Source organism: Marinobacter lipolyticus (genome assembly GCF_018424605.1).
GTDB classification, from domain to species: domain Bacteria; phylum Pseudomonadota; class Gammaproteobacteria; order Pseudomonadales; family Oleiphilaceae; genus Marinobacter; species Marinobacter lipolyticus_B.
This window is the reverse complement of the sequence record NZ_QTKT01000001.1, coordinates 230686-461371: the sequence shown is the minus strand read 5'-3', so window position 1 is coordinate 461371 and position 230686 is coordinate 230686. Positions and strand designations below refer to the sequence as shown.

Genomic DNA, 230686 nt, shown 5'->3' with positions numbered 1-230686 from the left:
TGCGGGCGGGGCGCTCGCAGAGATTCTTCTGCTGGATCAGTTTACCCGGAATATTTTTCGCGGCAGTGCGCTGGCCTTCGAGCATGACCGGCTCGCCCGCAGCCTCGCGCGTCAGGCCATGGAAAAAGGCCAGGACATGCAGCTGCCCCCTGTGCAGAGGGCGTTCCTTTATATGCCGCTGGAACATTCGGAGCGCCTTGCGGACCAGGAGCTGTCGCTGGAATGTTTCGAGCAGCTGGCTGCGGCCACAAGCGGGCTGCTGGGGGACTTCATGCAGAGTTTCAGGCAGGCGGCCAGGGATCATCACGACATTATTCGCCGATTCGGGCGTTTTCCCCACCGCAACGGGCCCCTCAAGCGCTCATCGACCCCTGAAGAAGCAGACTACCTCAAAAAGGGACGTCGCTTCGGTCAGTAACAACCCCCAGCCAATTCGAGATTGCCTGCAGTGAAGCTGAAAACTGCCGAACCGGTCAAAGATTGGGTTTCCTGTTTCGGTCATCATTTACAAAAATTAACAATAAGTCCGGGTGAACCGGAAGAGCCTCCCTCGAAGCAGCTGTGGGGGCAGGGCGACGAAACAGGAAACGGGCCATGGGTCAGGCGCAAAGCATCAGGTTATGGCAAGACAGTGAGCTCCCGGAAGAGCGCTCTTTCCGGGAATCCATTCGATACTCCGGCCGCAAGGCAGCGAGAGCGAAAAGCGAACACCGTCGGTTGCAGATTCTCGAAGCCACCTTGCGCATTGCCGCGCGGGATGGGCTGAAGGGCATAAAGCATCGTGCGGTTGCCCGCGAAGCCGGGGTTCCTCTGGCGGCAACAACCTACTATTTCCGTGACATCGAAGAGCTGATCAGCGACTCCTTCATGCTGTTCGCGGAAAAAGCCCGGGAAGAACTCGGCCGCTTCTATGACACGGTGAATCTGGTTCTCGATAACGTGCCGTCGGACGCTCTTGTCCATGGTGGGGCCGGGCGGGCAGCGCTGGCCGCAAGGCTCAGCGCCATTGCGACGGCATACCTGCAGGAGCAGTTCACACAGCGGTGCGAGCAGACGCTGACTGAGCAGGTGTTCCTGATGGAATCGCTCAGAGACGAGCGCCTTGCGGCGCTGGCCCGTAACTATCGCCGTGTATGGGTGGCAGGCCTGGAGCAGATCCTGCAGCGGCTGGATTCTCCGGCGCCGGCGCGGGACGCATCGCTGCTTGTCAGCGTGACGCTTGGGCTGGGGTATGACCACCTGCTGAATAAACGGTATGCGGAGCCGGAAGTTCTTGAACAAGCCGTTCACCGGATGGTGTGTCTGGTGCTGGCTATCTGATGTACCTGTGTGTACCGGATTGTATGAATAATGTACACCATGACCGTCGTCCCGATATTCCCTGTTAAAATGGCCGACACTTGAGCTCAGGTTCGGGCCCTTGCCCGCTGACCTTTTTGTTGAGCCGAATTGACAGGGTTTGCCGAATAATGAAACGTCCACCATCCAGCCGCCGTGTGCTTGCCGGGCTTGCGCTGGCCACTGCCTTCTGTTTGCCAACGCACGGTGTTGCCGGCGGTTTCGATCACACACTGCTGACCAGGCTTTCCGTCGTTGCACCGACGTTAAATGTCGACGTGCTGCAACGGGCGTTGAGGGCATCCGCCTGTGCCGTCAACCAGGGTGTGGTAATGCCCGAGCGTCTGGCCGTTATTGATTTCTCGCGCCCCTCCAGCGAGGAGCGGTTGTGGATCTTTGATCTGCAAAGGGGTGAGCTGGTGCTGCGGGATCTGGTTGCCCATGGCAAGAACTCGGGAATGCTCGAATCTACCGCGTTTTCCAATATCGAAGGCAGCCATCAGTCCAGCATCGGGTTGTTCCGGGCGAGCGAATCCTACCGGGGCCGCCATGGCTACTCCCTGCGATTGGATGGTCTGGAGCCGGGAATCAATGACCTCGCCCGTCAACGGGCCATCGTCATCCACGGCGCCGACTATGTGAATGACGCCTGGGTCAAAGATTATGGCCGCATCGGCCGGAGTCACGGGTGTCCCGCGGTGGATCAGCAGGTCATCCGGCAAGTGGTGGACAATCTCAAAGGCGGCCAGCTGGTGTTCAAATATTTCCCAGACCAGCAATGGCTGCAATCCTCCGGCTATCTGAACTGCGATAGCGGCAGGATGGCAAGCGCTGCGGAGCAGGGTGCCGATCGGAGTTGATAAAAAAGTGGTTGACGACCGCGATCGAATCCGTAGAATACGCCTCCGTTGTCGGCATCAAGCCAGCAGCGCAAAGCGGGAATAGCTCAGTTGGTAGAGCACAACCTTGCCAAGGTTGGGGTCGCGAGTTCGAATCTCGTTTCCCGCTCCAGATTCCGGAAACCCGGCCCTTAAAACGGCCGGGTTTCTTCGTTCTGGCCCCCACCAAATCCACGTATAGCCGGTGAACTCGGGTATACTCTACGCCCGTGCTTTTCATTGCCGCTGCCCGTGGGAGTCATTGTGCGAGTCCATTCCCTGTTTCTTTACCCCGTCAAATCCCTCGCCGGGATACCCGTTTCCTCGTTCGTCATGGACGATTTTGGCCCGCAAGGTGATCGTCGCTGGATGATCGTTGATAGCGAACGGCAGTTTGTCACCCAACGGAATTTTCCTGAGCTGGCGAGGGTCAGCACTGCGATTGAGCAGGACTGTGTTACGGTAAGCGTTCCCGGAGAGGGGGCGTTCCGGCTGCAAGCGACGGATACGGGCGTGCGCGTGCGGGTATGGCAGGATTGGGTCGACGCATTCGTCGGTGCCGAAGATGCATCGGCGGCTCTGAGCCGTTTTTGCGGCACGGCACTTCAGTTCGTCTTTATGCCGGACGCTACCTTTCGCAGGGTCGATGCCGGACGGGTTTCAGAGGTTCGCCGTGTCAGTTTTGCCGATGGATTTCCATTCCTGGTCACCAATCTGGCTTCCCTTGAAGAGCTGAACAGTCGCTTGCCGGCGCCCGTCGAAATGCGCCGTTTTCGTCCTAACATTGTGGTGGAGGGCGCCGAACCCTGGCAGGAAGATGACTGGCGTCAAATTGATATTGGCCAGCAGTCGTTCAGTCTTGTCAAACCCTGTTCCCGGTGTGTAATGACCACGGTCGATCCTGATACCGGAGTGAAGGATGCAGCTCTCCAGCCCCTGCGAACGCTGGGGCAATACCGACGCACTGATGACGGCGTCATCTTCGGCATGAATGCCATTCACCAGTCACCCGGCAGGATCAGCGTGGGTGACCCGGTCAATAACAGAATCACGGAGTAACATCAGGTGCCATTGTTAACGCTCGACGCCATTTCGCTGGCTTTTGGTATGCAGCCCTTGCTGGATCAGGCCTCGCTGAATATTGAAGCGGGGGAACGGGTGTGTCTGCTGGGCCGCAATGGGGAGGGTAAATCCACACTGCTGAAGGTGGTCAGCGGCGAGGTCACGCCCGATGGCGGCGTTGTCCGGCTGGAGGAGGGCGCGGTGCTGGCGGTGCTGCCGCAGAATCTGCCGGCCAGTGACGCCCGCACCGCCTATGAGGTGGTTGCCAGTGCCTTCCCCGAAACCGGTGACCTGCTCGCTCGCTTTCATACGCTTTCTCAACAGGCGGATGAGGCAAGCCTGGAAGAGCTGATGAAGGTTCAGGAGCGACTGGAAGCCCTTGATGGCTGGCGTCTGGATCAGAAGGTGGGTGCGATCCTTGCCCAGTACCGCGTTGATCCGGAGCAGCAGCTGAACACGCTGTCTGGCGGATGGCAGCGTCGGGTCCTGCTGGCGAAAGCACTGGTGGCGGAGCCGGACATCCTTTTGCTCGACGAGCCCACCAACCACCTCGATGTGCCTGCCATTGCCTGGCTGGAAGAGGCCCTTGGCCAGTTTCGCGGCGCGATGCTGTTTGTCAGCCATGATCGGGCCTTCATTCGCAGGATGGCCACCCGGGTTGTCGAGCTCGCTCGGGGCAAGTTGGTCAGCTTCTCGGCAACCTATGACAAATATCTGGAATTGAAAGAAAAGGCGCTGGAGGAAGAGGAGCGCCAGAACGCGCTTTTTGACAAGCGCCTCAAACAGGAGGAGGCCTGGATCCGTCAGGGGATCAAGGCGCGGCGCACCCGTAACATGGGGCGGGTCAGGGCGCTGAAAGCCATGCGTGAGGAACACCGTCAGCGCCGGGTTCGTGGCGGTACCGCAAGCTTTGCGGTGGAGGACGCTGCGCGCTCCGGCAAGCTCGTGGTGGAGGCCCGGGAAGCCGGTTTCCGCTACCCCGATGGCTCGTCAGTGATCAGTGATATGAATCTCACGGTGCTTCGGGGTGACAAGATCGGACTGGTGGGGGAGAACGGCACCGGGAAAACCACCCTGGTCAGGCTGTTGCTCGGGGATCTCAAGCCGACGGAAGGCAGTATCCGGCTTGGCACCAACCTGGAGGTGGCCTATTTTGATCAGCTCCGCGGCGAGCTGGATCTTGAGCGAAACGCCCTGGACAACCTCTCGGAAGGGCGGGAGTTCATCGACATCAACGGTCAGAGCAAACACGTGCTGGGGTATCTGCAGGAATTCCTGTTCAGCCCGCAACGGGCCCGTTCACCGGTCAGTGTTTTCTCCGGAGGCGAGCGCGCGCGACTACTGCTGGCGAAACTGTTCAGCAAGCCTGCCAATATTCTGGTGCTTGATGAACCAACCAACGATCTGGATGTGGAAACGCTTGAGCTTCTGGAAGCGCAACTGGTGGAGTTCAAAGGCACGGTCATCGTGATCAGTCACGATCGGGAGTTCCTGGACAACGTGGTCACCGACACCATCTTCCTGGATGGCAGTGGCAGGGTGCAGGAATTTGTTGGCGGATACTCCGACTGGCGGCGCCAGGGTGGCTCGTTTCCCACCGAGCAGAAAGGAGGTCGTCAGGAGAAGGCGGCGAAGCCCCAGCAAGCATCGGAGCCGGCAAAGAAAAATGCCGGAGCTGTGGCAGACTCCACAAAAACGAAACCAGTTAAACTCAGTTACAAGCTAAAGCTTGAGCTTGAAGAATTACCGGGCAAAATTGAGACTCTGGAGAACGAGGTGGAGTCGCTGCAGGCGGCCATCGCGGATCCGGAATTTTATTCAGGCCCACCGAACGAAGTCTCGGCTACTCTGGAAGCGTTGACGGAGAAGGAATCCCGTCTGGAGCAGGTTATCGAGCGGTGGATGGAGCTGGAAGAACAGGCCAATCAATGAACGTTAACTATAATTTCAAGTTTCAGGATGGGCGTCAGGTTGAATTCAGGGTCACAGACCAGCCCGCCCGTGTGGAATCGCCGTTGCCTTCCTGGACCCGACTGGAGCACTGTCAGTGCTCCAACTGTCCGCTCAAGCCGGCAGACACCCCGCATTGCCCCGCGGCCGTCGAGATTCTTCCGGTGGTCAATGAGTTCCAGGACCAGGACGCCTATCAGAAAGTGGAGGTGTCGGTGACCGACGAGCGCCGCACCTACTCCAAGAGTACGGCACTGGAAGAGGCCCTGCGATCCCTGCTGGGGCTGAAAATGGCCACCAGTGGCTGCCCCGTTCTGGGTGAGCTGAAACCGATGGCGGTGCACCATCTGCCATTTGCCAGTACCGATGAATTCATCATGCGAAGCGTGTCCCATTACCTGCTTCAGCAGTATTTCGCCAAGCGCAATCACCGCGAGCCGGATTGGGACCTCAAGGGGTTGGTGGAGCGGAATCAGCGCTTGCAGCTGGTCAACCAGGCGCTGTGGCAACGGATTCACTCCGTCTGCAAAGGGGACAGCAACCTGAAGGCACTGCTGAATTTCTTTTCCATGGCTTCCAGTGTCAGTTTTTCGCTGGAAAGCCAGCTGCGCAAGCTGGAAAGCAAAATGGAAGGCAGCGCCGAGTAGCGCAGCGCAAGGGCCCGGTTTCGATCGCCGGAACCGGGCGCGGTCGCGTCAATGGATGCGAACCGCCAGAACGTCGCACTCGGTCCCGTGCAGCACGCCATTTGCCGTGGACCCGAGCAATAGCTGAAAGCCTTTGCGCCCGTGGCTGCCGACAATCACCAGATCAACCTGGTGTTCTTTGGCAAGCCGGTGGATTTCCGACTCAGGCCGCCCGACACTGACCACCTGGTGTTCTTTGCTCACACCATACTGATCCCCATACGCCGTCAGTTGCTCGTGTGCGGCTTTGTCGAGCTGGTCCTGCAGCTCTGTCAGATCCATCGGAATATCCCCGCCATAGGCATAGCCCACCGGTTCCACCACATGAACCAGCAGCAGCTGGGCACCGTGGGCCTTGCTGATCTCCATCGCCTTGTTCAAAACCTGTGGCGCTTCCTCGGTGAGGTCTATCGCAACCAGCACTTTCTGATACGTTCCCATCCCATTGCTCCTTCGCGAACAGAGTGTTGTCTTAAAGCATAACAATGAACTCAGGATAGTCGAGTGGACTGGGTGCGGAAGTGACTGATATCAAAATACAGACGATCAGTGCGGGGTTAGGGGAGGAGCGAGAGGCCGCAAGGTTGCGGCCCCGGAGCAATCAGGCGTTTTCCTGAAGCAGTTCGATGGTGGTCGAGAGCCCCTGGAGAATACCTTTGGAATAACGATCAATGACGAACGATACGTTGTTGTCGTTGTAGTTGATGTAAGAGCCGCGGATGAACTGCCACTTGGAAGCAACATCGTCCAGGGCGGACTTCAACTGCCCTTCACTGGCACCCTTGTTGATTTCGCCCAACAGCGTGTCAAATTCAAGCGCCTGCTGATCAAGCGGCTTCTCTGAGGAGGAACCCTGGAATGTCTGCGCCACGGTGGAGTGGGTGCGGGCCGAATACTTGGCCATCATCTGAGCCAGGGTAATGGCAGCGGAGCGTGCGGCTTCTACCCGCGGGTTAACCGAGATTTGGCTGCTCTCAAGGGCAACCTGATAAAGCTCGGTGGCCATTTCACTGATCGTCGCCGCCTGATTTGCCATATCTGAAACCAGTCGAAGATCGGGGTAACCGGTATTGCGTACGTCGTTGATGTTGTCGCGCATCAGGTTCTTGAAGATGTCAAACTGCTGGTTCAGCCCTTCCACTTCGTCTTCACTGAGCACGCCAGCGGTGCTGGCGGCCAGATCGTTCATGGCGGTGTTAGCCATATTGATGCCACCAACAATCTCGTTGAGTGTATCGGTGTCACCGTTTGCACTGAAGCGGTAATAGGCATCCAGGGCCAGGTAATTGCTGACGCGGAAGCTGTGCAGATTTGCAAGAAATCCGTCTCCGGTTTCTGCCCGGGCCGTGAGGGAGGTAAGGGCAAGCAGAATCAGGGCTGCCACCAGTGAGCGTACCCGCAGGCGAGCGTCATTCATCGGATAGGTCTCCGTACATGGGTGTTATTATTGTGGACTAAAGTCTCAGACCGAAGGTAAAGTAACTCAGCCGGCCAATCAAGCGGTTTTCCTGCCGGCGTCTCAGGCAAATGTAAAGAACTGACAAATTTGCGTGACGAAGTTCCGGATTCTTGCTCAACCCCGGATGTACTGCACTGATAAAACAACAAATCCGCTTTACCAGCTTCCTGGCGCCTTCCTGCATAGTGAAGACTTTTGCGCCGTTTCTACCAGAAACAAATTGACAAATGAGCTGTTTTTTTTCATCGTGTGTGCCCACGATTCAAACGACTGTATGAATTTTGAATCGATTTATCGGGCAGTGACCGAAATCTCGCTGCATCCGCAGGCGTCCGTCAGCCTCTTATAGCCGGCGGGACGTTTGCAGGCAGTTCCAAACACAGACTGGAGATCAGTTGATGATTTACGAAGGTAAAGCCATCACGGTTAAAGAGATCGAAGGCGGGATCGCTCAGTTGGACTTTGACTTGCAGGGCGAGTCTGTCAACAAGTTCAACCGTCTCACCATCGAAGAACTGGGCGCCGCAGCTGACGCACTCAAATCCCAGAAGAATCTGAAGGGCCTGGTGGTAACCAGCTCCAAGGACAGTTTTATTGTTGGTGCCGACATCACGGAGTTCACCGAGCTGTTTGCCGGTTCCGAGGAAGACCTTGTTGCCAACAACCTGAAGGCCAACGACGTTTTCAACGCCATTGAAGACCTGCCGTTCCCGACCGTAACTGCCATTAATGGTATCGCTCTGGGTGGTGGTTTCGAGATGTGTCTGGCAACCGACTACCGTGTGATGGCTCCCAAGGCCAAGGTAGGTCTGCCGGAAGTGAAGCTGGGTATCTTCCCGGGCTTCGGCGGCACTGTTCGTCTGTCCCGTTTGGTAGGCGTGGACAACGCCATTGAATGGATCAGCGGCGGCACCGAGAACCGCGCTGATGCGGCGTTGAAAGTAGGTGCTGTTGACGCTGTTGTTGAAGCTGACAAGCTGGTGGCAGCTGCCGTTGCAATCATTGAACAGTGCAACGAAGGCAAGCTGGATAATCAGGCGCGGCGCGAAGAAAAGAAAGGCAAGATCAAGCTCAACGCCATGGAAAGCATGATGGCGTTCGAGATTTCCAAGGCGTTCGTTGCCGGCAAGGCTGGCAAGAACTATCCGGCGCCGGTGGAAGCCATCAAGACCATGCAGAAGCATGCCGGCATGACCCGCGACAAGGCGATCGAAGTCGAAGCCAAAGGCTTTGCCAAGATGGCCAAGACCAACGTTGCCGCGTGTCTGGTTGGTCTGTTCCTGAACGATCAGGCGCTCAAGAAGAAAGCCAGCGCCTGGGAGAAAGAAGCCAACGATGTGAAACTGGCGGCTGTTCTGGGTGCCGGTATCATGGGTGGTGGCGTGGCTTATCAGTCTGCACTGAAAGGCACTCCGATCATCATGAAGGACATCGCCCAGGAAGGTATTGCCCTGGGTCTGAAGGAAGCCAAGAAGCTTCTGTCCAAACGCGTTGACAAAGGCAAGATGGACGCCGGCAAGATGGCCGACGTTCTCAACAGCATCACCCCGACCCTGAACTACGGCGATTTCAAGAACGTAGACCTGGTGGTTGAAGCGGTTGTTGAAAATCCGAAGGTGAAGGACGCGGTACTGCGTGAGACCGAGGATGCGGTTCGCGAAGATGCGATCCTGACCTCCAACACCTCCACCATTTCCATCGACCTTCTGGCCAAGAACCTGAAGCGTCCGGAAAACTTCTGCGGCATGCACTTCTTTAACCCGGTGCACATGATGCCGCTGGTTGAGGTTATCCGCGGCAAGAAGACCAGTGATCGTGCGATCGCCACCACCGTAGCCTATGCCAAGGCCATGGGTAAGACCCCGATCGTGGTAAACGATTGCCCGGGCTTCCTGGTGAACCGCGTTCTGTTCCCGTACTTTGGCGGTTTCATTGGCCTGGTACGTGACGGTGCTGACTTCCAGCACGTCGATAAGGTTATGGAAAAGTTCGGCTGGCCGATGGGGCCTGCCTATCTGCTGGACGTTGTGGGCATGGATACCGGTAAGCATGCCGGTGAAGTGATGGCCGACGGCTTCCCGGACCGCATGAAGCACGAAGGTACCACTGCCATTGACGTAATGTTCGATAACAACCGTTACGGACAGAAGAACGACAAGGGCTTTTACAAGTACGAACTGGACCGCAAGGGCAAGCAGAAGAAGGTGGTCGATGAAGAGACCTACAAGCTGCTTGAGCCGGTTGTTCAGGGTAAGAACGATTTCAGTGACGAAGACATCATCGCCCGCATGATGATTCCTCTGTGCCTGGAAACCGTTCGCTGCCTGGAAGATGGCATTGTCGAAGATCCGGCAGATGCTGATATGGGCCTGATCTTCGGTATCGGCTTCCCGCCGTTCCGCGGTGGTGCCCTGCGCTATATCGACGACCTGGGTGTAGACAAGTTCGTCGAACTGGCAGACAAGTTTGCAGACCTTGGTCCTCTGTATCACCCGACCGAGAAGCTGCGTGAAATGGCCAAGACTGGCGAAAAGTTCTTTGGCTAACCCTGAACGAGATTTCCGAACGGAGAAAGATCTATGAGCCTTAATCCGAGAGACGTTGTCGTCGTCGATTGCGTGCGGACTCCGATGGGTCGTGCCAAAAATGGTTGCTTCCGCAACGTGCGTGCCGAGACTCTGTCTGCCGCCCTGATCGAAGCACTGTTTGAGCGCAACCCGAAGCTCGACCCGAAAGAAGTTGAAGACGTGATCTGGGGCTGTGTAAACCAGACCAAAGAGCAGGGCTTCAACGTGGCGCGTCAGATTTCACTGCTGACCCGCATCCCCCACGAGTCTGCAGCGCAGACCGTGAACCGTCTGTGTGGCTCTGCGATGACCGCTATCCACACGGCTGCTCAGGCGATCCAGACCGGTAACGGTGATGTGTTCGTTATCGGCGGTGTTGAGCACATGGGCCACGTGCCGATGACTGCAGGTTTCGACCACAACCCGGCCGCGTCCAAGTACACCGCCAAGGCTTCCAACATGATGGGCCTGACCGCGGAAATGCTGGCGAAGATGCACGGCATCACCCGTGAGCAGCAGGACGAATTTGGCGCCCGTTCTCACCGTCTGGCCCACGAAGCGACCGTTGAAGGCCGCTTCAAGAACGAAATCGTGCCCATCGAAGGTCATGATGAGAATGGCTTCAAGGTGCTGATCGAGACCGACGAAACCATTCGTCCTGAAACCACCGCTGAGTCCCTGGGCCAGCTGAAGCCGGCGTTTGATCCGAAGAACGGTACCGTCACTGCCGGTACCTCCTCGCAGCTGACCGACGGTGCCGCTGCCATGGTGCTGATGTCCGCCGAGCGTGCTGAAGCACTGGGCCTGAAGCCGATTGCCAAGATTCGTAGCATGGCCGTTGCCGGCTGCGATCCCGCGATCATGGGCTACGGTCCGGTTCCGGCCACCAAGAAGGCGCTCAAGCGTGCAGGCCTGAAAGTCGAAGATATCGACTTCTGGGAACTGAACGAAGCCTTTGCTGGCCAGTCGCTGCCGGTTCTGAAAGACCTCAAGCTGCTGGGCGTGATGGAAGAAAAAGTGAACCTGAACGGCGGTGCGATTGCCCTGGGTCATCCGCTGGGCTGCTCTGGTGCGCGTATCTCCACAACCCTGCTGAACGTCATGCAGGCCAAAGGCGGTAAGCTTGGTGTATCCACCATGTGTATCGGCCTGGGTCAGGGCATTGCGACAGTCTGGGAGCGTCTCTGATTCGCTAGGCCGAATCGGTAGCGCAGTCCTGAAGGCCCGGCAATTGCCGGGCCTTCCTGTTTATGCTTCATTTAAAAAAAGCGGGAATGAATCCAAAGAATGGGTTGTCTTGCTTTTGTTGACCCTGTAAAACAATGCACCTATACAATGCTGCGGCTATCCTGTGTTTTCTAGCCGACTGATTTTACAGCGAGTTTACGGTTTGCTGATTTATTAACCGATTATCGCCAAGGATACAGATCTCCGATATGGGTAAAAGCCTCGTTATTGTCGAGTCGCCTGCTAAAGCGAAGACCATCAACAAGTACCTGGGCTCCGACTTCATCGTGAAGTCGAGCGTCGGGCACATTCGTGATCTTCCGGTCAGCGGCAGTGGCTCTCAGTCAGACCCCAAAGAGCGCGCGAAACAGGCGGCGATAACACGCAAGATGAGTCCGGAAGAAAAGGCGGCTCACAAAAAGCGTAAGGCACGGGAACAACTGGTTGCCCGCATGGGCGTTGACCCCGACCAGGACTGGAGTGCCCGTTACGAAATCCTGCCCGGCAAGGAAAAGGTCGTCAGCGAACTCAAGCGATTGGCCAAGTCCGCCGACCATATCTACCTCGCAACGGATTTGGACCGTGAAGGGGAGGCGATTGCCTGGCACCTCCAGCAAACCATTGGCGGTGAGGCCGACAAGTACCGCCGTGTAGTGTTTAACGAGATTACCAAGCGCGCGATCCAGGCGGCATTCGAGGATCCGGGCTCGCTCGACAACAACCGGGTTAATGCACAGCAGGCCCGGCGTTTCCTGGATCGGGTGGTCGGGTACATGGTGTCGCCGCTGCTGTGGGCGAAGATTGCCCGCGGACTGTCCGCAGGCCGGGTGCAGTCGGTTGCCGTGCGGCTGATCGTCGAGCGTGAGCGGGAAATCCGCAAGTTCATTCCGGAAGAGTTCTGGCAGTTGCACGCCGACCTGGGCGCGAAACAGGCCAAGGAGCCGGTGCGGTTCGAGGTGACTCGCTACCTGGACAAACCGTACCGCCCGGTGAATGAGCAGCAGAGCAGCGAGCACGTGGCGCGCCTGAAAGAAGGTTCGTTCCGTGTTGCCAAACGTGAAGACAAGCCAACCCGGTCCCGGCCCTCGGCGCCGTTCATTACGTCCACGCTGCAGCAGGCGGCCAGCAACCGCATGGGCTTCAGTGTAAAGAAAACCATGATGCTTGCGCAGCGCCTCTACGAGGCAGGCTACATCACCTACATGCGGACGGATTCCACTAACCTGAGCCAGGATGCCGTCAGCAGCTGCCGGGAGTTCGTCAAGAAGCAGTTCGGCGACAGGTACCTGCCGGAGAAACCCCGGGTATACGGCAGCAAGGAAGGCGCCCAGGAAGCCCACGAAGCGATCCGGCCGACCGAGGTAAGTCGCAGGCCGACCGAGATCAGCGGCCTGGAGAAAGACGCCGAAAAGCTCTATGACCTGATCTGGCGCCAGTTTATCGCCTGTCAGATGGCGGACGCTGAATTCCTGAGCACCTCTATTGTGGTTGCCAACGGCGACTACGAGTTGCGCACCCGTGGTCGTATCATCAAGTTTGAGGGTTTCCTCAAGGTCGCGCCGCAGTCCGCGAAAAAAGATGAAGACGTGGCGCTGCCCGATATCAAGGTAGACGAGCCGCTGGATCTGGCAAAGCTGGATCCGACACAGCATTTCACCAAGCCGGCGCCCCGATACACGGAAGCCAGCCTGGTCAAGGAGCTGGAAAAGCAGGGGATTGGTCGCCCATCCACATACGCCTCCATTATCTCCACCATCCAGGATCGGGGCTATGTCCGGCTGCAGAATCGCCGATTCTACGCCGAGAAAATGGGCGAAATCGTAACTGAGCGCCTGTCAGAGTCGTTCCCGAACCTGATGGATTTCGATTTCACCGCGAAGATGGAAGGCGAGCTCGACGACATCGCCGAAGGTGAGGTGCAGTGGAAGAAGGTCCTCAACGATTTCTACGGTCGTTTCCGCAAGCAGTTGGAAACAGCCGAAAGCAGTGACGAAGGGGGGATGCGCGCCAACACCCCAACAGAGACGGATATTCCGTGCCCCACCTGCAGTCGCCCGATGCAAATTCGTGTTGCCAGTACCGGGGTTTTCCTTGGCTGCTCCGGTTACTCGCTGCCGCCCAAAGAGCGTTGCAAGACCACCATCAATCTGGTGTCAGGGGATGAAGTCGTCAGTGCTGACGACGATGTCGAAGGTGAGGGCGAAACCCGCCTGCTGCGCAAAAAACGCCGTTGCCCCAAGTGTGGCACCGCGATGGACAGCTATCTGGTGGATGAGGGGCGCAAGCTGCATGTATGCGGTAACAACCCTGACTGTTCCGGTTTTGAAGTGGAAACCGGTACCTTCCGCATCAAGGGTTACGAAGGCCCGACCCTGGAATGCGACAAGTGCGGTTCCGAAATGCAGCTGAAAACCGGTCGTTTCGGCAAGTACTTCGGCTGTACCAATACCGAGTGCAAGAACACCCGCAAGTTGCTCAAGAGCGGCGAGCCGGCTCCCCCCAAGATGGATCCGGTCCCGATGCCGGAACTGCCGTGCCAGAAGGTAGAGGATACCTACGTGCTGCGTGACGGTGCGTCCGGACTGTTCCTGGCGGCCAGCAAATTCCCGAAGAACCGGGAAACCCGGCCGCCGCTGGTGATGGAGATCAAGCCTCACCGTAAGGAGATTGATCCCAAGTATGATTACTTGATGGACGCGCCCGAGCGGGATCCGGAAGGGAACCCAACGGTGATTCGCTTCAGCCGTAAGAGCAAGGAGCAGTACGTCATGTCCGAAAAAGAGGGCAAGGCGACGGGCTGGTCAGCGTGGTATGTCAACGGTAAGTGGCAGCCGAAGGAAAAGTAGCGGATTGATGCCTTGCCCCTCTGCCGTCGGCGAGAGGGGGCATCCGACGCTACCGGAATTTTCGCAGGCGCTGGATCAGGGATGAGGTGTCCCAGCGGTTGCCGCCGATGGACTGAACGTCGGCATAGAACTGATCTACCAGTGCGGTGACCGGCAGGGACGCGTTCACCTTGCGTGCTTCCTCAAGACAGATCCCCAGATCCTTGCGCATCCAGTCGACCGCGAATCCGTAGTCGAACTTGCCGTCGATCATCGTCCCCGAACGGTTTTCCATCTGCCACGACTGGGCCGCGCCTTTGGAAATTACGTCGACTACTTTGCGCACATCCAGTTCCGCCTGTTCGGCAAAATGCAGGGCCTCCGACAGCCCCTGCACCAGGCCGGCAATGGCAATCTGGTTGACCATTTTGGTCTTCTGGCCGCTACCGGCCGGCCCCATCAGGTTCAGTGCCCGGGCGTAGTGCTCCAGAACCGGGCGGGCGCGTTCGAAAACCTTGGGGTCGCCGCCGCACATGATGGTGAGCTGGCCATTTTCAGCACCCTGCTGTCCCCCTGACACCGGAGCATCAATAAAGCCCTGCTGGCGCCCGGCGGCAAGGGCCGCAAGTTGCTCGGCAATGCCGGCGGAAGCGGTGGTGTGATCCACCAGGATGGCGCCTTCTGGCGCGTTTGCAATGATGCCCTCATCGCCCTGATAGACGGCTTCCAGATCTTTGTCGGCGCCAACACAGGTCAGCACGATGTCCGCGTTGTTTACCGCATCGGCGATGGAGGAGCAGGCCGTACCGGAATATTCAGCGGCCCAGGTCTCGGCTTTGGCGCGGCTGCGGTTCCATACGTTGACGTCCAGGCCCGCACGGGCAAGGTGTCCGGCCATCGGGTAACCCATTACGCCGAGTCCGATAAAAGCCGCTCTGATAGTCATGCATCATCTCCCGCTGTTGTTATGGTGGTTTTAACTTATCACAGGGGCTGACGGTCAGGCACAAAAAAGGCCGCTGATTCAGCGGCCTTTTTGCGTCCATTTCCGAAATGCCGATTACTTCTTGGGGTAATCGCGAGTATCGGAGCCGGTGTACAGCTGGCGCGGACGGCCAATGCGGTAATCGCCTGAGACCATCTCGTTCCAGTGAGAGAACCAGCCGATGGTACGGGACATGGCGAAGATCACCGTGAACATTGACGTCGGAATGCCAATGGCCTTGAGGATGAGACCGGAGTAGAAGTCGACGTTCGGGTACAGCTTGCGCTTGACGAAATATTCGTCTTCCAGTGCAATCTTTTCCAGACGCTGGGCAATCTTCAGCAGCGGGTCGTTCTCCAGTCCCAGTTCAGACAGGACTTCGTGCGCTGTCTGTGCCATCACCTTGGCACGGGGATCGAAGTTTTTGTATACCCGGTGGCCGAAGCCCATCAGGCGGAATGGGTCGTCCTTGTCCTTGGCCTTGGCAATGAACTTCTCGATGTTTTTCTCGTCACCGATTTCCGCGAGCATGTCCAGAACTGCTTCGTTGGCGCCGCCGTGTGCCGGGCCCCACAGAGCGGCAATGCCGGATGCGATGCAGGCGTAGGGGTTGGCGCCGGTGGAGCCGGCCAGACGCACGGTGGAGGTCGAGGCGTTCTGCTCGTGATCCGCATGCAGAATGAAGATCTTGTCCATGGCTTTGGCCAGGATCGGGTTCGGCTTGTATTCCTCGCAAGGCACGCCGAACATCATCTGCAGGAAGTTCTCGGAATAGGAGAGGTCGTTACGCGGGTACATGAACGGCTGACCGAGACTGTACTTGTAACACCAGGCTGCGATGGTCGGCATTTTCGCGATCAGGCGATGCGCGGTGATCTCCCGCTGTTCCTGACTGGTGACGTCCATCTGGTCGTGATAGAACGCGGAGAGGGCGCCGACCACGCCGCACATGATCGCCATCGGGTGTGCGTCACGACGGAAACCCTGGAAGAAGTTCCGCATCTGGTCGTGCAGCATCGTGTGGTTTTTGATGGTGTCGTGGAATTTGCGGTTTTCCTCGGCGGTAGGCAGCTCGCCGTGAAGCAGCAGGTAACACACTTCCAGGTAGTCGGAGTGCTCTGCCAGTTGTTCTATCGGGTAGCCGCGGTGCAGGAGAACACCGTTTGCGCCATCGATGTAGGTGATCTTCGATTCGCAGGCCGCCGTTGATACGAAGCCCGGGTCATAGGTAAAAACGCCTTCCTGGACGAGGCCTCGTACGTCGATAACGTCAGGGCCGACGGTGCCTGAGTAAACCGGTAGCTCAATGGACTTGTCACCCACCGAGAGCGTGGCTTTCCTGTCGGTCATGGTGCTCTCCTATTTATCAGCTTTAAAGCTTTATCTACGTTTATAGATGCGCTTGGAAGGCGCGTATTATCGCAAAACTGGCGGCAAAATATAGGGCGTTGGCTTTTTTTGTCAATGCATGAGGGCGGAAAAGCCGATATTTGACAAATCCTGTAAATGAGGGAAATCCCGAATGCGACCGTTACCGGGTTCAAATTGAATTTGTCAATCATCCATATAGCGACTGTGGGGCCGCTGTTTACGGGCATTCGGCGAAGTTGCGCGTTTGTAATTAAGGGGGGTACTCCTTATAATCCGTAGCCCGGAATCGGGGATATACCTTGCCTTTATGCCAACGTCGGCAGGTGGTGCGGGGTGTCTTCTCCCTCCTGAGCCAATCGTGTGCGGGTTTCGCCGGCACGCTGATCCATTACATACCAACCATCCGCATCGGTCTTTCCGGCCGCCTGTGGAACCAAAAGAGAGTGTGAGAGCGCTGTGAATAGCAAACGACCAGTTAATCTCGATCTCGGCAAGTTTCATTTTCCGCTGCCAGCCATTACGTCCATATTGCACCGTATCAGCGGCATCATCATTTTTGTTGGTGTTGCGTTTCTGCTTTACGGACTCCAGCTTTCCCTGTCCGGGGAAGAAGGCTTCAGTCGAGTCAATGAACTGCTGAACAGCTTCCTGGCGAAGCTGATCATCTGGGGCATTTTGTCTGCTCTGCTGTACCACCTGGTTGCAGGTATCAAGCATTTGTTGATGGATATGGGCATCGGCGAAGAGCTTGAAAGCGGCCGTCTCGCCTCGAAAATCACCATTGTGGTTTCCGTTATTCTGATTGTTCTGGCTGGAGTCTGGGTATGGGCAGCGTAAATAGCGTAACGAATCTTGGCCGTAGCGGTGTCTTCGACTGGCTGATCCAGCGTGTTACCGCTTACGTACTCGCTCTGTACACACTGTTCCTGCTGGGTTTCATGGTGTTCAGTGACATTAATTATGAATCCTGGTCAGCGCTGTTCGGCCAGACCTGGTTCCGCATCTTCACGCTGCTGGCGCTGCTGTCTCTTGGCGCTCACGCCTGGGTAGGACTCTGGACCGTAACGACCGACTATATCAAGGCCATGGCGCCGCGCTTCCTGGTGCAGGCGATTTGTGGTCTGACCATGTTTGTGTATGTGGTCTGGGGCATTCAGATTCTTTGGGGGCTTTAATAGATGGCTAATATCAAGACCATGTCTTACGACGCGATTGTTATCGGTGGTGGCGGTGCCGGTATGCGGGCCGCCCTGCAGCTGACCGAGTCCGGCGTCAACACGGCGTGTATCACCAAGGTTTTTCCAACCCGTTCTCATACGGTATCGGCTCAGGGTGGTATCACCTGTGCCATCGCAAGTGCCGATCCCAACGATGACTGGCGCTGGCACATGTATGACACCGTCAAGGGTTCCGATTACATCGGTGACCAGGACGCCATCGAGTACATGTGTTCCGTAGGCCCCCAGGCGGTCTTTGAGCTGGAGCACATGGGGCTGCCGTTCTCCCGTACCGAGCAGGGCCGCATCTACCAGCGTCCGTTCGGTGGTCAGTCCAAGGGGCCGGATAACCCGACCCAGGCGGCACGGACCTGCGCCGCTGCTGACCGTACCGGTCACGCGCTGCTGCACACTCTCTACCAGGCTAACCTGAAAGGCGGTACCACGTTCCTGAACGAGTGGTACGCGGTGGATCTGGTCAAGAACAGTAAAGATGAAGTGGTCGGTGTTGTTGCCATCGAAATCGAAACCGGTGAAGTGGCCTACATCAAGTCCAAGGCGACCGTACTGGCGACCGGTGGTGCCGGCCGTATCTACGCCTCGACCACCAACGCCCTGATCAATACCGGTGACGGTATCGGCATGGCCCTGCGCGCCGGCTTCCCGGTGCAGGATATGGAAATGTGGCAGTTCCATCCCACCGGTATCCATGGTGCCGGTACACTGGTGACCGAAGGTTGTCGGGGTGAGGGCGGCTATCTGATCAACTCCGAGGGCGAGCGGTTCATGGAGCGTTATGCTCCGAACGCCAAAGACCTCGCGGGTCGCGACGTTGTCGCGCGCTCTATGGTTATCGAAATTCTGGAAGGACGCGGCTGTGGGCCCGAGAAAGATCACGTGCTGCTGAAGCTGGATCACCTCGGTGAAGAAACCCTCAACCTGCGTCTGCCGGGCATCTGTGAGCTGTCACGGACGTTTGCCCACGTGGATCCGGTGAAAGAGCCGATCCCCGTTGTGCCGACCTGTCACTACATGATGGGTGGCATTCCGACCAACGTCGGTGGTCAGGCCCTGACCCAGGACGAGAGCGGCAAAGACAAGCCGATTCCGGGGCTGTTTGCCTGTGGCGAGGCGGCCTGTGTGTCTGTTCACGGCGCCAACCGTCTGGGTGGCAACTCACTGCTGGATCTGGTGGTGTTCGGCCGTGCAGCTGGCCTGCACATTGAAGAGCAGCTGCGTGGCGGTTTTGAAGTCGATGGCGCCAGCGAAGACGACATCAAGCGTGCCATGGCCCGCCTTGATCGCCTGAACAATGCCTCCGAAGGTGAGAGCGTCGCGGACGTCCGCAAGGATCTGCAGAATTGCATGCAGCTGTATTTCGGTGTATTCCGTGATGGCAACAGCATGGAAGAAGGCCTGAAAAAGCTGGAAGCCATTGGCGAGCGTGTTCGCAAAACCAAGCTGGCAGACACCAGCAGCGCCTTCAACACCGCCCGTATCGAGGCGCTGGAGCTGGACAACCTCTATGAGGTGGCTCTGGCAACCGCTATTTCGGCGTTCGAGCGCAAGGAAAGCCGCGGTGCCCATGCCCGTAACGACTTCACCGAGCGTGACGACGAGAACTGGCTGAAGCACTCCGTTTACTTCCCGCTTGAGAAGCGTGTTGGAAAGCGCGATGTGAATTTCGCGCCGAAGACTGTGGAAACCTTCCAGCCGAAGGCCCGGACTTACTAAGGGGGACGCACAAGATGTTGGTAAGCCTTTATCGTTATAACCCGGAAACTGACAACGCGCCCTATATGCAGGACGTGGAGCTGGAGCTTCCGGAAGGCAAGGACCTGATGGTTCTTGACGTTCTTAACCTGCTCAAGGAAAAGGACCCGTCGGTTGCCTATCGTCGTTCCTGCCGCGAGGGTGTTTGCGGCTCTGATGGCATGAACATGAACGGCAAAAACGGTCTGGCGTGTATCACGCCGATGTCCCAGGTGGTCAAGAATAACAAGCTGGTCCTGCGTCCTTTGCCGGGCCTGCCGGTTGTTCGCGATCTGGTGGTCGACATGAGCCTGTTCTACAAGCAGTATGAAAAGGTCATGCCGTACCTGGTGAATGACAAGCCGGCGCCCGCCATTGAGCGCCTGCAATCTCCGGAAGACCGGGAAAAGCTGGATGGCCTGTACGAGTGTATTCTCTGTGCCTGCTGCTCCACCTCATGCCCCTCCTTCTGGTGGAATCCGGACAAGTTCATCGGCCCGGCAGGGCTGCTTCAGGCCTACCGTTTCCTGGCGGACAGCCGGGATACGGCTCAGGCGGAGCGTCTGGCCAATCTGGATGATCCGTTCAGCGTGTTTCGCTGCCGCGGCATCATGAACTGTGTCAGCGTCTGTCCGAAGGGCCTGAACCCCACAAGGGCTATCGGCCACATTCGGAATCTTCTGCTGCAACGGGCGACATAAAAGCAGAATATCCAACAGACGCTATACTGTCCTGATCAGGTTAGTACCCGGAAGGCCCTGCAACGTCGCAGGGCCTTCAACCAAAGGCTTATAGTCAAAAGTCTTACCAGGGTGCACACTACGCAAGCCGTGACGGGAGCTTACCCAGCTTTGTGACGGCATTGCTGAGTACAAAAACCACCGGGGAACGGAAAACATCCATGCTGGGTGTGGTGGCCAAAGTCGATCCCGTAAAAACCCGTATTGACTGAGATTTACCCCTGGCCGACCATGTCGAGCTCCCCCGCACCAGCCCAAGGTGAGCTATTCAAAATGCACGAAAGCATCATGGAGCAGTTATGGCAGACTTCCCACCTGCAGGGTGGCAATCTCGCCTATGTTGAACAGCTTTTTGAAACCTACCTGACAGACCCCAATGCCGTTCCCGAAGAATGGCGCAGCTATTTCGATCAACTCCCCAGCGTTGACGGCTATCAGGGTCGCGACATTGTTCACTCTTCCATTCGTGAGCAGTTCGAGCATATTTCCCGTAACCAGCGTTTCCTGGCCAGCAATGGCGTTCCTGCCAGTGCAACCTCCGACGCTGATAAGAAGCAGATCCGTGTTCTTCAGCTGATCAACGCCTTCCGGTTCCGTGGCCATCAGGAATCGAAGCTTGATCCGCTGGGCGTATGGCAGCGCCCGAAGGTGGAAGATCTCGACCCTTCGTTCCATGAGCTGTCAGAAGTTGATCGTGACCTGGAGTTCCAGACCGGTTCCCTGAGCTTCGGTTCTGAAACCATGAAGCTCGGCGATATCATCGAAGGCCTTCGCCAGACCTATTGCGAAAGCATCGGTGCCGAGTACATGCACGTGGTCGACACCCGTATCAAACGCTGGTTCCAGCAGCGCATGGAGCCTGTCCGGTCGCGCCCCGCGTACGAAGCAAAAACCCGTAAGCACATTCTTGAGCGGCTGACGGCGGCGGAAGGCCTGGAAAAATATCTGGGCTCCCGCTATCCGGGCGTCAAGCGCTTCGGTCTGGAAGGCGGCGAAAGCCTGATTCCCTGTCTCGACGAGCTGATTCAGCGTGCCGGTTCCTACGGTGCCAAGGAGATCGTTCTGGGTATGGCTCACCGCGGTCGCCTGAACGTTCTGGTCAACACGCTGGGCAAGAACCCGAAAGAGCTGTTTGACGAGTTTGAAGGCAAGAAGCTGGCTGACTCCGGTTCCGGTGACGTTAAGTACCACCAGGGCTTCTCCTCCAACGTGATGACACCGGGTGGTGAGGTTCACCTTGCGATGGCGTTCAACCCGTCGCACCTCGAGATTGTTTCACCGGTGGTCGAAGGTTCGGTCCGCGCCCGCCAGACCCGCCGTAATGACAATGACGGCACGCAGGTAGTTCCGATCATCCTGCACGGCGACGCCGCGTTTGCCGGTCAGGGCGTGGTGATGGAAACCTTCCAGATGTCCCAGACCCGGGGCTACGGCATTGGCGGTACGATTCACATCGTCATCAATAACCAGGTGGGCTTCACCACCAGCAAGCAGGAAGACGCCCGCTCCACGGAATACTGCACCGACGTCGCCAAGATGGTGCAGGCGCCGATTCTGCACGTGAACGCCGACGATCCGGAAGCGGTTCTGTTTGTCACCCAGATGGCGATGGACTACCGCAACGAATTCAAGCGCGACGTGGTGATCGATCTGGTCTGCTACCGTCGTCGTGGTCACAACGAGGCGGACGAGCCGGCAGCCACGCAGCCGGTGATGTACGAGAAGATCCGCAAACTGAAAACCACCCGGGCACTGTACGCGGATCAGCTGACCGCCGACGGTGTGATTTCCGAAGACGAAGCCAAGCAGATGGACCTGGATTACCGCGATGCGCTCGATAAGGGTGATCACGTGGTCAAGTCCCTGGTCAAAGAGCCGAACAAGGAGCTCTATGTCGACTGGACTCCATACCTGGGGCACGAGTGGACCGCCAAGTGCAAATCCAGCGTCGCGCTGAAGACCATTCAGAAACTGGGCAAGAAGCTGACCCAGGTTCCGGAAGGCTTCAGTATCCAGCGCCAGGTTTCCAAGATTGTCTCCGACCGGGAGAAGATGACAGCCGGTGCATTGCCCATCAACTGGGGCTATGGCGAGATCATGGCCTATGCCACGCTGCTCGACGAGGGGCACCCGATCCGCATCACCGGTCAGGACGTGGGTCGCGGCACCTTCTCGCACCGACATGCGGTGTTGCATAACCAGAAGGACGGCTCCACGCACATCGCGCTTGAGCACCTGTACGACGATCAGCCGAAATTCGAGATCTACGACTCGCTGCTTTCAGAAGAAGCGGTGATGGCGTTCGAATACGGCTACTCAACCACCGCTCCCAAGGGTCTTGTGGTGTGGGAGGCCCAGTTCGGTGATTTCGCCAACGGCGCCCAGGTGGTCATCGACCAGTTCCTCACCAGTGGCGAGCACAAGTGGGGGCGCCTGTGTGGGCTGACGCTGTTGCTCCCGCACGGCTACGAAGGTCAGGGCCCGGAGCACAGCTCGGCACGCCTTGAGCGCTTCCTGCAGCTGTCTGCAGAGCACAACATTCAGGTGTGCGTGCCGACGACGCCGTCGCAGGTGTTCCACATGCTCCGTCGCCAGGTCAAGCGTCCGCTGCGCAAGCCGCTGGTGGCGATCACGCCCAAGAGTCTGTTGCGCCACAAGGAAGCAACGTCGGATCTGGAAGACCTGACGTCAGGCACCTTCCAGACCGTGCTGCAGGAAAAAGAGCCGACAGATCCGAAGAAAATCACCCGCCTGATTCTGTGCAGCGGTAAGGTTTACTTCGATTTGCTTGAGAAGAAAAAGGCGGATGAGCGTGACGATGTGGCCATTGTGCGCATCGAGCAGCTGTATCCGTTCCCGGGCGACGATCTGGACGAGCTGCTTGCGCAATACCCCAAGCTCAAGCATGTGGTCTGGTGTCAGGAAGAGCCCATGAACCAGGGTGCCTGGTACTGCAGCCAGCACCATATGCGTAATGCTTTGCATCGCAAGAACAGCAAATTGTACCTTCAGTATGCCGGCCGTGACGCCTCCGCTGCGCCAGCGTGTGGCCACATGTCCGTGCATATTGAAGAGCAGAAGAAACTGGTTAACGACGCGTTCGAAATCTGACGAGCTACCGAACTAAGGATCCGAGATGTCAACTGAGATTAAAGCCCCCGTATTCCCAGAGTCGGTCGCAGAGGGCACCGTCGCGACCTGGCACAAGCAGCCGGGTGAAGCCTGTTCCCGTGATGAGCTGATTGTCGATATTGAGACCGACAAGGTGGTTCTGGAAGTGGTTGCGCCGGCGGACGGCGTCATTGAAGAAGTGTTGAAAGGCGAAGGCGATACCGTTGAAAGCGGTGAGGTCATTGGCAAGTTCAAGGAAGGCGCCGCTGGTGAGTCCAAGCCTGCCGAAAGCAAGCAGGAGAGCCAGAAAGAAGAACCGGCCAAGGAAGAGGCTGGCAGCAATGCCCCCTCCGGAGATGCCATCCTGAGCCCGGCTGCCCGTAAGCTTGCCGAAGAGAATAACGTTGATCCGAATGCCGTGAAGGGTACCGGGAAGGACGGAAGGGTTACAAAAGAAGACGTTCAGAATCATGTTGATAGCGCAAAGTCTTCAGGATCTGCTTCAGCTTCGAAGCCGGCCGCTGACATGCCGTCTGTCGACGTCGCTTCCGGTGAGCGTCCGGAAAAGCGGGTACCGATGACCCGTCTGCGCGCCAGCATCGCCAAGCGCCTGGTCAACGCCCAGCAGACCGCCGCCATGCTGACCACCTTCAACGAGGTGAACATGGCGCCGATCATGGAACTGCGCAAGCAGTACCAGGACAGCTTTGTGAAGCGCCACGGCATCAAGCTGGGCTTTATGTCGTTCTTCACCAAGGCGGCCACTGAGGCGCTCAAGCGTTTCCCGGCCGTAAACGCCTCCATTGATGGCAACGACATGGTGTATCACGGTTACCAGGATGTGGGTGTGGCCGTGTCCACCGATCGCGGCCTGGTGGTTCCTGTGGTGCGGGACGTGGACGCACTGGGTCTGGCCGACATCGAAAAGAAGATTGTCGAATACGGCACCAAAGCGAAAGACGGCAAGCTTGCTATCGAGGACATGACCGGCGGTACCTTCACCATCACCAACGGCGGTATTTTCGGCTCCCTGATCTCCACGCCGATTCTGAATCCGCCACAGACTGCGATCCTGGGCATGCACAAGATTCAGGAGCGTCCGATGGCGGTGAATGGCAAGGTGGAAATTCTGCCGATGATGTACCTGGCGCTTTCCTATGATCACCGCATGGTTGATGGCAAGGAAGCAGTACAGTTCCTGGTAGCGATCAAGGAAATGCTTGAAGATCCGGCGCGTATTCTGCTGGACGTCTGAGCTGACTTTTAACGAATCAGAAAACGGGATCAACTATGTCTGATAAGTACGACGTCATTGTCATTGGTGCAGGCCCCGGCGGCTATGTGGCGGCCATCAAGGCTGCCCAGCTCGGTCTGAAAACCGCCTGTGTGGAATCCTGGAGTTCCGAGGACAACAAGCAGGTGCTCGGTGGCACCTGTCTGAACGTGGGCTGCATTCCCTCCAAGGCGTTGCTGGAAATCTCCCACAAGTTCGAGGAAGCCAGCCACGATTATGAAATGCAGGGCATCATCGCCAAGGATGTCAAGATCGACCTTGCCAAGATGATGGAACGCAAGAGCGGTATTGTGAAGCAGCTGACCGGCGGCATCGCGGGCCTGTTCAAGGCCAATGGCGTGACCTCTATTCACGGTCACGGCAAGCTGCTGGCGAACCGCAAAGTGGAAGTGACCGACAAAGACGGCAAGAGCCAGACCTACGAAGCGGAAAACGTCATTATCGCGACCGGTTCCAAACCGATCGAGATTCCGCCTGCGCCGTTCGATGGCGATTACATTGTCGACTCCGAGGGTGCTCTGGAGTTTACCGAAGTACCCAAGCGCCTGGGTGTGATTGGTGCCGGCGTCATCGGTCTCGAGCTTGGCAGCGTTTGGGCCCGCCTCGGGTCGGAAGTGACCGTGCTTGAAGCCCAGGATACATTCCTGCCTGCAGTTGATCAGCAGGTGGCGAAGGACGCCCTCAAGCAATTCCAGAAGCAGGGGCTGAATATTGTCATGGGCGCCCGCATGACCGGGGCTGAAATCAAGCGGAAGCTGGTTAACGTCAGTTACGAAGACAGCAAAGGAAAACAGGAAGCGAAGTTCGACAAGCTGATCGTCGCGGTCGGTCGTCGGCCTTACACCGACAATTTGCTGTCCGAGGATTCCGGCGTGCAGATGGACGAGCGTGGGTTCATATTCGTGGACGACAACTGCAAGACCGAGGCCCCAGGTGTTTGGGCGGTAGGCGACGTGGTGCGCGGCCCGATGCTGGCTCACAAGGCGTCGGAAGAGGGCGTTATGGTTGCCGAGCGTATCGCCGGCCATAAGCCGCAGGTCAACTACGACTGCATCCCCAACGTTATCTACACGGCTCCGGAAGTGGCCTGGGTTGGCAAGACTGAAGAGCAGCTCAAGGCGGAAGGTGAAGAGTACAACGTGGGTACCTTCCCGTTTGCGGCGAACGGCCGTGCCATGGCCGCCAACTCCGCATCCGGTCTGGTCAAGATCATTGCCGACGCGAAAACCGATCGCATCCTGGGTTTCCATGTGGTGGGTCCCCAGGCCTCTGAAATCGTGGCCCAGGGCGTCATTGCCATGGAGTTCGGTTCCAGCGCAGAAGATCTGGCCCTGACCTGTTTCGCACACCCGACTCTGTCTGAATCGGTTCACGAAGCAGCTCTGGCCGTGGCAGGCGGCGCGATTCACATCGCCAACCGTCGCAAAAAGAAGTAACGCAATACCGGAATCGGGGCGCCAGTTTGGGCGCCCCGCTGCCATCATAACGGCAGCTTTCCGGACGCGTAACCGGCGGGTTAAGGTGATCCCTGGCCTGCCAGAACGAATTCGCATCACGCGCACCAAAGGCGGTGCGTCAGCGGGTTCATTTCCGTACGTGGTTATCCTCCATCAAAAGACGGGACATTAACTATGAATTTGCACGAATATCAGGGCAAGCAGCTGTTCGCTGAATATGGCCTGCCAGTATCCAAGGGCATTGCCTGCGATACTCCGAAAGAAGCAGTGGACGCAGCCGGCGAAATTGGCGGCGACGCATGGGTGGTCAAGGCTCAGGTTCACGCTGGTGGCCGTGGTAAGGCTGGCGGTGTGAAGCTGGTCAAGAGCAAGGATGAAATCCGTGAGTTCGCCGAGAAGTGGCTGGGCAAGAACCTGGTAACGTACCAGACGGACGAGCACGGCCAGCCGGTGAGCAAGATTCTGGTTGAATCCCTGACTGACATCGATCAGGAGCTGTATCTGGGTGCGGTTGTCGACCGTGGTACCCGCCGAATCGTTTTCATGGCGTCCACCGAAGGTGGTGTTGAAATCGAGCAGGTTGCCGAAGAAACTCCGGAAAAGATCCTGAAAGCTGAAATTGATCCGCTGGTAGGTGCACAGCCATACCAGGGCCGCGAACTGGCCTTCAAGCTGGGTCTGGAAGGCAAGCAGATCGGGCAGTTCACCAAGATTTTCATGGGCCTCGCCAAGCTGTTTGAGGACCGTGACCTGGCGCTGCTGGAAATCAACCCGCTGGTCATCACACCGGCCGGTGATCTTCACTGCCTCGACGCCAAGATCGGCGTAGACGGCAATGCGCTTTACCGTCAGAAGAAGATCCACGAGATGCACGATCCCTCCCAGGAAGATTCCCGGGAAGCGGAAGCGGCCAAGTGGGAACTGAATTACGTTGCGCTGGAAGGCAACATTGGCTGCATGGTCAATGGCGCCGGCCTGGCCATGGGCACCATGGACATCATCAAGTTGTCCGGCGGTCAGCCCGCGAACTTCCTGGACGTTGGCGGCGGTGCCACCAAAGAGCGCGTTTCTGAGGCGTTCAAGATCATCCTGTCTGACGACAACGTTAAGGCCGTTCTGGTCAACATCTTCGGTGGTATCGTTCGCTGCGACATGATTGCAGAGGGCATCATCGGCGCGGTGAAGGAAGTCGGTGTGAAGGTGCCGGTTGTGGTTCGCCTTGAAGGCAACAACGCTGAAAAGGGTACCCAGGTACTCGCCGACAGCGGCCTGAACATCATTGCCGCCACCAGTCTGTCTAATGCGGCAGAGCAAGTCGTTAAAGCCGCAGGGGGTAAATAATGAGCATCCTGATCAATAAAGACACCAAGGTTATCTGCCAGGGCTTTACCGGCGCACAGGGTACTTTCCACTCTGAACAGGCGATCGAGTACGGCACCAAGATGGTCGGTGGCGTAAGCCCCGGCAAGGGTGGTACCGAGCATCTGGGTCTGCCGGTCTTCAACACCGTGCGTGAAGCGGTGGAGAAAACCGGTGCGGAAGCGACGGTTATCTACGTGCCGGCACCGTTCTGTAAAGACGCCATCATCGAAGCTGCAGACGCTGGTATCCAGCTGATCGTGTGCATCACCGAAGGCATCCCGACCATCGATATGCTGTATGCGAAGGAATACGTGGATCGCAAAGGCGTTCGCATGATCGGCCCCAACTGTCCGGGCGTGATCACGCCGGGTGAGTGCAAGATCGGCATCATGCCGGGCCACATTCACAAGCCGGGCAAAGTGGGCATCGTTTCCCGTTCAGGTACGCTGACCTACGAAGCGGTCAAACAGACCACCGATTTCGGGTACGGTCAGTCCACCTGTATTGGTATCGGCGGCGACCCGATTCCGGGCTCCAACTTCATCGACATCCTCAAGCTGCTGCAGGACGACCCGCAGACCGAGGCGATCGTGATGATCGGTGAAATCGGCGGTACCGCCGAAGAAGAAGCGGCTGCGTTCATCAAAGAGAACGTCACCAAACCGGTGGTGTCCTACATCGCAGGTGTTACTGCGCCTCCGGGCAAGCGTATGGGCCACGCCGGCGCCATCATTTCCGGTGGTAAGGGTACTGCAGACGAGAAGTTTGCGGCCCTGAACGACGCCGGTGTCAAAACCGTGCGTAGCCTGGCCGAAATCGGCAAGGCGCTGAAGGAAGTGACCGGCTGGTAAAACGCCCACGCCGGTTCTGAAAGCCCCCGGGTCCGCCGCAAGGCGCCGGGGGCTTTTTCGTTGCGGCTTGCGCCGGTTATGCCGGTTTTTCAATGGTTTCTTAACGCCGGCGCGACATAAGACTATAATGCCCGGTCAGCCTGCACTAAGATGGGCTGACCTGATATCACCAGAAGGAGTTCATGCTTTGAGTTCTGTAGATTCCCAGCAACGGGTTTTGTCCGGAATGCGTCCTACCGGCAAGCTTCACCTTGGCCACTACCACGGTGTGCTGAAAAACTGGGTTAAACTCCAGCATGAGTATGAGTGCTTCTTCTTCGTTGCCGACTGGCACGCCTTGACCACCGATTATGAAGATACCTCGGGCATTGAGAACAGTGTCTGGGATATGGTTATCGACTGGCTGGCAGCCGGTGTGAATCCCGGATCTTCGACCATGTTTATCCAGTCGCGGGTGCCTGAGCACGCCGAGCTTCACCTGTTGCTGTCGATGATTACGCCGCTGGGCTGGCTTGAGCGGGTGCCGACGTATAAAGACCAGCAGGAAAAGCTGCGGGAAAAAGACCTGGCCACCTACGGCTTCCTCGGTTATCCGCTGCTGCAGAGCGCGGATATTCTGATGTACCGGGCCGGTCGGGTGCCGGTTGGCGCCGATCAGGTTTCCCATGTGGAAATAACCCGTGAAGTGGCCCGGCGCTTTAATCATATTTATGGCCGCGAACCCGGTTTTGAAGAGCAGGCGGAAGGCGCCATCGTGAAGATGGGCAAGAAAAACGCCAAGCTGTATCGCACCCTCAAGAAGCGGTACCAGGAAGAGGGCGATCTGGAAGCGCTGGAAACGGCGCGCGCCCTGTTGAAAGAGCAGCAGAACATTTCCCTGGGTGACCGTGAGCGCCTGTATGGCTACATTGAGGGCGGCGGCAAGGTGATCCTGCCAGAGCCCCAGCCATTGCTGACGCCGGAATCCAAGATGCCAGGGCTCGATGGCCAGAAAATGTCCAAGTCCTACAACAACTACATCGGGTTGCGGGAAGACCAGGATTCCGTGGCGCAAAAGGTCCGCACCATGCAGACCGATCCCCAGCGCGTACGCCGCACCGATGCCGGTGATCCGGAAAAATGCCCGGTCTGGGGCATGCACAAGATCTACTCCGATGCCGACACCCGGGCATGGGTGGATACCGGCTGTCGCAGTGCCGGCATCGGTTGCCTGGACTGCAAGAAGCCACTGATTGACGCCATTATTGAAGAGCAGCGGCCGCTGCACGAGCGTGCCCGCGAGTACGAGGGCAACCCTGACCTGGTCCATTCCATTATTGAGGAAGGCTGTGAGCAGGCCCGGGACGCCGCGCGGGATACCCTCGAGGAAGTGCGCGCAGCCATGGGGCTGAGCTACCGCTAACGCACCGGCGGACAACGTTCGCTGTGGGGCGCTGGAGACATGATGACCGAAGACACCGTGAGCACATCGCAGGCTGAAACGGCGGAAGACGCGCCCACATCGGCGGGTTCCCAGGTGCCGCTGGCTCTGGTGTCCGGCAAACCCGTGGTCGACCTGCCGCGGGATCTTTACATTCCTCCTGATGCGCTGGCAGTCTTCCTGGAGGCGTTCGAGGGACCGCTGGATCTGCTGCTGTATTTGATCCGGCGTCAGAACATGAACATCCTGGACATTGACGTCAGTGAGATCACGCGTCAGTACATGGACTATATTGGCGCCGTGGAAGCGATGCGCTTCGAGCTGGCCGCTGAATATCTGGTCATGGCCGCGACCCTGGCGGAGATCAAGTCGCGAATGTTGCTGCCGCGCCAGGAAAGCGAGGACGATGAGGAAGTCGACCCGCGAGCCGAGCTGATACGGCGGTTGCAGCAGTACGAACGATTCAAGCAGGCGGCGGAAGATCTGGATTCGCTGCCGCGCCTGGAGCGGGAAAACTTTGTGGGTTCCGCTGCCTTGCCGAAGTTGCCGTCGAGCCAGCCGCACCCGGATGTGGAGCTGTCGGAGCTGTTATTGGCGTTGCAGGGGGTGCTCAAGCGCGCAGACCTGTTTACCAGCCACCACGTGGAACGGGAAAGACTCTCAACCCGTGAGCGAATGTCGTCCATACTGGCGACCCTGCAGGGTGACCGGTTCGTCAACTTCGAAAGCCTGTTTACCCCGGAAGAAGGGCGCCTGGGCGTGGTCGTCAGCTTCCTGGCGACGTTGGAACTGGTCAAGGAGCAGCTGATTGAGGTGGTTCAGGGCGAAGTGCTTGGGCCGATCCACGTAAGGGCCAGAGCGTCCAGCTAGTCAGCGCCATGGTTGGATAAAAGAGTGCTATGAACGACGAAAACCTGCGAAAAATACAGGCGATTACCGAAGCGGCGTTGTTGGCCGCCGGTAAACCCATGTCGCTGGAGCAGCTCAGGGAGCTGTTCGATGAGGGCGAACGCCCGGCCCGTCAGGTCATGGAGCACGTGCTGGCGCTGCTTGAGGCGGCGTGCGAAGGTCGCGGCTTTGAGCTGAAGAAAGTCGCCAGCGGTTACCGGCTCCAGGTGCGCGAGGAATACGCACCCTGGGTTGCCCGCCTGTTCGAGGAAAAGCCCCAGCGGTATTCCCGGGCGTTACTGGAAACCCTGGCTCTGATCGCTTATCGCCAGCCTATCACCCGCGGTGAAATTGAAGACATTCGCGGGGTGACGGTGAGCAGCAATATCATCCGCACGTTGCTGGAGCGCGAATGGGTGAGGGTAGTCGGTCACCGAGACGTGCCCGGCCGTCCGGCCATGTACGCCACCACGCGCCAGTTCCTTGATTACTTCAATCTCTCGGATCTTGATCAACTGCCGCCTCTGTCCGAAGTGCGGGATCTGGAGGAAATAGGCCGGGAAATTGAAAAGAATATGCAGGCAGAGATCGAGTTCGACGCTTCTGCCGGCGATGAAGGTGAAGGCGCCGGAGAGCCGGCGTCGGACACCGATTCAAACCAGACACTTCACTGATGCCAGGGGTATCAGCCCACTTGAAAGGATAAGTAAATGGCGTCAGAACGCCCCGGGAAACCAGGAGCCAGAAGCTCCGGTCCCAAGAAAGCATCCGTTGTGACGGGTGAGCCGGAAAGAATCCAGAAGCTGCTCTCCAGGGCCGGTGTCGGTTCCCGGCGAGAGGTGGAAAGCTGGATAGAGGCAGGACGCGTCACCGTCAATAATCAGTTGCCGGAGCCTGGTCAGAAAGTCACGGTCAACGACCGGATCGAACTGGACGGAAAGCGCCTGGATCTGACATCCGGGTCCGAGGTGGTTCGGCGGGTACTGATCTACAACAAGCCGGAGGGTGAAGTTACCACCCGCCGCGATCCGGAAGGGCGTCCCACGGTGTTTGACCGGCTCCCCCGGCTAAAGGATCACCGCTGGATCTCCATCGGACGGCTCGACATCAACACCACCGGGCTGGTGCTGTTCACCACCGACGGTGAACTGGCAAACAAGCTGATGCACCCGTCCAGCGAAATCGACCGGGAATACGCCGTGCGGGTGTTCGGCGAAGTCGATGACGAGATGCTCAAGCGCCTGATGGACGGTGTGTTGCTGGAAGACGGCATGGCCAAGTTCTCGGATATCTCCCCGGCCGGAGGCAGCGGCATCAATCGCTGGTTCCATGTCACGCTGCTTGAGGGCAGGAACCGTGAAGTAAGGCGTCTGTGGGAATCACAGGGAGTGCGGGTAAGCCGGCTCAAGCGCGTGCGCTACGGGCCCATTTTTCTGCCGAGTCGTCTGACGGTCGGGAAGTGGGAAGAGCTTGATCAGAAGGCAGTGGACCTGCTCAGTCGATCGGTGGGGCTGGAGTCGGTGGCGATTCCGGCCAAAACACCGGATGAGCAGGCGGCCATCGATCGGAAGCGGAACAAACAGCCGGGACGCCCCGCACGGAAAAGCGGCGGGCGGAAATGGGATGTGGCCACCTCCAGGCCGGCTAGTAAGCCTGCTGGCGCCGGCAAGAAAACCGTGACGAAATCCGGCCGAAGCCCGAAACGCTGAGGTATTCAGCCAATGCTGGCGAAGACCCGGGTGCAGTTGCGTCCGTGGTCTTTTGCCCGGTAAAGGGCCTCGTCTGCACGGGCAACCCACTGATCGGCAGTCTCGTCCACCAGTCGCATGGCCACGCCACAGCTGGCAGTAACGGACACGTCCGTGTCGCCGCAGTTCACGACGATGTCTTCGATGTTGCACCGAATTCGGTCAGCAACATCCCGCGCTTCCTGCTCGCCGGTGTGGGGCAGCAAAACCGCAAACTCTTCACCCCCGAAGCGGTATACCGAATCCGAATTTCTCACTGCTTTTTCCAGTTCCCGCGCCGCCAGTTTCAGCAGGTGGTCGCCCACCACATGGCCGTGGCTGTCATTGACCGACTTGAAATGGTCCAGATCGCAGAGGATCAGCGAGTACTGGTCACCGTGCCGGTCAGACAGCAGGCAGGCGCGCTGCAGGGCCTGATCCATGGCGCGCTTGTTGGGAACGCCGGTCAGGGAATCCGTCAGTGCAGCCTGCTCGATGGCGATGAATTTGCAGGCGTTGCGAATCGGGCAGATGGCCGCACTCAGAAGCATCTCAATGCCTTCCAGTTCCGACTCGGCGAATCGCTGCCGACGTTTCAGTGACAGCGTGCCAAAAAACTCGCCCTCAAGATTGAGCCGGTAGTCGCAGCTGTGGGGACCGCCCATGCCGGACGCATAGACAAACTCGGTGCCACCGATGTGGTGGCGGTAGTGGAGCGCATCAAAGGGTACGACCGCGGCAATTTCTTCCGCCAGAATGCCCAGCTGCAGTTCCAGCGACAGCGTGGTCGACAGCCGTCGGGTCAACCGGGTCAGAATGTCTGGGGATTCGTTCCATTCCCGATGGGCCTGTTTCAGAGCTGCCAGCTTCTGGGGTTGGGGGCCATGCTTTGCTATGGAAGGAATCTGTTTCACCGGGACATCGCTCTACGTCAAAATTTTTCTGGTTAAAGCACGAATCATGCCCTTATAAATAAAGCTATTTTAAACAGTGGTATAGCGTCACTTTTTGACGGCATTATTGGTCGAGTCTCAAGAATGACACAGAACTGTCAGAAATCCGGCATTGATTTGCCGCTTTTCAGGGTGGTCAAAATGTCGGACAAGGGCATTGGGTCTGCCAATCCCTGTGGTAAACTTTTGCGCTTATTATCGTGCCTTCCGTACAGCGAGTGAGCGTCCAGGTTTATGAGGTTTCAGGCCCCCGAAAGTTTATCCGAGCAAATTGCCCAGCATCTGGGGCAGCGCATTATGACCGGCGAACTCAGGCCCGGTGAGCGGATTCAGGAACTGAAGGTGGCTGGTGAACTGAATGTCAGCCGTGGCTCGGTGCGCGAGGCCTTGCTGATTCTCCAGCGCCGTCACCTGATCGAGATTTTCCCGCGTCGGGGGGCGGTGGTGTCCCGGTTAACCCCGGAACTGGTGAATAGCCTGTACGATATTTACATTGATTTGCTGTGCATGCTCGGTCGCAAGGTGATGGAGCGTTGGTCGGGGCCCGAGCTGTCCGGTGTGATCAGTCAGGCGAGGGAACTTCAGGCTGTGACGGAGGCATTGAATTCTGGCGGCAAAGACGCGGCGGAACGGGTCATCGAAGCCGGATTTGGTGTGATGCGGTACGCCTACACGCTGGTGGATAATCCGTTCCTGGAAGAGACACTGGAAAACTTCCGTCCCGCCATCAGCCGGACTTATTACGTGGCCCTGGAGAATTTCCGTGGAGAAATGTCCGAAACCGGGCGCTTCTTCAGCGATGTGGCAGACGCCGCGGTCAGTGGCGATGCCAGCAGGGTCGAAACCGCGATCCGCCGTTTCGGCGAGCACCAGCGGAACCAGGTGTTGATAATACTCAGGGAGGAGGTTACCGCCTGATATGCGCCTGAAATCCATCAAGCTGGCCGGTTTCAAATCCTTTGTGGACCCGACCACGGTCCCGTTTCCAACCAACATGACCTCGGTCGTGGGGCCAAACGGTTGCGGCAAATCGAACATCATCGACGCCGTGCGCTGGGTGATGGGGGAAAGCTCGGCCAAGTACCTCCGTGGCGAATCCATGACCGACGTTATTTTCAACGGTTCCAGTGCCCGCAAACCCGTTGGTCAGGCGTCCATCGAACTGGTCTTCGATAACAGCGACGGGTCGGCGCCGGGCGAGTTTGTCCGCTTCAATGAAATCTCGGTGCGCCGCCGGGTTTCCCGCGAAGGGCAGTCCGAGTACTTTCTGAACGGCTCCAAATGCCGGCGTCGGGATATCACCGATCTGTTTCTTGGTACCGGGCTGGGCCCCCGCAGCTACGCCATCATCGAGCAGGGCATGATCTCGCGGTTGATTGAAGCCAAGCCGGAAGAGCTGCGGGTGTACATTGAAGAGGCCGCAGGCATCTCCAAGTACAAGGAGCGGCGCCGGGAAACCGAGAACCGCATCCGTCGCACCCAGGAGAACCTGGAACGACTCACCGATCTGCGGGACGAACTGGGGCGCCAGCTCCAGCACCTGGAACGTCAGGCGGCGGCCGCGGAAAAGTACAAGGCCTACAAGCACGAAGAGCGCCAGAAGAAAGCGGAGCTGACGGTTCTGCGCTGGAAGTCGCTGGATAACGATCTGCAGACCTGGCGAACACGAATTCGTGATACCGAGCTGGAACTCGAGAAATACCTCACCGACCGGGTCAATCTGGAAACCTCTCTGGAAGCGCTACGGGATAGCCATCAGGAACGCACCGAGCACTTTAACCGCGCCCAGGCGCGGTTCTACGAAGCGGGCGCGGACATTGCCAGGATTGAGCAGAGCCTGGAGCACCAGCGTGAGCGCAGCCGCCAGACAGCCACGGAACTGGATCAGGCAATGGCGAACCAGCGGGAGCTTTCACGGGAACTGGAACAGGATCAGGAAAAACTGTCCGGTCTGCAGGAAGAGCTCGACATGATCGAGCCGGAGCAGGAGGCACTGGCGGTTCGCGCCGAGGAATCCGGAGAGAAACTGCAGCGGGCGGAAGATGCCATGAGTGAATGGCAGCAGCAATGGGAAGGCTTCAGCGCACGCTCTGCCGACGCGCGGCGCGAGGCGGAACTGGCCCAGTCGCGAATCGGCTCCCTTGAAGATGCCATTAACCAGCTGAAAACCCGTCAACAACGCCTGAACGATGAACAGGAACTGCTGGAAGGCCAGTTGGACCGGGCTGAACTGGAGGAATTGCTGGAACAGCAGGAAACGCTGGAGCTGCAACGGGAAGAAGCGGCGGAACGTATCGCTGCGCTGCAGGACGAGTTGTACGAGGCTCGTCAGCACAGCAGAGACGCGGAGCAGAAAGTTTCGGACTATCGCCAGCAGGTGCAGAGTCTCCGCGCGGCGCTGGATTCCCAGCAGGCGTTGCTGGACGAACAGATGGGCGCCCAGGACGACGCGTTGCAGTCCTGGCTCCATGAATTCGGTCTGGCGTCCGCGCCGCGGATTGCCCAGCAGCTCACCATTGAGAATGGCTGGGAATTCGCGGTTGAGCAGGTCATCCATCGCTTCGGCCAGGGCGTCAGTGTGCCGCACATGGACGACCTGCATCAGGCGTTGTCAGGCGCGCCCAAAGGATTGGCCCTGGTGAACTCGGCGGACTCCCGGTCAGGTCCGGAATCGGGTCTCGCGGCCCGAGTGTCCGGTGCTTCCGGCATCCGTGGCTTGCTCACCGGGATCGATACCGCCGATTCGCTGGAGGCGGCTCTGGCGCGGCAGGCGAGCCTGGCGGGCGGTGAGAGCGTCATCACCCGTGACGGTGTTTGGGTATCCCGGGACTGGGTGCTGATGCCGGATTCCGATGCGGCACAGATCGGGGTAATCGAGCGCCAGAAAAAGGTCAGCCAGTTGGCCGATGACCTGGCTGGGGCGGAGACCTTGTTGCGGGAGGCAACGGAACAACTGGATGAGCTCCAGCAACGTAGCGAAAAGGCGGAAGCCAACCGGGATGAGGCTCAGGGTCGTCTCAGTGACGCGGAGCGGGAACTTGGCGGTCTGTCCTCGCGAATCAGCGGGCTCAAGGCGCGGGCGGAGCAGATCGATGACCGGCTGCAGCGCATTCGTGATGATGCCGAAGACGTGGTGCTGAACCTGGAAGAGCAGCTTGAACAACTGCAGGAAGCCCGGGAAGAGTGGCAACAGGCCCTGGCCTCGTCGGAAGACAGTGACGAAGAAAAGGAGCAGCTACTTGAGCGCCGGGATACCCTGCGGGAAAACCTTGACCACCTTCGCCAGGAGGCCCGTCATGACCGCGATCATGCCCATCAGCTGCAATTACAACTGCAGTCGCTGAACAGCCAGCGGGATGGCCTGAAACAGACCCTCGAGCGCATGCAGATGCAGAAAGAGCGTCTGGACGAGCGCCTTGAGATCCTGCGGGAATCCCGCGAACAGGCCGAAGAACCGATTGAGGATCTTCAGATGCAACTGGAAGGCCTGCTGGATCGTCGTCTGGCCGAGGAGGAAAAGCTCGGTGTGGCCCGGGATGCGCTGGAAGAGATTGATCGGGAAGTGCGGGAGAAAGAGCAGGGCCGTAGCCGTACCGAGCACGAGGTACAGGACATCCGCGCGCGTCTTGAGAAGCTGAAGATGGAGTCTCAGGCGCTGGAAATTCGCTCCGGCAATCACATTGAGCAACTCAAAGAGCTGGATGTGAAGCTGCAGGAGGTGCTGGAGCAGCTGCCGGAAGAGGCGACCGAACAGGCGTGGGCTGAAGAGCTGGAGAAAATCGGCAACCGGATCCAGCGTCTCGGCGCCATCAACCTGGCCGCCATTGAGGAATTTCAGGTCCAGAGCGAGCGCAAAACCTACCTGGACAGCCAGCATGAAGACCTGATGGAAGCTCTGGAAACCCTCGACAATGCCATTCGGCGTATTGACCGGGAAACCCGCCAGCGCTTCAAGGAAACCTTTGATCAGGTCAATGGCGGGCTGCAGGCGTTGTTTCCGAAGGTCTTCGGGGGCGGCAATGCCTATCTGGAACTGACCGGCGAAGACCTGCTGGAAACCGGCGTGGCGATCATGGCGCGGCCGCCAGGCAAGAAAAACAGCACCATTCACCTGTTGTCCGGCGGCGAGAAAGCGCTGACGGCCATTGCCCTGGTATTCTCGATTTTCCAGCTGAACCCCGCGCCTTTCTGTATGCTCGATGAGGTCGATGCACCGCTGGACGATGCCAACGTTGGCCGATACGCCAACATGGTGAAGGAAATGTCGAAGCAGGTGCAGTTCATCTACATTACCCACAACAAGATAGCGATGGAGATGGCGGATCAGTTGATGGGGGTCACCATGCACGAGCCAGGATGTTCGCGGCTGGTGTCGGTGGATGTGGAGCAGGCGGCGGCACTGGCAGAGGCGTGAGGCGCCATCTGGTTACAACGTCGCCAAATATGACGAAAAAGCCATCTCATAAGCCTGTCCGTTGTATTCATTACAGGCTTTTCTTAGAGTAGCAACGATATCCGATCCGCAAACAGGACAGCAGCACTATGTCACTAAGGGAATGGTTGATTGCCATAGGTACCCTGGTCATTATCGGCATCGTCATTGATGGCCTTCGCCGCATGCGACGGGCTCGCAAGGAATCCATGGCGATTTCTTCCGGTATGGGCGCCGATGAGCTTCACGAATCGCCGTTGGACGAAGAACATAACCCGGAGTTGCCGAACGGTGGCGCGCGGACCATTTCCAGGGACACACTCGAAGAGCGTGGCTATCTGAAGCGGGAGCGTTCCAACCGGTTCGGCAATCCGGTTCAGAAACCAACCCGGCCGATTATCAGCGGCGAGGAGCGCACACCGGAGTCCGAACCGTCAGCTCCCGCGGATGAGCCTTTCTGGTCCGAGGAGGTCGCGCCGGCCGAAGAGGAAGCGGAAGCAGAAAATACAGGCTGGGGCGCGGTTGACGACGACTACGAAGTGGATGATGGCATTGTCAGTGAACCACGAGTGGTCGCCCAGGACGAGCCACAGCCGCAGTCCGCAGAACCGGGCACTGTTGAAAGCCCGCTAACCCCGCCGCCGATGACCCGCGAGGTTGAGGAAGACACGGCACGACGGGAACAGACCCCGAAACGTACGGATCAGCCTTTGGCGGGGGCCAACCGGCCCGAGGCACGGGAAGTCATTGTGATCAACGTGCTGTCCCGCCGGGGTGAGGAATTCCAGGGCTCGGCACTGAAAAAACTGTTCGAGGCCTGTGGCCTTGAGTTTGGTGACATGGATATCTACCACCGCCACGAACAGTCGGACACCACCAGCCCGGTGCAGTTCAGTGTCGCCAGTGCGGTAGAGCCCGGGACTTTCCGTCCCCGGGACATGCCAGCGATGGCCACACCCGGCATCAGTTTCTTCATGAGCCTGCCCGGGCCGTCCAATGCCCTGCAGGCCTTTGATTTCATGCTGGAAACAGCGCAGTGCGTGGTCAGCAACATGGGCGGGGAGCTGAAGGACGAGAGGCGCAGCGTGATGACGCCGCAGACCATCGAGCACTGTCGTCAGCGTATTCGCGAATTCGAGCGTAAACAGCGGTCTCAACGCCATTAAGGCGTGCGGCTGTGAGTTGACCGTAAAATGCCCGGCTCAGACCGGGCATTTTTTGTAGGATCCGAGGGCTTACAGGTATGAGTACAACAGACCGGGAAACGGCGAACCGGGTAGAGCAGTTGCGGCAGGCCATCAACGAGCACAATTATCGTTACTACGTGCTTGACGACCCGCAAGTACCGGACGCGGAATACGATCGGTTGTTCAGGGAGCTGCAGGCACTGGAGGCCAGCCATCCGGAACTGGTCACCGACGATTCACCGACCCGCCGTGTGGGGGCAAACGCCGAAACCAGTTTCGAAGAAGTGATTCACCGTATCCCGATGTTGTCCCTCGACAACGCCTTCAGCGATGAAGAACTGCAGGATTTTGACCGGCGCATTCGTGATCGTCTGAAAGCCGATGATCCGATCGAGTACGTGTGCGAGCCCAAGCTCGATGGACTTGCCGTGAGCCTCCATTACGAACAGGGAATTCTGACTCGTGCCGCAACCCGCGGCGACGGTTATGCCGGTGAGGACATCACAGCAAACATTCGCACGATACCTTCCGTGCCGCTGAAGCTGCGGGGTTCCGGGTTTCCGGATCTGGTCGAAGTGCGCGGTGAGGTCTACATGCCCAAAGCCGGCTTCGAGAGACTGAACCAGACGCTGGCCAACAAAGGCGAGAAAACCTTTGTGAACCCCCGCAATGCGGCGGCGGGCAGTCTGCGGCAGAAGAAGCCTTCAGTCACGGCACGCCGTCCGCTGGAAATGTGTGCTTACAGCGTGGCCGTTACCGAAGAATCTGTGCTGCCTGAAACCCACTGGGACAGCCTGCAACAAGTCAGTGACTGGGGCTTCCGCATCAACCCCGAGATGCGCAAGGCGACGGGGGTGGACGAGTGCCTGGCCGCCTACCGGGAACTGATGGACAAGCGGGCCGAGCTGCCGTACGAAATCGATGGCATTGTGTTCAAGGTTAACCGTCTTGAACTCCAGAATGCCCTTGGTTTTGTGTCGCGTGCGCCGCGCTGGGCCATTGCCCACAAGTTTCCGGCACAGGAAGAACTGACGGTGATCGAGGATGTCGAGTTCCAGGTGGGGCGCACCGGCGCTGTAACGCCGGTGGCACGGCTCAAGCCGGTGTTTGTGGGCGGCGTCACGGTGAGCAATGCCACCCTGCACAACATGGACGAAATCCACCGACTGGGCGTTCGAATCGGCGACACGGTGTTTATCCGCCGTGCCGGGGACGTGATTCCCCAGGTGGTCAAGGTGGTCCTGGAGAAGCGCCCGGACTCGGCCCGTGAAGTGGAACTGCCCGCCACCTGCCCGGTGTGCGACTCCGATGTTATCCAGATAGAAGGCGAAGCCGTAGCCCGCTGTTCTGGCGGGTTGTTCTGCCCGGCACAGCGCAAAGAGGCGATTCGCCACTACGCCTCCCGTAAGGCGCTGGATATCGAAGGGCTGGGCGACAAATGGATCGAACTCCTGGTGGACAAGGGCATGGTGAAAACCGTGGCCGATCTGTACGGGCTCAGCAAAGAAGATCTCACCGGCCTGCAACGCATGGGGGACAAGTCCGCCAGTAACCTGCTGGCCGCCATCGACAAATCCCGCCAACCGGTGCTGTGGCGGTTTATCTATGCCCTCGGCATCCGCGAGGTTGGTGAAGCCACCGCCAAGGCCCTGGCCAGTCATTTTGGCACCCTGGAGGCCATTGCCGAGGCCGACGAGGAAGCGCTGCAACAGGTCCCCGATGTCGGCCCGATTGTGGCAGGGCATATCTGCAGCTTCTTCGACCAGCCCCACAACCAGGAAACCATTGATGCCCTGCGGACCGCCGGCGTGCAGTGGCAGACCGAGACCATTACTGCAGAACCGAAGCCGCTTCTGGGGGAGACCTGGGTACTGACCGGGGCCTTGTCCGGGATGACCCGCGATGAGGCAAAAGAGCGTCTCGAGCAGCTCGGCGCGAAAGTCGCCGGCAGTGTCTCGAAGAAGACCGCATGCGTGGTAGCCGGAGAGGCGGCAGGCTCGAAACTGACCAAGGCAGAATCCCTTGGCGTCAAGGTGCTCACCGAAGAGGCCTTTGTCGCTTTCCTCGAATCCCATTCCGCCTAGCTTGGTGGGCCGGGCTGCCCGCCAGGGCGCCCGGCCTGCGAATCTGAGAACTCGCGCAGATCCCCTCAGCAATAAATTGATTACCATGGCAATGCTCTGTAACGGTGTGTAAAGCGGCGCCAAGGCGTTGCCTGATCACCAATAATAACAACGCCTTGAAACGGATTTTTCCATGCGCGCCGATTTGCTAACACGCATTGCCTTCGCCACAGGCCGCCATGGCCTGCTGCTTGCAGTGGCCCTGATCGCTTCCGGATGCAAGACCGACACCGGCCCCGATGATCCGACCGTGCTGGGCGTGCCCCCTGCAGAAGCCTATCTCGGCGTTGAGTACTACTACAATTTCGGCGCTTACGGCGGCGAGCGTATCCTTGATTTCTCCCTGACCAACGCCCCCTCCTGGCTTGCCCTGGAAGACACCAGCAACAAGGCTCGCCCCGGCATCATCATGCGCGGTGTGCCGGGACTCACTGGCGGCAACCGGGGAGACGCGGATCTCGGCAAGCAGGAAGACATCAACCTGCTGACCACCGACGGCGAGCGTGCCGGCGTGCAGCCCTTCGATATCGAGGTCAAACGTAACCCGCTGTCGCTGGAGGCTGAAACCTTCAAAGAAGGCGAGGCGTCAGAAAAGCCGGACGCCGCCGACAACCGGTGTGAAGCACCGGTGATCGAGAACAAAGGGGCGCACAGTTACGAGATCAACCTGTTTGATGAGACCGGCGAGGTCGTAGGTACCGAGGCAAAAACCACTGAAACCAATGCGGTTCTGGTTAAAGTGCTGTTGGAGCAGCCGTCGGTGACCCGCGTCGCCGTTGCCTTTGAGCTGACCTCAGAGTTTGATCCCACCGTCTGTGATGCGGATTTCGATGCGCCGCATCAGCGATGTGAGGAAGGCGATGCCAATCGTGATGATGCAATTATCGGGCGCGACATCGTTGCCCTGGGCAGCCAGAGCGGTAACGACAGCCGGCTGCCGGTGCCGGATTATCTGCAGTATCAGAGAGACGACGATGGCGTGTATTCGAAGGGCGTCATTACACTGGAGCCCGGGATCACCGAATGCTACATCCGCCTGGAAGTCATCGATGAAACCGTGCCTGAGCCCTCGGAATCCCTGCGTCTGACGTTGACGGAAGTGCGCAGCGGCTTGGCCGCGCTCGGGCCTTCCGACACCGAAGCCCGTAGTACGCTGGTCATCGACGACGATGAGCCGGTGGTCCGCCTGGAAACCCCGGCTGGGCGCCAGCGCGACGCGGTGAGCGTGGGGGGCGCGCGCGAGTTCGTGGCGGTGCTTTCCGGAGATCGCAGCGGAACCGTCTTTGCCCGGCTGGGTGAGAACGAGGATTCCGCCGCCAAAGAGGGCGATTACACTATCCAGACCTCAAATGGTGGCGATGAATGGATAGACAATTCGACACTGGAGTTTCCGCCGGGGACCAGCCGTGTGCCATTCCGTGTCGCCATTCCGGAGGATTATACGAACGCCGGCGCCAATGACAGGGCACTCCTGCTGGAACTGGACCAGCAGTACCAGGCAGGGCGCGAAAACTATGCGGGGTCTGCGAGTGACGTTGAGCTGCGGGTCAGCATCAACGAGTTGCTCGCACCCCTGGAGTTGAACGCGGCGGATGCGTTTGTTCCGACCGACATCGACATTGGCCGGGAAGGTCAGTTGTTTGTGGCAGGCTATGACAGCGCCAACAATGATCAGGTTCTGGTACGGATCTTTGATCAGAAGGGCGCGCTGGTTCAGGAGGTTCCGATATCCGATCCGGCTGTGGCGCTGAATCAGCCCGACCCGGTTATCGATTATACCCTGCGCCAGGTAACCGACGGCACAACCAGAGTGGATCGTTTCGAGTTCACGGTTGCTTACAGGGCGGTCGACGATATTCCGGACCAGACCTCGAACGGTGGTCAGGATGTGGTTGTCGGGCTGTACTGGTTTGACAGCGCCCAGCCCGCCGGCAGTGAATACACGGAAGTGTGGACCCTGCGTTCGGGGACAGCAGGTAATGACGTTCCCCGCTGGGTGGGTATCAACGATGATAACGGTGCCGTGATCGTCGCCGGGGAGACCACTGGTACCTGGCCCGGGGCCAGCCGTGGAGGCAACGTCGACAGCTTCCTGCAGCGTATCGACACCACCATCGACGGTGAGAACCGACTGCCGAAGCTCGCCTGGACCCGGCAGGTGGGTTCCAGTGCCGATGACATCGTCGCTTCAGGCAGTGTAGAAACGGCCAGCCCCTACCTGTTTGGCCATACTTCCGGCGCGATTGGCAGCAACACTGGCTTGGGCGGCTCGGACGGATTTTTCTACAGTGCGGCCAGCGCCGATAGCGCCATAAGCGTGTATCAGGCTGGCACCGACGGTGACGAGGAAGTAATCGATGGCCTGTACACCGTGTCCAACATCTGGCTGCTGGGCAACAGCGATCGGCTTTACTCCGTCAATATCGTGGAAGACGGCGACAATACCCTGGAGGTGGAGGAAAACCTGAGTGGCAGTAATGGCTTCTTGCTGGGCCTGTCCTCCGGAGGGAACGTAAACAAAGCTTACAATCTGATTGCGTCGGATAGTGGGGGTAAAGAGAACTTCGCTGCGCTCCTCGAGTTTGCCGATAACCTGATTGCCGCCGGTTCCACCACTGGAGAGTTCGTGGCGAAAGCCGGGAGCGGCACACGGCAGGCGGTACTGGCCCGTCTCGATCCGAACGCCTCCGAAACCATTGACGATGAAGAAAAGCAGATCATCAGTGAACTCTGGCGCGTACAGGTGCCGATTGATAATGCAGAAATTCTGGCAACGGCGAACTACCGGGATGATGAGATTGTCGCGCTGGTCAGGCAAGCCGTCGGCGGTGGCGATGAATGGAGCATCATCCTGTTCTCCGCAGAAGGTGTTCAGCTGAACTAGACCGTACCCTGCTGGCGGCCGGCACTGGCGTAGAGCTTCAGGTAATCGGTGCTGGTCACGATACCAGACGGCAGGCCTTTGTTATCCACCACCAGCGCGGCATTCAACTGATGAGCCAGCATCAGGCGCGCAAGCTGGTGGGCGTCGGTTTCGGGGGAGGCGGTCAGAAACGCTGGCAACTCCACGTGTAGCAAGCTGTGGCTCATGGCGTCCGCGTTGTGTTCGTGCAGCCAGCTCAGTAACCAGCGCAGGTCGATCAGACCGGCGACATTGTCCTGGGCGGTGATCACCAGGTGATGTACTCCGTGCTCGTCCATGGTCGACAGCGCTTCGGCGATGGTGGCGGTCGCCGGTAACGAATACAACGCCGGCGTGCACAGGGTGGATACCGGCAGATAACTGCGCTGATCCCGGGGCTCTGCGGATGCGCCGTACTCCTCCAGGGCGCGATGATGACCGGCGGCGTAACTGGCCTGCTGAAACTCGCCATCGGTCACGTCACTATGGCCGGTATTGACCGCGTGTGATTCGACCAATTCAGTGACATTACCCACCCGTCGGCCCCGGAATACCTCCGGTAATCGGGTTCCGACCGGTCGGCCGGGTTCACTGACAAAAATGGCCATAGACTGACTCCAGATCGTAATGCCCGTTTACCACTGATCGGCCGTTAGGCCGTTTTCTTGAGTTTCCTAACTTACCTTTTCTTGCGCCATGGGCCGGAAACAGCGTTCCGGACGCACGCGTTTGATCAGCGAGCGGGGCAGGCAGGCCGGCTCGCCGGTCAGTGTATCTGCGAGGTACTCCGCCAGTAACGGAGCGTAGGTCAGGCCCTTGCTGCCCAGCCCGGTCAACAGGAACAGGTCTCTGAGGTCCGCGCCGGGAACCGCCGCCAGCGCACCGGCTGCGGGCTGGTAATCGTGGGTTGTGCAGCGGAACCCCACGCGCCCGGACAGGTGTTGGTCCGGCCCAGGAGCCTGGTCCAGCCAGATGGCCGGGAGCATGTCATGGAGCTCGTCGATGTTCTCACGGTGGCTCGCCTCGTTCATCTCGGGAGAGGCGTTGTGCAGGTCAAAGGTTGCGCCGGTCACCGCGACGCCGTCACAGGTCGGGTTGATGTATCGAGGCCCGCAAATCACCGCCCGCGGAGCCTTCACAACGTGGTCCGGCAGGTGCGTAACCTGGCCACGAATCGGCTTGAAGCGAAAGTGTCCGTGCTGGCTATCGACGGGAATCAGTGCCGGGCTGTGATGGCCGCCGCAGATGACCGCCTGCGCCGCGGATACCGTCTGACGCTGGGTTGCAATAAACCACTGATTCCCATTGCGGGCCAGGCTCTCGACGGGGTTTGAAAACAGGGTGGTTATGCCGGGGTGCCGGATCAGATCCCGGCACAGTGCGGCGGGCTGCAACCAGCCGCTGTTGTGAAACCAGAGGCCACTGTGTTCGGTTTCTATACCGGTAAGATCGGTCGCCGCCCCGGCATCCACCGGTTCCACGATGTCTGCCGGGTATTGGTTTCGTTCAAGAAAACGTTGCTGGCGCTGGCGTTCCTGCTCGTTGTGCGCCATCTGGAACAGCCCGGTGCGGTGCCAGCAACTGCCGCTTGGCGATTCAGATAATGATTCAGATAACGGTTCAGGTAACGATGCATAGTAGCGCTGGCTGAACAGCAATCCAGACAGGGCAAGCTGGGTCTGGGCGTTGAACTCCACCCCGAGTTTGACGTACAGGGCACCCTGCAGATTGCCGGAGGCGCCGGCACCAGGTTGCTCTGCGGCGTCGATCAGAGTGACCGGCACGCCGCGCTCTGCGAGGTTCCGCGCCAACAGGCAGCCGGCAATGCCGGCACCGATAATGGCAATACCCTTGGGTTGTGGTACGTCGTTGCGTGGAGCCGGCCCCGGATCCGGGGGCAGGCTGCCCACGAGCATGTCCCGTTTGCGGCCGAAACCGCCGGCTTTATGCATCTGGAACCCACAGTTCTCGAGAGCCCGCCGCACCCGGCCTACGGACGTGAAAGTGGCCAGGGTGGCCTCACGCTTGCTGTGGCGGCGGATTTGTTGCATTGCCTCATCCGGCCACATGCTCGGGTTCAGGGCCGGGGCGAAGCCGTCCAGAAACCAGGCGTCGGCGTTGAACTCCAGTTCCTGCCAGGCGTCCAGTACATCGCCGAAGAACAGCGTCAGTCTCACGCGGCCATTGTCGAGGCGCATCCGGTGAGCGCCACGAACCAGTGGTGGGTACTGCGCTACCAGTTCTTCAGCCAGGTCGGCGAGCTCGGGCCAAAGCGCCAGCGCTCTGTGCAGGTCTTCGCGCCGTAACGGGTAGCGTTCCACTGAAACAAAATGCAGGCGGGCGCACGGCGGCGGGTTGGCCCTCCGCCATTCCTGCCACGCGGCCAGAAAGTTCAGCCCGGTCCCGAAGCCGGTTTCTCCGATAACGAACGCGGCGCCATCCGCCACCCGTGCGAATCGCCGGGCCAGTTCATTGGGCCTGATGAAGACATGCCGGGTTTCTTCCAGGCCGTTGTCGCGGTTGAAATAGACATCGCCGAAGGTGCGCGACTCGGGTATTCCGTCGTGCCAGCGGATATCCGCCGATTCTATGGCGGGGGGAGCGAGCTGTGTCATCAGTCGTCGGTCTGGGCACCGCCCCGTAACACGGTGACCCGCTCGATGATGATCGGGTCTTCCGGTACATCCGCCATGCCTGCAGAGTAGCCGGTTTGCTTGCCGGCGATGGCATCGACCACGCCCATACCTTCGGTCACTTTGCCAAAGACCGCATAGCCCCATTTCTGCGGGTTGTCCGTGGTATTGAGGTAGCCGTTATCCACCACGTTGATGAAGAACTGGGAGGTTGCGGAATGCGGCTGGCCGGTTCTCGCCATGGCAATGGTACCCCGCAGATTCTTGAGCGTGGCGCTGCCTTCGTTGCGGATAGGCGCGTTGGTGTCCTTTCGCGCGAGGTCGCGGGTGAAGCCGCCGCCCTGGATCATGAAGCCTGGAATAACCCGGTGGAATATGGTGCCGTTGTAGAAGCCGCTTTCGGCGTATTCGATGAAGTTTTCCACGGTTGCCGGCGCCACGTCGGGTCTGAGCATCAGTTCGATAACGCCTTCAGTGGTTTCCAGCCGCACATGGGGCAGTTCCTGTTTCGCCGATTCGGCGTCCTGGGCGAGAGCGCCATGGCTAAGGCCGAAGGTGGCCAGCAGCAGGATGAAGACTTGAATCACAGAAACCGACGGTTTTACGGTATTTGTCATTTTAATCGGGGTCACCATGTTAGCTCCGTCCATTATCCCTGCGATAATGCAGTGATGAGTTGGGGTTAGTCCGGATGTTAGCAGAATTTGCGGCTGCGTCGGAGATTCGTCAGGCGCAATGGCAGGTCTTCGTCTAACCTCTTATCAGCTTGTCACACAATAATACGTCACCGAGCCGGGCTGTACGGTCATCGATAACACGGATTGGAGGGTAATGGTGAAGATCCGTCAGGGGTTTGAAGAGAAATCACGGCTTGGTTTGTTGCTGATCAATCGTGGCTATTTGTCCGAAGGTCAGCTTGCGGATGGTCTGCGTCTCCAGCGCGAAAGTGGTCAGCGCCTGGGTGAAGTGCTGGTGCAGGCCGGCTGGATCAGCGAACGGGAGCTGGAGCGGGTGCTCAGGCACCAGTCCCGATACCGGAACGCTGCCGCCTTTTTCACCATGGTGACGCTGCCGTTTCAGCCGTTGGTCAGCTTCGCCGCCAGCAGCACGGCCCAGGCAATTCCTGCGCAGAATGCCGGCGAGCCCTATCAGCCCCAAGGGCTGACGCCCATGAACGACGATGAACTGGCTTCCGTTGCGGGGCAGGGCGATCAAAGCCTGATTCAGCGTATCGAATCCGTCACCATGATGGCCGGCGCGGGCGATGGCGAGCAGGGTGATCCGGTGGCAGGGCAGCCCGATGTGATCGAGGGCCTGAAGCTGGCCTCCAACATCTTTGTGCCGGTGCTTAATTTCCTGGATTCCGATCTGACCATCAGCGGCGTTCATTACCGTGATGATGCGCCGCGGTATCAGGTGCGCTCCGATGGTGGGCTGGTACTGGCGTTTCCAGAGCGTATCGAGCAGATTCGTATGGACAATATCCGGGTGAGTGGAGGGCAGACGCCGCCGATCGGTAACGTGACCATCACCGACATCCGCTTTCATCCGGATTCCAATATGACGATTTACACCCGCTGAGGTGTCTTGGCGCTCGCGGAGAGCGCCAGTTCCGCTATTTGAACTCAGGCGCTGGCCAGAATGGTTCGGCTGGATGCCCCGGTTTGCTCGCCATGGGCGCCATACAGTTTTTGCTGGCTGCTGGCACCCCGGAAAATGTCGGTCAGGCGGGCCAGCCGTTTCTGCAGGTGACTGATCACACGCCCGTTATTGCGATTCAATTCCTGGCAGAAGGTCAGGCGCTCGTTGGCTTCGGACCACCGCTCCGCCAGTTCTGTCAGCCCGGCGCCGCGTATAAAGCGTGACGGTGCCCCAGAGTCCGGCCGGTAGCCGATGGCCACCAGATGATGGATCTTCTGCTTGGCGCGGGCGCGGACCTGCTCCAGTATCGTATTTTTCTCTGCGGTGATGGCTTCCAGCGCGTGCATGTCAGAGGAAGCGAGGCAGGACTTCTCCTGTTCCAGTAAATCCGCCAGAGTCTGAAGCTGGCGGATATCCTGGGAAAGAAGGTTATTCAACTCATCAATTGCGGCCATGATCTACTCACCCGAAAATGCTTTCATCCATTTCAAGCATTTTCTGGGCCAGCTTTTCAGCGTCAATCTTGTAGGAGCCGTCCGCCAGTGCCGCGCGGATCTGCTCGATGCGGTCATCGTCCATTTCCGGATAATCACCCAGCTTCTGTTCGAGCTGTTTCAGGTCTTTCGCCTGACTGCTGAGATTGACGTTCTCGCCGCGCGCGCCCTGTGCCTGGGATTTTGCCTGCTCCGGGGCTGAAGGCTGCGTGTTCTGGGTTGAACCGGACTTGTCGGCCGTGGTTCTCTGGGTGTTGACCTGGCCGGGGCCAATTCCATTTAAGTCAACTGACATATCGGTACCTGCTTAACTGGTGAGCTGTACAAAGACAGCATTCGCGAATTTTACAACTGCTTATCGGCTGTCCGGCTGCAAGCTTTAGACTTTTTTGCGACTGAAAGATTACATTTCCGTCAGAATGCCAGGTCGCGCCGGCAAACCCTTGCCGCAAGAGGCAAGCCGCCGCCGGGGCCCGTTACATCGGAATTTCAACCTGGCCGGGCGCGGTAACCCGGGCTTTCACCGTGCGCGCTGACGACAGGTTCTCAACCAGCACCTGATCGCCGACACTGGCATCGGCCAGGGCTTTGCCCCGGGAATTCACGGCAAAATTGCCGCGTCGTGCCGTAATAATAACATGGTCCCCGCGGACAACCGCAGCCGGGGCGGAAAGCAGGTCCGGCGACATCAGCGTACCGGCATTCACGCCGCGCCGCATTTCCATGCCGATCAGCTGATCCGGGTCGGTGATCACACCCCGCCGTGTGGCATTGACGGTCACGGATTCAGCCTTTACCAGATCTGCGGTCAGCCGCTCACCCCGGGCAAGGGGACGTGCTGCCACCATGCCTTCGCCGACAATGGTGACGGTGGCGTTGAGGAACATTCGCCAGGGACGCTTGCCGCTGCAGGACACCTGAAGCGTGGGCTGCGTGGTTTTCCAGGGATCGCCACTAAAGCTGACCGCCAGCGGCTTGTCGCACGTGGCGAGCGCCAGCCGGCTGTCGAGTCGGCCGGGCTTGTAGGAAACGTCAAACCCGCTCTCGGCCTGCTCATTCGCAAATTCGCCCAGGAAAGCGCCTGCGGCCTGTTTGATCTGGGCGGCTGTGGTGTCCGCTGCCAGAGCGGCAGGGGATGCAAGCAACGCAGGGAGTGCTAGCAACATAAATGCGATAAAGATCGTGATGCGCATACGCGGCAGTTTGTCCTATGCTGTCGGTATAAGGGCACAAACCCGGAGGTGCTCAAGTATTCCGGGATTCGGCCGTTACTCTCGCCTAGCGAGTCAAAAAACCGGCAGATGCAAATAAAAACGCCGGAACTGACCAGAATTGAGCAAAATACATGCCGGTATGAGTCTGGCAGAGAGGGGAGAGGCGGAATGGCAGGTGTACTCGACAGTGTGAATCAGCGGACACAGCTGGTGGGGCAGAACCGCCTGGAGCTGCTGCTCTTCCGGTTTCGCGGTCGCCAGATGTATGGCATCAACGTTTTCAAGGTCAAGGAAGTGCTGCAGTGCCCGAAACTGTCGTCCATTCCCAACAGTCGCAGCATGGTGCGCGGGGTGGCCCACATCCGCGGCGAAACCATCCCCATCATTGATCTGGCGATGTCGATCGGTTTGCCCGCGATTACGCCGGACGCACTGGCGACCAGCTTTGTGATTATCACCGAGTACAATCGCCGAACCCAGGGGTTTCTGGTGGCGGGTGTCGACCGAATCGTGAACATGAACTGGGAAGACATGTTGCCGCCGCCCAAGGGCGCTGGCAATGACGTGTACCTCACTGCCGTCACGCATATTGATGATAAACTCGTTGAAATCATCGATGTAGAAAAGATTCTTGCAGAAGTTTCTCCGCTCAGCGATGATGTCAGCACCGATATCCAGACCCGAAGCCGGGAACGGGCTTCCGGACATCTGCCAGTGCTGGTGGTAGACGACTCGTCCGTCGCCAGGCGCCAGATCCAGCGCTGCCTGACGGCCATCGGGATGGAGGTCATCACCCGGGACGACGGCAAGCAGGCACTGGACTATCTGAAAGAGATAACCGCCGACGGTTCGAAAGCGAGGGATCACCTGTCATTGATCATCTCCGACGTAGAGATGCCCGAGATGGACGGTTACACGCTGGTGACCCGCTGCAAGAATGACCCGGCGCTTCGGGACACCTTCATCATGTTGCACACGTCCCTCAGCGGCGTCTTCAACACAGCCATGGTGCAGAAGGTGGGGGCCGACGAATTCATGGCCAAGTTCAGTGCCGACGAGCTGGCCGAGAAAGTGATGGAAATCATCGACAGGGGATGAACTGCGCCCCTGCAGACTTTTGCAACCTCTGATGCCGAGACGTAATGAAAGCGGACATAACGCCACAGGAATATGAGACCTTCAAGACGTTCCTGCAGGACGCGTGCGGCATTCTGCTTGGTGATAACAAACAGTATCTGGTGAAAAGCCGGCTTCGCCGGATACTGGAGGAGAATCAGCTCAACACCCTGGGTGAGCTGATGGATCGCCTCAAGCGGCCTGGTCGCAGCAATCTGCGCGAAACCGTGATCGACGCGATGACCACCAACGAGACTCTCTGGTTTCGTGACAATCACCCGTTCCGTATCCTGCAGGAAAAACTGTTGCCCGAGTTCGCGGACCGTCAGTCTCTGCAGCCGCTGAGAATCTGGTCCGCCGCCAGTTCCACCGGGCAGGAACCCTATTCGGTGGCCATGATTCTCGAGGAGTTCCGCCGGCAGCGGCCCGGCAAGTTGCGGGACGTCAAGATCACCGCCACCGACATCTCAAAAAGCGTTCTGGAAGTGGCCCGCAAGGGTGAGTATGAAATGATCGCCATCGGGCGAGGTCTGTCGCCGGAGCGGCAGAAGCAGTTCTTCACGCCATCGCCCAGCGGCGGCTGGCAGATACGGCCGCAGATCAAGAGCATGGTGGAGTTCAAGGAACTGAACCTGCTGGAACGGTACATGCTGGGCAAGTTCGACATCGTGATGTGCCGTAATGTGCTGATCTATTTTTCGGCGGAGCTGAAGAAAGACATCCTCACGCGCATTCACGCCACGCTGAATCCTGGCGGTTACCTGATACTGGGCGCGTCGGAATCCCTCAATGGTTTGCCGCATCTCTACGAAATGGTGCAGTGCCATCCTGGCATCATCTACCGCAAGAAATAACCCAAGTCTTTACGGGAGCGACTGATGTTAATCGATTTTGACGGCATGGACCCGAAGGACGCCTACCACATCCTGACCCAGACGGTGATTCCGCGTCCTGTCGCCTGGGTGCTGACGGAGAACCCGGACGGGGATTTCAATCTGGCGCCGTTTTCGTTTTTCACGCCGATCACCAGCAACCCACCGCTGTTGATGATATCGGTCGGCAAGAAGCCCACCGATGGGGTGTCCAAAGATACCCGGGTCAATATTGAAGCGCGCAAACATTTTGTTGTGCATATCGCGCCCAGTGAGTTGGCCGCCGCCGTGACCGAATCCTCCCGCACCCTGGCCCAGGGTGAATCGGAACTGAAGAATCTGGACCTGCAGTTGGAGGATTTCGAAGGTTCAGGCCTGCCGCGGCTCAGGGACTGTCACGTGGCATTCGCCTGTGAGCTTTATGAGATCCAGGAAATCGGGGCCGCGCCACAATCGCTGATCTTCGGTAAGGTGAATCGGGTGTGGGTGTCTGATCAGGCGGCCGGTTACGATGACAAGAACCGGCTCAGTATCAATGGCGCAGCGATTGACCCTCTCGGCCGTCTTGGCGGCAGTGAGTACGTCACCTTTGGTGAGGTTCTGAAGGTTCCGCGGCCGTCCTGACGCCGGCGGTTCTACGCCGCCGACGATTCCACGGGCAGGTGGCCCGTTTTTACCCAGATAATGGTTTCCTCTTCCACGTAAGGATGGTGCTGGCTCAGGTGAGGGCTGCGAATCCAGGTTCCCGCCGGATAGCGGCCATGCTCATCGCAGAATTCGCCGGACAGTACGAAGATCTCTTCACCGCCGAAATGACGGTGGGCCTGAAACACCTCCTTCGGCGGCCACTTCACCAGAGCAACGTGTTCGTGTTCGAAGTTGTGCAACGGCATGACCTGGAGGCCGCCCTGGCCGGGGAGCCAGGGCGTGTTGCGGGTATCAATCCGCACGGTTGCCTGATCTCGCTGATCGAACTGATGCAACTTGACCAGCAGCGTGCAGCCCTCCTTGCTGAAGGGGGCGTGGCCGCTGCCCGGCGGGTTACGGAGGTAAGTGCCGGCAGGGTAGTTACCGGTTTCGTCCGAGAAGACGCCCTCAAGCACCAGAATCTCTTCGCCCAGCGGATGCTCGTGCCGGCTGAATGACGCCCCGAGCTCGTAGCGAACCACGCTGGTGGCATGGCCGCGTTCGGCCTCCTCCCTTGCCAGTGGTTTCCTGAGCACGCCTCCGGCGGGGCTGGGCACCCAGTCCTGTTCCGTCGTTCGTATGACAATCTTGCGGGAGAAATCCATGTTGAGCATTGCTGACCTCAAACGTACAGGGTGTTTTATTTGATCAGGCCCTGAATGTTGCGGAACTGCGGGTGCCTGGAATCGCGCATCCACTCGAACGCCACCATTTCCAGGGTCACCAGCCGTGCTCCGCTCTCGCTCAGGCGATCCAGGGCGATATCCCGATCGAATTCGTTGCGTGACCCGGTAGCATCAGCGACCACCCAGACCTTGTAACCGGCGTCCACCAGGCTCAGCGCTGTCTGAAGCATGCAGACATGGGTCTCGCAACCGCCAATGACGATATGCTGGCGGCCTTCCGGCAGCGCGTCAATCAGGCCGTCGGGGCAGGCGTCGAAATGGGACTTGGCAATGGTCTGGTCACAGAGCTCGCGGATTTCCGCCACATTGGCGCCCAGTTTTTCCGGGAGTTGCTCGGTAGCCAGTACCGGCACTTCGAGCAGCCCGGCGACAGTGGCCAGGGTCAGGCACTGGTGGATCACCTCACTGCCATGGGCGATGGCCGGCATGAGCTTTTCCTGCAGGTCGACCAGAAGAAGGATGGATTGTTCGGCTTTCATCAACATGGTTAGGTGTCCGTCCGGGTTGTCCGATCCCCTCGGATCGGCATTTATTTTAAGAGTTTTTGGTTGTGGCAGTTGCCAAACGCCTGAAAATTCTTTAGAGTTTGCGCCCTCAAATGAGTGACGACGTCGCTGATTTGGAACAGTTTATTGGAGAGGTGGCCGAGTGGCTGAAGGCGCACGCCTGGAAAGTGTGTATACGTTAATAGCGTATCGAGGGTTCGAATCCCTCCCTCTCCGCCAATACTGAACCCCGGCAACGCCGGGGTTTTTTTATCGGGTCTGAAAATCGTTGAACCCGCAGTCGGACCCATCGGCCTCGGTCACGTGCACGGCTGATACCCTGGCCGCCGGCGGCCCCTCGGCGCACCAGTCTCTGAGTGCCTGCAATTGTTCGACCAGGCCCTCGGCGACCACTTCCACACGGCCGTCCGGCAAATTGCGGGCGTAACCGCCCAGGCCGAGCTGTCTTGCCACCGACTGCGTCGAGGCCCGGTAGTACACCCCCTGAACCTTTCCCGACACCAGCATGGTCCACTGTTTCTGAGTCATAACCTCACCCGTTCAGCGCCCGCTTCATCAGCGTAGATTATACCCCGGGAGTTGTATACCATGAGGTGAATCTCGCCGGCTCAGCGTTATCGAGGATTCTGTCAGTTCCAGGGAGAATGTGGCCCCAGCGAATCCCTTTCTTTCCCTACGGGAGAAATACAGTCTTTGAAAACGGTTGGCGAAAACCGGCATTCCCCCGGGGTGACTAGGACCCCGGAGTCATCATCCCTCCGAATCCAGCCCTGCGGCTGCGTTCTCATACTCGATAGTTCGCTTTCCCGTATCGCGCAAGCCAGTGCCAATGTGGTGGAAATTTTAGGCCAGCCAGTCGATGAGGTACTTGGCAGCAGCCCCGCAACGATTCTGGGCAGCCGCGTAACCGGTCGCATCCGCAAGGAGTTGACGGTCCGCGAACGGTTGAACGGCCCCACGTCGATCAAACGCAGTATTTGCGGTAAGCAGGTGCGCCTACAGGTGAACGCCTTCCGTTCCGGGGCATGGGTGATGATCGAGGTTGAGCCGGTGATTGCCCTCGGCAACCGGCGGCTGATGGGTACCGCCAACCAGTGGCTGACGCAGCTGGCAGGCGCCGAAAACCCCGATGACCTGATGGATATCCTGGTGCGCGGCGTTCGCGACATCAGCCGATTCGACCGCGTGGTGGTCTGTCATTTCGACGCTGACGGCCATGGGGTGTTCCTGGCCGAAAGCGTGGCCAGCGGCCTCTCTCCGATGCTTGGCCAACGCATCGCGGCCAGCGACTATCCGCCCCAGCGCCGGGCGGGATTTCTCACCCGGCAGGTTCGCAGCATTCCGGACGTTCACGCCCCGGCCATTCCGGTGATTTCAGCGCCCTGGTTGGGGATCGAGGACGCGGCAAGCATTAAAGTGTCCGGTACCGTGCTGCGGGCGCCGTCGCGCATGCAGATTGGTTATCTGGAATACTTCAGTGCTGCGGCGCTACTCACCGTGGCCATTGTCGGTCCGTCCGGGCTCTGGGGCGTGGTGACCTGCACCGCGGAGCGCGCCGTGATTCTATCTCCGACCGTGCGCGATGCGGTCCGTAGCCTGGTGATCATGGCGACCCAGCGACTTTTTCTGTTGAAGGCCCGACTGGAGTCCCAGTACCTGCTACGGGTGCAGGAATCCCGGGATTATCTGGTCGAGGATCTCAATGCCCGTGTGTCGCCGGCGACGCTGCTGGAGAAGTACGGCGGCGAATGGCTGACGCTGTTCCGGGCAAGTGGTCTGGCGTTTCATTCTGGTGCGCAAACCGAGACATTCGGGGCAGTGCCATCTTCCGATGCACTGGCAAAACTGATCGAGCGACTGACCGCCACCCGGCAGCGCGGCGCCTGGTGCACATTCCGGTTGGCTGAAGAAAAGGTGGCCGAGGGCCTGAGTCTGGGCGAGGCCTGCGGTTTGCTGGCCGTTGCCTTGCCGAGTGAAGACGCCGCCGGCTGGTTAATGCTGTTCCGCCGGGAACACAGCCACACGGTGTACTGGGCAGGTCGCCCGGAAACCGATATTGTGGTCAGCGCGCCGGGCGAGGGCGAGGAATTCCGCAAAGCTTTCGATGCCTGGCAGGAGCAGGTTCGTGGCAGCAGTGAACCCTGGAAACGGGTGGAGCGGTTGGCGGCGGTGGAAATTGCCGAAGACATGGCCCTGCTCGCGTCGGTCAGTGAGATCACTCGCCTGAACGACATGCTGAGAGCCGAGCAGGATGCCCTGGCAGCTGCCAACGCGCGTCTCCACAAGATGGCCATCGAAGATTCACTGACCGGGGCATGGAACCGGTACCGGACCGAGCAGGAAATGGACAAGCAGCTGGCGAAGGCCAGCCGGCACAACTGTTCGTTCTGCGTTCTGCTGCTGGATGTGGACCATTTCAAGAAGGTCAACGACAACTATGGCCATGAGGCCGGCGACGAGGCCCTGAAGGTGGTCTCGGATACCGTGAGAGCGGTATTGCGCACGGAGGACCACTTCGGTCGCTGGGGTGGGGAAGAGTTCATCGTGATCGCCACCGGCGCCGGGCGAGACGATGGCTACGCGCTGGCAGAGCGGGTACGTAAAGCGATTGCGGCCGCGCCGATCAACTCGGTGCCTGAACCGGTAACGGCCAGTATTGGCGTTGCCTGCTGGCAAAAAGGCGACTCGCGGAAAACCATGGTGGCCCGGGCAGACGACGCCATGTATCGCGCCAAGAGCGCCGGCCGCGACCGGGTGGTTGCCGATGGTGAGCTGGAACCAGTGCTTGTGACCGATGCCGGATAAACGAAATGTAATTGAATCGATTTGGTGACGACGTGCCTCGCTGGGCTATAGTTACAGCGATTCCAGATCATAACAAACGACCGTTCAGAGCCTGAAAACCAAGGAAGCACATGGAAACCGTTAATCCTACTCCGGAGCAGCTCCAGAAAGTCCTGGCCGATACCCCCAAAGACCATCCGGTGGTCATGCTGAACCTGCTACGGTTCCGAGAACGGGCGCAATACAAGGATGAACACGCCGACCGTTCCGGCCGCGAAGCCTATTCCCTTTACATGAAAGAGGCCGCCGCCTGTGTCCGCGCCGTCGGCGCCGAGGTGATCTGGTCCGGCCGCAGTGTGGGATCGCTGATTGCGCCACCCGACGAGTCCTGGGATCAGGTGCTGCTGGTGCGCTATCCGTCTATCGATGCCTTTATGGCGATGATCGAAAGCCAGGAATACAAGGGCGTGGTCCGGCATCGCACCGCAGCGATCGAAGATTCGCGTCTGGTGGCCAATCTTGAAGGCCAGGCGTAGCCGTTCGCAATAAAACTGTCATACCATTGCCATAAACTCCACTGCAAAGTCTGCATGTGGAGTTGTCATGCTCAGTACCGTTCGAAGTCGTATCCTGTTTTTTGCTTCCCTGTCGTTACTGGCTGTATTCGGTCTGGGGTCGCTTTCCTGGTCAATCATTACCGAAGCCGAACGGGCCTCTGAGCAGCTAATCCGCAACAACCTCACCGAATCCTGGCTGCTGGAAGACCTTGAGAGTGATCATCGGCGCCTGCAGGATCTGGCTTACAAGGTGAAGGCCCAGCTTCTGCTGTGGGATGAAATCACCACCGAATTCGACGCTGTGAGCGAATCCATCCAGGCGCACTGGCGGGCCGTGTCCGAGAATGCCCTGCTGGCACAGTGGGCGGCCGACCAAAGCGATCAGTTCCAGGCGGTGCAGGATCTGCTGGCGGACCTCGCGCCTGCCATTGACGAGAAAAGCTATTACCGCGTTGGCCAGGTGGTGGATTTCAAGCTTTTCCCCGCGCTTGAGCCCATGCTGGCGGCCATTGAAGAGCGTCGCCGCACCAGCCGGGAACGAATCGACACCGGTTCCCGCAACCTTCTGGATTTTCTCGCGACTCAGCAGATCTATCTGATTGCCGGGTCCATCGTCTTCCTGCTCGCGGTTCTGCTGATGACCTGGTGGCTGCGGGCAACGGTCATCCTGCGTTTGCAGGGCATTGAGCGGGACCTCCATGAGATGGAGCGCACCTCCGACCTCACCAGGGCTCCCCGGCTGTCAGGGTCCGATGAAGTGGCCGGTGTGTGCGCGGCCCTCGGTGGTCTGGTTGGCCGGTTCGAAGGTTTCGTGGGTGACGTCCGCCGCGCCTCGATGAGTCTTGACCAGCGTTCCGAGGCGCTGGATCAGCAGGCCGCTGACGTTCAGACCGCATCGGATCGCACCCGCTCGCAGATTGCCGATGTAAGCCATTCCATGGTGGTGATCGCCGACCAGGTGTCGGCCATTGAAGCCGCCTCTGGCAATTCAGCCGATACCGTCGCCAGCGCGGCCGCTGCCAACGGCGAAGTGCAGGCGGGCCTTCGAGACAGCGAGGCCGGTGCGGAGCACGCCGTCGAGGTTATTGGTCGAGTGTCTACCGCTATTACCTCGCTGGGCGCATCCACAGGAAAGATTGAGCAGGTTATCGGCGTGATTGCCGACATTGCCGAACAGACCAACCTGCTGGCCCTGAACGCGGCGATTGAGGCCGCGCGGGCGGGTGACTATGGCCGCGGCTTTGCGGTGGTTGCGGATGAAGTGCGCACCCTGTCGCGACGCACCGCCGAATCCACCACTGAAATCCACCAGTGGGTGAGTGATCTGGTCGGTGGCGTCACCGCCGTAGAAGGTTTGCTGGGTGAAATGAGCGAAGCCGGAGAAGGCAATCGCCGCAATCTTGTTGTTTTGAAAGAGCACCTGGTGGAGCTCGGTGATCGTTTTGGTGGCCTGCAGCGGCATACCATTGAAATCAACGATGCCGTGCGGGCCCAGCGCGACGAAATCGATCGGGTGGGGCGGCGCACCGTGGCCCTGGAGGGCAGCGCGGATGTGCTGATCCAGAGCGTCGGTAACAGTCGCGACATCAGCGAAGCGCTGCGGCAGGAATCGCTGTCAATGCGGCAACTGATCGCCCGCTTCCGGACCGCCGAATCCTGAGGGCGCTTCTCCCTGGAGGCGCCAGGGATTATCATGGGGTTTTGACAGGAGACACCATGACTGATGACATCAGCCAGCCCGGGCAGGCAGATCCGCGGGAAGAGAAGTTCGTGGTGGATACCGCGTTGCTTGCGGAAGACCAGATTGAGGGCCTTGTCGACGAGTATTGCACCCGCTACCACGGGCTCAACGACACCGAAAACCCGCTGGCAGAGAGAGCCCGGGTGAGGGCGGCGGTCACAAGAGGTGAGCTGGTGGTGTGGTTCGACCCGGTGGAAAACACCGCCGGGCTGGGGCATCCTGCTTGAACAGCCGTTCAGTTTCGGTGAATGCGGGAAAATACCTACCCCGGGAACTTCTTAAACGGTACAATCGCCCTGTTTCTACCAGAAGCGGTGTGCGAGGTGAGTTTTGATCAGGGTATTGGTTGTAGATGACCATGAGCTGGTGCGTTCGGGCATAACCCGGATGCTGGCGGATAACCCCGATATTGACGTCATCGGCCAGGCCTCCTCCGGTGAGGACGCCATTGAGTTTGTCCGCAAACAGTCACCGGACATTGTGCTGATGGACATTCGAATGCCCGGTATCGGCGGTCTGGAAGCCACTCGTCGGATCCTCAGGATCGACGATTCCATTCGCGTGATCGTGGTGACCGCGTGTGCCGATGACCCATACCCCACCCGTGTCATGCAGAGCGGTGCTTCCGCTTATATCACCAAAGGTGCGGACATCAAGGAAATGGTGCGCGCCATCCGCATGGCTCATTCCGGTCAGCGTTACATCAGCCCCGAGATCGCCCAGAAAATGGCGCTGAAGCAGCTCGGCGGTGATCACAACGGCGAAGATGGGGATCTCTCCCTGTTTGACCGGCTGTCCGAGCGTGAAATGCAGATTGCCATGATGGTGGTGGATTGCCAGAAAGTGCAGGACATTTCCGACAAGCTCTGTCTCAGCCCCAAAACCGTCAACAGTTACCGTTACCGGATTTTCGAGAAACTGGAAATATCCAGTGACGTTGAGCTCGCTCTGATGGCGGTCCGGCTCGGGTTGCTCGATGCCCACAAGGTCTGAATTCGACTCCCGCAGTTTCCTCAAGCAACTGACTGAACGGCCCGGTGTATATCGTATGTACGATGAGGGCGGTTCGGTGCTGTATGTGGGTAAAGCCCGCAACCTCAGGAAGCGCGTCGGAAGCTACTTCCGCAAGACCGGGCTGGCGCCCAAGACGGAAGCGCTGGTGGCGAAAATCGCGTCCATCGAAGTGACCATCACCGGCAGCGAAACCGAAGCGCTGTTGCTTGAGCAGAACCTCATCAAGTCACTGAGGCCGCCGTACAACATCCTGCTGCGGGATGATAAATCCTACCCCTACATCTTTCTGTCTTCCCATTCTGACTACCCCTCACTGACCTTTCGGCGCGGGCGCACGAAAAAAGGTGGCGGCACCTGGTTCGGCCCCTTTCCCAGTTCCGGGGCGGTCAAGGAAAGCCTTAATATTCTGCAAAAGGTTTTCCGTATAAGATCTTGTAGTGAAAGTTATTTTAGAAACCGGACCCGGCCCTGCCTGCAGTACCAGATCAATCGATGCACGGCACCTTGTGTCGGCTATGTGACGCCTGAGGAGTACCAGGAGGACATCCGCCACGCCGCCATGTTCCTGGAGGGGAAGAACCCGGCGATTATCCACGACCTGATGGCGGCGATGGAAACCGCCTCAAAGAACCTCGAGTTCGAGAAGGCGGCAGGTTACCGGGATCAGATCAATCATCTGCGCCACGTGCAGGAGCAGCAATCTGTCGACGGTGAAGGCGGCGATGCGGATGTGGTGGCGATCGCCCAGGATGCCGGTGTGGTGTGTATTGTGGTGATTATCGTTCGCGGCGGACGGGTGCTGGGCACCAAGGACTATTTTCCCCGCTACTCCATCGAACAATCAGAGGCGGAACTGCTGAGCGCATTCCTTGGCCAATACTATTTTGGCGGCAGTACCCGTCGGGAGATTCCCCGGGACGTTCTGGTGCCTGTGGAGGTGGAAGGGCAGGAACTGCTGGCCCAGGCCCTGACCGAGTCGGCGGGACGGGATACCCGCATCCGTCGTAACGTGCGGGGTGAACGCCGGCAATGGCTTGAGCTGGCGATGACCAACGCCCGCCAGACCCTGCTCAGCCACCTGGCGAGCAAGGAAACGGTCTACCGCCGTCTGCTAGCCTTGCGGGACATGCTGGAGCTGGCGGAAACCCCGGCGCGTATGGAATGCTTCGATATCAGCCATAGCCATGGCGAAAACACGGTCGCATCCTGCGTGGTTTTCGATGAGAATGGTCCGCTGAAAAGCGATTACCGGCTCTACAATATTGAAGGTGTCACCGCCGGAGACGACTACGCCGCGATGCGCCAGGTACTGACCCGCCGCTATAAACGCATGGTGTCAGGCGAGGGCAAGCGTCCCGATCTGGTGTTCATAGATGGCGGTAAGGGGCAGTTGAACATTGCCCGGGAAGTCTTTGATGAGCTGGGAATTTCTGATATCCCGCTGATTGGCGTAGCGAAGGGGGTGACCCGGCGTGCCGGTATGGAGCAACTGATTGACGCGATGACCGGCGACGTCTTCCGGGTTCCGGCGGATTCACCGGCATTGCACCTGATCCAGCACATTCGCGACGAGTCCCACCGCTTTGCCATCACCGGCCATCGCGCACGGCGGGACAAAAAGCGGCGGCAATCGACGCTGGAAGGCATCGAGGGCGTGGGGCCAAAACGTCGCCGGGATCTGATCCGCTATTTCGGTGGTATCCAGGAACTTCGCAAGGCCAGTGTCGGGGAAATGACCAAGGTGCAGGGCATCAGCAAGGCCCTGGCGGAAAACATATACGCAGCACTGCACGATGAGTAAGGACAGCATGAATCTACCGAACATACTGACGCTATCCCGCATAGTGATGATCCCCGTTTTCGTGGTGATCTTTTACCTGCCGGTGCAGTGGAGCTATCTGGTCAGTGCCGCTATCTTTGCGTTGGCAGGCGCCACGGATTGGCTGGACGGCTACCTGGCGCGAAAACTGAACCAGAGCACGCCGTTCGGGGCTTTCCTTGACCCGGTGGCGGACAAGTTGATGGTGGCGGTGGCGCTCACGGTGCTGATTGAAGAGCACGCCAGCCTGATCCTGACCATTCCGGCCACCGTGATCATTGGCCGGGAAATTGTCATTTCCGCCTTGCGGGAGTGGATGGCGGAGATCGGTAGCCGGGCCAGCGTGGCGGTGTCTTATATTGGCAAGATCAAAACCACCGCCCAGATGGTGTCCATCATCATCCTGCTGGCGGTGCCGCCGGGGGTGTTCTGGGCGTGGGTCGGCACCGGGCTGTTGTATCTGGCCGCCGTACTCACGTTCTGGTCGATGCTTCTCTATCTGAAGGCGGCCTGGCCGGACCTGTTCCCGAAACCGGCGCCGGATCAGTCGAGGCAGCTCGACAGCCAGGCCCGCAATTCCTGACCCAGCTGCTCGCCCCCGCGACCAAACGCGTCGACAACGGCGTCGACTTCGCGGGCTGAGGCGGGCCGGGTGATCGCGAAATTACCGGTGCACAGGGTCTCGCGGGTGCGATTGTCCATTAGCTGGCCATAGAGGGTAATGACAACCCGCGGCTGTTCCCCGAAGGTTTCGCTGTGAAAGCCGTAAAGATCGGTGGATAACGTCAGATCACTGGCGGTGGGGCTGCTTTCGTTGGTCACGCCGTTGAAACGCCCCTCGTCGCGCAGGCTTGCGATCATCACCTCCCGCACCACCACCGGCGCTGTGTCTCGCCAGCGTACTCCGCCGTAGACCTGAAACTCACTCGGCGAGGGCTTGGTGAGAATGCGGGAACTGTCGAACGGTTCCGTGGCCTGCGGGGTGTCGACCCGGAGGGTTTTGCCAAATCCTGGCGTTCGGGCGGGTGGCTGTTGGGGCACCGCTATGTCCATGACCCGTGGTGGTTCTCCGTTCGGAAAAACGGTGCACCCGGCGAGCGAGGCCAGAAGCGTCAGAATGGCCAGAGGGCTGGTGTGGATGGGCTTCATTGTGGCGCCTCCTGTATGGTTTCTCGGCCCCACAAGGTGCCTGAGGGGTTATCCTCAAGCCGCCGGGTAAAATGATTGAGGTTTCTCAGTGTACTGCGCAGCTCCCGCAGTGCCGGCGACAACTCGCCCAGCCCCTGTAGGCCCTCGTTCAGCGCGCCTTCGTTGTTTGCCGTCAGCATCTCAATCCGTGTGGCGGTGGCCTGGATGGAGGCAATGGCGGTGTTCAACGCCACAAAGGTTTCCCGCCCTTCGTTCTGCAGAAAGCGATCCGCGTTATCGGCGAAGCTGTTCACCCGGGCCGCAGCCTGTGCCGCCCGCACACTGGCTTCGTGCATTCTGGTCAGAAGCGCTTCCACTTCGCCGCGGTGATCCATCAGCGCGTCCGAGGCAACCCGTGTGTTTTCCAGGATGACGGTGAGATTCTCGCTGTTCTGTTCGGAAAAAAGCGCGTTGGCGTTGGTGAGCAGCCGATCGGCCTTGCTCATCAGCGCCTCGCCGTTATCCAGAATCGAGGTGAATACCGAGGGCTCCGCCATGATCAGCGGCGGGTCTTCCCGGCTGCCCTCGAGCACCGGGCTGTCCAGCGTGCCCCCTTCGAATCGCACGTTCATGCTGCCGGTGATGTTTGCCAGTACCAGGCCCACGCGGGTGTTCTCACGGATCTTCACGTTGTCATAGACGCGGATCAGCGCCCGTACATGGCTGGGATCCTCGGGGTCCAGGTAAAGCTCTACCACGTTGCCCACTTCAACGCCGCTGTATTGCACCGGGTTGCCCTGGGAGAGCCCGCTGACGGCGTGATCAAAACCGATCTCGTACCAGGCCCAGTCGTGATCGTTCGCTGGCTTGCCCAGCCACAGCGCAAACCCGAGGGCAGCGGCGACGGTAACCAGGGTAAACAGGCCGATCACCAGATGGTGGGCTTTGGGCTCCATAACTACTGCTCCTGACTGCGGGCTGTGGTGGCGCGTGCTGCGGCGCGCCCCCTGGGGCCGTGAAAGTAATCCTGAATCCAGGCGTCGTCGGTGGTCTCGACCGCTTCCAGCCTATCAGCGACCAGAACCTTTTTCTGTGACAGCACCGCTACCCGGTCACAGGTCGCGTAAAGCGTATCCAGGTCATGGGTTACCATGAACACGGTCAGGCCGAGGGCGTCACGAAGGGTTTTCAGCAGACGGTCAAACGCGGCGGCGCCGATGGGATCGAGCCCGGCGGTGGGTTCGTCCAGAAACAGAATCTCCGGATCCAGTGCCAGTGCCCGGGCAAGGGCAGCGCGCTTGACCATTCCCCCGGACAGTTCCGCCGGATATTTCAGCGCCGCTTCCGGCGGTAAGCCGGCCAGGGCGAGTTTCATCTGGGCCAGATGCTCAGCCAGCGGCCGTTTCAGCCCCGCGTGTTCGATGAGGGGCACCGCCACGTTTTCCTGAAGGTTGAGGGAGGTGAACAGGGCGCCGCCCTGAAACAGCACACCGAACCGCTGCTCCAGGCGCGAGCGCTCGAAGGGCGGAAGCGCACGGAGGCCTTTACCGAACACACGGATCTCACCGTCTGTCGGTTCATGCAGCCCGACAATACTGCGCAGCAACACCGACTTGCCGGTACCGGAGCCGCCGACGACGCCAAGAATCTCGCCGCGGCGGATATCCAGGTCCAGCTCATCGTGGACCAGGTGGGTGCCAAAACGGTTGGTCAAAGCGCGTACTTCAACGAGTGTTTCATCGGATCTCACGGTTACCATCCCATCTCCATAAAGAGTAGCGCAGCAATGGAATCCAGCAGGATGACCATGAATATAGACTGAACCACGCTTGAGGTGGTGTGCTCACCCACGGACTGGGCGCTGCCGCTGACCTTGAAGCCCTCGAGGCAGCCGATAACGGCGATCAGAAACGCAAATATCGGTGCTTTGCCGAGCCCGACCAGTAAGTGTTTCAGGGCAATGTCCCGTTCCAGGATGGCGATAAACTGGCTGGGGCTGATGTCCAGTGCCAGCGCACAGACGGCCGCGCCGCCGACCATACCGGAAATCATGCCCACAAAGGTGAGAATGGGCAGGCTCACCATCATCGCCAGCACCCGGGGTAAAACCAGCAGGTCGATGGGGTTGAGGCCGAGGGTGCGAATGGCGTCAAGTTCCTCGTTGACCTTCATGGCGCCGATGTGGGCGGTAAACGAGCTGGCGGTGCGGCCCGCCAAAAGAATGGCGGCGAGCAGAACGCCGAATTCCCGCAGGAACGAGAACGCCACGAGATTCACGGTGTAGATGGTGGCGCCGAAGTCCTCAAGCACCGTGGCGCCGAGAAAGGCTACAACGGCACCAACGAGAAAAGTCAGTAATGCCACGATGGGCAGGGCATTCAGCCCAGTGTCCTGCACCGCCGCAACAAACGATGTCACGCGCCAGCGTGAAGGGCGGGGCAGGTTATACGCCAGCGCCGCGAGGGTCTGGCCAATAAAGCCGAGCAGCAGCCTCAGAAGTTCAAACAGTTGCTCTGTGCGTTGGCCAGCCGCCATCAGAATCGCAACAATCGGATTGGTGGTGGAACGTTGTGGCTCGGACCGATTCGCCAGGGTTGCCGCAACCGCATGAAGCAAGGCGCGCTTTTCCTCCGCCAGATCCGGCGCCTGGTCCGCGAGCTGCGCCAGCGCGTCGGGGCCGAGAAGCTCGGCGATCAGTGCGGCCCCCGCGGTGTCTACACGGCCAAGCTCTGACAGATCGCCTGCCTTCCGCTGGCCCTGGCGATCCGCAAGAAAACGGTCGGTATCCGCCTTCAGGCGGGCATAGTGCCCGAGCACCCAATCGCCGCGGATGCTGAGGTGTTCGCCATGATCAATCACGTCGCCGCGAACGTCCGGGGCGGCAAGTGAGCCATGGGGGCCAGGGTGGGGTGGCTGCGTCATATTCCTCCTTGATGTTGTTTAAATATTACGCATAAAACGCAGATAAAACAAAAAGTTGAAAAAAGAGGTTGACGCAATCGGCCGAATCCGTAGAATACGCCCTCGTTGACCAAGCGGGAATAGCTCAGTTGGTAGAGCACAACCTTGCCAAGGTTGGGGTCGCGAGTTCGAATCTCGTTTCCCGCTCCAATTTCCAGTTCCACTGGATAAAGCGTCAACACAGTCTCTCACAGCCCACCTGAGAGCATAAAAGTTCCGCAGATTCCTTCGGACTTTTCCCGGCGCGGTGGCAGAGTGGTTATGCAGCGGACTGCAACTCCGTGTACGCCGGTTCGATTCCGACCCGCGCCTCCAATTTTTCCCAATACTCGAATACCTTTCAGACTCAAGCCAAGGTTTGCGTTCTCTTCGTTTTGTTATCCATTCTCGGGCGTAATCTCGCCCTGATTTGCTTCCATGATCAGTAACAAAGGGCTTAGTCCATCGAGCCCGGTTGGCGTGGATGGTACCCAAAAGTTTGTTGGCCGCATCTTTTCCGCCTGGTAGCCTGGTTTAAATAGACTTCAGGTTAAATACCCGCCTAGGAACCATTGAATGGGGGATACGCTGGCCTATTACAACAAGAACGCCGATGCGTTTGTGGAATTAACGTTCCAAGTCAGCATAGAAGAGCTTTACCTGGAGCTCCTTCCGCAAGTTCCCGAGGATGGAAATATTCGGGATGCGGGTTCTGGTTTGACGGAATAGGGCATCATAGAAGCCATTTTGCCCTTTTTGTTCTTCGAGAGCTGGCAATCGAGCATCGCGGATCCAAGTGTTTACGATCTAACCTTTTCGGCGTCAATTAGTAAAACCTGCGCTCGAATTAGTTAAAGACCTTGGAAACCGTAACTTTCTCTTGCAGTATTGAGGTAGTAAAAAGTACGAAGCAGGCTAATCTTTTGCTGGCGGCCAGAGCTTGAAAGGGGTCTGATAGCGTAGGGAGAGCCGCTCGAGAAAACGTAGTGAGTCATGGATAGGTTGTAGGTAGTGATATGGATCGAGAAGTAGAGCAGGCCTTGCCCATACGAGAAGTCGATGCAACCCCGTATGCCGCTTCACTTATTGAGGGGCACAGGGACTTCGGTTACAGCCTTGAGACAGCGTTGGCAGATGTTATTGACAATTCAATTTCTGCTGGCTCGACTTCTGTCCAGCTAATTGCAAACACTACCGCTGAAGAACCATCGATTATCATCGCGGATGATGGTTCAGGCATGACTGAGGCTGAGCTTGTCGAAGCTATGCGCCTTGGGTCAAAGAACCCTTCAGATAAAAGATCTTCGGAAGACCTTGGGCGCTTTGGTCTTGGCCTGAAAAGCGCCAGCTTCTCCCAGTGTCGATCGCTCACAGTAATATCCGTTAAGGATTCTAAGACTTCCTGTGCTCGCTGGGATCTGGATCGGGTATCTAAACGCAATGACTGGTCTCTCGAGTTGCTGGATGATCATTCGGCTGTCCCCGGGCTTGAGTTGTTGTCTGCTGATGGGACAGTTGTTGTGTGGGAGAAGCTAGATCGTCTGGTTGGGGGGTATGGAGACGACCGTGCAAAGCGCGTTGGATACCTGAATGAGGCACTCGGTTTGGCAGAACGCCATTTGAGATTGGTGTTTCATCGATTTCTCGAAGGAAAAAAACCAAAGATACGCATTTCACTGAATGGCAGAGAGCTTAAGCCAATAGATCCAATGGCTTCTACACATCCTTCCACTCAAAAATTACCGGAGGAAGTCCTGGTTTTGAGTAAGGGTAAGGTGCGAATTCGTTGCTACACCTTGCCTCACCATAAAAAGATGACTCGTGAAGAATGGGATGAAACGGGAAGTCCCGAGGGGCATTTGAAATCCCAAGGTCTTTATATTTATCGGGAGAATCGACTCATCATATCCGGAGGTTGGCTCGGGCTAGCCCGACAGACTGAGTTGACCAAGTTGTGCCGGATTGCTGTTGATATCCCCAATACCATGGATTCTGATTGGAAAATTGATGTCAAAAAGGCATCGGCCCAGTTACCCCCCCAAGTACGCGAGCGTCTGAAAAAAGTAGTTGAACATTTTGTTGGTACTTCAAAGCGCACATATCGAAGGCGAGGCCAACAGCTGGTAGACGAGACCAAGCAGCCTATTTGGAACCGACTTCAGAAAGATGGGCAAGTTTTCTTCCGCCCAAACATCGACCATCCGGTTTTTGAAGCATATGCAGCTGAGCTACCAGACCATCTGAGGGAAGGGTTCTATCGTTGTATGAGAATTGTTGGATCGGGGTTGCCGATTGAGACTTTGCACGCCGAGTTGGTCGGCAATGCTGAGTCGGTGATTGCAGACCAAGCTGACGAATCCGATCTTCGACAATTGGTGACATCCATGGTGGAGGCATTGACCAGCTCAGGTATCCCGCCTGACGCTATGCCCGGTGTGATGCAGAGCCATCCAGTTTTACGTGACAACTGGTATGTGGTTAAAAAGTTGATCGAAGATTACCTAGGTCAACCGGATCTTCCTGATACAAGGGTTTAGCATGACGGTCAGTAGCTATGATCAACTAGTTAACGTTGTCGAATCTGCTTTATTCAATCAACCGCGAAAAACGGAAGAGGAACTACGAGATCTGATTGGAGCTCTCGCTAAGGCTGTTGCTCCCGGCTTAAACCCCGACACGTTGGAGCAAGTCGCTCGAGAGATAGAAACGAAGCAGGGTATTAAAGCAGGTTTGGGAGCCGTTGTTGATGGAGACGAATTTGAGCCCTGGTTAGACGATGCTAAGGTTAAAATCGAACCGTTTTATTGGCAGAGATATCAGAAGCTTCTGTTGCAAATTGGTCTACCCAGAGATGTCGTTACGTCTACGGACAAAGTTACCGATAAGATCCTGGGGCGGTTAGGGGATCCCGAAAAGCAGGTTCCTTGGGATCGTAGAGGCATGGTAGTTGGACATGTACAAAGCGGAAAAACGGCAAACTACACAGGGTTGATTTGTAAGGCCGCAGATGCGGGATATCGACTGATTATTGTGATTGCGGGAATTCACAACAACCTTAGAAATCAAACCCAGGCTAGAATAGATGAGGGTTTCATTGGCCGCGACACAGGGCGTAGTCAAGAGCGGGGCCATGGAGGCGCTAGGCATAGAATTGGGGTAGGGCACTTTGATTTCAGTAGAACGCCGGTAAGCCTAACAAATACAATAAAAGACTTTAACAAAGAGACTGCATCGACTAATACCAGTGAGATCGGCTCCTACCAAGTTCCCGTAGTATTGGTTATCAAGAAAAACCACCGAACACTGGAAAACCTTTTAGATTGGCTGAGAGATAATAGCGCGAGGGGTGATCGAGAAATGATTGATCAGCCCATGCTGCTTATTGATGATGAAGCTGATAATGCATCTATAAATACGGCATACAGTAAAAAGCTAATAACAAAAATAAATGGTCAAATTCGAGATCTTTTGAGCATGTTTCATCGGAGTTGTTACGTGGGATATACTGCGACTCCGTTTGCTAATATATTTATCGATCCTGATGAAGATGACAAGATGTTTAATGAGGACCTTTTCCCTAGAGACTTTATTATTGGTTTGGATGCTCCTACAAATTATTTTGGCCCTTCGAAAATATTTATCGATGGTTTGCCTGATGATGATGAGCCAAAATGGCTGAGATATATAAGCGATAATGAAGACATCTTGCCAATTAAACATCAGATCGATCATGTTCTAGACAGTCTTCCAAGGTCTCTTTTGACGGCTTTGAGAACCTTTTTGCTGTCCCGGACAATAAGGAATTTGAGAGGGAACGAGTCATCACATTGCTCAATGCTAGTAAATGCAAGCCGCTATACTGCTGTACAAAGCAAGCTAAGAAACCGAATACACGAAGCTTTAGATCGCATCAAAGATTCGGTGAGGATTAATGCTTCTCTTGGTACTTCCGGCTTGTCCGACCCTGAGCTTTCGGAGCTCAAAAAGGTTTGGCAAAGGGAGTACCCAGAAACAGAGTTTGAATGGGCAGACGTGCAAGCAGCTCTGTTCGAAGCAATCGCGGCAGCGAAGGTCGTTGAAGTCAATAGTAGAGCCAATGATCTTGATTACTCGCACAGCGGTGAAAGAGGCCAAACAGTCATCGCGGTAGGTGGGTTTTCATTATCCCGCGGCCTAACACTGGAGGGGCTTACTGTAACCTGGTTCCTTCGAAACACCATGATGTATGACACGTTAATGCAGATGGGTCGATGGTTCGGATACAGAGACGGTTATGAAGATTTATGCAGGATATGGATGCCGGAGGAAGCAATAGACTGGTATGCATTTATTGCTGAAGCGGCAGATGAGCTGCACGATGAGCTTAAAATTATGGAACAGGCTAAGGCAACGCCGAGAATGTTTGGCCTAGCGGTCAGGAGCCATCCCGCGTCTCTATTGGTTACTGCAAGAAATAAAATGGGCGCAAGCGCCAAGGTAATAACACGAGTTGGTTTATCAAATCAGTTTATTGAGACGGCTAAAGTTAGTGTTCATCAAAAAGACATAGATGCAAACAAGAGAAACGCCAAGATTTTTGTTGAAAGTTTGTTGAAACTTGGAAAAGATTATGAGCGAAACAATTGGGGGTATTTGTTCAGGGATGTTCCTGTTAATGAAATTGACCAATTTTTAGCTGGCTGGCGAAATGCAGACCAAAGTGTAACGACAGATACCCCTCCAGTTCGTGAGTACATTAATGCGCGATCACAAGGTGAGCTAGCTTTCTGGGACGTATTGGTGACGAGCAAACAAAGTGGCGAAGAAGACAATTGTTTAGGTTTGCCAATAATACCGGCAGAGCGGACAGTGAGCTTTGGAGAGCCAAAGCTGCACTACATGGCATTTAGCGGTAAAGGCATGCGCCTTGCGTCAAGAGGGATAGAGAAGGCTGGTCTTAGCGACTCTGAGATCAGTGAGGCGGAATCTAACTACTTGAATAAAAATGAAGCTAAGGCTGGGAAAGGGAAGGTGAACTTTGCCGACAAGATCTACCGAGAGGTCAGGAAAAGGGGGCTTTTCATACTCCATCTTGTTAGCCCAAAAATACCGGAACAGCAAAAAATCGCACGTCAGCAGGATCTTATGCCAAGCGAAGCTGTAATCGGATGGGGAATAAGTCTGCCTAGATCTTCTCGAGCAGAGGAGACCGTAGAATATGTAGTAAATGCCGTGAGATATAAAGAACTCTTTGGCGATGAGGATGAGGATGAGGACCAGGAGGCTGATGATGACAGCGACAACTGATCCTTGGAACAAGCTGACCAATGATGAAGCTCGACGTGTAAATATGGCTGGCCGCTTCGACTTTTTTTGGGTTGTCCTTGAAAAGCGAATACCGGGATTGATGCTAAAACTTCCACAGTTGCCACTATCACCTCCAAAGCTACCAAAACTAAAAAATCTGACCCTATCTTTTAGAAACGCTGGTTCTTCGCCGGCGTTTGTAATTGCTTTGAATGAGCGTAGTCAGATCGAAATTTTCGAGACGCTATGTAGGGATGTGGTTGCTGCTGGTGAGGCTGCAACTAACGTGGATGACGCTTTGGTTCGATCGGTTCAGCGAACCCAGCGTTGGCACTATTTGTTGAGGGGGGGGAGTAAAAGAGGCCTTTCCGTTGAAGAGCAGCGCGGGTTGGTGGGAGAACTAGCCTTTCTTAGGGAGCTGGCGGTCGGACTAGGTGCCGACTCTGCAATAGAGGCGTGGAAAGGCCCATCAAAATCATCGAAGGATTTTGAATTTATTGGATGTTGCACAGAAGTTAAGGCCCGTAGGGTTGCGGCAAAACCATATATTTCGATCTCATCCGAAGAGCAACTAGCCGATGTAGAAGGCTGCAGACTGTTTCTTAAAGTATTTAATATTTCGTCTGCAATTTCGCCAGACGGGCTCACTTTGCATGATCATGTCAAACTTACTGCTACACATTTTGAAGATTCGATAAGTGTGTTCGACCAATGGGAAGAAGCGATCTTCACAACTGGATATGATCCCGAAAATGATTATTCGGAGAGACGTTGGCATCTCGGAGAGTCCCAAACCTTTGAGGTTGTCGAGGGGTTCCCGCGGGTTGCTGTGCCACTTCCCGTTGGTGTCGGGAAGGTAAGGTATTCATTATCTCTTGAGGCTTGCTCGAGTTTCGAAACGAACGTCGACTTAATCAAAGTAATCAAGGATGGTCCGCGTAATGACTGAACTACTTGAATTTCACCATCAACTCATTGCTGACATTCAAGGTGATGCGGATGCTATGGGATTAGTAACGGCAGAAGCCTTTTTTGAGAAAGTGGCTGATTTGCTATCTGAAGCTGGTGAAGTCGATGAGGCTGATCGAGCATATTATGAGGGTAAATATTCAGTTCATCAGATGCAGGTAGATGGTTACGGTGGAGATCCTAGTGATAATTCTGGTGTCTTAACCTTAATCATTTGTGATTTTGGTATGAGTGATGAGATTCGGGTATTGAACAGACCGCATGTGGAGCGATTGCAGAATCGACTTTTCCGGTTTCTTGGATCCAGTATGAAGCCAGACTTCAAAAATCAGCTGGAAGAGACAAGTCCTGGTTTTGGGTTGGCTGACCTTATTTCGACTCGTTGGAACATGATTGAGAAGGTCAAGCTGGTAGTTGCGACGAATGGCAACTTCAGTGCTAGGTCTGATGCTGAGCCTCTTGATCCAATTGATGGCAAGCCAATCACGTTAAGTGTTTGGGACCTTAAGCGACTTAAACAATTTATGGATCAGGGTCAGGCGCGGGCTGATCTTCAGATCGATTTTGAGCAGGATTTTGGGGGAGGAATACCTCTCTTGAAAGCGTCTGCAGGAGATGGAGCTCTTGAGAGCTACTTAGCTGTAATTCCAGGAAAGCAGCTTGCCGGGATTTATGAGAAATGGGGCCCTAGGCTCTTAGAAGCAAACGTCCGGAGTTTTCTGCAGGCGAGGGGAAAGGTAAATCAAGGTATCAGAAATACGATTCGCGATGAACCGCACATGTTTTTTTCATATAACAACGGATTGAGTGCAACAGCTGATGGTATTGAAATAAAACAGGTAGAATCTGGTTTGGAGCTAGTGTGTGCAGATAATCTACAAATCGTGAATGGCGGTCAGACCACCGCATCTTTACATGCAGCAAAGAAGTTATTTGAAGAACAGTTAGATCAAATTCATGTACAGATGAAGTTAACTATTGTACCCCGTAGTCAATCAGAGGAGGTTGTACCTCGAATTTCAGAGTACGCAAATAGCCAGAATAAAGTTAATGCTGCAGATTTCTTTGCGAACCACCCATTCCATATTCGTATAGAGGACTACTCCAGACGGTTACTGGCACCTGCGGGAGAGGATGGCTATCGCGAGACGAAGTGGTTTTACGAACGTGCCCGTGGTCAGTTCGCAGATGAGAGAGGAAGACGGACGCCTGCCGAGAGGAAAAAATTTGATGCTGAATACCCTCGAGGGCAATTCTTCACCAAAACGGATCTAGCGAAATATGAAAACACCTTTGAATGCCTTCCTCATATTGTAAGTCGAGGAGCGCAGAAGAACTTCGCAGAGTTTGCGAAAAATATTGGAAAGCAATGGGGCAAGGATGGCTCTGTGTTCGATCAACTCTGGTACAAGCGACTCGTCGCAAAGAACATTGTTTTTAGAACGATGGAGCGATTGGTTTCCGGTGCTGAATGGTATGAAGGCGGGTATAGGGCGAATATCGTGACATATGGTATTGCAAAAGTCGTTTACGATGCCGCGCAAAAAGGGAAAGTTATTGATCTTGACCTGGTGTGGAAGAATCAAACTGTCGCTCCTGAACTCAAATCGATGCTTTCGGCAGCTGGAGAGGTTGCCCAACTTGTTATTAATAGCCCACCGGCGGGAGTTCGAAATGCCAGTGAATGGGCTAAGAAAGAAATATGCTGGAAATGGCTCTCTGAAAAAGATGTTGTTTATCCGGGAAAAACTGATCGGGTGACCATTACCTTTGAATCTGCCAAAAGCACGGCAAGAGAAGCAAAATCTGAGGCTGAATTGGATCATAGTGTGAACGCGGAGATTGAAGTTCACACGCTGGGTAGTCAGTTTTGGAAAGGTGCACGAGATTGGGCACGTGAGCGAGCGCTATTGAGCCCTAAAGAATTAGGGGTTTTGGAAACCTGCTCCGCAATTCCTAGAAAGATGCCGTCTGAGCGTCAGTGTGCGGTGGCGCTTGCTGCGCTAAAAAAATTAAAAGACGAAGGTTTCTCGGGTTAAAAGGCGGCTAGGAGCGAGCTCTGAGCTCCGAATTGAAAGGGGTTTCAATTCGGAGCTCAGGTATTCTTCATTTTTTCTGATTCAGCAGAGAGAAAACAACTTTGGCAATATGATTCGCGAGCAGTGGGGGTACCGCGTTGCCAACCTGAACATATTGCTCAGTCCTGTTGCCTTCAAAGAAATAGTTGTCAGGAAAAGTCTGAATTCTGGCCGCCTCTCTTACAGTTAAACTTCTGCACTGACTCGGATCATAATGAATGAAGTAATGACCATCCTTTGAGATGTGGCTGGTTACCGTGCTGGCGACTCGGTTTTCTGCCTGTACCTTGAAGCGGTCGGTAAAGTTTCCAGTAGTCCAGTTCTTGTGTTTGGGTGCCAAGTTCTTAGGGTAATCACGAGAACGTGGTGAGGTGCCATCTTTGGCTGCAGCATAGCAACTTGCGTACAGATATCGATGCAGATCTTCCGCCATGTGATTTCTGGCTTCGTGGTTTACGAATCCGGGTAAGCATTTATCTTCATACCACTGCTTCAGCTCATCAGGCAGGTGGGTTTTGGGTATTCGCTTGGCCGGGACCCATCGTCCGCCTTGATTCAGTTCTTCAGTAGCAGACTCATATGCGTTTTTAGCGTTATCTTGAGCTTTTGTCGAGAAGGCAAGCTCCGAATAAACTTTGAGAAACCCTCTCTCAAAGTTGTTTTTCCACGCTTGGAAATCATTAGGCGTAGTTCTGGATAGTCCACTTCTGAGTCGAGGCAAATTGTTGATGACTTGCCCTGTAGTAACTGGATTATCATGTTTCCAGTCTGACAGAAGTTCACCAGCCAACTCTCTAGGCAGCAAATCTTTGCGAACACCGAGGAGGATAACTCTATGACGTGCTTGCGGAATCCCAAATTCTTCAGCTCGAATCACGAAATCCTTGTTCTGATAGCTGCCGTAAAGGTTTTGAAACTCAAGAGGATGCGCAAGTGGCAATAGCTCATACTCAACTTGGTCTCGGCTGCTGTCAAGAGCCTTGGCAGGGCAAACAAGATCATCTCGGATTTTCTGAAAAATCGATTCACCGTTAACCTTTGCTGTCAAAATGCCTTTGACGTTCTCCATAACGAAAACATCTGGCTGAACGAGGTCGAGAACCTTCAGATACTCTTTGTAGAGGAAATGGCGATGGTCCTCCTCGGCAATATAACCTTTGATGCCTTTGTTTCTGGCTCGACCAACTAGCGAATAAGCTTGGCATGGCGGCCCGCCGATAACTATTTTTTTTCCCGTATGTCCCGCAATCTGCTGTTCAATTGCCGAAAAGATTTCGTCATGGTCTTCACTGCCTAGTGCTTTGGGGCCACCAAGTGTCTCTCGCTTTGCTGCCGCCCATTCCTTTGGATACTTATCGGAGAAAAATTGCTCTGCGCTGATTTTGGAATTGCTCCGAAGGTATTCATAGTATTCGGGAGGAACCTTGCGTCCTAGGAACTGGCGATAGAAAGCTCGCAAAGTAAGGGTCTTGTGCGCACTAGATTCTTTTTCAACTGATGCTGCTATCTTGAAAGGATATTGCCCTTCGGGAATTTTGAATGCGGAGAATCCTTCACCAAGCCCTCCGGGGCCAGCGAAAAGATCGATTATTTTGATAGTGTCGGTCATCAACAGTTCGCCAAAGTCAGGTAGGCGAGTAGGATACCAGGTAGCCGCCCAAATTCCAGGAGGTATTTCTCAAGTGGTCGATGTAGTAGACCCGGAAACCCGCTCCAAAATGATGTCTGGGATCCGGGGCAAGAACACGAAACCGGAGATTTTGATCCGCAGGGCTTTGCATGCTGGCGGCTTCAGGTTTCGTTTACACCGTAATGATCTGCCGGGCTCTCCCGACATTGTTCTACCAAAATTTCGGGCAGCGATCTTGGTCAACGGATGTTTCTGGCATGGCCATCAATGTCGATTGTTCAAATGGCCAAAAACAAGGCCTGAGTTCTGGAGGAACAAAATTGAGGGCAACATTCGCCGGGATCAGCAAAAATTGTATGAGCTGAAGAGGCTGGGGTGGCGTGTATGCCTACTTTGGGAGTGCGAAATCAAAGGTGCAAACGAAGAGCACTTGAATAGAGTAATGGAAAGTATATCGAAATGGTTGAAAGGTGAGGAAAGTTCTCTCTTCATTCCTGATGACAGAACTCAAGCGATCAGTGATTAGCTAAAGAATGTCTGATGAAACACGAAGTGAAGGGGCTCGAATGACAGTCGCCCCATACAACCGCAATGCCCAAACCTTCTTCGCTCAATACCAATCGCTGAGCTTTGAACAGGTCCACAGCGACTGGTTGCCTCAGTTGGACCAAAAGGTAGGCTTGGCTCTGGATGTCGGCGCAGGGAGCGGTCGCGATTCCAGTGCCCTCGCAGAGCAGGGCTGGGATGTTGTCGCGGTAGAGCCCGCAGCTGGCTTGCGAGAATTGGGGCAGGGCGCTACTCGCAATCAGAGCATTCACTGGGTAGACGATCAATTACCCGATCTGGGTAAGATCCGGAAGCTGAGCTATCGCTTCGACCTGATTCTTGTTTCCGCTGTCTGGATGCATATCCCACCCGCTGATCGCGAACGTGCATTTCGAATCCTGACTGAACTTCTGGCACCCGGTGGAATGCTGGTGATTACACTGAGGCATGGGCCCGGTGATGGCGAACGACTTTTTTACGACGTCAGTAGGGAAGAGCTGGAGGTTTTTGCCAAACGCCGGGCACTGATCCCGCTCCCGGTGCCGATCGGGCGTAAGAAGGATTAGCTCCAGAGGGACGAAGTTTCCTGGGAGACTCTGGCTTTTCGGTTGGCGGACGATGGCACAGGCGCATTGCCGACAGTCCGCCACATCATCGTTAATGATAATAAGTTTTCGACTTACAAATTGGGTTTGCTGAGAGCCCTTGTTCGGATTGCCGACGGTGCGCCCGGCTTGGCACTGAATCGCACCGATGACTGGGTGGAGATTCCGCTGGGTGCAGTCGGGCTTTTCTGGATTATGCTTTATCATCCTCTGGTTCTTCGGCATCAGCTGAGGCAAGCGCCAGGTAGTCGTGGCTATAGCTTCGCAACGGAGGATTTTTTCAAGCTGCAGAGTTTCACGCCTCTGGATTTCAGAGTGGGTATGTCGCTGTCGGCGGATGTTGCTCCGGTGGTTCTTCGCGCGATCAAGGCGGCTTGCCGTAACATTCTCGATAATCCCGCGCACTATACGACTTGGCCCGGCTCTAACCGTCCAATTTTTGAGGGCGGTTCGGCCAGGATGACCATCAAGAAGGCTCCCGTGCGTTTGGACAAAGCAACGCTTTCCCGGTTCGGTACCTTCCGTGTTCCTTCATTTCTCTGGGATGCATTTAGTCGCTATGCGTGCTGGATTGAGCCTGCGATTGTTAATGAATGGATTGATTTGATGGGTAGCTGGGATCTGCGCTATTCCATGGATGAATATCATCGTGGTTTACAGTGGGTGGAAGGTCGGCGCGATACGTCAGCTGTCCGTCAAATGATTAACCAGCAGCTCGAGACTGGTAGGGTCGAGTGCGTATGGACAGCCCAGATTCTCAAAGCGAAGCGGTTTGACGTCGACCACTGTTTTCCTTGGTCACGATGGAACAACAACGATCTCTGGAATCTGATGCCAGCGACTCATACGGCGAATGCGTCCAAGTCCGAAAAGCTGCCCGGGGATTTGCTGCTCAAAGAGGCGCACCCTCGAGTAGTGAACTGGTGGGAGCAAGCCATTGTGGGTACGTCTCGTGAGGAGCAGTTCTTCTCAGAGGCTGAGGCCTCGCTACCATTGCTGGGGCAGGAACGAACCTTGGAAGGCGTTTTTGAGGGGATGCTTCAGCAGCGATTGAGGCTGAAAACCAATCTTCAGCTGGCAGAGTGGTTGGGCGCGCTATAAAGCGCCTCACCGCATACGTTGAACAAAAGGAAACTGATGGTGTTTCAAAGTAAACGAAAGCATGAACTGCAGGCCGCTTTGGAGAAGCTGGAGGCCGCCGAGAACCGGGTGTCTGAACTGGAAGCCGATTGGCAAGCCATTCAGCGGTCGGTGGCGCTTGCGGTAATGAGCGGTGATGGACTGTTTGAGTCGGTCAGTGATGTCTTTCTGGATATGTTTGGCTACCAGGAGCAACAGCTGATTGGTGAGCACCACCGGGTGCTCTGCAAGCCCGAGGATGCGCTTGGTGAGGCGTACATCAGGTTCTGGCGTGAATTGGTTACAGGCCAGGTGCAACAGGGCCGATTCCTGAATCTTGGTGCAGACGGGCAGCCGATCTGGCTGGCAGCTCGCTATTTACCGGTTCTGTCCGATAAGGGCATCGTAAAGCGCATTATCATGATGGCCAACAGTACTACTGAAGCCTTGCCAGCTTAGCTCCTGAAAAGCCGCCAGTCCTGCATGATCAGCTTGAATTCACCGGCTTGCCGCCCGGAAACGAACAGGCTAACGGACGCCAGGTTCCGGGTGTCCAGAGGACCCGCATCCGTTACTGTCTTGCCGCGCCAGGTCGGGGTGAAATCGCTGAACGGAAGCCGAATGCGGCTCCAGTCTTCAGTACCCGGTGTGAACGCATGCTGGTACACAATGCTGCGGCGGTCGGCGCTGTTGCGAAGCCCGACCTTGTAGGTTTTGCCGTCGCCCCGAGCAAGAAGCTCGATACCGGTGTAGTAAGCTGCATCGAAAGGTTCGGGCAGGTCCGCTTTCACTGAGGCAAATCCGCCGCCGTTATCCAGTCGCACGGTGCCGTGAAAGAGGCCGACACCTTCCGCGGAATTGACTAGCTTACCGTCGGATTTGCCGCCCATTACCTGGTCACCGAGGGAGTCCCATTCCAATCGCTCGCCCTTGGTATCGAAGGTAACCAGGGTATGGCGGCAGCGGCTGTCACTGTGCGCGTTTTTCATTGGCTTTCCTTTAGCCGCTTTTCAGAGATTCTGGGTAACAGTCTGAATGAAAAGTCCCCGATACAGTAGGCGTCTGATAGCGTTACACTAATCTAAAAATCTACGCCCATAAACTGTATTCAGAGTGACTGTGGTGAGCTGTTGAACGACTATCTCGACAAAATCCTCCGTGGCCAGCCCATTAACTATGAAGCTTTCCTGAAGAAACTTCCGGATTCGTTTCGGCGTCTGCATAGGGAATTGTTTGCGGCGGAAAAGGTAAAAACCAACCGTTGGCTTGTCACGATCCTAGATGAAAGCGCTTTCGCTGAGCTGCAGGATGTGGCGCAAGCGCCGGTAAGCCGGGTAGACGCTGCAAAAAAGGGTAACTCTCATCGCCATGGTACCGAGGTAAGTTTTCTTCTGGTCTACCATCACGGTCTGACCTTCCGCCGGCCGGATGTGGCTGTCATTGGAAACGACTTCGTCGATATCGGATTTCACCGCGCGCGCTCCGTACTGGTGGTGGAGAATGAACGCAATTTCTACCAATATCCACAGATGCTGCACTTTGCCGGTGGGGCGCTGGGCAGGCGTTTGCAACTGGCAGACTGTGACGTGGTGTTAGGCGGTGGTAACCGGGTGACTCGTGGCGCCATTCTTGACTGGTTGCAGGGCTACGAAGAAGTATTCTGCGCATTCGATTATGATGCCGGTGGTCTGCAAATGTTCTCGACGGTCGCAGCCTCTCTAGGTGACAAAGCCACGTTTGTTCAGCCAACCGACTGGCGACCATGGCTGGCCCGGTTCCGGAATATACCGGACACCACCGAGCGATTCACAAGGGCGATATCGTTGGCGGAGGGGCTTGGTTTTGTGCCCCTGGCAGAGGCGTTTCGAGCTACCGGCAAATTCATGGAACAGGAGATAATTCTGGATGAGTGACTCCCAGGGGAGCCCGGGCAATTTCAATTTTGGTATTCGCCGTCTGGTGTTGGTGGATTCCGCCGGCTTCTGTTACGTGGAAATTCCGGTGGACAATCACGGCCTGATCCTGGGCCCGGGCAATCTGGGCAAGTCCAGTCTGCTGAATTCGCTGCGACTGTTCCTGCTGCCGGAAAACAACTTCAAGAACAGCCGCAAGAAATTCGCTTTCCGTAATGCCAGTGCCGGCAGCTTCTACTCCAACGAGGAAAGCTACCAGCATTACTTCCCCAGTCAGTTCAGCTTCCTGATCATGGAAGCGGAAAACCCGGCCGGCGTGCATTGCCAGATTTTGTACCGGGACAGCGCCAGCCAGCTCAGTTATGGCCGCGCTTTCGTGCCGGTTGGTTACGACCAGCTCCGGCCCCTGTTCTGGAATGGGGATGATGAGGACGGAATCGGCCAGGCGGTGCCGGAGCTGTCGTTCAGCCGTTTGTCCGAGATGCTGAAAAAACGCTCGAAGGAAACAAGGTTGGTGAATGACCCGGCCAAACTCAAACAGATGCTGTACAGCAGCGAGCTGATGAACGCCGACGCCGTACGCTATTCGGTGCTACCGCTGGGTGAGTCCGACGAGCGCCGGGTGCAGTCTCTGCGCACGCTGATCCTGCTGCTGTTTGAAATGAAGGCGGACGATCAGGCCATGTCCAACGCGGTGGCCAGCATTATCGAGGCGGACAAGAAATTTGCCGACGATGCCTTCGATTTCAACATCGATGAGTTTCTCAACCGGCACGATCAACTGAAGCAACAGCAAATCCAGCTGAACCAGATTGAAAAAGAGCGTTCACGGTTCGAGAAGCTGCAAAGGGACTATCAGGCCTACCAGACCCTGCTTCGCAGCCAGCACGATTTTGCCGCTTTCCGGGATGGCGTCACCCATGCCTTGCAGGACATTGGCACCAGGCGCAAAGCCGCAGTGGAGGCATTCAATGAACAGAACGAGATCCTGCGCCATGTGCTCCAGGCTCTGAAAAAACTGGAGCAGGAAGCCAGCGGCCTGAAGGGCGAGATCCGTTCCGCCGACCGTCGCATCAAGCAGGCCGAGCAGAACCAGAAAGATGGCGATCTGCTGGTATCCCAGTACGGGGAGATGACCCTTCAGGAAATCGAGGACATCCAGAAAGAGGAACTTGATAGCAAGAAAGGTCACTTGGCTGCCCTCAAGAGTGCCGCCCAGGCGGAAATCCGGCTGGAGCAGATCCAGAAAAAGAAACAGGAACTCGAGCGCAAGCTGGAATCCCTCAAGGATCGGGAAAGCAAGCAACATTGGCAGTTGCAGAACCAGCTGGATGAAGCCACCGCGGCACCACTGCGGGCCGTGGACCCCCGATTGGTGATGGCCAGCCCGGGCCAGGATCTGGACGCGGACAGCAAGTCGGCCATCGAAGCGTTTGCCCTGCTGTTTGCGCCCACGGATAAAGGTTTTGACTGGTTCGACGCCGAATATTCGGCCCAGCCGGCCCGGCAGACTGATTTTGCAGAGCAGCGCCGGCATATTGAAGGTGAGCTTCATGGCCTGGAAAAGGAGCGGGCGGAGCTGGCGGACACTGCCAACCAGGAACACGACCGGCCACGGTTGATCGAGCGCACGGAAAAAGAGATTCGCGCCATCGAAAAGGATCTTGAAACCCTGAGCCGTTTCCCGGCAGCGGCAACCACTCTAAGGTACGCTACCGAGGAGAAACAGGCGGCGGAGGAACAGCTGGCCAAGCTGGAAGAGCAGGCCCGGCTGGAGCGCGAACAGCAGGATGCCGTGCAGCAGAAGGCCGCCAAAGCCAGGGCCGAAAAAGAGCGTATCGAGGAGCGGGAACGGGAACTGGCGGGCCTCAGCCGAAGCGTTGGGACTGTGGAGCACCGATTCCCGCATCTGAAAGCTGTGGAAGCCGAGCAGCCGCTAGAGATTGAGCAAGTCTCCGTCGCCGCCTTCGACGACCTGCAAACCCAGCTGGACGACCTGGAAGAGCGTCGGCGCAGCATCCTCGACCACCTTCGCCAGTTCGTGTATCTCGGCATCAATGAAGATACCGAAGGCGAACTGCAGAAAGACAGCCCGGCGTCATCCGTTATCCGCGAAACGTTCAAAAGCCTGTCGGATCTGTTTGCCGGCATGGCCGAGCGCTGGAATGTGCTGGAGCAGCAAGTTGGCATCCACAATGAAACCGTCGCGAGCTACCGGCAGGCCCTGAAATCCAACCACGAGCACATTGCCCGTTTTGAAGCTCAGCTGAACCGCGAGCTGGAAGGCGTGCGCATCAACGATCTGGTGGAAATCCGGGTGGATATCCACACCGATCCGAAATTCCGCAACCTGGTGGAAGAAGCCAACAACATCGACCCTTATGGCAACCAGCTGCAGTCGGATGCGTTCTACGATCGTCTACGGGTGTTCGTGGCGGACTTTTTCGGGGAGGGCGGTAGCAAGCGCCTGACCATGGACAAGGTGATCACCGGCATTTCCTACCGCACTCGTAAGGAGAATGCCGCGAGCCTGGACAAGAAGGGCCAGTCCACCTCCACCACGGCACTGATCAACCTGGAACTGGTGTACCGGCTGCTGAAGCGGGTGTTGTATCCGGGTGTGCAGCTATCCTTCCCCATGGTGCTGGACGAGCTGGCCAGCGTGGACATCAGCCAGATGCCCTCGCTGCTGGAACGGCTGCGCAAGCAGGGCTTTAACCTGTTTTCGGCCGCTACTCACAGCGCCAGTGCGGAAGTGATCTACCTGATCGGCCGGCACCTGGAAGTGGGGCAGATGAAAACGGCACGCCCCTATAGCCCCCAGCGCACCCTTGTGTTCTGGGGTGGTGCAGAGGGTTTTACCAATGGCGAATCTCTGAGCCATTGGGGCGATCAGACTCAGAACAGCCTGCTGGAGCCGGCGGATGAGTAAACGCTTCAGCACCCTGGACACCACCCGGCTGCTGTTCGAGCACCCGAAGATTCTGTTCCGAATGATCGAACGGATGGACCGGAATGAAGCCCGGTATATTCGCGAGAGTGATCTGGTGGCCGAGGTGATGGACTATACCCGTACCCTCGGCAATGCCGATCGGGATCGGGTGCGGCTGGCTTTGAATACCGACAACCTGTTCCGCAGCGGCCTGGTGATCGACATCATTAAGGCTGAAGGTGAACGTCGCCTGGTGCTCCAGGATGCCCTGATCAACCTGATGCGGGCCTGTAATGCCTCGCTGTACCAAGAACTGACCGATGCCCGCCTGCGTGGCCATCTGGTGACCCTGAGGGATGTGCGCAATCGGCTGGAAACCAGCAGCTTCAGCGACGCGGACCCGGACTACACCGAGTTGAGGGATGATCTGAACGAGCGCGTCAGTCAGCTCATCGGCTTGCTGCGCCAGAATGTGCTGCGCATGCAGACCATCAGTGGCCAGCTGGCGGACCTGTCCGGCGATGCCAGCCGGGCCCCTGAGAAATTCCTGGAGTTCCGCCAGAACCTGTTTGAGCAGATCGTCACCCTGTACGAGCGCCACATCAAACCGACATTGGTGTTCCTGAACCCGGACACCCGGTTGCCCGATGGCAGCAACCTGTTCGAGACCCTGGAGGCTATGGTCCGGTTGCTGGAAGAACATGACGACTATAACTTGGCAGACCAGTTGTTCCGTTCCTCCGTCAGCCTGAACGCCTTGTATAAGCCCATTCAGGCGGTGGCCCAGGAGGTGGAGCACTTCCTGCGCAAGACTCGCCAGGGCATGGTCCAGTACAACGCCATGGAGCATTTCTACGGCAAGCTGCAGGAACTCAAGAGCGAAACCGAGACCCTCAGCCTGAAGCGAAAGTGGCTGGAAGGCGGGGACTTTGCCCGCAGTACCGGCTTTCTGATTGGCCTACGGGCTCAGCAGCGCCCGAAACACTACGCCTTCGGTGAATCGTCCAGCTATTACCAGTTGTTGTTTAGCGAACTGGACCTGCGCCTGAGGGATCTTCGCCGCAAAGCCGAGGTGCCGGTGCTGCAGGAAGTGGATGGCAGCGGCCGCCACACCCGCATTGATGTCCAGCGCATCAATCAGCTTTATCAATGGCTGGAAACCCTGGAACTTCGGCCTACGACCGACCTGGTGCGTGAGCTGCACGGCCGCCTGGACGGCTTTATCCCCGGCTATCGCTTTCCGGACCTGCTGGCGGCGTTGAACCGTTTGGTAAACTCGCCTCCCGAGGGCCTGCAGGTGGTCACGACCAACCGTTTCAGGATTCTGGATCAGTCATCGGACAGCGAACAGTTTGTTTACCGCAAGCGCCGTCTGGAAAATCTGGAAACGACTGAAAGCAAACCCCCGGTCAATCAAGAAGAGCAACAGCATGCCTGAATTCTCCGACGCGATGGATACCACCGAATCCGCCGATCATTCACAAACTTCGAGCAGCTTCGAGCAGATCCTGCCGGCCCAGAGCGCCGCGATCTACCGGGAATTCCAGGCCGGCCGGGTGATTGTGCGTGATATCTGGGACAGCAACCGCTCCGAGCTGCGAGCCAACCCGCTCTATAACCTGCTGTACAACCATTTGTCCCATTTCCGGACCTTCTACGAACACCTGGGCAGCGAGCTGGTGTTTAACGAAACCGGCGCGTTTTTCTTTCTCAAGGAAAGCAGTGACGACGAGAACGAGGAACACGACGAGAACGCCTTCCGGGTGCAGGTCATACTTCTGTTGATCGGGCGTTATTTCGCACGCAGCGGGCGGGACCTGGAATACCTTTGTCGGCCCGACGCCGGGTTGAATGAGCAGGATGTAGTGGCTCTCGCAGGCGATGAGGAATACCAGGAGATCCTCCGCGCGGCTCGCTTTGAAAAAGGCTGGACGGATGGACTGGATTATCTGGACAAACGCAATCTGCTGTTTCGTGCTGGCGCCGGCCGTTACTTTCTAAGTTCCGCGGGCTTTTATTTCCTGCAGGAGCTGGTTCGGGAGTACGAGCAGAGTTAAGCCCCCGTGTGCTTGCCAGCCCCGGGGTACGGTATCGACGTCACGGCCTGGCGGAACCGAACGTCGGGTTCTGCTCCACATAGGCACCCAGCTCCTCGAGGTCGCACTCGGCGTGACACTGGCGAATGTAGAGGGTGAGTTCGGCGATCCGCCGTGCAGTGTTCGGTTCAAACGCGAAAGGCCGGGGGCCAAGTGTGCGGCCAAAGCGGTCGAGAATCTCGGTGCAGGTTCGCTCGATAAGGTGGCGTACGACCAGTGCCGTGGGGAACATCGTACCTGACGAGTTGCCCGGGTCAGCATCAATCTGCTCGGCTCCCCAGGTTAATATTGAGTCCATACTGCAGGCCGCAGCCACCATGGCACCCAGATGCGCACGGGCGTGGCCGTTCCGGAGCGGCCGCCGGCGAACCGCGTCCACCAGTCCCATGGCGCCTCCGGCCCAGCAAGCGGCGGGCGCGAACGCGCCCAGGCAGAAACCGGGGCGATCAAAATACCAGCGTTTGGCGCCGATGCACCTGGCGGACGGTATCCGCAGCGCATCAAAACGCACGGTCCATGTGTGAGTCTCAGCGAACGCCGGGGATATCCATTGGCCGGCCTGAAAACTCAGGGCTTCGGGCGGTTCAGGTGCACGCAGGTCGACGTCGACCAGCTGGTCCTGCGGGTAAACGTACACCAGCGCCCGGTCCACAAGGTCGGAACCGGTGCAGAAGGGTTTGCTGCCTGTGATACGAATGGCTTCTTTCCCTGTTTCGGGTTCCTCAATGGCGGTGGTATCAGAAGGTCCGCCCGCGGCCCACACCGCGTAAAGTTTCCCGCTGGCAATGGGCGCGTTTGCTTCCTTCAGAATCTGGCTTGCGTCCAGGTGACCTTCAATCAATCGTGCAAGGCCGAGGTCGTGGCGGGCTACGGCAGTCACAAACCGAAGGCGGGTCGCGGTTTGGTTTCCCCCCATGGGCGGTACCTTCGCCTCGACGTAGGGAATAAGATTCAGCGCAACGCGGCGATAGTCTGTGGCACCAGGGTTCTCTGGCAATTCGTTCAGTAATTCCGTGAGTTCAATATCATCCATGGCCATGCCTCTTATTTTTGCCAGCGTTGCAGGGTGTACCACTGGTCGGGGCGGTTCAGGTTCGCTGGCTCGCCCAGCACGCTTCGTAAAACAGAGTGAACAACCTGGCCGTGAAGCTGGTGGTCACTGGAGTGACCAAGCCAGTGACAGGCAATCAGAACACCGCCGGGCTCAAGCTGGGCCCAGAGCCGGGTGGCTATATTCGCCAGAACCGGGAGATCGAAGTAGTAACCGATTTCCGAGAATACGATCAGCTCGAACGGCTGAGCGGGTATATCGCCGGGTAGGGCACCCCGGCGGATCTGAACCTGTGGATACTGCTTGCAGCGGCGACTTGCAGTTGCCACCGCGGAGCCGGAGAAATCCATGGCATCGAGTGAGTCGCAAAGGGGAGCGAGCAGGGCGGTCAGTTCACCGATAGAGCAGCCGGGCTCAAACGCTGACCGGTAGCGTCTGCCAACAATGCCGTTGATGATCGCCTCATACCGTTCACGTTCGTAAGCCGAATGGCGAAAGTTCCAGGGATCGCCTGCCTTTTGGTAAAGGCGTTCAAAAAATTCGGCGGACGTATCTGGCCCGTGGGTTCGCTGTGGTGGCGTCATGCGAAAGCGACCTCCGGCGGCTGCTGGCAGGCGTGAACCTCGGCATTCGTTGGTCGGCGGATAATTCGAATGCCGGCTGCGGCAGGGGACCACTCGATCAGGCCCCAGGCAGTAAAATACTCCAGCCAGTACTCCATGCACCAGCTACCCCAGGTGCGGTGAAAGCGCCTCGCGTTGCTGATAATGTCAGTAAATTTGTCCAGTGGCGGCGTGTGAACCGGGTGATACTGATGTAAAGCGAGGGCGTTCGCGCACCAGCCAAGAAGGGTGCCGCTTGCCTTGAGCCGTTCCGCAAAATCGGTTTCCTCACCGCCGTATCCCCGGTAACGCTCGTCCATACCCCCTGCCTTCCAGTACTGGTGCCGGGTCAGGGCGAACGAGAGTCCCCAGAGCGCCCGGGTTTCCGGCTCTTTGACCCAGCCGCAACCGGGAGCGGGTGCCCGCGCCGGATGCTTTTGGGCGTGGTTTTGCAGTTCGCTGAACGAAGCCCGGGTGATTGACGTTCTGGTAAGGGTGCCCGGAAGATAGCGTACCTCTCCGAGCAGACACCGCCCGGAGGCCTTCAACTGGGCAGTAAAACTCTCGACCAGGGGCGGGGAAGGAATGCAGTCCACATCAAGAAAAATCAGCAATTCCGCGCGGGCCCTCGCGGCGGCCGCGTTTCTGGCCGCCGCCAGCGGTAGCCTCTTACCCGGAACCTCAACCACACTGACTGGAAATGGCAGGCGTTCAGGGAGCGCAGGCGGCGTTGGTTGCATGCTGGCCACAATGAACTCGAAGTTGCCGCAGGTCTGGCGCGCCAGGCCTGCCACTAGCGCATCCAGGTGCGCCTGTCGATCGCGTACCAGGGTGAGTACGCTGGCTCGCGGTCCCCGCGCTGTATGTTCGTTGTCTGCCGGGGGCGAATCAATCTGCATCCCGAGTCGATTCCCTGACGGTTTCCCGCGGTACGTGCGGGTCGGCTGACAGGTCTTCCCACCCCCAATGGTGATCGGTCAGCTCATCGGGGCTGCTGTCGTGCCACAATTCATTAATCAGGCCTTCGAGGTACCTGGCCGCCCGTTCCGCCGCATGCTCGTCTACCAGCGCACGCTGAGACCGGAGGTCACACTTCGCGGCCGCCTGGATCAGTGCGCGCCACTGGCTATAGCTGGCCGGCCATCTGGGCGAATAGACGGCGAGATTGCGGGCACTGAGAGCTTCAGCTTTGCGAACCTGCTCATCGTAGTAACACCACTCCGGAATGCAGACCAACGGGCGTCCTACCCTCGCAATCTCGTGGGTCAGGGTATCGCCCGGTGTGGCGATCACCACATCGGCGGCGGCGATGTAGTCGCTCACGTTATCAACCCAGCCGACATCACTGATATTGGAAAACTCGGTTTCATGACCGTAGCGCACGGTTTTCCCCACTGTGAGCCAGAGTGCCTCCGGATAGGCTCTTGCCGCTATGGTTATGGGCGCAATCGGGATGCCCACCCCGCCACTGCCGGCGACCACCACGAACACGCGGGCGTCCTGAGGCAGCCCGAGCAGATCTCTTGCTGTGGTCTTTTCCGGCACAGGCTGGCGCGTATCGATCAGGCCGCCGGTATAGAACGTGCGTTTGCGGAAGTGCTCCGGCCAGTCATCCTGCTCAAGAGCTTCGCTATAGGGCGCCAGCAAGGCGGAGCAGGCGGAATAGGCGGCCTGGTGGGCGGGGTCATCCCGATCACCGTGCATGCGAATCTTGACCACCGGTACACTGCAGATTCGACCCAGCAACGCCAGTTCGGCCGACACATCCACTATAAACAGCACCGGGTCTTCATGCGCCAGCCAGGCGGCGATGATGCCGCCGGTCCCGCGGATGGCAGACACGCCCAGAGGGGCGCAGTCGAGCGCGAGGCAGGCGGGTTCCCGGTGCAGTTGTTCGGATCTTGCCGGTTTGCTATGGAAGTCCGGTATCGCAACTACCTCGGCATTATCGGGCAATGCCGGAAATATTTCGGTCCTGGCACAAAAGATAGTGACGGGGCGGGGGCTCAGAGCCGTGACGATGGCCAGGCAGCGTTTGGCATGGCCGTGCCCGTGATGGTGCACAAAATAACCTACGGGTCGCCGCGAAAGTTCGGTGGTACTCGCCCGAAACGTTTGCTCTTGCATGTCAGGCTCCTGTGTTGAATTCCCCGGTTCCCGACAACCCGGTCGGTACCGGTGGGTGTGTGTTTAATCGCGCCGGTGGCGGGTTAAGGGGGGAGTGATGCAACCCCTCCATGATGCCTGCGGCACTTTTTCCGGACGCCCAGTAGATGGTTGGATGGAGGCGAAGAGGGGTTAGTTCTCCACTGTGGTTGGCAACGGCGATACCGACAGCGCCGTAGCGCAGGAGGTCGAGGTCGTTGCCGGAATCTCCGGCGGTGATCACGCACGCACGGTCAATGCCGTAGTACCCGCGAATGAAATCGACGGCGTTAGCTTTGCCGCCATTAGGCGGCAGTGCATCAAGGAGGTTGCCGTGGGAGCATACAATCCGAGCAGGGACACCATTTGACGCCAGCAGTTCCTCAATGCTCCTCGCCAGTTTCCGGACAGAACGGCCGTCCGCGTCGTGGTAGGCCTTTCTGATGTAGTAACTCAGTTTGTAAGGGGACTGAGTGCGTGGCGGCTGACGCGTCAGCCCCGGGTGATCGTCGAGGAGCCGCTGGCATGCCGTTCGCTGCCACCCTTCATTAAGTTTTCGCTGCCAGCTGTGCAGGAAAACCGGTGCCTTCCGGTTCTGAAGCAGGTAGATCGATGACCCGACATCAGAGATCAGCACATCGGGCCGGGGCGCGTCCCAGGCTTCGAGTTCGTTCAGCGCCTTCCCGGCGGAACGGCCGGTGGCAACGACAAACAGACAGTGCGGGTTCCGGTGCAACCAGCCTTTGAGTTGCGCAAGGCCCTCTCGATGGCCGAGCAGCGTGCCGTCCATGTCGGTTGCAAGCAGTGAGGTCACGTGGCGTTCGTTCCGCGAACCTTGACGGGGCAAACGGGAGACCGCCTGTAAGTACTGAGTGGCGTGGCGAGACCAGCTGTAGAAGTCCACATTGCGGCGGCCACGGGAACTATGGCGCGCCCACGCCAGTTTGTCATCCAGTAGATGATGACAGGCCTCCGCCAGGGCCGGAATGTCGGTGGGCGTCACCAGAATGCCATGCTGGCAGCGACGCAGAATATCGACTGGCCCGCCTTCTTTTGTCGCAATCACCGGCAATCCGGCCGCCGCCGATTCCAGCAGCGTCAACCCGAAAGGTTCGCTCAGGGCGGGATTGACGAATATGCCCCGGCGGCTTGCCGCCCACTGATAAATAGCCGGTATGTGCTGAAATTCATGGTGTTTGGGGTAAGCAACATCCCCGTATAAGTCGTACCGGTCAATGAGCGTAATCAGCTGGTCCCAGACCTCGCGCATCTCGTTTTCCTGCTGAGCAATGTTGCTCCGCGTACCGGCGATAATGACAAGATTGGCCTTGTCCCGAAGGCTCGGGTCTTCGCCATAGGCTGTGAGCAGGGCGCTCAGATTTTTTTTCCTTACCGGCCGCGCGATCGCCAGAAGGCAGGGGCGGTCGGGCCTTCGAAGAAATCGTCGTAGCTCAATGTCGACTTCATCGGCGGCTTTTGGAGGTACCGCTACCTGGAAGTGGTTCAGGTTACACCCCGGTGGATTTACCTGGGTTCGGTGCGGGTCATAGTGGCGGTAAAGCGCGTACTGCACCTGTGCTTCGTGGTCCGAACTGGCGACAACGCCGTCTGCATTCACCAGCGCGAGCTCCTCGAAGCGAATTCGCCGCCGTAGTGTCCGATCGATCGAACTACCTGAAAATCGGTGTGGGATCTTCGTAGCGCCCAGGGAATGGGCGGTGAATACATAAGGTATTCCCAGCAGGGTTTTTATCCGTGACGCCATGGCTCCGGCATCGGCATAGTGGGCATGCACCACGTCCGGGCGCACGCCTTCGTTCCGCATTCTCTCCACCAGTGCCTCCACCATCGCTGGCAGCTCCCGCCACAGCGCTTCTTTTGGCAGATATTCGCTGGACGCTCCCCGGCACCGCCACAAGGTGACGCCAGGGTAAAGAGTCTCCTCTGGTATCGAATAATCGGCCCCGAGATGAGGCGCATCGAACGCTCGGGTGACAATGATCTGATGAGCAACCTCCGGTTGGTGGGAGAGCGCTTCAACGAGCTCTAGTAGGTAACGGATGTGGCCGCCGGTGTCGGCAGTGAGACCGTAAGGGATCGGCCCGGATTTCAGGCAGCCCTGAAGCGCGATATGCATAATGAGTCTGCCGCCCTGGCTCCGTTGCATTCCTTTGCCTCCTTTCGCGCGAAGGGTTGAGGTTACGTACTACTGGGTTTTTAGAATCGTGTATACGGTTAACTGCTCCATGCCGCGGGATCACTGACCAGCGCGAACGACTCAGTGTTACCGAGTTTGGCATCGAGCAGCGTCGGGGGCATGCGGAACCCCTCCGTGTGATTCGGATCCACCACATTGAGTTGAGACTGATGCTGAAATATGGCACTGCGTTTGAGGGCGATCAGGCTCGATATGTCATGGCCGTACTCGCGTTCATTGGTGGTTACGGAGAGCCGGCGAGAGGTCGGAAGCCAGATCTGGTAACTGAAGAAATATCTGAATGGGTAGTCCCGGGCCACGTCCGCCAGTAGCTTCGCGGTGATTTGATGGTCCGCGTGGCAATCGTCCACCGCCGGAACAAACAGGGTTTGGATGCGTCGGGAATGTATGATTTCCCGGATCTTGACACACGCGCGTTGAAGCGTTTCTGTGCTCAGGCTTTCCAGCCCGCCGTCCGGCAGACCGAGTTCGATGATGTCAGGGTCAGAAAACCCCATGACGTTCAGAGCGCGCCGCTGTTCCGCACCGCGGATCTGCGCCAGCCTGGTTTGCCAGTGGCGGTCACCAGGATGCGACGCTTCGCCTTTGGTCATCGCCAATATGGTGACAGAGCATCCCAGCTCGGCACAGCGGCTGATCAGTCCACCACAACCAAGGGTTTCGTCGTCCGGGTGCGGTGACGCAATTAATATCGGGCCGAGCTCGGCGATAGGAATATCGCCTTCACACAAGCGAGCGCAAGCTGGTTTCAGGACGGGCGACTGCAGACGTTCCGGTGACCTGAGAGCGGATGCGACCTGTTCCATCGAGTTCGTCTCCACATTTGCGACGCGCATGCGGTGAACCGGGAAGAAACCGGTTAAGAAGTAATCAGGTAGGTTAAATATAGGCTATCGTCAGGTTTACGCCCGGCGAGCACGATTAACTTTTCGAAAGAATCTCCACATCAGGCTGACCGTCAACCGATATGTAGCCTTGACTGGGTCCGCATGTCTCTCTATACCAAGTAATAACAAAGACCGCCATTTTCAGTCAGTCCTGACCTTCGGGTTTCGTGAGCCGTAGTGGCACCGTTTCGGGCAGTGATGCTGCCGGATGTCGTTTCTCTGCGGAGGCACGCATGACGGACCAGACTGAAGAGGGTGGCGGTGCAGCCCAGAAAGATCGCCTTAACCCGATTGTGTTCTATGGTTCTGCCGCCGGCATCGTGATATTCGCGGTGTGGACCATTCTGTTCACCGAATCCTCCAGCGCGGTCATCTACAGCGTACTGGCCTGGATATCCGACAGTTTTGGCTGGTTTTACTTTGTCTCGGTGGTCGCCTATCTGGCGTTTGTGATTGCCATCGGCTGTTCCCGTTTCGGCAAGCTGAAACTGGGGCCGGCCCACTCCAAGCCCGATTTCAGTGTGCTGACCTGGGCTGCAATGCTGTTCTCGGCCGGCATCGGGATCGATCTGTTGTTTTTCTGCATCGCCGAGCCGATTACCCAGTATCTGGCGCCGCCCAGCGGCGATCCGGAAACCGTCGCCGCCGCCAGGCACGCGATGGAGATTACATTCCTGCATTGGGGGCTGTCCGGTTGGGGAGTCTATACCCTGGTGGGCATGGCGTTGGCTTTCTTCAGTTACCGGCACGGGCTGCCGCTGACCATCCGCTCGACCCTCTATCCGATCTTTGGCAAGCGCATTCACGGCCCGATCGGCCACACGGTGGATGCTGCGGCGGTGCTGGGCACGGTGTTCGGAGTGGCGACCAGTCTCGGCATCGGGATCATTCAGCTGAACTTCGGGCTCAACTATATGTTCGGGATTGCTGAAAGCACGCTGACTCAAACGGTGCTGGCGGTGTTCATCGTGATCTTCTCCGCGATCTCGGCGTTCACCGGGGTGGATAAAGGCATTCGCCGCCTGTCGGAATTCAACATGGCGCTGGCGCTGATCCTGATGCTGTTCATTCTGTTCAGCGGCAAGACCATTTTTCTGCTCAACGCGCTGGTGATGAACGTGGGGGATTACCTGTCGAGCTTCATCACCCTGTCGTTCAACACCTATGCGTTTGATCCCCCGACGGATTGGCTCAATGCCTGGACGGTGTTCTTCTGGGCCTGGTGGATTGCCTGGGGGCCGTTCGTGGGGCTGTTCCTGGCGCGGATTTCCCGGGGCCGCACCATCCGTCAGTTCGTGGCGGGCACGCTGATGCTGCCATTGGCGTTCATGATGGCGTGGATGTCCATCATGGGTAACAGCGCCATCGATCTGGTGATGACCGACAGCGGGGTGGCGGGGTTCGGTCAGCAGGCGATGGATCACCCGGGGTCGTCAATCTATCTGTTTCTGGAGAGCTTTCCCTGGGTGGGGCTGACCACCATCGTGGTCACCATCCTCGCCATCGTGTTCTTTGTGACGTCCGGGGACTCCGGGTCGCTGGTGCTGTCCAACCTGACGTCCATCCTGCGGGATCCGAACCACGATGCGCCGGGATGGATGCGGGTGCTGTGGGCCGCCATTATCGGCGTGCTGACGGTCGCCCTGCTGATGGCCGGCGGGCTCAGTGCATTGCAGAGCGCGGTGGTGATCATGGGGTTGCCGTTTGCCTTTGTTCTGTTCCTGATGATGCTGGGCCTGTTCAAAGCGTTGCAGTTGGAGGGGCTGCGGGAGGACAGCTTCCGCGGCAGCATGGCGGGGCATTTGTCGGGGCGGACCGACCCGGGCAAGCAGGCCGCGCTGAACTGGCAGCAGCGCCTTACGCGCACGGTGAGCTTCCCAACGATGAGCCAGTCCAGACGTTTCCTTGGCGACGTGGCCAGGCCGGCCATGGATGAAATCAGAAAGGTGATGTCGGAGCAGGGATTTCCGGTGGACATCACCGAAGGGGAAGCGGGCAATGAACACATCGCGTTGCGCGTGAACCTGGGGGGCGAGAAAGACTTCATATACGGCGTTTGGCCAGCGAGATGTAAGATGCCGGCGTTCTCCATCCGCGCCACACGGTCCGATACTCATTATTACCGGCTGGAGGTCCACCTGGCGGAGGGCGGCCAGGGTTATGACCTTTACGGTTACTCCCGGGAACAGGTGATCGCGGACATTCTGGATCAGTATGAACGTCACCTCTATTTCCTCCACACCCAGCGCGAAATGCCCGGTGGCGACACCATCATGCCCGCCGGGAACGATGAAAGCTGATTGACGGAGACGGTGCCATGGGTAACACGACATCAGAGGATGTGTTTGATTACATCATCGTCGGCGCCGGTTCCGCCGGGTCGGTGCTGGCGGATCGCCTGAGTGCCGACGGCCAGTACCGGGTGCTGGTGCTGGAATTTGGCGGCAAGGACAACTCGGTGTTCATTCAGATGCCGACGGCCTTCTCGATTCCCCTGAACAAACCGAAGTTTGACTGGGAACTCTACACAGAGGCCGAGCCCGGGCTGAATGGCCGCAAGATCCATCAGGCGCGGGGCAAGGTGATTGGCGGATCGTCGTCCATTAACGGCATGGCGTATGTTCGCGGCTGTGCCGGCGATTACGAGGAGTGGGTGGAGCAGGGCGCCAAGGGTTGGAGCTACGAAGACGTGTTGCCCTATTTCCGCCGTGCCGAAGACTGCCTATACGGGTCCGATGATTATCGCGATACCGGCGGGCCGCTCGGGGTCTGTAACGGCAACAACATGAAGAACCCCCTGTACCGGGCTTTCATCGACGCGGGGCGGCAGGCCGGCTACGGTGAGACCAAGGATTACAACGGCTATCGTCAGGAAGGCTTCTGCCGGATGGACATGACCGTCAGGGACGGGCGCCGTTGCTCCACTGCCAACGCCTACCTCAAGCCAGCGCTCAAGCGTCAGAATCTCGAGCTGCGAATGCACGCGCTGACCACGCGGGTGCTCCTTGAGGGTAAGCGGGCGAACGGTGTGGAGTACCGCCACGGTGGCCAGACATACACCGTTCGGGCGCGCCGGGAAGTCATCCTCAGCGCCAGCGCCTTCAACTCGCCGAAACTGCTGATGCTGTCGGGCATCGGGCCGGCGGAACACCTGCGGGAGATGGGGATTGAGCCGGTGCATGACCTGCCCGGCGTTGGCCAGAATCTACATGACCACCTGGAAGTGTGGATTCAGCAGGCCTGCACCCGGAACATCACCCTGAACAGTTGGCTCAACCCGTTCGGGCAGGCGCTCATCGGTGCCCGCTGGCTATTTTTCAAAAGCGGTCTGGGGGCCACCAACCATTTCGAGTCCAACGGCTATATCCGCAGCCGTGCCGGCCTGAAGTATCCCGACCTGCAGTACCACTTCCTTGCCGGCGCCATTGCCTATGACGGTTCCAGTGCCGCTGAAGGGCACGGTTTTCAGGCCCATCTGGGGGCCAACAAGCCCAAAAGCCGTGGCTGGGTGAGGCTTGCCTCCAGCGATCCCCAGGCGCCCCCGCGGATCTGCTTCAACTACCTCCAGGAGGAAGAGGACAAGCAGGCCTACCGGGCCGGAATACGCCTGACCCGGGAAATCTTCGCGCAACCGGCGTTTGATCCCTACCGGGGCGAGGAGCTGATGCCGGGCAAAGCGGTGCAGAGCGACGCTGAAATCGATGCCTGGGTCGCGGACAACGCCGAAACCGCGTACCACCCCTGCGGAAGCTGCCGGATGGGTACCGATGCCATGGCCGTGGTGGATCCCGAGTGCCGAGTCCACGGGATGCAAGGCCTGAGGGTGGTGGATTCGTCGATCATGCCAACCGTGACCAACGGCAATATCAATGCGCCGACCATCATGATCGGTGAGAAAGCCGCCGACCTGATCTTGCGGCGCACGCCTCTGAAACCTTCCGCAGCGCCGGTGTATTTTCCCGATGGCTGGGAAGCCCGGCAGAGAGAAGGGGCGCCGGAACGGTCGGGCGATAACTAGAGGCCCTGATGACGCGCCGGCTCAGCGCGGGTAACCCGTAATCTCGCGAATAGTCTGGTACAGCGGTTGCAGTTGCGGATACATTTTCAGGTACACCTCGCGATAGAGGCGGTCGTACAACGCCTGTGTCTGCGGGTTTGGGTAAAAGGTGTCGCCAACGCGAGTCATGGCCGCCACCGCGGCATCAAAATCCGGATGCAGCCCCAGGCCGACCGCAGCGTCAATGGCGGCGCCCAGGCCGGAGGTTTCGTAAGTGTGGGGCCGTTCGGCGGGCAGGCCAAACACATCGGCGGTAAGCTGCATGGCGGCATCGCTCTGGGAACCACCACCGGCCACCCGCAGTGTGCGGATGGCGACCCCGCTGCGCTTTTCAATCTTCTCCTTGCCCTCGCGCAGGGCGTAGGCCAGGCCTTCGAGTATGGCGCGGTACAGATGGGCGCGGGTGTGCACATCGCCGAAACCGATAATCGAGCCTTTGGCCTCCGGCCCCGGCTGGCGGACGCCGGGCGACCAGTAGGGCTGCAGCATCAGCCCCATGGAGCCAGCAGGCACGGCCTCAACCAGCTCATCGAAGAGCGCTTCCGGTTCGATATCGCGCTGCTCGGCCAGTTTCTGCTCGCGCAATCCGAATTCCCGCTTGAACCAGCTCACCATCCAGAATCCCCGGTAAATCATCACTTCCGTGGCGTAGTGGCCGGGCACGGCGGAAGGATAGGGAGGCATCAGGCGGATGGGCTCAACGTAGCGTTTGCTGGTGGTGTTGATGGTGGCAGTGGTGCCGTAACTCATGCAGCCAACGTCCGGCGTCAGACCACCGGAGCCCAATATCTCGCAGGCTTTGTCGGAGGCGGCCGCGATCACCGGCAGCCCCGGCGGCAGGCCTGTATGGGCAGCGGCATCCGGGGTGAGGGTGCCGATACGTTCGCCGGGCCGGACCAGTTCCGGCAGCATATCCGGGCGGATCGGCATGGTTTGCCACTTGAAGTCACGGCGGCCCGCCCAGCGGTGCCGGCGATAATCAAAGGGAAGATAACCGACCTGGCTGCCGATGGAATCCCGGTATTCGCCAGTCAGGCGAAAGTTGAGATACCCCGAAAGCAGCAGGAAGCGAGCCGTTTTTGCCCAGATGTCCGGCTGGTTCTGGGCAATCCAGTTGGCCTGGGTCTTTTCCCGGAACCGGGTGATGGTGTCCTCGAGCCGGGCAACCTTGAACAGCCAGCCCCATAAACCTTTCACCGGGCCCTCCACGTGGGCATGGCGTTGATCCAGCCAGATAATGGCCGGGCGCAGCGGGTTGCCGTCGGCGTCAAGATTGATCACGGTGCCGCGCTGGGTGGTGACAGTGACGCCAACCACCTGATCCGGCGTTGCCGTGGTGTTTTGCCACAGAAGTTTGCAGGCGATACCCAGGTTATCCCAGAAGTAGTCGGGGTGCTGTTCCGCCCAGCCCGGATGTTCCGAGAAATAGGGCTCAATCTCCTGTTTGCCTTTGCCTGCCAGGTTGCCGTCAAGGTCAAACAGCAGCGCCCGAACGCTCTGGGTACCATTATCTATGGCCAGGATCAGGGGCTTTTTACTGGTCATCGCCGGAACCCTTACCGGTTTCTGGCATGGAATAGGCGGCCCGCCAGATGCCCAGATACCGGTCCGTTTCGGCCTGCCAGCGCTCGTCGTCCCAGCCCAGAAGGTGCTGGCAACGGGCTTTTAAGGTCGCCAGCAGTTCCGCTCCGCCGTCCGCCAGCGTCAGCCCGAGCCGGGTGCGCCGCAACATCAGGTCATCCAGGTGCACAACGTCGGCACTGCGGCAGGCCCACAGCACTTCTGCCCATACCACATCGCCGTTGCGGGCGACTGGCTGCAGTTCCTGTTCCGCCAAGACGTCCGGGAGCAGAGGCCCGTAGAATCCCTGTAGGCGATGCCACTGCAAGTGAGAAAGCGCCACTGGCTTCTCCATCACCGGGGCCGCGGAGAACACCGGCTGCTGGTCCGCTCGAAGCGCAAAAGCGCCAGGCAGTTGAGGGGCTCCCCGTTGCAGGGCTTCCCGCGCGATCAAACGGAAGGTGGTCAGCTTGCCGCCGGCAATACTGATCAGCCCGTCGTCTTCCCAGAACACATGCTCACGGTTCTCCTTCGACGGGGCTTTGCTATTCCCGGAGGAAACCACCGGACGAACGCCGGCCCAGGTGGCGATCACATCGCCGTGTGTCAGCCTCCGGCCCGGAAACAGGGTATCCGCTACCTCAAGCAGGTAATCCACTTCCTCCGGGGTAATGGCGGGCTCACGGTCGAGATCGTCGCGGTGATCGAGATCGGTGGTGCCCAGTACCGTTGTACCCTGCCAGGGAAACGCAAACACCGGGCGCCCGTCCCGCGGATGAAACAACGAAACCGAACAGGAGACCGGCAGGCTGCTGAAAGGGACAATCAGATGACTACCGCGCAACGGGCGAATGCGGGCTGTCTCCGACGTTGCGGTTTGCAGCCGACCCGCCCAGGCGCCGGTGGCGTTAATGACCAGCGCAGTGGTGACGTCAAAGCTGCCGTCCTGCGCCCGTTCCGTGTCGGTCAGCCGCACACCGGTCACAGAATGGTCCGGGCCCGGGCTGCGGAGAATCTCGCTGGCGGCCACGTAGTTAACGCAGGTGGCGCCGGCACTGCGTGCTTCTTCAATCAGCCGCTGCACCAGGCGGGCATCGTCTGTGACCGCATCGGTGAAGCCACTGGCGCCTGTCAGCCCGTTTGTTTGCAGGCCGGGTACCCATTGCTGGGTCTGGCCCGGTGTCAGGTAATGGCGGCTGTGGTTGCCGGCGATGCGGTCATAAAGCCGAAGCAGCAATTGAAAGAGCCGTGGCCCGGGAAACTGTTTGTGGAAATGGGGCATCACGAACCGCAACGGATCAATCAGGCCGGGTGCTTCTTTCATCAGCCGTTCCCGCTCGTGGACGGCGTCCCGCGTCAGGCGAAAGTGGCCGCTGCCGAGGTATCGTAGCCCGCCGTGCACCATCTTGGAGGATCGGCTGGAGGTGCCCCAGGCAAAATCCTTCTGTTCTATCAGTAGCGTTTTCAGGCCACTGGCCGCCGCCTCTCGGACGATGCCGGCACCGGTAATACCGCCGCCAATGACAACCAGATCAAACACCGCCGAGGTGTCCCGCAGCTGCTGGATGACGCCGTCTCGACGGCCGGATGACACCTGCGGGCTCATGGCTGCACCAGAGTGCCCGGGTTCAGCCGCTGATCCGGGTCGAAGGTGTCGCAAAGCGAACGAATGGCCAGTATGCCGAGTTCGCCTTTCTCCACCGGCAGATAGGGTGCGTGATCCTTGCCAACCCCGTGTTGGTGGCTGATGGTGCCGCGATTGCGCACGATCAGCTCTGAGGTGGTGGTTTTGAGGTGTTGCCACCGGGCCAGGGTCTCCTCATAGCTGTCGGCCACCCGGAAAACATAGGTGGTGTAAATGCTGCAGCCCTGGGGGTAGAAGTGGGAGAGGTGGGTGAAAACGTGCGCCTTTTCTCCCTTTTCATTCAGTCCGTTACGAAGGTTTTCTTCAATCCGGTTTAAGAGATTGTCGACGTTGTCCCAGTCGGTGGCGGTTTCCAGGGTATCGACTGCGTAGCCCAGTTGCCACAACGCCTCGCGCAGGTACGGCATGGTGAAGCGTTTCTCGGCCCACTTGTCGCCCAGACGGGTTCCCGTGTAAACGCCCTGGTAATCCGAGCAGATTGAACGCGCTTCCCGCAGCGCGTGACGGTGCTGATGTTTTGAGCCGGTCAGGCCGAAGGTCATCATGCATTTTCTGTCGGCGGATCCTCTGAGCGACAGGTAAGATTCCAGCAAACCGATCAGTTTGGGATGGCCGGCCAGCGCCAGCTGGGTTTCGGTTTCAACGGCGTTGCTCAGGCGCAGCATGGAAAGCTGGGTGCGATTTTGCACCAGTTTTCGGCACGCGGTGCGGGCGCTGTCCCAGTCGGGGAAGAACACGACATGGAAGCTTTCCTGCTCGGGCAGGGGCGTGACCCGCACAGCCACTTCGGTAATCACCCCGAGCCGGCCTTCCGAACCCAGGATCATTTCCCGCACATCGGGGCCCGCACTTGAGGCGGGCAGCGTGGGAATGGTCAGGCTCCCCCGCAGCGTTTCAATCCGCCCGCCGGCAAACAGCTGTTCGATACGACCGTAGCGCAATGATTGCTGGCCACTGGAGCGGCTGGCGACCCAGCCGCCGATGGTCGAAAGCTCGAAGGACTGAGGAAAGTGACCGAGGGTGTACCCGTGGGCCCGCAATTGCGACTCCACCAGCGGGCCGGGCGTGCCCGCGCCGAAGGTGGCGATCTGACTTTCCCGGTCAAGATCCAGCAACCGGTTCATCCTGCTCATATCCAGCGTGAGTACGGGGGTGGCGCCGGCCTGGGGGTTGATGTGGCCCGCCACGCTGGTGCCGCCACCGTAGGGAATCAGCGCCACACCGTGCTCTTCGGCGTATTTCAGCAGGTTCTGCACGTCGCGGTTGGTTTCGGGATAGGCCACGCCGTCCGGGAAGGTTCCGAAATCGCCACTGCGCATCGCCAGCCAATCGGCCAGGCTCTGGCCCCGTGCATGACGGATGCGGTGTTCGGCGTCGGTGTTGATTGCCGGGTGGCTCGGCAACCGGGAGGCCGGTACCCGTGGCTTGACCGACTCCAGCCCGACATCCGGCAGAGGGTTGGCGCTGCCGATACGCTGCCCGAGGAACTGACGGCCTTCCGGGGGAAGTTCCAGATTGAATTGGTCATCACCCCAGCCGTTCCAGCGTCTCATTCAGCGTATCTCCCGTTAGTGGTTTACAGGTAAGCGAAGGGTTGGAATTCTACCGTTTTCTGAATCGGTTACAGTGACGATTGGCGACAGAGCGGGTGTCATTTGCCGCCATCAATCTCCGGGTGTTACCGCAGCGCGTCGATCAGGCGGCGGTTCACATCCTGCCAGTGCTCCAGCTTTTCCGCCTCGCCAATGCGCTCCTGGTCACCGCCGGAACGGTTGAGCCATAGCCCCTCGCCGTTAAAGCTGTACACCGGCTCGAGATCCTGTCGTTGCGAGGCGGGCTTTATTTCGTTGATCAGGTTGTCGAGGATCAGGGGGTCGGCGTCCGGCTGTGGGTACCAGGCCAGCACCATGTGGGCCTGATTCAGCTCAAGCGCCTTCACGTACACGATCCGCAACTGATCATCGGGGACGCCCATGGACTTGAGGGTGAGGTATTTGGCGATCGAGAAATCCTCGCAGTCGCCGGCATTGGTCGTCAGCAGTTCGACAGGTGTCGCCCAGTAATCCTCGACGCCCCAGTGTTCGATGTCGTTAACAAAGCGGGCTCGGTTGAAAAACCGGTTCACCAGCGTGAGCTGGCGTTTGACCGGGGCCCGGGAGGCGAGGCGATGCAGGTTCTCCCAGTTCTCGAGGCGGCTGTAGGCCTCGTTACCAAATTCCTCCCGCACGTACTCCATCAGTTCGTCGCCCAGTTCCAGGGCTGTGACCGTAGAAATCAGGAATACGAGGGGAAGCAGGAGCGAACGGCGGCATACGGGGCGGGCGGCCGTCTCCATGATGGGGCTCAGCTGTTGTTGTTCCGCAGGCGTTCGCGGAGTTGCTCAAGCCGGCGCCGGATTTCTTCACGTCGCTGGTCGTCGGTGGCCGGGCTGCTGGTGGCTGGCTGGCTCGCACCCTCGTCAGTGCCAGAGGGGGAATCGTCGGCGGCGCCATTGTCGTCGTTGGCAGCAAAGCTCACGCCACTGCGATCATCGGCTTCCGGGAAGTACAGGTTTTCGAGCATGCCGCCGCGCTCAATGATCACACGGTTGGCGTGCACGGAGCGGAGTTTGGCATTGCCAGGCAATTCATCGCCGACCAGGTAGGCTTCCGTGTTGCTTTCGGAGTCTTCGATCAATGCGCTGCCGGGAAATTCGCCATCGGCGGCCAGTACACCGCGAAGAAACAGTCGCAGATTCGTTTCCGGGAGATTTTCAGTGTCGATTTCAGATGGGCCTGATGTTTCACCGGCACGGCCGAACAGGTCAAGCGAGGCCAGTTTCACGTCCGGGGTTGTGGATTCATCCGCGGCCGCACCGGCACTGCTTGCTTCAGTTTGTTGCTGGCGTTCCCGTTGATTTTCGGACTGCCAGAAACTGTATGCCTGCCAGGCTGTCACAGCAATCATTGCCGCGCCGGCGACGGCAGCCAGAAGCAGTGCTAAGCGGGTGTGGTTCGAAGGCATGGAGTGTCCCGGCTGTGAATGTACGACCCTGTAAAAAGCTCACAGGTTATCAGACTGCGACGCTTAAATGGCAGTATAGTGTATAGAGTTATTCAGCGGTTCCAAATCCTATGGTAGCCTTTCAGAATCGATTGAATAGAAAGGGATTACGGAGCTGACCGTTCCGCACCTGGCAACAAAACGAGGACGACCTTGAACACAGAACACGAACTTCAGCCGCAGGATGCTCCGCTGGGCCGTCTTCCGTTCGCCTTTGCCAAACGCAATGGCGTCATCCTTACCCGCGATGAGGAGGGCGATCCGGTCATTCTCGTTCGCCCGGGGGCGGGGCATTCGGCTCTGGCCGAGGCCAACCGCATCAGCGGGGGCCGCGCCCGTTTTTCCACCATTGCTCCGGAACGCTTCGACGCCGCGCTGAATGCCGCCTATCAGAACGATTCCGCTGAAGCCATGCAGATGGTTGAAGGTATTGGCGATGACATGGATCTTGCCTCCCTCGCCGATTCGGTGCCAGAAACCGAAGATCTGCTGGAACAGGAAGACGACGCGCCGATCATCCGCCTGATCAACGCCATCCTGACCGAGGCGGTGAAAACCTCCGCCTCGGATGTGCACATTGAAACTTACGAAAAAAGGCTGGTGGTGCGGTTTCGGGTAGACGGCGTGCTGCGTGAAGTGGTTCAGCCGAAACGGGCACTGGCGCCGTTGCTGGTGTCACGGATCAAGGTCATGGCGAAACTGGATATCGCCGAAAAGCGCCTGCCCCAGGACGGTCGTATCGCCCTGCGGGTGGCTGGCCGGGAGGTGGATATCCGGGTGTCCACCATGCCTTCCTCCAGCGGTGAACGGGTGGTCCTGCGTTTGCTGGACAAACAGGCCGGCAATATCCAGCTGGAATCCCTTGGCATGGAAGGCCGGGATCTCAGTGTGTTGCGCAAGCTGATCTACCGTCCCTACGGCATCATGCTGGTGACCGGTCCCACCGGTTCCGGTAAATCAACCACGCTTTATGCGTCGTTGCTGGAAATCAATGATCGCAGCCGCAACATCCTGACGGTCGAAGATCCGATCGAGTACGACCTGCCGGGGATCGGCCAGACCCAGGTGAATACCAAGGTCGACATGACGTTCGCCCGCGGGCTGCGCGCCATCCTGCGTCAGGACCCGGACGTGGTGATGATCGGTGAGATCCGTGATCTGGAAACCGCAGAAATTGCGGTACAGGCCAGTCTCACCGGCCACCTTGTGTTGTCCACCCTGCACACCAACACCGCTGTGGGGGCGATAACCCGGCTGATGGATATGGGCATTGAACCTTTCCTGATTTCCTCCAGCTTGGTGGGCATCGTGGCCCAGCGCCTGGTTCGGGTTCTGTGCAAGGAGTGCCGGGAAGCCTATGTGCCGACCCAGGAGCATTGTGACTTCCTCCAGCTCGACAGCCACAACCCGCCCATGATCTATCGCGCGACCGGTTGCGACCAGTGCAACCAGCTGGGCTATCGGGGCCGTATCGGTATCTATGAAGTGGTCGAGGTGACCGACGAAATCAGCGCGCTGATCCACAAACGGGCAGGGGAGCTGGATCTCGAGTACGAGGCGCGCCGGTCCGGCCCCAGCATTCACGCGGACGGTGTCAAAAAAATCCTGGATGGCGTCACGACGGTAGAAGAAGTTCTGCGCGTAACCCACCGGAGCCAATAACGCCATGCCAGCATTCGAGTACAAGGCGCTCGACGCCCGCGGCAAGCAAAAACAGGGCGTGGTGGAAGCGGACGCGCCCCGCGCCGTCAGGCAACAGCTTCGTGAACGGGGTCTGACGCCACTGGCGGTGGAGCCGGCGGCGGAGAAGCAGGCGCGGGGGCGTAACCCGCTGAGCAGTCGCGGTGGGCTGGCGGCGGCAGACCTGGCTCTGGTCACGCGGCAGCTGTCCACGCTCATCCAGTCCGGTATTCCCATCGAACAGGCCCTCTCCGCCGCAGCGCAGCAGTCCACCAAGCCGCGAATCCGCGGCATGCTGATAGCCATACGCGCCAAGGTGATGGAAGGCTACAGCCTTGCCGACAGCCTGGGCGAGTTCCCCAAGGCATTTCCCCGTCTCTATCGTTCCACGGTGGCAGCGGGTGAACACGCCGGCCACCTGGATCTGGTGCTCAACCGGCTGGCGGACTACACCGAGGCCCGCCAGGAAGCCCGCCAGAAAATCCAGTTGGCCGCCATTTATCCCATCATCCTGAGTGTGGTCGCCATTGCCATCGTGGTGTTCCTGCTGACCTACGTGGTGCCCGACATCATCGAGGTCTTCGTCAGGCAGGGGCAGGATCTTCCCGGACTGACCGTGGCGATGCTTTCGGTGTCGGAATTTCTCGGGAATTTCGGTGTCTACCTCCTGATATTGATCGTGATCGGCATCGTTGCGTTCCGGCTGGCCTTGCGCAAACCCGCGTTCAGGCTGAAGTTCCATCGGGCATTGCTTAATATGCCGCTGCTTTCCGGCATGGTGCGGGGTGTAAACACCGCCCGTTATGCCAGCACTCTCAGTATTCTGACCACCAGTGGCGTGCCGCTGGTGGATGCCATGCGCATCGCCGGGGAGGTTCTGTCGAACGACTACCTGCGGCAGGAGTTGCGGGATGCCGCCCGCAAGGTCAGCGAGGGCGGCTCGCTGCACCGTTCACTGGATCAGACCGGTTATTTCCCGCCGATGATGCTGCATATGATTGCCAGCGGCGAGGCCAGTGGTGAGCTTGACAGCATGCTTGAACGCACGGCAAAAATGCAGGAAAACACCCTGCAATCGAAAATTGCGGCCATCGTCGGCTTGTTTGAGCCGATGATGCTGCTGGTCATGGGCGTGGTGGTGCTGATTATAGTGCTGGCCATCATGCTGCCGATCCTCAACATGAGTAATCTGGTCGGCTGAGCTGACATCCTATCCCGACGACAATGGAAGAGAGTCCCTGATATGACGAACACAGCAAGCAACCCGGAAATCAAGCGCTACCCGGCGACCGGCCTGCGAAAGAGCCGCGGTTTTACGCTTATCGAGATCATGGTGGTGATGGTCATCCTCGGCCTGTTGGTGGCCATTGTGGCGCCCAACATTATGGGACGCAGCGATCAGGCCAAGGTAACGGTAGCGGAAACCCAGCTGAGCAACATCGCCAATGCGCTGGATCTTTACCGCCTCGACAATAGCCATTACCCCTCCACCCAGCAGGGGCTTGAAGCACTGGTGAGCCAACCCAGCGGCAGCCCGGAACCGCGGAACTGGAACCCCGACGGCTACCTCAAGAATGTGCCGGAAGATCCGTGGGGAGCCCGCTACCAGTACGTCAGCCCGGGTACCGAAGGTCCCTACGATCTGTACTCTTACGGTTCCGATGGCCAGGAAGGTGGCGACGGTGACGCCGCTGATATCAGTGTCTGGGAAACCCGGGACTGATGACCTGTGGTTAAGGGGGCAGCCGAGTCAGGCTTCACGCTGATCGAGATTCTGGTTGTTCTGATTGTTGTGGGACTGCTGGCCGCCCTGGCGGTAATGAATCTCGGTGGCGGCTCCCAGCAGCGCGAGCTGGAAAATCACGTCAGGGAAACCTATCTGCTGATGCAATCGGCATCGGAGCAGGCGGTGCTGAACAACAGCGAGTTGGGGCTGATTTTTCAGGAGGACAGCTACCGGTTCGTGATGCTGGATGAGGTGGCCGACGAATGGACGGAGCCTGCCGAGCGTATGTTCCGCGAGCGCAGCTACCCGGAGTGGCTGGTAGTCACGGAATTCATCGAAAGCGATACCCCGAGGCTTGCCTCTGCCGAGGACAACTTACGCCCGGATATCGTCTTTTTCTCAAGCGGTGAAACCACGCCGTTTGAGGTGGAATTCACCATCGGCGATAACGGCGACTACATGCACGTGCTGGCCTCAGATGGTCTTTCTCCGCTGGAGTGGCGCCGGCCGGGCGGCGAAGAGGAAGAGGAATGAAGCGCCAGCGCGGGTTCACACTGATCGAAGTGTTGGTGGCGTTGCTGGTCTTCAGTCTGATCGCCACCGCAGCGGCGGAGGTTGGCAGCCAGTACATTGCCAGCTACGAACGCATCCGCGACAAGACGCTGGCAGGCTGGATTGCCGATAACCGCATCAATGAACTTCGTCTTGAAGAAGCCTTACCCGGTATCGCCGAGAATTCTGACGAGACGGACTACGGTCCTTTTCGCTGGCTGGTGGCCACGGCGGTTCTCGGCACTGAGGAACCAACGATGCGCCGTGTCGAAGTAACCGTAGCCCGCATCCGGGATGACGGCAGCGAGCCGGTTCCCGTTCACACCCTGTCTGCCTTCATCGGAGCAAACTGATGAATCAGAAAGGCTTTACCCTGATGGAAGTGCTGATCGCGGTGGCCATTACCGCGGTCATCGGGCTGGGGGTCTGGCAGGTGCTCAGCGGGGTGGTGTTGGCGCGGGACCGGGTCAACGAGGCGGCCGACGCCTTTGATCAGTTGCAGAAAACGATGCTGCTGCTGGAGCGGGATCTGACCCAGTTGGTAAACCGTCCGGTCAGGGACATGTACGGGGATTTCAAGCCAGCGCTGACCAGCCGTGAAGACGAGTATGCTCTGGTACTGACGCGTCAGGGCTGGCGTAACCCGCTGGGTACCCGTCGCAGCGGCCTGCAGCGGGCGGGCTGGGAGTACACGGGGGAAGAACTCAGGCGCCGGTATTGGCTGACGCTGGATCAGGGTCAGGAAGACAACAGCCAGGACATGCTGGTGCTTTCCGATGTCACCGCGTTTGAGATTCGTTTCTTCGATGCCGAGCGCAACTGGAGCGATGGCTGGCCCACGGAAGAGGCACTGGCCAATCTCAGCCCCGGAGCCCGCCCGGAGATTCCGTTGCCGATGGGTATTGAAGTTACCCTGGAACACGAACAGTTCGGCGAATTGGTGCGAACCTTTGCGTTGGCCGATTTCGAAGGTGAGGTCGCCCAGGGCATGGTGAATGCCGCGAACGAAGCCAGTGAAGACGCGGACGCCGACACCGATGAACAGGAGCAGCAACCGGACGAGTCGCAGCCCGGAAATGCGGCAGGGGGCAACCTGCAATGACAACGTTAACGGCCCTGGGTGCCCGACAGCGCGGGGTTGCACTGATCATGGTGTTGCTCGCCATGGCGCTGGTGGTGATGCTGGCCACTGGCATGACCCAGCAGCAAAGTGTCCGGGTATTTCGTGCCAGCCATTATCTTGCCCAGCAACAGGGGCTCAGTGTGGCGCTGGGGGCAGAGGCCTTCGCACGGCAGATCCTGGTCCGGGATTTTGAAACCGATAAGGAAGAGAATCTCATGGTGGACAGTCTCGATGAGTTCTGGGCCGCCAACGCCGCGATCCTTCCGCTGGATGAAAACGGTGTCGCCGAGGTTCAGATTGATGATCTTGGCGGCCGCATTAACCTGAACGATCTGGTCGCCAGCAATGGTCAGGTGGATCCATTAACCCGGGAACGCCTGACCAACCTGTCCCTGGCCCTCGATATATCGGAATCGTTCGTGGATACCCTGATAGACTGGATAGACCCCAACGATCAGACCACCAGTGCCTATGGCGCGGAAGACGGCCAGTACTTGATGGCCGAGCCGGCGTTCCGGGCCGCGAACCAACCGTTCGTCAGTGTGACCGAGCTGCGACTGCTCGAAGGTATGACTGAGGAAATCTACCGCAAGCTTCGCCCCCACGTTACCGCGTTACCGGTGCGTGGTCTCGGGATCAACGTGAACACCGCTACGGCGGCGGTTCTGCGCTCCCTCCATGAGGAGCTGACAGAGGCACAGGCGACGTCTATTCTTGAGAAACGGAAGGAAGAGCGGTTCGAGAATCTTCAGGACTTTCTGGCGCTGCCAGAGTTTTCCGGGCTGGGTCTGAAAGCCAACGGGCTCGGGCTGCAAACCCGTTTTTTTGAGATCGTGTCGCGGATTACCTACGATGACCGCGTAGCGAATCTGGTAAGCACCGTTTTTCGCAATCCGGAGGGCGAGGTGCAAACGGTCGACCGGGATACCGGGCAGAAAAACCGCATCACCAAAGAGCCGTTTACTATTTCAGAAGGATAGACATGTCTTACCGACTTTATGTCAGGCCCCTGGCACCCTTTGCGGACCTGGACCACAGCCCGGACGCGCAACTGTATAACTGGGTTCTGCACGATGCCAGCGGTGATTCCCAGGCCCGTGGGACCGCGGACCCCCGTGACGTGATTGAGCAGACCCTGAGTCAGAACGCGCTGGAGAACGTGCTGCTGATCGGCCTGGTGCCGGGCGACGAAGCACTGTTCTGCGTTGCGGATATCCCCGCCAAACAGACCCGGTTCATTCAGCAGGCGCTGCCTTACGCCGTGGAAGAACAGATCGCTCAGGATATCGACAGCGTGCATCTGGCTCTTGGAAGCCGTATCGAGGGCGGGTTCCGCGTGGCGGCCATTGACCGGGAGCGGATGGCTAACTGGATTGATCTGTTCAGCGGATGGGACCATTTGCGTCTTGACGCTATTTTTCCGGACGCCGCACTGTTGCCCGAAACCGATGGCGGCTGGTCGATCTGTCTGGACGGTGACAATGCCATGCTGATCAGCGACCGCGGCGAATGGTTAAGCATCCAGTCGCGCAACCTGGCGATGTTCGGGTATACCATGGCGACCCCGCCGTCCGAGGAAGTGGTCGCCGAAGTCCCCGTGACCATCTATGGAACCGAGCAGGAGCTGGACCAGCAGCAGGCCGCGATCAGTGAACTGCGTGGGGCAGGGCGACTGCGGGTGCGCCTTGAAACCATCGAATTGATGCCGCTGGAGCTGCTTGCCCACGCCCACCATCACCATTTGTCCGAGCCGATCAATCTCTGCCAGGGCAGCTTCGGCGTGAAGACCGGCAAGGCAAGCCCGCTGCGCGCCTGGAAGCCGCTGATTGCGGTGGCCTGCGTGTGGTTCGTGATTCAACTGGGCGTGGAAGCCGGTATGGGGTACTACCACCAGAAGCACGCCGATGATACCCGGGAACAGGCCATGGCCATTTATCGGGATACTTTTCCCAACGATCAGCGTACGCACGCTGGCAACGTGCGCCGGGTGATCGAAGGCCAGCTGCGTACCATTGGTTCTGGCGGCCCCAGTGCAGACTTCATCACCCTTATGAAGTACACCGGAGACCAGTACGCCAAAGTACCCCAGAACCAGTCGCTCACCTTCAATTCCATCAACTACAGTCGCTCCAGGGGCGAACTAGTGGTTGATATCCGCGCCGACAGTTACGATCGTATGAGCGCACTTCGCAGCGGCCTGACTCAGCAGGGCCTGGAGGCCCAGATTGGCTCGGTAGTGAATGAATCCAGTGGCGCCCGCGGGCGCTTGACGGTCTCGGGAGGCTGAGTCAATGCTGACAAAACTGAAAGAACAGCCGGCGGTTGAGAAGCTGATTGCCCAGTACGACCAGCTTCCTCGCCGGGATCAGCAGGCATTGACCGTACTTGCCGTTGCGGTGTTTCTCGGCCTGTTGTATTTCGTGATCTGGAGACCAGTTGCCGGTTACCACGAACAGGCGGTAAGCGCCCGGGAGAATGCCGAAGAATTATTGTCCTGGATGCAGGCCAATGAAGCGTCGCTTGAGCGCCTTTCCGAGCGCGAAGGCGGTGGTGGTCCTGCCGCCAATGCACCGGAAGATGGCCGCGCACTGATGGCTCTGGTGACCCGCAGCGCCGGCGAATCCGGGCTCTCGTTGCAAAGGTTCGAGCCCAGTGGCTCGGATGCGATCAGGGTGTGGCTCGAGGATGTGTCGTTTGCAGAGGTTGCGGCCTGGCTGGAAAACCTGACCGCAAACCATGGTGTGGTCATTGATCAGGCTGCGCTGGACAAGCAGGATGAACCCGGCATTGTGTCGGTTCGGCTGACCCTGACCATCTGAGCCCGGGGGCCTGACGTAAAGGGTTAGCCAGATGTGAAAACAGGAGCAGACCGGATGAGTGATGGCAAAGATAAAAACAACAAACCAGAGCCAGTGGTTGTTCGGCTTGATGACAGCGCGCGGAACGAGGCCCGTTCCATTCTTTTTCACGCCTACCAGCACGAACCCACGTTCCAGTACCTTTTTGACCACCGGCGGCCGGGTTATGAGCAGCGGGTGAGGGCGACCATTCGTGAGCTGGTCGATCTGTATCTGGATCTGCATCAGGAAGCCATCGGTATCATGGTCAATGACACCCTGGTGGCCGTGGCCTACATCGGCGAACCGGATCTCAGGCTGAATCTGGCCGATCAGCTGAGCTGGCGTATCCGCATGGTGCTGACCGCCGGGTTTGCCAGTACCCGGCGGTACCTGGACTATCACGAGAAGATCAAGGAGCTATTGCCCCAGCCCCTGGCTCATCAGTTGCCGCTGATGGGGGTGAATCCGAAATACCAGAACCGCGGTTATGGCCGGCTGCTACTGTCAACCGTGGAGCGCCTTTGTGCGGAAAATCCCCGTGGCAGCGGGCTGGTTCTCGACACCGGCAACAGCCGGTATCTGCCGTTTTACGAGTCCGAAGGATTTCGCAGTCTGGGCAAGATCCGGCTGGGGGATTTCGAGGACCACGTGTTGTTCCGGGAAGTAACGCCTTCGGAGCGCAAGGCGATTCCCGGATGACGTCATCACAGTTCAATTTCAGGAGACGATGTGTCTGACAACCAGGATTACGATCTGATCATCATTGGCGCCGGTTCCGGCGGCGTGCGCCTCGCCCGTATGTCGGCCCAGCGTGGTGCCCGCGTGGCGGTGGTGGAATCGCGGTATCTGGGCGGTACCTGTGTGAATGTCGGCTGCGTACCCAAGAAACTGTTCGTTTACGGCGCCCACGTGGGTGAGGATCTGAGCGATGCGGCGGGGTATGGCTGGACCGTCCCCCAGGATCAGGTTCGATTCGACTGGCCGACGCTGGTTGCCAACAAGAACGCGGAAATAGAGCGGCTGAACGGTATTTACGGCCGCATGCTGGAGAACGCCGGAGTCACGGTGATCGAGGGCACTGCCTCGTTGCCGGACGCGAACACCGTGCAGGTCGGCGACCGTCGGTACACCGCCAAACACATCACCGTAGCCACGGGTAGCTGGCCTGTGGTGCCTGATGTACCGGGCAAAGACTGCATCCTCACCTCTAATGAGATGTTTTACCTGCCCCAGCTTCCGCGGCAGGCAGTGGTCTGGGGCGGCGGCTATATCGCCGTGGAGTTCGCCGGCATCCTGGCCGGGCTCGGGGTAGAAACCACGTTGCTTTACCGTGGCGAGATGTTCCTGCGGGGCTTTGATGACGATATCCGCGAATTCACCGCCCAGGAAATGCGCAAGAAGGGTGTCGACCTTCGCTTCGGTGTCACCATTGAGTCGGTGGAAAGCGATGGGGCGCATTACGAGGTTACCCTCAACGACGGCAGCCGGCTGAACACCGGTCTGGTTATGGCCGCCACCGGGCGCCGGGCGTTGATCGACGGTCTGGGGCTGGAAGAACTGGGGGTTCAGCTAAGTGCGTCGGGGCACGTGGTGGTGGACGATCACTTCCAGACCGCAGTGCCGTCCATCACCGCTCTCGGGGATGTGATCGGTACGCCCCAGCTTACGCCGGTTGCCCTGGCCCAGGGCATGGTGCTGTCCCGTCGGCTGTTTGGTGACGGACAAGGCGACATGGATTACAGCTGCATACCCACGGCGGTTTTCTGCCAGCCCAACATCGGCACGGTAGGCCTGACGGAAGCGGAAGCGCGGGAGGCCGGGCACGCGGTCAGTATCTACCGGTCGGAATTCAGGCCCATGAAACACACACTCAGTGGCCGGGATGAGCGTTGCCTGATGAAGCTGGTGGTCGATGCTCAGAGCGATCGGGTGCTCGGTGCCCACATGGTGGGCCCGGATGCCGGTGAGATCACACAGGGCCTGGCCGTCGCCATGAAAGCCGGTGCCACTAAAGCCCAGTTCGATAGCACCCTCGGCATTCACCCCACCTCGGCTGAGGAATTTGTCACCATGCGGGAGCCGGTCGCCTGATCGGAACCCCTGCTCACAGCCGTCGGATCAGATTTTCATCCAGCGGCTCAGCACCGTTCTCAGGGTTTCCTTACGCACAGGTTTCGCCAGGTAGTCGTTCATGCCGGCATCGTGGCAGCTGGCCTCGGTACCGGGCAGGGCGTCAGCGGTGAGGGCAATGATCGGCGTTCCGCCCTGGCCATTGCTTTGTTCCCATTCGCGAATGCATCGGGTGGTTTCGTAACCGTCCATGATCGGCATCTGGCAATCCATCAGAATGACATCGTAACCGGCGTGATTGGTACGCACGAGGTCCAGGGCTTCCTTGCCGTTGTTCGCGGCATCCGTTTCGAAACCCAGACGGGTGAGCAGGGCGGAAGCCACGCGCTGGTTCACGGGATTGTCTTCCACCACCAGCGCCCGTGACGCCGTGTCGGGCAGTGCCAGATTGTCAGCGGCAGCCGTGGCAGAGGCTTGCGCGGGCAGGGCGTTACTGAGTTCCAGCGGCACTTCAAACCGGAACGACGAGCCCTTGCCCAGATCGGTTTCTACCTGAACATGTCCGCCCATCAGTTCGACCAGGCGCTGGACCAGCGACAGCCCCATCCCGGCGCCGTCATGGCCACGACTGTCTCCGCTGTCCACCTGCTCGAAGGAGTTGAAGATACCGTTGAGCCGTTCCACCGGAATGCCGGAACCGGAGTCGGTGACTGAACAGTTAAGCACCACGCAACTGTCCTCAAGCGCGAACCAGCCGGCTTGTATGTTGATGTACCCGGCACCGGTAAACTTGATGGCATTGTCGATCAGCCCGGCCAGGATCTGCCTGAGCCGCGGCGCATCTCCGACCACGAACGGCTGGTCAGGCCATTCGCCGTAGAAGGCCAGTGTCAGCGAAAGTCCCTGTTGTTCCGCGGCCAGCTTGTAGCTGGCGGTGCAATTGGTAATCAGCTGGCGCAGGTCGAACTCCCGGTTCTCCAGGTGCAGTTTGCCCCGGTCGATGCGGGAGTAGTCCAGGATATCGCCGATAACCGTCAGCAAGTCCTCGGTCGATTGGCGGGCCGTCTGAAGATAGTCCTGCTGCCTCGGGCTCAGGGGTTCTTCGTTCACCAGCTCGATCATCCCGAGTACACCGTTCAGGGGCGTTCGTAATTCGTGGCTCATGGCGGCCAGAAACTCCGACTTTGCCTGGTTTGCCTGTTCGGCCTTGGTGCGGGCTTTTTCCGAGGCTGCGAGCGTCTGGGCACGGGATTCCTTCAGGTTGTTGAGGTGATCCGCCAGCGCGTTCAGATGTTCTTCAAGTTCCTGAATCTCTCGGGTGTTGTGGTTCTGACTGACCGGAACCGGGCTGTAATCCCGATTGATCAACTGTTTGACCCGGGTCGACAGACCACGGATGGGCGACAGGATGCCCGAGAGCGTCTGGTTGACGATCAGCATGGTGAACAGCAGCAGGGCAATGCCCACCGCCAGCGAGGTCCACAGTATGTCGCTGCGCCGTGCGGCCAGGTGCTGCTTGCTGACGCCGACCTGAACGGTACCGACCCTCAGGGCGCCGCCGCCGAAACCGTAATCCGGCTCGAACCACTCGGTCTGGCGGCTGCCGCCCAGATCCAGCGGCTGTTGGAGGATCTCGGATTCAAAGATGTCAAAGGTATCGTCGTTGTTAATGGCCGGTTCGGCACTGTTGGATACGAAACCGACTTCATCGCCCATCACATCGGACACCCGAATCCATTGCGCGCGACTGCGTCGCAGTGACTGCGACAGTATCTGGTCCAGTGCCGCGGTATTGCCGGACACCACCGCGTACTCGACCGCCGGGGCAAGGCTGTCTGCCAGCATCTGGCTGCTATCGGCCAGATCCTTGCGGGCATCCTCGAGGCGCGCGGTGGTAAAGAACACCATCAATACAACAAACATCACGATGGCGGGCACTGCCCCCAATAACATCAGTTTTCTGACCAGCGGGGCCGACTTACTCATTATTACTCTCCCCTTGACCGGCGAGCCGTGCTTCTATGGTCGCCCGTATCTCTTCCCGTGACGGAAGCGGAATGTTCAGCGAACGGGCAACCTGACGGTTTATCTCCAGTTGAAAAGTGTCAGGATAATAGGGCGGAGGAAAACGGCCGGTTTTCTGGAAACCGGTGACCAGCTCCGCAGCAGCCTCTGCCATATCCTGCAGCGGTGTATAGGTAGACGCCAGTGCTCCCGCCCTTACGTACGCCTGGCTCGGCCCGATGACAATCCGGCTACGGCGGTAGGTGGTCAGCAGAATGTGTTTGATGGTGCGGGGGTTGTAAATATTGCTGTCGGAGGCGGCGAGCAGGAAGTCCCCGTACTCGAGCGCGCGGATAAGCGTGGGGATCAGATCGTCGGTATGGCCGACAACAAACACCCGGCCTTCCAGACCCAATTGCGGGAGTTGGGGCGTCAGCGATTCGTAAAGTTCGGCGCTTTCGGGCGTTGCCAGCATGGCAACACGGCTTGCATGGGGAAGAATCACCTTGCCCGCAACGGCCTGGCGCAGCAGCGGTGGGTTGTAAAGCACGGCGCCGACCCGGCCCTCGGATCGGTTGGCGTAGCCCTCGATAAAGGTGGACTCAACCAGCAGGGCGAGAATGGGAACGGAGCGGCTTTCCTGCCGAACTCGGGTAAACGCTTCCGGGCCCAGGGTGATGGTCAGGCTGTCGCTGTCCTGGGATGTCTGCCCTGACTGGAAGGGGCGCAGCTCGAATGCATCTCCCAGCGCATCCGAGAGCAACGTGGTCACGTGTTGGGTCAGAGCCAGATTGGCTTCGGTGCCCGCTACGTAGATCACGGTGCGGCCCGGGTCCTGGGCGGCAGCGGGACTGACGAAGGCGAAAACCAGCAATAAAAGGCAAAACCACGCTTTGGTGGCGAACGCACCGTCAGGGGAGCTGCGTGTTATCTGCTCGTCTGGTTTCATACCGTCCCGGGTTCACTACGTTCCATTAACCGCTTCAGAAGCGCACTCCCGCTTCTACGAAAAACTGGTTGTGATCGCTGATGATATTGTCCGGGCTCAATTCGGGATCCCGGTTCAGATAGTGTTGCATGGTCACGCCCAGTTCGTAACTGTATTTCGGGGCATAAATCCGGCGGGCAATCCGGAAATCGGCTCGTTCAAAGTGCGAGCGTCGGAATTCATCGGCCCAATAGAAGGTGGCCGCAGAGGTCAGATCAAACGCCCACTGCTGAACCCAGGCGAAACTGCCGGAATGCTCCACCGACAACCGCCCCAGCAATTCAACCACATAACGCTGATCGCCGGCGTCGAGGGCGCTCGGATCCCCGGTGTACCAACCGTCCTGATCCAGGCGGGCGTAGGTGGCCCGCAGCTTGGTGCTGGCGTAATCAACCGAGGTTTCCACCTCGAAACCCTCCTGATCCAGAGCGACGTTGTTGTCGATAAACCACTCTTCCTCGTTGATCACGCCGCTGATCATGTCCCGTAACTGGTCGTTGAAGTAACGAACCTCCATGGAGAACAGCGCCTGGCTGACGTAAAACTGGCCAAAGTAACTGATCTCCCGGGAGATGATGCGCTCCTCCTCCAATTCCTCGCCAAAGGATGAGGTGGCAGGGTCGACCAGGTCTTCCACTTCAAACCGCTGACCTTCCAGGAATTCGTAGGGGCTTTGCACGTTTCTGGGCCGGTAGGACCAATCCGGTGTCTGCTCGAAGGCATCCGGGGTACGCACGGCTTCGGAATACACGAACCGTATGGCCTGATTGTGGGAGATGATGAAATTGGCCGCCACACGGGGCGAGAAATAACCCTCGTCGGTGGTTGTCGTGGTCTCCCAGTTGCCGCCGGTGTTCAGGGTTAGCCATTCAAAGGGCGAATACTCAAGGTTGCCGAAGGCGCGGGATTGATAGTTGTTCCCGCGGCCGTTAAAAAAGGTTTCAGAGCGAAAGGTGTCCTGGCGATAGCCGAGTCCGGAGACCAGCTTGAGATCCGGGTTGAAATACAGGGTGTCCTGGATTTCAAACTCCAGCCGGGATTCTTCGATGTCTTCATTCAGATCCGCAATAAATGGCGCCGGGTCGTCGCCGGGACTGCAGTCGCCGGGTTCAAAATCGAAATCGGGCGATTCCCCCGCGATGATTCCGTCAATCACCGGACCGGACAGGCAAACCGGCCACCGCTGTCGTCTCTGGTAGTTCTGATAGCTGACCTGCAGGTGAAAAAAGTGATTTGCCGACGGGGCAACGTTCAGCCGGGTCTGGAGGTAGTAGTCGTCAACGATGATGTCCGGGTTTCCGGTGGCGCCCAGCTTGCCGTTTTTACGCAAGTCTTCTTCATTAACCCCATCGACAACGCCGCCACGCAATTCCAGGTTGATCTGGTCCGTGAGACGGGCGATACCATCGTAACTGAACGTGTTGATGTCATAGCCATCGTGGAAGGGGTAAAACTCGTCGTTATCGATCTGTTTGTCGAAGCCGTCGGACTTGCGTTTTTCATAGGCCAGACGCCAGCTGTAGGGCTCGCTGGCGTTGCCCACCGATCCGAAGGTGCGCAGGTAGCCCCTTGATCCGGAGGCGGCACGAAGCTGCACGCCTGCGGTGTCATCCGGCGAACGGGTGATGATGTTGATGGTGCCCAGAAACGCGTTGATACCGTGTGCTGCGGAATTCGGCCCCCGGCTGACCTCAATGCGCTCAATGAGCTCCAGGGGCACGGGCATGGTGTGCCAATCGGTATCAGACAGGCTGGCGCGGTAGGACGTGCGGCCATCCACCTGAATCTGCAGGCGTCGCTGTTCGTAATGCACGGTACCGTGATAACTGGCCACGGGGTTGTTGCTGCCCACTTCCGTCACCGTCATCCCGGGCACCAGGCGGAAGACCTCGACCAGGTTCATGATCCCGAGATCGCGAATCAGATCCCCTTCAATGATGGTGGTGGTACCCGGCACCTTGGACTTCGGCTGCCGCAGCCGGGTGGTGGTCAGCACCTCGGGTAAGGCCGGCTCCAATGCTGTCAGCGCCGAAAAATCTGGGGATGTCTGTTCATCCTGCCCGAGCGCAGGTGTTCCAATCATCCACAGCGCGGTGAATAGAAGCACTGTTGGAGGTGCAATGCCGGGACAGACAGGTGAATAGAGGGCGGAACGGGAAACAGAGTTCGTAACAGGCATGGGTGTCGTTTTATAATTCGCCGAGTAGAGTGGTTGTTATCGCACTTGGACGCCTTTTCTGTATCCTAGATAACCACACTGCATTTGTCTCTCAAAATTGTAATGAATCTCCGCCACAAGAGTTACCACCACATGAACTGTTGGGAAATACTGGGCATTGAGCCGACTCGCGACCCCCGGCAAATTGAAGCTGCCTACGAACGCCAGAGCAAGTTTGCCTCCGGCGACGAGGCGGAACGTCTTGAGCAGGCGTACCGGGAGGCGCTTGGGCGTGAGCCTGAACCGGCGCCGCCGGGTGGCCAGGAAGAACAGCCGGCCCGCCAGGCGCCAGTGCCAAGCGACAATGACGCCCCTCTGGATGCGAATGAACAGCAGGTGGTGCGGGAAGTGGTTATTCAGATCAATGCCTTGCTGAACGACAGCGCGCGCAGCCGTGATCCGCAGATCTGGAAGGCCATTCTCGGTGAGCCGCCAGCGGATCAGCCGCGGTTGCGACGCGAAATCGGACGAAGCCTGGAGAACCGGGTGCGCCCGATGGCGGAAAATGGAAGTTTTCCTACCCCCGTTGTGCAGTTTCTGGGTGGCTGGTTTGATTGGTATAGCCTGACTGAGGCCGCCACTGCCGCGCCCCAGGACGAAGATACCGATTTCAGTCAGGAACAGGAAGCACCAGAGGAACTTCCTCCCCAGATGGTGAATTTCTGGCCCGCGGTCATTGGCTGGATTGTCGGCCTAGCCATTCTGGCCATGCTGTTCGGTGGCATGGGCGGCGGTTGACGCCGCCTCGATCTTCTCTTTGTATTTCTGGGCGAGGATCGCCCCGACAATCACCTGGATCTGGTTGTAGCACATGATGGGCAACACGATCATGCCGAATCCCGGGTGACCCGAAAACAGAACTTTCGCCATCGGCAGCCCCGAGGCAAGACTTTTCTTGGAACCGCAGAACACCACCGCCGCTTCGTCTTCCAGACTGAATCCGAAACGCCTGACCAGGAAACGCGCCAGCAGCATGAACAGTCCAAGCAGCAGGAAGCACAGCACAATGGCCAGCGCAATGGCGCCCACCGGAAGGTTCTGCCAGAGACCACTGACCACCGAGTGAGAGAAGGCGGAATAGACAATAATCCAGATCACGCACTGGTCGTACCGTGCCATCAGGCCTTCGTTGCGCGCCAGGAAGCCGCCAATCAGCGGGCGCATGGCATGCCCCGCTGCAAACGGCAACAACAGCTGGAGAATGATGTCTTTCAGCGCTTCAGCCACTGAAAAGCTGCCATCCCCGGAGGTGCTGACCAGCAACAGCAGCAGGAAGGGGGTCAGCATCATGCCGAAGACATTCGACGCGGCGGCACTGCAGATGGCGGCAGGCACGTTGCCCCGCGCCATAGCCGTATAGGCGATGGATGAAGAAACCGCAGAAGGCAGCACCCCCAGGTACAGGAACCCCAGCCCCAGATCCTCCGGCATCCACTGTGGTGCGAATTCACTGATGCCATTGATAGGCAGCACCGCCAGTGGAAAGAACACAAAGGTGAGGGAGGTGATCAGAATGTGCAGCCGCCAGTGCGTGGCCCCGGCGACGATCTGATCGCGGGAAAGCGCCGCGCCGTGCAGAAAGAACAGCAGGGCGACCGCAACGGTGCCCGCAGTCGCCAGCAGATCGGCTGTGTCGCCCCGCACCGGAAGGAAAGACGCCAGCGCAATCGCCCCGAGCAACAGCAGTGTGAAGGTATCTATCCGGAATTTCATCAACGGTTTTTCTCCAGGGCATCGAGGCTGGGTTTGAGCAACGCTTTGGCAAGCGCTTCTGCCCGTTCTTCATCCTGGCGGCGAATAGCTGCCAGCAATAACTCGTGATCCTCCTGCGAGGGTTCTGGCAGGTCTGGCTCGTTCTCGGTACGTTCGATGGTGTGGCTGACGCCATGGGCGAAATAATCGTACAGCTCGGACAGGGCAGGGTTGTGGGAAGCGGCAACCAACGCCCGATGGAAGGCCTCATCGTGCCGAACCCGTTCTGGAATGTTGTTCCCGGCTTTCGCGCGGGCATCCAGGGCCCGGCTCATCGCGGCCAGATCCCGATCGTCTCGCCGTCTTGCTGCCAGCCGCGAGGCTTCCGTTTCGAGCATGATCCGCACTTCCAGCTGATCTCCCAGCTGGGAGCGGGCGATCCGACGGAGCATTTCACCGGCATCCCGGGTGGCCCTGACGTAGGTCCCGTCGCCCTGACGGGTTTCCAGCATACCCACGTGCACCAGTACCCGCACCGCTTCCCGTACCGTGTTGCGGCTGACGCCCAGCGCGGACGACAACTCGGCCTCCACGGGCAACCGGCTACCCACCGGCCACTGCCCCTGCTCGATGGCTGAGCGGAGGCTTTCAATGGCGGTTTCCACCAGAGAGCCTTTCTTTATTGGAGCGAGCATTATGTGATCATCCCTATAGCATGTGATCCAATCATCCTATGAATAATAAATTGATGCAACCAGATAGGTGACGGGATACATGCCCGGCCGCACAGCCGGGCACTGTTTTACTTTGGGGAGGGTATCAGTTGGTATTCGCCGGGGTCAGAAATTGATAATCGGTCGTGTCCACGTGACGGGTGGACCGTCGATAACTGAAGGTGAACCCCGGCCAGTTCACCGTATTTTTGCCATTCTCATCGAGATACCACGACGTACAGCCTGAGTCCCAGACACTGCCCTTGAGGCCCGATTGCACAGCGCCGGTAAAGGCTTTCTGACGTTCTGGAAGCACATCCATGGCCACTCCCGGGTATTTTTCCAGGGCTTCGAGGCAGCTCATCACGTAGCGCACCTGGGATTCCAGCATGTACACGATCGAGTTATGGGCGAGATTGGTGTTCGGTCCATAGAGCATGAACAGATTGGGGAACCCGTTAACGGAGATGCCTTTGTAGGCTTCGGCGCCCTGCGCCCAGGCGTCGTTCAGCGTTACGCCATTGCGCCCGGTGATCACCATCGGCGCCAGGAATTCCGAGGCGGCAAAACCGGTGCCCAGGATAATGGCGTCAACCTCGTGCTGGCGGCCATCCCGGGTGACCACGCCGCGTTCGTCAACGTGATCGATGGCGGTGGTGACCAGATCAACGTGGGGCTGGTTGATTGCCGGGTACCAGTCGTTGGAAATCAGAATGCGCTTACAGCCGATCTGGTAGTCGGGAACGATGTGTTTCAGCTTGTGGGGATCGGTGACCTGTTTGCGGGCTTCCTTGCGCGCCTGCCGGGCAAAGAGCTGCAGCAGTCCACTGAATCGGGTGAACGCGAGTGCACGGCTTTCGTTCTTCCAGTAGATCAGATAACGGTAGATGCGGTCCCAGGCCGGTACCGATTTGAACAGGGCCTGCTCCCAGGGTTTGAACGGTCGGTCCGGTTTAGGCAGTACCCAGGCGGCAGAGCGCTGGAACAGGCTCAGGGATTTCACTTGCCGGGCGATCTCCGGTACAAACTGAATGGCGCTGGCGCCAGTGCCGATCACCGCGACCTTCTTGTCAGTGAGATCAACGCTGTGGTCCCAGCGGGCGGAATGAAACAAAGCGCTCTGGTAGTGCTCGAGCCCGGAAATGGCGGGGTAAGCGGGCTGATTCAACTGGCCGGTGGCGGTGACGACCACATCCGCCACCCATGTGCCACCGTCTGTGGTAGTCACGGTCCATTGGTTGCTGGCTTCATCGAAAACAGCTTCGCTCACTTCCCGGCGGAAACGAATGTGGGACCCCAGCTCGTATTTTTTTACGCAGCCTTCCATGTACCCGAGGATTTCGTGCTGCAGGCCAAACTTGCGTGACCAGTCGTGCTTGGGCTCGAACGAATAGGAATAGAAGTGGGACTGCACATCACACGCGGCGCCGGGGTAGGTGTTGTCCCGCCAGGTGCCGCCCACCTTGCCGGCCTTCTCCAGTAGAACAAAGTCCGTGTACCCGGCTTTCTTCAGCTGGATGGCCATGCACAGGCCACCAAAGCCGGTGCCGATGATGATCACCGAGGGTTTGCGTCCGGTCGCCTTGTTGCTCATCGCCTGAATCCTGTTTGTTGTTATATATGCACTGATTACAGTGAGTATATAGTGCTGGTCAGGCTACAGGGATGGCTAATGTGTGCAAACCGGATGGTCAGAACGATCAATAGCGGAGCAGGGCGGATCCCCAGGTAAATCCTCCGCCGAACGCTTCCAGCAACAGCACCTCATTCCTGCGGATGCGGCCATCGCGAACGGCGACGTCAAGGGCCAGCGGAATGGAGGCCGCCGAGGTGTTGCCGTGTTTGTTCACCGTAACCACCACCTGATCCATCGACATGTTGAGCTTTTTGGCGGTAGCGGAAATGATTCTCAGATTGGCCTGATGCGGTACCAGCCAGTCAATGTCTGACTTTTTCATGTGATTCGCTTGCAGCGTTTCATCCACAATCTTGCCGAGCGTATTGACCGCGACCTTGAACACCTCACTGCCTTTCATCTCGACAAAACCGAGGCCGGCTTTGACCTGCTCGTAATTGCTGCCCACCCCACAGGGCACGTGAAGCAATTCTTCGTACTGGCCGTCGGCGTGTATGTGAGTGGAGAGAATGCCGGTTTCTTCGCTTGCCTCCAGCACCACCGCACCGGCGCCATCGCCAAACAGCACGCAGGTGCCCCGATCCTGCCAGTCAATAATCCGGGAAAACACCTCGGCACCAATCACCAGGGCCTTCTTGCTGCTACCGGTTTTGATGAACTTGTCCGCCACGGAAAGGGCATAGACGAAACCACTGCACACCGCCTGGATATCGAATGCCGGGCAACCGTGAATGCCCAGGCGAGCCTGCAGGATGCAGGCAGAGCTTGGGAAGATCTTGTCCGGAGTGGAGGTGGCGAACACAATCAGATCAATGTCCCGGGCCTTGATGCCCGCCGCCTCAATGGCGCGCAGGGCCGCCTGCTCGGCAAGATCCACCGTGGTCTGGTCCGCCAGCGCAATGTGGCGTTGTTCAATCCCGCTGCGCTCCCGAATCCATTGATCGGAGGTATCCACCATCTTTTCAAGGTCTTTATTGGTTACGACATTGTCTGGCAGATAAGAGCCGGTGCCGGTAATGCGTGCAAAGGTCATTCGAGAGTATCCCAGGCGTATTCGATTGAACGTCTGACCATGCTATACCCATGAACGCCACCGCGTTATTAGCGATTTGTCAAAGAGCCGCGTAATACCTCATGCTGATCTATGATAGAGAAGGGGAATTTGACTAGCCCCGACATTCGCTGAAAAGGAGAGCGTCACATGGGTATTTCCAAGCACGAGCTTCACGGGGAGTTTCCGCAGTACAGTGGACTGATCGATCAACTCAAGGCGAGCGACCTGAAGTTTCAGGAACAGTTAAAAGAGTACTCGAATCTGGATCAGGAAATTGAAGGGTTGGAACTCCGGGATTCTCCCATCGGCGACGACAAACTCCACCGCATGAAACAAAAGCGGGCCCAGTTAAAGGATAGCCTCTACCAGGTGCTGGCCAGCCAGGCGGAGACTTCCGGCGCGAGGTAGTGGTTTCCAAGTATTTGTTGGCAAGGCCTTTATCCATACACTAGGTAGCTATCGAAAACCGATGCAGGCGAAAACCGATGCCGGTTTTCCCGAGACGACCTGAGTGTGGATGAATGACATGAGTAAAGCTGCTTCGTTATACAAAGGGTGGAGAATGAAGCGCCACTTTCTTCACCTGGTTATGACCACTGACCCGCGATTGCTGAACGATGTGGGCTACCCACCGGAAGTGGTGCAATCCCGGCTGAAAACGCCGTTCTGGAAGTTCTGCTGAACCGCCGGAACGGCGCCTCCCTCAGACCAGCCATCCAAACAGAAAATCAAACAGCGAGCTGAAGAACCCGCCACCGCTTTGTGTCCGCGGCGCGTCTTTGGGTTCGTCCTTCGCCGGGCCGGCTGCGGTTGGCTCGGTGGGCAGTGAGGCAGCCAGATCCGATTCGCCCGTGTGGGCTTCCTGTGCTACCGATGATTCGGGTGTGACCTCTGGCTGCGGGGTCGCTGTGGGCTCCGGCTCCGCAACCGCAATTTCCGGACCTCCGGTTTCCACATCTGTATTAACGTCAGGTGAATTCGAGATAGCGTCTTTATCTACCTGTTTTTCCGGTATTACTTTGTCTTTTTTCTGGTCCGGCTCAGCGACCACCTCAGGCATAGGTTTTGGTTCTGGTGACGGCGCAGGCTCCGCCACCGCTACCACTGTCGTTTCGGATTCGGGAACGACGGCGGGAGCTGGCGTATTAACTTGAGTGGAAGCTTGAGTGGGAGCTGGAGCGGGTTCCGGCGTGGCCACTTCAACGGGTTGTGGCCGCGGTGCAGGCTCAGGGCTCCGGGCCGGCTCCAGGTTCAAGGCCTTGAGCGCCTGACTGCGGTTGCCGACGGCGTTCTGGGAAATGGTCTGATTGGCGCCGGCTGACACCCCCAGTGCTCTGAGCGTTTCGGGATCAAGGTTTCCAGACACCCTGAGTTCGTCAGAATCTGACTGGTAGGTGCGAATGGCGTTGCGCAAGCGCTGATCAATCCAGCCGTCAGCGCGGCCGATGTCGTATCCTGCCCCGTAAAGGGCATTCTCTGCGGAAAAAATGGTATCAAGCGAAGGGTTCGCCAGGGCTGTCGGCGCCCACAAAACCGCTGCGGCAACCACTGTGGCTCGTGCCGGCATCCCAAGAACTGCGTGAAAGCGTGCGCGTTGCATAGCCAGGTCCCTCCATGGCGATTCCATTCGTTTACATTCTGTAACGTGAATGATGAAAATATCACCAATTGGCGCGGGGTCCTTTGACGCAGTTATCATCCCGGCATGTCGGGTTACTGCACGGAATCTTTTCTTTTACCGGCGATGGATGCTAAACCTTCAGGAAACACCGTCGATCACTAAGATATCGGGGAGACCATGATGAAACCATTTTCCTTAGCATTGATCATTGCCGTGGGCACGGTGACGGGAGGATGTTCCTTGAACGAGACGACCGGGGACGCCGGTGCACGCACGCTTTCCGCCGGGGCGAAGGGGCAGTTTGAATGCGCCGATCGCAACGCCAATGAATACATTGACCAGACTGAGCTGGTCTACCTGAAGCAGTGCGGAATCGGCGAAAACCTGGAATGCGGCGAGGTGCCGGAGACTGGCAACGACCGGCCGCCATCCTCAGATCTGAATTTCGGCCTGCGTGTGCTGCAGGTGACGGACGCCGACAATGACGACCGCATCAGCAAACTGGAGTTCCGGGCTCATTGCAACAGCGCCCGGGGTGCGGAGTAAACGGGAAGGTGAACGGTAGCGTCAGGCTCGATAACGTGGTTGACTTGGCTCGCAGGAAATCTGACTGACGGGAAGACCTTATGAACGTAATCATCATTGGCGCAGGGATCATGGGGACCACGTTCGCCACACTGGCGAAGGAACTGGCACCCGAGCTGGACATCACCATTCTGGAACGCCTGAGCAGCGCCGGTGCAGGTAATTCCTGGGTGTTCAATAATGCCGGCACCGGGCACGAAGCAAATTGCGAGCTCAATTACACCCCGGTGGATGAAGAAGTCATCTCGGTGGAGAAGGCACTGAAAATTCACGCCCAGTTCAATGTGGCCAAGCAGTTCTGGGCCTATCTGGTCCGGAAGGGCGCTATTAAGGATGCCGCTTCATTTATCAACCAGACCAGGCACTGCACCATTGTTTCCGAATCGTCGATTGAAGAGCTGCGATTGCGATTCAAGGAAATGTCCGCCCATCATTTCTTTGAGCAGATGCGCTACTCGGAAGATTTCGACGAAATCAAAAGCTGGATTCCCTACACCATGGAAGAGCGGCCCCGGAACGAAAAAATGGCCGCAACCGTCATTGAAACGGGCACAGACGTTAACTTCGGCTCGTTGACGGAGCAGATGGCCGCTTACGCGGTGAACGAACTTGGCGTGAGAATTGAGTACAACACCCACGTGAAACGGGTGCACCGCAGCCCTTCTGGCAGCTGGTTAATTGAGACCAAAAACGGCGACCTTTTGCCCAAGCAATACCGGGCCGATGTGCTGTTTGTGGGCGCAGGCGGCGGGGCCTTCCCGATCCTCAAGAAAAGCCACTTGCCATTCGCACGCCGGTTCACCGGGTTCCCGGTCGGCGGCCGCTTCCTGCAGGCCCCGATCAGTGCTGAACAGGCGGATCAGTATCGCGCCAAAACCTATGGCAAAGCGAAGGTGGGCGCCCCGCCGATGTCGGTGCCCCATCTGGATTTGCGGGTGGCGGATGGCCAGCACTATCTACTGTTCGGCCCGTTTGCCTCGTTCAAACCGGTGCTGGAACGGGGCCGGGGCTTCCTCGATTATCTGCGTTCAATGCGCCTGCACGATATCCCCGGTCTTCTGAATGTCGCGCTGGAGCATTTCCCGCTGGTCAAATACCTGGTGTCGGAGACCTTCAAAGGTGAGAAAAGTATGTTCCGGGAACTGGACAGCTTCGCCCCCGGCATGAGCAAGAAGTTCAACTGGAAAGCGGTAGAGGCCGGGCAACGGGTCCAGATCATCAAAGACGGGGATTTGCAGATGGGCACCGAGATCCTCGTGTCCACAGACAAGACCTACGGTACGCTGTTGGGAGCCTCCCCGGGCGCGTCGGTGTCGCCGGAGGTCATGTTGCGCTGCCTGGAGCAGTTGTTGCCCGGGATTTTCTCCGGTGAAGAAACCGTGAAAAAGAAAAAAGAGATGTTCCCTGAGGACAATCTGGAGACGCTGGCCAACAATCCCGACCGTTACCGGGAGATTCGCGATGCGGTTAACGAGCGGCTGGGGATCACACCACATACAGCGGAATGACACGGCGGCATGCAGGTAGCCGAAAAGCGACTAAGGTTATAGTGGGCGAGACAAAGATTTGTACTGCTTCGCCTGCTTAGCGTTCGTCTTTAACAGGAGGAATAACTATGGCCAATGTTGGTGCTGATGGTACATATCAATGCGCACGTGAGGGGTGTAATTGCCGGGTCGCTGATGACGAAAACCATGTAAAAACGTCCACCGGAATCTTCTGCTGTCAGCAGTGCGCTGAAGGGAAGGGGTGTCACCATTCCGAATGTCGATCTGGTTCACAGTCATAAAGCGCGCGCTGGAAAAAAAGAGGGTTGGGGGCCTCTTGTGCAAATGACTCCACTCTCGCCGAGAGGAGTTCGTGGCCACCAACTCTTTAAAACAGAGTGATTCGTTTGTGAATGGAGAGCGGCTTGACGACTCCAGAAAGTACGAAGTTCCCGGAACCACGCATCACGGACTTGCCGACCAAATTATCCATGAAGTCCTAAACAAACCTAGAGCAGATTCTAGAATAGCGATTCGGTTCGAATCTCCACACAAAATGCCGCTACACGCTGGCATAAAGCGGGTGGCGCTTCAGCTATTGCCTTTTCCGGAGCTTCCCAAAAAAGCGTAGAATAATCTAACTGACGGCATGCAGACTCACACTGTTGCTCATAATCGAACCAACGCATTAGGAGCCCCTATGCTAAAGCGACCGTCCAGGGAAACGCCCAACAACGTGGCGACGCTCGACGATCTCGCGACGTTGGCAGACTATTCGCTCATGGACACGCTCAACTGCGACCCTGAAGCGAAAGCAAATGGAGCCGATCACGCGCCGCGACAGGTCGTCTCGGGCCACTATGTCCCGGTCAAGCCTACGCCAATTGAAACCCCCGAATACGTCGCGCACGGCAAAGAGCTGTTTAACGAACTGGGTTTCGATGACAGCATGGGGCAGTCCAGCGACTTCATCCGCATGTTTTCCGGCGATTTGTCCCAGGTTCCGGAACCCCTGCACCACGTGGGGTGGGCGTGTGGCTACGCACTCTCCATCTACGGTACCGAGTTCTACCAGCAATGCCCGTTCCAGACGGGCAACGGCTACGGCGACGGCCGCGCAATTTCGGTATTTGAGGGCGTCATCAACGGGCAGCGCTGGGAAATGCAGTTGAAAGGGGCAGGGCGCACACCCTATTGCCGCGGCGCCGACGGACGGGCCGTCCTGCGTTCCAGTGTGCGGGAGTTCCTCGCACAGGAGCACATGCATGCGCTCGGTGTGCCGACGTCACGATCCTTGAGTCTGTACGTGTCGAAAACCGAGACAGTCAGGCGGCCATGGTATTCGGAGGGCTCACGCTCGATAGATCCCGATATTCTTGTATCCGATCCCGTTGCCATCTCGACGCGTGTTGCACCGTCGTTCATTCGGGTAGGGCAGCTCGAGCTCTTTAGTCGTCGCGCTCGCAAAAAGGAACATCCGCAGGCGATGGAGGAGCTGGAGCAGATCGTCTTGCACCTGATCGATCGTGAGTACAACAACGTTATCGACCAGTCACTGGCCACCGCCGAAAAAGTGGTTCTGCTTGCACGTGAATTCCGCAGCCGGCTGACGTCACTTGTGGCGAACTGGATTCGTGTCGGCTACTGTCAGGGTAACTTCAACAGCGACAACTGTGCCGCGGGTGGCTTCACGCTTGACTATGGCCCCTTTGGATTCATGGATGTGTTTGATCCGCGTTACCAACCGTGGACGGGTGGCGGCCAACACTTCTCGTTCCTCAACCAACCAAGGGCGGCAGAGCGAAATTTCCACTCGTTTTGTTCAGCGTTGCGGCCGTTATTGGCTGCGCATCAGGACTGCCTGCAGCAGCTTGACGAGATTCAGAGTGGTTTTATGAAGGTGATGCAGGCACAGCTGGAGAAGATGTGGGCTGCCAAACTTGGGCTTGAGGCGTTCGACGCGGACCTGTTCAGCGAGCTCGCAACGCTGATGATGCAAACGCCCGTTGATTACACCCTGTTTTTCCGGGAACTCTCGCGGTTGCCAGACGACATTGGCCCACTGAAACAAAGTTTTTACAACGGCTCAACCTACGCAGCAGACCCTGCAGGCATGGACAAGCGCTGGTCATCGTGGCTCACAAAATGGAAATCGCTCACTCAGACTCGCTCTGCCGAGGCGCTTTCCAGTCAGATGAAGCTGGTCAACCCAAAGTACAGTCTGAGGGAATGGTTCGTCGTGCCTGCCTATCAGCAGGCTGCAGCGGGGAACTACGCGTTGGTGCGGGAACTGCAGGACGTTATGACTCAGCCCTATGCTGAGCAATCGAAAGACGTGGAGCAGAAATACTACAGGCTGAAGCCGCGGGAGCTCTTTGAGGTTGGTGGGTCGTCGCACTATAGCTGTTCGTCGTGATCGGCATATTGGTTGAAGAATTTCTAAAAGGGTTTGAATCGACTAGACTCGTTTCTACAATGAATACTCGCCTTCGAGATTTCTACGAAACCGGAAACCAGGTGAACGAAGACCCCATGATTGTGGTCTTCGAGGACTTTCTCGAGCCCAGGGAAGTCGAACAGCTGGTCAGCGCCGCACGAACCCAATTGAAGCAGGCCGTGGTCAGTGCTGCAAAAGCCGGAATCGAAAGCCCGGGCCGGACCGGCAGTAATTGCTGGATACCCCATGGCTACAACGCAATTGTCGAAAATCTGGCCCTGCGTGTTGCCGATGTAGTTGGTTTGCCGCTTCAGTACGCTGAATCCCTGCAAGTCGTTCACTATGGTGAAGGTCAGCAGTACGCGCCTCATTATGATGCCTGGGATGCAGACACTGAACGTGGCCAGCGTTGCATGGCCCGGGGTGGGCAACGCCTGATTACCTGTCTGATGTATCTCAATGACCCGCAGCAGGGTGGCGGTACTTCCTTTCCCAATCTGGACATGGAAATCAGGGCCCGAAAAGGCCGCATGCTGCTGTTTCACAACTGTCAGCAGGGCAGCAATGTCCGCCATCCCGACAGCCTGCATGGCGGTATGCCGGTACTGACTGGGGAAAAATGGGCCTGTAATTTCTGGTTTCGTGAGCAGCCCTATCAAACAGCACCCGCTACCTCGCGTAAATTCAAACTAACTCCGAAATTCAAGCGTGTTATCTAGGAGTGTATTAGACGATCACTCAAATCCTCGCCAAGGTCCTGCTTGTGCTGCAACATTTCCCGCCGGCAGGGCTGACTCGAAGCCGGCCAAGCTGAGTAGTAGGATTACACAAGCTAGCAACCTTTATCCCAGTAGGGTGGGCTCCCGAAATGCCCGTCAATGAAGTCCACAAAACTGCGGACTTTGCTGGCGATTAACTGGCGATGGGCGTACACCACGTAAAGAGCCATTGGCTCTGGCTCGTAGTCCCGCAAAAGAACTTTCAGCTTGCCTTCACGAATCGCGGGACCGGTCAGGAAGGTGGGTTGAAGCACAATGCCGGCGCCTGAGGTCGCGGCGGACACCAGCACGTCGCCGTTGTTGCTCATCATCACGCGTCTGGCGCTGTTGCTACCGGAGAACCACTTATGGAGTGCCGGGATGGCGCTTGAATCCAGGTAGCTGTAATGCAGGTATTGATGGTGTTGAAGGTCTTCCGGGCGTTGGGGTTCGCCGTATTGTTGAAGGTAGGCCGGCGATGCGCAGAACACCAGGTGCACCGGCGCCACTCGCTTGGCAATCAGCGACGAGCTTTTCAGGCGACCGATCCGTAGAGCAATGTCGAAGCCTTCTTCAATAATATCCACCTTTCGGTCGTTCAGTTGTAAATCCACTTCTACGCCTGGATGAGCTTGTCGAAACCCTCGAAGCAATGGCTCCATGTGATGGATGGCAAAGGATACCGGCGCGCTGACCCTTAGCAGGCCCGAGGCCTCTGGCTGAAGATCCCCGATCTGACTCTCAAGATCGTCAATGTCGGCGAGCACCTGACGGGCGCTTTCGAAGTAGCGGGAGCCGGCTTCCGTCAGGTTGACTCGTCGAGTGGTACGGTTCATCAAGCGAACCTGAAGGTGTTGCTCTAACTGAGATACATACTTGCTGACAAGTTGCGGTGAGGTGTCCAGGCGGTCTGCAGCCCTGGTAAAGGAGCCATCCTGCACCACGTGGATAAAAGCGCGCATTGCATTGATTCGGTCCATCGCCTTGTTTTCTCCTGCAAGTTGGGGTCAATTAACAATGCATCATTGATAATTAAACAACGTTTCCCATCTTAGTTGCGATCTTTGGCGATAGTAAAGTGTGTTCATACGCCGGGCATTCTACTTCGGTAACCCATGGATCAATGACTCGAGGTGAGCCTGATGAACACGAACATTGTAAACAAACTGCTTTCTTCCAATGCCGGCTTTGCCGCCCTGATCCTTCGGGTCCCGGTTGGCCTGATTCTCGCCGCCCATGGGGCTCAGAAACTGTTTGGCTGGTTTGGCGGGTATGGGCTGGATGGTACCGGGCAGTGGCTTGCCAGCATTGGACTTGAGCCCGGTTATCTGATGGCCTTGCTCGCTGGCAGCGCCGAGTTTTTTGGCGGCCTTGCACTCGCGCTGGGTTTTCTGACTCGCCCCGCGGCATTCGTCAACGCCATTGCAATGCTGGTGGCAATATTGGCGGTGCATATCGGTAACGGTCTTTTCATGTCCAACAACGGATACGAGTACGCCCTGACTCTTTTTGTCGTGAGTGTAGCGTTTGTTATTCAGGGAGGCGGACGCTTCGCCATGGATAACGTCCTGCTTCGTTACCTGAGTGGCGGTGCCGCTCGTCAGCGGGCGGTTGCCTGACGCTCACATTTGTCACAATCTGAAATTTAGCCGGGCCTCTCCCAACTGGGAGGCTCGGGATGAGGACCCAGTATGACTAAGGCTATTGAGGCTTTGTTTCTCTCTCACGGCGGTGGGCCACTGCCTCTGTTAGGCGATCCGGGCCACCGGGAAATGGTCAGTCAGCTGACCGAAATGGCAGAGAGAATCAGCAGGCCGTCCGCCATTCTTGTGATCAGCGCGCACTGGGAAGCGCCAGTTCCCACGGTGACAGCGCACCCGAATCCCTCGCTGATTTACGACTATTCTGGCTTTCCAGCGGAGGCCTACCGGATCGAGTATCCTTGTGCTGGAGAGCCGGTGTTGGCGGGCCAGATAGTTCAGACCCTCACGCGGGCGGGGATTCCGGCGCAACTGGAGGACCGGCGCGGGTTTGATCATGGCCTGTTCGTGCCATTGAAATTGATGTACCCGGATGCCGACATTCCGTGCGTGCAATTGTCGCTGAAGAGCAATCTGGATGCGGCGGAACACATCTCAATTGGCAGGGCGCTGCAGGCGCTGGATTATAACAATCTGCTGGTGATTGGCTCCGGTTTTTCTTTTCACAACATGCCGGAGTTTTTTACGGCGGGTTCTGCAGAAGCAGACGCCCGAAACCAGGCTTTCCAGGATTGGCTGTATGATGTATGTACCGATTCGGGGATTCCGGAAACGCAGCGCGCTGATCGCCTGACCCATTGGGAGCAGGCCCCGAATGCGAGATTCTGTCATCCCCGGGAAGAGCATCTTCTGCCGCTGCACGTGTGTTACGGACTGATGGAAAAGGCGAGTCAAACTTACCGCTCCTCCAAAATTCTGGGCAAGGCATCCGGCTTGTTCTATTGGGAATAAACCTGACGGATGACTTATAAAGGTGACACTAATGCGTGATAGTGATTGTGAATTTGCCACTTGGATGAGAGAGATTGATGATTAGACTGACCGTAAACGGGCTGCGCTCCTGCGTGACACCCGTATCTGCTGCCCAAGGGGAGATCACCACCATTGAGGCCATGGCCGATGACGCCATGGGTGTAGTGGGGGAGCTTGGCCTGCCGCCGGTCGCCCCGGCACTTTGTAATGCAATTTGTGCGGCCACCGGAAAACGCATCAGACGTCTTCCCGTTGGCGTTCAGTTACAGGTGAGCTGAATCCTATGCAAAACCTGGATTATCGGGTAGTTGAACAGGCCATTGAATGGCTCAGGGACGATAGGACGATCTGGTTGTGCACGGTGGTGTCTACCTTCGGCTCGTCGCCCAGGGAGCCGGGATCACTCATGGTTGCCACCGCTGACGGGCGGCATTTGGGCTCACTTTCGGGTGGCTGCGTTGAGGAGGATTTTCTGGCACGCCTGGTCGATGGCGAGTATCAACTTCCGGCCGTTATCGTGCGCTATGGCGCATCTGACGGTGGCCCCGAAAACGCCCGTGTTCGCTTGCCTTGTGGTGGCATTCTGGAAGTGTTGGTGGAGCGAATGGCAGCCAGCAATGAGAACCTGGCCCATCTGAGGGAAGTCCTGGGAGCCCTCGGCGGTGAAAAGGAAGTCGAGCGACAGGTGAGCCTCACGGATGGCAAAAATCGGCTTGAACCTGCCGCAGCAACGGGTCCACGTGTCATCCTGGATGAAGGCGAAGAGCTCGTCCGGATGCGGGTGGGTCCAGTCGCAAAACTGATCCTGGCCGGTTATTCAACGGTGGCAGAGGTTTGCGCCAATTTTGCCATCAGCCTCGGTTATCAGGTGGTGTTGTGCGATCCACGGGAAGAGGTCACCCGCGATCTTAATCTGCCTGGGGAAGTTGAATTTATTCCGCAGTTGCCCTCGCTCTATATTGCATCACCCGGCACGTGTACGCCGTCCACGGCCGTGGTGGCCGTGACCCACGATCCGCGAATTGATGATCTGGCCATGATGGCAGCCGTTAAAACCACTGCCGGCTACATCGGAGTCATGGGCTCGGTTCGCACATCTCAGGCCCGGGCTGATCGTCTGCGTCGCACGGGCGGGCTGACCGAGTCGGAGAGTGATCGCATTCACATGCCAATCGGCCTCGATCTGGGAAGTAAAACGCCCGCCGAAATTGCGCTGGCTATCATGGCTGACATCGTCCGCGTGAGACGCGGGCGAGTCCCCGTTAACCCATGACTGGCTTCCATGGTTAGCTGCCTGCTGGGCGCCGATCAGGTTGCCGAGCGCGCTCGGGTATTCGGTGTTGGAAAAAGGTCTAGCTAATGCTGTTTTCGCCAGCACTCGTTGGATGCCGCTTCCTTCGATCACACAGTTTGCTCAGAGTCCTACCGAAATTGTGCCCTTTGCGACCGCACCGCCCCCCCCAGTCTTAGCTGACGTCAACATGACTACTCGTCGTCTTAAATAGTTGTCGTAGTGACATCACGGCGTCATAACCACTTTAATGCAGCCATCGGACTTGGTATTGAAACGCTCGTAGGCAGCCGCGGCGTCTGCCAGTTTTTCTCGGTGGGTAATAATGAACGACGGGTCTATCAGCCCCTGTTCAATTGTCTGGAGCAGCGGTGCCATATACTGCTGCATATGGGTTTGGCCGCTTTTGACCGACAGGCTTTTGTTCATCAGCGCGTTGAGCATGAAACCGTCCACCGGAGCAGTGTAAACGCCAGGGAGAGACAGCTGCCCGCCTTTGCGGCAGCAACGGATCATTTCATTGATGGCAAACGGATGATTGGCCTCGCTTGAATCGGGATCACGAGGCTCGGCCTCCGGGTCGCCGGCACCGTGCGCCTCTGCACCCACTGCGTCAATGCAGCGATCCGGGCCGTAGCCCTTGGTCATCTCCAACAGTTTTTCGTAGACGTTTTCCTTCTCAAAATTGATGACTTCAGCGCCGCCCTTTTCTTCAGCCAGCTTCAGCCGCTCAGGTACACGGTCAATCGCGATCACCCGCCCTGCGCCCAGCATCCAGGCGCTGCGAATAGCGAACTGCGCTACTGGGCCACAGCCCCAGACAGCTACGGTGTCGCCGGGGACGATGTCGGCATTGATCGCGCCCATGTAGCCAGTGGGGTAGATGTCCGACAAGAACAGTAGTTGCTCGTCGGTGTAGTCGGATTCGACCTTGAGCGGGCCGATGTCAGCGTAAGGCACTCGCACGTACTCGGCCTGTCCCCCGGGTATGCCTCCGAGCATGTGCGAATAGCCGAATAAGGCGGAGGGGGAATGACCCATCGCTTCGGCAGCCATATCCGCGTTGGGATTGGAGTTATCGCACAGCGAGTACAGGCTTTGGTGGCAGAAAAAACAGCTGCCGCACGCAATGGTGAAGGGCACTACCACGCGGTCACCCTTGTTGAGATTCGGTACCTCGCTGCCGGTTTCCACGACCTCGCCCATGAACTCGTGACCGAGCACATCCCCCTCCTGCATACCGCCCATCAAGCCGTTGTACAGATGGAGGTCGGAGCCGCAAATGGCGGTGGCTGTGATTTTGATGATGGCGTCGCGTGATTCCTGGATTTCAGGGTCAGCGACATTTTCGACGCGAACATCATGCGTGCCATGCCAGGTAAGTGCTTTCATAATAAGCTCCTTTCCTTGCTAACGAGTTTGAGGGCCAGTATTTTACGCCCCCACTAAAATTACACCTGATCGTCGCTCCCGGGAACTGGCTATTATTTGTACAGTTTGCCGCGCATTCATGTTCCCAGTTTTCTCTATGGGATCCGATGGACGACAAGTGTAGGGCTTTGTGTTGAAGTTCAGGACTTTTTGTGGTGATTGTTTAGCGCTTTGTGTTGTCGTCCACTTGTTGGCCGAATCGCCCCAAAACCCCATACTGTACTGCGCATAATGTATATTATGTTAAACGGTGTATGATAAAGCCCACGGCCAGATAACCGAAAGCAGATTCGACGTATTCCTAAAGCTCCTCTCACCAAGTCCTTTTCCCGCCGTTTTCATGTCCGTTTTCCGCCTACTTTCACCACCTTCCTGCCGCCATACTGGTTCCACGGAAGGAGCTAACAATGCAGATAACTTACTCATGGATCGACTCCCCTTTATTGATCGATTTGATCGGTGGGGATCTTTGGAACCTACTGAAAACCACCGCCGAGGATGAATCCATTCTGGGCATTGGCCGAGATACGGACGAGAGCGCCGGCGCCAGTTACCTGAAAAGCCTCAAGCACACGCTGGAACATGATGGCCATTTATTGATTGGAACCGTCAAGGGAAAGATTGTGCTCACCTGTCTGCTGCGCCAGCAGTCGTTCCAGACGATGAGGCATATGGCGGATCTTCAGAAAGGCACCATTGATCGGGCCTACCGCGGAAAAGGACTGTTGAAGGACGCGCTCCGGCACATCGTAGAACGGTCCGAACAAATCGGAGTGCAACGTCTGACGCTTGATGTCAGAGAAGGCTCGGCGGCCCACCGGTTGTGGTCTCACTGGGGTTTCGAAACCTTCGGTGTATTAAGAGATTACTCACGCTACGAAGGTTATTCGTACCCCGGGCATTTCATGCATCAATCGGTTTCTGATCTCGATAAGCGGCTGCGAATCGGCCGAAAGAACATCCCTCAATACAGTGTTTAGTACTATAAGGAGTTTAGTATGCTGAGATCCCGAGACGACTTTCGTGATGACCTGGAGAAAACGCTTCATCACAATCTGACCCTCAGCCATCCATTGTTCGCTTTGCTACTGGATGCCAACAACCCCGATAAAGAATTGCTGAAGAAAACCGCGCTTCAGGGGTACCAGCTCACCAAGCATTTCCTGACTTACATCGAACACCTCTTCTTTTACTGTCCCTTCGAAAAGCACAAGCGGCGGCTCCTTTTCAACATGTTCGAGGAGGAAACCGGCAGGCTGTCCCGCACCAAAAACCACGTCGATTTAATGAAGGACTTCACCGCAGCACTGGGAATCACTGACCAGGAACGGGATGCGGCGGTCGCCCTTCCCCCGACTCAGGAACTGATAGATTTCAGGATGGAAGCCTGTACCAACACGGACCGTTACCACATTGGTGCGGCGGCCGTGCTGGTGGCCAGTGAGGGCCAGAACCTGGAAACACTGGGCGAAGAGGCACGGCACACGATTCTCGGCCGGGTCTTTGGTCTCAAAGAGTCAGACATGCTGTTCTTTTCGGTTCACCAGAAAGAAGACGTGGGGCATGTCCAGCAGGGCCTGGATCTGGTTGCGGATCTCTGCACCACCGAAGTGATGCAGCAGGAAGCTCTGCACGCGGTAAACCATACCTGCCAGCTTTTCTACGGCATGTATCAGGGCATCTACGACACCATTCAGCCTGTTGAGCCTGTTTATGCATGACCATGGCAGACTGACCCGACGGGGCATGCTGTGGAGCGTTCTGCTGACAGGCTTCCTCGTCATGTTTCTGAGCTCCGGGATCAAGGGCGCTTACCAGATCTATTTCCGCGATCTGGCAGAGTTCTTCGACCTTGGCCGGGGCGCTTTTGCATTATCTGGTGCGATGTTCGGACTGTGTCTGGGCATTTTCTCTCCTTTTGTCGGTGCCCTCTGCGACCGGTTCGGCCCCTACCCTTGCCTGCTCTCCGGTGGAGCGGCGGCGGCCTTGGCGTTCTTCATGCTTGGCAACATCAGCGAGTACGGTTGGTTTCTGTTTTCCTACGGAATCGTGGCCGCTTACGCGTTTGCCGCATTAACCTTTGTGCCGGTGGGCGTGCTGATTGACCGGGTTTTCCCGGCCAAACACAAAGGCCTGGCGTTCGCGGTGGTTAGCAATGGCGTTGCTATCGGCTTCATTGTGCTCTCTCCGCTCTGGGTGTGGCTGAATAGCTGGATGTCCTGGGGGGACCTGGCGAATTATCTCGCCATTGCCTTCGCCCTGCTGGTGGCTTTGCCCGTCTTTCTGGTGTCCCGAGTGTTTGTGGTGCCGGCTGAGGGTGCCGTATCCGGGCAGAAGCCGGATTCCGATACGGTGATCGACCACCTGAAGAAGCCGTTGTTTATGCTGCTGGCCGTGAGCTTCGCGGGCTGCGGTTCGTCGATGGCGTTTATCGATATCCATCTGGTCCCGTTAATCCAGGAACGTACGATGTCGCTGCCCGGCAGTGGCACGTCCACCGTGGCCATCATGCTCAGCGTGCTGGGGGTATTTGAGCTGGCCGGCGCGATGGTCGTTGGCTACATCGCAGGGCGATTAAATTCAGCACGTTTGCTCGCTATGTTGTACGCCGTTCGTGCATTGTCCCTGGCGATGCTTTCGGTGGCGAACTCCCCTTCTCTGTTCATATTTTTCGCCGTCGTCTTCGGGCTGACCTACATGGGCACGGTGATCCTCACCTCGATGCTGTGTCTGCGTTGTTACGGCGCCCGGATCAAAGGAAAGATGTTCGGCTTGCTCTTCAGTGTTCATCAGGTCGCTGTCTTCCTGACAGCCTGGCTCGGTGGCTTTGCGCGCGACCTGACGGGTGATTACACAATGACCACGCTCGGCGTGACGGCTTTTTGCCTGCTGGCCGTGGGTGCAGCATTGGCGCTGAAAGGCGCCACCGACAGTCAGGGAGATCGGGAGCCGGATGGCAATATTGAACAGGCTGTTGTTGGCAATCGATGATGTCACGCCATGGTAAAGGAAAGGAATCGTTATGACCCATTCTCACGAAACCACCGAAGCTTTGCATCGGCCTTTTGCAGACGGCCAGGATGCGCACTCGGAACCGCTCTACATAACATCCGCGTACGACTTTGAGTCTGCCCAGCAGGCGAGCGACCGGTTCAACAATCGCGAGGCGGGCAACGTTTATTCACGATTTACCAATCCGTCGGTGAGGAATTTCGAACGTCGGCTCGCCATCATGGAAAAAGCGGAAGACGCGGTCGCAACCAGTTCCGGTATGGGGGCTTACCTGGCCATTGCCATGGCCTACCTGAAACAGGGCGACCACGTACTCCTGGCAAACGGTATTTTCGGTTCGACCTCCCACCTGTTCACCCACTATTTCTCGCAGTTCGGCATCTCCTGCACGCGTCTCCCCCTGACGGCTACGGCGGCATGGCGTGAGGCCATTCTTCCTACCACCCGGATGATGATACTGGAGACGCCCGGCAACCCCACAATGGAAGTCGCCGATATTCAGGCTTTGTCGAGATTCGCCAAAGAATCCGGGGTTCTGTTGGTGGTCGATAACACCATACTCTCCCCCATCTACCAGAAACCCCTGACGTTGGGGGCTGACCTGGTGGTTCAGTCTGCAGGAAAGTACATCGACGGCCAGGGCCGCTGTGTTGGCGGTGCGGTAGCCGGCAACAGTACTCTGGTGACACCGATCAAGAACGTGCTGCGTAGCGGTGGTATGTGCCTCAGCGCGTTCGATGGCTGGTTGCTGTCCAAGAGTCTGGAGACCCTCCATGCCAGGATGGTGATGCACGAAACCAACGCACTGCATGTGGTGAGATGGCTGCAGGATCATCCTGACATTAACCAGGTTAACTACACGGGCCAGTCCACCCGTGTCGATACCGATCTGGTGGATCGCCAACAGACGGGCCATGGCGGTCTGCTCAGCGCGGAAATCAATGGCGGTCAGGATGCCGCCTGGCGGTTTATGGACAGCCTCGCCCTCATCGCCAAATGCACCAACATCGGCGATGCGAAGACCATGGTTACCCACCCGTGGTCGACAACTCATTGCCGCTACAGCAACGAGGAAAAACTGAAGGCGGGTATCACGCCGGGGCTGATAAGACTGTCAGTCGGGCTGGAGTTTCCAGGCGACATCATTGCCGACCTTGAACAGGCGCTTGCTCAGATCTGCCAGAGGGAGGTCGTCTCTGCATGATGTTCAGATTCGTGGTTCTTTGTCTCACCCTCATGGTCTCTGCAGCCCATGCCGAAATCCATGGGCTCGAAACCCCGCCTGACTACTATTTCGTCGCCTTTCCCGTAGCCACCGGGCATACCGTTGCGGGCAGGTTGAGTGTTCCGGTCACCGAGCGTGAAAAAAAGCCGGCCGTTGTGATAGTCCACGGTTCCGGTGGCGTGGATTCACGGGGCCCCGCCTACGCTCAGAAGCTGAATGAATTGGGCATCGCGACACTGGAGATCGATATGTGGTCGGCTCGCAGTATGTCAGGAGGGCTTGATCGGCCAAAGCACGTTAAAAATACCCTGCCTGACGCCAAAGCGGCGTTCCGTTACCTGGCTTCCCGTCCGGAGATTGATGCCAATCGCATTGGGCTGATGGGATTTTCCTGGGGAGGTGTCGTGGGCATGCTGACGGCGTCGGGGCAGGTTGCCGGATTTGAATCCGTTGCCGCATTGTACCCGGTGTGCTGGGGATATAACGAAGTCCCCGGCTACGAGTTCAGGCAAGTGGCGGTAAAAGAGGTGCTTCTGATTTCAGGCACCAGAGACCAGTACGATCGCCCGGACGATTGTGAATCGTTGGTGAGTTCGCTGCCCGAACCCGACAGGGAGAGAGTGACAGAGGTGTCGTTGGTTGGCGCAACACACGCGTTTGACCGTGCCGGCCCGCCCGCCGAGTTCTTCGACCCGTACGCGTTCAGAGGCAAAGGTGGCGAGGTGCGCATTGAGCACGACGTAACGGCGACCAAACGGTCACTGTACGAAGTCGGTCAGTTCTTCAAGCGTACACTGACCCAGCGCACCCTCCCCCTCAATGACCGTGATGGTTGAGAGCCTTGCGGGTGGATGAACGGGACTGGCTCGGGGGATAGCCGAATTTCCTGACCCAGGTATCCCGGAAGGTTTTCGAACTCTGGAAGCCTGCCAGTTCAGCCACCAGTTCGATTGAATGATTCGTGGACTTGAGGAGCTGCCGGGCCTTCTCGATGCGCTGCTCGTTCACATACTGTTTTAGCGTCAGGCCTGTTGCCTTGAGAAACAAACGTTGGAAATGCCGCGCGGAGATTTTCAGGTGGCAGGCGATGGACTCCGCCGTCAGCGCCCTACTCAGGTTCTGGGCAATGTAATCCTGGGCCTCATGAACCGTTGGATGGACATGCTCACGGTGACGGAACTGGGGCGAAATCTGCGGATCGTCCCCCATTCGCCGGCTACAGACGACCATTTCACGGGCAACGGAGACGCTGGCCTCCGGTCCAACGATCTCGCTGATCAGATGCAGTGTCAGGTCGATACCGGCACTGACCCCGGCAGACGTGTAGAGCCCATTGTCATTCACGAACATGCGTTCCCGCAGCACCAGAGCGTCAGGGAACTCATTCGCCATGCGCTGGATCTGTCGGTGATGGGTGGTACACCGGCGACCGTCAAGGAGCCCGGCGGCCCCAAGGATAAAGGACCCCGTGCAAACACCGATCAGCCTGGCGTTCTGGCTGTGCATCCGCCGCAGCCACTCAAGAACCTCGGTAAACGCAAGCTGATCGATGTGGTTTGAACCGAGTTTCATGCCCGGGATAAACACAAGGCTCCCGGGTGCCACTTGCTCTGGCAAGGGCGACATGGTGGATAGCGTCAGGCCCTGCCAGCTTGAAATCGTTCTCTGGTGGCTGACATAGTGGCAGCGAAACCGTTCGCCATGCAGCTCGTTACAGTCTGCCAGCGCCTGTACAGGGCCGGACAGATCCATCAGATGTATGTCAGGCAGAATCAGAAAGTAAACGTCCATGCTCGCGGCGAGCCTCAGGAAGAAATGGTCTTGAAGTAACGGTTCGGTTGGAAAGCCGACGTGTTGCAAGTCTATGAAATATACAGTGATTATTGAAGTGTTAAAAGAATGCAAAAATTTTCGGGATGCCGCCGTGCAACGGTGTAAGATGCACCGGCAATGTCTATATTGAGCTTCAGTAGTGAGGCCAGGGGGCGCCGACAATGCCGAAACCCGGGTTTTTCGTTTTTGCGCTGCTATGCTTCCTGGCTTATCCGGGGGCAGTAGCCGCCAACAGCGCAACGGTAGAGATCACGACCGGCCACTGGCCGCCTTATCTCGATGAGGGGGATGCGGATCAGGGCTTCGTCGCGGAAATCATACGCGCGGCCTTCGCCCATGAAGGTGTGGATGTCGAGTTTTCGTTCCTGCCATGGTCCAGGGCGTTGGCTATGGTTGAAGCCCAGCGTTACGATGCGTCGGCGGTATGGTCTTGCACCGAGGCCCGGAGTCAGCGTTTCATCTACTCTGTTCCCATCCTGCCCTACCAGTACGTTTTCTACCACCGCGCCCGGGATCCCTTCGAATGGAGCGAATTATCGGACCTCGATGGTAAGACCATCGGGCTAACCCAGGATTACAGCTACGGACAGACTCTCAAAGGGCTTATTAACGACGGTGTTGTCAGCGCTGACGTTACCACGTCCGATCTGGCGAACTTCTACAAGCTGTTAATGGGGCGTATCGATCTGTTTCCGATGGATCCGGTGGTCGGCGAGGCCATGCTAAGCACCCAATTGAATAGTTACGCTTCACGTCTGAGCTTTCACCCCAGGCCACTGCGAAGCGCGTTCTATCATCTGGTGTTCGATCAGGAATCTGAGCAGGCTCGCCAGTATAAAGCTACCTTCAATCGGGGCTTTCAGGCGATTCGGGATAATGGTCGATATCAACAGATCATCCAGGCAGCACTGAGCGAAAACAGTTCTCCCATCGCGGCCAGACTCCTTGAACGCATACTCGTTGAATGGCACGACGACACGGGGCCGTGCCGGCAGGCCCCCGATCAGATCTCGCCAGACCTGTCAGCCCCCCCGATGAACAGGTAGTTGGAACGCAACGCCCGTGCCGCTCCGGCGATGGATACATTATGGACGGAGATCACCAGCGAACCGTAGGCCGGATTTCTATATCGGGTAACCACACCGGCCACCTGGCCGTCGCGAACGCGATCGGATGCTTCCTCTTTCCAATCAGCGCCCAGGCAGTTGCCGACATAGTCGACGGTTCTCTCGTACCGTTGTTCAGCCACTTCGGCGTCCGGCGCGTTGACAGAGCAAACGTAAGCGCTATCGCCGCCGGCCCACTCCCACACCTCGCAATGGCCTTTGACGATGTCCATTTTTGCGCGGTAAAGGGTGACGCTTCGGAAATCGGATCGGCTGCCGCGAAGATCCGCGAACCGGTTGGGGTATTCCGCAATGAGGGCGTGCAGATCTGCACAGGGATCCGCGGTCAGCTGAGGCTCGGAAGTTAAGCCACTACAACCGGCCACCAAAAGTGCGGTCAGGCTGAGGGGCGCAAAACGAAAGCCGGTTCCAGGCATGTTGACCTCCGACGGTTAAGCGTTGAAATGGGCCCCTCGGTATCAGAGAAGCAGTCACGGGAAGTCTAGACCAGAAACGCCGACTCAACCTCCCGTAACGCAGCATATCGGGTTGCCGATCAATCCACTGGCGTGGTGTTGTGTTCGCTTTCCGCCAAATCCTCAAGGGACTGATGCTCGCATTCTTTCTCGGCAAGGAAACTCTCGGAGGAAGTCACGAGGATATTGTCATCGCTCATGAAACGCCGCCCCAACAGCGCCGGATAGGAGAACCTGCCCCGGTCGGTCAGCGAGAATTCGGTTTCGTGGGTCGAACCTGCTATGCAGAATTCCATGCGGATTACGTAGCGGCGCTGTGATTCCGCTCCTTTACGTTTGATCTTCACCGTACGCTCGACTGGCCGTTCAAACTCCAGGGTGACGTCCTCCGGAGCTGGTCCGTTTTTGCCGGCTTCCTGATCGCGGTGATCAGCCAGGGGCACCTGAAAGCTTACCCATGTCTCGTCTCCCTTCTCGAAGGGTTCGATATTCACCGCGTGGAGTGATGAAGTCTTGGCGCCGGTGTCCAGTCGGGCCTTCAGCCGCAGCCCGGTGTCCTGGAGGACCACCCATTCCACAAAGCCCAGGGATTCCGGCGGTCGCTCTGCTTTGGTCTTGGCGTCTTCTTCGGCCATGACGGGCATGGCTGAGCTCAGTACTGCTGCCAGGGTCAGTCCAGCGATAAGCTTCATTCGTTTCCTCCTGAATAAGTCATCAGTTCTGGAAAAAAGCGCAGGAACCGGTGTTCCAGTTCCCGATCGTGCTCTTTTATCTCGTCGATGATGTCATAAAATCGGTGCCTGAATCGTATACGCTCGGCCACGCGGTTCAGAGCAAGGCCCAGACTGTCGAGATCAGTATAGGCGGTGAACCAGTCATGTTCCGCCATTCTGCGGGTCACGTCGCGCATGCGCACCTGCATCAGGTGTTCGTGATTCTGGAATTCACGATACATCTGGTTGATAAAGGTAGCGGGGTCGACGTTACTGTAGTGTTGCCAGTGCCTTAACAGATAGTGATCGTAAAGCATGTCCAGAGCGATGCCGGCGAATCGGCGTCGTTGGGGGGAAAACAGCTGTTTGCTGGCGAGCACTTCGGGGTGCGCATCGGTGTAGGTGTCCACGGCCCGATGGTGAAGGATTCCCGCTCTTACGTCGGCCGGCAGTGTCTGGATGTCGAGCCCCCTGGCAAAGTCCCCCATCAGACTGCCGATACGGATCTGCGGCACGTCCGGGGCGAGAAAAAGATGCGCGAGGTGATTCAATGGATCTCCGCGTTGTCCGGCTATGGCAGCAACAACGCTCCTGTCATAGCCGGAGGGTTGCGCCTGATCAGAAATGGAAGGTGGCGCCGACGCCAATACCGTCGATCGTCACATCGTCCTTGTCATAGTAACGCATGTATTCCAGATTACCGGAAATCTGCGGCGCCATTTCGATGTTAACGCCGACACCGTAGGAGAAGTCCGATTCGTCGTCGCTGCGTGTGGCAAACGGCCCTTCCGCCTCAAGCTCCAGGCGGCTGAAGCCGAAAATCACGTAGGGCGTCGCCGGGCTTTCATTGGCAAGATTCAGGGTGGCGTACCCGCCGAAGAAGTTATCCACCGAATAGTCGATGCCGCCCACGCGGTCGTCATCAACGCCAAAACCGGCACGGGCCTCCACGCCAAAATAAGGCGTGGCAAGGGCGCCGACCTTACCGGATATGGCACCCACGTCAGCATCGGCGGAGCCTTCCTCCAGGTTGAAAAAGGTGTAGTTCAGGCCGCCGTATAGCCCGCCTACCCCGGATTTGTACATGTCATCAGCAACCACCTGGGTGGATGCGATGCCGCCGGCAAGTGCCGCAAGTCCCAATACCAGTGAACGTGACGTGTTCATATTCCTTGATACTCCTTCGCTGGTTATTACGGTTTGTTTTATCAAACTGCACCACGCCAACGATTTAATCCAGAGCCCGGATCCCGATTTACCTGATATTTACAACGATTTAATCCCCCGGTAACCCGTCACGGACCCACCCCGGTTGCCTTGCGAAACCCCGGGGCCGCATGTATTCTGACGCCGTCTCTCTGTTCAGCCGGTTTGAGCGCCCTTTGAGAAACCTTAATCCTGTCATCTTTATAATGAGCGTGATGTTTGTGCTGCTGAGCATATTCATGACGTTACCTGTCTTTCTTCTAGCAGGTTCTGTAGCGCCCAACGCCCAGGCCTTTGCGGAATCGGCCGCCATCGTCTGTGGCCTCGGTGTGCTGGGCATTGTCGCCACCTACCGTCAGCCGCGGGATCTGAAACCCCGCTTCATGTTTGTGCTGACGGTCTCGAGCTGGTTCCTCATTGCCCTGCTCTCGGCTCTCCCCTTCTACCTGAGTGATAATGGCATCTCGATGGTGGACGCCTTTTTTGAAGGCACCTCCGGCATTACCACCACCGGCGCAACGGTGATGACGGGCCTGGACACCATGGATCCGGACCTGCTGCTCTGGCGCTCTATCCTTCAGTGGATTGGCGGTATCGGGATTATCGGCATGTTCGTTGCCGTTCTGCCTTTCCTGCGGGTGGGTGGTATGCGACTGTTTGCCACTGAGTCCTCGGAATGGACAGACAAAGCCCTGCCCAGAATGAAAACCCTGAGTCGCGGGCTGCTGGTGGTGTACGTTTTTTTCTCGATCGTCGCAGTGCTCACCTACTGGATGTCAGGCATGTCGCTGTTTGATGCCTTCAATCACGGGCTCACCAGCATTGCCACGGGCGGTTTTTCCACCTCCGATTCCTCAATGGGCAAGTTCGATTCTGATCTGATCCTGCTTCAGGCCAGCCTGTTCATGATGATTGGCAGCATGCCGTTCTTCCTGTTCGTTCGCGAGATGCACGGGCAGCATGGTGTCCTGTTCCGGGATCAGCAGGTGCGGCTATTCGTGACCATCCTTCTGGTGATCCCGGCATTGCTGACACTGTACCGCTGGTATGTTTCCACCGGCGACTTTGATCCGCTGCACGGGTATGTCGTGACGCTGTTCAACGTCACGTCTGTCGTTACCACCACCGGGTATGCGTCTGAGGATTATTCGGCCTGGGGTCCGCTGGCGTTCGTGCTGTTTTTCTTCCTGATGTTCGTCGGCGGCTGTTCAGGGTCGACCGCCGGCGGCATGAAGATTTTCCGCTTCCAGTTGTCGTTGATCGTGCTCCGTGAGCAGCTGATGCGGTTGTTGCACCCGCGCGCGGTGCTGACCCGGAATTACAACGGGCGAGCGGTCAGCGACGAGATCATTTCCTCGATGATTGCCTACACGTTTATCTTCTTGCTTTGCCTGTTGATTATCACCGTCGCCCTGGCGGCACTGCAGCTGGATTTCATAACCAGCCTGTCTGGCGCTTTGACCGCCCTGACCAACGTAGGTCCGGGGCTTGGCGCCATCATTGGTCCGGCCGGAACCTTCCAGTCGTTGCCGGAGGCGGCCAAGTGGATTCTGGCCGTTGGCATGCTGATGGGGCGGTTGGAAATACTCAGCGTGGTGATCGTGTTGTCGCCGGGGTTCTGGCGCAGCTGAGCCGTTCAGGAGCGCCAGAGAATTCGGGGCTCCTCAATGGGCAGGTTCATCCGTTGGTCGCCCAGCACCAGCCGCGGGGTGTAATCTTCCGGCGCGCGCAGCGGCGCCCGACAGCGAAAAATGAACGTCCGGGGTGACTCGGCCAGAGCCCCTTCACATTGCATCTGGATCACCACCCGGTCGTCACTCTCAGACCTCTCTGCCACCAACTCCAGCCTCAATAACGATGGCTCCAGCCCATCCAGATAGACCTGAACGCGCACCTCCAGGCCGGCCCCCTGCTCTTCGCACTCCATCGGACCAAACCGCAGCAGTGGCCAGTGTTCGCGGATACTCTGCTGTTGGAGCGCCAAAGTCTGAGCCACCGCCGGGGCGCGTTCTTGTTGGCGTTTCTCCATCGGAATATAGAACCGTTCGGTGTACTCCCTCATCATTCGATTGGCCGAATACAGCGGGGTCAGCGTTTCCATGCTTGCCCGGATCATTGCCAGCCACTTTCGCGGCAGTCCACCATGATCGCAGTCGTAGTACAGCGGTATCACCGCCCGCTCAAGCAGCTCGTACAGTTCCAGCGCATCCTCCCCGTCGTATTCCGGCGTGCTGCTCAGGTGGGCGAGTGTGGCATCCTGCCGTATTGCCCAGCCCACCTCGGGGCGCCAGGCTTCGGCCCACCAGCCGTCAAACTGGGACAGATTGAGACCGCCATTGACCAGCACCTTCATACCGCTGGTGCCACAGGCTTCCCAGGGATGGCGCGGGGTATTGAGCCATACATCCACACCCTGGACCAGTTCCGCGGCAAGCCCCAGATCGTAGTCATTAATGAACACCACTCGGCCCTGTAAATCCGCGTGCCTGATGAACTGCTTCCAGCGCCGGATGATCGCCTTTCCGGCGATGTCCTTCGGGTGCGCCTTGCCGGCCAACACGATCTGTAATGGCCGATCACGATCCGTCAGCAAACGGATCAGACGCTGCTCATCCTTCAGCAACAGGTCGGGCCTTTTGTAATCGGTAAAGCGGCGGGCAAACCCCAGTGTCAGCGCTTCACTGTCCAGAAGCAGTCCACAGGCCGCCTCCACGTTGGTCCCGTTGCCGTGCTCACAGTGCTGGCCGTGAAGGCGCTTGCGCAGAAAGTGAATCAAACGGCGGCGCTGGGTGCGGCGCATCTGCCAGAGTCGCTCGTCGCTGATGGCGCTGAACGGAATCGATGTGTCATCAAGCGTACCGCGCCAGCGGTCCTTGCCGCAGGCCTCGGTCCAGAGCGCGTCCGCGTCCGGTGAATCCCAACTTGGGGTGTGCACGCCATTGGTGACGTATTCGACGGGTATGTCATTCAGCGGCCACCGGGGAAATAGCCCGCTGAATATGTGACGGGAGACATCGCGGTGAATTCGGCTTACGGCGTTCATGCGGCTGCTCAGGCGAACGGCCAGATAGCTCATGTTGAAATGGTCGGTGTGCTCGCCCTCTGGCTGCCCCAATTGAAGAAAGGTTCCCCAGTCCACGCTGGCGGCTTTAAGGTAATCCGCGAGATACAGGCTGAGCAGTTTCACCGGAAACCGGTCGAAGCCCGAGGCAACGGAGGTGTGGGTGGTGAACAGATTGCCCGCCCGGGTAGCCAGGCGTGCGGCCTCGAAGCTGATCCCGGTGGCCGCGCTCAGTGCCAGGAGGCGTTCCAGTAAAACAAAGGCACAGTGGCCTTCGTTAATGTGGACCACCGACGGTTGCATGCCCATACGTTGCAGCAACCGCCACCCACCGAGCCCCAGCACCAGTTCCTGCTGCAGGCGTTTCTCCGGGTCGCCACTGTACAGCTCGCTGGTGATGCCGCGGTCTTTCGGTTCATTGCGGGGGTCATTGCTGTCCAGAAGCAACAGACGACATCGGCCGATGAGGGCGCTCCACACCCGCAATCGCACCGAACGGCCGGGTAATTCCACAGCCACCCGCACCCACTCTTCCTGGTCGTCGCGCAGCGGCATCAACGGAAGCATTGTGGGGTCGTTGTAGGGATAGAATTCAAGCTGCTCACCGTCGGCATCGATTTCCTGCCGAAAATAGCCTTGCTGGTACAGCAGTCCAACCGCAATCAGCGGCACGCCGAGATCACTCGACGCCTTCAGGGTGTCTCCGGCGAGCACTCCCAGGCCGCCGGAATACAGCGGCAGACATTCCGCCATTCCGTATTCCATACAGAAATACGCCACCGAGTTGGTGAGTGTGTCCGGGTAGGCCTCCCCGAACCAGGTGGCGGCGTTGCAGAACTGGTCATAAGCGGCCAGCTGCTCGGTCAACAGAGCGATGAAGTCAGGATCGGCAGCCAGCCGGGTCAGGTCGTTGCCGGATACGCTGTTCAGCACCAGCCAGGCGTTGTGTGTGGCATCCCAGCATTCCTCGTCAATGGTTCGCCAGAGCACGTCACTGCCATGGTGCCAGGTCCAGCGAAGGTCGAGCGCAAGCCCGGCCAGCCCACGCAGTTCCTCCGGTAACCTCCGGTGCAGGTAAAGCCCGGCAGATGCTGGCATGGTTGTCCCGTTCTCAACGTTCAGGAATCAGCGTGCGGTGTAGCCGCCATCAACCACCAGCTCTGAGCCGGTGACAAATTTTGCTTCATCAGACGCCAGGTAAACGATGGCCCAGGCTATATCATCCGGCTCGCCCATGTGGCCAACCGGGTGCAGCGCCGCCGTGGCCTGCTTGGCTTCTTCCAGGTCCATGCCGGTGGTCTGCAGGTGGTGCTCAACCATCGGGGTCCATATGAAACCAGGATGAATGGAGTTAACGCGAATCCGGTCGGCAGCGTAGATCAGGGCATCGGTTTTGGTCATCAGCCGAACGGCGCCCTTGGAGGCGTGATATGGCGGTACATCGGGCGCGCCGACCAGGCCATAAATGGACGAGAGATTGATGATGCTGCCGTTCCCTGAAGCCTTGAGGTAAGGAATGACGTGCTTGGTACAAAAGAACACGCCTTTGACGTTGACCCTCTGAACCTGGTCCCACTCTTCCTCAGTGAGTTCGTGGGTCGGTTTATTGGTTCCGGAGATACCGGCGTTGTTGACCAGCACGTGTATGTGGCCGAAATGGCCCTTAACACTGTCTGCCGCGCTGCGGACCGAGGCTTCAAACCCGACGTCACAGTGCCAGTAATGGGCTTTCAGACCGCGTTTCACCAGTTCAGAGGCCAGCGCCTCCCCTTCCTGGTCCTGGCAGTCGAAAATCGCCACGGCGGCGCCCTCCTCCGCCATTCGCGTCGCTGCCGCCCTGCCAATGCCGACAGCGCCGCCAGTCACAATTGCCACTTTGTCTCTGAGTCGTTCCATGATCTTTGTCCCCCTGGTCAAGTAATCGCTGCGGGCAACAGGTCCTTTTCAGTGGTCGTCACTCTTTCAGCGATAAGAGTGTTGCCGGACTGGCGGAAAATGGGTCACAACGTAATTGTGCTTCTGCAGCCACGACAGCAATGACGAGATGGTGAAAGCGTCGTTATCCACACCTTCGAAATCCACACCCAGCCCGTTATCGCATTTACGAACCACGTGGGCCTTGAGACGACGGAATGCGTTCTCCTTCCGATCGGGAAAGCGGAATTCGAGTTCCACGGTCTGATTCAGTTGAAGGTCGGTGTAATCCGTTGCGATGAACAGGCCGCGCTTGCTGGCATCGCGGATCTGCCCGGTCGCAACAGGCAGGCCCCGCTTGTACACCAATAGTCCTAACTTGCCGAAAATACGTTTGCTGAGCCTGTGTTCCATGGGATCTCCCCTGCTTCCTGATCTGCCACCCGGGTGGGTAAAGATTGAGTAAAGATTGAACAAATATTGGGCAGATCATAGCCCCATTGGTTTCCGAACGCTCTTGATTCAGGTCAACTATTAACCACCTGCAATCCATCGTCATGAACCGGGTGTCAGTAGATGACATATCCCCCATCAGGGAAGCCTTCCATAGAGCCGGGTCAGGTCGCGAATGCGCTCTGCAAGGCCCGTTGGGCATTGCTGCCAATTTAGTTTCCAGCACCAGTTCTCAACGGTGGTTCCGGGCGTGTTGAAACGCCCACGGCTATCGAGACCAAGAAAATCCTGCAAGGGAATCATCGCCAGCTGACTAACCGACTGGAACGCCGTGCGAATAACCGGCCACGGCATGGGGTCGCTGGAATGGCCGAAATACGCATCCACGTAGGCGCGGGTATGGTCATCCAGGCTCTGGTACCAGCCGAGTGTGGTGTCGTTGTCGTGGGTACCGGAATACACCAGATCCCGTCGCCGGTGGTTATGGCTCAGATGGGGGTTGGCGGAACTGCCGTCGAAGCCGAACTGAAGCACGGTCATGCCCGGTAACCGGTAACGGTGGCGAAGCGCTTCGACCTCGTCACCAATGATGCCGAGGTTCTCGGCCACCAGCGGCAAATCCGGAAAACGCTGAAAGCAGGCGTCGAGAAACGCCGCGCCCGGGCCCGGCACCCAGTAACCGTTGATCGGCGCCGGGTTCGCCGCGGGAATTTCCCAGTAGGCGTGAAGCCCGCGAAAGTGGTCAATCCGGATCAGATCGAAACAACGCCGTTGTGTGTCCAGCCGGGACATCCACCATTGGTAATTGTCTTCGGCCATGACCCCCCAGTCGTAGACGGGATTGCCCCAATGCTGGCCGTCGGGAGAGAAATAATCCGGTGGCACCCCGGCGACGAACAGCGGCTCCCCTTTCTGATCCAGTTTGAACAGATCGGGCGAGGCCCAGACATCTGCGCTGTCGTGGGCCACGAAAATAGGGATATCACCGAACAGCACAATCCCACGTTGATGGGCGTATTCACGCAACCGTTGCCATTGGTGGTCGAACAGAAACTGTTCGAACTGAAGCCGGCGCAGGCTGGCGGCATGAGCGCTGGAAAACTGGTCCAGCACGGTTGCATCGCGATCCCGCAATTCCGCAGGCCAGGACAGCCAGTTGCACCCCGGGTACTCTTCACGAATGGCGCAGAACAGGCAGTAATCCCCGAGCCAGGATTCATTGGCGAGGCGGAAGGCTTCGAATTCAGCCAGTGTAGGGCCCTGAAACCGGTCCTCGGTGCCACTGAAAAAGCGCTCACAGGCCCTCTCAAAAAGCGTCTGACGGCGAAGCTGGTCGCCATTGCTGACCAGCTCGTTTTCGAACACAAGGCCGGCGTATAACAGCTCCTCAAGGTCGATAAGATCCTGATTGCCAGCGTGGGCAGACAACGACTGATAAGGCGATAGATCGGCGTGGGTCGGCCCCAGGGGCAACGTTTGCCACACCGACAGCCCGGCTTCGGCCATGAAATCCAGAAACCGACGCCCGCTGCGCCCCAGAACGCCGTGTTCCGAAGGCAGGCAGGTCGGGTGCAGCAGCACCCCCGCTCGGCGACGGGAAAGAACGCCTGGCCGGGAGTGGGCCTGGGTCATGTCGCAGTGTCCGCGTCATGGCCCGGGCGCATGGCGCCGCCCCGGGCCGGGGCACCGGAACCCTGGCTGAGTTTCTGGAACACAGACGGTGGCGCGGGGTAACCGATCATCTCATACAGGTTGACCAGGTGGCGTCGGTACAGGTGCTCGAAATCATTCACCACCTGAGCCGGATTGTAATCGCCGAACCACCAGAACCAGTCGGAGCCTTCACACAATGCCAGTTGATGGGTGGCTGCCGCTTTCTGCTCTGCCGTCAGCGAACCGTTGTCCATCGCCCGGTCGAAGTGCAGCTTCGCCTCGCACAGCAGATCCCACGCGCGGTTCTTGTCCGGATCCCCGATCCAGGTTGAGAAGGTGCCGTAGATCCAGCTACCCGCCACGATGGCAGGCAGCTCCTGGGGCGGGCTCGCGTTATGGGCCAGCAGGTCACGATAGGTGGTCAAAGCCAGGCGCGGATGCTGCTCCAGCACCTGATACAGTTCATCGAGGAAATGAAAGGCGTTCTCCGGATAGTACTCCCAGGCATTTTCCCCATCGAGGATCACGGAGATCACCCGGTTGGCGTGGGCGCCCGCATGGGAGGCAATGGTTTCCATGTGATGCACAAGGTCGCCGACTGCATCCTCGGCGTGCCAGTCGGCGTAGGTAAAGCCAATCAGGTCCGATAACCCGTCGTCGCGAAAGTAGACGGTGATGTTGGCGTCGCCGAAGCGGTAGGGCTGATGAATCGAGCCGTCTTTCGGCGCCTGGCCGCTTTCGGTGGCCCGCGCCAGGCTGTTATGGAGGACCGAATCGCCGCTGGCGGTCCACTGGAAGCCGGCCTGCTCCAGCTGGTTGAGCGTTTGCTGGCTAAGCCCGCCCTCGGAGGACCAGCAGCCGGTCGGCTGGATGCCAAAAAAGCGAACGAAGATCTCCCTGGCTTGTTCCAGTTGCCAGCGGGCGCGGGTTGCGCCATCGGGGTAGCTGGAATGTTGTGGCAAGGCGATATCGGGCATCGATTCCCGTGCGCTTGCAAGATCAATCAACAAGGGCACCATGGCGTGGGTACAAGGGCTCACCGAAAGCTCCACCTGGCCATTTTGCGCCAGGTGGCGGTACCGCGGACCGATACCGGAGAGTGTTTCGAAGATCACGTTCATCAGAGCCATGCGATCATCAAGGCTGAATCCCTGGGCTTTTTCCTGAAGTGCCTGAACGCAGGCGTTGCTACGGCGGATGGTCTCACCCATCCACCCCAGGTGGTACCAGACCAGCAGATCCGAAAGCAACGCGGATGCGATGTATCGCTGCATTTCCGGCCTCGAACTGTAGAACTCAGCAAGCTGAGACAGTCGGTTATAGGCAGGAAAACGCTGAATAATGCGCTCCTCGTTGGCCCGCAGGCATTTGTCCATGAGGTCGAGAAAACCCGGCGATCCCGGCTCCGGGAGCTGCTCCGTCACCAGCGCAGCGAGCAGTGGATCACCGATCTCACCGGCGCCGTGGCGCCAGCGTTCGATATCCACCAGATAGATCTCGATCTGTTCCAGCAACACCGGCGCAAAGTTCACCACCGCTTTGGCGCCGGGGTGCGCTTCCAGGTGTGCTGCCATGTCGCTGTAATCCTTGAGGGCATGCAGGTAGACCCAGGGAAACAGGAAGGCGCCGGTTTTCAGATCCCGGTAGCCGGGTTGGTGCATGTGCCAGCAGAACACCACGGGGGTGCGTTTATCAGAGGCCATGGGGGTAATCCTGCCCGAGCATCGAGGGTGTCACCAGAACAATGCCTTTGGGAGAAACGTAGAACCGTTCCCGGTCGTCGTCGGCGTTCACGCCGATTTTGGTGCCATCCGGTATGCGGCAGCCACGGTCAATAATCGCTCGGCGAATCTCGCAATGGCGCCCTATCTCCACGTCGGGAAAGATCACCGCATCCGCGACCTTGCTGTAGGAATGCACCCGCACCTGGGAAAACAGCAGGGAGTGGCGCACCAGCGCGCCGGAGACAATACAGCCGCCCGCCAGCATGGAATCCACCGCCATACCGCGGCGTTCATCATCATCAAACACGAACTTTGCCGGTGGCTGTTGTTCCTGGTAGGTCCAGATGGGCCATTGCGGGTCGTACAGGTTCAGTTCCGGGCTGATGCCGATCAGCTCCAGGTTGGCCTGCCACAGCGAATCCACGGTACCGACATCCCGCCAATAGGCAGGTCGATTGGTGTGAGGATTGCGGAACGGAAACGCCAGGACCCGCAGCCGCGAAATGATGTGCGGGATGATGTCTTTTCCGAAATCATGAGAGGAGTCAGAGGCAAGATCCTGATCCCTAAGCAATTCCTCAAATAACACCCGGGTGCTGAAGACATAAATGCCCATGGAGGCCAGGGCCTTGCCCGGGCGGTCAGGCATGGGCTTGGGGTGTGCCGGTTTTTCTATGAATTCGGTGATTCGCAGCTCGTCGTTGACCGACATTACGCCAAATCCCGTGGCGTCCTCGAGGGGCACCTCAATGCAGCCCACGGTCACGTCTGCATCGTTCTCCACGTGGTAAGCGAGCATGGTGCCGTAGTCCATCTTGTAAACGTGGTCACCCGCCAGGATCAGCACGTATTCAGGGGCATGGCTGCGGATGATGTCGAGATTCTGCAGTACGGCGTCTGCGGTGCCTTCATACCAGGACGTCTCGATTCGCTGCTGCGCCGGTAACAGCTCGACGAACTCACCCATCTCCGCCCGCAGAAACCCCCAGCCTCGCTGTATATGGCGCATCAGCGAATGGGATTTGTACTGGGTGATTACCCCCACCTGATTAATGCCCGAGTTGATGCAGTTGGACAGCGGGAAATCGATGATGCGGAATTTTCCACCGAACGGAACAGCAGGTTTCGCCCGCCATCTGGTGAGGTCGTAAAGACGCGATCCCCTTCCCCCGGCAAGCACCAGTGCCAGGGTATGGCGCGTTAGTCGGCTTACAAAACGTTTGGCGGTTTGCATAGCGGCTTCCCTGAAAACCAGAACGGCCTTCTGCCTCTCCCAACGAACCACGGGAAAAGAATCGACTATATTTTGACGTGTCCCTTAATAATAGAACACTAGCACTGACCGGATGACGTAAACTTGTCATGGGTCAGTATTTGATCACCCTGATTGGCGTCCAATGAACCAGGATCGCGATGCCAACTTGTCGGAACGTAAGTCGGACTATGGAAAGCCCAAGCTTGAGTGAGTTTGACCTGCACCTCTTCGGGCAGGGTAAGCACTGGCACATCTACAACGTGCTCGGTGCCCACCTTTGCCATCACCATGGCCGGGAAGGCGTACGTTTCGCGGTGTGGGCGCCTTCGGCGGCGTCGGTCAGTGTGGTTGGAGATTTCAACGACTGGCAAGTGGACGCACTGCCCATGCACCGGCGCGAGGAAAGCGGCGTGTGGGAGCGCTTCGTACCGGGGCTGGCCACCGGTACGCTGTATAAGTACGCCATTACCACCGCCAGTGGCGAACGCACGATCAAAACCGATCCCTACGGGCAGGCTTTCGAGCCCCGCCCGGCGACGGCCGCTGTGGTTACCCAGCGGGGTCATTTCAGTTGGGGGGATGGCGACTGGCTGACCCGGCGCAGTCGCTGGAACTGGCGCGAGCAACCACTGTCGATCTACGAGGTTCACGCAGGCTCCTGGCGGCTTCACGGCTCCGGACGCTGGCTGAACTACCGCGAACTGGCAGAGCAACTGGTGCCCTATGTCTGCGATCTGGGGTTCACCCACATAGAGCTGCTGCCGGTCACCGAGCACCCGTTGGACGAATCCTGGGGTTATCAGACCACCGGCTATTTTGCACCGACCAGTCGTTTTGGCAGCCCCGATGATTTCCGTTATTTCGTGGATTGTTGCCACCGCAACAACATTGGCGTTTTGCTCGACTGGGTGCCGGGCCACTTTCCCCGGGACGAGCACGCCCTGGCGCGATTTGACGGTTCCGCTTTGTACGAACACGAAGACCCCCGCAAAGGCGAACACCAGGATTGGGGAACGCTGATCTATAACTACGGCCGGCACGAAGTGCGCAATTTCCTGATCGGCAGCGCGTTGTTCTGGCTCGATACCTTTCACATCGACGGCCTGCGTGTGGATGCGGTGGCCTCCATGCTGTATCTCAATTACTCCCGCGATGAAGGCAAATGGGTGCCGAACGTTCACGGCGGCCACGAAAACCTGGAAGCCATCGAATTTCTGCGAGAGCTGAACCAGGTGTGCCGGGAACGGTATCCCGGCAGCCTCATTATCGCAGAAGAGTCCACGTCCTGGCCCCAGGTCACCCGGCCGGCCACCGTCGGCGGGCTGGATTTCTGCCTCAAGTGGAACATGGGCTGGATGCACGACACGCTGGACTATCTCAGGCAGGACCCGGTGTACCGCCAGTACCATCATGACAGGCTGACGTTCGGCGTACTCTATGCCTTCAACGAAAGTTTTCTGTTGCCGTTGTCCCACGACGAAGTGGTGCATGAGAAGGCCAGCCTGCTGAACAAGATGCCCGGTGATGACTGGCAGCAACGGGCCAATCTGCGGCTCCTGTTCACCTACCTCTTCACCTACCCCGGCGCCAAACTGTTGTTCATGGGGGGTGAATTCGGCCAGCGACGGGAGTGGAGTGAAAAACGGGAACTGGACTGGGGCTTGCTGGAACAGGAATCGCACCGGGGCCTGCAGCATCTGGTGAGGGATCTGAATCAGCTTTTGCGCAACCAGCCTGCCCTGCACCGGATCAACTATCGGTCCAACGGCTTTGACTGGATCGACTGTCACGATTCCACCCAATCGGTTATCAGCTTCCTCAGAACGGACGGCGAGCAATCGCTGGTCATTGTGATCAATTTTACCCCGGTACCGCGGTTTGATTATCGCATTGGCCTGCCCCACGGCGGCGTCTGGCAGGAAAAACTGAACTCTGACTCCCTCTACTACGGTGGCAGCAACCTGGGCAATCCACTGGCGCTGACGGCCGAGGACCGGCCCTGGATGGGCAGATCCCACTCGATTGCCCTCACCCTGCCTCCACTGGGTGCGGTAGTGATGGGGCTTGCGCCATGATCCGGGTGCTGTTCGTGACCAGTGAAGTGTACCCGGTGATCAAGACCGGGGGCCTGGCGGATGTGTCGGCAAGCCTGCCGGAAGCCTTATGCCGCCAGGACCACGACGTCCATATACTGCTTCCCGGATACCCCGCAGCGTTGGCCGCCGCGAAATCCGCCGGAACCCGGCGCAAGGCGCAATTGCGTATTGGCTTCTATCCGGTAACCCTATGGCAAACCCGGCTGCCGGACTCGGCGGTGGCGTTGTGGCTGGTGGAATGTGGGCCACTATTCGATCGCCCCGGGAACCCTTACCAGAATGAAGACGGCGGTGACTGGTGGGACAACGCCCACCGGTACCATCTGTTCGCCCGCGTGGCGGCAATGATGGCATTGGGCCAGGCCGGGCTGAATTGGGTGCCCGACGTGGTGCACTGCAACGACTGGCAAACCGGGCTGGTGCCGGTGCTGATGGACAGCTGTCAGAAACGCCCCGCCACGGTGTTCACCATTCACAACCTGGCCTATCAGGGCCTGTTTTCTCACGAGGCGTTCCGGGCCCTTGGGTTGCCGGATTCCCTGTGGCGGTACGACCGGCTGGAATTCCATGGCCAGCTGTCGTTTATCAAAGGCGGGCTGGTGTTCAGCGACCATCTCACCACCGTCAGCCCCGGCTACGCCGAGGAGATCCTCCAGCCCCCGCTCGGCTGTGGGCTGGATGGTTTGCTGCGCCACCGCTCACCATTTCTGACCGGGATTCTCAACGGCATTGACACCCGCCAATGGGATCCGGAATCGGATCCGTACCTGATCCACCACTACGGCCCGGACGATTTGCCCAACAAACGGCTCTGCCGCGCCGACCTGCAAAAACAGGCGGGGCTTGGCGGTTCAGCCGAGGGCCCGCTGCTAGGTTTCATCGGGCGGATGGTGGAACAGAAAGGCATCGATCTGCTGCTCAGTGTTCTGCCCGACTTTCTGGACCGGGGCTGCCAGGCCGTGTTGCTGGGTTCCGGGATGCACGAGTATGAGGAAGCCGCGCTGGAGCTGGCGGAACAGTATCCGGGGCGCCTTTCGGTCACTCTCGGCTACGACGAAGCCCTTGCCCACCGAATCACTGCGGGGGCGGATATTTTTATCATGCCGTCGCGCTTTGAACCTTGTGGCCTCAACCAGATGTACAGCCTGAGATACGGCACCATCCCGGTGGTTCATGGAGTTGGGGGCTTGAAGGATACGGTGTTTGACCCCGACACCACCGGCATGAACCGCGCCAACGGGTTTACCTTTGATAAACCGGAACCTGGCAAGCTGTCTGCGGCACTCGATCGGGCTCTTGCGGCGTTCAACCGCACCAAAGCCTGGCGGCAATTGCAGCGCAACGGCATGGCCGGCGACTACTCATGGCAGACCCGCGCCAGGGCATACATTGATATCTACCGTCAGATTCTGGCAGCGCGCCAGAGCATTACCGACGACTAACTGGGAACGGTCTGTGGGAGGCAATGAAGATGCGCAATGCCACGGTATTCAAACTGGAAGCACGGCCCAGCATACACGATGCGCTGGGCCGTCTGGATGAGCTGGCCAACGATTTGTTTTACAGCTGGGATCACGGGGTGCGCAGTCTGTTCGCGCGCATCGATCTCCGGCTCTGGCAGAAAGTGGCTCATAACCCCAAGCTGTTTCTGCGACGGGTGGCCCAGGATCAGCTGGATGCCGCGGCTGAGGATCGCGCATTCCTGGCCGAGTATCGCCGCATTCTCAGCAGTTACGATGCCTACCTTGAAGCAGAGCCGGGGCCGGAAGTAACCAGCCTGCTGGATCCCGAGGCCACGCTGGTCGCCTACTTCTGCGCGGAATTCGGTTTTCACGAGAGCTTTCCGATTTACTCGGGCGGGCTCGGCATACTCGCCGGTGATCATTGCAAAGCCGCCAGTGACCTGGGCTTGCCCTTCGTCGCGGTGGGGCTGCTTTACCAGCAGGGCTATTTTATCCAGACCATTGACGCCAAAGGCCAGCAGATCGCGCGCTACCAATCCCATTTCAGTGACGAACTGCCAATTTCACTGGTGGAACAGGACGGCGCCCCGCTGACGGTCTCCGTGCCCTTCCCCGGGCGTACGGTTCACGCCATGGTGTGGGAAGCGCGGGTGGGCCACATACGGCTGTATCTTCTGGACACCCATGTGGAGGAAAACAGCGCCGAGGACCGGGAGCTGACGCTGCAACTCTACGGCGGCGACGAGACCACCCGTATCAGCCAGGAAATGCTGCTGGGAATCGGCGGCGTGCGGACGCTGGCGGCGCTCGGTCTGAAACCCAGCGTCTGGCACATCAACGAGGGCCACGCCGCGTTTCTCATTCTCGAGCGCTGTCGTCGGTCGATGGCGGAAGGAATGGATTTCGAAGCAGCGCTGGAGCTCAACGCGGGCTCTACACTGTTCACTACCCACACGCCGGTACCGGCAGGCCACGATATTTTTTCCCGCGAGCTGGTCCACCACAACCTGGGCACTTACCTCAGCGAATCCGGACTGGATTTCGAGGCGGTTTTCCAGCTGGGGTCCAAAACCTCTGGCGACTCCTTCAACATGACCAGCCTGGGCTTGCGGGGCTCCCGTTTCCACAATGGGGTCAGTCGCATCCACGGCGGCGTTGCCTCCGAAATGGAAGGCGAAATCTGGCCGCAGGTGCCGCCCTGGGACAACCCCCTCGGTTACATCACCAATGGCGTCCACGTGCCGACCTTCCTGGCGCCGGAATGGTCCAGCCTGTTCGACATCCAGGCGCCGACCTGGAAAAGCGAATTGCGGAACCCGGCATTCTGGGAGTTCGTCGACAAGATTCCGGATTACCATTACTGGAGTGTGCATAAGGCGCTGAAGCAGCAGATGGGTGACTACATTGTGCGCTGTCTCAGGCGGCAGCACCGGCGCAACGGCACCGGCCATTCGGTGACCGAACGCATGAGCCGCCAACTGGTTTCCCCGGAAAAAGACACCATGGTCATCGGTTTTGCCCGCCGATTCGCCACCTACAAGCGGGCCACCCTGATTTTCTCGGACCTCGACCGGCTGGAGCGGCTGCTGACCGACCCTGACCGCCCGGTGGTTCTGGTATTTGCCGGCAAGGCGCACCCGAAAGACAAGCCGGGGCAACAGTTGATTCGGGTTATCCACGATCTGGCCATGCAACCGGCGCTGATGGGGCACGTGATTCTTCTGGAAGATTACGACCAGGCCATGGCGCGCCGCCTGCTGAGCGGGGTGGATGTCTGGCTGAATACCCCCGAATACCCCAAGGAAGCCAGCGGCACCTCCGGTGAGAAAGCCGCCCTCAATGGTGCGCTCAACCTGAGCGTGCTGGATGGCTGGTGGGGGGAAGGCTACAACGGCAAAAACGGCTGGGCCATCAACCCGCGCAGCACCGAACTTGATGCGGAATTCCGCAACCGTGAGGAATCCCGGGACCTGCTGGATCTGATCGAGTATGAAGTGATTCCCCTGTACTACAACCGCGCTTCCCAGGGCTATTCGAAAGGTTGGGTGCAGCGGTCCAAAGCGTCAATGAAATCCATCACCCCGCTGTTTAACAGCCAACGTATGGTCATGGACTACGTGGAGCGCTTTTATCATCCCGCAACGGTTCAGGGCGACAAGCTCGCGGCCAATGGCTACCGGCTGGCAACGGAGCTGGCGAAATGGAAGCGGCGGGTTCGCCAGGATTGGCCGGGCGTCACCCTGTCGGTGCATCAGTGCGTTACCGCCCAGTGTCTGCACAACGAAGAAATTCCGCTCTCGGTGGAGGTGCACCTGAATGGCCTGCAACCGGACGATGTGCGCGTGGAGTGCCTGGTGACGCCGGAATGCACCGGGAGCCACGATTGCCCTGGCCCCGATCGCTTCCTGTTAAGCCACGAAGAAGCGGATAAGGGCGCGCAACCCGGAACAACCATCTATTCCGCCCGCATTCTGCCGCCTTACCCCGGATTGCAGTCACTGCGGATACGCGTGTACCCCTACCATCAGGGGCTGACCCACCCACTGGAGATGGGCGCAATGATCTGGCTGTGACTCCCGGGCGCTGTTGTCAGCGTTTACAGGGCGTGCTCACGAATAAACTGACCGATGTCCTGGACTTCCTCCAGGCAAACGCTGTGCTCCATCGGGAAGGTCTCGTAACGCGGGCGGTAGCCCAGCCCTTCGAGCTGCTCGATGCTGCGGCGCCCGAGGGCTTCCGGTACCACCGGGTCGAAAGTGCCATGGTAGACATTGATCGGAATGTTGCGGTTCGCCTCCGACGGCGTCACGCTGTTGTGGGTTGCGAAGTAGGTGGACAACGCAAGGATACCCGCCAGCCGCTGGGGGTAACTCAGGCCCAGCTCATAGGCCACCGCCCCGCCCTGGGAAAAGCCGGCAATGATAATGTTCCCGGCCGGAATGCCCCGTTCTATTTCCCGGTCAACCATGCGGCCAACCGCATCGGCTGAGGCCCGCAACTGTTCGTTATCGACCACGCGGTCAACGTCCATCGACTTGATGTCGTACCACGCAGGCATGCTCATGCCGCCATTGACGGTCACGGGCATCACCGGCGCGTGCGGGAACAGAAACCGGACGGCGGCATCCTGTGGCAGCCCCAGCTCCGGCACCACCGGCTCGAAGTCATGTCCGCTGGCGCCCAGACCGTGCAGCCAGATCACCGAAGCCACGGGATCGGGATTGGTTTCCAGTTCGATGTACTTGAGTTCCTGCACAAATTACCTCACTCGTCAGTGGTCGTGGAATTCGTTCCGTCGTGGTTTGCCGCCAGTGCAGTGACCACGGGGTTGGCATACATATCCAGCAGATACGGTCGGATCGCCGGGTCACAGTGTTCGAGACGCCGCTCCATTTCCGATTCGGCCGCTGAAAAGTCCGCCGGCGACCAGGTTTCTGCCGTCACCACGGAGTCAGTGACCGTATCCGGCGTGCTGTGAGCTTCCGGATGAATACCTCGTTGCCGATAGGCCACCAGATTCGATGCATGCAGGTGATAGTTGGCGTGCATTTCGCGATCGATGCGCGCGGCCAGATCTTTGGGATTGTCCGGCGCGTCGGTGATCGGCGCCCCAAAATGCACATGCACATGACCCTTGAAGCCCGTCAGGCCTTTCATGATCTGATCGGTGTCCTCTCCGGACGCCTTGGTGTAGGAGCCGGTCCGCGCACGGGTTTCAAGTTCCCGCGCCTTGTCCGCATCGCAGGGGTCGTATTCGTAGGCGATGGACACCGGCACGATGTGCAGACGGTTCATGGCCTCAGAGAAATCCAGCCCACTTTTCTTCTTGCTCATGTAGAACATCTTGATGATGGCCGGATCGGTAAAATCCAGGCCATCCTTGGCGCGCCCTTCCCGTTGCGCGATCCAGATGCTGTGGTTGGTGTCGATGCTGTGATTGATGAAGCCCGACAGCATGATATAGGCGTCCCGCATCTCCCGCGGGCTGGTCATGTTCCGCCGCACCACAAAGCTTTTGTTGAGCCTCATCATTTCGGCGAACACAGGGTTGGCCAAAAGATTGTCGCCAATGGCAATGCGCGTGGTGTTGAAGCCGTTGGCGTACAGCAGGTAGTTGACCACCATGGGATCAAAGACAATGTCCCGGTGGTTGGAGATGAACATATGGGCGCTGCGCTTGTCGAGGTTCTCAAGGCCGCTCGAGGTAACCCGGGTGGTGGTGTGGTCCACCAACTCGCCGACGTAACCCGATACTTTCGCCTGGAGGTCGTCAACCCGCTTAACATTGCCAAAGTTGCTGATCAGCCAGCGTTTTACCCAGATCCGCACCAACGCCGGCGCCCAGCGCGCGAGGGTCGGAGACTTGAATCGGGCGATCATGTCCAGAAATTCCGGATCGTTCACCAGGCGCTCGATGGCGGCGCCGGTCTCTTCGTCCGAATAGGGACGGATGGCATCAAATTCCTGCATGGAGTTCCTGTTGTTGTCTGTGTCAGTCAAGGTCTGCAGTTCAGGGGGCGATGACAAAATAAAACGCGGTATTGTAGCGTTTCTGCCGTTCGTTTGCCTCTACTGTACCGGCGAATCTGGTATGATTTCGTCCCTCTTTGTAAGGCATTCACCATTCCTGTATCGCGACACTGGCATTCCATGGACTTCGATCAGCTCAGCACAGAACGCCCGACCATCTCAGCGAAAGACCCGGAGCAGGTACTGCATGAGGTTTTCGGCTACGAGACATTCCGCCCGCTCCAGGGCGACATTATTCGCGAAGTGGTCAACGGTGGCGATGCGCTGGTATTGATGCCGACCGGGGGCGGTAAGTCCCTGTGTTACCAGGTGCCGGCGCTGGTGCGGCCGGGCACAGCGGTGGTGATCTCGCCACTGATCGCACTGATGCAGGATCAGGTCGCAGCGTTGAACGAACTCGGTGTTCGGGCTGCCTTCCTCAACTCCACCATGGACTTTGCGCAGGCCCGGGATACCGAAAACGCGCTGATGACCGGTGAACTGGATTTGCTCTACTGCGCACCGGAACGCCTGATCCAGCCACGCACCCTGGATCTGCTCCACCACGCGTCGATCTCCCTGTTCGCCATTGACGAAGCCCATTGTGTGTCCCAGTGGGGCCATGACTTCCGATCGGACTATCTGGAACTCAGCCTGCTGGCCGGGGAATTTCCTTCCGTGCCCCGCATCGCGTTGACGGCAACGGCCGATGAACGTACCCGGAAAGAAATCGCGGAGCGGCTGTCGCTGACCGAGGCACGGCACTTTGTCAGCGGGTTTGATCGCCCGAACATTCAGTATCGAATCTCACCAAAAACGAACGCCAACAAACAGTTGCTGGATTTTATTAAAGCGGAACATGAGGGTGATTGCGGGATCGTTTACTGCCTGTCCCGCAACAAGGTGGATGCCACCGCGCGCATGCTCAGTGACAAAGGCTACACAGCACTGCCCTATCACGCCGGGCTAAGCGCACCTGACCGGGCGCGCCACCAGGAGCGTTTCCTGCGTGAGGATGGTGTGATTGTGGTCGCCACCATCGCCTTCGGTATGGGCATCGACAAACCGGACGTGCGCTTTGTTGCGCACCTGGATCTGCCCAAGAGCCTGGAAGCCTATTATCAGGAGACCGGCCGTGCCGGGCGGGACGGTAAACCCTCCACGGCGTGGATGGTGTATGGGCTGCAGGATGTGATCAAGCTGCGGCAGATGCTCGAGGGCTCGATGGGCAACGATCAGTTCAAGCGCGTGGAGCGACAGAAACTGGACGCCATGCTCGGGCTGTGTGAAGTCACCAGTTGCCGACGTCAGGTCTTACTGCGCTATTTTGGCGATACCCTCGAAGAGCCCTGCGGCAACTGCGATACCTGCCTGAACCCGCCGGAAACCTGGGATGGCACCGTCGCCGTTCAGAAAGCGCTGTCATGCGTGTTTCGCACCGGCCAGCGCTACGGCGTGACCTACCTGATTGACGTGTTGAGAGGATCGGAGAACGAGCGCATCCGCCAGTTTGGCCACGATAAAGTCTCCACCTTTGGGATCGGCACGGAGCTGTCGGTCAACGAGTGGAAATCGGTGTACCGACAGCTGGTGGCCAATGGGTACCTGCGGGCGGACCCGGAAGGTTTTGGCTCGCTGCAGCTTACCGAGGCATGCCGCCCGTTACTCAAGGGCCAGGAGCCCATTCAGTTGCGCAAGGATCCTGCGCCTGCCAAAACGTCCGGGCGCAGCGGGTCGGGCAGCGCCCGCGCAAAGATCAGTGATCAGATTACCGATCAGGCCGGATGGGAGGCACTGCGGGCCTGCCGCAAGGCCCTGGCCGACAAGCAGGGCGTGCCGCCCTACGTGATTTTTCACGACACAACGCTGTTCGACATGCTGGAGCGCCGGCCCGCCACGTTGAGCGAACTGGCGGAAGTGAATGGCGTGGGGGCGGCCAAGCTGGAAAAATACGGCGCGATCTTCCTTGAGGCGCTGAACGGGCTCAGCCCGGCGTAAAGCCTTTTTTACGGACCCGGTATTGTGCCACCGACGTGGCCACATGGTTGCCCTCGTCGTCGTACAGGGCGCCTTGCAGCTCGAACGCCGCGCGGCCGGTGGCATCCGCTTCCGCTTTGATCGCCCGGACGGTGGCTTCGTCCAGCTCGAAGGTCACGGTAACGTCAGAATTGGCTGCCTGCAGAAACTGCAGTGTCATCTCCTTCAGGATCGGCGTGTAGGCCGGCCCCAGGTCGAACAGCGTGAGTACACCACCCGGAATTTCCGCCACCAGAAAATAGGCGCCGGCGTACAGGCTGCCAAAATGGTTCTTGTTTCCCTTCAGACGAATCCTTGCCTTGACGTATCCCGGGCGCACTTCCTCGACGCTGAAACCGTTTCTCGGCGCAAACGGAATAGCCATGCCGATGATCCGGTTCACCGCGGCGTAGCCACTGGTTTTCTTCAGCCACGCAAGCGGGCTGGTAATGGGCGCTTGCGGGTCGCTGCTTGAAACCCATTGGCCGGTGGCGCCGATAAGGTTGTCGATAAGTGCCATAATGGTGCGTTCCATGTGAATCCAGATTGATCGAATCATTGCAGGCCGATTCTGTCCCCCGCAAGAGGGTTTTACAGTTTTTTAGAATTACGCCCGGCTATTTCAATTATTTCTGTTCTAAACTGCGTGGATACCCCTTTCCCGCAACACGGAAGCACGGAGAAAGACAGCTATGGCCAGCGATCTCTCAAGGCCTGAAATCCCGAGACTTCCCGTTACACGCGTGGCGCGGGGGCTGCTCGTTTTTTTTGCCCTGTTGATGCCCCTTCCGGCAATGGCCGACCGGTATCAACCTCCCGGGGTTACGGAATACAAACTGTGGTACCGAAACTACGACAGCCCCGCCATTCATGCCCTGCTCCGCCTCGCTTTCGCCAAAACACCGGAGTACGGTGATTTTGAGATTATTCGCAGCATTGAAATGGGCCAGGGCCGTGTCCTGCGTGAATTGGCGGAATCAAGGTCCGGGCTGGTGCAAATCGCAAATGTTGCCAGCAGTCGGGAACGGGAGTCGGCGTTGCTGGCGATTCCAATTCCAATTGATGGCGGGCTGCTTGGCTTCCGGGTCTGTGTGGTGATGCCCCATGCCCTACCCCTATTTGAAGGCCTGCGCTCCCTGGAAGACCTCCGAAACCGCGGCATCCGTATCGGCCAGGGCGTGCACTGGCCGGACGCCGATATCCTTCGGAAGAATGATGTTCCGGTGGTTACCCACACCAGGTACGAAGTGCTGTTTAATATGCTCAGGAACAACCGCTTTGACTGCTTCGCCCGTGGTGTGAGCGAAGTCACGTTTGACCTGGATATCGAAAATGATCCAGATCTTGTTATCGAGCCCAACTTGCTTCTGGCCTATCCCATGCCATCCTACTTTTTCACTGCGCCCGATGATTACCTGACGGCTCACCGCCTGCAACTGGGCATGGAACGAGCAATTATGGATGGTAGTTTCGGCCGGTTCCTTCGGGAATACTACGGTGAGCCGCTCGAAGAGCTCAGGCTCGAGCGCCGCCAGGTGATTGTGCTGAGCAACCCGTTCCTGAGCGAAGAATCCCGCAGCATCGGGCGCCAAACGCTCGACGACCTGCGTCGGCGCCTTGAGATTTTCAGTCGCTAGCTCTTAAGCTTCGTAAGCCTTTCCAATACCCGATGCGAAGTCTTTAGTACCTTCTGTTAAAATCGTGCAGATCGGACGACGGCCTGCCGTCGTACTACGCCGGACTTTTTCATTTTTCTCGGGAGCCTCCCAGTTATGGCCCATGAAGAACTGCACCTCAATCTTCGCAACCTCACGCTGGACGATTACGAACAGCTTCAGCAGCTGATGGACCGGATCTACGACGACATTGGCGGAGCCTGGCCGAGAGAAACCATCAAGGCGCTGGTGGAGCAGTTTCCCGATGGCCAGATCTGCATTGAGGACTCTGGCGAACTGATCGCGGTGGCGCTGACCGTGTGCGTTAAGTATGAGCGTTTCAGCAACCCGCACACCTATGACGACCTCATCCTGCGAAACGAGAAAATCTGGCACAACCCGAAGGGCGACTCGCTTTACGGGCTGGACGTGTTTATCCACCCGGAATACCGGGGTTACCGGCTTGGCCGGCGGTTGTACGAGGCACGCAAGGAACTGTGCCGGTCCATGAATCTCCGCGCCATTCTCGCCGGCGGGCGCATCCCCAGTTACCACAAGTACGCGGACCAGTATTCGCCGGCAGAGTACATCCAGCGGGTGGATCGCAAGGAAATCTACGACCCGATTCTGACGTTCCAGCTGTCCAACGATTTTCAGGTCACCCGGCTGATGCACAAATACCTGCCGGAGGATGAAAAATCCCTTGGCTACGCCACCTTGCTGGAATGGCGGAACATTCTGTATACACCACCGTCGTCAGTGCTGAGCACCAAGAAGACCCAGGTCCGCATGGGTGCGGTGCAATGGCAGATGCGGGAATTCACCTCGGTGGATGAGGTGCTCAAGCAGGTTGAGTACTTTGTTGATGCGCTCTCTGATTACAAGAGCGACTTTGCGCTGTTTCCCGAGTTCTTCAATGCGCCGTTGATGGGCCTGACCGACCAGATGGATCAGACCCGCGCGATCCGCTTTCTGGCCGGATTCACCGAGCAGTTCCGCAACGAAATGTCGGAAATGGCGGTCAGCTACAACATCAACATCGTGACCGGCTCAATGCCTCTGCTGGAAAACGACCGGGTCTACAACGTGTCCTATCTGTGCCACCGGGATGGCCGCGTCGATGAGCAGCGCAAGATTCACATCACCCCGCACGAGCGCAGAGACTGGGTGATTGAGGGCGGCGACCAGTTTCAGGTGTTCGACACCGATGCCGGCCGGGTCGCTATCATGATCTGTTACGACATTGAATTCCCGGAGCTTGGCCGCATTGCCGCCAACCAGGAGGTCGACATTATTTGCGTACCGTTCTGGACTGATACCAAGAACGGCTACCTGCGAGTGCGTCATTGCGCTCAGGCCAGGGCCATCGAAAACGAATGTTATGTAGTGATCACCGGCAGTGTCGGCAACCTGCCGAAAGTGGAGAACCTCGACGTGCAGTACGCCCAGTCGTCGGTTTTCTCTCCCTCAGACTTCGCGTTCCCCCACGATGCGGTGATGGCGGAAACGACACCGAACACCGAAATGATCATGTTCTCCGACATGGATCTGGAAAAGCTGAAACTGGTGAGAAACGAAGGCTCGGTGACAAACCTGAAGGATCGACGCACGGATATGTATGAGATCAAAACCAGGTGACTACCCGGGATGGTTGGCCCCTCTGACAGTTGATGAACTGCCTGAGGGGTTTATCGTATAACGCTGAAGGCGCAGTCAAATTTACCAGCCTGCGTTGCGAAAGACGCCAAGTGTGGCTATTGTTTAATCATTCGCCCAGGGTTTCGTAGTACCGGATAACCATCGGGACCAAAGAAAAACCTGAGATTTTTCATGAACGAAGCACTACCAGACCTTATCGCACGCTTTCGCATCAAGCGCGGCCTATTCCGCAAGGAAACCGTCGAGGCCAGGCTGTTTGAGCTCGACAGCTACGGATGCGTGATGAAGACCGATAAGGTCTTTAATCCGGGCGACACGGTGATCCTGGATCTGATCATGGACATGCCCTTCGAGAACATACAGGCAGAAGGCGTTTCCGGGCTGGTCACTGAGCGTAGAAAGCACTGCAGCAACTTCTTTTATTCTATTGATTTCTTTGAGTTTACGGATTCTGGTAATTCTCCGGTGTCGGAAAAGCTTCGTCGCATTCGCGATGTGGTCAATAAAAAGAAATCGATCAGATCACGGCGTTCCTCCGGTCCGGCCTCCGGCATGCAGCAAACGGCCTGATTCATCACTCCCCCACTTCGATTCAAACCGTAAGGAGACAGCCTTCATGGGCAAGAAAGCCAAGCCAAGCGTGGATAAGATTGTCAAAAAAGTGAACAAGGAATTCGAGAAGACTTCCTCGCAGATCGAAAGCCTGATCAACGACGCACTGAAACAGTTCGACACCCTGCAAAACCAGATTCAGGAACCGGTGCGCAAACTGCTGAAGGAAGTTGATCAGCTCCGTGACCGTGAGATGAAGCGCTTCAACGACGAGTTCGAACGCCGCATGAACGAGTTCCACGAGCTGCAGAACAGCATGCTGGAACGCCTGGGCATGGCCAGTAAAGAAGCAAAGAAAGAGCTGAAAGCAGCCGCTGATAATGCCGAAGCCAAGCTGAATGACACCCGCCCGCAAAGCGCCACCAAGCCAGCCCAGAAAGCGCCTGCCCAAAAGCCCGCGGCAAAGAAAGCAGTAGCAAAGAAACCCGCAGCGAAAAAGCCCGCCGCGAAGAAAGCGCCGGCCAAGGCCACTGCACCCAAGGCGGCTGACAAAGGGGACCTGACCCGGGTCAAGGGAATTGGCCCTGCTACGGCCAAGAAAATGCAGGACGCCGGCATCACGTCCATTGAGCAGATTGCCAATCCGTCCGCGGCCGATAAAGACAAGCTGCAGGCGTTCTCCAAAATGAAGGGTTTTGCGACGCTATCTGACGAAGCCAAGAAAGCGCTCTGATGCGAACGCCTGAACAGCCTGTATTACGGGACATTGTCCTGATTGGCGGCGGGCACAGCCACGTCGGAGTGTTGAAACGGTTCGCAATGAATCCGGTTCCGGGTGTCCGGCTGACCCTGATCTGCCGCGACACCCACACTCCCTACTCCGGCATGCTGCCGGGTTACGTGGCTGGACACTACTCCTACGACGATGTGCACATTGACCTCAGCCGACTGGCCGAGTACGCCGGCGCGCGCTTCTATCGCGACGAGGCGGTAGGGATCGACCGCAACCGCAAGCGGGTGCGTTGCCGCAACAGACCCGATGTACCCTACGATATCCTGTCGGTGAACATCGGCTCCTCCCCCCGGGTGGAAGAGGTTCAGGGCGCGGCTGACCACGCTGTGCCGGTAAAACCGATCACCGGTTTCAACAACCGCTGGTTGTCGCTGCTGACACGGATAGAAAACCACCAGGGGCCGATGACCGTTGCGGTGGTCGGCGCCGGCGCAGGCGGTGTGGAACTCACGCTGGCCATGCAGTTTCGGTTACGAAACGAGCTAAAGCAGCGGGGTCTCGATCCCGACCAGCTCCACTTTCATCTGTTCGATGCCGCCTCGGCCATCCTGCCCACCCATAACGACAAGGTTCGCGCAGTCTTCGCCGAAAAACTCAGCAGCCGTGGCGTAAAGGTGCACCTTGGCTCTGCTGTGTCGAAGGTGGAAGCGGGCCGGCTTGCCCTGGAGTCCGGGGAAACCATTGACGTGGATGAAGTGCTCTGGGTAACCCGCGCCGGGGGGCCGGCCTGGCTGGCTGATACCGGGCTCAACCTCGATGAGGGCGGGTTTATCCGCGTGCGGGATACCTTGCAGAGCGAAAATGACGATTCGGTGTTTGCCGCCGGCGACATTGCCAACGTGGTCAATCACCCGCGGGAAAAAGCCGGGGTCTTCGCCGTGCGCCAGGGCCCTCCCCTGGCGGACAATCTCAAACGGCTGGCCCTTGGCAAACCGCCGGCACCGTTCCAGCCACAGAAAAAGTGGCTGGCACTGATCAGCACCGGCGATCAGTACGCGGTGGCCTCGCGAGGTAACTTTTCGGTGGCAGGGAGTTGGGTGTGGCGGTGGAAAAACTGGATCGACCGCCGCTTCATGCAGAAATTCAGCAATCTGCCTGCCATGGATGACACGGCCGCCCTGCCGGACACGACCGCCGCGCAAAACCCGGAAGAGGCCTCCCAGGCCATCTCCGCCGTCGCCATGCGTTGCGGCGGCTGCGGCGCGAAAGTGGGCAGCACGGTTTTGTCCCGCGCCCTGGGTGAGCTTAAACCCATCGAACGCGATGACATCCTGGTGGGTCTGCACGCGCCCGATGACGCCGCCGTCCTGCGTGTGCCGCCGGGCAAAGCGGTGGTCCACACCGTCGACTTTTTCCGTGCGTTTATCGACGATCCCTACGTGTTCGGCCAGGTAGCGGCCAATCACAGTCTCGGCGACGTGTTCGCCATGGGTGCTGAGGCCCAGAGCGCAACCGCGGTGGCAACGGTGCCCTACGGCATTGAGTCGAAGGTTGAAGACGTGGTTTTCCAGATGATGTCCGGTGCGGTTCAGGTTCTCAACGAAGCCGGCTGCGCCCTGGTCGGTGGCCACACCGGAGAAGGCCGGGAATTGGCTCTGGGTTTCGCCGTCAATGGTCTGATTGATCCGGAAGACGTGATGAGCAAGGGTGGCCTGAAGGCCGGCGATGCCCTCATCCTGACCAAACCGATCGGCACCGGCACCCTGTTTGCGGCGCACGCCAGGCTCGCCGCCAAGGGCCGCTGGATTGATGCCGCCCTGGCCTCAATGATTCAGTCGAATTATAAGGCGGCCCAGTGCCTGCATCGCTACAGGTCCAAGGCGTGTACGGACGTGACCGGGTTCGGCCTGTTGGGCCATCTGGTGGAGATGACCCGCCCTTCGGGCGTGGACGCCGAACTGGATCTCTCGTCGATTCCGGTTCTGCCCGGCGCGGAGGAAACGGCAGCCGCAGGCATTCTGAGTTCACTGCAGCCGGCCAACATCCGTTTGCGCCGGGGTATCCGCGAGCAGGAGCGGTGGGTGAAACACCCCCGTTACCCGCTGATTTTTGACCCCCAGACCGCCGGTGGCTTGCTGGCGAGTGTGCCAGCGGATGTGGCGGAGGCCTGTGTGCGGGAACTCAAATCACTGGGGTACCCCCACACTGCGGTCATCGGCCGGGTGCTTCCCCAGGATGAATCCGGGCCCATCGAGCCAATCACGCTCAGGGAGTGATCCGCGCCCGGCTGTTGGTGATGGCCATCGCTATCGCCGACAGCAGGGCAGCCTGCTCCGCCTCCGGAACGAATAACGCCGCTTTCTGTGTGACGTGACGACGCAATTGCGCGAGGAATGCCGGCGAATGTTCTGCACGGCTGAGCAATTCCGCCAGATGCCGATCGTCCCTGACCCGGAAATACCCCGGATAATCAGCTCCCAGTAACCCCCGGTTACCCGGAATATCCGACGCCAGTATGGGCAGCCCTGCCCGACAAGCCTCCGAAACCACATTCGCGCCACCTTCCATCACCGAGCTGATAACCATCAGGCGGGAGCGCGCCATCAGTGCGCGGGTTTCGGTGGCGCCAAGCTCCCCGAGCCATCGAAAGCGGGGGTTCCCTGCCTGCTCGGTCTCCGCCCTGGTTTGCCATTCCCGGTTATGGGCCTTGCCTGCGTTGGTTATCCGGATGCGCGAATCCGGCGAAAGATGCTGGCAGGCCCGCGCTGCCCTCAGGGAATCTTTTTCATCCCGCAGGTGGCCAATCACACACACATCAAAAAAGTTCTCGTCATCCCCGCGGGGCAGAGGCTGGATTTCCGGTTCGCAGATGTCCTCGGCCGACTGCAGCACTGTTACCAGCCGTGAACGGTATTCCCGCGGGATATCCTTCTCGACCAGAGTGTGCAGCCCGATGAGGGCATCGGCCAGCTCCATGGAGCGGCGGGTTTCCCGGGGATATTCTTGCTGGTGATGATAAATGTCGGTGCCGGTAAGGGCTGTTATCACCGGTACCGCGGGATGGGTCTGTCGAATGGTTGCAATGGCCTCGCGGCTGCGCCATGCGTGAAGGGCGATGAACAGGTCACACGGCGACTGCGACAATTCAGTCAGCACGCTGACCCGATGCCCCGCCCCCTCAAGCAGCCGCTGCCACCGTTCCGCGGTGGCGCGGTTACCGGCGCGAGAACCCGGCGGCGCAGGGGTCAGTATCTGAATGTTCATCGCAGGCCTCTGGCGCAGATTTCATGGATGGCGAGGGTTTTATATTTACACGGGCTGAGCTTTTTCAAAGGGTCAATCGTATAGCTGTTCATGCCTGAGGTAAATCAAGGTATCCTGACCTCTCAAGTACGTAACACCCTGAAAAATCCAACGTTCGTAGGGAATCAAGATGACACTTAGCCATATACGGAAATTGATGCTTTCCAGCCTGCTGCTGTTCACTTCATTCGCTGTCTCTGCCCAGCCCTTTGTCTTCACGGCCATACCTGACGAAGATGAAACCAAGCTGGTGGAGCGTTTCCGCGGTATCGCGGATTATCTTCAGGAAGAACTGGGGGTTGAGGTCCGGTACATACCGGTCAAGTCCTACGCTGCCGCCATTTCGGCATTTCGCAACAATCAGGTCCAGCTGGCCTGGTTCGGCGGTCTTTCCGGCGTTCAGGCACGCGAGCTGGTGCCGGGCTCCGAGGCACTGGCCCAGGGCGTCGAAGATGAAGCGTTTTACAATTACTTCATCGCTCACACCAGCACCGGGCTGGAGATGTCCGACACGCTTCCCGAGGAAATGCGCGGTAAAACCTTTACCTTTGGCTCCAAAGGGTCGACGTCCGGCCGCCTGATTCCGGAATACCACATCCGCCGCGTGTTCAACGAAGCGCCGGAAGACGTGTTCTCACGGGTTGGCTTCAGCGGCAACCACACCCGCACGCTGCGCCTGGTGGAAGCGGGCACCTATGAGTTGGGCGCCATCAACTTCGCGGTGTGGGAAAAAGAGCTGGCCGATGGCAACATCGACACCGACGAGGTAAAAGTTATCTGGAAAACCCCGGCCTACCCGAACTATCAATGGAGCATTCGTGGCGACGTCGATGAGCGCTACGGTGACGGCTTCAAGGAGAAGGTACGCCAGGCGTTGCTGAACATGGACGATCCGGAATTGCTGGAAAGCTTCCCGCGCTCCGGCTTCATCCCCACGGAGAACGAAAATTACGAGCCTATTCGTTCCGTTGCGGAGCAGATCGGAATCCTGGATTAATGGCAGGATTCCAGTTTTCCGGATTAACTGCATCATTCGGAGGTGAGCGGGTCCTGGGCCCGCTCACCTTTGGTGTAGAAGAAGGCGAACGCATTGCACTGGTTGGCCGAAGCGGCGCTGGCAAGTCCACGCTGATCAAACTGATACACGAGCGGGTCGATGGTCACGCTTCGCTGGTGCCTCAGGATCTGGGGCTGGTCAACGCCTTGCCTGTGTTCCATAACGTCTTCATTGGCCAACTCGACAGGCATCCCACCTGGTATAACTCACTGACGCTGATCAGACCCTTTCGCAAGGACAGGGACGCGGTTCGCAGCCTCCTCAGGGAGCTGTCCATGGAAGAAAAGTTCTGGATTCCGACCGCCTCTCTTTCCGGCGGCCAGCGTCAACGGGTGGCCATTGCCAGGGCGTTATACCGCAATGCGGATCTCCTGCTTGCGGACGAGCCCATTTCCGCCCTCGATGGCCCCATGGCAAATCTGATAATGGAAGCGCTGCAGCAACGGTTTACCACCAGCGTCGTAGCCCTTCATGACGTTGACATGGCGCTCAGCTTCGCCACTCGGATCATCGGTATCCAGGACGGACAGATAGCCCTGGATGAGCCCAGCTCGCGATTGACCGCGGCTGATATCACGCCGCTGTACTGACAGGCCAAGACCCGACGCCATGTACCTTTCCCCCACCGCAAGAATCAGTCTGCTTTTCCTGGCGATTGCCGTTGCGGGACTGTTTGTGGCGGATATCGCCATTACCGCGTCCAACCCCTGGCGGGATCTGGGCCGATTTTTTCTCGGCGTGGCCACTCCGGATTTCTTCAGTACCGAAGGCCTTGCCACCGCCCTGCTGCGAACGGTGGCCTTTGCCTTTGTTGGTGTAGCGTTGGGCAGCGCCTGCGGCTTTCTTCTTTCGCTGGTTTACCGGTTCTACCCGGTACGCATTTTCTGCGCGTTCATCCGCGCCATTCACGAACTGTTCTGGGCGCTGATTTTTTTGCAGTTTTTCGGCTTTCATCCGCTCACCGGGGTGCTGGCCATTGCCATCCCCTATTCCGGGATTTTTGCCAAAGTCTATTCGGAGATCCTGGAAGAAGCCGATCCGGGCCCCGGCCGCCTGCTGCCGCCGGGCACCGGGGTCATATCCGCGTTCCTGTACACCCGGATCCCGGACTGCTGGGTACAGCTTCGCACCTACACGGCGTATCGCCTTGAGTGCGGCCTGCGATCCAGCGCCATTCTGGGTTTCGTTGGCCTGCCTACCCTCGGTTTTTACCTCGAAACCTCGTTTTCCCAGGGCCTCTATTCGGAGGCCGGCGCCATGCTCATTCTGTTCTATGTGCTCATTGCCACCATTCCCATCTGGGTTCGCCCCCGCCTCCTTCCGGTTTACATGGTTGGCGCACCGTTTTTCCTCGGCGACGGTATGCCCATCATCTGGGGAAACGTGGAGCGGTTCTTTACCCAGGACATCGTTCCCGCCCCGTTGCGCGATGGTGAGGGCCTCGCCAGTCTGGGCCACTGGCTCCATGACCTGCTGGTGAACGAGGCCCTGCCCGGCATATGGAACACCGTGGTGCTCACCCAGATTGCGCTGGTGGCCACAGGTATCCTGACCCTGCTGGCCTTTCCGCTGATCTCCAATCACTTCGGCGGGCCGATCCGGCGGACCGGCGGGCATGTGTTTCTGGTCATCGCCCGCTCCACGCCCGAATACATTCTCGCCTATATCCTGCTGCAGCTCTGGGGACCGTCGATGCTGCCGGCGGTGGTGGCGCTGGCCCTGCACAACGGCGGGATTATCGGCCACCTGATCGGGCGCCAGACCAACACCCTGCAGCTGCGACCCGACGCGCCAAGCGGCTTTAACCGCTACAGCTGGGAACTGGTGCCACGGGTGTATCGCTCGTTCCTTGCCTTCCTGTTCTATCGCTGGGAAATCATCATGCGTGAAACGGCGATTCTCGGCATTCTGGGGATCTATACCCTGGGCTTCTATGTCGACAGCGCCATTCAGCAAATCCGTTTTGACCGCGCCATGGTGCTGATCCTGATCACGGCGCTGCTCAATATCGGAATCGATGTGCTCGGCCGTTACATTCGCCGCAAACTCGCCCTGCAGACCATGCCTACCTGCTGATTCAGCATCTTGCTACAGTGCTGATCCGGTCACATTTTGGTGGATCTCAGGCCGCGCAATAGCCGTTCTGAGACACGCGTACGCCCGACAGCGCGTTACAGTCAGTTACAATCTGATAATAACGGCAACATTCGGGACAACCCATTTCATGATCGACGGATTTATTTTTCTCACTGAGTTAGTTCTGGTGGCGCTACTGGTCGCACTCGCGTTCCGGATGGCTACCCTGATTCGCACTGAGCCATTCCTTCAGGGCGGAGCCGCCGTGCTGGGGAATGAATCTCTTGCGCCCCCACCGAGTCCGTGGCCAGCGTCCACTGCCAGGGCTGAGGGCAAGCGCATCACTCCACGGGCGCCGCTGGACCGCACCGAACTTCTCACCCAACTGCATATACTGATGGGGCTTCAAGAGCGGGACTGTCGCGAACAGGGCCTCGACTGGCACTCCGCGCCAGGGGATGTCAGCAGCTATGCGGTGGCATGGCTCTATGGGGCCGCCTGTACGCTGTGCGATAAATCACTGAGGCACACCGCTGCGCTGCAGGGGCTGGTGGCGCAGATTGCCAGCCGCAAGACGCCCCTGCGGCAGTCAGAGGCAATACAGACGCTGGCCACCCTCACCAGTAATACCACGTGGCTGGCCTGTTTTCGGCATGGTCTTGAGGGCGCTGCGCACTGGCGGGAACATCGTTTCGTGCCGGCCCGCGACGGAGTCTACGAGGCGATTACCACCAACGCTTTCATCTGACGGTAGCCGCGGATGCCAGCGTCCATTCCTGACCAAGATTGATGGCCTCTGCGCCCTCTGGTGAATCCGCCGGCACACCCGCGATGGCCGGTTTGCTGAAACTGCCATCTTCAAGCGTGACCATACTGTCCACATCCACCGAGCGGACCAGATACGGGGCGCCATCACACTGCACACACGCCCTGTGGGTGAGCCCGAACACGAAACGGCAGTAATCCAGTTTCAACTGGAGCAGATCCTGCTCGGTTTTGCGGATTTTTCTCAGAAGTACTTTTTGAACGCTGTTGCCATAATCCATCGGGTCTTCCCTGGAAGTCTTGTTTTCGTTTTCGTTGGTTGTTGTAGCCTGGCCGGACGCGTCAGGTGCTGCGGCCTTCCGCCTGAAACACCATCTTCACCGGGAATTCACTCATGGGATGATTGCCCTGCTGTAAATCAATGCGCCAGGTCATCTCGGGTTCGGTGGTGCAGAAAGGCGCGGTGAAACGTGCCTCCCACACTGAAATACCGTTGTCCTCGCCCTTTAAACTCAGGGGCACCGGGTACTCCCCCAGATACATGGATTCGCCCCGGAGAACCGCAAGAAAGCGATCCGGTGAGGAACCGGTGTGAATCCGCAGGCGGTATTCGCGGCCCTGGTCGCCCACGTCCCCGACCGCCAGCTCGGCCACCCACGCGGCGCCGTCCATCTTCCACTGACACGGCCCCTTCTCCAGGTCGCACAGCCGACCGGCCGGGCCGTCGTCATTGCCAACAGACATCAGCCACTTGGGGCCAAACATCGCCAGGCCAACCAAACCGATCAGGATGACCCCGGCTGCGATTGCTCTCAACAATTCCACTCTCCACCGGCAAAGCTGGCATTATGGCCATTCATGACCGGAAGGCAAAGGTTTCTAAACCACTGCCCAACGTGAGAAAATACCGCCCCTTGTTTCACCACCGACAGGATACGCCAGTGCAGCCGGACATTTCCGTTAAGCACCTCAACAAAGTGTACGCCGATGGTTTTCAGGCCCTGAAAGACATCAATCTGGACATTACCCCGGGTGAAATTTTCGCGCTGCTGGGCCCTAACGGCGCCGGAAAAACCACGCTGATCAGCATTATCTGCGGCATTGTCAATAAATCCAGCGGCGACGTACAAGCGGCCGGTTACGACATTGTACGGGACTATCGCAAAGCCCGGGAGAGCATCGGCCTGGTGCCCCAGGAGCTCAACACCGATGCCTTTGAAACCGTGTGGGATGCGGTGTCGTTCAGCCGGGGCCTGTTCGGCAAGGCGCCCAAGCCGGCGCATATTGAGAAAGTACTGAAAGATCTGTCGCTCTGGGACAAGCGAAACAACCGCATCATGTCGCTTTCCGGCGGCATGAAACGCCGGGTGATGATCGCCAAGGCGCTGTCCCACGAACCCCGCATCCTGTTCCTGGACGAGCCCACTGCCGGCGTGGACGTCGAACTGCGTCGGGACATGTGGGAGATGGTGCGCAAGCTGAGGGAGAATGGAGTAACCATCATCCTGACCACCCATTACATCGAAGAGGCCGAGGAAATGGCCGACCGTATCGGTGTTATCCGTCAGGGCGAAATCATTCTGGTGGAAGACAAAGACCGCCTGATGAGCAAGCTGGGCAAGAAAGAGCTTCGCCTGCAATTGCAGCACCCGCTGGAGAAAGTACCGGGCGAACTGGTGCTGGAACCGGTTGAGTTGTCGGAAGATGGCTACGAACTGATCTACACCTTCGACTCCCAGCAGGAACAGGCCGGCGTGGCCCGACTGCTGCGGCTTCTGGGCGACATGGGCATTGATTACCGGGATCTGCGAACACGGGAAAGTTCGCTGGAAGAGATTTTTGTCGGCCTGGTCCACGAGTAGACCGCCGAATGACAGGAGTTAATGCATGAACTACTACGGTATCCGCGCGATTTACCGTTTCGAGATGGCCCGCATGCGCCGCACCCTGATGCAGAGTGTGGCATCGCCGGTGATTTCCACCTGCCTGTATTTTGTGGTGTTCGGCTCCGCCATCGGAAGCCGCATGGGTGAAATCGACAATATCAGCTACGGCGCGTTCATCATCCCCGGGCTGGTCATGCTGTCGTTGCTGATGCAGAGCATTTCCAACGCCTCTTTCGGCATCTACATGCCAAAATTCTCCGGCACCATCTACGAAGTGCTCTCCGCACCGGTCTCCTATGTGGAGGTGGTGCTTGGCTACGTCGGGGCCGCAGCCACCAAATCCGTGATACTGGGGTTGATCATACTCGCCACCGCTCGCCTGTTCGTGGATTACGATGTGCTTCATCCGTTCTGGATGTTCGCCTTCCTGGTGCTCACCTCGATCACTTTCAGTCTGTTCGGCTTCATCATCGGTATCTGGGCCGACGGCTTCGAGAAACTGCAGATCGTTCCGATGATGATCGTAACGCCGTTGGTTTTTCTGGGCGGCACCTTCTATTCCATCGATATGTTGCCGGACGTGTGGCAAACCATCAGCCTCTTCAACCCGGTGGTGTATCTGATCAGTGGTTTCCGCTGGGCGTTCTACGGGGTATCCGATGTGCATGTGGGCATTAGCGTGGGGATGACGCTGATGTTCCTTACGGCCTGCATGATCACCATCTGGTGGATTTTCCGAACCGGCTACCGGTTACGGTCATGATCGGTATCCGGGGTGGTGCCATGGCGGTATTGCTGCTGGGGGCCTGTAGCGCGATGGCATCAGGTCCCTTGCCAACAACGGCTGCCTGCCTGATTGCCGGCAACCGGGAAGTACCCATTACTGTGGAACTGGCCCGCACGCCGGAGCAGCGCAGCAAAGGCCTGATGGGGCGGACGGAACTGGCCGGAAACGCGGGGATGCTGTTTATCTATGCCAGCCCCAGGCGCCCTGATCAGGGTTTCTGGATGTACCGAACACTGATCCCCCTGGACATTGCCTATCTCGACGAAAACGGCGTGATCGGTGCCATCGTGGCTATGGCGCCCTGCCCCTCAGAACGTGGCAGTGGGTGCCCTTCCTACCCGGCCGGCGTGCCATACTCCCTGGCGCTGGAAATGAACCAGGGATTCTTTGAGACCCATGACGTCAGTGTCGGCGACCGCCTGGAGTGGGCGCCCGACGCCTGCACGGGTGCCCGTTAACGGTCTTTCCATTCAGGATTGCGCTTGTCCAGGAACGCGCAGATACCCTCCTGCGCATCGGCCGCTGCCAGATTCTCCGTCATGACTACAGAGGTGTAGTCATAGGCATCCGCCAGCCCCAACTCTAGCTGACGGTAAAACGCTTCCTTGCCAACTTTGAGCGTGTGGCTCGACTTACCCGCGATCACCCTTGCCATCTGGTACACCGCGTCATCCAGCATCTGTTCATCCACCACCTTGTTAACCAGCCCGATCTGTTCAGCGCGAGGCGCACTGATCATCTCTCCGGTGAGCAGCATTTCCATGGCGTGCTTGCGGTGCACATTACGGGACAGGGCAACCATTGGCGTGGAGCAGAACAGACCGATATTGACCCCCGGCGTGGCGAAGCGCGCGGTATCGGCTGCAACGGCCAGATCACAGCTGGCCACCAGCTGGCAACCGGCCGCGGTGGCCACTCCGGCTACTCGCGCAATGACCGGTTTGGGCAGATTGACCACCTGCTGCATCACCTTGCTGCACTGATCGAACAGCGCCTGTTGCTGGTGCTGGCTGCCAAACTGGTCGCGCACTTCCTTCAGATCGTGGCCGGCGCAAAACACCGACCCGCTTGCTGCCAGTACCACCACCCGGGTGTCGTTATCCGCCGCGAGTTCCGTGAGCGCATGGGACAGTGCCTGCAACATGGCCATCGACAGGCTATTGCGGCGCTCCGGCTGGTTCAGCGTCAGGGTCGTGACACCGCTGTCTTTGGTGATCAGAATCATCGGCTCGGCAGGCATGGCTTCCCTCCTCTTACGTTTCCGACAGTATTCTGCGGAGGATGCCACAAGTCGAGCCGACCTTGGTCGCGCCGTGTTGGTCAGAGCTCTGTTTCTGGTGGCTGGCAGGTGTCACTGGCGGCCACGGTGTTGTTATTCACTTCCACAACAAATGCGTGGCCGGTACCGGTGCTCATGCCATAGCGAATTTCAACGATTCCGTTACCGCTCATGCGGCTGACACCCTGCAGCGGACAGGCGTTTTCATCGTAGCGGGGGACAATAAGCGAGGTTGGCGTGGTGTACTCCACAAAACCATTGATGGCCGAACCAATCAGCGTAAACCGGTCAGACAGGAAAACCTCGTTCTCGCGAATCTGCACGATACTCCGCAAGTTTTTCACCGCCACGTAGTCTTCACCCGAATTGAATTCCAGGGTGCCGACTGTCAGGTAAACGTCTCCTGTTCCGGTATCGGTATTAATCGATTCTCTAAAGTCGCTGTCGCCCTTGATAGCCAGTGCTTTGCCCGAAGGCAGGTATTTACCGGAAACGTTGTAAGTTTCTGAGGCTTCCAGCGTATCCGCGCCATCGCGGTTGCTCTCTGTGACCTTGAAGCGATACGTCCCGTTCAGGAGCAAGGTGCCGTATGTCGCCGTTGTCAGCTCGCACCGGGTGAATTCATAAAGTGTCGCTTCAATGTTAGCGACCGATTCGTCAGTAATCCTGACCAGCCCGCCTTCGTTTTCACAGGCCAGGTCGGTAACGTCCTCACCCAGCCGGCTGCTGTCGTTCAATTCATAAACAACCGGCTTAAGCCCATTGCCTGATATAGCGACTTCCACCTCGTACACCAGGTTAAACGCCTCGGAGTAGCTATCGTAAACGGCAGAGAAGGCCTCAAAATCTTGCTGGCTGTTCATTGCCGCTTTGCGGGTGGAGTATCCTCCGGTATCCATTGAGAGAGAGCTGCTGCTGGCGGGTGCATCGCTGCTGTTATCTTCACTACCTCCACCTCCGCCACCGCCCCCACAAGCAGTCAGAAGAGAAACAGTAGAGAGTACCAGGGCCGTGTTACGGAGAGGTCGCAAAAGCATGAGGCAGGTTCCTTTTTCATTATATGGCACAGCCAGCAGTGATCCTCACTGCTGCCACAGGCACCGGAAAGACCGGCGCAATCAGAAAGTGTAAAAAAGGAAGGTACGGAAACCCGAAGAAGAACCAGCGAAGGCAGAACTCATCCTGAATTCGGTACATCATCCTTGGGGCATTATTTATATCGAAATGTCGTGAGAATAACCACATGCGCCCCGGTCCAAAAAGCGGTCTCATGACGGGCTTCTCAACTTTTAAACCAGAAACAGGTGTAATGGGAGGCTCTGAGGGTAACCGGGCGGTTGTTATCGGTTGCCCCTGCCCTCAAATTTGTTATCAATGCTGAAAGTGTTCGGCAAAAGAAGGAGCCAGCCATGCCGAAATCCACCATCCTAAAAGCCATAGTCGCCATCGCCATCATCGTTGGCGCCGTCATCGTGATCATCCGGGATGAACCTGCCACCCCCACGGGCGACATCAACAGCATCCAGCCGTTGCCCGAGCAGGACAACCCCTGAGCACGTCAACGAGCACACCAGGAGCCAGATAGATGACCACGACACCCACACTCACCGATGCCCTGCTGAAGCTGGACAACCGCGTCGCTACCCTCACCCTCAACCGGCACGACCTGCGTAATGCGCTCACGGGCTCAAATCTGATCGACGACATCGTGACCACTGCCCAATGGGTGAATAATTGCGAGGACGTATCGGTGCTGGTTATCACCGGAGCCGGTTCCGCTTTCAGCGCCGGCGGCAATATCCGTGATATGGCCAACCGCAGCGGCGATTTTGCGGGCGATCCGGCCGAATGCGCTGACCGCTACCGCAAGGGTATCCAGCGGATTCCCCTGGCGCTGCAGAACGTGGAAGTACCGATCATCGCTGCCGTCAACGGCCCGGCCATTGGCGCAGGCTTTGACCTGGCGAACATGGCCGACATCCGCATCGCCTCCGAAAGCGCCCGGTTCGGTGAGACCTTCCTCAACCTCGGGATCATCCCCGGCGACGGCGGCGCCTGGTTTATGCAGCGGCTGATCGGCTATCAGCGCGCATTTGAGCTGACACTCACCGGCCGGATTATCGATGCCAGTGAAGCGCTGGAACTGGGTATTGTCCTGCAGGTGGTGCCTGACGACGAGCTGTTGAACAAGGCTAATGAGATGGCGCAGCGCATCGCCAGCCAGCCGCCAAAAGCCACACGACTGACCAAGCGATTAATGAAAATGGCGCCGCGGATGGAGCTGAAGGATTTCCTTGATGTGTGCGCGAACTTCCAGGGCATGTGCCACAACGAGCCGGAGCATCTTGAAGCGGTGAACCGGATGTTGGAGGCAATGGCAAGGAAATGAGGCCGAACTTGCTTGCCTTCCGTCTCGGTACTAAATTAAAAGGGTTGAACAGTAGTTCACAGCCAACTGCCAGATACGCATATCCAGCGGAAACGCGCCCTACCTCAACTATTCCGGCCTGGTGCTGGAAGCTCCCTGGCCCGAACAGCTGGAGACAGACCTCATCGTACCTGGCGGCAAGATGGCCGCATGTTACGCCCATTGGGTTGAAGGCAAAACCTGGTCCGAATCCGGGTACCTGGACGCCATGCTTGAGCGAATCAAAAACAAAGGCCCGGAGGATGGCTGCTCAAACAAACAAGACATTCTCCGGCGCTGCCAGAAACTCGACAGACTGTTCGAAGAAACGCAAAAGCAGCGCTGCCTAAAACGGCAATCCGAGCTCCGCATCCTGTCCTTCAGGGAGCGTGGCGGCATCTACATGTCCATCGATGGTCGCGGTAATCTGGTGAAAACCGGAGGCGGCAATCATCGCTTGTTAATTGCACAAATTCTGGGGCTGGAGCAAATACCCGTTCAGGTCGGCATTGTTCACATCGACGGCATCGATGCGTTCCTGCAGCTCAGGAAGGAGCGGGGTGAGCGAATACGTCTTGGGGGTGAGAAAGCGGACACTCTGGGACTATCCGGCGAAACACCAACGGGCGGCATTTCTAATCAGCGGTGAAACTGAAACAGGGATGTTTATAACTCTATTCGGTCGTGGCCGCAGACTTCGATTGACGCCGGACCAACCGAAGGTCGGTTGGTTCGAAACCACAGGCACAATAAAACTTCTTAGAGCTACCAAAGTACGTACCAACCATGGCAACAATTTTTCCGGCAATATCTTTTTCAGCATCAGAGACGCCAAAAAGGACCTTATCTTCGGGGTTGAGATTATTAATTTGCGCTGGGGTAAGGCCATATCGTTGAAAAAGGGTTGTTGCTTCTTCAATCAACCGTTTTCCTGACCATTTTTTCGCTCGATCAATCACTATTCCCAGCTCATCATTCGCCTTGGCAGCAGTTCCGTAATGATTGTTCAGAGCACCTAAAATCTGGCCTGATTTTTTCTGCATTTCCCGCGTGACACCCTCTCTAAGGCGCTTGGCTTGCCCAGGCACAATCCCGTATTGGTCATAGTAATCTTTATAGGCCTTTAACGCCGTTTCACGATCCCACTGAATCGTACTCCCCTCTTCTTGCTCCAGAATCTGCCGAAGCTTTCTGATACCACCAATCCACGTCTTGATATAGATGGAAACCGTGTTGTAGGTCTCTCCCTTTCGATCCTTCCATTTTCCACGCTTTCTGAGCCACTCCTCGGTAGGGAAGAGGCCATCAGACTGCTCTGCCGCAATCGTTTTGCAGTAGGCAATCAACTCATCCGCGTTTGACCAGTGGGTCGTCTGTATGACCTCATCCGTAGGTTTATCAAACACAAAGGGCTCAATACACCCAATGTAGGGCTTTAAGTGATTTTCCAACTTTTGCTCGTCGAAGCAGTCTCTATGCTGTATTCCCAGGAAATTGGGGTTATTCGAGTTGAAGGTCTCCTTTGCCTCCCTAACTATTCCATACCGCTTTTCTGCATGGCCGTTTGGCTTATCTCCCCAAATTTCGACATCAATCCATCTTCCATCGAACGTTCTGAAATGCAGATCGTAGTATCCGTATGAAGCGTCACCATATTCACTGTACGAATCCGGATATCGTTCACCCTTCTTATGCTCGACGCCACGGGCATATAGAAAATTCGAGAGGGAGGCCTCTGGATGACTTAGCCATCGCATTCCATTTCTTGATTCGACAAAATTGCTTGTTTCGTAGCAATCCAAGACCTTCCTAAGGTCATCCCACGTCTTATTGAATTTGTTATAAATTGAATGAACAAGGGAGCCTTTGCCATTTTGCTGAAACCAGGCGGCAGGCGGAAGAAAACCCATTTGACTCTGGACACCCGAAGCCTCTTTGATGACCCGATCCCATGTCCAACGTTGCTGAATCTTTCCATCTACCTGCTTGGTAAAATTCTGGTTTTTGTACTCCTCATATTCTTTCTCAAGCCCTAGTAACGAAATCACCTCTTTTAGCTTGAATCCCTTTTTATAAATATGGAAGTAAAGCCCCTTTTCCTTCTTGATCTCAGGATATGACAGGCTCGCAATACCATTAGACTGATAACGGTCCCAAAGAAACTCCAAAAGCTCTTCGTTAGTCATTAACGAAAACTTGTTCGTTCTAGGCCTTCCCGTCATTTTTCAACCTCCCATGCGCCATGAGCAACGTCGGTTGGCGTCAACCATTACCTTTTAAAAGACGGTTGGTTATTGACCACACCCCAAAAAATACTGACCTGGAACTATAAAATACTGGCTCAGCCCAAACCACATATTTCCATTCGTCATTTCGAGTCACAGCACCTCCAACGAAAGATGACTAGTTATGAGGTACGCAATGTCCCATTCACTATTGAACGAACTGAACGAACTGAACGAACACCAGGGAAGTCGCCAACTACTTAGGCTTCAGCAAAGCATTTATAGAAGGGAAGCGCCGGGACGGCGCCCACATTCACTTTATCAAGGTCGGGAGTCGTTCAGTTCGGTACCGTCTAAACGATCTCGAAAATACATCGAAAAGCAGGTTCGCCTCCCAACGTCCCAGGTTGCGTGATGAATCCTTCATGTCAGCCGTCGTGCCGGAATACCAAACCTCCACCTGATAGGTACAGGTAAGGTCTCTAATCGGTCAGAACTGTTCGGTCTAACCCTCACAACCAACAGTCAACGAACCAATAGTTGCTCGGCCCCAGGCCGTCACCGGAGGATTAAATGACTCCCTCAGACCGAAAGCAGTTCCGGTTCTACCGAACCAAGGGCAGGCTTTATCGAGGCCATGAACGGTCCCGGTGCAAAACGCGCTTACCAGCCAGTCAAAACAGTAAAATGCTTCGAGGTCGATAAGGAAACCGGGGAGTATCTCGATTGCCCGGTTAACGAATACGGGGAACCCAGCAAGGGGAGGCTTTTTGGATTGATCTCTTACGGGTGGTATTGGCTAATTTGATACTTTCGATGGGAAATTAAGCGCCTCAAAAAGGCTGAATCGAAACCTAGTTCTGATGGCTCTTGGCTGGACCGACTCAAGCAGTTAACTCACGTCAGGTACGTTACAGAACCGGAAATCGACGCGCTACCCGGAGATACAGCCTATGCCTGGAAGAAGTTGAGTGGTGAGGTTCCCCCACCCCCCCTCGGAGTTCTTTCAATAACTGTACTCATCCAAGGAGCTGGGCTACAATCAGCCGCCCCTAAAGGTGTACCGATGAATGAAGAAGTTTATAAATTAGCACTAGTCCGACATTACTTTGGCTTTGCACCAACATGCATTGCCCTTGAACTCCCATTTCTAGCAGGACAACGTCGGGCGGATGCCGTTTTAGTGTTGAATGGCTGCGTTCATGCAATCGAAATCAAATCAGATCTCGACAACCTTGACAGCCTCCAAAAACAAATCTCTGACTACACTCGGGTTTTTGATTTTGTGTGGCTTCTATTATCAAAAAATCATCTTGAGAACTCACGTCCAAACGTTCCACGAAATGTAGGTTTAATGATTTTAGAGGATGGCGAACTGATAATTAAGAGAAAAGCAAAACAAATTAAAAGACTTGATAAAAAAGGTCTTTCGCTTTCTCTTGATCGGACTAGTTTATCGCACCTGATGATCGCGCTAAGCATGAGCTTTTCTAAAGCTGATGGAGTGGATGAGCTGTCGAGAAGGCTGTTGAAAACAGCAACTATTCATTTATTTAGAGAAACGTTCAGAAAGCAGATACTAAGAAAATATCAAAAGAGCTTTCAAACCTTTCGAAGAGAGGTGGGAAGCAAAATCCACTTCGAAGACCTTTTGAATTTAGGGATACACAGAGAGATCCGCTAGCAGAGCCTCAAAGCCTTACGAGTGATATGAATGTTAAGACGAACGGCTATCCAGAAGGAGGGGCTTTTGCCGTTAGGCTCACCAGATAGCGCGCTGTATATTTGCTCGGTTCCCCAGCAGCTCAAGCCGTCAAAATCCGGGTCATCAACAAGCTCCGCTGCGCATCTCGGGTAACTTCCGTCGTCACGCCTGTAACGATAGTAGATGATATTATCCTCTAACGGGTAGTCGATCCGCGGAACCCAACCACCACCACCGGTTTGGTATCTAAGGGGATGAACGGAAGCATAATCTCCGTATATTATATTTGGGTACAAGGCTTTTAGTTCATTGAAGATGAACCATTCCCAGATAGGCAATTTTCCATAGTCGTCTTTTCCAGAGCTTGCGTCTTTTACTGACTTTGGAAAAGAGGAACCACAGACGGAGATGGACGCGTCCGGAATATATCGCTGAGCGAAAAGTATTTTTTGCTCTAATTCATTTTTTTTCTTTGGCCAATCCCACTCAGAAATATACTCAGCATCAAAAATTAGTATAAGTTGACTGTCAGCAGCCAACCCTCGCTTAATATTCCTTAGATAAAATTCTAATTCCGCGTCATTTGAGCTAATTCTAAAAGCAACTTTTTCATTGGAGCTTGATAAAACTCTGACCTGTCGGACAATATCATTCGGATCACCGTCCTGATAAACGTGTATAGCAGGAATTACTTGTTTTAAATTGAGGTTATCGATGAAATCAGTCCATGCAGAAAAACCACCCGTATCATCTAGCAGCTCCTCAATTTCATAATTCATCAAGTCTTCATGACTAGTCAGGTCGAGAATAAATGGAATATCTCCGACCGCATCCTTAATATTTTCAAGTCTACGATGTATGCTGCCTTCTGGAACAATTTTAGTAGTTCTAGAGCGAGTCAGTTCAAACAGCGGCAGGATTTTGTTTTTTACTTCGTCCGAGAGGTTGGAGAACCCCTTGAGTTCTGCATCCGTCGTCTTGATAATCTGGAGGTAATTTATCGGCTTCATAAACTCCCTTATAAGCCATGCCCACCAAAACCGAGATTTTTTGCTCTGACCCTCACCGCATATGCAGATACTTTAAAGTGGTCAGCAATGCTATCAATATTTTTGGATACGGTTCTAATGTATTCCTTAAATTCTACTTCGGGCATCAAGAGATTTGCAGCATAGTCGTTGGCTTGAACTTCCATGGGGTTAGATTCGTTATTACGAAATAATTTCGTATCCTCGAAGCGCTGGCACTGCCAACGATGGAGTACATAATGCCCTAGCTCATGAGCCAAAGTAAAACGCTGCCGTTTAGGGTGATGGAGAGCATTTACGGCTATTTCCCACACACCATCGGAAAGAGATAGGTGCCCTGAAACCTCATCGTCCATAGGCACTATCTTCACTTTGATGCCAAAAGACTTGATTAGCCGCTCAATATCCAGCGGAACAGTGCTGATGCCCTTTCTTCGAGCTTCACTCAGAAGCTCTTGGGCAGCCAACTGTTTCACACCACTGGTTAAGTGGGACAAATCTGTCTTTTTTACTCTACGCTTTATGACGGCCATTTAACTCATCAACCTAAAGTGATCACTCCTGCGAACCCGTTTCGTTATCAAGATCTAACTCCTGCCCATCCGTGTCGGCTTCTTCCTTATCATCCATCGATATGCGCTTCGCGATACTACCAATTTGTGCATAAATATCTTCGATAACTTTATCTGACGGCATGCTGGCTCTCGCCTTATCGAGCTCGGCAATTCTCTCGTCCAAGTCTCTAATGTATGAATCGAGACCTGCTATTTTCGCATCTATACGCCGCTTCAGCTCCGGCTCTACAAGCTCTTTGACGTTCTTTTTCACGTCTTGTTTGTGTGCTTCTGAATCTATCTGGCTGACTACCGCTTCTCGCACTGTGCGTAGCGCAGACTCTTCAGACACTGTACGTACATACATGTACGCTATCACACCAAGAAATGCAATTAACGTGGTCAGTATGGTTATTACGCGCTCGTAAAACGACGACACTTCAGCCATGGTCTCGCTTGGCGTCAAAATCGAGCCACTCTCAATCATTCGCTGTAAGAGAAGGGTGTCTTGTTGACTTAGGCTGAGATTGGGCTTGTTGAAAAGGATGCCGTTAGCAGCATCAATCAAGCCGGAACTTGAGTCTGAGAAGATTAGCCACACGGTAATAACCCCAAGAAACCCTCCTAAAAGGCTCCCCAAGAATATCAGCCATCCCTTCGCTCTCCCGTTCTTCTGCCCTATCGTTGTAACGGGTTTGTCTTGTCCCATTGGCTGCTTAGTTCCTCAAATATTATAAGCGCACAACACAACGCTACAGAATAGCAGATAAACTTTTGCCTACATTATGTCTACATAGATAAACGACAACAAAAGGACGCGACACGAATCTTAGCTAATCAATTGATTCTAATGGTGCTCCGGGCCGGAATCGAACCGGCACGACCGTGAGGTCGAGAGATTTTAAGTCTCTTGTGTCTACCAATTTCACCACCGGAGCATCGGAGGGAGTTTTGAGGGGCAGAATTGTATAAGGCCCTGTGGGCTAACGCAATTCCAATTCCGCGGAGAATCAGGCCGGGTTCACCGCCCTGCCTTTGTAGATGTAACCGGCAATTTTCGGCGTTTTCGGGACGTACAGATTTTCCAGTTCGACGATGTCGAATCCCGCTTCGCGGATCAGATCGGCAATGTGGCGGTTCAGGTGGCAGCCGCCGGCGAGCTTCTTCCAGCCTGGGGTAATGCGGTGTTGCCACGTTCGCACGCTGTGCTCGTGGGATTCTCCGTGTTCCAGAAACAACAGCTCCCCGCCCGGCTTCAGCACCCGTTTCATCTGCAGCAGCGCGGCGTGCCAGTCCGGGATAGTGCAGAGCGTAAAGGTCAGCAATACCGTATCAACGCTGTTATCGGCTAGCGGGATCTTCTCGCCGGGCAGATCCAGCCACTCCACCTTGACCGGTGACCGGCTGAGGTTGGGCTGAGCCTTTCGGCGCATACCTTCCGATGGCTCAAGGCCATACACCAGATCTACCTGGTCAGGGTTGTAGAATTGCAGATTGATGGCTGAGCCCATGCCGACTTCCAGCACAGTACCTTTTGCGTTCGGCACCACGTGGCTGCGCAGTTTCATGACCTGGCCCATGGAGCACGCCCGGTCTATGATGTGAGGCAGTATTCGGTCTTCGTAAAAGCTCATCGGATTCGCCATACTTGTTTTAAATCAATGGGTGGGACAACATGGCCTGTTGGTTCAGGTCATGTTTCCCGTAGCATGACCTGCATCTGCCGGTAATAACAACTCTACAAGATGAGCCCGGGCAGCGGCCAGGCGGGGTATCGGCCCCGTTAACCTAACGTGTGAGTAGTTACCGGAGGTTCCCATGGAACTTGATCCTCTTATCCTATCGCGAATCCAGTTTGCGTTCGTGGTGTCATTTCACGCCATTTTTCCGGTGTTCACCATCGGGCTTGCCTCGTACATAGCTGTGCTTGAGGGCCTGGCTTTCAAAACCCGGAATCCCATCTGGGAAAAGCTGTCCGCTTTCTGGACCAAGGTGTTTGCCGTGGTATTCGGGATGGGCGTGGTGTCGGGCATCGTTATGTCGTTCCAGTTCGGTACCAACTGGAGCAACTTTGCCCAGGCTTCCGCCAATTTCCTCGGCCCGATGCTCAGTTACGAGGTAGTCACCGCCTTTTTCCTGGAGGCTGCGTTCCTCGGGGTATTGCTGTTCGGGCGCGACAAGGTGCCAGCCGGGGTTCACCTCTTTGCGGCCATCATGGTGGCCCTGGGTACCTTTATTTCGTCGTTCTGGATCCTGTCTGCCAACAGCTGGCTGCACACGCCGGCGGGCGCTGAACTTCGCGATGGCACCTTCTTCGTCACTTCCTGGAGCGAAGCCATCTTCAACCCCTCCTTCCCTTACCGCTTCATGCACATGGGCCTGGCGTCATTTCTGACCGGGGGTTTTGTGGTGGCCGGTGTCAGTGCCTGGTATCTGCTGCGCGGTCGCGAGGTGGAAGCGAACAAGAAGGCGCTGTCCATGTGCCTGTGGCTGTTGCTGTTCATTGCGCCGACCCAGGCCGTGGTGGGCGATTTTCACGGCCTGAACACATTGGAGCACCAGCCGGCCAAAGTCGCCGCGATGGAGGGCAATTGGGAAACCTCACGCAACGTACCGCTGCTGTTGTTCGCCCTGCCCGATCAGGAGAATCAGACCAACCGGTTCGAGATTGGCGTGCCCAACCTGGCCAGCTTCATCCTCACCCACGAATGGGACGGCGAAGTGCCCGGGCTCAACGAAGTGGCTGTGGATGAGCAGCCACCGGTCGCCCTGGTGTTCTGGTCGTTTCGGGTGATGGTCGGGCTGGGCCTGTTGATGATTGCCTTTGGCGTGACCGGCCTGATATTGCGCGCCGGCGGGCGTTACTGGCGCTCGCCCTGGTTCCTGCAGGGGCTGCGGTTCATGAGTATCACGCCGTTCTTTGCCGTTTTGGCCGGTTGGATCGTGACAGAATCCGGCCGCGCGCCCTGGCTGGTGTACGGCATGATGACCCACGCGGAAGGGCTGACACCGTCACTGACCGGCGGCATGGCGCTGTTTTCCCTGATCGGCTACATCGTGGTGTACGCGCTGGTGTTTTCGGCGGGGGTATATTACCTGATGCGGGTGCTCTACGTGGGGCTTGAGGATACCCATGAGGATGACGAGCACGAGGCAGAGCGACCTAAACGGCCGTTCTCTGCTACCCACGTGCCCTTTGAGATTGAGCACCACGACGACAATTTGGTCGGAACCGCCAAGCCCATCAAACAGGGAGGCCACTGAGTATGGAACTGTTCGATCTGCCGCTGATCTGGGCTTTTATTATCGGTTTCGGGATCATCATGTATGTGCTGATGGATGGCTTTGATCTGGGCGTTGGCATTCTTTTCCCCTTTGCACCGTCCGAGGAAGACCGGGACACCATGATGAATACCGTGGCACCGGTGTGGGACGGCAACGAGACCTGGCTGGTGCTCAGTGGCGCTGGCCTGCTGGCCGCCTTCCCGCTGGTCTATTCCATTTTCCTGCCGGCCCTGTACATCGGCGTGTTCCTGCTGCTGGCCGGGCTGATATTCCGGGGCGTGGCCTTCGAGTTCCGTTTCAAGGCACGCACGTCCCGCTACCTCTGGAACTGGGCCTTTGCCGGTGGTTCCACCATCGCGGCATTTGCTCAGGGCGCGGTCGTTGGCGCCTATATTCAAGGCATGGATGTGGCGAACGGCATTTACGTGGGCGGCGCGCTGGACTGGCTGACGCCGTTCACCGTGCTGACCGGCCTGGGGTTGCTGGCAGGGTACTCCCTGCTTGGCGCAACCTGGTTGATCATGAAGACCGAAGGCCGCCTGCAGGCCTGGGCCTACAAACTCGCGCTTCCCTTGCTGGCGGCGGTATTGGTGGTGTTCGGCGCCATCAGCGTGTGGACGCCGTTCGTCGACGACATGGTGAGGGACCGCTGGTTCTCGAACCTCTCGGTGATATGGATTCTGCCTGCATTGACGTTGCTGTGTGCGTTCCAGATCTTCCGCTCCGTTCGCAACCGGTTCGAGGGCATGCCGTTTGTTGCCACCATGGGTATGTTCATTTTCACCTACCTTGGCCTGGTGGTCAGCCGCTGGCCCTATGTGGTGCCGCCGGACTACACCCTGTGGGACGCCGCCTCGGCCTATGAATCCCAGCTGTTTTTGCTGCTCGGGCTGTTGTTCGTGATCCCCATTGTATTGGTCTACACCGCCTGGACCTACTGGGTATTTCGCGGAAAGGTTCGCGCCGGCGAGGGCTACCACTAAGTGGTGCAACCGCAGTCTGAAGCGGGTGATGCCCGGTCGACCGCCGACCGGGCACAGCAGGTTAACCCGTGGCTTGCGGCCCTCGCCCGGGCCAGTCGCCCCTGGATCGGGGCCACCGTCATCGCGGGGTCCGTGGCTGGTCTCGCAACTATCGTACAGATGGCGCTGCTGGCTGCCGTCATCCATCGTGGGGTGATTGAACAGGTTCCAGTGACCGGGCTCACCACTCTGTTCGCCGGCCTGATCCTTACGCTGGTGATACGGGCTCTTGCCCAGGGGCTTCAGACGCGGTTTGCGGCCCGCTGCAGTGAACAGGTGCGTCGCGATGCACGGCGGCGGATCAACCGCCACTGGCGGGCCACCGGCCCGGTTGCATTAGCGCACACGTCGTCCGGCACCCTGGCGCGGGAGTGGATCGACCATGTGGAAGCCCTGCACGGCTACTTTGCCCGCTTCCTGCCGCAATTGGCCTTATCGGTGATTGTACCTTTGACGATTCTGGCGGTGGTGTTCTGGCTCGATTGGCTAGCCGCCATTTTTCTGCTGTTATCGGCACCGCTGATACCGTTGTTCATGGCCCTGGTCGGGATGGGGGCCGAGAAGCTCAACCAGCAGCATTTCGAAACCATCAGTCGTCTGTCCGGGCAATTTCTGGACAAGGTACGCGGCTTAACCACCTTGCAGTTATTTGGCCAGACCGGCAGCGCGACAGATCTGATCGAACAGCGCTCGGACCACTACCGCCGAATCACCATGAAAACGCTGCGGGTGGCGTTTCTCTCTTCGGCGGTGCTGGAATTCTTCGCTTCCGTGGCCATTGCCGTCATCGCCATCTACATTGGATTCGGCCTGCTCGGCTTCATCACCTTTGGCCCTTCCAGCGAGCTGACTCTGTTCTCCGGCCTGCTAATCCTGCTATTGGCACCGGAGTTCTTCCAACCCCTGCGCACGCTCTCCCAACATTACCACGACCGCGCGGCGGCTCTGGGCGCCGGCGCCGAACTGATCGATCGTCTCAATTCCCCTGTTGACCCACGCTGCACAAATGGGGTGGCCACGGCGGATGCGGATAAACCGGATGCGCAATCCATCTCCCTGTCGTCTGTCACGCTTGGCTTCCAGGAAAATAATTGCCTGTTCCGCGACCTCTCCCTGCACGTCGAGAAAGGCGAGGTAATCGCACTGACGGGGCCCTCCGGCGGCGGTAAGTCAACTTTGCTGCATTTGCTCGCCGGCTTTATGGCACCGGACCGGGGAGAGATTCGGGTGTTGGGTCGGGCACCTGGCAGTTTTCCATTTGGCTGGCTGGGGCAGAAAGGCTTTCTGGTACACGGTACCTGGGCCGACAACCTTCGGCTGACCACCCCGGACGCCTCCGATATCGCCATCGACTCCGCGCTCAGGAATGTGGGCCTCGGACCCCTTCTGGACAGCCGGCAGGCCGGTATTTACAGCGCTGTTTCCGAAGATGGCCAGGGTCTTTCGGGCGGGCAGGCACGCCGACTCAGCCTGGCACGACTGTTCCTGGCGGACTACGACCTGATCCTGCTCGACGAACCCACCGCAGGGCTCGACAGCGACAGCGAAGTATTCGTGCTCGAAGCCCTCCACAAACTGGCGGTAGCCGGCAAGACGCTGATTTTCTCCACCCACCACCAGGCTTTGCTGACACTGGCGAACCGGGTGTTGCTGGTGTCCGGCGGCGAGGTTCGTGATGCGTGAACTGAGGCCCTGGCTCAGACTCATTTTCCGGCGACCCGGGCGCCTGCTGACCGGCGGTGTGCTGCTGTTTGCCACCCTGCTTTGCGGTATTGCCCTGCTTGCGGTTTCCGGCTGGTTCATCACCGAAACAGCGCTGACCGGAATCCTGCTGGCCGCGGGCACCGCCGCGGCAATCAACCTGTACGTTCCCGGCGGTGCCATCCGTTTTTTCGCGGTAGCTCGTACGGTATTCCGTTATCTGGAGCGGGTTTACAACCACGACACTGTGTTGCGCCTGCTCACCGACATCCGTGTCGCGCTGTTCACCCGGCTTGCCTCCGCCCACCGCCGACTGCGTAATGAGCTGACCGGCGCCCAGTGGCTCTCGCGGCTCACCAGCGACGTGGACGCCCTGGATACTCTTTACCTACGGCTGATCGCCCCCGCGGCAATGGCCGCCCTGAGCACCGCGCTGGTGGTGGCTCTGACGGCAGTGCTGTCCGATTACACCACTGCAGCCGGGGTCGGGCTGATCCTGCTGGGCGCATTGGCAATCGCCACGCTGGCCGTTTATATCCGCACCCGCGCCCTGGCCTTCCACCAGAGTGACCGGCAGGAAAGCCTTCGCACCGCGGTGATCGAACACATTGACGGTTTCGCCGAACTGACCGCGGCCGGGCGCACTGGAAAGCATGCGGCCTGGCTTATGCGCCAGGCCCATCGGGTAACGACGGCCCAGGCCCGGATCGATACCCGGGTCGGCTGGCATCTGGCCGGCGCCCAATTGCTGATCAATCTTGCCGCGGTCTTTGCGCTATGGGCGGGCCTCGGGTTGCTGCAGTCGAATGCGGTGTCCGGGCCGGTGCTGGTTTTGCTGCCCATTGCTTTACTCGGCCTGGGCGAAGTGTTTGCCATGCTTCCGGAGGCGTTTGGCAAACTGGGCGCGACCAAAGCCTCGGCGGTGCGGCTGAATCGTGACTGCGTGCCTGTCGTCGACACTGACCCGCCAGACACCGTCGACTGCCCCGAAGGTATTGCGGTGATGGCCAGGGATCTGGCCGTCAGGCACCCGGGACATGTTGTGGTGTTTACCCATTTCGATCTGCGAGTGAGCGCCGGTGAACGGATCGGTATCATCGGGCATTCCGGCAGCGGGAAATCGTCGCTGGCCGATACCCTGGCGGGACTGCTCCCACCGGCCCACGGTGCCCTGTCCATCCGCCCCTTAGCCTACCTCACCCAGACCACAGTGCTGTTCGAGGACACTTTGCGGGCAAACCTGTTACTCGGCGAACCCGATGCGAGCGATTCACAGTTGTGGCGGGTACTTGAGCTTGTCGAGTTGGGCGATCGTTTCGCATCCGAACCCCGGCAGTTGGACACCTGGCTGGGCAGTGGTGGAAGCCGCTTGTCTGGGGGCGAAGCAAGGCGGGTGGCGCTTGCGCGCGTGTTACTGAAGGAGGCGCCGGTGTTGATTCTGGACGAACCATTCACTGGCCTGGATACCGGCACCCGGGAGCGCATCAGCAAACGGCTGGACGGGTTCCTGGCCGGCAGAACGGTGATCAGTCTGGCTCACGGGCCCGATGCCCTGCCGGGCACCGACCGCGTGATGTATCTGACCGCCTAGCGGGTTTCCACCACTTCGAAGGTCAAACCGGCCTTGCTGGTCAGGCGCTCAAGGAGCTTGCCATCCAGCAGCGACGCCGGCGTCCAGAAGCCTCCGGACTGGTCCGAGGGAATGTCGAACGCCAGGCACATGCCGGCTTCTCCCAGCATTTTCCCGGTAGACCCGTACCCCGGGTCCTGATCTCCGGTCACCTTGGTGATCATGGTCTTGCCGTCTTCAGTGCGACCGACAAACCTCAGATCGTAGAAGCCATTTTTCTGTGCCTCGGGGCTGGGCCCCTCGCCGGGTTTAGGCACGAATTTCTCCACCAGCCAGCGCGTCGGGCGAAGCGCTGAGGCGGTAAAGAACGCGGCCAGGCCCCCGGTGATGCCATAGGCCGCCAGGCGTCCCTTGGTTCCACGCCCGGTCATCATTGCCTCATCGTAGGTAAATTCCATTCCATAGCGTGCGTTTTGCAACGCATTGGAGCGGTGAACCACGCGGGTATTGATCGCGCCCATCACAAACGGCGCCAGCCAGGCCTGGAACGTTTCGTCAAACTCCGCACCCTTCAGGCTGGGCTGGCGGGTTTTCGAGCGGTGTTCCGGCGGGCAGATAGAGAATGGATTGGCCAGTTCCTTCCGCAGTTGCGGGTCGGCAGCCGCTTCCTTGGCAACGTTCATCATCGACGCCACGGTGCCGCCGGAGAACTCACCCTTGGCGACTTTGACCCGCATGCGGACATCCCGGCACGGTGCTCCAAAAGTCTCCTCCGCTTTGTTCTGAAGGAACCAGACACCCATGTCGGATGGTATGGAATCAAACCCGCAGCAATGCACAATCCGCGCGCCGGAGGATTTTGCTTCTTCCTCGTAACGCTCCACCATCTTGCGAATCCACTGCACTTCCCCGGTCAGGTCACAGTAATCGGTGCCGGTCCGCACACATGCCTGCACCAGAGGTTCACCGTACAGCGCATACGGTCCCACTGTGGAGATGATGACTCGCGTCTGCTTGCACATGGCTTCGAGAGCCGCCTGATCAGAGGCATCCGCCACAATCACCGGAAGCGCATCGGCCCCACTGCCCAGCTCCGTTTTCAGCGCGTTCAGCTTGCTGTCCGAGCGACCGGCAATCGCCCACTTCACCGATTGCCCCAGGCCATAGGTTTCGAACAGATAACGAGTAAGAATCTGCCCGACGAAGCTGGTTGCGCCGAACACCACCAGGTCGTAGGTGGTTTCCTTTGTGTCTGTCATTGTTTATCCCTTCTTGCGGTGGAGAAAATACATGAACAGTGCAACACCGAAGCCCCAGAAACCGTTGAGGATCAGCCCCCCAACCCAGGTCTGTGCGGAAACGGCCAGATCCTTGGCGGGAAACACGACCAGCATGGCAACGGCCGTCGGGCCCACGGCACCGACAAGGACGTGGCCAAGCCAGTATTTAACCCCGGATAGCCTGCCCAGGATGGCCCACAGCAGGATACCCCACAGCCCGCCAAAAAAGGCCAGTGACGCGACCGCCGGGACACCCAGCGGGGGCACCGGTGCCATATTGAAAGGCGCGGCCGGCACCATTCCAGCAACGTAAAACAGGGCAAACAGGCCCTGGTGGAAGACCAGTGTTGCGAGAAAACCGCTGACAAAAGCTTTGAACCAAACCATGTACTGTCCTCTGGTATGTTGAAAACGTGTTTTAACCTATTGATACTGCGTACATCAAGGCAGAACTGCAACGGATTCTCATGTTTCTGAGGGGCTGTTCCCGTTTCCTGCGCATCCACGGTCGGCCGTCGGCACGGCCAATCGTTTGTCTCTCCGGTTCCGGCACACTGCAGCCAGAGTAGCAAACAACTTCGCGTCCCGGAGGTTTACCTTGGCGACATTGCTATTGATAGTGAGTCTGTTCCTGACGGCGTTCAGTGCCCTTCTTGCCTGGCAGGTACTGGAGCAACGTAAAGTCATTGCCCGAATGATGGAAAGCGATGACATCACAGACCCGGACAACGATCCGGAGCTGGTTCTTACGCTTAAAGTAGTCGATCCGATTGCACTGGCCAAACGGGAATCGCGTTCTGCCCGGGTGCTGGCCGACCACCTGCCGGTGATGGTTCGTAAAATGGTGTATCAGGAAGTCATGAAGGAGCTTGAGCAGGAACTGGAAGAGCGGGACATTGAAGTCCAGATGCACATTGAATACCGCTGAGAGGGGCCTAATCCATGATCACGATCGTTATCTCAGCCACCCTGATGGCCACCGCCAGTGCTGGTCTGGCGTACAGCTATTGGCAGCTATTGGACAGCCGACGTGCGCTGCGGCTGGTGAACGCCCGACGTATCGCGGCGAACAGTGCCATTCAGAAAAGCCGGATGGACCTGATGGAGGTCCGGAACCGCGCGAAGTTGCTGGAAGAAACCGTCACCAGCGGAGCAACCGCCGTTGAACGGGTTCACAAGGCCATTTCCGCGACCACGTTTGGTCTGATCGATCATTTTTCCCGGGATGACGAGTTCCGCCAGAGCGCCCGCAAGGCCCGCCAGACCCACGATCAGACCAGCCAACAAATCTATCGCGGCGTTCGCACCACCAATCGCGCACTGCATATTCTTGCGGACACGCTGATTATCGGGAAAGCCGAAAAACGGATCGTTTCAAGGAGCCATAAAAAAAGGCACCCTTAGGTGCCTTTTTTCGTGCTTTCAGAAAGTTACAGGACTTTCTTCAGCTCTTCCTCAAGTTGCGGAACCGCTTCGAACAGGTCCGCGACCAGGCCGTAATCGGCAACCTGGAAGATCGGTGCTTCCTCGTCCTTGTTGATCGCCACGATCACCTTGGAGTCAGACATACCGGCCAGGTGCTGGATGGCACCGGAGATACCAACGGCAATGTACAGTTGCGGTGCAACGATCTTACCGGTCTGACCGACCTGCATGTCGTTGGGAACGAAACCGGCATCAACCGCGGCACGGGATGCACCCACGGCGGCGCCCATCAGATCGGCAACCTGCTCCAGCATCTTGAAGTTGTCGCCATTCTGCATGCCGCGACCACCAGAGACCACGATACCCGCAGACGCCAGATCCGGACGATCCGACTTGGCCAGCTCTTCGCTGACGAAGGAAGACAGGCCAGCGTCTTTAACCACATCCAGCTGTTCCACAGAGGCAGAACCACCTTCAGCTGCAACCGGGTCGAAACCGGTCGGGCGAACAGTAACCACCTTGATGGCGTCGTTCGCTTTTACGGTAGCGATGGCGTTGCCGGCGTAAATCGGACGCACGAAGGTGTCTTCGGATTCAACGCGAATGATGTCGGAAACCTGGGCAACGTCCAGCAGCGCAGCAACGCGCGGCATGAAGTCCTTGCCGGTGGTGCCAGCAGCCGCCAGGATGTGGCTGTAGCCCTTGCCAACTTCGGCAACCAGGTCGCCCAGGTTCTCACCCAGGAAATGGCCGTAGGCAGCGTTGTCGGCAACCAGTACCTTGTTAACACCTTCGGCTTTGGCAGCGGCTTCAGCGACGGCACCGCAGTTCTCGCCGGCAACCAGCACGTCGATATCACCGCCGATGGCCTTGGCAGCCGCTACAACATTCAGGGTAGCCTGCTTCAGGCTGCTGTTGTCATGTTCAGCAATTACAAGGATGCTCATTTAGATCACCTTCGCTTCATTCTTCAGTTTATCGACCAGCTCAGCTACGTCAGCCACCTTCACACCCGCCTGACGGGCAGCCGGAGCTTCAACCTTCAGGGTGGAGAGACGTGCGGCAATGTCGACACCCAGGTCGGCCGGGCTCATGGACTCGAGCGGCTTCTTCTTGGCCTTCATGATGTTCGGCAGAGAAGCATAACGCGGCTCGTTCAGACGAAGGTCGGTGGTCACAACCGCCGGCAGGTTGAGGGCAACGGTCATCAGGCCGCCATCAATCTCGCGGGTTACGTTGACCTTGTCACCTTCCACAACCACTTCAGAGGCAAACGTGCCCTGACCCATGCCGGTCAGCGCCGCCAGCATCTGGCCAGTCTGGTTGTTGTCGGAATCGATGGACTGTTTGCCGAGAATCACGAGCTTGGGCTCTTCTTTCTCAACCACGCTCTTGAGCAGCTTGGCCGCTTCGAGAGACTGAACCTCTTCGTCGGTTTCGATGTGGATACCACGGTCGGCACCCAGAGCCAGAGCAGTACGGATTTGCTCCTGGGCGGCCTTCGGGCCAATGGATACCACCACGATTTCGCTGGCAACGCCCTTTTCTTTCAGACGAACCGCTTCTTCAACAGCGATTTCGCAGAACGGGTTCATTGCCATCTTGACGTTGGCGAGATCAACGCCGGTGTTGTCCGGCTTGACGCGCACCTTTACGTTGTAGTCGATAACTCGTTTTACAGCGACCAGAACCTTCATAGATTCCTCGTTCTTCTACGATGGGTTTAAAATTGACTTGCATTCCTCACGCGGGGCCTGCTGTCACGGCGGACTAATACTGCAGGCAAAGGTGAACGGGGTCAATAGTCCCGTTCGACGCGTCAGGCCTGTTTTCGAAGCCAATTGACCTGTGTTGACTCATTACAACGATGAGACGATACTAAAAAATGACTCAACTCACACAGTTAGCATCTTCCTTAACCATGCCAAAGGTCGGGCGGAATTTCAAACAAACGTTTGTTTGAATTTTGAAATGCGATATCCTAAAACGTAGCAGGACGGGCAATTCGTCTTTTGGGAGTCGTCTATAGGCAGTTTTACCGGTATGATGACGCCCCTGATTTATTCGCCTGCGGGCACAATACTATCCATTAAAAGAAGTATGAGGAGACCAACGTGGAACGCGAATCGATGGAATTTGATGTTCTTATCGTCGGCGGTGGGCCCGCTGGCCTTTCGGCAGCCTGCCGGGTCATGCAGTTGGCCCAGGAAGCCGGCGAAGAACTGACGGTCTGTGTCGTCGAAAAAGGCTCCGAAATCGGCGCCCACATTCTGGCCGGTACCGTGTTTGAGCCTACCGCCCTGAACGAACTCTTCCCGGACTGGAAAGAGAAAGGCGCGCCGCTGAACACCCCGGTCACCCGGGATGACATTTTCCTGCTGAAGAACCAGGAAAACGCCACCAAGATTCCCAACGCCTTTGTGCCGAAAAATATGCACAACCACGGCAACTACATCATCAGCCTTGGTAACCTGTGCCGCTGGCTGGCCGAGCAGGCCGAAGCGCTGGGCGTTGAAGTCTACCCGGGGTTCGCTGCCTCCGAGACCATTGTTGAAGACGGTCAGGTGAAAGGCATCATTACCGGTGACATGGGCGTAGCCCGTGACGGCAGCGAGAAAGACGGCTACATGCCGGGCATGGAGCTGCGCGCCAAGTACACCCTGTTCACCGAAGGTTGCCGCGGCCACCTCGGTAAGCGTCTGATCAATGACTTCAAACTGGATGAAGGCAAAGACCCGCAGCATTACGGTATCGGTATTAAAGAGCTGTGGGATATCGATCCGGCCAAACATGAGCCGGGCCTGGTGGTGCACACCACTGGCTGGCCGTTGACCGAAAGCGGCTCCACTGGCGGCTCCTTCCTTTACCACCTGGAAAACGGACAGGTCTACGTCGGCCTTATTACCGACCTGTCTTACAGCAATCCGCACATGAGCCCGTTTGAGGAATTCCAGCGCCTGAAACTGCATCCGGAAGTCCGCAAGTATCTGGAAGGCGGTAAGCGCGTTTCCTACGGTGCCCGCGCCATCGCCAAGGGCGGCTTCAATGCCCTGCCGAAAATGAGCTTCCCCGGCGGACTGCTGCTGGGCTGCGACGCCGGCACCCTGAACAGCTCCAAGATCAAGGGCTCCCATACTGCCATGAAATCTGGCCTGCTGGGCGCGGAAGCCGTGTTCGAGGCATTGAAGGAAGGCAAATCCGGTGAGGAAATCACCAGCTTCGCCGATCGCTTCAAGGACAGCTGGCTTTACAAGGAGCTGTACGACGAGCGCAACTTCGGGCCGGCCATGCACAAGTTCGGCAACGTCGTTGGTGGTGCTATTGCTTTCTTCGAGCAGAACATTCTGCGCAGAAGCCTGCCCTTCACCTTCCGCGACACCACGCCGGATTACGCCACGCTGAAGCCCGCGTCGGAAGCGAAGAAGATTACGTACCCGAAGCCGGACAACAAGCTGACCTTCGACCGCCTGACTTCCGTGTTTGTGTCCAACACCAACCACGAGGAAGACCAGCCGGTTCACCTGAAGCTGACGGACCCGAACATTCCGATCGAGCAGAACCTGCCCAAGTACGACGAGCCCGCGCAGCGTTACTGCCCGGCCGGCGTTTACGAAGTTGTCGAGAAGGATGACGGCAGCGGCAAGAAGTTCCAGATCAACGCCCAGAACTGTGTTCACTGTAAGACCTGTGATATCAAGGACCCTGCACAGAATATCACCTGGGTAACTCCGGAAGGCGGCGGCGGCCCCAACTACCCGAACATGTAAGTTCGGTTTCCGGTTAAAAAACGGCCCCATGGGGGCCGTTTTTTGTGTCGGATTACGGCTTCGCCTAATCCGACCTACATGTGAAGAGAGAGGGGGCTACCCGTTGGTCGGATTAGGCGAAGCCGTAATCCGACAATTCCCCCAGATATAAAAAAACGGCCCGCATGGGGCCGTTTTCGATACTACCGGAGAAAAGCTTAGTGCACGTGGCCGTGCTCTTGCTCTTCGTCAGTTGCATCGCGAGCCTCTACCACTTCCACGTCGAAGTGCAGAGTCTGGCCAGCCAGCGGATGGTTGGCATCGATAGTCACGGTTTCGTCGCTGACTTCAACGACGCGAACAACCTGAGGGCCGCCCGGAGTCTGCGCCTGGAACTGCATGCCCGGCTCGATGGTATCAACGCCTTCAAATGCAGAACGGGGAACCGGCTGGATCAGCTCTTCGTTAACTTCACCGTAGCCTTCACCGGGCTCAACAGATACTTTGACCTGGTCACCGGCGTTCTTTTCGTTCAGCGCACTTTCCAGTCCGCCGATAATGTTCTGTGCACCTTCCAGATAAGACAGCGGCTCACGACCTTCTACACGGGAAGAGTCTAGCTGCTCGCCCTGGTCGTTAGTGAGTGTGTAATGGATGGTGACAACACGAGGTTGGGCCATGTGATCTCCTTGCGTGTCGCAATGACTGTAAATTGAATTTGGGTAATCGAAAGTATTCATGAACAGCCAGACTGCACAGAGTGACTAACGACCACCGGGCCTCGTTAGAGAGCCAGGCTCGGTAACAAGATAGAGAACACAGTCTAACAAGTGTGGAGCTGCGTTTTCTACCGTCAGTTATTTGGGGCAGAGTCTGGTTTTTCAACTCCTTTACCCGATTTCGTAGAACTTTCCCCGGCTCCAGACCCCGAGAACCGTTTTACCGCCGTCTGCTGATCGCTCCACCACCTGGTCAGCCAGATCGTAAAACGAGCTGGTCACCACCCGGGCTTCCAGGCCATGGCGAACACTGATGACCGGCCGGGGCTCATCGCCCGATGGGTAGGCTCCCACCGTCAAAGGGTGGTCATCGCCGATCTTCAGGGTTTCGCCGACGTTGGTCGTCAGTGACAGGGTCTGGGCTTCGCCCTCACCGCTCACCTCCAGGCTGTGAGCCAGCAAGGGGGCGTCATCGACAGTGATGCGCCATTTTTCCACGGGCGTCACCAGATAATACTCACCGTCCGCTTCACGCCGAAGAATGGTCGAAAACAGCCGAACGATGGCTTCCCTGGCCAGCGGCTCGCCCTTGTACAGCCACTGGCCGTCCCGGGCAATGCGAATGTCGATATCGCCGGACAGCTCCGGGTGCCATTGCTCCAGCGGGGGCAGACCCGGTGCGCCGTCGGACGGGGCGTCAATCTGGCTCGCAATGTGTTCTGGATTCTTCTCCATGGTTCCGGTCCTCTCTACAGGCCTCTCATCCACTCCGGGCGCAGCGTGGCTGCACCGGGGTCAGAAATGGCGAGGTTCACCTCTTCCAGTAATCGGGGCTTGTCTCGGCCCAGCGTGCCTTTGAGCACAAGATAGTTGGACGCATGGTCACTACGGAAAACGGTACGCTCCAGATCAAGGTGCTCAAGGAACTGGCGGATCTCACGAAAAAGCCCGTCCTGATTCAGCGGCACAAAATCATCCCCGAAGCCAGCCCGGAACCGCTCTTCGCCCTGGGGAAAACTGACGACCAGCGTCGACAGGTAATCCGGCTGGGTGTCGTTGCACAGCCGCGCCGTGTTGACAGCATGCTGTTCCGACAGTACCTCGCCGCCGAGGCCGTTCAGAACCATGACAGAGCTGGTTATGCCGGCAGAGCGAATCTTGCTCAGGGCGGATCGGGTGGATTCGGCCGTTTCGCCTTTGTTGATACGACGCAGCACTTCGTCGTCGCCAGATTCCATACCCACGTAAAGGATCTGAAGCCCGGCCTCCCGCAACTCTGTGAGCTCCTCTACAGACTTTCGGGCCAGGTTTCGCGGCAGGCAATAACTGGACACCCGCTGCAGATCGGGAAATGCCGCCCGAAGCTCCTGAAGGATCTCAAGCAACCGGCGTGTGGGCAGAACCATTGCGTCACCGTCTGCCAGAAACACACGGCGAACGCCCCCAAGGGAACGGGCCGCGCGATCAATATCCTCACGCACGGCGTCGGGCTTTCTGGCTCTGAATTTTTTCTGGGGCTGCGTGTACATCTCGCAAAAGGTGCACTTATTCCACGAGCAGCCATTGGTCACCGGCAAAATCAGGGACTTTGCCTCGCTGGGGGGGCGGAAAACAGGTTCGACGTAATCAATCGGGAAGCTGTGCATACGCTGCTGAAAGTGTCTCCTGGATAATTGGCGAAAACGTTACGGCAGGAACTGGGCGCGGAGATCGGCACACCCCGGCCCCACCACGGGCATTTCCAACAGCACCGCCTGGGACGTCATGAACGGAATGCCTCGCCGGTGCCCGTCAACCAGTAAGGTTGAAAGCGCCCCGACAAAAGGCATGTGAGAAACCAGCATAAGGGGCGATTCGGCGGCCTCCATCAGGGCGTCGAGGCAGACACCCGGGTCATCATCCGGGGTGATGAACGGGACTTCCGTAACGGGGCAGTTCAGTATTTCGGAGGCAATGGCGGCGGTCTGCCGAGCCCTTACCAGAGGGCTGCACCAGATCAGCTCAGGTCGCCAGGGCGACTCGGCAATATCCGCTGCCACGGCTGCGGCACCGGCGTGCCCGGCTTCGGTCAGCTCGCGCTGCTGGTCAATGCTGTGCCAGCCCGCCTCACCGTGACGCATGACGATCAGATGCAAAGGCCACCTCCGGAATTGAACAGGTTACTGGGTTATGGTCCGTGGCAAAATGAACTCCACATCTGAGTTCTGGACCGACATCATCAGGCTGTTGATGACGGCACTGATGGACGCGGTACCGTAGAGTATTTCATACAGCCCACGCACCAGCGGCATGTAAATCCCGATGGCTTCGGACTTTTCCTTGACCAGCTTAAGCGTGTAGATCCCTTCCGCCACCTGACCCAGTTCAACGACCGCGTCATCAAGCTTCTGGCCCTTGCCTACGGCGTAGCCCACCCGGTAGTTGCGGCTTTTCGACGAGGTACAGGTTACGATCAGGTCCCCGACCCCGGCCAGCCCCATAAACGTCATGGGATTGGCACCGAGGCTAACGGCGAACCGGCTCATTTCTGCCAGTCCACGGGTAATCAGCATGGCCTTGGCGTTTTCACCCAGATCAAGCGCCGACGCCAGCCCGGATACGATGGCATAGATATTTTTCAGGGCGCCGGCAAGCTCGACCCCGTATACGTCCACGTTGGCGTAGACGCGAAAATACTCACAACCCAGAAGATCCTGTACCGCGCGGCGAACCTCCGGGTCCTTGGCAGCAATGACCGTAGCGGTAAGATCCCGGTTGACGATCTCTCCGGCGAGATTCGGGCCACTCAACACCCCGATGCGACAACGCGGAACTTCTTCCTGAAGTATCTCGCTCATCAGCTTGAAGCCATGCTCTTCGATGCCTTTAGTCAGACTGATGACAATCTGATCGTCGGCAAAATCCCGACAGTGCTCACGGATGACGGCGCGGAACGCCTTGCTCGGGATGGCCACAAACACCACTTCTGCATTGCGCACAGCCTCCACCAGGTCGTTGGTGGGCTGAATGTCACCGGTGAGCTGAACGCCCGGCATATAGCGGCTGTTGATGCCGGTTTCGCGAATTTCATCCCGCTGGGCTTCGTCGCGCATCCAGAAATGGACGGTGTGCCCATTCTCACCAAGGACTTTGGCCATGGCAGTGCCGAAGCTGCCACCACCAAGCACGGCAATCTGACGGCCAGTAGCTGACGCGCCCGTCGTTTGCAGGTCTTTTTGATCAGGCATAGTGTGTCCGTTCTGTTATTGGATCAGCCCGGCTCTTCACATTCCAGGGCGCGGACCAGATTCTTGAACTCTTCCCTGTTGCGACTGTTCAGGCCCATTAACACCCGGTGCGCATCAAGCACCTTGTCACGCACCTGCTGTTCGCTGGCACGCAAGACGGGAATTTCTTCAAGTTCTTCAATTCTGGAGGCAGGTTCGCGGACAATGATAAAGATCTTGTCGAACCCCATGGAGGTGATGATTCGGGTAATGTCGGGGTTGGTTGAAATCAGTGTGGGCAGAAAGTGGCTTCGTTTCTGGGCCGCCATGGCAATTTTCGCTAGCAGGCCGAGTGTAGTGCTGTCGATGATTTCACACTCGGTGAGATCAATGACCACGGTCTTGAATTGCGGATCCTGAGTGATCGATTCAACCAGATTGTCCAGCGTTGAACACAGGTTCAGCCGGATTTCACCAATGAACTTCAGGAGGTAAATCCCCTGATTTTCCGCTTGCAGGATCTTGTAACCAGCCATGTTTTACACTGCCACTATATCGACGACGTGTTGTCCGAACCGGTGAGGATGTCCGTTACCGAGACGATCGCTATGTCATCCGGTAACTCGGTAATCGCATCCAGGCCCAGCGCCTGGCTCAGAGATGCGATAGTGTGACGGCCTCCTGACACGAGTTCAAGTAGAGTCTGCTCCTTTTCATCCAGGCTTTTCGCCCGAATAACCTCCAGAATGCCATCTGAAAACAGAATAAGTCGGAACGGCTTCTCGAGAGGGACCTCGTACACCTCCCATTCCGGAGATTCGAACAGCCCAACCGGCAAGCCACTGCCCTCCAGAAACGCCGTACTGCCCCCTTCGAACGACAGAATCGGCATCGGGAAGTGCGCTCCCACGGCATACCTTAATTTACGCTCGGACACCGTGATAATGCCAACAAACACGGTTACGTGTTTACCGAGGCCGGTATCCAGCAATTCCGAGTTGATTCGTTCGAGAAAGCGCTCCGGATAAAGAATGTCGTCACTGGAGCCGCGACGGAGGTTGCGCTGCAGGCGATTGGTCAGGTTCTTCAATAACACGGTAACGAACGCCGAACTGGCACCGTGGCCAGACACATCAGCGATGTAGACCAGCACCTTGTCTTCGGAAATGCGGAAATAATCGAGGAAATCGCCACTCAGGTACAAAGACGGCTTGATCAGGTGGGTGACCCCCAGGCCGACAAGGTTCTGGTCGTTATCGGGCAGCATCTTCAGCTGCACCTTGCGCCCTGCCCTCTGGTCTGCCCTGAGCTCGGCAATGCCATCCCGCAGATCGCGGTTCGCTTCCTCCAGCTCCTGCCGGTACAACTGGTTCAGACGGTTCACCCTCACCCGGTCAAAGAGCTTGCTGATGACATCGTCCAGAGCGCCTTTCCCGGCGGCACAGGACTTGAGCACCACATCGGCGGCTCCGGCACGCAGAGCGTTGACCACATCCACGGAGTTGGCCGAGTCAGAACAGGCCACAATGGGCGTGAAGGTTTCCAGGTCTTCCAGGCGTGAGGCCAGCTCGCTGATGGCTTCCGTGGGCAAATCGGCGAAAATAACGTCGGGAATGGCCTGGCTGAACAGCGTCAGGGCAGCTTGACTGTCGGGGCACCCGGTCACGTAGAAGCCACGCGCTTCAAGGTGACGACTCAGCTCGTTGCGTGCCTTCAGATCGGCATCAATGATAAGAATGCGCTCAGTGCGCGAGGTCATGGCGGTGGCCCTAAACTACCATCGTTAAAGGATAAATCGGCTACTTATCGCCTATTCTGGCACGACCCTGTGATATAACAAGGCAAGTTTGATGATTTTGGGAGAAAACACGCAATGAGAAGCGCCGTAAACGACTTGCTTGGAGCTTACGACAAGCTGATCATGGATCCGGTACACGGCGGCATTCCCCTGTACCGGCACGAGATCCGCGTGATTGACCATCCGCTGTTCCAACGCCTTCGCAACATCTGCCAGAACGATATTCTCAGCCTGGTATTCCCAGGCGCTACCCACTCACGTTTTCTTCACAGCATCGGGGTAATGCATGTGGGCACCCGCATGTTCCGCTCGATGATCGACGCCTACCTGCGGGAAAAGCAGCTCAGCGAGAAAACCGATCTGAGCCTGAGCCAGTTGGATGCCATTGATTACCTCGCCAAAACCATTCGCCTGGGGTGCCTGTTGCACGATAGCGGGCATTCCAGTTTCTCCCACCAGTTCACCCAGGCCCGCCGCATCCGCGAGCTGATGTCCCGCGCAGACCGGTTCGATGACCTCTGGGAAGGGGTGGACTACCGCGCATACCATCGCGCCCGCCCTGAAGAACTGGAGCACGAGCACTATTCAGTAAGAGTTGCTCACGAGGTGCTCAAGGACATCGACATTGCGGCGGCAGGGCTGGACGCCCGGGATGTCATCGGCATCATGGAAACCACGGATGTAGAGCCCAGTGACGCTTTCTGTCGACACGCGAAAACCTTCTGGAGCTTTATCGCCGGTGACGACGCCCATTCAGGGGCGCTGAGTAAGGCCGATATCCCGCAACTGGTGATGGACCTGCTGTCTTCTATTGTGTCCGGGGAGATTGACGCCGACCGCGCCGATTACATGCTGCGTGACGGCTTTCACTCATCGGTCACCATCGGCGGGTTCAACCTCGATCACCTGCTCAGCAACCTGCGCTTCGGCTGGGACGTGGCCGAGCCCTGGCTCGGGCTGGCCATCACTCAGAAAGGTCTCGGCGCGCTGGAGGACTTCGTCTACAGCCGGCACCAGATGTACCGCAAGGTCTATGCCCATAAAACCGCGCTGGGCTTCGACTGGTTGCTGCGCGAGGCCATCAACGAGGTGCTCGAGGATCCGGACAGTTTCGAATGGGTCGATACCTGCCTCAGTAACATGCGGTATTTCGCCGAACTCACAGACAACTTCTTCTGGGAAGCCTTCCGCAAGGTGGCGCGCGCCAACCCTCACAGTTTCTCACGCTGCATTGTCGACCGTATCAAACTGAACCACTTGGATACCCGGGAGGACCTGAACCGGGAACAGATTGCCGACCACAGCCAATGGCTGGCGAAAGAGCTGAAGCTGAACCCGGCCCGCGTGGTGACCTGTTCCATGCGTGCCCGGTTCTCCAATATTCAGGACAATTTCAACGGCATCAAGGTGCTGGTGCGGGATCCAATTCACCGCACCCGCTCACTGAGGCAGATCACCGAGGTCAGTGCCTTTTTCAGCAAGTTCAGTGACGGCACCATTACCCATTTCTACCTGCAGCCGAAGACAACCGAACCCGTTTTGCCCGGCTAGGGGGCGCTCATGGCAGCCAGGAGCGCTTCGGCACTTTCAAAGGCACCCTCAACCCGGCCACCGCTGAGCCAGTCCCCGGCCAGGCCGATACCCTCGCCCGCAAACCACAGGCAGCCGGGCCGGCGGGTGTCCGCAGAACGGGCATAGAGCCAGCGATGGGGCACCAGTTCAGCCGGCGCGTCCTGCGTACCGGTGACGTCCTGAAACGCCATGACAAGGTCATTCGCCACCTTTTCAGCCCGTGTGTTCTCATTAGCGGCCGACCATTGCGGCGTACCGTGAAGCACCCACCACTGCCCCTGATCGTCGCGGCCGGGTTTGCTGGAGTTGTTCCCGGCCCAGTAGAGCACATCATGGTCCGGCCTCATCCCCTCAAACTCGCTGCAGGGGGGGCTTTCGAAGAACGCTGCCACCGCCCAGCACGGCAGAATGCCGGCCACAGGTTCCTCCAGCTTGGCTGCAAGCGCCGGCAGTTGGCTGTCCGCCAGCAGGTCCCGGGCCTGAGCCGGCGGGGCGGTGATGATGACCGCGTCAAACGGGCCATAAGTACCGCCGTCGGTGTCCGTCAGCGTCCACAGCCGGTCATTGCGCGCCAAATGTGCAATCCGGGTTTGCGCCCGAAGGTCCAGGCCGGCCGCCAGTGCCCGGCTGATGGCCGTCATGCGCGGGGTGCCCACGTACCGGGCTTCCTCTGGGAACGGCTGCCATTGCCCGTCGGATTGCTGGAAACCAAGCCGCGCCTGCCAGACGGCGAAGCTTTCCGGGCCGGCGTAGCGCTCGAGAAACCGGGAGAATTCAGGATTTCGAATCGTGAAATACTGAGCCCCGATGTCGGCAGAGCCACCCGTTACCCGTTTTGCCGCCAGGCGACCACCGGGGCCGCGGCTTTTCTCGAACAGGGTCACACTGACACCCTGTTCCGTTAACAATCTCGCGGCCGACAGGCCCGAAAGGCCTGAACCAACAATCGCCACGCGGCGTATATCCGGGCACTGACTATTTTGGTTAATCATCGTTAAAGGTGCATCCAAAAGCAGGGGTTTGAACGTACATTCGATCGGCCGGTCAATCTAAACGGCCGTCACGAGAGTACAACGCAGTGACAGTTAATCCGAATGCGGATCTGGAAACTTTTTACACATTAAAGGCAGTCTGGGTATGACCCGAGCGCAATACTGGTTAACAAACATTCTGAGATGGTTCGACTCCTCCGCGGGTTCGGATCACATCGACTCCACTTCACGATCTTTCAACGTTATCAGGGTCATCCCCTTCATCGCCCTGCATCTGGCATGCCTGCTGGCGTTCTACACCGGGGTCAGTGGCTTTGCCATCGCTTTTGCAGTCGGCTTCTTCGTAGTGCGGATGTTTGCAATTACCGGGTTCTATCACCGCTACTTTGCCCATAAGACGTTCAAAACCAGCCGTGCGGCCCAGTTCGTATTTGCTGTCATGGGCGCCAGCGCAGCGCAGCGCGGGCCTCTCTGGTGGGCGGCGCACCACCGCCACCACCATCAGCATTCCGATCAGGAGCAGGATCTTCACTCCCCTCATCAGGGCGGGTTCTGGTGGGCGCACGCGGGCTGGTTCACCTGTGATGCCGGCTTCACCATGGATGAGCGCAGGGTCAGGGACTGGCTCAAGTTTCCGGAACTGAAATTCGTCAATCGCTTTGACTCACTGGTGCCTGCCGCCGCTGCGATTCTCATCTACGCTCTGGGCGAGGCACTTGCGGCCTGGGCGCCCGGGCTCGGGACCAACGGTCTGCAGTTGCTGGTGTGGGGCTTCTTCATCTCAACCGTTGTGCTCTTCCACGCCACGGTATCCATCAATTCCCTGTCCCACGTGTGGGGCAAACGCCGGTTCGATACCGCCGATGACAGCCGTAACAACTTCTGGCTGGCCCTGTTAACCCTCGGCGAGGGCTGGCACAACAACCACCACCGCTGGCCCCAGTCTGTACGCCAGGGCTTTCGCTGGTACGAGGTCGATGTCACCTGGTATGGGCTCTGGCTCATGTCCAAACTCGGCATTATCTGGGACCTCAACCCGATTCCGAAACACATTCAGGAAGAAACCCGAAAACTCGACGCTCAGGGGAGGAACCGTTCATGAGTACCGCCTCAGCCATAGAAGTAGGCACCCGCAATTCAGCCGTTCCGGCGACACTGGACCGGTTCCGGGAGCTGTTCAACGAGCTGGATGCCGGCAACCTTAACAAGCTTGCCTCCGTTTACAGTGAGAACGTCCGGTTTGAGGATCCGTTTTCCTCGGTCGACGGGCTCGACCAGCTCACCCACTACTTCGCCGGAGCCTACGGAAACGTGCTGTCGTGCCACTTCGAGTTTGGCGAACCTGTGGTAAACGGCGAAAACGTCGGCATCAGCTGGGTCATGCATCTACGCCACAAACGTATTCGCCGTGGTCGGGAAATTCTGGTCGACGGCATGAGCCGTCTGGTCATCCGGGATGGCAAGGTTACGCAGCACCGCGACTACTTTGATATCGGGCAACTGCTCTACGAAAACCTCCCGCTTCTCGGGCCGATTATTCGCTGGATAAGGAAGCAGGCGGGATGAGCAAAAGACTTCAACAGCCAGCCAATATCTGGATTACCGGCGCTGGATCCGGCATTGGCGAGGCGGTATCGCGCAAACTAATTGAGCAGGGCCACCGATTGATTGTCACTGGTCGTCGACAGGCGCCACTGGACGCGCTGGCCAAGCAGGCCCCTGAGCGGGTGATAACCGCAGCGGCAGACACCACGGACAGCAGTCAGCTTCAGGCCGTCGCCGGCGAGCTGGAAAGCCACGGCAACCTGAACATGGTGATCCTCAATGCCGGCACCTGCGAATACCTGGAAATAAAGGATTACCAGAGCGACATCATCGCCAACAACCTCAACACCAATGTCATCGGCACCGCCCGTTGCCTCGACATTGCATTGCCGGCCCTGCGCCGGTCCCGGGAACGGGGCGAGCCCGCGACGCTGGTCATTGTCAGTTCCTCGGCCTGGTGGTTTCCGTTTGCCAGGGCTGAGGGCTACGGTGCTTCCAAGGCGGCGCTCAGTTATTTCGCTCACGCACTGCGGGCGGACCTGGCTGCCGAGGGCATTGAGGTTGTGGTGGTGTCGCCGGGCTTTGTCAAAACGCCGCTTACCGATCGCAATGATTTTCCCATGCCCTTCCTGGTCAGCGCGGACGATGCAGCCGAGCGTATCGTGAACGGGTTGGCCAGGGGGCGGAATGATATTGCGTTCCCGAAACGTTTCACCTGGACGCTGCGCCTGTTGAGCGCGCTTCCACGACCGATGATTGACCGACTGTCCGCGGCCATGGCCCGGCAAGGCAACAACTGACAGGAATCTCCCTGATGAACGAACCACGTCAGCGCATTGCTGTCATTGGCGCCGGAGTTTCCGGCCTCACTGCTGCCTGGCTGCTTGCAGAACATCACGACGTAGAAGTTTTCGAGGCCGCCGACTACGCCGGCGGCCACACCAACACCGAAAGTGTCGACGCCGGTGGGCGCCAGTGGCCGGTCAACACGGGCTTTATCGTGTTCAATGACTGGACCTACCCCAATTTCATGAAACTGATGGACCGATTGGGCGTGCCCTCGGAAGTCAGCGACATGAGCTTCAGTGTGGATTGCAATGCCAGTGGCTTGCAGTACAACGGCACCAGCCTGAACACACTGTTCGCCCAACGCAGCAACCTGTTTAATCTGCCGTTTCTCAAGATGATTCGCGAGATCCTGCGGTTCAACCGGGAAACCCGCGAGGATCTGGCCTCCGGCGCCATCGACAACCAGGAAACGCTGGGCGGATACCTGAACCGTAAGGGGTATTCCCGCTATTTCCGCAACTACTACATCGTGCCCATGGGCGCGGCCATCTGGTCGGCTCCCGAGATCGTGCTCGAGCGCTTTCCGATCCGCTTTTTCCTCCAGTTCTTTAATAACCACGGCATGCTCTCGGTCGACGATCGACCTACCTGGCGCGTCATTTCCGGGGGGTCTGCACAGTACGTTCACAAAATGATGGACCGCCTGGGCAACACCACACGATTGAACAGCCCGGTGACGTCAGTGGTCCGCCATCCGGACAAGGTCGTGCTGACGGTACGAGGAGAAGAACACACCTTTGACCAGGTCATTTTCGCGTGTCACAGCGACCAGGCACTGGCCATGCTTGCGGATCCGACGGACAACGAACGATCGGTCCTTGGCGCCATTGCCTATCAGCGCAACGACGTGGTTCTGCACACCGACAGTTCGGTGTTGCCATCCAACCGACGGGCATGGGCGGCGTGGAACTACTTCATACCCCGGCACAGCACCGAACCGGTCTCGGTCACCTACAACATGAACATTCTGCAGAACTTCGACGATGCGCCGGAGACCTTCTGTGTGACGCTGAATCGCAGCCAGGATATCGACGAGAGCCGGGTTATCAAACGATTCGATTACGCCCACCCGGTGTTCACCCTGGAAGCGGTGGCCGCGCAGAATCGCTACGACGATATCGGCAATCGCAACCGCAGCCATTTCTGCGGCGCGTACTGGTTCAATGGTTTCCACGAAGACGGCGTACGCAGTGCGCTGCGGGTGACCAAAGCATTTGGCGTGGAGCTCTGACCATGTCCGGCAGCGCCACAGTCGGCGCGGACCGTCCGCTGGCCAGCCAGTGGCTGGAGGGACAAATCCGCCACCGGCGAAAGTCCCCGGTGGGCCACCAGTTCAGCTACCGCACCGGCATGCTGGCGCTGGAACTGGGCGAATGGGACCGGGTAACCCTTATCAGCCCGTGGTTCTCCAGTGAGCGCTTCAACTGGCTGTCCCTGCATCGCAAGGACTATTTCCGGCCGACCTCTCCGGATCTGCTTAAAGCGGTCTGCGACCAGGCTGAACAGGCTACTGGCTGGCGACCGGACGGGCCGGTGGAACTGATCACCCATCCCCGTTACCTCGGATATGTGTTCAACCCGGTGAGTTTCTATTTCTGCTACCGCAAGGGAGATCAGCCCGATACCGGAGCGGTGCCCAAAGTTATCCTCGCCCAGATCACCAACACACCCTGGCACGAGCGTCATCTCTACTGCCTCGAAACCGTGGGCAGCGAGCAGAACCCATCAGGCTGGCGCACCGAGCATTTCGGCTTCCAGAAGCGCTTTCACGTCTCGCCTTTCAACGGCATGGCCCAGCATTACCAGTGGACCTTCAGCTTCCGCGGGCCGGAATTGCGTATTCACATGAACGTGCTGGAAAACGAGCGAAAGCAATTTGATGCCACGCTGGTAGTCCAACGCCGTCCCCTGGATCGTAAACAACTGCATCGGACGTTGCGCCGTTTTCCCGTTGAAGCCTTCAAGGTTGCGGCCGGTATTTACTGGCATGCGCTGAAGCTCAAATTGAAAGGCGCGCCGTTTTACACGCATCCGGACAAACTGCCTGATAGCGATCCGTCCTTCCGGGTCGGAACCGGGGACAGCGGAACGGATGTGACAGAGAACAACACGATTGATCGCACAAGTGGAAGGGTAAGCTCATGGAGAACCTGAATACCTCGTTACAGACCGCCAACGGCGATGCCAGCATGCCGGTGACCAGCCGGGTGGCCAGACGCCTGGTCTGTCAGCAGCTGGCGTTGCTGAAAGATGGCATTCTGACCATCCGCGAACCCGGCCACGACGACATGGTGTTCGGCGATGGCAGTAATAACTATCCCCCGGCGGAACTGCACATACACCATCACAGCACCTGGCGTGACCTGCTGACCGGAGGCAGCGTTGGCGCGGCGGAATCCTGGGTTTCCGGCGATTGGGACACGCCCAATCTGGTCTCGCTCCTGCGGTTTTTCACTCGCAACGTCAACCGGATGAATGAATTCGAGGATCGTTTCAGCTGGGTTACCAAACCGGCCCTGAAAGGCCTGCACTGGCTGAACCGCAACACCAAAGCCGGCTCCCGCAAGAACATCAGCGCGCACTATGACCTCGGCAACGACCTCTTTGAGACGTTCCTTGATCCGACCATGATGTATTCCTCTGCCATCTATCCGAGCGCCGAAAGCACCCTGGAAGAAGCGGCGGTGCACAAGCTCGACACCATCTGCCAGAAGCTGGACCTTCGTCCCGGGGATCGGGTGATCGAAATCGGTACCGGCTGGGGCGGGTTCGCCATCCATGCGGCAAAGCATTACGGTTGCCATGTAACCACCACGACCATTTCCGAAGAGCAACTGGCCCTGGCACGGGAGCGCGTGGCGGACGCCGGCCTCGAAGACAGAGTTACCTTGTTGTTCGACGACTACCGCGACCTTCAGGGGCAGTTCGATAAGTTGGTATCAATCGAGATGATCGAGGCGGTGGGGCCGCAGTTTCTGGACAGCTATTTCCGTCAGATCAGCACCCTGCTCAAACCGGATGGTCTTGCTCTTGTGCAGGCCATCAACATGCCCGAACAACGGTACCAGCGTGCCCTGCGCAACGTAGACTTCATCCAGCGCTTCATCTTTCCGGGCAGCTTCATTCCCTCGTTCGGTGCCATTCTGGACTCGGTGCGCCAGGAGAGTGATCTGGTACTCACCCATGCTGAAGACATCGGCTTCCATTACGCCAGAACGTTGCACGACTGGTGCGACCGTTTCATGGCCAACCGCGATACCCTGGAACCGCTGGGTTACGATAAAGCGTTCCGGCGCCTGTGGCACTTCTACTTCGCCTATTGCGAGGCAGGCTTCAGTGAGCGGGCCATTGGCGTATCCCAACTGGTATTTGCCAAACCCGGCAATAAACGCGACAACATTCTGAGCCTATGATCCAGTCCGAAACCCTTCGCAACGTCATCAATTTCGTGCTGTTCCAGGCGGGATGGTTGATCTGCATTCTTTATCCGGGCGTGATGGCTGCTGGCGTGGTGGCTGTGTTTCTGGTCATCCATTTCGCGCTGATCAGCCAGAACCGCTGGGTGGAAGCGCAGTTCGTGGGCCTGGGCACGGTGGTGGGCGGTGTTCTGGACGGCATCTGGTTTTACACCGGGGTTCTGGACGATGGCACCGGCCAGGTGGTACTCACACCCATCTGGCTGATTGCCATATGGGCCATCTTCATGACCACCCTCTCCCATTCCTTGCAGTGGGTGAGCCGGAAACGCTGGCTGCCCTGGGTGCTGGCCCCGATGGCAGGCCCGTTTGCCTATTGGTCCGCCAGCCAGCTTGGCGCGGTGGAGCTGCCGGTGCTGGCAACATCGCTGGTGGCCCTTGCCATTGGCTGGATGGTGGTCTTCCCGTTGCTACTGTATGTGCGTAATGCCTTGTATACGGAGCTTGCCTCATGAATCGATACCAGATTGCCTGCGTCGTTTTTGCTGCGTCACTGCCCCCGGCAGCGTTTGCCAGCGAATCCCAGTTCACCTTTACCGGCCAGGCCTCCGAGAATGGCACACCGGTCTACGAGGAATACCATGCGGTCAGCGGCGACTGCCGCGAAGGTCGCTGGCGCCCGCTTACCCACACCGTAGAGTACCGCAAGCCCGGCGAAACCAGCCCCTTTGCCACCAAAACCCTGGATTACCAGTATTCGCCGTTAAGACCGAACATGGATTTTCAGCAGCCGGATTTTGAGGAAGTCATTGAGATTACCCGCGCGGACGAGGACGCATTGTCCATCCTTTGGCAAACCCCGTCCGGCGACACCGAACAGTTCCGCACCGACTTTGACGACGCAGTGGTGATTGACGCCGGTTTCGACAACCTTGTCCGACGTCATTGGGACAACGTGACCGCTGACAAATCCGTGGACTTCCGTTTCCTCGCGCCTACCCGGGGCAAACACTATGCGTTCATCATGGAGCCGGTCACCACCGACCTGACCGATGCTGCGCACACCGTGACCATCCGCCCCTCCGGCATGGTGCTGCGCTTTCTGGTTGACCCGATTACCCTGGGCTATGATGAGTCCGGCGCCCTGACGGATTACATCGGGCTGAGCAATATCCGCAAGAACGACGATGGCAACTACACCGCTCACATACGTTATGAAGTGAATGAACGCCCGGATTGTGAACTGACTCCCTGAGCGCGTCCCTCCGGTCAGGGTGCACCCTGTAACGTCTGTGGTAGACTCCTGCGCTGAGCGCCAAATCCAGAGTCAGCGAAGTGAGATCAATCGCCCATGATGTTCGTGTCCTTTAACGTCAACAGCATCCGTACCCGCCTCCACCAGCTCGAAGCCGTGATCAACAGTCTTGATCCGGACGTGATCGGGCTGCAGGAAACCAAGGTGACCGACACCGACTTTCCGGTTGAGGCCATCCGCGAGCTGGGCTATCACGTGCACTTCCACGGCCAGAAAACCCACTACGGCGTTGCATTGCTCTCCCGCGAGGAACCCGAGGCCGTAACCAAAGGCTACCCATGGGACGGCGAGGATTCCCAGCGCCGCCTGATCACCGGGCAATTCACACGCAATGGGCGGAAACTGACCGTGATCAACGGTTATTTCCCTCAGGGCGAGAGCCGCGATCATCCGGTGAAATTCCCTGCCAAGGAAAAGTTCTACACCGACCTGATGCGCTACCTGGATGAGCTCAAGGCCCAGGGTGATGATGTTATTGTGATGGGCGATATGAACATCTCCCCTACCGACAAGGACATCGGCATCGGCGCTGACAACGCCAAACGCTGGCTGCGGACCGGAAAGTGCAGCTTCCTGCCGGAAGAGCGTGAATGGCTGGGCCAGGTGGAAAGCCGCGGTTTTACCGACGTGTTTCGTCATCTCCACCCGGACGAGGCGAATACCTTCAGCTGGTTCGACTACCGCAGCAAAGGATTCGAAAGGGACCCGCGACGGGGTCTGCGAATCGACCTGATCATGGCCAGCGACGACCTGTTGTCGCGGGCGCGGGAAGCCGGTGTGTCTTACGACATTCGTGCCATGGAGCGGCCCTCGGACCATTGTCCGGTATGGGCAAGCTTCGATCTGTAACCCGGGCTCCAGGCCGCGACATGAAAAAAATCAAGACACGCGACCGTATTCTCGAGACCAGCCTACTGCTGTTTAATGCCGTTGGAGAACCCAACGTAACCACCCTGCTGATCTCCGACGAACTGGAGATCAGCCCCGGCAACCTGTACTACCATTTCAAAAGCAAAGGCGACATCGTCGAAGAGATCTTCGAACACTACGAAGAGGAGATGCTGGACCTTCTGGCGGTGCCGGACGACGTGGAGATCAGCCTCGACCAGCAGAGCTTTTTCCTGCACCTGTTGTTCGAGACGGTCGCGCGCTACCGCTTCCTCTACCAGGATCTGGTGAACGTGCTGTCACGGTATGAGAAGCTGCAGAGCCGGTTCCGGCGCATTCTGAAAAAGAAAACGGAGGCCTTCCGTACGATCTGTGGCAGCCTGCAGCGCCAGGGAATGATGAGCATCACCGCCAGCCAGCTCTCTGCCCTGTGCGAACAGCTGACCCTGACCGCCTGTTACTGGAGCAGTTTTGACAGCCTTTCACACCTGGACAACCGGGATTCGGGCGATCCCGGGCGTGGTGTCTACCAGATGATGCATTTGCTGCTTCCCTACCTCGGGCAGGACGAGCAGGAACAGGTGTGCCTGATGAGTCAGGACTACCTGTAAAGCGATAGGCGGGGTTTACTCCTCGGAATCGTCACCGCGCAGACGACCCAGTTCCGACTCCAGCGCTGCAATGCGGCGCTCAAGCGCTTCGATTTCTTCCCGCCGGTGAATGCCAAGCCGGCGTAATGCACCGGACACCCGTTGATCGAACATATGTTCAAGCCGGTCCCAGGTACCGGTCGCCCGCTCCCGTACATCACCAACCCGATCCTCAACGGTCTTGATCTGTTTTTCCACTACACCACGGGTCTTGTTCTCGAGCTGCTCACCTTCCTGAACCAGCCGCTCGAAAAACCGCCCGGCATCCTCTTCCGCTTTGGTGTACGCACCCAGACCAGCCAGCCAGATCTGGCGGGCCGAATCCTTGATCTTGCCGGCAAGCAGAGGATCGTTCTGCGGCTTGTTTTCGTTATCTTCGGACATGCAACCACCTCGGGGCGTTAAAACAGCAATTAGCGCCCATTGTATTACAGGAGAGCGCGAATTTCAGTGCATTGTATGGCGCTGTAGCCCGCACAGTGAAAGGCGGCAGTATAAGCACCCTATCGATATGAAAAAATGTTTTGAAAGTAAACCGCCTGCCGCTTGAAGTGTACAAAATATGGTCAATACTTCCCTATACCGGCGTCCCTGCTGATGCCGGTTTGTCTGGAAGTCTTTCATGGATACTACTCGCACGCCTCTGCCCGGCCACCAGTGCCGGGCTTTTTTTTGACGGCTTTCGGCCTTATTATTACCTCTACTTCTATCGTTATTCTAATAATGGTTTCAGCGCACCCGCAGAGGTTCAAATGGTCGACATCGCCTGGAATGAATTCACCCCATGGGCATCCCTGGCCGGCGGCATCCTGATTGGCCTGGCCGCCGGCAGTTTTATTCTGTTGAACGGCCGTATTGCAGGCATCAGCGGCATACTCGGGGGTCTACTGGCACCCACGCCCGGCGACACAGGCTGGCGCGTCAGCTTTATCGCCGGCCTGGTGGGCGCCCCCCTTCTCTGGTTGCTGGCAGCGGACGTGCCAGTCATCGAAGTAGAGGCCGGCTATCCGGCGCTGATCATCGCCGGTCTTCTAGTCGGCATTGGAACCCGGTATGGCTCCGGCTGCACCAGCGGTCACGGTGTCTGCGGCCTTTCACGCCTGTCGCCCCGGTCTCTGGCGGCCACCGTGACCTTTATGGCCGCCGGCTTTGCCACCGTATTTCTGATTCGCCACGTTATTGGAGTGTGACACCATGAAATACTCCCTCGCCGCCTTCGCCTCGGGGCTGATTTTTGGTCTGGGGCTGATCCTTTCCGGCATGGCCAATCCGGAAAAGGTACTCGGTTTCCTCGATCTGGCCGGCCTATGGGACCCGTCCCTCGCGTTCGTAATGGGCGGGGCCATTCTGGTTGGCCTCGTTGCTTTTGGGCTGGCACGTAAGCGTACCCTGTCGTTCCTCGGCTTCGACATGAAGCTACCCACCAGCTCCCGCATCGATAAACGCCTGATGGGCGGCAGCCTGCTGTTTGGTGTTGGTTGGGGCATTGCCGGCTTCTGTCCGGGCCCCGGGTTGGTCGCACTGGGTGCCGGGGAGCAAAAAGCAGCGGTCTTCGTGGCCGCCATGCTGGCGGGCATGGCGATTTACGAATGGATTGAGCGCAGGCGGCCTTCCACCTGAGACAATTGGAGTACAATTGGCTTCGTCCAACTGAAAGATTCAGTGCGCTGTGTCATCATTACGTTGACACCGCTAATGACCGGAAAAGGCCTGTTTGCTCTATGGAACTGAGAAAAATTGACGATCAGATTACCGTGGCTCCCCAGATCAGTGTCGAAGACGTGGCGGAAATCGCGAGGCTTGGCTTCCGTACGCTGGTTGCCAATCGTCCGGATCAGGAAGAGCCTGGTCAGCCTGCCATGAGCGAGATTGAACAAGCCGCCAAGGCTCAGGGGCTGGAGTGGATCTACCTTCCCGTGGCATCCGGACACATCACCGATGACGACGTCGACCGCTTTGCGCCGATGATCCAGCAGGCCGAGAAGCCCGTACTGGCTTTCTGTCGCTCTGGAACCCGCTGCACCGTGCTGTGGGCACTGAGTGCCGCCCGCACCACACCGGCTACCGATATCGTCAGCAAGGCCCGCAACGCCGGTTACGACATCAGTGGCCTGGCCCCCAGGCTTGCCCAGCAGGCAGGCAAACAGGGCTAGAACCGGTCGAGCTACCGGGCAGATTGTCGTTATCACCGATTGCCAGTCAGGACGCCTATCCATGCAGTACAAAGGTACCGAGAATTTCCGACATGTCCAGCCCGAGAAACTGGGGGTGCTGGTCACTAACCTGGGCACCCCGGATGCCCCCACTCCCTCTGCCCTGAGGCGATACCTTGCCGAGTTTCTGGCGGACCCGAGGGTGGTAGAGGTGCCCAGGCTGCTCTGGTGGCTTATTCTCCACGGCGTCATCCTGCGTATTCGCCCGAGAAAGTCGGCCAAGGCCTATGCCAGCGTCTGGCAGCCCGAAGGATCGCCGCTGCTGATTCACACGGCGAACCAGGCCGAAGGCATTCGCAAGGAGCTGCAGAAAAAATACGGCAATAATGTGGTGGTGGGCTTTGCCATGCGCTACGGCAATCCGTCGATTCATACGGTGCTGGATGAAATGCATAGCCAGGGGGCCCGCAAGTTACTGGTGCTCCCGCTGTACCCCCAGTACTCAGCCTCAACGTCGGCGTCGACGTTTGATGCCATCGCCAGCGACTTTACCCGGCGGCGCTGGCTACCGGATTTTCGGTTTGTATCCCACTACCCGGATTATCCGCCGTACATCGAAGCGATGGCTGCGCACATTCGGGCCCACTGGGAACAGCATGGCCGTAACCAGAAGCTGATCCTGTCCTACCACGGCGTGCCTTTGAAATACATCACCAAGGGTGACCCGTACCACTGCGAGTGCCACAAGACGTCACGCCTGCTCGCCGAGTGTCTCGGCCTGGCAAATTCCGAATACCAGACCACGTTCCAGTCCCGGTTCGGCCGTGAGGAATGGCTGAAACCCTATACGGACGAAACGCTGAAAGCGTTGCCTGGCGAAGGTGTGAAGTCCATTGACGTATTCTGCCCGGGGTTTTCGTCAGATTGTCTTGAAACCATTGAAGAAATCGACGAAGAAAACCGGGAATATTTCATGGAAGCCGGGGGCGAGGGCTTCAGCTATATCCCGGCCCTGAACGCCTCACCCGGACACATCAACGCCCTGGTGCAGCTGATAGAGGACAACCTTCAGGGCTGGCACGTCCCCTCCAATGCGCCTGAAGCACTGGCCCGCAGAGACACGCTGGCGAAACAGCAAAAAGAACGGATCTATCCCGGGCGCGACCTGTAATCACGCAGGTCCGGCAAGGCTTCGCGAAACACGCATTCACCACAGCTGGACAATTACGAATGCCACATCGTTTGGCGGAAGATCAGGAAAGATTTACAGGAGAATCAGGAAAGGTGTCGAGAAAAGTGGCGGTGGGCCAGGGATTCGAACCCCGGGAAGGCTATTAACCTTCGGCGGTTTTCAAGACCGCTGCATTCAGCCACTCTGCCAGCCCACCGTTTTTCTCACTTGCCGTCATTGCGACAGCGGTGAGCATGATACCGGAATTGCCTGTGCTGTCAACGCCCTGCATAAATTCGACCGGAACTTTGAACATTAACGGATATTAATGGAATCCGCCGGGCGCTTTTCTGTCGTAAATGATTGAAAGTTGCGGTAGTGACATTATAGTGGTGGTAGCATCTGAAAATCAGAGAACACCCGAGCTTGACCTACGGAGATGACAATGGAAGACAGACGATTCGGCGTTCAGAACAACCAGGGAGCCTACAACACTCCCCAGGCAGAGCGCGCGACCACCGGCATCAGTGCGGATACCATGAATGTGTTGCGCAACACTTACATGCTGCTAGGCATGACCCTGGCGTTTTCGGCACTGACTGCCTTCCTGAACATGAACGGCACTCACCCGGGATTCCTGATTACCATCGTTGGTTACATCGGCCTGCTGTTCGCAACCTATAAGCTGAAGAACAGCCCCTGGGGCATCGTAACCACGTTCGCACTGACCGGCTTCATGGGGTACACCCTGGGCCCGATCATCGGTGCAATCGTGGCTGCAGGCGCCTCACAGATCGTCGCACAGGCGCTCACGCTCACTGCTGTCGCCTTCGTTGGCCTGTCAGCCACCGCGATCATCACCAAGAAAGATTTCAGCTTCATGTCCAGCTTCCTGACCGCTGGCGCCTTCGTGCTGATCGGTGCCATGGTGCTGGCGTTCATCATGGAAAGCTCGGTACTGCACCTGGCCGTTTCCGCGGGCTTCACCATCTTTGCGTCCATCATGATCCTGTTTGAAACCAGCCGGATCATCAATGGCGGTGAGCGCAATTACATCATCGCCACCGTCGGCCTGTATGTGTCTATCTACAACCTGTTTGTCAGCCTGCTGCACCTGCTGATGGCATTCAGCGGCGAAGACTGATCAAAGTTAGTTGTCGCCACACCTGAAAGCCCCGGCACTTGCCGGGGCTTTTGCTTTAGGTACACTTGACGGAACGTTTGCAGGATTCCCGATACCTCATGTCATCAGAGCCCCATCACTTCACGCTGGTCATTACCGGAGCCCCCTACTCCACGCAGGCGCCACAAACTGCCCTGGGTTTTGCCCGGGCGGCTGTTGCTCAGGGGCATACCATTGATCGGGTGTTCCTGTACGGGGAAGGCGTTCATCTTGCCTCTGTACTGGCCTGCCCGCCATCGGATGAAACCAACTGGCCTGCCGCCTGGTGCGAATTCCTCGAGGCGCACGCCATTCCAGGTATTGCCTGTGTCGCGTCCGCCCTAAGGCGCGGCCTGGTTGACCAGGCTGAACAGGATCGCTATGAGCTCCCGGCACATAATCTGGCGCGCCCTTTCACCATCGCCGGACTGGGCGAGTGGGTTGAAAGCACGATCCAGTCGTCGCGGATAATCTATTTCCACGGCGGGGACTGACCTATGCACACGCTGATTGTCATCGACTGCCCTCCATACGGCAGCTGGAGTGGCCGCGAAAGCCTCGATATGGCCTTTTCGCTGGCCGCCTTTGATCAGCCCGTGTCCCTGCTCTTCATCGGCGAGGGGGTGCTGTGGCTGAAGCAGGGCCAGCAGGCAGATGCTGTGGCGCAGAAATCGGTGGAGCGCAACCTGAAAGCGGCGGCGATCTTCGGAATTGACGCCCTGCTGGTGGACAACGCCGCCTGCCGGCGATTCGGGCTGAATGAGGGCGCACTGATCGATGGCACGCTGCCTGTAGACGACCTGCGCGCCACCATGGACCGATTTGATCACGTGGTTCTGCCCGGCTGATACCGGCAGCGCCTTCACAGGAAACCCCAGCTCATGCACACATTGCACATTGTCAGCAAAGCCCCCGGGCACCGACGGTTTCGTGAGTGCCTTGGCATGGTCGGCGACCAGGACGCCATCCTTCTGACCGGTAACGGTGTCATCGCCATCGCGGATACCCACATCCAACTGCCTGATCAGGTTTACGCCCTCACAGACGACCTGCAGGCACGAGCACTGGCCGATAAGGACCAAGTACCCCACAACTGTACCGCCATCGATTTCGAGACCATGGTGGAACTGAGCATTCAGGCACAACGCGTCGTCAGTTGGTGAGTCATGACAACCCCGATACGCAATAACGAAGGTTTCCTGGAAGATGCGTCCACATGGAGTGAGGACGTTGCCCGCGAGATCGCTGCCGACGACGGCATTGAGCTAGGACGAAATCACTGGGAAATCATAGAGTTTCTGAGGATTTTTTACAAAGAACATGAGATTTCACCACCCTCGAACCGGCTGTTCGTCAAGGCGGTAAAAGAGGCGTTAGGCGAGGAGAAAGGCAACAGTATTTACCTGATGCAGCTGTTTCCCGGCACGCCCGCCAAAACCGCATGCCGAATTGCGGGCCTGCCCCGCCCCACCAACTGCCTGTAAGGAGTTCGCGAGCGCGCCAGCCGGTCAGTAGTCGTCGGGGCGCGCCCCGCGAGGATCACCGGCTTTTCGCTCGAGATCCGCAGCGCTGCCCAGAAACGTACTCAAACCGTTTTCGAACAGGCCGGACCCGAACTTCAGGAACTGCCGGGTCGATTCTTTCACGGTGTTTTCAGGAAGCTCCCGCAGGGATTCGGAAACGCCCTGCCGTACCCCTCGGGTTACCCGGGGCTCAATTTCCCGGGATGCGGCTATGAGCTCCTCGACCTTTCTGTCCAGGTGCGGCCGCACCACCCACCGCCAGAATCCTGCAAGCACCAGGAGCACGGTAGCGGCGACGACAATCGCCTGTAACAGCAGCGTTAATGCGAATTCCATCAGCGACTCCTTGGGGACCACATTGCCTAAAGGGGCAGCGCGGTCAGGGAAAAGAATTGAAGCAAACCGGCCAGGGCGCCAAACAGCCCGCCAACAACCATCAACTGAAGCTCTTCCTCGCGGAACGCCGGCCGCAGAATGTCCTGGAATTCCGAGGGCTGAAGCGCCTTCATCTGGCCCGCGAGCACATCGGCCACGACTGGAGCCCGCTCACGATTGAAGGACGGATCGCCAAAAACATCCCGCGTTGCCAGCACCGCTTTCTGGTTCATCGCCTTCTTGAGCTCTGTGTAGCCTGTCATGCCAACCGTGACCTGGGCTGTGAGCTTCATCAGCACAGAATTATCCAGCAACGGCCGCAGGTGCTTCTGAATAATGGCGCGGGTGCGGTCACCATGATCACCGTTGATCATGGCGTCTGCCACCTTTTCCACCGTGATCAGCTCCTCGGCCACCAGCCGCGCCCAGACGTCACTGATTTCCGGCTGGCGACGCAGGAACAGGCCCTGCACCTTCCAGAACAGAATCCTGCGCGGCTGCAGCGGGCTGAAGATCAGATTAATGGCGATCCAGTTGGTCAGAAAACCAACCGCGAAGCCGCCGACCGGCAGCAACCAGGGCTCAGGGTAGGCCGACCATAGCGGTACCAGGACCGCACCCAGCAAGCCACCAATGATTGCCCCCCGGTTGATCACGGATTGCAGCTCCACCGACCCGGCCTGCTTGAATATCCGGTTCATCAGATCGGGATGATGCTGTAACTCGCGACTGAGCAGGGCTTTGAGATCCACCAGTTCGTTGAGGTCATCCCCGAAATCCTCGACCAGGGATTCAATACGCGACGGCAGCTGCTCGCGGGCCCACTGGTATATCCGGTTGCGCACAAACAGCGGCAGGTTGTCCCACAGCACGGGCTGTATTTCGTACATCACCTCGTCAATGTACTCGTCCAGCCTGGGATTCACCTGGGCGACCACCTGCTCGACAATGCGCTGAGGCTCAAGCTGCTGATAAACCGCGTTCAGGTCGCCGAATTGCTGCAGGGTGCGATCAATACAGATGTGGGCCATTTTTTCGGCCTTTCTGGGAATCACGCCTTGCCAGCCGACGAAGCCCAACCCGACAAACTGGACCGGATAGAATGACATCTGGATGGCAAGCCAGTTGGTGAACCAGCCAACCACGGCCGCCATCAGAGGCACAGACAAGAGTGCAGCGTCGAACAATTGGGACCCCAGTTATAAATGTTGCAGGCGATTTTGCCAGCGAAAACGTCTCGATCAGCCAGACCCGAATAGTATAGGTCTGCGGTTTATGATTATGTGACGAATGATGAAGTAATTGAAATATAGGGGCATTGGCCGTGCCGCCAGGGGAAAACGGGAATTGCGGCAGGAGAATAGACGGCGGGAGAAACAAGCCGGCCCGGACGATGGGCCGGGCCGGTCAGGGTGACTGCTCCGCCAGAGCAGTCCTTATTGGTAATAGGCGTTTTCAGTAACCGAATGGTCGGTGACGTCTCTGACCGCCGTGATCTCCGGAATCCGCTCCTTGAGCGTTGTTTCCACCCCTTGCTTGAGGGTAAGACTGACGGCACTGCAGCCCTGACATCCGCCGCCGAAACGAAGCACGGCGACGGATTCGTCGACAATCTCCACCAGCGATACATCACCGCCGTGGGCAGCCAGATTGGGATTGATCTCCGAAGCCAGGATGTAATTGACCCGGTCAGGCAGCGGCGCGTCGTCGTCGATTTTCGGGACTTTGGCGTTCGGTGCCTTGATGGTCAGCTGACCGCCCATCTGGTCCTTGGAGTAATCCACAAACGCCTCTTCCAGAAACGGCACGGAGTTGTGGTCCAGGAACAGGGTAAACTTGCCCAGATCAATCTGCTCGTCCGTTGGAACAATCTCGTTGGGCGGGCAATAGGCCAGACAGGTCTCGGCATTCTTGGTGCCCGGCTGCGTCACGAAAATGCGCACACCCATGCCGTCAACATCCTGCTTTTCGATAAGTTGTGCCAGATAATCCCGTGCGGGATCAGTCACAGTAACCAGTGCCATGTTTGCAACCCGTTTGAAAGTTTGACTTCATTTTAAGGGAGTTCGCCCGAACATGAAAGACCAAGTAAAATAGTCAGGCTTTACGCCGTTGATGACTTTCACGTATTGACACAGGTTATTGACAATCGGCACCGGCACCGGGACGCAATCCAGCAAGTTTGCTATGATCCCGCGCCGTTAAGTAAAAAATGATGTTAACCACGACTTCCGGAAGTATTTCTATGACCGATCGCAACACTCGCCTGGAACAGCTTCACAAGGCCTTGCAGGAACGCATTGTAATCCTTGATGGCGGCATGGGCACCATGATCCAGAATCTCAAGCTGGATGAGAGTGCGTTCCGTGGCGATCGGTTTGCGGATTACGATCGGGAAGTCCAGGGCAATAACGACCTGCTGAACCTGACCCAGCCTGCCCTGCTCCGCAATATTCACGCGGACTATCTGGACGCCGGTGCCGACATCATTGAAACCAATACCTTCAACTCCACCCGGCTGTCTCAGGCGGACTACGGGCTGGAAGTGATCGCCAAAGAACTGAACGTGGCCTCGGCGAAGCTTGCCCGCGAGATCGCCGACGAGTTTACCGCGAGAAACCCGGATAAGCCCCGCTTTGTCGCGGGCGCGGTGGGCCCTACCTCGCGCACGGCGTCGATCTCGCCGGATGTGAACAATCCCGGTTATCGCAATGTCGATTTCCAGACGCTGGTGGATAACTATTATGAAGCCGTGGAAGGCCTGGTCGAGGGCGGCTCCGACCTGATTCTGATCGAGACCATTTTCGACACCCTCAACGCCAAGGCGGCGATTTACGCCACCCAGCAGTATTTCGAAGACAGCGGCATCACCCTGCCGATCATGATTTCCGGCACCATCACCGATGCCTCCGGGCGCACACTGTCGGGGCAGACCACGGAAGCCTTCTGGAACGCCATTGCCCATGCCAAGCCGATTTCCGTGGGCCTGAACTGCGCACTCGGTGCGGACGCCCTGCGCCCCTATGTGGAAGAACTGTCGGCCAAGGCAGAGACCTATGTCAGCGCCCACCCCAACGCCGGCCTGCCCAATGAATTTGGCGAGTACGACCAGACGCCGGAAGAAATGGCCGAGATTATCGAAGGCTTCGCGAAGGATGGCTTTCTCAACATTATCGGCGGGTGTTGCGGCTCACGTCCTGACCATATTGAAGCCATCGCCAATGCGGTAGCGAAGTACCCGCCGCGCAAGTTTCCGGAGCGCCCCAAGGCCCTTCGCCTGGCGGGCCTCGAGCCATTCACCGGGGATGAGAACACCCTGTTCATTAACGTGGGTGAACGCACCAACGTCACGGGCTCCAAGCGATTTTTACGACTGATCAAGGAAGAGCAGTACGAAGAGGCCCTCAGCGTCGCCCGTGACCAGGTGGAAAACGGCGCCCAGATCATCGACATCAATATGGATGAAGGCATGCTGGATTCGAAGGAGGTCATGGTGACCTTCCTGAACCTGGTAGCCTCGGAGCCGGACATCTCCCGCGTTCCCCTGATGCTCGACTCCTCGAAGTGGGAGGTGATTGAGGCCGGGTTGCGCTGTGTCCAGGGTAAGGCGGTGGTGAACTCGATCAGCCTCAAGGAAGGCGAAGAGGAGTTCATCAAGCGCGCCCGCGACTGCATGCGCTATGGCGCGGCCGTGGTGGTTATGGCCTTTGACGAACAGGGCCAGGCCGACACCTATGAGCGCAAGACCGAAATCTGCAAGCGCTCCTACGACGTGCTGACCGGCATCGGGTTCAACCCCGCCGATATCATTTTCGACCCCAACATCTTCGCCATCGCCACCGGGATCGAAGAGCACAACAACTACGCCGTGGATTTCATCAACGCCACCCGCTGGATCCGCGAGAACCTGCCTCACGCCAGCATTTCCGGCGGTGTCAGTAACGTGTCGTTCTCATTTCGCGGCAACGACGTGGTGCGGGAGGCGATCCACTCGGTGTTCCTGTATCACGCCATCAAGGCCGGTATGAACATGGGCATCGTCAATCCCGGCCAGCTGGTGATTTACGATGAAATCGATCCGGAACTCAAGGAACTGGTGGAAGACGTCGTACTCAACCGTCGTGACGATGGCACCGACCGCCTGCTCGAGATCGCCGAACGCTTCAAGGGCAAGGGCGGCAAAACCCAGGAAGAAGACCTGGCCTGGCGTGAGTGGCCGGTGCAGAAGCGCTTGGAGCATGCCCTGGTCAAGGGCATTACCAGCTACATCATTGACGACACCGAAGCCTGCCGGCTTGAGGCCAGCCACCCGATTGAGGTGATTGAGGGGCCGTTGATGGACGGCATGAACGTGGTTGGCGACCTGTTCGGGGACGGCAAGATGTTCCTGCCCCAGGTGGTCAAAAGCGCGCGGGTGATGAAGCAGGCCGTTGCCCACCTGATTCCGTTCATCGAAGCGGAAAAGACCGAAGAGCAAAAGGCCAAGGGCAAGATCCTGATGGCCACGGTAAAGGGCGATGTCCATGACATTGGCAAGAACATCGTGGGCGTAGTGCTGCAGTGCAACAATTACGAAGTCATCGACATGGGCGTTATGGTGCCCTGCGACAAGATCCTGGAAACCGCCAAAAAGGAAAACGTCGACATCATCGGCCTCAGCGGGCTGATTACGCCGTCGCTGGATGAGATGGTTCACGTTGCCCGTGAAATGCAGCGCCTGGACTTCAATATTCCACTGATGATCGGCGGTGCGACCACGTCCAAGGCCCACACGGCGGTCAAGATCGAGCCCCAGTTCAAGAACGACATCGCCCTGTACGTTTCCGACGCCTCGCGTTGTGTCAACGTCGCCTCCCAGCTGCTGAGCAAAACCGCCAAGCCGGCGTTGGTGGAAGCGGCCCGGGTTGAATATGATGAGATTCGCGAACGCCGCAAGAATCGGGGCGACCGCACCAAACTGGTTTCGCTGAAAGAAGCCCGGGCGCGGGCGCCGGAACCGGATTTCCACGACTACCAGCCACCCCGGCCTTCATTCACCGGCATTCGGGTGTTTGAAGACTACGATCTTAACGAGCTCGTCGATTATATCGACTGGACCCCGTTCTTTATTTCCTGGGACATCGCCGGCAAGTACCCGGCCATATTTGATGACCCCAAGCGCGGCGATGCGGCCCGCACCCTGTTCGACGATGCCCAGAAAATCCTGCGGCGGATGATTGACGAAAAACGCGTTTCCGCCCGTGGCGTGATCGGTTTCTGGCCCGCCCATCGCCGCGGTGATGACGTGGTCATCTATCGCGATGAATCCTGCAGCGAAGAGCTGACGACCCTGCATCACCTGCGCCAGCAGGATGAGAAAGCGCCCGGAAAACCGATGATGACATTGTCGGACTTCGTGGCTCCGGAGGGCTCTGCCCACTGCGACTACGTTGGCGGGTTTGCCGTCACCACGGGCGTTGGCGCGGAGGAGCTGTCGCTTGAGTATAAGGACCAGAACGACGACTACAACGCGATCATGGTCAAGGCGCTGGCGGATCGTCT

At 57.9% G+C, this 230686-nt stretch carries 209 protein-coding genes, 6 tRNA genes and 1 pseudogene (2 of these 216 running past the window's edge); 133 read left to right on the top strand and 83 right to left on the bottom strand.

Annotation, left to right across the window (positions count from 1 at the left end; all coding sequences use genetic code 11):
* The 7 genes from DYI22_RS02075 to DYI22_RS02045 form a co-directional block, all read left to right on the top strand.
* Window positions 1-418, top strand: the 3' portion of a protein-coding gene (locus tag DYI22_RS02075; RefSeq protein ID WP_213476360.1) for a DUF924 family protein. It extends 185 nt beyond the left edge of the window; the window shows 418 of its 603 coding nt (coding positions 186-603); the start codon falls outside the window, past its left edge; its stop codon occupies window positions 416-418.
* A gap of 176 nt (window positions 419-594) precedes the next feature.
* Entirely contained in the window at window positions 595-1320 is a 726-nt protein-coding gene (locus tag DYI22_RS02070; protein ID WP_213476359.1) for a TetR/AcrR family transcriptional regulator, read from the top strand.
* 149 nt (window positions 1321-1469) lie between these two features.
* Window positions 1470-2198 (top strand): murein L,D-transpeptidase catalytic domain family protein, encoded by a 729-nt coding sequence (locus tag DYI22_RS02065; RefSeq protein ID WP_213476358.1) that lies wholly within the window; start codon window positions 1470-1472, stop codon window positions 2196-2198.
* Window positions 2199-2273: 75 nt separating this feature from the next.
* A tRNA-Gly gene (locus DYI22_RS02060) sits at window positions 2274-2349 on the top strand.
* A 131-nt stretch (window positions 2350-2480) separates the two neighbouring features.
* Window positions 2481-3275: an MOSC domain-containing protein gene (locus DYI22_RS02055; protein ID WP_213476357.1), complete on the top strand. Its 795-nt coding sequence runs from the start codon at window positions 2481-2483 to the stop codon at window positions 3273-3275.
* Between the two features lie 6 nt (window positions 3276-3281).
* A complete protein-coding gene (locus tag DYI22_RS02050) occupies window positions 3282-5210 on the top strand; it encodes an ATP-binding cassette domain-containing protein (protein ID WP_323132851.1) in 1929 nt (642 codons plus the stop codon).
* The gene (locus DYI22_RS02045; protein WP_213476356.1) at window positions 5207-5875 is read left to right on the top strand and encodes a DUF6901 family protein; all 669 of its coding nucleotides are present in this window, start codon (window positions 5207-5209) and stop codon (window positions 5873-5875) included. The genes DYI22_RS02050 and DYI22_RS02045 overlap by 4 nt, the downstream gene beginning before the upstream one ends.
* A 48-nt stretch (window positions 5876-5923) precedes the next feature.
* On the opposite strand, the gene DYI22_RS02040 is transcribed toward DYI22_RS02045, so the two are convergent.
* Window positions 5924-6355 (bottom strand): universal stress protein, encoded by a 432-nt coding sequence (locus DYI22_RS02040; RefSeq protein ID WP_213476355.1) that lies wholly within the window; start codon window positions 6353-6355, stop codon window positions 5924-5926.
* A gap of 160 nt (window positions 6356-6515) precedes the next feature.
* Entirely contained in the window at window positions 6516-7331 is an 816-nt protein-coding gene (locus DYI22_RS02035; protein WP_213476354.1) for a hypothetical protein, read from the bottom strand.
* Between the two features lie 440 nt (window positions 7332-7771).
* On the opposite strand from DYI22_RS02035, the gene fadB reads away from it, so the two are divergent.
* The 3 genes from fadB to topA all read left to right on the top strand — a co-directional run bounded on the left by fadB (window position 7772) and on the right by topA (window position 14013).
* On the top strand, window positions 7772-9919 hold the full coding sequence (fadB, locus tag DYI22_RS02030) for a fatty acid oxidation complex subunit alpha FadB (RefSeq protein ID WP_213476353.1): 2148 nt from the start codon (window positions 7772-7774) through the stop codon (window positions 9917-9919).
* Window positions 9920-9952: 33 nt separating this feature from the next.
* Window positions 9953-11128 carry an acetyl-CoA C-acyltransferase FadA gene (gene fadA / locus DYI22_RS02025; RefSeq protein ID WP_213476352.1) on the top strand — a complete coding sequence of 392 codons (1176 nt, stop codon included), beginning with the start codon at window positions 9953-9955 and terminating at the stop codon, window positions 11126-11128.
* Between the two features lie 248 nt (window positions 11129-11376).
* Window positions 11377-14013 carry a type I DNA topoisomerase gene (gene topA, locus DYI22_RS02020; protein ID WP_213476351.1) on the top strand — a complete coding sequence of 879 codons (2637 nt, stop codon included), beginning with the start codon at window positions 11377-11379 and terminating at the stop codon, window positions 14011-14013.
* A gap of 49 nt (window positions 14014-14062) precedes the next feature.
* On the opposite strand, the gene DYI22_RS02015 is transcribed toward topA, so the two are convergent.
* Both DYI22_RS02015 and gltA read right to left on the bottom strand, forming a co-directional pair.
* Window positions 14063-14938, bottom strand: a complete 876-nt coding sequence (locus tag DYI22_RS02015) for an NAD(P)-dependent oxidoreductase (protein ID WP_213476350.1) — start codon at window positions 14936-14938, stop codon at window positions 14063-14065.
* Between the two features lie 114 nt (window positions 14939-15052).
* Window positions 15053-16327 carry a citrate synthase gene (gene gltA / locus DYI22_RS02010; protein ID WP_213476349.1) on the bottom strand — a complete coding sequence of 425 codons (1275 nt, stop codon included), beginning with the start codon at window positions 16325-16327 and terminating at the stop codon, window positions 15053-15055.
* A gap of 477 nt (window positions 16328-16804) precedes the next feature.
* On the opposite strand from gltA, the gene sdhC reads away from it, so the two are divergent.
* The 13 genes from sdhC (at window position 16805) to rluB (ending at window position 32149) form a co-directional block, all read left to right on the top strand.
* A complete protein-coding gene (gene sdhC / locus DYI22_RS02005) occupies window positions 16805-17185 on the top strand; it encodes a succinate dehydrogenase, cytochrome b556 subunit (RefSeq protein ID WP_213476348.1) in 381 nt (126 codons plus the stop codon).
* Entirely contained in the window at window positions 17173-17523 is a 351-nt protein-coding gene (sdhD, locus tag DYI22_RS02000) for a succinate dehydrogenase, hydrophobic membrane anchor protein (RefSeq protein WP_213476347.1), read from the top strand. The genes sdhC and sdhD overlap by 13 nt, the downstream gene beginning before the upstream one ends.
* Before the next feature lie 3 nt (window positions 17524-17526).
* Window positions 17527-19299 carry a succinate dehydrogenase flavoprotein subunit gene (gene sdhA, locus DYI22_RS01995; RefSeq protein ID WP_213476346.1) on the top strand — a complete coding sequence of 591 codons (1773 nt, stop codon included), beginning with the start codon at window positions 17527-17529 and terminating at the stop codon, window positions 19297-19299.
* Between the two features lie 14 nt (window positions 19300-19313).
* Window positions 19314-20018, top strand: coding sequence for a succinate dehydrogenase iron-sulfur subunit (locus DYI22_RS01990; RefSeq protein ID WP_213476345.1), 705 nt, complete (start codon window positions 19314-19316; stop codon window positions 20016-20018).
* Window positions 20019-20330: 312 nt separating this feature from the next.
* On the top strand, window positions 20331-23168 hold the full coding sequence (locus DYI22_RS01985; RefSeq protein WP_213476344.1) for a 2-oxoglutarate dehydrogenase E1 component: 2838 nt from the start codon (window positions 20331-20333) through the stop codon (window positions 23166-23168).
* Window positions 23169-23193: 25 nt separating this feature from the next.
* Window positions 23194-24423: a 2-oxoglutarate dehydrogenase complex dihydrolipoyllysine-residue succinyltransferase gene (gene odhB / locus DYI22_RS01980; protein WP_213476343.1), complete on the top strand. Its 1230-nt coding sequence runs from the start codon at window positions 23194-23196 to the stop codon at window positions 24421-24423.
* 35 nt (window positions 24424-24458) lie between these two features.
* Window positions 24459-25898 (top strand): dihydrolipoyl dehydrogenase, encoded by a 1440-nt coding sequence (lpdA, locus tag DYI22_RS01975; RefSeq protein WP_213476342.1) that lies wholly within the window; start codon window positions 24459-24461, stop codon window positions 25896-25898.
* Between the two features lie 195 nt (window positions 25899-26093).
* The gene (gene sucC / locus DYI22_RS01970; RefSeq protein WP_213476341.1) at window positions 26094-27260 is read left to right on the top strand and encodes an ADP-forming succinate--CoA ligase subunit beta; all 1167 of its coding nucleotides are present in this window, start codon (window positions 26094-26096) and stop codon (window positions 27258-27260) included.
* Complete coding sequence (sucD, locus tag DYI22_RS01965; RefSeq protein WP_213476340.1) at window positions 27260-28132, top strand: succinate--CoA ligase subunit alpha; 873 nt, start codon at window positions 27260-27262, stop codon at window positions 28130-28132. Before sucC ends, sucD begins: the two co-directional genes overlap by 1 nt.
* Window positions 28133-28319: 187 nt before the next feature.
* The gene (locus tag DYI22_RS01960) at window positions 28320-29534 is read left to right on the top strand and encodes a tryptophan--tRNA ligase (RefSeq protein WP_213476339.1); all 1215 of its coding nucleotides are present in this window, start codon (window positions 28320-28322) and stop codon (window positions 29532-29534) included.
* 42 nt (window positions 29535-29576) lie between these two features.
* Window positions 29577-30422 (top strand): segregation and condensation protein A, encoded by an 846-nt coding sequence (locus DYI22_RS01955; protein WP_228300763.1) that lies wholly within the window; start codon window positions 29577-29579, stop codon window positions 30420-30422.
* A gap of 29 nt (window positions 30423-30451) precedes the next feature.
* Window positions 30452-31114, top strand: coding sequence for an SMC-Scp complex subunit ScpB (gene scpB, locus DYI22_RS01950; RefSeq protein WP_213476338.1), 663 nt, complete (start codon window positions 30452-30454; stop codon window positions 31112-31114).
* A 36-nt stretch (window positions 31115-31150) separates the two neighbouring features.
* Complete coding sequence (gene rluB, locus DYI22_RS01945; protein ID WP_213476337.1) at window positions 31151-32149, top strand: 23S rRNA pseudouridine(2605) synthase RluB; 999 nt, start codon at window positions 31151-31153, stop codon at window positions 32147-32149.
* A 5-nt stretch (window positions 32150-32154) separates the two neighbouring features.
* On the opposite strand, the gene DYI22_RS01940 is transcribed toward rluB, so the two are convergent.
* Window positions 32155-33081 (bottom strand): GGDEF domain-containing protein, encoded by a 927-nt coding sequence (locus DYI22_RS01940; protein WP_213476336.1) that lies wholly within the window; start codon window positions 33079-33081, stop codon window positions 32155-32157.
* A gap of 273 nt (window positions 33082-33354) precedes the next feature.
* On the opposite strand from DYI22_RS01940, the gene DYI22_RS01935 reads away from it, so the two are divergent.
* The 5 genes from DYI22_RS01935 to DYI22_RS01915 all read left to right on the top strand — a co-directional run bounded on the left by DYI22_RS01935 (window position 33355) and on the right by DYI22_RS01915 (window position 43746).
* Entirely contained in the window at window positions 33355-34038 is a 684-nt protein-coding gene (locus tag DYI22_RS01935; protein ID WP_213476335.1) for a GntR family transcriptional regulator, read from the top strand.
* Between the two features lies 1 nt (window position 34039).
* Complete coding sequence (smc, locus tag DYI22_RS01930; protein WP_213476334.1) at window positions 34040-37534, top strand: chromosome segregation protein SMC; 3495 nt, start codon at window positions 34040-34042, stop codon at window positions 37532-37534.
* A 128-nt stretch (window positions 37535-37662) separates the two neighbouring features.
* Window positions 37663-38718 (top strand): cell division protein ZipA, encoded by a 1056-nt coding sequence (gene zipA, locus DYI22_RS01925; protein WP_213476333.1) that lies wholly within the window; start codon window positions 37663-37665, stop codon window positions 38716-38718.
* Between the two features lie 77 nt (window positions 38719-38795).
* Window positions 38796-40823, top strand: coding sequence for an NAD-dependent DNA ligase LigA (gene ligA / locus DYI22_RS01920; protein WP_213476332.1), 2028 nt, complete (start codon window positions 38796-38798; stop codon window positions 40821-40823).
* A 172-nt stretch (window positions 40824-40995) separates the two neighbouring features.
* Window positions 40996-43746, top strand: a complete 2751-nt coding sequence (locus DYI22_RS01915; RefSeq protein ID WP_213476331.1) for a hypothetical protein — start codon at window positions 40996-40998, stop codon at window positions 43744-43746.
* On the opposite strand, the gene DYI22_RS01910 is transcribed toward DYI22_RS01915, so the two are convergent.
* The 3 genes from DYI22_RS01910 to DYI22_RS01900 all read right to left on the bottom strand — a co-directional run bounded on the left by DYI22_RS01910 (window position 43743) and on the right by DYI22_RS01900 (window position 47014).
* Window positions 43743-44372: a CBS domain-containing protein gene (locus tag DYI22_RS01910; RefSeq protein WP_213476330.1), complete on the bottom strand. Its 630-nt coding sequence runs from the start codon at window positions 44370-44372 to the stop codon at window positions 43743-43745. The two genes, DYI22_RS01915 and DYI22_RS01910, sit on opposite strands and share 4 nt — an antisense overlap.
* A 66-nt stretch (window positions 44373-44438) precedes the next feature.
* The gene (mnmC, locus tag DYI22_RS01905; RefSeq protein ID WP_213476433.1) at window positions 44439-46382 is read right to left on the bottom strand and encodes a bifunctional tRNA (5-methylaminomethyl-2-thiouridine)(34)-methyltransferase MnmD/FAD-dependent 5-carboxymethylaminomethyl-2-thiouridine(34) oxidoreductase MnmC; all 1944 of its coding nucleotides are present in this window, start codon (window positions 46380-46382) and stop codon (window positions 44439-44441) included.
* Window positions 46379-47014 (bottom strand): peptidylprolyl isomerase, encoded by a 636-nt coding sequence (locus DYI22_RS01900; RefSeq protein ID WP_213476432.1) that lies wholly within the window; start codon window positions 47012-47014, stop codon window positions 46379-46381. The genes mnmC and DYI22_RS01900 overlap by 4 nt, the downstream gene beginning before the upstream one ends.
* A 214-nt stretch (window positions 47015-47228) precedes the next feature.
* On the opposite strand from DYI22_RS01900, the gene DYI22_RS01895 reads away from it, so the two are divergent.
* The gene (locus DYI22_RS01895; protein WP_228300737.1) at window positions 47229-47978 is read left to right on the top strand and encodes a pilus assembly protein PilB; all 750 of its coding nucleotides are present in this window, start codon (window positions 47229-47231) and stop codon (window positions 47976-47978) included.
* A 44-nt stretch (window positions 47979-48022) separates the two neighbouring features.
* Here the strand turns inward: DYI22_RS01895 and DYI22_RS01890 are convergent, their stop codons facing one another.
* The 3 genes from DYI22_RS01890 to flgA all read right to left on the bottom strand — a co-directional run bounded on the left by DYI22_RS01890 (window position 48023) and on the right by flgA (window position 49698).
* The gene (locus tag DYI22_RS01890) at window positions 48023-48493 is read right to left on the bottom strand and encodes a flagella synthesis protein FlgN (protein WP_213476329.1); all 471 of its coding nucleotides are present in this window, start codon (window positions 48491-48493) and stop codon (window positions 48023-48025) included.
* 7 nt (window positions 48494-48500) lie between these two features.
* Window positions 48501-48827: a flagellar biosynthesis anti-sigma factor FlgM gene (gene flgM, locus DYI22_RS01885; RefSeq protein WP_213476328.1), complete on the bottom strand. Its 327-nt coding sequence runs from the start codon at window positions 48825-48827 to the stop codon at window positions 48501-48503.
* A gap of 181 nt (window positions 48828-49008) precedes the next feature.
* Window positions 49009-49698, bottom strand: a complete 690-nt coding sequence (gene flgA / locus DYI22_RS01880; protein WP_266099157.1) for a flagellar basal body P-ring formation chaperone FlgA — start codon at window positions 49696-49698, stop codon at window positions 49009-49011.
* A 216-nt stretch (window positions 49699-49914) separates the two neighbouring features.
* Between flgA and DYI22_RS01875 the strand changes: the two genes are divergently transcribed.
* Genes DYI22_RS01875 through DYI22_RS01865 form a run of 3 tightly spaced genes read left to right on the top strand, consistent with a single transcriptional unit; the run spans window position 49915 to window position 52358 of the window.
* A complete protein-coding gene (locus DYI22_RS01875; protein WP_213476326.1) occupies window positions 49915-50844 on the top strand; it encodes a chemotaxis protein CheV in 930 nt (309 codons plus the stop codon).
* A 44-nt stretch (window positions 50845-50888) separates the two neighbouring features.
* The gene (locus DYI22_RS01870; RefSeq protein ID WP_213476325.1) at window positions 50889-51716 is read left to right on the top strand and encodes a CheR family methyltransferase; all 828 of its coding nucleotides are present in this window, start codon (window positions 50889-50891) and stop codon (window positions 51714-51716) included.
* Between the two features lie 24 nt (window positions 51717-51740).
* Window positions 51741-52358, top strand: coding sequence for a flavin reductase family protein (locus DYI22_RS01865; RefSeq protein ID WP_213476324.1), 618 nt, complete (start codon window positions 51741-51743; stop codon window positions 52356-52358).
* An 11-nt stretch (window positions 52359-52369) separates the two neighbouring features.
* On the opposite strand, the gene DYI22_RS01860 is transcribed toward DYI22_RS01865, so the two are convergent.
* Both DYI22_RS01860 and DYI22_RS01855 read right to left on the bottom strand, forming a co-directional pair.
* Window positions 52370-53035 carry a cupin domain-containing protein gene (locus tag DYI22_RS01860; RefSeq protein WP_213476323.1) on the bottom strand — a complete coding sequence of 222 codons (666 nt, stop codon included), beginning with the start codon at window positions 53033-53035 and terminating at the stop codon, window positions 52370-52372.
* A 26-nt stretch (window positions 53036-53061) separates the two neighbouring features.
* Window positions 53062-53592, bottom strand: coding sequence for an isochorismatase family protein (locus DYI22_RS01855; protein ID WP_213476322.1), 531 nt, complete (start codon window positions 53590-53592; stop codon window positions 53062-53064).
* 149 nt (window positions 53593-53741) lie between these two features.
* Between DYI22_RS01855 and DYI22_RS01850 the strand changes: the two genes are divergently transcribed.
* Window positions 53742-53832: transfer RNA gene (locus tag DYI22_RS01850), tRNA-Ser, on the top strand.
* Between the two features lie 30 nt (window positions 53833-53862).
* Here the strand turns inward: DYI22_RS01850 and DYI22_RS01845 are convergent.
* Entirely contained in the window at window positions 53863-54141 is a 279-nt protein-coding gene (locus DYI22_RS01845) for an acylphosphatase (protein ID WP_213476321.1), read from the bottom strand.
* Between the two features lie 201 nt (window positions 54142-54342).
* Here DYI22_RS01845 and DYI22_RS01840 point away from each other — a divergent pair, with 201 nt between their 5' ends.
* The 7 genes from DYI22_RS01840 to pgsA all read left to right on the top strand — a co-directional run bounded on the left by DYI22_RS01840 (window position 54343) and on the right by pgsA (window position 62111).
* Window positions 54343-56418 carry a diguanylate cyclase gene (locus DYI22_RS01840; protein WP_213476320.1) on the top strand — a complete coding sequence of 692 codons (2076 nt, stop codon included), beginning with the start codon at window positions 54343-54345 and terminating at the stop codon, window positions 56416-56418.
* A gap of 110 nt (window positions 56419-56528) precedes the next feature.
* The gene (locus DYI22_RS01835) at window positions 56529-56933 is read left to right on the top strand and encodes a DUF1330 domain-containing protein (RefSeq protein WP_213476319.1); all 405 of its coding nucleotides are present in this window, start codon (window positions 56529-56531) and stop codon (window positions 56931-56933) included.
* Between the two features lie 67 nt (window positions 56934-57000).
* On the top strand, window positions 57001-58614 hold the full coding sequence (locus tag DYI22_RS01830; RefSeq protein ID WP_213476318.1) for a methyl-accepting chemotaxis protein: 1614 nt from the start codon (window positions 57001-57003) through the stop codon (window positions 58612-58614).
* 56 nt (window positions 58615-58670) lie between these two features.
* Window positions 58671-58922, top strand: coding sequence for a hypothetical protein (locus DYI22_RS01825; RefSeq protein WP_213476317.1), 252 nt, complete (start codon window positions 58671-58673; stop codon window positions 58920-58922).
* 103 nt (window positions 58923-59025) lie between these two features.
* Window positions 59026-59688, top strand: a complete 663-nt coding sequence (uvrY, locus tag DYI22_RS01820; RefSeq protein WP_213476316.1) for a UvrY/SirA/GacA family response regulator transcription factor — start codon at window positions 59026-59028, stop codon at window positions 59686-59688.
* Window positions 59672-61510 carry an excinuclease ABC subunit UvrC gene (gene uvrC, locus DYI22_RS01815; protein ID WP_213476315.1) on the top strand — a complete coding sequence of 613 codons (1839 nt, stop codon included), beginning with the start codon at window positions 59672-59674 and terminating at the stop codon, window positions 61508-61510. Before uvrY ends, uvrC begins: the two co-directional genes overlap by 17 nt.
* Before the next feature lie 7 nt (window positions 61511-61517).
* Window positions 61518-62111: a CDP-diacylglycerol--glycerol-3-phosphate 3-phosphatidyltransferase gene (gene pgsA / locus DYI22_RS01810; protein WP_213476314.1), complete on the top strand. Its 594-nt coding sequence runs from the start codon at window positions 61518-61520 to the stop codon at window positions 62109-62111.
* On the opposite strand, the gene DYI22_RS01805 is transcribed toward pgsA, so the two are convergent.
* Genes DYI22_RS01805 through DYI22_RS01790 form a run of 4 tightly spaced genes read right to left on the bottom strand, consistent with a single transcriptional unit; the run spans window position 62072 to window position 65578 of the window.
* Window positions 62072-62677, bottom strand: coding sequence for an ABC-type transport auxiliary lipoprotein family protein (locus DYI22_RS01805; protein ID WP_213476313.1), 606 nt, complete (start codon window positions 62675-62677; stop codon window positions 62072-62074). The two genes, pgsA and DYI22_RS01805, sit on opposite strands and share 40 nt — an antisense overlap.
* Window positions 62674-63612, bottom strand: coding sequence for an MlaD family protein (locus tag DYI22_RS01800; RefSeq protein ID WP_213476312.1), 939 nt, complete (start codon window positions 63610-63612; stop codon window positions 62674-62676). The genes DYI22_RS01805 and DYI22_RS01800 overlap by 4 nt, the downstream gene beginning before the upstream one ends.
* A gap of 2 nt (window positions 63613-63614) precedes the next feature.
* Window positions 63615-64415: an ABC transporter ATP-binding protein gene (locus DYI22_RS01795; RefSeq protein WP_213476311.1), complete on the bottom strand. Its 801-nt coding sequence runs from the start codon at window positions 64413-64415 to the stop codon at window positions 63615-63617.
* Window positions 64409-65578: an MlaE family ABC transporter permease gene (locus DYI22_RS01790; protein WP_213476310.1), complete on the bottom strand. Its 1170-nt coding sequence runs from the start codon at window positions 65576-65578 to the stop codon at window positions 64409-64411. The genes DYI22_RS01795 and DYI22_RS01790 overlap by 7 nt, the downstream gene beginning before the upstream one ends.
* 113 nt (window positions 65579-65691) lie before the next feature.
* On the opposite strand from DYI22_RS01790, the gene DYI22_RS01785 reads away from it, so the two are divergent.
* The 7 genes from DYI22_RS01785 to DYI22_RS01755 all read left to right on the top strand — a co-directional run bounded on the left by DYI22_RS01785 (window position 65692) and on the right by DYI22_RS01755 (window position 73890).
* Window positions 65692-65767 (top strand) — tRNA-Gly (locus tag DYI22_RS01785).
* Window positions 65768-65858: 91 nt separating this feature from the next.
* Window positions 65859-65932: transfer RNA gene (locus DYI22_RS01780), tRNA-Cys, on the top strand.
* A gap of 240 nt (window positions 65933-66172) precedes the next feature.
* On the top strand, window positions 66173-66325 hold the full coding sequence (locus DYI22_RS01775) for a hypothetical protein (protein WP_213476309.1): 153 nt from the start codon (window positions 66173-66175) through the stop codon (window positions 66323-66325).
* A 287-nt stretch (window positions 66326-66612) separates the two neighbouring features.
* The gene (locus DYI22_RS01770) at window positions 66613-68133 is read left to right on the top strand and encodes an ATP-binding protein (RefSeq protein WP_213476308.1); all 1521 of its coding nucleotides are present in this window, start codon (window positions 66613-66615) and stop codon (window positions 68131-68133) included.
* 1 nt (window position 68134) lies between these two features.
* Window positions 68135-70882 (top strand): Z1 domain-containing protein, encoded by a 2748-nt coding sequence (locus DYI22_RS01765; protein WP_213476307.1) that lies wholly within the window; start codon window positions 68135-68137, stop codon window positions 70880-70882.
* Window positions 70863-71831 (top strand): PD-(D/E)XK motif protein, encoded by a 969-nt coding sequence (locus DYI22_RS01760; protein ID WP_228300735.1) that lies wholly within the window; start codon window positions 70863-70865, stop codon window positions 71829-71831. The genes DYI22_RS01765 and DYI22_RS01760 overlap by 20 nt, the downstream gene beginning before the upstream one ends.
* The gene (locus DYI22_RS01755; RefSeq protein WP_213476306.1) at window positions 71824-73890 is read left to right on the top strand and encodes an AIPR family protein; all 2067 of its coding nucleotides are present in this window, start codon (window positions 71824-71826) and stop codon (window positions 73888-73890) included. The genes DYI22_RS01760 and DYI22_RS01755 overlap by 8 nt, the downstream gene beginning before the upstream one ends.
* A 67-nt stretch (window positions 73891-73957) precedes the next feature.
* On the opposite strand, the gene DYI22_RS01750 is transcribed toward DYI22_RS01755, so the two are convergent.
* Window positions 73958-75538 (bottom strand): DNA cytosine methyltransferase, encoded by a 1581-nt coding sequence (locus DYI22_RS01750; RefSeq protein WP_213476305.1) that lies wholly within the window; start codon window positions 75536-75538, stop codon window positions 73958-73960.
* A 73-nt stretch (window positions 75539-75611) separates the two neighbouring features.
* Here DYI22_RS01750 and DYI22_RS01745 point away from each other — a divergent pair, with 73 nt between their 5' ends.
* Genes DYI22_RS01745 through DYI22_RS01735 form a run of 4 tightly spaced genes read left to right on the top strand, consistent with a single transcriptional unit; the run spans window position 75612 to window position 78288 of the window.
* Window positions 75612-76085, top strand: coding sequence for a very short patch repair endonuclease (locus tag DYI22_RS01745; RefSeq protein WP_213476304.1), 474 nt, complete (start codon window positions 75612-75614; stop codon window positions 76083-76085).
* Window positions 76086-76125: 40 nt separating this feature from the next.
* Entirely contained in the window at window positions 76126-76671 is a 546-nt protein-coding gene (locus DYI22_RS17405) for a class I SAM-dependent methyltransferase (RefSeq protein WP_228300734.1), read from the top strand.
* Window positions 76672-76713: 42 nt separating this feature from the next.
* Window positions 76714-77811 (top strand): HNH endonuclease domain-containing protein, encoded by a 1098-nt coding sequence (locus DYI22_RS01740; RefSeq protein ID WP_228300733.1) that lies wholly within the window; start codon window positions 76714-76716, stop codon window positions 77809-77811.
* A 36-nt stretch (window positions 77812-77847) separates the two neighbouring features.
* Window positions 77848-78288, top strand: a complete 441-nt coding sequence (locus DYI22_RS01735) for a PAS domain-containing protein (RefSeq protein WP_213476303.1) — start codon at window positions 77848-77850, stop codon at window positions 78286-78288.
* Here DYI22_RS01735 and DYI22_RS01730 read toward each other — a convergent pair.
* On the bottom strand, window positions 78285-78818 hold the full coding sequence (locus tag DYI22_RS01730; protein WP_213476302.1) for a CIA30 family protein: 534 nt from the start codon (window positions 78816-78818) through the stop codon (window positions 78285-78287). The two genes, DYI22_RS01735 and DYI22_RS01730, sit on opposite strands and share 4 nt — an antisense overlap.
* 141 nt (window positions 78819-78959) lie before the next feature.
* Here DYI22_RS01730 and DYI22_RS01725 point away from each other — a divergent pair, with 141 nt between their 5' ends.
* From DYI22_RS01725 to DYI22_RS01710, 4 genes are read left to right on the top strand one after another with little or no spacing between them, the layout of a single operon-like run.
* Window positions 78960-79742 (top strand): hypothetical protein, encoded by a 783-nt coding sequence (locus tag DYI22_RS01725; RefSeq protein ID WP_213476301.1) that lies wholly within the window; start codon window positions 78960-78962, stop codon window positions 79740-79742.
* Window positions 79735-82674, top strand: coding sequence for a hypothetical protein (locus DYI22_RS01720; protein WP_213476300.1), 2940 nt, complete (start codon window positions 79735-79737; stop codon window positions 82672-82674). Before DYI22_RS01725 ends, DYI22_RS01720 begins: the two co-directional genes overlap by 8 nt.
* Window positions 82667-84112, top strand: coding sequence for a hypothetical protein (locus tag DYI22_RS01715; protein WP_213476299.1), 1446 nt, complete (start codon window positions 82667-82669; stop codon window positions 84110-84112). The genes DYI22_RS01720 and DYI22_RS01715 overlap by 8 nt, the downstream gene beginning before the upstream one ends.
* Window positions 84105-84731: a condensin complex protein MksE gene (locus tag DYI22_RS01710; RefSeq protein WP_228300732.1), complete on the top strand. Its 627-nt coding sequence runs from the start codon at window positions 84105-84107 to the stop codon at window positions 84729-84731. The genes DYI22_RS01715 and DYI22_RS01710 overlap by 8 nt, the downstream gene beginning before the upstream one ends.
* Window positions 84732-84771: 40 nt before the next feature.
* Here the strand turns inward: DYI22_RS01710 and DYI22_RS01705 are convergent, their stop codons facing one another.
* The 6 genes from DYI22_RS01705 to DYI22_RS01680 form a co-directional block, all read right to left on the bottom strand.
* Complete coding sequence (locus DYI22_RS01705; RefSeq protein WP_213476298.1) at window positions 84772-85803, bottom strand: hypothetical protein; 1032 nt, start codon at window positions 85801-85803, stop codon at window positions 84772-84774.
* An 11-nt stretch (window positions 85804-85814) separates the two neighbouring features.
* Complete coding sequence (locus tag DYI22_RS01700; RefSeq protein WP_213476297.1) at window positions 85815-86405, bottom strand: SAM-dependent methyltransferase; 591 nt, start codon at window positions 86403-86405, stop codon at window positions 85815-85817.
* Window positions 86402-87322, bottom strand: a complete 921-nt coding sequence (locus DYI22_RS01695) for a glycosyltransferase family 2 protein (RefSeq protein ID WP_213476296.1) — start codon at window positions 87320-87322, stop codon at window positions 86402-86404. The genes DYI22_RS01700 and DYI22_RS01695 overlap by 4 nt, the downstream gene beginning before the upstream one ends.
* Window positions 87312-88550, bottom strand: coding sequence for a hypothetical protein (locus tag DYI22_RS01690; protein ID WP_213476295.1), 1239 nt, complete (start codon window positions 88548-88550; stop codon window positions 87312-87314). Before DYI22_RS01690 ends, DYI22_RS01695 begins: the two co-directional genes overlap by 11 nt.
* A gap of 1 nt (window position 88551) precedes the next feature.
* Window positions 88552-90735: an HAD-IIB family hydrolase gene (locus DYI22_RS01685; protein ID WP_213476294.1), complete on the bottom strand. Its 2184-nt coding sequence runs from the start codon at window positions 90733-90735 to the stop codon at window positions 88552-88554.
* A 68-nt stretch (window positions 90736-90803) separates the two neighbouring features.
* The gene (locus DYI22_RS01680; protein WP_213476293.1) at window positions 90804-91622 is read right to left on the bottom strand and encodes a PIG-L deacetylase family protein; all 819 of its coding nucleotides are present in this window, start codon (window positions 91620-91622) and stop codon (window positions 90804-90806) included.
* A 284-nt stretch (window positions 91623-91906) separates the two neighbouring features.
* Between DYI22_RS01680 and betT the strand changes: the two genes are divergently transcribed.
* Window positions 91907-93973, top strand: coding sequence for a choline BCCT transporter BetT (gene betT / locus DYI22_RS01675; RefSeq protein ID WP_213476292.1), 2067 nt, complete (start codon window positions 91907-91909; stop codon window positions 93971-93973).
* Between the two features lie 17 nt (window positions 93974-93990).
* Window positions 93991-95691, top strand: coding sequence for a choline dehydrogenase (gene betA / locus DYI22_RS01670; RefSeq protein WP_213476291.1), 1701 nt, complete (start codon window positions 93991-93993; stop codon window positions 95689-95691).
* A gap of 21 nt (window positions 95692-95712) precedes the next feature.
* Here betA and DYI22_RS01665 read toward each other — a convergent pair whose 3' ends face one another.
* The 5 genes from DYI22_RS01665 to DYI22_RS01645 form a co-directional block, all read right to left on the bottom strand.
* Window positions 95713-97275 carry an FGGY-family carbohydrate kinase gene (locus tag DYI22_RS01665; protein ID WP_213476290.1) on the bottom strand — a complete coding sequence of 521 codons (1563 nt, stop codon included), beginning with the start codon at window positions 97273-97275 and terminating at the stop codon, window positions 95713-95715.
* Window positions 97265-98896, bottom strand: a complete 1632-nt coding sequence (locus DYI22_RS01660; RefSeq protein ID WP_213476289.1) for a glycerol-3-phosphate dehydrogenase/oxidase — start codon at window positions 98894-98896, stop codon at window positions 97265-97267. The genes DYI22_RS01665 and DYI22_RS01660 overlap by 11 nt, the downstream gene beginning before the upstream one ends.
* The gene (locus DYI22_RS01655; protein ID WP_213476288.1) at window positions 98893-100488 is read right to left on the bottom strand and encodes an FAD-binding oxidoreductase; all 1596 of its coding nucleotides are present in this window, start codon (window positions 100486-100488) and stop codon (window positions 98893-98895) included. Before DYI22_RS01655 ends, DYI22_RS01660 begins: the two co-directional genes overlap by 4 nt.
* A 125-nt stretch (window positions 100489-100613) precedes the next feature.
* Window positions 100614-101270, bottom strand: coding sequence for a transglutaminase-like cysteine peptidase (locus DYI22_RS01650; RefSeq protein WP_213476287.1), 657 nt, complete (start codon window positions 101268-101270; stop codon window positions 100614-100616).
* Window positions 101271-101278: 8 nt separating this feature from the next.
* Window positions 101279-101938, bottom strand: a complete 660-nt coding sequence (locus DYI22_RS01645; RefSeq protein ID WP_213476286.1) for a type II secretion system protein N — start codon at window positions 101936-101938, stop codon at window positions 101279-101281.
* Between the two features lie 192 nt (window positions 101939-102130).
* Here DYI22_RS01645 and gspE point away from each other — a divergent pair, with 192 nt between their 5' ends.
* Genes gspE through gorA form a run of 11 tightly spaced genes read left to right on the top strand, consistent with a single transcriptional unit; the run spans window position 102131 to window position 111989 of the window.
* Complete coding sequence (gspE, locus tag DYI22_RS01640) at window positions 102131-103639, top strand: type II secretion system ATPase GspE (protein ID WP_213476285.1); 1509 nt, start codon at window positions 102131-102133, stop codon at window positions 103637-103639.
* Between the two features lie 4 nt (window positions 103640-103643).
* The gene (gene gspF, locus DYI22_RS01635; protein ID WP_213476284.1) at window positions 103644-104858 is read left to right on the top strand and encodes a type II secretion system inner membrane protein GspF; all 1215 of its coding nucleotides are present in this window, start codon (window positions 103644-103646) and stop codon (window positions 104856-104858) included.
* 42 nt (window positions 104859-104900) lie between these two features.
* Window positions 104901-105380, top strand: coding sequence for a type II secretion system major pseudopilin GspG (gene gspG / locus DYI22_RS01630; protein WP_213476283.1), 480 nt, complete (start codon window positions 104901-104903; stop codon window positions 105378-105380).
* 6 nt (window positions 105381-105386) lie between these two features.
* Window positions 105387-105917 carry a type II secretion system minor pseudopilin GspH gene (gspH, locus tag DYI22_RS01625; protein WP_213476282.1) on the top strand — a complete coding sequence of 177 codons (531 nt, stop codon included), beginning with the start codon at window positions 105387-105389 and terminating at the stop codon, window positions 105915-105917.
* Window positions 105914-106288 (top strand): type II secretion system minor pseudopilin GspI, encoded by a 375-nt coding sequence (gene gspI / locus DYI22_RS01620; protein WP_213476281.1) that lies wholly within the window; start codon window positions 105914-105916, stop codon window positions 106286-106288. The genes gspH and gspI overlap by 4 nt, the downstream gene beginning before the upstream one ends.
* Complete coding sequence (gspJ, locus tag DYI22_RS01615) at window positions 106288-107037, top strand: type II secretion system minor pseudopilin GspJ (RefSeq protein ID WP_213476280.1); 750 nt, start codon at window positions 106288-106290, stop codon at window positions 107035-107037. Before gspI ends, gspJ begins: the two co-directional genes overlap by 1 nt.
* Window positions 107034-108038, top strand: a complete 1005-nt coding sequence (gspK, locus tag DYI22_RS01610) for a type II secretion system minor pseudopilin GspK (RefSeq protein WP_213476279.1) — start codon at window positions 107034-107036, stop codon at window positions 108036-108038. Before gspJ ends, gspK begins: the two co-directional genes overlap by 4 nt.
* A 2-nt stretch (window positions 108039-108040) precedes the next feature.
* The gene (gspL, locus tag DYI22_RS01605) at window positions 108041-109345 is read left to right on the top strand and encodes a type II secretion system protein GspL (protein WP_213476278.1); all 1305 of its coding nucleotides are present in this window, start codon (window positions 108041-108043) and stop codon (window positions 109343-109345) included.
* A 4-nt stretch (window positions 109346-109349) separates the two neighbouring features.
* Window positions 109350-109877, top strand: a complete 528-nt coding sequence (gene gspM, locus DYI22_RS01600; RefSeq protein WP_213476277.1) for a type II secretion system protein GspM — start codon at window positions 109350-109352, stop codon at window positions 109875-109877.
* Window positions 109878-109931: 54 nt separating this feature from the next.
* Window positions 109932-110597 (top strand): GNAT family N-acetyltransferase, encoded by a 666-nt coding sequence (locus tag DYI22_RS01595; protein ID WP_213476276.1) that lies wholly within the window; start codon window positions 109932-109934, stop codon window positions 110595-110597.
* A 30-nt stretch (window positions 110598-110627) separates the two neighbouring features.
* Window positions 110628-111989, top strand: a complete 1362-nt coding sequence (gene gorA, locus DYI22_RS01590; RefSeq protein WP_213476275.1) for a glutathione-disulfide reductase — start codon at window positions 110628-110630, stop codon at window positions 111987-111989.
* Between the two features lie 27 nt (window positions 111990-112016).
* On the opposite strand, the gene DYI22_RS01585 is transcribed toward gorA, so the two are convergent.
* The 3 genes from DYI22_RS01585 to DYI22_RS01575 are packed head-to-tail and all read right to left on the bottom strand — an operon-like array spanning window position 112017 to window position 117043.
* Window positions 112017-113954 carry an ATP-binding protein gene (locus DYI22_RS01585; RefSeq protein ID WP_213476274.1) on the bottom strand — a complete coding sequence of 646 codons (1938 nt, stop codon included), beginning with the start codon at window positions 113952-113954 and terminating at the stop codon, window positions 112017-112019.
* On the bottom strand, window positions 113947-114921 hold the full coding sequence (locus DYI22_RS01580) for an ABC transporter substrate-binding protein (RefSeq protein WP_228300731.1): 975 nt from the start codon (window positions 114919-114921) through the stop codon (window positions 113947-113949). The genes DYI22_RS01585 and DYI22_RS01580 overlap by 8 nt, the downstream gene beginning before the upstream one ends.
* Before the next feature lie 34 nt (window positions 114922-114955).
* A complete protein-coding gene (locus DYI22_RS01575) occupies window positions 114956-117043 on the bottom strand; it encodes a TonB-dependent receptor plug domain-containing protein (RefSeq protein WP_213476273.1) in 2088 nt (695 codons plus the stop codon).
* A gap of 228 nt (window positions 117044-117271) precedes the next feature.
* Here DYI22_RS01575 and DYI22_RS01570 point away from each other — a divergent pair, with 228 nt between their 5' ends.
* Entirely contained in the window at window positions 117272-117916 is a 645-nt protein-coding gene (locus DYI22_RS01570) for a J domain-containing protein (RefSeq protein ID WP_213476272.1), read from the top strand.
* Here DYI22_RS01570 and DYI22_RS01565 read toward each other — a convergent pair.
* The 4 genes from DYI22_RS01565 to DYI22_RS01550 all read right to left on the bottom strand — a co-directional run bounded on the left by DYI22_RS01565 (window position 117872) and on the right by DYI22_RS01550 (window position 122252).
* On the bottom strand, window positions 117872-118891 hold the full coding sequence (locus tag DYI22_RS01565) for a bile acid:sodium symporter family protein (RefSeq protein WP_213476271.1): 1020 nt from the start codon (window positions 118889-118891) through the stop codon (window positions 117872-117874). The genes DYI22_RS01570 and DYI22_RS01565 overlap by 45 nt on opposite strands.
* The gene (locus tag DYI22_RS01560) at window positions 118891-119565 is read right to left on the bottom strand and encodes a FadR/GntR family transcriptional regulator (RefSeq protein WP_213476270.1); all 675 of its coding nucleotides are present in this window, start codon (window positions 119563-119565) and stop codon (window positions 118891-118893) included. The genes DYI22_RS01565 and DYI22_RS01560 overlap by 1 nt, the downstream gene beginning before the upstream one ends.
* A gap of 124 nt (window positions 119566-119689) precedes the next feature.
* Window positions 119690-121177, bottom strand: coding sequence for a flavin-containing monooxygenase (locus DYI22_RS01555; protein ID WP_213476269.1), 1488 nt, complete (start codon window positions 121175-121177; stop codon window positions 119690-119692).
* Between the two features lie 106 nt (window positions 121178-121283).
* The gene (locus tag DYI22_RS01550) at window positions 121284-122252 is read right to left on the bottom strand and encodes a beta-ketoacyl-ACP synthase III (protein WP_213476268.1); all 969 of its coding nucleotides are present in this window, start codon (window positions 122250-122252) and stop codon (window positions 121284-121286) included.
* A 168-nt stretch (window positions 122253-122420) separates the two neighbouring features.
* On the opposite strand from DYI22_RS01550, the gene DYI22_RS01545 reads away from it, so the two are divergent.
* Entirely contained in the window at window positions 122421-122681 is a 261-nt protein-coding gene (locus tag DYI22_RS01545; protein ID WP_213476267.1) for a YdcH family protein, read from the top strand.
* Between the two features lie 295 nt (window positions 122682-122976).
* Here DYI22_RS01545 and DYI22_RS17565 read toward each other — a convergent pair whose 3' ends face one another.
* A complete protein-coding gene (locus DYI22_RS17565; RefSeq protein WP_266099156.1) occupies window positions 122977-123873 on the bottom strand; it encodes a peptidoglycan-binding domain-containing protein in 897 nt (298 codons plus the stop codon).
* A 261-nt stretch (window positions 123874-124134) separates the two neighbouring features.
* On the opposite strand from DYI22_RS17565, the gene DYI22_RS01535 reads away from it, so the two are divergent.
* The 4 genes from DYI22_RS01535 to DYI22_RS01515 all read left to right on the top strand — a co-directional run bounded on the left by DYI22_RS01535 (window position 124135) and on the right by DYI22_RS01515 (window position 129122).
* Window positions 124135-124440, top strand: coding sequence for a hypothetical protein (locus DYI22_RS01535; protein WP_213476266.1), 306 nt, complete (start codon window positions 124135-124137; stop codon window positions 124438-124440).
* 80 nt (window positions 124441-124520) lie between these two features.
* On the top strand, window positions 124521-125987 hold the full coding sequence (locus DYI22_RS01530) for a malate:quinone oxidoreductase (RefSeq protein WP_213476265.1): 1467 nt from the start codon (window positions 124521-124523) through the stop codon (window positions 125985-125987).
* Between the two features lie 679 nt (window positions 125988-126666).
* A complete protein-coding gene (locus DYI22_RS01520; RefSeq protein ID WP_213476263.1) occupies window positions 126667-128382 on the top strand; it encodes a protein adenylyltransferase SelO in 1716 nt (571 codons plus the stop codon).
* 8 nt (window positions 128383-128390) lie between these two features.
* The gene (locus DYI22_RS01515) at window positions 128391-129122 is read left to right on the top strand and encodes a prolyl hydroxylase family protein (RefSeq protein ID WP_213476262.1); all 732 of its coding nucleotides are present in this window, start codon (window positions 128391-128393) and stop codon (window positions 129120-129122) included.
* A gap of 113 nt (window positions 129123-129235) precedes the next feature.
* On the opposite strand, the gene DYI22_RS01510 is transcribed toward DYI22_RS01515, so the two are convergent.
* Window positions 129236-130141 (bottom strand): LysR family transcriptional regulator, encoded by a 906-nt coding sequence (locus DYI22_RS01510; RefSeq protein WP_213476261.1) that lies wholly within the window; start codon window positions 130139-130141, stop codon window positions 129236-129238.
* Window positions 130142-130303: 162 nt separating this feature from the next.
* Between DYI22_RS01510 and DYI22_RS01505 the strand changes: the two genes are divergently transcribed.
* The 4 genes and pseudogenes from DYI22_RS01505 (at window position 130304) to DYI22_RS01490 (ending at window position 132947) form a co-directional block, all read left to right on the top strand.
* Window positions 130304-130780: a DoxX family protein gene (locus DYI22_RS01505; RefSeq protein ID WP_213476260.1), complete on the top strand. Its 477-nt coding sequence runs from the start codon at window positions 130304-130306 to the stop codon at window positions 130778-130780.
* 72 nt (window positions 130781-130852) lie between these two features.
* Complete coding sequence (locus DYI22_RS01500) at window positions 130853-131653, top strand: DODA-type extradiol aromatic ring-opening family dioxygenase (RefSeq protein WP_213476259.1); 801 nt, start codon at window positions 130853-130855, stop codon at window positions 131651-131653.
* A gap of 176 nt (window positions 131654-131829) precedes the next feature.
* Window positions 131830-131952: pseudogene (locus DYI22_RS17395) on the top strand (hypothetical protein); the annotation flags it as partial.
* Window positions 131953-131957: 5 nt separating this feature from the next.
* Window positions 131958-132947 (top strand): XdhC family protein, encoded by a 990-nt coding sequence (locus DYI22_RS01490; protein WP_213476258.1) that lies wholly within the window; start codon window positions 131958-131960, stop codon window positions 132945-132947.
* A gap of 246 nt (window positions 132948-133193) precedes the next feature.
* Here DYI22_RS01490 and DYI22_RS01485 read toward each other — a convergent pair whose 3' ends face one another.
* Window positions 133194-134357 carry a zinc-dependent alcohol dehydrogenase gene (locus DYI22_RS01485; protein ID WP_213476257.1) on the bottom strand — a complete coding sequence of 388 codons (1164 nt, stop codon included), beginning with the start codon at window positions 134355-134357 and terminating at the stop codon, window positions 133194-133196.
* A gap of 446 nt (window positions 134358-134803) precedes the next feature.
* Here DYI22_RS01485 and DYI22_RS01480 point away from each other — a divergent pair, with 446 nt between their 5' ends.
* From DYI22_RS01480 to DYI22_RS01460, 5 genes are read left to right on the top strand one after another with little or no spacing between them, the layout of a single operon-like run.
* Window positions 134804-135376, top strand: coding sequence for a GNAT family N-acetyltransferase (locus DYI22_RS01480; RefSeq protein WP_213476256.1), 573 nt, complete (start codon window positions 134804-134806; stop codon window positions 135374-135376).
* An 18-nt stretch (window positions 135377-135394) separates the two neighbouring features.
* On the top strand, window positions 135395-136117 hold the full coding sequence (locus DYI22_RS01475) for a TenA family transcriptional regulator (protein WP_213476255.1): 723 nt from the start codon (window positions 135395-135397) through the stop codon (window positions 136115-136117).
* Window positions 136118-136142: 25 nt separating this feature from the next.
* Entirely contained in the window at window positions 136143-137387 is a 1245-nt protein-coding gene (locus tag DYI22_RS01470) for an MFS transporter (RefSeq protein ID WP_213476254.1), read from the top strand.
* A 31-nt stretch (window positions 137388-137418) separates the two neighbouring features.
* Entirely contained in the window at window positions 137419-138612 is a 1194-nt protein-coding gene (locus DYI22_RS01465) for an aminotransferase class I/II-fold pyridoxal phosphate-dependent enzyme (RefSeq protein ID WP_213476253.1), read from the top strand.
* On the top strand, window positions 138609-139469 hold the full coding sequence (locus tag DYI22_RS01460) for a dienelactone hydrolase family protein (RefSeq protein WP_213476252.1): 861 nt from the start codon (window positions 138609-138611) through the stop codon (window positions 139467-139469). The genes DYI22_RS01465 and DYI22_RS01460 overlap by 4 nt, the downstream gene beginning before the upstream one ends.
* Here the strand turns inward: DYI22_RS01460 and DYI22_RS01455 are convergent.
* On the bottom strand, window positions 139450-140424 hold the full coding sequence (locus DYI22_RS01455; protein WP_213476251.1) for a GlxA family transcriptional regulator: 975 nt from the start codon (window positions 140422-140424) through the stop codon (window positions 139450-139452). The two genes, DYI22_RS01460 and DYI22_RS01455, sit on opposite strands and share 20 nt — an antisense overlap.
* Window positions 140425-140627: 203 nt before the next feature.
* Here DYI22_RS01455 and DYI22_RS01450 point away from each other — a divergent pair, with 203 nt between their 5' ends.
* Entirely contained in the window at window positions 140628-141512 is an 885-nt protein-coding gene (locus tag DYI22_RS01450; protein WP_213476250.1) for a substrate-binding periplasmic protein, read from the top strand.
* On the opposite strand, the gene DYI22_RS01445 is transcribed toward DYI22_RS01450, so the two are convergent.
* From DYI22_RS01445 to DYI22_RS01430, 4 genes are all read right to left on the bottom strand, one after another.
* Window positions 141470-142009, bottom strand: coding sequence for a hypothetical protein (locus DYI22_RS01445; protein WP_213476249.1), 540 nt, complete (start codon window positions 142007-142009; stop codon window positions 141470-141472). The two genes, DYI22_RS01450 and DYI22_RS01445, sit on opposite strands and share 43 nt — an antisense overlap.
* Window positions 142010-142128: 119 nt before the next feature.
* Entirely contained in the window at window positions 142129-142740 is a 612-nt protein-coding gene (locus DYI22_RS01440; protein ID WP_213476248.1) for an ATP-dependent zinc protease, read from the bottom strand.
* A complete protein-coding gene (locus tag DYI22_RS01435) occupies window positions 142737-143312 on the bottom strand; it encodes an ACP phosphodiesterase (RefSeq protein ID WP_213476247.1) in 576 nt (191 codons plus the stop codon). The genes DYI22_RS01440 and DYI22_RS01435 overlap by 4 nt, the downstream gene beginning before the upstream one ends.
* A 67-nt stretch (window positions 143313-143379) precedes the next feature.
* A complete protein-coding gene (locus DYI22_RS01430) occupies window positions 143380-143928 on the bottom strand; it encodes a porin family protein (protein WP_213476246.1) in 549 nt (182 codons plus the stop codon).
* 254 nt (window positions 143929-144182) lie between these two features.
* Here DYI22_RS01430 and DYI22_RS01425 point away from each other — a divergent pair, with 254 nt between their 5' ends.
* Complete coding sequence (locus tag DYI22_RS01425) at window positions 144183-145598, top strand: TrkH family potassium uptake protein (RefSeq protein WP_213476426.1); 1416 nt, start codon at window positions 144183-144185, stop codon at window positions 145596-145598.
* A 5-nt stretch (window positions 145599-145603) separates the two neighbouring features.
* On the opposite strand, the gene glgP (DYI22_RS01420) is transcribed toward DYI22_RS01425, so the two are convergent.
* The 6 genes from glgP (DYI22_RS01420) to glgC form a co-directional block, all read right to left on the bottom strand.
* Entirely contained in the window at window positions 145604-148126 is a 2523-nt protein-coding gene (gene glgP / locus DYI22_RS01420; protein ID WP_213476245.1) for an alpha-glucan family phosphorylase, read from the bottom strand.
* A gap of 27 nt (window positions 148127-148153) precedes the next feature.
* Window positions 148154-148924 carry an SDR family NAD(P)-dependent oxidoreductase gene (locus tag DYI22_RS01415; RefSeq protein ID WP_213476244.1) on the bottom strand — a complete coding sequence of 257 codons (771 nt, stop codon included), beginning with the start codon at window positions 148922-148924 and terminating at the stop codon, window positions 148154-148156.
* Window positions 148925-148990: 66 nt separating this feature from the next.
* Window positions 148991-149356, bottom strand: a complete 366-nt coding sequence (locus DYI22_RS01410) for a PilZ domain-containing protein (RefSeq protein WP_213476243.1) — start codon at window positions 149354-149356, stop codon at window positions 148991-148993.
* Window positions 149357-149533: 177 nt separating this feature from the next.
* Window positions 149534-151027 (bottom strand): 4-alpha-glucanotransferase, encoded by a 1494-nt coding sequence (gene malQ / locus DYI22_RS01405; RefSeq protein WP_213476242.1) that lies wholly within the window; start codon window positions 151025-151027, stop codon window positions 149534-149536.
* The gene (locus DYI22_RS01400; protein ID WP_213476241.1) at window positions 151024-152751 is read right to left on the bottom strand and encodes a glycoside hydrolase family 57 protein; all 1728 of its coding nucleotides are present in this window, start codon (window positions 152749-152751) and stop codon (window positions 151024-151026) included. The genes malQ and DYI22_RS01400 overlap by 4 nt, the downstream gene beginning before the upstream one ends.
* On the bottom strand, window positions 152741-154006 hold the full coding sequence (glgC, locus tag DYI22_RS01395; RefSeq protein WP_213476240.1) for a glucose-1-phosphate adenylyltransferase: 1266 nt from the start codon (window positions 154004-154006) through the stop codon (window positions 152741-152743). The genes DYI22_RS01400 and glgC overlap by 11 nt, the downstream gene beginning before the upstream one ends.
* 224 nt (window positions 154007-154230) lie before the next feature.
* On the opposite strand from glgC, the gene glgB reads away from it, so the two are divergent.
* From glgB to glgP (DYI22_RS01380), 3 genes are read left to right on the top strand one after another with little or no spacing between them, the layout of a single operon-like run.
* The gene (glgB, locus tag DYI22_RS01390; protein ID WP_266099155.1) at window positions 154231-156102 is read left to right on the top strand and encodes a 1,4-alpha-glucan branching protein GlgB; all 1872 of its coding nucleotides are present in this window, start codon (window positions 154231-154233) and stop codon (window positions 156100-156102) included.
* Entirely contained in the window at window positions 156099-157565 is a 1467-nt protein-coding gene (gene glgA, locus DYI22_RS01385) for a glycogen synthase GlgA (protein ID WP_213476238.1), read from the top strand. Before glgB ends, glgA begins: the two co-directional genes overlap by 4 nt.
* A 23-nt stretch (window positions 157566-157588) precedes the next feature.
* Window positions 157589-160159, top strand: a complete 2571-nt coding sequence (gene glgP / locus DYI22_RS01380) for an alpha-glucan family phosphorylase (protein ID WP_228300729.1) — start codon at window positions 157589-157591, stop codon at window positions 160157-160159.
* 23 nt (window positions 160160-160182) lie between these two features.
* Here glgP (DYI22_RS01380) and DYI22_RS01375 read toward each other — a convergent pair whose 3' ends face one another.
* Entirely contained in the window at window positions 160183-160842 is a 660-nt protein-coding gene (locus tag DYI22_RS01375; protein WP_213476237.1) for an alpha/beta hydrolase, read from the bottom strand.
* An 8-nt stretch (window positions 160843-160850) separates the two neighbouring features.
* Window positions 160851-162056: a 1-acyl-sn-glycerol-3-phosphate acyltransferase gene (locus DYI22_RS01370; protein WP_213476236.1), complete on the bottom strand. Its 1206-nt coding sequence runs from the start codon at window positions 162054-162056 to the stop codon at window positions 160851-160853.
* Window positions 162057-162236: 180 nt separating this feature from the next.
* On the opposite strand from DYI22_RS01370, the gene recQ reads away from it, so the two are divergent.
* Window positions 162237-164093 carry a DNA helicase RecQ gene (gene recQ / locus DYI22_RS01365; RefSeq protein WP_213476235.1) on the top strand — a complete coding sequence of 619 codons (1857 nt, stop codon included), beginning with the start codon at window positions 162237-162239 and terminating at the stop codon, window positions 164091-164093.
* Here recQ and DYI22_RS01360 read toward each other — a convergent pair.
* Entirely contained in the window at window positions 164080-164631 is a 552-nt protein-coding gene (locus DYI22_RS01360) for a PaaI family thioesterase (protein ID WP_213476424.1), read from the bottom strand. The genes recQ and DYI22_RS01360 overlap by 14 nt on opposite strands.
* Before the next feature lie 172 nt (window positions 164632-164803).
* Between DYI22_RS01360 and DYI22_RS01355 the strand changes: the two genes are divergently transcribed.
* From DYI22_RS01355 to selD, 5 genes are all read left to right on the top strand, one after another.
* Window positions 164804-165748, top strand: a complete 945-nt coding sequence (locus DYI22_RS01355) for a hypothetical protein (RefSeq protein ID WP_213476234.1) — start codon at window positions 164804-164806, stop codon at window positions 165746-165748.
* A 135-nt stretch (window positions 165749-165883) separates the two neighbouring features.
* Entirely contained in the window at window positions 165884-167404 is a 1521-nt protein-coding gene (locus DYI22_RS01350) for a bifunctional GNAT family N-acetyltransferase/carbon-nitrogen hydrolase family protein (protein ID WP_213476233.1), read from the top strand.
* 192 nt (window positions 167405-167596) lie between these two features.
* Window positions 167597-167995, top strand: a complete 399-nt coding sequence (locus DYI22_RS01345; RefSeq protein WP_213476232.1) for a hypothetical protein — start codon at window positions 167597-167599, stop codon at window positions 167993-167995.
* A gap of 46 nt (window positions 167996-168041) precedes the next feature.
* Window positions 168042-168710: a helix-hairpin-helix domain-containing protein gene (locus DYI22_RS01340; RefSeq protein ID WP_213476231.1), complete on the top strand. Its 669-nt coding sequence runs from the start codon at window positions 168042-168044 to the stop codon at window positions 168708-168710.
* A complete protein-coding gene (gene selD, locus DYI22_RS01335; RefSeq protein ID WP_213476230.1) occupies window positions 168710-170986 on the top strand; it encodes a selenide, water dikinase SelD in 2277 nt (758 codons plus the stop codon). Before DYI22_RS01340 ends, selD begins: the two co-directional genes overlap by 1 nt.
* On the opposite strand, the gene senB is transcribed toward selD, so the two are convergent.
* Window positions 170976-171974, bottom strand: a complete 999-nt coding sequence (senB, locus tag DYI22_RS01330; RefSeq protein ID WP_213476229.1) for a selenoneine biosynthesis selenosugar synthase SenB — start codon at window positions 171972-171974, stop codon at window positions 170976-170978. The two genes, selD and senB, sit on opposite strands and share 11 nt — an antisense overlap.
* Before the next feature lie 196 nt (window positions 171975-172170).
* On the opposite strand from senB, the gene DYI22_RS01325 reads away from it, so the two are divergent.
* The 4 genes from DYI22_RS01325 to DYI22_RS01310 all read left to right on the top strand — a co-directional run bounded on the left by DYI22_RS01325 (window position 172171) and on the right by DYI22_RS01310 (window position 175894).
* On the top strand, window positions 172171-173010 hold the full coding sequence (locus DYI22_RS01325; protein WP_228300728.1) for a putative selenate ABC transporter substrate-binding protein: 840 nt from the start codon (window positions 172171-172173) through the stop codon (window positions 173008-173010).
* A complete protein-coding gene (locus tag DYI22_RS01320) occupies window positions 173010-173660 on the top strand; it encodes an ATP-binding cassette domain-containing protein (protein ID WP_213476227.1) in 651 nt (216 codons plus the stop codon). The genes DYI22_RS01325 and DYI22_RS01320 overlap by 1 nt, the downstream gene beginning before the upstream one ends.
* A 19-nt stretch (window positions 173661-173679) precedes the next feature.
* Entirely contained in the window at window positions 173680-175146 is a 1467-nt protein-coding gene (locus tag DYI22_RS01315) for a PhnE/PtxC family ABC transporter permease (protein WP_213476226.1), read from the top strand.
* Between the two features lie 148 nt (window positions 175147-175294).
* On the top strand, window positions 175295-175894 hold the full coding sequence (locus DYI22_RS01310) for a hypothetical protein (RefSeq protein ID WP_213476225.1): 600 nt from the start codon (window positions 175295-175297) through the stop codon (window positions 175892-175894).
* Here DYI22_RS01310 and DYI22_RS01305 read toward each other — a convergent pair.
* Window positions 175887-176192 (bottom strand): hypothetical protein, encoded by a 306-nt coding sequence (locus DYI22_RS01305; RefSeq protein WP_213476224.1) that lies wholly within the window; start codon window positions 176190-176192, stop codon window positions 175887-175889. The two genes, DYI22_RS01310 and DYI22_RS01305, sit on opposite strands and share 8 nt — an antisense overlap.
* A 61-nt stretch (window positions 176193-176253) precedes the next feature.
* Window positions 176254-176730 carry a hypothetical protein gene (locus tag DYI22_RS01300; protein WP_228300727.1) on the bottom strand — a complete coding sequence of 159 codons (477 nt, stop codon included), beginning with the start codon at window positions 176728-176730 and terminating at the stop codon, window positions 176254-176256.
* 122 nt (window positions 176731-176852) lie between these two features.
* Between DYI22_RS01300 and DYI22_RS01295 the strand changes: the two genes are divergently transcribed.
* Genes DYI22_RS01295 through DYI22_RS01285 form a run of 3 tightly spaced genes read left to right on the top strand, consistent with a single transcriptional unit; the run spans window position 176853 to window position 179042 of the window.
* Window positions 176853-177773, top strand: a complete 921-nt coding sequence (locus DYI22_RS01295) for an ABC transporter ATP-binding protein (RefSeq protein WP_213476223.1) — start codon at window positions 176853-176855, stop codon at window positions 177771-177773.
* A gap of 25 nt (window positions 177774-177798) precedes the next feature.
* Window positions 177799-178560 (top strand): ABC transporter permease, encoded by a 762-nt coding sequence (locus DYI22_RS01290; protein WP_213476222.1) that lies wholly within the window; start codon window positions 177799-177801, stop codon window positions 178558-178560.
* A complete protein-coding gene (locus DYI22_RS01285; protein ID WP_228300725.1) occupies window positions 178557-179042 on the top strand; it encodes a DUF192 domain-containing protein in 486 nt (161 codons plus the stop codon). Before DYI22_RS01290 ends, DYI22_RS01285 begins: the two co-directional genes overlap by 4 nt.
* Here DYI22_RS01285 and DYI22_RS01280 read toward each other — a convergent pair.
* Both DYI22_RS01280 and DYI22_RS01275 read right to left on the bottom strand, forming a co-directional pair.
* Window positions 179039-179824, bottom strand: coding sequence for an enoyl-CoA hydratase (locus tag DYI22_RS01280; protein WP_213476221.1), 786 nt, complete (start codon window positions 179822-179824; stop codon window positions 179039-179041). The genes DYI22_RS01285 and DYI22_RS01280 overlap by 4 nt on opposite strands.
* A gap of 80 nt (window positions 179825-179904) precedes the next feature.
* Entirely contained in the window at window positions 179905-180900 is a 996-nt protein-coding gene (locus tag DYI22_RS01275; RefSeq protein WP_213476220.1) for a hypothetical protein, read from the bottom strand.
* Between the two features lie 372 nt (window positions 180901-181272).
* Here DYI22_RS01275 and DYI22_RS01270 point away from each other — a divergent pair, with 372 nt between their 5' ends.
* From DYI22_RS01270 to DYI22_RS01260, 3 genes are all read left to right on the top strand, one after another.
* Window positions 181273-181416, top strand: a complete 144-nt coding sequence (locus tag DYI22_RS01270) for a hypothetical protein (RefSeq protein WP_213476219.1) — start codon at window positions 181273-181275, stop codon at window positions 181414-181416.
* A 32-nt stretch (window positions 181417-181448) separates the two neighbouring features.
* A complete protein-coding gene (locus DYI22_RS01265) occupies window positions 181449-182252 on the top strand; it encodes an enoyl-CoA hydratase-related protein (RefSeq protein ID WP_213476218.1) in 804 nt (267 codons plus the stop codon).
* A 247-nt stretch (window positions 182253-182499) separates the two neighbouring features.
* Window positions 182500-182919: a hypothetical protein gene (locus tag DYI22_RS01260; RefSeq protein WP_213476217.1), complete on the top strand. Its 420-nt coding sequence runs from the start codon at window positions 182500-182502 to the stop codon at window positions 182917-182919.
* 25 nt (window positions 182920-182944) lie between these two features.
* On the opposite strand, the gene DYI22_RS01255 is transcribed toward DYI22_RS01260, so the two are convergent.
* The gene (locus DYI22_RS01255; protein ID WP_213476216.1) at window positions 182945-184456 is read right to left on the bottom strand and encodes a hypothetical protein; all 1512 of its coding nucleotides are present in this window, start codon (window positions 184454-184456) and stop codon (window positions 182945-182947) included.
* 1105 nt (window positions 184457-185561) lie between these two features.
* On the opposite strand from DYI22_RS01255, the gene DYI22_RS01250 reads away from it, so the two are divergent.
* Entirely contained in the window at window positions 185562-186179 is a 618-nt protein-coding gene (locus DYI22_RS01250) for a sce7726 family protein (RefSeq protein WP_213476215.1), read from the top strand.
* Here the strand turns inward: DYI22_RS01250 and DYI22_RS01245 are convergent.
* The 5 genes from DYI22_RS01245 to DYI22_RS01225 all read right to left on the bottom strand — a co-directional run bounded on the left by DYI22_RS01245 (window position 186176) and on the right by DYI22_RS01225 (window position 189416).
* Window positions 186176-187210, bottom strand: a complete 1035-nt coding sequence (locus tag DYI22_RS01245) for a beta family protein (RefSeq protein WP_213476214.1) — start codon at window positions 187208-187210, stop codon at window positions 186176-186178. The genes DYI22_RS01250 and DYI22_RS01245 overlap by 4 nt on opposite strands.
* A gap of 8 nt (window positions 187211-187218) precedes the next feature.
* Entirely contained in the window at window positions 187219-187761 is a 543-nt protein-coding gene (locus tag DYI22_RS01240; RefSeq protein WP_213476213.1) for an ImmA/IrrE family metallo-endopeptidase, read from the bottom strand.
* Window positions 187762-187783: 22 nt separating this feature from the next.
* The gene (locus tag DYI22_RS01235; RefSeq protein WP_213476212.1) at window positions 187784-188491 is read right to left on the bottom strand and encodes a hypothetical protein; all 708 of its coding nucleotides are present in this window, start codon (window positions 188489-188491) and stop codon (window positions 187784-187786) included.
* Between the two features lie 142 nt (window positions 188492-188633).
* A tRNA-Leu gene (locus tag DYI22_RS01230) sits at window positions 188634-188720 on the bottom strand.
* Window positions 188721-188792: 72 nt separating this feature from the next.
* Window positions 188793-189416, bottom strand: coding sequence for a class I SAM-dependent methyltransferase (locus DYI22_RS01225; RefSeq protein ID WP_213476211.1), 624 nt, complete (start codon window positions 189414-189416; stop codon window positions 188793-188795).
* A gap of 184 nt (window positions 189417-189600) precedes the next feature.
* Here DYI22_RS01225 and DYI22_RS01220 point away from each other — a divergent pair, with 184 nt between their 5' ends.
* Genes DYI22_RS01220 through cydC form a run of 4 tightly spaced genes read left to right on the top strand, consistent with a single transcriptional unit; the run spans window position 189601 to window position 195381 of the window.
* Complete coding sequence (locus tag DYI22_RS01220) at window positions 189601-191046, top strand: cytochrome ubiquinol oxidase subunit I (RefSeq protein WP_213476210.1); 1446 nt, start codon at window positions 189601-189603, stop codon at window positions 191044-191046.
* Window positions 191047-191048: 2 nt separating this feature from the next.
* Window positions 191049-192050: a cytochrome d ubiquinol oxidase subunit II gene (cydB, locus tag DYI22_RS01215; protein ID WP_213476209.1), complete on the top strand. Its 1002-nt coding sequence runs from the start codon at window positions 191049-191051 to the stop codon at window positions 192048-192050.
* Window positions 192051-193772, top strand: coding sequence for a thiol reductant ABC exporter subunit CydD (gene cydD, locus DYI22_RS01210; RefSeq protein ID WP_213476208.1), 1722 nt, complete (start codon window positions 192051-192053; stop codon window positions 193770-193772).
* Window positions 193765-195381 carry a thiol reductant ABC exporter subunit CydC gene (gene cydC, locus DYI22_RS01205; RefSeq protein WP_213476207.1) on the top strand — a complete coding sequence of 539 codons (1617 nt, stop codon included), beginning with the start codon at window positions 193765-193767 and terminating at the stop codon, window positions 195379-195381. The genes cydD and cydC overlap by 8 nt, the downstream gene beginning before the upstream one ends.
* Here cydC and DYI22_RS01200 read toward each other — a convergent pair.
* Complete coding sequence (locus tag DYI22_RS01200; protein ID WP_213476206.1) at window positions 195378-196619, bottom strand: saccharopine dehydrogenase family protein; 1242 nt, start codon at window positions 196617-196619, stop codon at window positions 195378-195380. The genes cydC and DYI22_RS01200 overlap by 4 nt on opposite strands.
* 3 nt (window positions 196620-196622) lie before the next feature.
* A complete protein-coding gene (locus DYI22_RS01195) occupies window positions 196623-197027 on the bottom strand; it encodes a hypothetical protein (RefSeq protein ID WP_213476205.1) in 405 nt (134 codons plus the stop codon).
* 211 nt (window positions 197028-197238) lie between these two features.
* On the opposite strand from DYI22_RS01195, the gene DYI22_RS01190 reads away from it, so the two are divergent.
* Both DYI22_RS01190 and DYI22_RS01185 read left to right on the top strand, forming a co-directional pair.
* Window positions 197239-197568, top strand: coding sequence for a hypothetical protein (locus DYI22_RS01190; protein WP_213476204.1), 330 nt, complete (start codon window positions 197239-197241; stop codon window positions 197566-197568).
* 14 nt (window positions 197569-197582) lie between these two features.
* Window positions 197583-198044 (top strand): hypothetical protein, encoded by a 462-nt coding sequence (locus DYI22_RS01185; protein ID WP_213476203.1) that lies wholly within the window; start codon window positions 197583-197585, stop codon window positions 198042-198044.
* A 26-nt stretch (window positions 198045-198070) separates the two neighbouring features.
* Here the strand turns inward: DYI22_RS01185 and DYI22_RS01180 are convergent, their stop codons facing one another.
* Together DYI22_RS01180 and DYI22_RS01175 are read right to left on the bottom strand one after the other, a co-directional pair.
* A complete protein-coding gene (locus DYI22_RS01180; RefSeq protein ID WP_213476202.1) occupies window positions 198071-199012 on the bottom strand; it encodes an electron transfer flavoprotein subunit alpha/FixB family protein in 942 nt (313 codons plus the stop codon).
* Entirely contained in the window at window positions 199013-199762 is a 750-nt protein-coding gene (locus DYI22_RS01175) for an electron transfer flavoprotein subunit beta/FixA family protein (protein WP_213476201.1), read from the bottom strand.
* Window positions 199763-200179: 417 nt separating this feature from the next.
* On the opposite strand from DYI22_RS01175, the gene DYI22_RS01170 reads away from it, so the two are divergent.
* The gene (locus DYI22_RS01170; RefSeq protein WP_213476200.1) at window positions 200180-201832 is read left to right on the top strand and encodes an electron transfer flavoprotein-ubiquinone oxidoreductase; all 1653 of its coding nucleotides are present in this window, start codon (window positions 200180-200182) and stop codon (window positions 201830-201832) included.
* A gap of 197 nt (window positions 201833-202029) precedes the next feature.
* Here DYI22_RS01170 and DYI22_RS01165 read toward each other — a convergent pair whose 3' ends face one another.
* The 7 genes from DYI22_RS01165 to DYI22_RS01135 all read right to left on the bottom strand — a co-directional run bounded on the left by DYI22_RS01165 (window position 202030) and on the right by DYI22_RS01135 (window position 207495).
* Window positions 202030-202491, bottom strand: coding sequence for an FKBP-type peptidyl-prolyl cis-trans isomerase (locus DYI22_RS01165; protein ID WP_213476199.1), 462 nt, complete (start codon window positions 202489-202491; stop codon window positions 202030-202032).
* Between the two features lie 210 nt (window positions 202492-202701).
* Window positions 202702-203265, bottom strand: a complete 564-nt coding sequence (locus DYI22_RS01160) for a DUF1285 domain-containing protein (RefSeq protein WP_213476198.1) — start codon at window positions 203263-203265, stop codon at window positions 202702-202704.
* 14 nt (window positions 203266-203279) lie between these two features.
* On the bottom strand, window positions 203280-204176 hold the full coding sequence (locus DYI22_RS01155) for a radical SAM protein (protein WP_213476197.1): 897 nt from the start codon (window positions 204174-204176) through the stop codon (window positions 203280-203282).
* A 39-nt stretch (window positions 204177-204215) separates the two neighbouring features.
* A complete protein-coding gene (locus tag DYI22_RS01150; protein WP_213476196.1) occupies window positions 204216-204665 on the bottom strand; it encodes a SixA phosphatase family protein in 450 nt (149 codons plus the stop codon).
* Window positions 204666-204689: 24 nt separating this feature from the next.
* Window positions 204690-205757: an NAD(P)H-dependent glycerol-3-phosphate dehydrogenase gene (locus DYI22_RS01145; RefSeq protein ID WP_213476195.1), complete on the bottom strand. Its 1068-nt coding sequence runs from the start codon at window positions 205755-205757 to the stop codon at window positions 204690-204692.
* A 23-nt stretch (window positions 205758-205780) separates the two neighbouring features.
* Window positions 205781-206272, bottom strand: a complete 492-nt coding sequence (locus tag DYI22_RS01140; protein ID WP_213476194.1) for an STAS domain-containing protein — start codon at window positions 206270-206272, stop codon at window positions 205781-205783.
* Window positions 206273-206286: 14 nt separating this feature from the next.
* Window positions 206287-207495, bottom strand: coding sequence for a PP2C family protein-serine/threonine phosphatase (locus DYI22_RS01135; RefSeq protein WP_213476193.1), 1209 nt, complete (start codon window positions 207493-207495; stop codon window positions 206287-206289).
* A gap of 114 nt (window positions 207496-207609) precedes the next feature.
* Here DYI22_RS01135 and DYI22_RS01130 point away from each other — a divergent pair, with 114 nt between their 5' ends.
* Window positions 207610-209085, top strand: coding sequence for an HD domain-containing protein (locus DYI22_RS01130; protein ID WP_213476192.1), 1476 nt, complete (start codon window positions 207610-207612; stop codon window positions 209083-209085).
* Here the strand turns inward: DYI22_RS01130 and DYI22_RS01125 are convergent.
* On the bottom strand, window positions 209082-210059 hold the full coding sequence (locus DYI22_RS01125; protein WP_323132842.1) for an NAD(P)/FAD-dependent oxidoreductase: 978 nt from the start codon (window positions 210057-210059) through the stop codon (window positions 209082-209084). The two genes, DYI22_RS01130 and DYI22_RS01125, sit on opposite strands and share 4 nt — an antisense overlap.
* A 184-nt stretch (window positions 210060-210243) precedes the next feature.
* Here DYI22_RS01125 and DYI22_RS01120 point away from each other — a divergent pair, with 184 nt between their 5' ends.
* The 10 genes from DYI22_RS01120 to DYI22_RS01075 all read left to right on the top strand — a co-directional run bounded on the left by DYI22_RS01120 (window position 210244) and on the right by DYI22_RS01075 (window position 218722).
* Window positions 210244-211200 carry an acyl-CoA desaturase gene (locus DYI22_RS01120; RefSeq protein ID WP_213476190.1) on the top strand — a complete coding sequence of 319 codons (957 nt, stop codon included), beginning with the start codon at window positions 210244-210246 and terminating at the stop codon, window positions 211198-211200.
* Window positions 211197-211664: a nuclear transport factor 2 family protein gene (locus DYI22_RS01115; protein ID WP_213476189.1), complete on the top strand. Its 468-nt coding sequence runs from the start codon at window positions 211197-211199 to the stop codon at window positions 211662-211664. The genes DYI22_RS01120 and DYI22_RS01115 overlap by 4 nt, the downstream gene beginning before the upstream one ends.
* Window positions 211661-212443 (top strand): SDR family NAD(P)-dependent oxidoreductase, encoded by a 783-nt coding sequence (locus DYI22_RS01110; protein WP_213476188.1) that lies wholly within the window; start codon window positions 211661-211663, stop codon window positions 212441-212443. The genes DYI22_RS01115 and DYI22_RS01110 overlap by 4 nt, the downstream gene beginning before the upstream one ends.
* 14 nt (window positions 212444-212457) lie before the next feature.
* Window positions 212458-213723 (top strand): NAD(P)/FAD-dependent oxidoreductase, encoded by a 1266-nt coding sequence (locus tag DYI22_RS01105; RefSeq protein WP_213476187.1) that lies wholly within the window; start codon window positions 212458-212460, stop codon window positions 213721-213723.
* A 38-nt stretch (window positions 213724-213761) separates the two neighbouring features.
* Window positions 213762-214646: a DUF1365 domain-containing protein gene (locus DYI22_RS01100; RefSeq protein WP_213476421.1), complete on the top strand. Its 885-nt coding sequence runs from the start codon at window positions 213762-213764 to the stop codon at window positions 214644-214646.
* Window positions 214634-215905 (top strand): SAM-dependent methyltransferase, encoded by a 1272-nt coding sequence (locus tag DYI22_RS01095; protein WP_213476186.1) that lies wholly within the window; start codon window positions 214634-214636, stop codon window positions 215903-215905. Before DYI22_RS01100 ends, DYI22_RS01095 begins: the two co-directional genes overlap by 13 nt.
* On the top strand, window positions 215902-216423 hold the full coding sequence (locus DYI22_RS01090; RefSeq protein ID WP_213476185.1) for a DUF2878 domain-containing protein: 522 nt from the start codon (window positions 215902-215904) through the stop codon (window positions 216421-216423). The genes DYI22_RS01095 and DYI22_RS01090 overlap by 4 nt, the downstream gene beginning before the upstream one ends.
* A complete protein-coding gene (locus tag DYI22_RS01085; protein WP_213476184.1) occupies window positions 216420-217163 on the top strand; it encodes a hypothetical protein in 744 nt (247 codons plus the stop codon). Before DYI22_RS01090 ends, DYI22_RS01085 begins: the two co-directional genes overlap by 4 nt.
* Window positions 217164-217259: 96 nt before the next feature.
* A complete protein-coding gene (gene xthA, locus DYI22_RS01080; RefSeq protein ID WP_213476183.1) occupies window positions 217260-218072 on the top strand; it encodes an exodeoxyribonuclease III in 813 nt (270 codons plus the stop codon).
* Between the two features lie 20 nt (window positions 218073-218092).
* Window positions 218093-218722, top strand: coding sequence for a TetR/AcrR family transcriptional regulator (locus tag DYI22_RS01075; protein ID WP_213476182.1), 630 nt, complete (start codon window positions 218093-218095; stop codon window positions 218720-218722).
* Window positions 218723-218737: 15 nt separating this feature from the next.
* Here the strand turns inward: DYI22_RS01075 and DYI22_RS01070 are convergent, their stop codons facing one another.
* Window positions 218738-219145 (bottom strand): phasin family protein, encoded by a 408-nt coding sequence (locus DYI22_RS01070; RefSeq protein WP_213476181.1) that lies wholly within the window; start codon window positions 219143-219145, stop codon window positions 218738-218740.
* Window positions 219146-219513: 368 nt separating this feature from the next.
* On the opposite strand from DYI22_RS01070, the gene DYI22_RS01065 reads away from it, so the two are divergent.
* The 4 genes from DYI22_RS01065 to hemH all read left to right on the top strand — a co-directional run bounded on the left by DYI22_RS01065 (window position 219514) and on the right by hemH (window position 222085).
* Window positions 219514-219951 carry a YeeE/YedE family protein gene (locus DYI22_RS01065; protein ID WP_213476180.1) on the top strand — a complete coding sequence of 146 codons (438 nt, stop codon included), beginning with the start codon at window positions 219514-219516 and terminating at the stop codon, window positions 219949-219951.
* Between the two features lie 4 nt (window positions 219952-219955).
* Complete coding sequence (locus DYI22_RS01060) at window positions 219956-220381, top strand: YeeE/YedE family protein (RefSeq protein ID WP_213476179.1); 426 nt, start codon at window positions 219956-219958, stop codon at window positions 220379-220381.
* A gap of 101 nt (window positions 220382-220482) precedes the next feature.
* Window positions 220483-220914: a TIGR01244 family sulfur transferase gene (locus tag DYI22_RS01055; RefSeq protein WP_213476178.1), complete on the top strand. Its 432-nt coding sequence runs from the start codon at window positions 220483-220485 to the stop codon at window positions 220912-220914.
* Between the two features lie 61 nt (window positions 220915-220975).
* Window positions 220976-222085, top strand: coding sequence for a ferrochelatase (gene hemH, locus DYI22_RS01050; protein ID WP_213476177.1), 1110 nt, complete (start codon window positions 220976-220978; stop codon window positions 222083-222085).
* A gap of 126 nt (window positions 222086-222211) precedes the next feature.
* On the opposite strand, the gene DYI22_RS01045 is transcribed toward hemH, so the two are convergent.
* Window positions 222212-222302: transfer RNA gene (locus DYI22_RS01045), tRNA-Ser, on the bottom strand.
* A gap of 228 nt (window positions 222303-222530) precedes the next feature.
* On the opposite strand from DYI22_RS01045, the gene DYI22_RS01040 reads away from it, so the two are divergent.
* The 5 genes from DYI22_RS01040 (at window position 222531) to DYI22_RS01020 (ending at window position 224731) form a co-directional block, all read left to right on the top strand.
* Window positions 222531-223229, top strand: coding sequence for a Bax inhibitor-1/YccA family protein (locus DYI22_RS01040; RefSeq protein WP_213476176.1), 699 nt, complete (start codon window positions 222531-222533; stop codon window positions 223227-223229).
* A 98-nt stretch (window positions 223230-223327) separates the two neighbouring features.
* Entirely contained in the window at window positions 223328-223741 is a 414-nt protein-coding gene (gene tusD / locus DYI22_RS01035; protein WP_213476175.1) for a sulfurtransferase complex subunit TusD, read from the top strand.
* 3 nt (window positions 223742-223744) lie between these two features.
* Window positions 223745-224095 (top strand): DsrE family protein, encoded by a 351-nt coding sequence (locus DYI22_RS01030; RefSeq protein WP_213476174.1) that lies wholly within the window; start codon window positions 223745-223747, stop codon window positions 224093-224095.
* Window positions 224096-224128: 33 nt separating this feature from the next.
* Complete coding sequence (gene tusB, locus DYI22_RS01025; protein ID WP_213476173.1) at window positions 224129-224410, top strand: sulfurtransferase complex subunit TusB; 282 nt, start codon at window positions 224129-224131, stop codon at window positions 224408-224410.
* 3 nt (window positions 224411-224413) lie between these two features.
* Complete coding sequence (locus DYI22_RS01020; RefSeq protein ID WP_213476172.1) at window positions 224414-224731, top strand: TusE/DsrC/DsvC family sulfur relay protein; 318 nt, start codon at window positions 224414-224416, stop codon at window positions 224729-224731.
* 24 nt (window positions 224732-224755) lie between these two features.
* Here the strand turns inward: DYI22_RS01020 and DYI22_RS01015 are convergent, their stop codons facing one another.
* The 3 genes from DYI22_RS01015 to nfuA form a co-directional block, all read right to left on the bottom strand.
* Window positions 224756-225106 (bottom strand): hypothetical protein, encoded by a 351-nt coding sequence (locus tag DYI22_RS01015; RefSeq protein WP_213476171.1) that lies wholly within the window; start codon window positions 225104-225106, stop codon window positions 224756-224758.
* A gap of 26 nt (window positions 225107-225132) precedes the next feature.
* On the bottom strand, window positions 225133-226299 hold the full coding sequence (locus tag DYI22_RS01010) for a DUF445 domain-containing protein (RefSeq protein WP_228300724.1): 1167 nt from the start codon (window positions 226297-226299) through the stop codon (window positions 225133-225135).
* A gap of 282 nt (window positions 226300-226581) precedes the next feature.
* Entirely contained in the window at window positions 226582-227169 is a 588-nt protein-coding gene (gene nfuA, locus DYI22_RS01005; RefSeq protein ID WP_213476169.1) for a Fe-S biogenesis protein NfuA, read from the bottom strand.
* A gap of 221 nt (window positions 227170-227390) precedes the next feature.
* Between nfuA and metH the strand changes: the two genes are divergently transcribed.
* Window positions 227391-230686, top strand: the 5' portion of a protein-coding gene (gene metH, locus DYI22_RS01000) for a methionine synthase (RefSeq protein ID WP_213476168.1). Its footprint extends 403 nt past the window's final position; 3296 of the gene's 3699 nt are visible here — the first part of the coding sequence; it begins with the start codon at window positions 227391-227393; the stop codon falls past the right edge of the window.

Bases quoted from the DNA above. Each gene is read 5' to 3' on its own strand.
- smc (WP_213476334.1), top strand. From the start codon at position 34,040: ATGCGCCTGAAATCCATCAAGCTGGCCGGTTTCAAATCCTTTGTGGAC.
- DYI22_RS01910 (WP_213476330.1), bottom strand. From the start codon at position 44,372: ATGGCCATTTTTGTCAGTGAACCCGGCCGACCGGTCGGAACCCGATTA.
- DYI22_RS01020 (WP_213476172.1), top strand. From the start codon at position 224,414: ATGACAACCCCGATACGCAATAACGAAGGTTTCCTGGAAGATGCGTCC.
- DYI22_RS17405 (WP_228300734.1), top strand. From the start codon at position 76,126: ATGACAGTCGCCCCATACAACCGCAATGCCCAAACCTTCTTCGCTCAA.
- DYI22_RS01355 (WP_213476234.1), top strand. From the start codon at position 164,804: ATGGCCAGCGATCTCTCAAGGCCTGAAATCCCGAGACTTCCCGTTACA.
- DYI22_RS01135 (WP_213476193.1), bottom strand. From the start codon at position 207,495: ATGACCTCGCGCACTGAGCGCATTCTTATCATTGATGCCGATCTGAAG.
- DYI22_RS02070 (WP_213476359.1), top strand. From the start codon at position 595: ATGGGTCAGGCGCAAAGCATCAGGTTATGGCAAGACAGTGAGCTCCCG.
- gspG (WP_213476283.1), top strand. From the start codon at position 104,901: ATGACGAACACAGCAAGCAACCCGGAAATCAAGCGCTACCCGGCGACC.
- DYI22_RS01720 (WP_213476300.1), top strand. From the start codon at position 79,735: ATGAGTGACTCCCAGGGGAGCCCGGGCAATTTCAATTTTGGTATTCGC.
- DYI22_RS01120 (WP_213476190.1), top strand. From the start codon at position 210,244: ATGACCCGAGCGCAATACTGGTTAACAAACATTCTGAGATGGTTCGAC.
- DYI22_RS01475 (WP_213476255.1), top strand. From the start codon at position 135,395: ATGCTGAGATCCCGAGACGACTTTCGTGATGACCTGGAGAAAACGCTT.
- DYI22_RS01890 (WP_213476329.1), bottom strand. From the start codon at position 48,493: ATGGCCGCAATTGATGAGTTGAATAACCTTCTTTCCCAGGATATCCGC.
- DYI22_RS01660 (WP_213476289.1), bottom strand. From the start codon at position 98,896: ATGAGCCCGCAGGTGTCATCCGGCCGTCGAGACGGCGTCATCCAGCAG.
- rluB (WP_213476337.1), top strand. From the start codon at position 31,151: ATGGCGTCAGAACGCCCCGGGAAACCAGGAGCCAGAAGCTCCGGTCCC.
- glgC (WP_213476240.1), bottom strand. From the start codon at position 154,006: ATGCAAACCGCCAAACGTTTTGTAAGCCGACTAACGCGCCATACCCTG.
- DYI22_RS01410 (WP_213476243.1), bottom strand. From the start codon at position 149,356: ATGGAACACAGGCTCAGCAAACGTATTTTCGGCAAGTTAGGACTATTG.
- DYI22_RS01595 (WP_213476276.1), top strand. From the start codon at position 109,932: ATGAGTGATGGCAAAGATAAAAACAACAAACCAGAGCCAGTGGTTGTT.
- xthA (WP_213476183.1), top strand. From the start codon at position 217,260: ATGATGTTCGTGTCCTTTAACGTCAACAGCATCCGTACCCGCCTCCAC.
- DYI22_RS01685 (WP_213476294.1), bottom strand. From the start codon at position 90,735: ATGCAACGGAGCCAGGGCGGCAGACTCATTATGCATATCGCGCTTCAG.
- glgA (WP_213476238.1), top strand. From the start codon at position 156,099: ATGATCCGGGTGCTGTTCGTGACCAGTGAAGTGTACCCGGTGATCAAG.
- DYI22_RS01860 (WP_213476323.1), bottom strand. From the start codon at position 53,035: ATGCTCAACATGGATTTCTCCCGCAAGATTGTCATACGAACGACGGAA.
- sucD (WP_213476340.1), top strand. From the start codon at position 27,260: ATGAGCATCCTGATCAATAAAGACACCAAGGTTATCTGCCAGGGCTTT.
- DYI22_RS01835 (WP_213476319.1), top strand. From the start codon at position 56,529: ATGGAAACCGTTAATCCTACTCCGGAGCAGCTCCAGAAAGTCCTGGCC.
- DYI22_RS02015 (WP_213476350.1), bottom strand. From the start codon at position 14,938: ATGACTATCAGAGCGGCTTTTATCGGACTCGGCGTAATGGGTTACCCG.
- DYI22_RS01915 (WP_213476331.1), top strand. From the start codon at position 40,996: ATGCGCGCCGATTTGCTAACACGCATTGCCTTCGCCACAGGCCGCCAT.
- DYI22_RS01315 (WP_213476226.1), top strand. From the start codon at position 173,680: ATGTACCTTTCCCCCACCGCAAGAATCAGTCTGCTTTTCCTGGCGATT.
- malQ (WP_213476242.1), bottom strand. From the start codon at position 151,027: ATGACCCAGGCCCACTCCCGGCCAGGCGTTCTTTCCCGTCGCCGAGCG.
- DYI22_RS01415 (WP_213476244.1), bottom strand. From the start codon at position 148,924: ATGGAACGACTCAGAGACAAAGTGGCAATTGTGACTGGCGGCGCTGTC.
- DYI22_RS01255 (WP_213476216.1), bottom strand. From the start codon at position 184,456: ATGACTAACGAAGAGCTTTTGGAGTTTCTTTGGGACCGTTATCAGTCT.
- DYI22_RS01010 (WP_228300724.1), bottom strand. From the start codon at position 226,299: ATGGCGGCCGTGGTTGGCTGGTTCACCAACTGGCTTGCCATCCAGATG.
- DYI22_RS01140 (WP_213476194.1), bottom strand. From the start codon at position 206,272: ATGGCTGGTTACAAGATCCTGCAAGCGGAAAATCAGGGGATTTACCTC.
- cydB (WP_213476209.1), top strand. From the start codon at position 191,049: ATGGAACTGTTCGATCTGCCGCTGATCTGGGCTTTTATTATCGGTTTC.
- zipA (WP_213476333.1), top strand. From the start codon at position 37,663: ATGTCACTAAGGGAATGGTTGATTGCCATAGGTACCCTGGTCATTATC.
- DYI22_RS01520 (WP_213476263.1), top strand. From the start codon at position 126,667: ATGCTAAAGCGACCGTCCAGGGAAACGCCCAACAACGTGGCGACGCTC.
- gltA (WP_213476349.1), bottom strand. From the start codon at position 16,327: ATGACCGACAGGAAAGCCACGCTCTCGGTGGGTGACAAGTCCATTGAG.
- DYI22_RS01030 (WP_213476174.1), top strand. From the start codon at position 223,745: ATGCACACGCTGATTGTCATCGACTGCCCTCCATACGGCAGCTGGAGT.
- DYI22_RS01320 (WP_213476227.1), top strand. From the start codon at position 173,010: ATGGCAGGATTCCAGTTTTCCGGATTAACTGCATCATTCGGAGGTGAG.
- DYI22_RS01470 (WP_213476254.1), top strand. From the start codon at position 136,143: ATGCTGTGGAGCGTTCTGCTGACAGGCTTCCTCGTCATGTTTCTGAGC.
- DYI22_RS01665 (WP_213476290.1), bottom strand. From the start codon at position 97,275: ATGACCAGTAAAAAGCCCCTGATCCTGGCCATAGATAATGGTACCCAG.
- sucC (WP_213476341.1), top strand. From the start codon at position 26,094: ATGAATTTGCACGAATATCAGGGCAAGCAGCTGTTCGCTGAATATGGC.
- topA (WP_213476351.1), top strand. From the start codon at position 11,377: ATGGGTAAAAGCCTCGTTATTGTCGAGTCGCCTGCTAAAGCGAAGACC.
- DYI22_RS01565 (WP_213476271.1), bottom strand. From the start codon at position 118,891: ATGAAATTCCGGATAGATACCTTCACACTGCTGTTGCTCGGGGCGATT.
- DYI22_RS01645 (WP_213476286.1), bottom strand. From the start codon at position 101,938: ATGCCTTCGAACCACACCCGCTTAGCACTGCTTCTGGCTGCCGTCGCC.
- DYI22_RS01865 (WP_213476324.1), top strand. From the start codon at position 51,741: ATGTTAATCGATTTTGACGGCATGGACCCGAAGGACGCCTACCACATC.
- DYI22_RS01240 (WP_213476213.1), bottom strand. From the start codon at position 187,761: ATGGCCGTCATAAAGCGTAGAGTAAAAAAGACAGATTTGTCCCACTTA.
- hemH (WP_213476177.1), top strand. From the start codon at position 220,976: ATGCAGTACAAAGGTACCGAGAATTTCCGACATGTCCAGCCCGAGAAA.
- DYI22_RS01305 (WP_213476224.1), bottom strand. From the start codon at position 176,192: ATGGATTATGGCAACAGCGTTCAAAAAGTACTTCTGAGAAAAATCCGC.
- betA (WP_213476291.1), top strand. From the start codon at position 93,991: ATGGGTAACACGACATCAGAGGATGTGTTTGATTACATCATCGTCGGC.
- DYI22_RS01935 (WP_213476335.1), top strand. From the start codon at position 33,355: ATGAGGTTTCAGGCCCCCGAAAGTTTATCCGAGCAAATTGCCCAGCAT.
- DYI22_RS01775 (WP_213476309.1), top strand. From the start codon at position 66,173: ATGGGGGATACGCTGGCCTATTACAACAAGAACGCCGATGCGTTTGTG.
- DYI22_RS01460 (WP_213476252.1), top strand. From the start codon at position 138,609: ATGATGTTCAGATTCGTGGTTCTTTGTCTCACCCTCATGGTCTCTGCA.
- ligA (WP_213476332.1), top strand. From the start codon at position 38,796: ATGAGTACAACAGACCGGGAAACGGCGAACCGGGTAGAGCAGTTGCGG.
- sdhA (WP_213476346.1), top strand. From the start codon at position 17,527: ATGGCTAATATCAAGACCATGTCTTACGACGCGATTGTTATCGGTGGT.
- DYI22_RS02040 (WP_213476355.1), bottom strand. From the start codon at position 6,355: ATGGGAACGTATCAGAAAGTGCTGGTTGCGATAGACCTCACCGAGGAA.
- DYI22_RS02045 (WP_213476356.1), top strand. From the start codon at position 5,207: ATGAACGTTAACTATAATTTCAAGTTTCAGGATGGGCGTCAGGTTGAA.
- DYI22_RS01225 (WP_213476211.1), bottom strand. From the start codon at position 189,416: ATGAGCTTTTACGAAGACCGAATACTGCCTCACATCATAGACCGGGCG.
- DYI22_RS01845 (WP_213476321.1), bottom strand. From the start codon at position 54,141: ATGACTCAGAAACAGTGGACCATGCTGGTGTCGGGAAAGGTTCAGGGG.
- flgM (WP_213476328.1), bottom strand. From the start codon at position 48,827: ATGTCAGTTGACTTAAATGGAATTGGCCCCGGCCAGGTCAACACCCAG.
- DYI22_RS01065 (WP_213476180.1), top strand. From the start codon at position 219,514: ATGGTCGACATCGCCTGGAATGAATTCACCCCATGGGCATCCCTGGCC.
- DYI22_RS01755 (WP_213476306.1), top strand. From the start codon at position 71,824: ATGACTGAACTACTTGAATTTCACCATCAACTCATTGCTGACATTCAA.
- DYI22_RS01400 (WP_213476241.1), bottom strand. From the start codon at position 152,751: ATGGCCTCTGATAAACGCACCCCCGTGGTGTTCTGCTGGCACATGCAC.
- DYI22_RS01555 (WP_213476269.1), bottom strand. From the start codon at position 121,177: ATGAGCAACAAGGCGACCGGACGCAAACCCTCGGTGATCATCATCGGC.
- gspK (WP_213476279.1), top strand. From the start codon at position 107,034: ATGACAACGTTAACGGCCCTGGGTGCCCGACAGCGCGGGGTTGCACTG.
- DYI22_RS02035 (WP_213476354.1), bottom strand. From the start codon at position 7,331: ATGAATGACGCTCGCCTGCGGGTACGCTCACTGGTGGCAGCCCTGATT.
- DYI22_RS01270 (WP_213476219.1), top strand. From the start codon at position 181,273: ATGCCGAAATCCACCATCCTAAAAGCCATAGTCGCCATCGCCATCATC.
- DYI22_RS01875 (WP_213476326.1), top strand. From the start codon at position 49,915: ATGGCAGGTGTACTCGACAGTGTGAATCAGCGGACACAGCTGGTGGGG.
- DYI22_RS01770 (WP_213476308.1), top strand. From the start codon at position 66,613: ATGGATCGAGAAGTAGAGCAGGCCTTGCCCATACGAGAAGTCGATGCA.
- DYI22_RS01060 (WP_213476179.1), top strand. From the start codon at position 219,956: ATGAAATACTCCCTCGCCGCCTTCGCCTCGGGGCTGATTTTTGGTCTG.
- DYI22_RS01360 (WP_213476424.1), bottom strand. From the start codon at position 164,631: ATGGCACTTATCGACAACCTTATCGGCGCCACCGGCCAATGGGTTTCA.
- DYI22_RS01750 (WP_213476305.1), bottom strand. From the start codon at position 75,538: ATGACCGACACTATCAAAATAATCGATCTTTTCGCTGGCCCCGGAGGG.
- DYI22_RS01870 (WP_213476325.1), top strand. From the start codon at position 50,889: ATGAAAGCGGACATAACGCCACAGGAATATGAGACCTTCAAGACGTTC.
- DYI22_RS01490 (WP_213476258.1), top strand. From the start codon at position 131,958: ATGCAAAACCTGGATTATCGGGTAGTTGAACAGGCCATTGAATGGCTC.
- sdhD (WP_213476347.1), top strand. From the start codon at position 17,173: ATGGGCAGCGTAAATAGCGTAACGAATCTTGGCCGTAGCGGTGTCTTC.
- DYI22_RS01110 (WP_213476188.1), top strand. From the start codon at position 211,661: ATGAGCAAAAGACTTCAACAGCCAGCCAATATCTGGATTACCGGCGCT.
- DYI22_RS01105 (WP_213476187.1), top strand. From the start codon at position 212,458: ATGAACGAACCACGTCAGCGCATTGCTGTCATTGGCGCCGGAGTTTCC.
- DYI22_RS01440 (WP_213476248.1), bottom strand. From the start codon at position 142,740: ATGAAGCTTATCGCTGGACTGACCCTGGCAGCAGTACTGAGCTCAGCC.
- DYI22_RS01805 (WP_213476313.1), bottom strand. From the start codon at position 62,677: ATGAAGCCCATCCACACCAGCCCTCTGGCCATTCTGACGCTTCTGGCC.
- DYI22_RS01550 (WP_213476268.1), bottom strand. From the start codon at position 122,252: ATGACCTTTGCACGCATTACCGGCACCGGCTCTTATCTGCCAGACAAT.
- DYI22_RS17565 (WP_266099156.1), bottom strand. From the start codon at position 123,873: ATGCAACGCGCACGCTTTCACGCAGTTCTTGGGATGCCGGCACGAGCC.
- DYI22_RS01250 (WP_213476215.1), top strand. From the start codon at position 185,562: ATGAATGAAGAAGTTTATAAATTAGCACTAGTCCGACATTACTTTGGC.
- DYI22_RS01165 (WP_213476199.1), bottom strand. From the start codon at position 202,491: ATGGCCCAACCTCGTGTTGTCACCATCCATTACACACTCACTAACGAC.
- DYI22_RS01730 (WP_213476302.1), bottom strand. From the start codon at position 78,818: ATGAAAAACGCGCACAGTGACAGCCGCTGCCGCCATACCCTGGTTACC.
- gspM (WP_213476277.1), top strand. From the start codon at position 109,350: ATGCTGACAAAACTGAAAGAACAGCCGGCGGTTGAGAAGCTGATTGCC.
- DYI22_RS01690 (WP_213476295.1), bottom strand. From the start codon at position 88,550: ATGCAAGAGCAAACGTTTCGGGCGAGTACCACCGAACTTTCGCGGCGA.
- DYI22_RS01705 (WP_213476298.1), bottom strand. From the start codon at position 85,803: ATGGATGATATTGAACTCACGGAATTACTGAACGAATTGCCAGAGAAC.
- DYI22_RS01445 (WP_213476249.1), bottom strand. From the start codon at position 142,009: ATGCCTGGAACCGGCTTTCGTTTTGCGCCCCTCAGCCTGACCGCACTT.
- DYI22_RS01235 (WP_213476212.1), bottom strand. From the start codon at position 188,491: ATGGGACAAGACAAACCCGTTACAACGATAGGGCAGAAGAACGGGAGA.
- DYI22_RS01275 (WP_213476220.1), bottom strand. From the start codon at position 180,900: ATGCTTTTGCGACCTCTCCGTAACACGGCCCTGGTACTCTCTACTGTT.
- DYI22_RS01070 (WP_213476181.1), bottom strand. From the start codon at position 219,145: ATGTCCGAAGATAACGAAAACAAGCCGCAGAACGATCCTCTGCTTGCC.
- DYI22_RS01510 (WP_213476261.1), bottom strand. From the start codon at position 130,141: ATGGACCGAATCAATGCAATGCGCGCTTTTATCCACGTGGTGCAGGAT.
- DYI22_RS01290 (WP_213476222.1), top strand. From the start codon at position 177,799: ATGAACTACTACGGTATCCGCGCGATTTACCGTTTCGAGATGGCCCGC.
- DYI22_RS01425 (WP_213476426.1), top strand. From the start codon at position 144,183: ATGTTTGTGCTGCTGAGCATATTCATGACGTTACCTGTCTTTCTTCTA.
- DYI22_RS01370 (WP_213476236.1), bottom strand. From the start codon at position 162,056: ATGCAGGAATTTGATGCCATCCGTCCCTATTCGGACGAAGAGACCGGC.
- DYI22_RS01760 (WP_228300735.1), top strand. From the start codon at position 70,863: ATGATGACAGCGACAACTGATCCTTGGAACAAGCTGACCAATGATGAA.
- DYI22_RS01650 (WP_213476287.1), bottom strand. From the start codon at position 101,270: ATGGAGACGGCCGCCCGCCCCGTATGCCGCCGTTCGCTCCTGCTTCCC.
- DYI22_RS01430 (WP_213476246.1), bottom strand. From the start codon at position 143,928: ATGAACACGTCACGTTCACTGGTATTGGGACTTGCGGCACTTGCCGGC.
- cydC (WP_213476207.1), top strand. From the start codon at position 193,765: ATGCGTGAACTGAGGCCCTGGCTCAGACTCATTTTCCGGCGACCCGGG.
- DYI22_RS01505 (WP_213476260.1), top strand. From the start codon at position 130,304: ATGAACACGAACATTGTAAACAAACTGCTTTCTTCCAATGCCGGCTTT.
- DYI22_RS01195 (WP_213476205.1), bottom strand. From the start codon at position 197,027: ATGGTTTGGTTCAAAGCTTTTGTCAGCGGTTTTCTCGCAACACTGGTC.
- DYI22_RS01580 (WP_228300731.1), bottom strand. From the start codon at position 114,921: ATGAAACCAGACGAGCAGATAACACGCAGCTCCCCTGACGGTGCGTTC.
- DYI22_RS01145 (WP_213476195.1), bottom strand. From the start codon at position 205,757: ATGCCTGATCAAAAAGACCTGCAAACGACGGGCGCGTCAGCTACTGGC.
- gspF (WP_213476284.1), top strand. From the start codon at position 103,644: ATGCCAGCATTCGAGTACAAGGCGCTCGACGCCCGCGGCAAGCAAAAA.
- DYI22_RS01015 (WP_213476171.1), bottom strand. From the start codon at position 225,106: ATGGAATTCGCATTAACGCTGCTGTTACAGGCGATTGTCGTCGCCGCT.
- DYI22_RS01570 (WP_213476272.1), top strand. From the start codon at position 117,272: ATGAACTGTTGGGAAATACTGGGCATTGAGCCGACTCGCGACCCCCGG.
- DYI22_RS01530 (WP_213476265.1), top strand. From the start codon at position 124,521: ATGAACGTAATCATCATTGGCGCAGGGATCATGGGGACCACGTTCGCC.
- DYI22_RS01765 (WP_213476307.1), top strand. From the start codon at position 68,135: ATGACGGTCAGTAGCTATGATCAACTAGTTAACGTTGTCGAATCTGCT.
- DYI22_RS01155 (WP_213476197.1), bottom strand. From the start codon at position 204,176: ATGCACAGCTTCCCGATTGATTACGTCGAACCTGTTTTCCGCCCCCCC.
- selD (WP_213476230.1), top strand. From the start codon at position 168,710: ATGCGAACGCCTGAACAGCCTGTATTACGGGACATTGTCCTGATTGGC.
- DYI22_RS01340 (WP_213476231.1), top strand. From the start codon at position 168,042: ATGGGCAAGAAAGCCAAGCCAAGCGTGGATAAGATTGTCAAAAAAGTG.
- DYI22_RS01585 (WP_213476274.1), bottom strand. From the start codon at position 113,954: ATGAGTAAGTCGGCCCCGCTGGTCAGAAAACTGATGTTATTGGGGGCA.
- DYI22_RS01245 (WP_213476214.1), bottom strand. From the start codon at position 187,210: ATGAAGCCGATAAATTACCTCCAGATTATCAAGACGACGGATGCAGAA.
- DYI22_RS01310 (WP_213476225.1), top strand. From the start codon at position 175,295: ATGATCGACGGATTTATTTTTCTCACTGAGTTAGTTCTGGTGGCGCTA.
- DYI22_RS01200 (WP_213476206.1), bottom strand. From the start codon at position 196,619: ATGACAGACACAAAGGAAACCACCTACGACCTGGTGGTGTTCGGCGCA.
- DYI22_RS01955 (WP_228300763.1), top strand. From the start codon at position 29,577: ATGACCGAAGACACCGTGAGCACATCGCAGGCTGAAACGGCGGAAGAC.
- DYI22_RS01450 (WP_213476250.1), top strand. From the start codon at position 140,628: ATGCCGAAACCCGGGTTTTTCGTTTTTGCGCTGCTATGCTTCCTGGCT.
- DYI22_RS01480 (WP_213476256.1), top strand. From the start codon at position 134,804: ATGCAGATAACTTACTCATGGATCGACTCCCCTTTATTGATCGATTTG.
- DYI22_RS02065 (WP_213476358.1), top strand. From the start codon at position 1,470: ATGAAACGTCCACCATCCAGCCGCCGTGTGCTTGCCGGGCTTGCGCTG.
- gspJ (WP_213476280.1), top strand. From the start codon at position 106,288: ATGAATCAGAAAGGCTTTACCCTGATGGAAGTGCTGATCGCGGTGGCC.
- pgsA (WP_213476314.1), top strand. From the start codon at position 61,518: ATGAATCTACCGAACATACTGACGCTATCCCGCATAGTGATGATCCCC.
- DYI22_RS01985 (WP_213476344.1), top strand. From the start codon at position 20,331: ATGCACGAAAGCATCATGGAGCAGTTATGGCAGACTTCCCACCTGCAG.
- DYI22_RS01090 (WP_213476185.1), top strand. From the start codon at position 215,902: ATGATCCAGTCCGAAACCCTTCGCAACGTCATCAATTTCGTGCTGTTC.
- gspL (WP_213476278.1), top strand. From the start codon at position 108,041: ATGTCTTACCGACTTTATGTCAGGCCCCTGGCACCCTTTGCGGACCTG.
- DYI22_RS01455 (WP_213476251.1), bottom strand. From the start codon at position 140,424: ATGGACGTTTACTTTCTGATTCTGCCTGACATACATCTGATGGATCTG.
- nfuA (WP_213476169.1), bottom strand. From the start codon at position 227,169: ATGGCACTGGTTACTGTGACTGATCCCGCACGGGATTATCTGGCACAA.
- DYI22_RS01900 (WP_213476432.1), bottom strand. From the start codon at position 47,014: ATGACAAATACCGTAAAACCGTCGGTTTCTGTGATTCAAGTCTTCATC.
- DYI22_RS01735 (WP_213476303.1), top strand. From the start codon at position 77,848: ATGGTGTTTCAAAGTAAACGAAAGCATGAACTGCAGGCCGCTTTGGAG.
- DYI22_RS01185 (WP_213476203.1), top strand. From the start codon at position 197,583: ATGATCACGATCGTTATCTCAGCCACCCTGATGGCCACCGCCAGTGCT.
- lpdA (WP_213476342.1), top strand. From the start codon at position 24,459: ATGTCTGATAAGTACGACGTCATTGTCATTGGTGCAGGCCCCGGCGGC.
- DYI22_RS01560 (WP_213476270.1), bottom strand. From the start codon at position 119,565: ATGCTCGCTCCAATAAAGAAAGGCTCTCTGGTGGAAACCGCCATTGAA.
- DYI22_RS01350 (WP_213476233.1), top strand. From the start codon at position 165,884: ATGGCCCATGAAGAACTGCACCTCAATCTTCGCAACCTCACGCTGGAC.
- DYI22_RS01655 (WP_213476288.1), bottom strand. From the start codon at position 100,488: ATGAGACGCTGGAACGGCTGGGGTGATGACCAATTCAATCTGGAACTT.
- DYI22_RS01700 (WP_213476297.1), bottom strand. From the start codon at position 86,405: ATGACGCCACCACAGCGAACCCACGGGCCAGATACGTCCGCCGAATTT.
- betT (WP_213476292.1), top strand. From the start codon at position 91,907: ATGACGGACCAGACTGAAGAGGGTGGCGGTGCAGCCCAGAAAGATCGC.
- DYI22_RS01800 (WP_213476312.1), bottom strand. From the start codon at position 63,612: ATGGAGCCCAAAGCCCACCATCTGGTGATCGGCCTGTTTACCCTGGTT.
- DYI22_RS01220 (WP_213476210.1), top strand. From the start codon at position 189,601: ATGGAACTTGATCCTCTTATCCTATCGCGAATCCAGTTTGCGTTCGTG.
- DYI22_RS01160 (WP_213476198.1), bottom strand. From the start codon at position 203,265: ATGGAGAAGAATCCAGAACACATTGCGAGCCAGATTGACGCCCCGTCC.
- DYI22_RS01095 (WP_213476186.1), top strand. From the start codon at position 214,634: ATGGAGAACCTGAATACCTCGTTACAGACCGCCAACGGCGATGCCAGC.
- tusD (WP_213476175.1), top strand. From the start codon at position 223,328: ATGTCATCAGAGCCCCATCACTTCACGCTGGTCATTACCGGAGCCCCC.
- DYI22_RS01075 (WP_213476182.1), top strand. From the start codon at position 218,093: ATGAAAAAAATCAAGACACGCGACCGTATTCTCGAGACCAGCCTACTG.
- DYI22_RS01055 (WP_213476178.1), top strand. From the start codon at position 220,483: ATGGAACTGAGAAAAATTGACGATCAGATTACCGTGGCTCCCCAGATC.
- DYI22_RS01710 (WP_228300732.1), top strand. From the start codon at position 84,105: ATGCCTGAATTCTCCGACGCGATGGATACCACCGAATCCGCCGATCAT.
- DYI22_RS01545 (WP_213476267.1), top strand. From the start codon at position 122,421: ATGGGTATTTCCAAGCACGAGCTTCACGGGGAGTTTCCGCAGTACAGT.
- DYI22_RS01795 (WP_213476311.1), bottom strand. From the start codon at position 64,415: ATGGTAACCGTGAGATCCGATGAAACACTCGTTGAAGTACGCGCTTTG.
- DYI22_RS01695 (WP_213476296.1), bottom strand. From the start codon at position 87,322: ATGCAGATTGATTCGCCCCCGGCAGACAACGAACATACAGCGCGGGGA.
- DYI22_RS01990 (WP_213476345.1), top strand. From the start codon at position 19,314: ATGTTGGTAAGCCTTTATCGTTATAACCCGGAAACTGACAACGCGCCC.
- DYI22_RS01790 (WP_213476310.1), bottom strand. From the start codon at position 65,578: ATGACGCAGCCACCCCACCCTGGCCCCCATGGCTCACTTGCCGCCCCG.
- DYI22_RS01465 (WP_213476253.1), top strand. From the start codon at position 137,419: ATGACCCATTCTCACGAAACCACCGAAGCTTTGCATCGGCCTTTTGCA.
- DYI22_RS01285 (WP_228300725.1), top strand. From the start codon at position 178,557: ATGATCGGTATCCGGGGTGGTGCCATGGCGGTATTGCTGCTGGGGGCC.
- DYI22_RS01825 (WP_213476317.1), top strand. From the start codon at position 58,671: ATGACTGATGACATCAGCCAGCCCGGGCAGGCAGATCCGCGGGAAGAG.
- DYI22_RS01680 (WP_213476293.1), bottom strand. From the start codon at position 91,622: ATGCGCGTCGCAAATGTGGAGACGAACTCGATGGAACAGGTCGCATCC.
- DYI22_RS01485 (WP_213476257.1), bottom strand. From the start codon at position 134,357: ATGAAAGCACTTACCTGGCATGGCACGCATGATGTTCGCGTCGAAAAT.
- DYI22_RS01180 (WP_213476202.1), bottom strand. From the start codon at position 199,012: ATGAGCATCCTTGTAATTGCTGAACATGACAACAGCAGCCTGAAGCAG.
- uvrC (WP_213476315.1), top strand. From the start codon at position 59,672: ATGCCCACAAGGTCTGAATTCGACTCCCGCAGTTTCCTCAAGCAACTG.
- tusB (WP_213476173.1), top strand. From the start codon at position 224,129: ATGCACACATTGCACATTGTCAGCAAAGCCCCCGGGCACCGACGGTTT.
- fadA (WP_213476352.1), top strand. From the start codon at position 9,953: ATGAGCCTTAATCCGAGAGACGTTGTCGTCGTCGATTGCGTGCGGACT.
- DYI22_RS01325 (WP_228300728.1), top strand. From the start codon at position 172,171: ATGCTTTCCAGCCTGCTGCTGTTCACTTCATTCGCTGTCTCTGCCCAG.
- DYI22_RS01040 (WP_213476176.1), top strand. From the start codon at position 222,531: ATGGAAGACAGACGATTCGGCGTTCAGAACAACCAGGGAGCCTACAAC.
- odhB (WP_213476343.1), top strand. From the start codon at position 23,194: ATGTCAACTGAGATTAAAGCCCCCGTATTCCCAGAGTCGGTCGCAGAG.
- DYI22_RS01575 (WP_213476273.1), bottom strand. From the start codon at position 117,043: ATGATTGGAACACCTGCGCTCGGGCAGGATGAACAGACATCCCCAGAT.
- DYI22_RS01830 (WP_213476318.1), top strand. From the start codon at position 57,001: ATGCTCAGTACCGTTCGAAGTCGTATCCTGTTTTTTGCTTCCCTGTCG.
- DYI22_RS01175 (WP_213476201.1), bottom strand. From the start codon at position 199,762: ATGAAGGTTCTGGTCGCTGTAAAACGAGTTATCGACTACAACGTAAAG.
- DYI22_RS01500 (WP_213476259.1), top strand. From the start codon at position 130,853: ATGACTAAGGCTATTGAGGCTTTGTTTCTCTCTCACGGCGGTGGGCCA.
- fadB (WP_213476353.1), top strand. From the start codon at position 7,772: ATGATTTACGAAGGTAAAGCCATCACGGTTAAAGAGATCGAAGGCGGG.
- recQ (WP_213476235.1), top strand. From the start codon at position 162,237: ATGGACTTCGATCAGCTCAGCACAGAACGCCCGACCATCTCAGCGAAA.
- DYI22_RS01855 (WP_213476322.1), bottom strand. From the start codon at position 53,592: ATGTTGATGAAAGCCGAACAATCCATCCTTCTTCTGGTCGACCTGCAG.
- DYI22_RS01265 (WP_213476218.1), top strand. From the start codon at position 181,449: ATGACCACGACACCCACACTCACCGATGCCCTGCTGAAGCTGGACAAC.
- DYI22_RS01280 (WP_213476221.1), bottom strand. From the start codon at position 179,824: ATGCCTGCCGAGCCGATGATTCTGATCACCAAAGACAGCGGTGTCACG.
- scpB (WP_213476338.1), top strand. From the start codon at position 30,452: ATGAACGACGAAAACCTGCGAAAAATACAGGCGATTACCGAAGCGGCG.
- glgP (WP_228300729.1), top strand. From the start codon at position 157,589: ATGAAGATGCGCAATGCCACGGTATTCAAACTGGAAGCACGGCCCAGC.
- DYI22_RS01115 (WP_213476189.1), top strand. From the start codon at position 211,197: ATGAGTACCGCCTCAGCCATAGAAGTAGGCACCCGCAATTCAGCCGTT.
- DYI22_RS01085 (WP_213476184.1), top strand. From the start codon at position 216,420: ATGAATCGATACCAGATTGCCTGCGTCGTTTTTGCTGCGTCACTGCCC.
- DYI22_RS01715 (WP_213476299.1), top strand. From the start codon at position 82,667: ATGAGTAAACGCTTCAGCACCCTGGACACCACCCGGCTGCTGTTCGAG.
- gspI (WP_213476281.1), top strand. From the start codon at position 105,914: ATGAAGCGCCAGCGCGGGTTCACACTGATCGAAGTGTTGGTGGCGTTG.
- DYI22_RS01260 (WP_213476217.1), top strand. From the start codon at position 182,500: ATGCTTGAGCGAATCAAAAACAAAGGCCCGGAGGATGGCTGCTCAAAC.
- DYI22_RS01345 (WP_213476232.1), top strand. From the start codon at position 167,597: ATGAACGAAGCACTACCAGACCTTATCGCACGCTTTCGCATCAAGCGC.
- senB (WP_213476229.1), bottom strand. From the start codon at position 171,974: ATGAACATTCAGATACTGACCCCTGCGCCGCCGGGTTCTCGCGCCGGT.
- flgA (WP_266099157.1), bottom strand. From the start codon at position 49,698: ATGTTGCTAGCACTCCCTGCGTTGCTTGCATCCCCTGCCGCTCTGGCA.
- DYI22_RS01895 (WP_228300737.1), top strand. From the start codon at position 47,229: ATGGTGAAGATCCGTCAGGGGTTTGAAGAGAAATCACGGCTTGGTTTG.
- glgP (WP_213476245.1), bottom strand. From the start codon at position 148,126: ATGCCAGCATCTGCCGGGCTTTACCTGCACCGGAGGTTACCGGAGGAA.
- DYI22_RS01130 (WP_213476192.1), top strand. From the start codon at position 207,610: ATGAGAAGCGCCGTAAACGACTTGCTTGGAGCTTACGACAAGCTGATC.